This window comes from Streptomyces sp. NPDC050161 (assembly GCF_044460025.1).
Lineage (GTDB): Bacteria > Actinomycetota > Actinomycetes > Streptomycetales > Streptomycetaceae > Streptomyces.
This window is the reverse complement of sequence record NZ_JBITJM010000005.1, coordinates 1-227912: the sequence shown is the minus strand read 5'-3', so window position 1 is coordinate 227912 and position 227912 is coordinate 1. Positions and strand designations below refer to the sequence as shown.

The window sequence follows — 227912 nt, the reverse complement described above, 5'->3', positions numbered from 1 at the left end:
GGGGCCGCGGACCGCAGGCCGCAGAGCGCGGCCGACGACGCAGGTCCAAGGAGCAGACCATGCCGCAACTCGACCACACGATCGTGCACAGCACCGACCGCTTCGCCTCCGCCCGCTTCCTCGCCGAACTGCTCGACGCCCCCGAACCGCAGGCGTACGGCCCGTTTGCGGCCCTCACCCTCGACAACGGTGTGGTGCTCGACTTCGCCGAGCACGTCGCCGCCGGGCGCGAATTCGTGCCCACGCACTACGCGTTCCTGGTGACGGAGGACGAATTCGACGGGATATTCGGCCGTATCCAGGAGCAGCAGCTGGCCTATTGGGCCGGGCCCCGGCACGCAGGACCGCAGGAGATCAACCACCTCGACGGTGGCCGTGGCGTGTACATCGACGACCCGGACGGCCATGCCATGGAGTTCATTACGCGTAAGTACTCGGAGGAGTTGCTGACAAGTTTGTAAGCGCGCTCGTCCGGCTGTCGGATGCCGCTCGTATGCTCGGGGGATGACTTCCAGCGCGCAGGCACCTGATCAGGGATCCGACCGAGAAGCCGACCCGTCGGCGGGCGACGGAACGAACCGTTCCGAGCGGCCCACCGCGAACGCGATGCGCCGCGCGCTGCGGCGCGCCCGCGACGGTGTGGCGCTGGACGTCGGCGAGGCCGCGGTGCTGCTCCAGGCCCGCGGCGACGACCTCAAGGACCTGTGCGCCTCCGCAGCCCGGGTGCGGGACGCCGGCCTTGAGGCCGCGGGCAGGCCCGGGGTCATCACGTACTCCCGCGGTGTCTTCATCCCCCTGACGCGGCTGTGCCGCGACAAGTGCCACTACTGCACCTTCGTCACCGTCCCCGGCAAGCTGCGCAGGGCCGGCCACGAGATGTTCATGTCACCGGACGAGGTGCTGGACATCGCCCGCCGCGGCGCCGAAATGGGCTGCAAGGAAGCCCTGTTCACCCTCGGGGACAAGCCCGAGGAGCGCTGGCCCGAGGCCCGCGAGTGGCTGGAGGCGCACGGCTACGACGACACGATCTCCTACGTCCGCGCCATGGCCATCCGCGTCCTGGAGGAGACGGGGCTGCTGCCGCACCTCAACCCCGGGGTGCTGTCCTGGACGGACTTCCAGCGGCTCAAGCCGGTCGCCCCGTCCCTGGGCATGATGCTGGAGACCACCGCCGAGCGGCTGTGGAGCGAGCCCGGTGGTCCCCATTACGGCTCGCCCGACAAGGAGCCGGCCGTCCGGCTGCGTGTCCTGGAGGACGCCGGCCGCTCCAACGTGCCCTTCACCAGCGGGCTGCTGATCGGCATCGGGGAGACGTACGAGGAGCGCGCCGAGTCCGTGTTCGCGCTGCGCCGCGTCCAGCGCGCGTACCACGGCATCCAGGAACTGATCATGCAGAACTTCCGCGCCAAGCCGGACACGGCGATGCGCGGCATGCCCGACGCCGAACTGGAGGAGCTGGCCGCGACGATCGCGGTGGCCCGGCACATCATGGGCCCCTCGACCCGCATCCAGGCGCCGCCCAATCTGGTCGACGGCGAGTACGAGCTGCTCATGGGCGCCGGAATCGACGACTGGGGCGGGGTCTCCCCGCTGACCCTCGACCACGTCAACCCCGAGCGCCCCTGGCCGCAGATCGAGGAGCTGACCGAGCGCTGCGCCACCGCCGGCTTCGAGCTGCGCGAACGGCTGCCCATCTACCCCGAGTTCCTCCAGCGCGGCGAGCCCTGGCTCGACCCCCGGCTGCTGCCGCACGTCCGGGCCCTCGCCGACCCGGAGACGGGCCTGGCCGTCGAGGACGCCCCCGTGGTGGGCCGCCCCTGGCAGGAGCCCGACGAGGGCTTCTCGATGGCCGGTACGGGCCGTACGGACCTGCACCGCACCATCGACACCGAGGGCCGCACCGGCGACCGCCGCAACGACTTCGACGAGGTCTACGGCGACTGGGAGGCGCTGCGCGAGGCCGCGGCCCCCGGGATGGTCCCGTCCCGCATCGACACCGACGTACGCCAGGCCCTGTCGCAGGCGGCCGACGACCCCACCAAGCTCACCGACGCCGAGGCGCTGGCGCTGCTGCACGCGGACGGCCCGGCCCTGGACGCGCTGTGCACCGTCGCCGACGACCTGCGCCGCGCCACCGTCGGCGACGACGTCACCTACATCGTCACCAGGAACATCAACTTCACCAACGTCTGCTACACCGGCTGCCGTTTCTGCGCCTTCGCGCAGCGCCGTACCGACGCCGACGCCTACACCCTGTCCCTCTCGCAGGTCGCCGACCGCGCCGAACAGGCGTGGGACGTCGGCGCGGTGGAGGTCTGCATGCAGGGCGGCATCCACCCTGACCTGCCCGGCACCGCCTACTTCGACATCGCGCGCGCCGTCAAGGAACGCGTCCCGGGGATGCACGTCCACGCCTTCTCGCCCATGGAGGTCGTCAACGGCGCGACGCGTACGGGGATGTCCATCCGCGAGTGGCTGACCGCGGCCAAGGAAGCCGGTCTCGACTCCATCCCCGGCACCGCCGCCGAGATCCTGGACGACGAGGTCCGCTGGGTCCTCACCAAGGGCAAGCTGCCGACCGCCACGTGGGTCGAGGTCATCAAGACCGCCCACGAGCTGGGCATCCGCTCGTCATCGACGATGATGTACGGCCACGTCGACCAGCCCCGCCACTGGCTCGGCCACCTCCGGCTGCTGGCGCAGATCCAGCAGTCCGCGCTGGAGAAGGGTGTCGAGGGATTCACGGAGTTCGTCACCCTCCCCTTCATCCACACCAACGCCCCCGTCTACCTCGCGGGCATCTCCCGTCCCGGTCCCACCACCCGCGACAACCGCGCCGTGACGGCCATGGCCAGGCTGCTCCTCCACCCGCACATCCCCAACATCCAGACCAGCTGGGTCAAGCTGGGCACCGAAGGCGCGGCCGAGATGCTCCGCTCCGGCGCCAACGACCTGGGCGGGACGCTGATGGAGGAGACCATCTCCCGGATGGCGGGCTCCAGTTACGGCTCCTACCGCTCCATCCAGGACCTGATCGCCATCGCCGACCTGGCGGGCCGCCCGGCCAGGCCCCGTACGACCGGCTACGGCCCGGTGCCCGAGGAACGGCAGTCGGCCGCCCTGTCGTCCGACGGCCATCTCCCGGAGCTGCTGCCGGTCCTGGAGTAGCCCTGGAAGCGGCCGGGCGCTTTCTAGGGAGCGCCCGGCCCTTCGCCGCCGTCGTGCTCCGCCTCGTGCCTGAGGATGGAGCGCTGCCACCGCGACAGGGCATCGGCGCGGTCGCCGCCGGTGTCCCGGGCCGCGCTGATCAGCGCGTCGGCGGCCATGGCGGCCAGCCGGACCGCTATGTGGCAGAGATCGCGCTGCGGCAGCGGACGGAGGAGTTCCACCGCGCCGTCGCTGTCACCGGCGAGCGCGGAGGCGACGACGGCCCTCGTGGTGCGGTCCCACTCGTACTCGGACATGGGGAGAGCATGCCCAGCCCCGCGGCCCCGGCATCGTCGGGTGGGGAAGAACGCGGCCGGGCGCGGTTCAGCCCAGTCGGCGCACGGGGCTGCCCGCCAGGAACGCCTGGATGTCCTCGACGGCCTGCTGGAAATAGCCCTCGTAGTTGCGCCGGGTGACGTAGCCGAGGTGCGGCAGGGCCAGCACGTTGGGGAGGGTGCGCAGTGGGTCGTCGGCGGGCAGCGGCTCCTGCTCGAAGACGTCGAGGCCCGCGCCGGCGATCCAGTTCTCGCGCAGCGCCCGCAGCAGCGCCGTCCGGTCGACGATCGCCGCCCGGGAGGTGTTGACCAGGTAGGCGGTGCGCCGCATCCGGTGGAGGTCGGCGGCGCCCAGCAGCCCGCGGGTGCGGTCGCTCAGGACCAGGTGGACGGAGACGAAGTCGCTGCTCTCCAGCAGCTCCTCCTTGGTGGCGGTGGCGCGCACGCCGTGTTCCGCGGCCCGTTCGGCGGTGAGGTTCCGGCTCCAGGCGATGACGTCCATGCCGAAGGCCAGGCCGACTCTGGCGACCTGGCTGCCGATCTTGCCGAGCCCCAGCAGGCCGAGCGTGCGGCCGTGCAGATCGGCGCCGATGGTGCTCTGCCAGGGGCCGCCGGTCTGGATCGCGGCGCTTTCCGTGACGACGTTCCTGGCGAGCCCCAGCAGCAGCGCCCAGGTCAGCTCGGCAGGCGGCTGGCTGTTGCTGGCCGTGCCGCAGACGGTGACGCCGTGCCGGGCCGCCGCGTCGAGGTCGATGGCGGCGTTGCGCATCCCGGAGGTGATCAGCAGCCGCAGCCGGGGGAGCCGGGCGAGCAGCGAGGCGGGGAACGGGGTGCGCTCGCGCATCGCCACCACGATCTCGCAGTCGCCGATGGCCGCGGCCACCGCGTCCTCGGAGTGGAAGGGCGTGTGCAGCGTACGGACGTCCACGGAGCCGTCCAGGACCGACCAGTCGGCCAGGGATCCGGCGATGTCCTGGTAGTCGTCGAGAACGGCGCACTGCATGGTCATCGGTGGTTCTCCCCTGGGTGGTCGGGCGGTGCCGGGCGTCTCGTACCGATCGTGATCTGCCCGGTCAAAAGCCATCTGATGTGCGACTCCTCGCATTATGTTCCTGCCCCGGAGACGATCATTCCCGGTCGATTACAGTGCTGCGCCAGAGGGCCCGTACGCCCAGGACGGGCGACGTGGGGCTTCGGGAGGGACACGCAGTGAACGCAGCGGCAGGCAATACCGCCATCTGGGGCCGCGCCGAGCAGCAGGACTTCCGCAGCCGGGTACGCGGCTGTCTGCTCGGCGGCGCGATCGGCGACGCACTCGGCGCGGGAATCGAATTCGACGCGCTGGACGCGATCCGGGAGGCACACGGCCAGGAGGGTGTCACGGACTTCGTCCCGGCCTTCGGGCGGCGCGGCGCGGTCACCGACGACACCCAGATGACGCTGTTCACCGTCGACGGCCTGATCCGGGCCCAGGTGCGCCGGGACACCGGCGCCTGGCATCCGCCCACCGACGTGCACCGCGCCTATCTGCGGTGGGCGGCCACCCAGCGCGACTGGGGCCCGGACGAGCGCAAGGAGGAGGACGGCTGGCTGGCCCGCGAGGAGTGGCTGTACGCGCGCCGGGCACCGGGCCGTGCCTGCCTCAGCGGCCTCGGCGACGACGTCATGGGCACCCTCGACAAGCCCAAGAACCCCGAATCCAAGGGCTGCGGCGCCGTGATGCGCTCCGCGCCGTTCGGCCTGCTGGTGGGCTGGGAGCCGCAGCTGGTCTTCCAGCTCGCCGTCGAGTGCGCGGCGCAGACCCACGGCCACCCCACCGGCTATCTGGCGGCCGGCGCCTTCGCGGTGATCAGCCACGCGCTGGCCCGCGGCGACGACCTCGACAGCGCCGTGCAGAAGGCCCTGGTGCATCTGGGCACCCGTCCCGGCCACGAGGAGACCACCGACGCGCTCAAGCGGGCGCTGGGCGCCGTACGGCAGGGCATGCCGACACCGGCCAGGGTGGAGTCGCTGGGCGAGGGCTGGACGGCCGATGAGGCGCTGTCGATCGGCGTCTACTGCGCGCTGGTGGCCGAGGACATCAGGCACGGCCTGCTGCTGGCCGTCAACCACGGCGGCGACAGCGACTCGACCGGCGCGATCTGCGGCAACATCCTCGGCACGCTGCACGGCGAGACGGCCCTGCCGCCGGTGTGGCTGGTCGAGCTGGAGGGCCGCGACACGATCCTCCAGCTCGCCGACGACTTCGCCCTGGAGATGACCCAGGGGCCCGCCCTGCACGGGCCCGCGGGCTCGGCGCCCGGCTGGCTCGCCCGCTACCCGCGCGCGTAGCCGTGGCCGGGCGCCGCGCCCGCCGCCATCAGACGGACCGTGGCACCCCGTCCTCGTCCCCCGCGGCCCCCTGCCCGGGGACCGGCAGCGCCGCCCCGCCCGCGCCTTCCCCGTCGTCGTCGGAGTTGATGCGGGCCAGCACCGCGTCCCGTTCCGGTGTGTCCTCGGGCTTGAGCAGGCCGATGAGGAGGTACAGGACCAGCGAGGTGGCGACCGGCGCGACGATCTGGATCTGGAGCTGGAGCCCGCTCATCCCGTAGTTCGTCAGCCAGAAGGCGAAGAGTCCTGCCGCCCAGGAGACCAGCGCGGCGGTCGGCCCCGACCTGCGGCAGGCCCGCAACATCCCGAGCAGGAACGGGATGGAGATCGGCCCGACGAGACCGGCGACCCACTTGATGACGACGGTGATGATGTCCTTGAACGTCGGCGAGTTGACCTGCGTCGCTATGGCCATGGACAGCGCCAGGAACGCGACCGTCGACAGCCGCGCGGCCAGCAGTCCGGCCCGGTGGGACCACCCGCGGGCCCGCTCGCCGATCTTGGGCAGGGCGGGCGCGATGTCGCGGGTGAAGACCGCGGAGATGGCGTTGGCGTCGGATGAGCACATGGCCATCGTGTGCGAGAAGAAGCCGACCACGACGAGCCCCAGCAGGCCGTGCGGCAGCAGCCGTTCGGTCAGCAGCGCGTACGCGTCGGACGCGTCCGGCTTCTCGGCCTTGACCAGCAGCGGGGCGACCCACATGGGGAAGAAGAGGACCGCGGGCCAGACGAACCACAGCGCCGCCGAGAGCCGGGCCGAGCGCCTGGCCTGCCGGGCGTCGCGGGTGGCCATGTAGCGCTGGGCCTGGTTCCACATGCCGCCGCTGTACTCGAAGGTCTTGATGAAGAGGTAGGCCAGCAGGAAGGTCAGCGTGTACGGGCCGACGGTGGGCTCGGTGTGGCCGGCCGGCAGTCTGTCCCACACGGTCCACAGCGAGCTGAAGCCGCCCAGTTCGCCCATGACGGTGACCAGCATCGCGACGCCGGCCAGCAACTGGATGACGAACTGGCCCAGTTCGGTGAGCGCGTCCGCCCACAGGCCGCCGACGGTGCAGTAGATGCCGGTGATCACGCCCGTGATGAGGATGCCCTGATTGAGGGACATGCCGGTGAACACGGACAACAGGGTGGCGATGGCCGCCCACTTGGCGCCGACGTCCACGATCTTCAGCAGCACGCCCGACCAGGCGAGCGCCTGCTGCGTGGGCAGGTTGTAGCGGCTCTTGAGGTATTCCAGCGGCGAGGCCACGTGCAGTCGTGACCGCAGCCGGTTGAGCCGCCCGGCGAACAACTGGGCACCGATGGCGATGCCGATGGCGATGGGGAAGGACCAGGTGACGTAGGAGGTGATGCCGTACTGGTAGGAGATGCCGGCGTAACCGGTGAACATCACCGCGCTGTAGCCGGACATGTGGTGGGAGATGCCGGACAGCCACCACGGCATCTTGCCGCCGGCGGTGAAGAAGTCGCTGACGTCGTCGACGCGCTTGTGCGACCACACGCCGATCGCGACCATGACGCCGAAGTAGCCGATGAGCACGGCCCAGTCGAGACTGTTCATGCCCCCTCCAGGGGTCCGCCTTGTGAACGTGGATCACTTCGCCGTGACGTCCTGCGGGGCGGTATCCCCGTGCGGGAGTGGGGACTTCGGGGATTGAACCGTCCGCCGCGCGGGCCGGTCAAGGGGACGCAGGGTCATGGATATGAACCAGGATCAGCAAAGCGAACGATTTTGCCGTCTCTTGACCCCACGGGCCGTTGTCCCGTCCCGGACGCCGCACCCACGATGTGCGGACACTTCGCCGGGCGCCACGAGCCCGAACACCCAGCAGCCACCCCCACCACGCGTACGCCGCACGGGAGCGGGATCCCTGCGCAGGGCGCGCGTGGGGGGCAGGAAAGGGGGAAGGGAGCGGCCGTCGCACGCCGGTGCGCGGCCGACCGCTACCGCATCAGCTCGCCCGCGTTGACCAGCAACGACTGGCCGGTGATGGCGCGCGCCCGGTCGGACGCCAGGAAGACCGCGGTGTCCGCCACGTCCGCGTCCGTCGCGAGTTCGGGCAGCGCCATCCGCTCGGTGAGCCGCCCCAGTACCTCGGACTCCGGCACCCCGTCGGCCGCCGCGGTGTGCCGGACGTACGCCTCGACCGGAGGGCCCCACATCCAGCCCGGCTGCACCGTGTTGACCCGGATGCGGTCCGGACCCAGCTCCCGCGCCAGCGCGTACATGGCCGAGACCAGACCGCCCTTGGACGCGGCGTAGGCGGTCTGCCGCACCTGGGAGGGGGCGGCGAGCGACGACTGGGTGCCGATCATCACGACCGACCCGCCGCCCCGCGCCATGAGGCCCGGCAGGCAGGCGCGGGTCATCCGCAGCGTGCCGAACAGATTGGTGTCCACGACCCGGCCCCACGCCTCGAAGTCCGCGTCCCGCAGGCCCCCGAAGTGCGTGTCCAGCGCCGCCACATGGATCACCGCGTCGATGCCGCCGAACCGCTCCACGGCGAGCGCCGCCAGCTCCGCGCACCGCGCCTCGTCCCCGATGTCCGTCACCCGCCACGCCGTCCGGGTGCCCGAAGGGTCGATCAGCGCCGCCGACCCGGCGAGCTTCGCCTCCGTGCGGGCGCCCATGACCACCCGCGCGCCGTCCCGCACACAGGCCGCCGCCACCTGGTGGCCGAGTCCCGTCCCGACACCCGAGACGACGACGGTCTTGTCCCGCAGCAGCATGTGCGCCTCCTGGCCGGCCCTTGACTGACGGGGCGTCAGAATAGGTGCGTGGAGCGGGAATGGCCAGAGAGGCGGACGCCGCGGGGTCACTCCCAGGTGGAGTGCTCCGTCGCCCAGTAGCAGTACCGCACCCACTTGCCGGTGCGGTTCGGACTCGTCGACGGCACCGCGCAGAGCCGGACGCGGAAGGTCTTGCCGACCGTCGCCATGTCCGTGAACTTGTCGTGGTTGTAGTCGATGGAGGCGCTGCGCGACGAGCCGCCGGTCACCTGGATGGTCACCATGTCGCCCGGCTCGCCGTTGATGATCCGGCCCCAGACCGCCCCGCAGGCCGGGCTGTACCGCAGGTGCAGCTTCACCGGATTGCCGTCCGTCGGCGTCCAGGTGGTGGCGTCGGCCGAGCACTGCCCCTTGGGGCTCTTGCCGTCGCAGCCGGCACCGGGGCAGGCGGGCGGCGGGTCGGTGAAGAGCGGGGGGAGCACGATGGGGGCGAGCGCGCCGACGACGGCGGTCACCACCCCCACCACCAGGGTGTGCCGCGCATGCGTGCGCAGCCAGTGGCCCACGGCCCGTATCCGGGTCCAGGTGCGGTGTCCGAGCGAGCCGCCGCCCTCGGGGGCGCCGGGTCCGTCGGCGTCAGGGGTGGTGTGATCCGTGGCGTTGATCGGTTCGTCGTCCGCCCGGCGCTGCGCCGGGTCGTCCGCGGACGTGCCCATCCGGCCTCCTGGGAGTGCGGCCTCCTGGAGAGGCCCCGGGTGCGCCCATTGTCCGGCACACCCGGGCCCCACCGGAAGGCGCATTCCCCGCCCGGAAGAGGCGCGTGGAGGACCAAGGGGCGCACAACGTACCGCAGTTGGCGCTCTCCCGGGTGCGGCGGAGCGGGCCGCGCCCCGCCCTCCTCAGCCCGCCGGGCGGGCCCCGCGCAGCGCCGTGCCCAGCCGGTCCAGGCCCTCGCGGATCTCGTCGGGGGAGTGCGTCACGAACGACAGCCGGACGGCCGAGCGGTCCGGCGGGCCCGCGTAGAACGGCGCACCCGGGACGTACGCGACGTCGTGGCGCACCACATCGGGCAGCAGCGCGCCCGCGTCGTACCCGCCCGGCAGCGTCGCCCACACGAACATCCCGCCCGCCGGGTGGTTCCAGCGCGAGCCCGCGGGCAGCGCCGCGCCGAGACCGCCGAGCAGCGCGTCCCGCCGCGCCCGGTACGCGCCGCGCACCCGCGCCAGGTGGCCGTCGAGGTCCGCGGTCGCCAAGTACCGTGCGGCAGCCGCCTGATCGACGGTCGAGGTGTGCAGATCGGCGGCCTGTTTGGCGATGACGCAGGCGGGCCGCAGGGCGGCGGGCGCGCGCAGCCAGCCGAGGCGCAGGCCGGGCGCCATCACCTTGGAGAACGAACCGAGCAGCGCGGTGCGGTCCTCGGCGCCGGGGAAGGACGCGACCCACGGCACCGCCTCGCCGTCGAACCGCAGCTCGCTGTACGGGTCGTCCTCCACGATCCACAGCCCCCGACGCGCCGCGACGGAGGCCACCGCGGCCCGGCGCCCGGCGGACAGGGTCCGGCCGGTCGGGTTCTGGAAGGTCGGCACGAGGTACAGCAGCTTGGGGTTCTCGCGCGCGGCGATCTCGTCCAGCGCCGCCGGATCGAGCCCCTCGTCGTCGGTGGGCACCGGCACCACCCGGGCGCCCGCGAGCGAGAAGATCTGGAGCGCGGCCAGGTAGCAGGGATCCTCGACGAGCACCACGTCGCCCGGCTCCAGGAGGGCCGTCGCCAGCAGCGAGAGCCCCTGCTGGGAACCGGTGGTCACCAGCAGGTCGCCGGCGTCCGTCGGCAGCCCCCGCGCGGTGGTGCGCGCCGCGATCGCGGCGCGCAGGCTGGGATCGCCGTCGGTCGGCGAGTACTGGAGGGCGCGCTGCGGCTGCTCGGCCAGTACGTGCTGGAAGGCGGCGGCTATCCCCGCGGCGTCGAACAGCTCGGGCGCGGGCAGCCCGCCGGCGAACGAGATGACCTCGGGGCGCGCGGTGAGCGCCAGGATGTCGCGCACGGGCGAACTGCCGGTCCGCGCCGCCCGCGCGGCGAGGCCGGGGGCGGGGGTAGAACCCTGGGTCGGGCGGTTGTCCGTCATGACGACTCCCATCGCTCCTGCGCGGCTGGCTTCAGATGACGCAGACCCTAAGCGCCGATCCCCGCGCACGCAGGGGCGCCCGCATGGTGAGCGTCCGCCCCACCCCTCCCCTTCTGACGCTACGTCAGCTACACCTGTCGTCATGACCGGAAACGGGAACCTCCGCGACGCCGCACCGGACCCGGACGGGGCCACCCGCAGCGAGACCTACGGCGAACTGGCCGCCGTCGGCCCCTACGGCGTGCGCCCCGGCCATGCGCTGATCACCATGGTCGAACCGCATCCGGGCCAGGAGCGCGCCTACAACCGCTGGTACGAGGACGACCACTACATCGCCGGCGCGATGGCGATGCCGTGGCTCTTCGCGGGCCGCCGCTGGGTCGCCACCCGCGACCTGCAACTGCTGCGCTACCCGCAGGACTCGGCCGTCGCCCGCCCCGTCACGGCCGGCTGCTACCTGACCACCTACTGGATCACCGAGGGGCGCTACGACGACCACATGCGCTGGACCGTCGGCATCAACACCCGCCTGAACCGCGATGACCGCGTCCACCAGGCCCGTACGCACATCTTCACGGCCTTCCAGGACCACGAGGCGACGGTCTACCGGGACGGCGCGGCGGGCCCGCGGGACTTCCACGCGCTGGACCACCCGTACGCCGGGCTTGTCCTGGAGGTGATCGACGCGGACGGGCCCGAGCGGCGGGCCGAGTTGCTGGCGTGGCTGCGGGAGAGCCATCTGCCGCGGCGGCTCGCGGGCTCGGCGGCGGCGATGGTCACCGTCTTCCGGCCGACGCCGCTGCCCGCCGACCGGATGGCGTACGTACGGCAGGTCGAGGGTGTCGACACCCGGCTGACCCTGCTGTGGTTCCTCCAGGAGGACCCGCGGCAGATCTGGGACGACGGCTTCGCCGGTCTGGGCGCGGAGGTCGCCGCGTCCGGGAGAGGGCGGGTCGAGTTGGTGGCGCCCTTCATCCCGACCGTCCCCGGGACCGACCGGTATGTGTCCGAACTGCGCTGAGCGGACAGGGGCGAGCCCCCTCGGCCGGGACGGCGATCCAGTCGAGAGGGCCCGTTTCTGCGGTACTGCGATGCTGCGGTGGTGTCCGGATCAGGCCAGGTCGAACGTGCCACCGGCAACGTCCGAAACGAAGGTGTTCCAGGCGGAGTTGTCGAAGGTGAGGCGCGGGCCTTCGGGGTCCTTCGAGTCGCGGACCGCCATGGCTTCGGCGGTCGGCACGGCGATTTCGACGCAGGCGCCGTTACCGCCCGAGTACGAGGACTTCGTCCAGGAGAATGCGGAATTGGGCTGCATATCCATGTTCACTCCGACTCACTCTGAGTTGCCGCGGATTCGGTAGTGCTGACGCTACGCGCCAACATCGCCTGCGGCAGGGGGAGTTCACCCGTCCGAACGGTATATACCGTGATCTCTTTTCGCGCCGGGCGGGCCAGGTGTACCGTGCGGAACTTTCTACCGGAAGTGCTGATTCCGGCCCTGGCCCGCCTGGCCCGCCTGGCCCGCCCGCCGCGAACGCGCAGCCCCGTCAGGTCAGTTCGAGGCGTCCGCGTGCCGCTTGGCGGCCACCGCGATGAACTCGCGGCTCTGCTCGGCGCTCAGCGCCTGCGCCCGCAAATGCTCGTACATGATCGTGTACTTGTTGACGTCGTTGGTCTTCTCCAGATACAGGTCGCTCGTGACGCCCTCGATGTAGACCACGCTCGAATCGGCGGCATCGTCGAATTCGAGAATCGAGAACGTGCCCGACATCCCGGCGTGCGCCCCGGTGTCGTACGGCAGCACCTGCACCGTCACATGCGGCATATGGCTCACCTCGACCAGATGCTCCAGCTGCTCGCGCATGATCAGGTGGCTGCCCACCACCCGCCGCAGCGCGCTCTCGTCCAGCACCACCCACAGCCGCAGCGGCTTCTCCCGGTCGTTGACCCGCTCCTGGCGTCGCAGCCGCACCTGGATGCGCTTCTCCAACTGGTCGGCCGCCAGCTCGGGAACCGCGCCGGGGATGACCGCCTCGGCGTAGTTCGGCGTCTGGAGCAGACCGGGAACCAGCAGCGACTCGTAGACCCGCAGCGAGGCCGCCTCGGTCTCCAGACCGATGTAGACGCTGTACGGGATGTCGCCGAACGCGTGCCACCAGCCTTGCTGGCGCGAGTCCTTGGCCATCTGCATCAGCGATTCGACTATGCGGTGATCGTCCACCTCATAGACGCCGCACAGGTCGCGGACGTCACGCTGGCTGATGCTGCGGCGGCCGTTCTCCAGCCGGCTGATCTTCGACTGGGAGACGAGCAGATGCTCGGCCACCTGCTCCGCCGTCATGCCCTTGAGCTCCCGGAGCCTGCGCAGCTCCTGGCCCAACCGGCGTCGTCTGACGGTGGGGTTGACATGGGACGCCACGGGAACGTGCACCTCCGGGTCCGTACTGCTGTGGTGTTCTGTTCAGCAGAGTGCCACCCGAAGCCGACGCCGCGCAGTGAAATGGACACAGAAGGCGAGCACGCATGCGCGCGGGGTGGCGTATCCGCCGCTCTGAACGACGGCCGATACGCCACCCCGCGCTTGCTGCGGCTCCCGAACGGGCCGGTGGGGGACGGTGCTGAGGTGTCGCGGTGGTGCGCCGTCACGGCCCGGCGCGCAGGCTCAGCGTGCGCCTGCGCGGTTCACCGTGCGCCGGTGTGGTTCACCTCGCGCCGACCCGGGCCATGCTCCCGTGTCCGTGCCCGTGCCGGGACTGGCCGGGCACACCGGACGGCTCCGCCGCGGCACGGGCCGGCTGTCGCGCCGGGCCGTGGCCCGCGCCCGCTGCCGAACCCGGGGCCGAAGGGCGCCGTGGTGGGGCCGCCACACCGTTCTGCACGTCCATCACGGCGTGCGCGACCAGGCCGCCCATCGGATCGTGACGGATCAGATCCCGGAGCCTGGAGCGCGATGAACGCCCTTCGTTCCCGGGGTAGAGATGCTTGCCGAGTCCGACCGCGTGGGCCAGTGCGGCAAGCGCCGCGGTCCGCGGGTCCGGCGGTACGCCGGTGCGGATCGCGTTGTCCAGCCGGGCCCTGATTTCCCGGCTGATGGCCGTCTCCGTCGCTTGGTAGCGCGTCGTCGGCAGTACCCCGCACATCTGGCCCTCCACGGCGTGGACCATGCCGCAGCGTTCGAGATGCGAGAGATACGTCTGGCGCAGCCCCAGGCGGGGCCCGCCGATCCAGTGGACCGCGCGCACCGGGCTGCCGCGTCGGCGCAGCAGTTCGAGCGCGGAGTCCAGAGTCGGATCTCCGGTCGGCCGTGGCATCACCACGGCGATACGATCCCCGTCTGGGGCTATCCGTCCTGCCAGAGCCAGCTCTACTAGCTGGGCCCCGGCCAGGCCGAGGTCGAGCGACTGCGGCTGCGCTGTGGTGCCCGTGGTCGGGTCCAAAGCGAGCAGCAGAAGCTCCTCCGGAATTGTTCTACGGCTCCTGCCCATCCATGCCTCCCCGCGTGGATGAATGACAGGGTGACCCCTCTCACATTCATCTGTCGAGAGTGCGTGGGGGGTTCGAGAGGGAACCGGTAGGTATGTCGTTCTCGTCTAGCACGTCGGCGGCACCTTCCGTGGGGTGCGGCGGCGGGTGGGACGCGTGGCGGCACGGTAGCGCCTCCGCGGACACAGGACACTTGGGAACACTGGGCCAGGCAGCAGTGCGACGTACGAAGGAGACATCGGTGGCGGGCGAGTCCCCCGACAAGTCGGACAAGAAGCAGTCGTCGGGGGAGACGGCGCGGAGCGGAAGCGATCCGCGCCTGACCGTCTTCCGTGGGGAGCCGGACGAACCGGCGAAGAAGCCGGGGAAGCCGGAGGAGCCGGAGGAGTCGGCGGGGGAGTCGGAGAAGTCGGTGGAGACGCCGGACGGGGCCGACGGGGCCGGTGGTGCCTCTGAGGGCGCTGAGGCGTCCGGTGCGGCGCCCGCCGAGACGTCCGGGACGCCGGGGACTTCGGAGGCCACCGAGGCGTCTGAGACGTCTGAGGCGCCTGAGGCTTCCGGGGACGCTGCGGATGAGGCGGCCGGTGAGGGCGGCGCCGACCGGCTGCGGGACGTCGTGGCCGCGTGGGTCGCCGGCAAGGACGAATCCGACGAATCCGATGACGCATCCTCCGATGCCGACCGTTCCGAAGCGGGCGACGAGCGCCCCGACCGCGATACGGAGGCTGCCGCCGCAAAGCCGGGAGCAAAGGCGGCGGACGGCGCTGCGGACGGTGAGGCGAGCGGTGACGTGAAGGGCGATGCCGCGACCGCTGCCGACGCGGGGGTCAAGGGTGAGGGTGCGGCCGGGGCGAAGGCCGGGCGGCCGAAGTCCGGGAGCCCGAAGTCGGAGCGTCCGGCGGCCGAGCGTGCCGGGTCCGCGGCGAAGGGCGACGCCGAGCCGGAGTCCGGAGCCGAGGCCGCAGCCGAGGTCGTGGACCGGCCGACGGCGGTGTTCAAGAACCTGGACGCGAAGCCCGGCGAGGGGGAAGCGCCGGTCGACGACGCCACGCGTGCATTTGCCGTCGCGAAGCCCAAGGGCAAGGCGCAGGACAAGGCGCAGGACAAGACGCAGGACAAGGGCGCGTCGCAGGGCAAGGGCGAGGAGAAGGACGCCGGTAAGGGGAAGAAGAAGGGGGAGGGGGAGAGCGGCGGCAGTGAGCCGGACGGCGGGAGCGGTCCGGATGAGGTTCCGGCCGAGCCGGTCGACCAGGCCACCGCCGTCTTCAAGATCACCCCGCCGGAGAAGCTCGCGGGCAAGCCTGCGGCCAAGGCGGATGCCGAGTCGGATGCCAAGTCGGGTGACGGCAAGGCAGCCGACGGTAAGGCGGACAAGGCTGAGGCGGACAAGGCTGAGGCGGACAAGGGCGAGGGCAAGGGTGCCGCCACGGCGTCCGTCGGCAGCAAGGCCGACGCCAAGGCCGACGCCAAGCCCGCCACGTCCGAGAAGGAGCCCGGCAACGCAGCCGAGAAGGACGCCGAGCGCACCAGCCAGTTCATCGCGCTGAAGTCGGACGACATCGGCGCCGAGAAGTCGATCGGCAAGACGGCCGACGGCAAGATCGCAGACAAGCCCGCAGACAAGGCAGCAGAAAAGACCGCAGGGGAGACTCCCGCCGCCCCGGAGAAGGCGAAGTCCGCCCCGGAGAAGGCCGGTGCGCAGCCGGCCGCCACCGGAGCCACCGCTGCCGCCACCGGCGCGACCGACGCCCGGCAGCCGCAGCCCGGCGCCGCCGGCGTCCCCGAAGCCGAGCGGACCCGCCAGGAGCCGCTGCCCCCGCTCGACCTGCTCGCGCAGCTCACCAACACCCCGCCGCCGCCCGAGACCACGTTCCGTACGGTCGTGCGCCGGTTCAAGATCTGGACGCCGCTGGTCATCCTGCTGGCGATCATCTTCGTGGTCGTCCAGTCCGTGCGGACGCTGCCGACCCCGACGCTCGCCGTCGGCTCGTCGACCTCATTCACGTTCAAGGGCGGCAAGTTCGCCATGCCGTGGCCCGACCAGGGGCAGTCGGCGGCCGAGGTCGTGGGCGTGGGCAGCCTGGGGACGTCGGGTCAGGAGAAGCCGGTGCCGACGGCGAGTGTCGCCAAGGTGATGACGGCGTACGTGATCCTGCGCGACCACCCGCTGAAGGACAAGACCGACAAGGGCGAGACGATCACCATCGACGCCCAGGCGGAAGCCGACTCGAAGAAGAAGGACGAGTCGCGGGTGCCGCTCAAGGAGGGGCAGAAGTTCAACGAGAACCAGATGCTCCAGATGCTGATGATCCCCTCGGGCAACAACGCCGCCCGCCAGCTGGCCCGTTGGGACTCCGGCAGCGAGGCCGCGTTCGTGAAGAAGATGAATGCGGCTGCCCAGAAGCTCGGCATGTCCAAGACGACGTACACCGACCCCAGCGGCCTGGACAAGTCGACCGTGAGCACCGCCGTCGACCAACTCAAGCTGGCGGGCGAGGTGATGAAGAACGCGGCCTTCCGCGCCGTCGTCGCCACCGAGAACGTCCAGATCGAGGGCCTGCCCGAGCGGCTCTTCAACAACAACAGCCTGCTCACGACGATGGCGCCCGCCGTGCGCGGCATCAAGACCGGTTCGAGCACGCCGGCCGGCGGCGCGTTCATGTGGGCGGCGTACCACACCGTCGGCGACAAGGACCAGCTGCTGCTCGGCGTGACGATGGACCAGCGCACCAGCAGCTCCGACCCCAACGCCCACCTCAAGCTCGCCCTGGACAACAGCGCGAAGGTGATCAAGGCGACCAAGGAAGCGCTGGTCTCGGACACCGTGGTGAAGAAGGGACAGGTCGTCGGCTACGTCGATGACGGCCTCGGCAGCGAGACCCCGGTCGTCGCGACCAAGGACCTCACCGCCGTCGGCTGGCCCGGCATGAAGGCGTCCTTCTCCATCGGCGACGGCGGCAAGACCATCCCGCACGCCGCGAAGGCCGGAACGAAGGTCGGCGTCCTGACCGTCGGCAGCGGCTCCAGCGAACAGAAGGTGCCGGTCGCGCTCCAGCAGGACCTGACCGAGCCGACGTTCGGCGCGAAGCTGACCCGGATCGGGTGAGCGCAGCGGGGCCCGGTCCACACCGACCGGGCCCCGCCCGCTCCGCCCGGCAGGCCCAACCAGCCCTCCGCGCCCCGCAGTTACGCGGCCCCGCCCGCTCCTCAGTTCCCCAGGCAATGCGTCCGTACGTGCCCGGAGTCCGTCATCGACGTCACGCAAGCCCAGCAGCCCCACGTATCCGACGGCTCGCCCGCACGAGCGGCACCGGCGGTACGGAGCGCCGTGGCGCTGGTCCCCGCCACCCTGATGCTCGTCCTGGGCATGTGGGGCATCCGCCGCGACGGCGCCATGTGGCGGGACGAGGTCGTCACCTTCGACATGGCGCACCGCAGCCCGGCCGACCTCTGGGCCACGTTGCAACACGTCGACGTCGTCCACGGCCTCTACTACGCCCTGATGCACGCCTGGTTCGCCGTCTTCGACGCGACCCTCGGGCCGGACGGACTCCTCGGCACGGCGTTCGGCGGCGCCGTCGGCGACACGCTCGGCCAGGACGTGATCGGGCTACGGCTGCCCTCCGTCGCCGCCATGACCGCCGCCGCGGCCGGCGTCGCCCTCCTGGGGCAGCGGCTGGTCGGCCGCCGGGCGGGACTGGCCGCCGGAGCCGTCTTCGCGCTGATCCCGGTCGTGCAGCAGTACGCGCAGGAGGGCCGCTCCTACGCGATGGTCTGCGCACTGGTCGTCTGGGCGACCTACCTGCTGGTGCGGGCGGCCGGCGAGGCGCGGCGCACACCCGGCAGGCCGCACCGGCTGCTGTGGACCGGCTACGCGGCCCTGATGCTGTGCGCCTGCCTGCTGCACGAGTTCGCCTCCCTGGTGCTGCCCGTGCACGGCGTCGCCCTCATCCTCGGCCGGCTGCCCCGCCGCACCCTGCGGACCTGGGCGTACGCCGCCTTCGCCGTGCTCGCCGGGCTGGCGCCGCTCGCCGTCTTCAGCACCCGGCAGACGGCACAGATCAGTTGGCTGATGTGGCCCGACCCCGTCCAGCTGCTCACCTTCGCCGTCCTCGCGGTCGCCGGCATCGGCTGCTCGCGTGTGGCGGTGCGCTCCCGCGGCCCCATCGGACTGCGCGCCATCGGCCTCCCCCTGCTCCTCCTCCCCACCCTCCTCCTGTTCCTCCTCTCCCACGCCGAACCCGCCTACGTCGACCGCTACGTCCTCTACTACGTCGCCGGCTTCGCCCTGCTGGCCGGCGCCGCCCTCGCCCGGCTGCTGCGCCCGCCCGGCGAACAGGGCCAGACCCGCGGCCGGCGGCTGGCCAGAACCCTGGTGGCGGCCCTGGTCCTCGCGGTGCTGCTGCCCGTCGATGTCCACCTGCGCAGCCCGGACAGCCGGGTCGACGACGCCACCGCCGTCGCCCGCGCCGTACAGGAACTGGCCGCGCCCGGCGACGGCTTGCTGTTCACACCGGCCCGGCGCCGCATCTGGGTGGCCGCCCACCCGGACGCCTACCAGGGGCTGCGCGACCTCGCCCTGGACCGCAGCCCGGTGGCCTCCCACACCCTCTACGGCACCGAACGCTCCGGCGACACCATCAGCGACCGGATGCTCGCCACCCGCCACCTCGTCGTCGTCGGCGACCCGCACGGCCAGCCGACCGACACCAACGACCAGGAAATCGCCAAACGCACCACGCTGCGCCACGCGTTCGTCCTCTGCCACAGCAGGGAGGTACACGGCGCCCGGGTGGCGGTGTATGCGCGGAAGGGGAGCGGTGGGTGTGCGGGGCGGATGCGGTGATGGGGGATGGATGCGGTGACGGGGGATGGGTGAGGTGATGGGGGGCGGGTGATGCGGGACGGATGAGGGGTTGAGGTGGGGGATGGGGCCGTTGGCCCTGGGGAACCGGTTTGTGTTCACGGCACGGGGGAGCGGGCCGTGAGCTGGAAAAGGCCGGGAGGGTTTCCCCGCCCGGCCGCACCGTCGAACCTGCCGTCGCCGACGGCTCACTCCGGCTGACGCACCGTCGTCGCCGACGGCTCACTCCGGCCGATGCGCCGCCGTCGCCGTCCGGCCCGTCGCGGGGCGTCGCCGCCGCACCGACAGGCCCACCGCCGTGGCACCCAGCGCGCCCACGCCGCCGAGCAGTCCGGCCGCGGGCAGGTGTCCGGCCTTCTCTGCCAGCCCGGCCAGTCCGTTGTCCGGGAGCATGATCGACGTACGGCTGCCGGTCGGCGCGGTCGAATCGGCCGCGAAGGCGGCACCCGTGGGCAGCAGCAGGAGTGCGAGCGCACCGGTGGCGACGGCGGCGGTACGGATCACGGAGCGGCGCTGGGCCGGCATGGGGGTACTCCTCGTCGTGGGCGGACCGGGTCCGCCGGAAGCTGTGTGCGGGGCCGCCGCACCGAATGACGGTGGCAGCCACGGCCGAACTAACAGGGGCAACGCTACGGAGAGATCTTCACGGCGATCCCTCCATCGTGTAACAGTCACCAAGATCTCTTGGTGCGGTCCCGTCACGGAATGGCCCTCCTGAACCTTCCTCCCGCCGCCATCTTGGGTAGCTTGGTCAAGCTATGTACCGGTATGGGGAAGGTCGTGCGGGCACTCGGGTACGCGGGGCGTACCGGCCGGTGGCCTGCGGTTTTCGAGCGTCCGGGGTGGCGGCCCCGGGGGCGCGTGGGCCGTGGGCGTGTGAATGGTGGGCGCGGGGCCTTGTGGTGCAGGGCTTGTTGGTGAGCGGCTGTGCGGCACGGGGGTTGTCGGTGCGCGGCCGGTGGGCGCGCGCCGCCGCTCGCGCCCTTCGCCACCCGCGTACGGCCCGCCGACGGTGCGCCGTACGCGCCCGGTGCGACGCCGCCCGGCTCCACACCCCGGGGAGGGCGGTGACCGCATGCGGCAACGGGCGGCGTTGACCCTCGCGGCGCTGGCCCCGCTCGCCCTCGTGGTGGGGTGCGCGGGGCTGGAGGGGCTGCAGAGCGACGGGCAGGCCAGGGATGTGAAGGCGCCGCTCGCCCTGTGGGCCGGTCACTCGCCCGCACCCCTCGGGCGGGACGAGAATCCGGCCGTCCTCAAGGCGGTGCCGGGCGTCCCGCACATCCGGAGCGGCAGCATGGCCGACGCCGACCCGCTCACCGTCCTCGACGCCGACCTGACCGACGACGGGCGTCCGCCGCCGAACCCGAAATCCGTCCGCAGGCCCGTGCTGCACGACCTCACCGACGACGGCAAACCCGACCTGATCATGGCCGTGGACGTCGACAGCCGGACCAGCGAACTGCGCGTCTACAGCGTCCGCCACCAGGTCGTGACCCGTGTGCTGGCCCTGCGCGGGGTCCTGGCAGGCGTCGAACTGGCAGCCGGACACCTCGCCGTGCGCGAACCGACCAAGGACCCGCGCTACGTCAGCGTCACCGACTACCTCTGGGACGACGGCCAGATGACCCTGTGGGACCTCACCCTCGACGAGGCCCGCAAACCCCAACCGGCCCATAGTGGAGGGGGTGGGTCGGGTACTTCTGCTCCGGCTACTCCGGCTCCGGCGACTCCTGCCCCGGGCCCTCCCTCCCCTCCCTCCCCGCCCCCACCCTCCCCACCGCCACCCCCACCCCAAGATCCGGAGTCGCCTCGCGGAGCCCCCCGGTGAGACTCCCCAAATGGCGAAAGCGGACGGACCACACCGGCCGCACGGACCGCACGGACCGCACGGACCGAATAGGCCGTGCGGACGACGACCGCACGGACCCGACAGGCCACCCCCGTCACACCGGGCCCCCGCAACACCCCGGCCCCGGACACACCCCCGGCCCTGGGCACACCCCCGACCCCGGACACACCCCCGACCCCCCACACCGCTTCCAGCTCCCGCGCCGCTTCCGGCCCCCGCGCCGCCTCGATGTCCGCCGTGCCGCGGTCTCCCTTCGCTGGAAGATCGCGTTGACCGTGACGGCGGTGTGCTGTGCGGTCGCCGCCGTGCTCGGGGTGCTGGTGCACAACGCCGTGGCCCATCAGACCGTCGGTCAGGTGCGCAAGGAGACCCGCGCGGACCTCGACACCGCGCTGGACCTCTTCGAGTACGGAACGTCCCGCGAAGGCATTAACTCCGTCCTGGACTCGCCCGAACTCCCCGCGCCACTACGCCAGTTGGCGCGCGACGGCAAACGCGGCAGCATGGTGGGTACGTATCGGGGGCAGCCCGTCATGTGGGCCGCGGCGCCGGCGGGCGACCAGATCATGGCCGTGTGGTCGCCGTACGGCAACACGCGGCGCTCCCTGGAGACGTTCGACACCGCCATCCTCGGCTCGGCGATCCTGGCCGCGACCGCCGTCGCGCTCGCCGGGCTGTTCCTCGCCCAGCGCATCAGCCGCCGCCTGACCAGCACGGCCGCCGTCGCCCGTCGGATCACCGCGGGTGATCTGGACGCACGGGTCGGGGACGCGCAGGCCCGTGGGCCGCGACGCCGCGGCACGGCCGGGCGCGACGAGGTGGCCGCGGTGGCGGCTGCCCTGGACTCCGTGGCGGGCTCGCTGCAGAGTCGCCTCCAGGCCGAGCAGCGGTTCACCGCGGACGTCGCCCACGAGCTGCGTACCCCGCTCACCGGAATCCTCGCCTCCGCGGAGCTGCTTCCCGAGGGCCGTCCCAAGGAGATGATCAACGACCGTCTGCGGGCGCTGCACCGGCTGACCGAGGACCTCCTGGAGATCTCCCGCCTCGACTCCGGCACCGAGCGCGCCGACCTCGACTCGTACGACCTCGGCACGCTGGTCGAGCGCAGTGTCCGGGCCACCGGCCTCGACACCGAGGTGCGCATCGAGGCCGCCGCGGTCGTCGAAACGGACCGGCGGCGCCTGGACCGCATCCTCACCAACCTCGTCGTCAACGCGCACCGCCACGGCCGGCCCCCGGTCGTGGTCACCGTCGGCACGGCACCCGACGGCGCTCCCACCGTCGAGGTACGCGACCACGGTCCTGGCTACTCCGACGACCTGCTGCACCACGGTCCGCAGCGGTTCCGCACCGACGCTCCCGGCCGCGGCAAGGGCCACGGCCTCGGCCTGACCATCGCCGTCGGCCAGGCCACGGTCCTCGGCATCACTCTCCGCTTCGACAACGCCCCCGACGGCGGCGCCCGCACGCTCCTGCACCTGCCTCACCCTTCCCCCGTACATCCCCGTACCCCCTGACCCGCCCACAGCCCGGACGGCCACCTGCCGCCCCCCGCCCACCGCACCGGCAAGCACCATCCGGCCACCGCACCGTCCGGCCACCGCTCACGCCCGAGGTCCCCCGAGGTCCCCGAAGTCACCCTGAGGCTCCCCGTCATCCCCGCCCCCCCCGTCATCCCCCCCATGTTCACCAATCGATGTCCTCCGGTTCCGGCGCGTCCCAGTCCTCCGGCGGGGCCTCGTCCGTCGTCGGCGCGGCTGCGGTTGCGGCCGGGCCGCGTGACGCCGTCGCCTTGGGGGCGGCGCCCGCGCCCGTACGTGCTGCGGGTGCGGCAGTGGCGGCGGTGCCGGCGCTCGGTGCGGCGGCTTCGGTGGTCTCGCCCGCCGACTCGTCCCGTCCGGCCAGTACGTCCAGGATCGCCTGGCCGTACTTCGCGAGCTTGTTCTCGCCGACGCCGTTGATGGTGCCCAGTTCGGCGGTGGTCGTCGGCCGGGCGAGGGCGATCTCCCGCAGCGTGGCGTCGTGGAAGATCACGTACGCCGGGACGCCCTGTTCCTTGGCCGTGCGGCCCCGCCAGGACCGCAGCGTCTCGAAGACCGGCAGCGCGGCCTCCGGCAGATCGACCGGCGCCCGGCGTCCCTTCGAGCCGGACTTCGCCTTCGCGGCCCGCGGCGCCTTCTCCGGCTCCCGCCGCATCGCCACCTCGCGCCCGCCGCGCAGCACCTCACCGCTCGCCTCGGTCAGCACCAGCGTGCCGTAGTCGCCCTCGACGGCGAGCAGCCCCTGCGCCAGCAACTGCCGTACCACGCCCCGCCATTCGGTGTCCTTGAGCTCTTCGCCGATCCCGAAGACGCTCAGACCGTCGTGGTCGAACTGGATGACCTTCGCGGTCTTGCGGCCGAGCAGAATGTCGATGATCTGGCCGGCCCCGAACTTCTGCCCCCGCTCACGCTTGAGCCGCACGATCGTCGACAGCAGCTTCTGCGCGGGGACCGTGCCGTCCCAGGTCTGCGGCGGCGCCAGGCAGGTGTCGCAGTTGCCGCACGGGGTGCTCTCCTGGCCGAAGTACGCCAGCAGCCGCACCCGCCGGCACTGCACCGTCTCGCAGAGCGCGAGCATCGCGTCGAGGTGCGCCGACAGCCGCCGCCGGTGCGCGTCGTCGCCCTCCGAACCGTCGATCATCTTCCGCTGCTGCACCACGTCCTGCAGCCCGTACGCCAGCCACGCCGTCGACGGCTGCCCGTCACGTCCGGCGCGGCCGGTCTCCTGGTAGTAGCCCTCCACGGACTTCGGGAGGTCCAGATGCGCGACGAACCGTACATCCGGCTTGTCGATGCCCATTCCGAACGCGATGGTGGCCACCACGACAAGCCCGTCCTCCCGCAGGAAGCGCGACTGGTGCTCGGCGCGCACCCGGGCGTCGAGACCGGCGTGGTAGGGCACGGCATCGATGCCGTTCTGCACCAGGAACTGGGCGGTCTTCTCCACCGAGGCGCGCGAGAGGCAGTAGACGATGCCGGCGTCCTGCGCGTGCTCGGTCCGCAGCAGTTCCAGCAGCTGCCGCTTCGGCTCGTTCTTCGGAGCGATCCGGTACTGGATGTTGGGCCGGTCGAAGCTCGCCACGAAATGGCGGGCGTTCTCCATCTTCAGCCGCGAGGTGATCTCGGCGTGCGTCGCTCCCGTGGCGGTGGCGGTCAGCGCGATGCGCGGCACATCGGGCCAGCGTTCGTGCAGCATCGACAGGGCCAGGTAGTCGGGCCTGAAGTCGTGGCCCCACTGGGCGACACAGTGCGCCTCGTCGATCGCGAAGAGCGAGATCTTGCCGCGGTCGAGCAGATTCAGCGTCTGCTCGACCCGCAGCCGCTCCGGGGCGAGATACAGCAGATCGAGTTCCCCGGAGAGGAACTCGGCCTCCACCAGCCGCCGCTCCTCGAAGTCCTGCGTCGAATTGAGGAACCCGGCCCGCACCCCGAGCGCCCGCAGCGCGTCGACCTGGTCCTGCATCAACGCGATCAGCGGCGAGATCACCACACCGACCCCGGGCCGCACCAGCGACGGAATCTGGTAGCACAGCGACTTGCCGCCACCGGTCGGCATCAGGACGACGGCGTCCCCGCCCCCGACGACATGCTCGATGATGTCCTGCTGGCTGCCGCGGAACGCGTCGTACCCGAAGACGCGGCGCAGCACCTGCACCGCCTCGCCGGTCTCCGTCGCGTCCCCTGCCTCCCCGTCCTCGGCCATTGCCACGTTCACATCCACGTCCACGTCCACGTCCACATCCACGTCCGCCTCACCCATGCCTGAAGCGTACGAGCAATCCGACCACCCGCGTCGAGCCTGTGGATAACTCAGCCTTCGCCACCGCCACCGTGCTACCCGCGCCCCGCCCGATCGCTTCCGCCCCTGCCCCCGCCCCGAGACTTTCGTCTCCGCCGGCAACGACCAAAGGCCGCTGCCCCGGCATGCGGGAGCCCTCTACCGTGGCTGGGTGAGACTCCTGAAACGTACCGACGACGACCCCGCCGAGCCGACTGCCGGTACGTCGGCGCGGATGCCGCTCCGGGCGGCGCAGCGGCTGGCCGGCGCCGTCGGGGGCCTCTTCGCCCCCGGGATGTGGTCCCCCGGGCGGATCGCCGGTGAGGCGCTGCTCAGCGCGGTGCTGGGGCTGCTGGGCGCGGGCGCCGAGGGTCTGGACGGCGCAAGCCCTGCGCGGATCGCCGCCGTCGCGGTGGCCGCCGCGCTGCTGTCGCTCCTGCGCCGCGCCCTGCCCGCCGGCACGCTGCTGGTGGCGAGCGCAGGTGCGGGCACCTGGGCCGGTTTCGTCCCGCTCGTCCTCGTCGCCTCCTGGTCGGCGGGCCGGCGGGTCGCGCCGCCAGGCCGGGCGGCCGGCACGTTCGCCCTCGCCTACCTCCTCGCGCTTCTCTCCCCGCCTCTCCTCTGGAACTTCTCCCTCTCCGACCTCGTCTTCGGCGCGCTGCTGCTGCTGGCCGTGATGGTCGTGCCCGGACTCGTCGGCCGCTACTGGACGCAGAGCCGCACCCTCGCGGACATGCTGCACGAGTACCACGCCCAACTGCTGCGCGAGCGCGAGATGGTCGTCTCCCAGGCCAGGCTGCGGGAGCGCCAGCGCATCGCGCAGGACATGCACGACAGCCTCGGCCACCACCTCGCCCTCATCTCGGTGCACACCGGCGCACTGGAGGTCGGCCCCGGGCTGACCGGCAGACAGCGGGAGACCGTGGGCGTGCTGCGCGAGGCGTCGGTGGCCGCGATGCGGGAGTTGCGCGAGGTCGTGGGGCTGCTGCGGGACGGCACGGAGATGCCCGAAGCGGCGGCTGACACCCGGGCCGCACCAGGGGGAGTCGACGCCATCGAGGGCCTGGCGGCGACATCGCGGAGCACCGGGACGGCCGTGGAACTGCGGCGCACCGGTGCACCGTGGCCGCTCACTCAGGCCGCAGGGCACGCGGCGTACCGCATCGCCCAGGAGGGCCTGACCAACGCCCACAAGCACGCGCCGGGCGCACCGATCACCCTCACCCTGCGCTACGACACGGACGCGCTGGCCGTGGAGGTCGTCAACGGCCCGGTGCCCGCGCCCGTGCACCCCGGCAGGGGCGTGGTGAGCGGCGGCCAGGGCCTGGCCGGACTCGCCGAGCGGGCCCGGCTGGCCGGCGGCATCGTGCACGCGGGCCCCACGGACGACGGGGGTTTCCGGCTGGCAGGCGTCCTGCCGCGCACCGCGACGGAAGGCGGCGCGCCCGTACCGGCACCGTCACCGTTCGTCGCACCGCAGGACGACTTCCGGGGGCAGACGCCGGCCGGCCTCCCCGGTGACAGTGGCTCCTTCATCCACCGGAACGGTCTGCCGAAGGAGCTGGTGAAGGCAGTGAGCAGGAACAGGCGACGCAAGGGCGTGGCCATCGGGTGCGGAGTGCTGGGGCTGATCGCCGTGGCCGTCGTCGTCGCCCTCGCGGTAGTGATCTTCCGCGGTCTGGACAGGGGCATGATCGAGCGGAAGGAGTACGACGCGGTGAAGGTGGGACAGTCCGAGGCGACGGTGCGCAAGCAGCTGCCCGACGGCAGGACGTTCCTGACCGCCGACCTGGGCAAGGGCGCGCCGCCCGAGCCCCACGGGGCCACCTGCCTGAGCCTGATGTCCTCGGAAAGCCTGGACAGGACGGACGGCGACGTCGTCTTCCGCTTCTGCTTCAAGGACGACAAGTTGGTCGAGAAGAAGACCTTCGAGGTCGCGTCGTAAGGCCGTGACGGCGGTGCCGCAAGCCCCGGCCCCCGGGCGGGCCGCCGGTCATGGATGATGGCGGGGCACCCGTCCGTGTGACCGCCCGAAGGCCCGCAGGAGAGTCATGATCAGGGTTCTCATCACGGATGACGAGCCGCTCATCCGCGCCGGTATCAGGCTGATCCTCAACTCCGCCGACGACATCGACGTCGTCGCCGAGGCGGCGGACGGACGCGAGGCCGTCGAACTGGCCCGCAGCCACCGGGCGGACGTCGTACTGCTCGACATCCAGATGCCGGTCATGGACGGCCTGACGGCGTTGGCCGAACTCCGCCGGGCCGCCCCCGGAGCGCACGTCCTGATCCTCACGACGTTCGGCGTGCAGGAGAACGTCCTGCGGGCCCTCTCGGAGGGCAGCGCGGGCTTCCTGCTGAAGGATTCGGCCCCGGCGGAACTCATCGGCGCGGTACGTGCCGCCGCGGCAGGCGACGCCTACCTGTCACCCGGAGCCACCCGGCACGTCGTGAACTCCCTGGCGGCCGGCGCCTCCGCCCACCGCGCCGAACAGGCCCGACGGCGCCTCGACGCCCTGACCGAGCGGGAGCTGGCCGTCCTGGAACTGCTCGGCGAGGGCCTCTCCAACGCGGACGCGGGCCGCCGGATCCACATGAGCGAGGCCACGGTCAAGACGTACGTGAGCCGCATCCTCGCCAAGCTCCACTGCGACAACCGCGTACAGGCGGCCCTCCTGGCACGGGACGCGGGCCTCGGCGCCTGACCTCGATCGACACGGCCTCCGGCAGGCTGACCCGGCCGGGCTCTTTCCGCATCGCACTGCCCCTCCCCACCCCGCTCCCTAGGCCACGTCGATCCCGTACTCCCGCACCAGTTCCTCCAGGCCGCCCCGGTACCCCTTGCCGCCGATGACGAAGTCCCAGTCGCCGCCGGCGCGACGGCGGAAGGACCCGAGCACCAGGGCGGTTTCGTCCGGGCGGCCGTCGGAGACCTCCAGCCGGTCCAGTGGCGTCCCCGCGGAGTCCAGCAGTCGGATACCGGCGTTGGTGAACCCCGACAGGTCGGCCCCGGGGTTGGCCACGGGATCCACGGCGGCAACGATGACGAGGCGGTCGGCCCGCTCGGGCAGCGCGTCGAAGGAGACCCGGACGGCCGCCCTGTCCGGCGCGGCAGCGGGGAGCGCGCGGACCGCGCCGTCGGGCGTGCGGGGGTTGTTGAAGAAGACGAAGTGGTCGTCGTCCAGGACCCTGTTGCCCTGGCAGACGAGCGCGCAGACGTCCAGGGCGACGCCGCCCGACCAGTACATGCCCAGCACGTTGTGGTCGTCAGCCGCCGGCTCGCTCTCCGGCGCCGTCCGCGGGGCCGGTACGGTGCCGTCGCCGCCGCCCAGCCGGCCGCGCAGCCCGTAACGGTGCAGCAGATCGACCAGTTCGGAACCCGGGACCAGCTCCAGCGGCTTGCCGTTGGCGAACGTGTGCGAGCCGGGGCCGAACCGGGACGTCGTGACCAGCACGCCCTTGTTGGCGCCGGTGTCCTGGACGGTGCCGTACAGGTCGCGGACGGCCGTCGGCGGCACCGTGTTGCGGTAGCGCTTGACCTGCACGACGATCTTGCCGCCACGGATCGGCGCCGGATCCAGCGCATCGACGTCCACACCACCGTCGTTGGAGCGCTGCGTCGTCACCGCCTGCATCCCCATGGCCCGGAACAGCTCCGCGACCAGGGACTCGAAGGCGAGAGGATCCATCTCGTACAGATCCGGCTCCTCGTCCCCTCCGTGCGTGACGACGCCGTTGCCGATGTCCTCGGGAACCCGCCCCGGCCGCACCGTCGTGCCCTGGTCGGGACGCGGGGACAGCTGCCCCCTGAGCCCGTCCACCAGGCAGTCGACCGCGTTGACCTGCTCCAGGTGCAGCCCGGCGAAGGTGGCACGCGACACCATGACGGTCGCCAGGAACAGGTGCGCCCGCCTGCCGGTCACCGGGTCGTGATCATCCACGAACCCGTTCAACGCCACCGACTCCAGCGCGCCGAACTCGTCCGCCGCGAAGAGATCGTGCAACACCAGCAGGACGCACTGCGCGAGAACATCCCGGTACAGCGCGCGGCGCTGCGCCACCGGACGCGCCGTCTCCTTCTCCTGATCCGTGGACGGCAGATACCGCACCGACTTCGCCTCCGGGACGACGTCGTACTTGGGCAGCTCCCAGTTCAGCACCAACTGGCGTGCGCCCGAGTCGTACGCGGCGGACACCTGACGCGGCAGACCGTCCGGCCACCCCGTCGAGGCGTAGAGCGCGGCGGAGAAGTACTCCACCGCGGCCCCGGCATCACCGTTGCGAAGGCCCGCCGTCATCTCGGCGACACCGGCGTTGTGCCGGCGGATCTCCCCCAACTGGGCATCCGCCCACTGCTGGTACTGAAACTGATACGCGGCCAACTGCTGCTGACGCTGCGCCTCCGCTGCCTGCGCGGCCTGCCAGTCGTGCTCGAACCTGGCCCGCGCCTCCGCCTGCGCCTGAGCCCGCCGGCCGGCCGACCAACCACCCTGCGGCTGATACCGGTTCGGGTCCGGCATCGGGACGGGATGGGCCAGCCGACCCGGCGAGAAAGGCTCGATCCGCTCGGTCCTGGCCAGCGTGCCCGCCCGGAAAGCCGGAGCCCGGCACCCTGCCGCCAACAGACCCTGCAACGACTCGACCCGCGCGTCGAGCCCCTCCGTCCGCCGCCTCGCATCGGCCTCCCGCTGCTGCCGGTACGCCGCCTTCTGCTCGCGATGGCTGCGCGCCATCTCCCGCTGATAGGCCCGCTGTTGCCGTTCCTGATCCCGCTGCTGCCTGGCCTGCGCCTCCAGCTGACGTTGCTGTTGACGCTGCGCCTCGGCCCAGATACCGACCAACCCATTGGAGCGACGACTCATGCCCTACAGGCCCTCCCCACCAGAGCCCCGGCGCGCAGGCACCCGTCCCTGGCCCCATAACCAGCAGTGATGAGACGACTCTAATCGGCAGCCGGCACCCGGCCCCGCCACTTCCCCCACCTGGCCGGAGCCCGGCCCTCGCCCCCGGTCGGCCCACCGCCGCACTCCCCATCCGTACCGCATGGCTCAGGGATGCATACGAGCCCCCTTGAGCACCTTGTCCACCGCGTTGCGCGGCCCGTACACGGCGAGACCCACCAGATCCAACTGGTCCTTCGGCACGGCCCGTACCGCCGCGCGATTGTCCCGGTCGTTGCCGGTCGCGAAGAGGTCGGAGGTGAACACCGACCGGGGAAGCGCACGGGACAGGACGCGGCCGTGCGCGGCGGTCAGCGTCTCCTTCGTCCCCGCGAAGACCAGGACGGGCTGGCGGAACATCGGCAGATACGGGGTGCCGTCGGCATCGGCGTACGGCTCGCCGATGACTTCGGGCAGCTCCGAGCCGAGCCCGCTCACAAGGAACGCGGTCACATTCAGCCGCTGCCAGGGCTCCAGATCCTCACGCAGCAGAACAGCGATCTTGGTATCGAAGCGTGCACCGGGGTTCTCATTCGTCATGCTCCGAGGCTGCCAACCGCCCTGCCACCTCTTCTTGTACGTTCTTTGCATGGAGGCACGGCAAGAGGTTTCCGCATGGCGCCCGCGGATCCCTGGCGTCGCGGAGGTCCTCCACGCCCACTTCACCGAGCACGCCTACCCGATGCACCTCCACGACGTGTGGACGCTGCTGATCGTCGACGACGGCGCGGTCCGCTACGACTTGAACCGCCGCGCACACGGCACCCCGCACGACACGGTGTCCCTGCTCCCTCCACAGGTGCCGCACAACGGCTCGTCCGCCACCTCGCAGGGCTTCCGCAAACGGGTCCTCTACCTGGACCTGACCCAGCTGGACGAGAGCTTCATCGGCCCGGCGGTGGACGGCCCCGACCTGGCCGACCCCCTGCTCCGCCGACGCATCGGACAACTGCACACGGCCCTGACGTCCCCGGGCGACGACCTGGAAGCCGAGAGCCGCCTCGCCCTGATCTCCGAACGCCTGCGCAACCACCTGCGCCCCCGCCTCCTCACCCACCCACCGCAGCCCGACCGCGGCGTGGCCCACCACCTCCGGGACCTCCTCGACGAGCGACTGCCCCACGGCATCCGCCTGGACGAGGCCGCCGAACTGGTGCACGCCCACCCCGCACACCTGGTCAGAGCGTTCACCGCCTCCTTCGGCATAGCCCCCCACCAGTACCTGCTCTCCCGCCGCATCACCCACGCCCGCCGCCTCCTCCTCGACGGCCGCCCCCCAGCAGAGGTAGCCCCCGAAACCGGCTTCCACGACCAGTCACACCTCACCCGCCACTTCAAACGCCTCACAGGCACCACTCCGGGCCGCTACGCCGGTGGGGCGGGGGTCGAGGGAGGACGGCCGGCGGCCGGGGGAGGACGACGGCCTGGGACGAAGCGGTTGCCTACGGGTGGGGGTGGGCGGTGACCAGGGGCCGGCCAGCGTTCCTTGCGGGAGGGTCCGGCGCCCCTGACCTGGGCGCGGCGGCTGAATCCACTCAGGAGCAACTGTCGGTGGGGACGCTGGGCTTGGGCTCGAGGCTGGCCTGCGTCCGCGTGTGCCGCACATACGCCGCAAGCCCGAAGGCCCCGCCGCCCACTCGGACGACAGGGCCTCTGACCTGCTACTTCACTGTGCCCCCGGCAGGATTCGAACCTGCGACACCCGCTTTAGGAGAGCGGTGCTCTATCCCCTGAGCTACGGAGGCCGGGGCTTGTGGGAAACCTGGTCAAAGGCTCAGTGGATGAGCCTTGGCCCGGTTGGGCAAACCCGTGGTCGGTGGTTGGTGCGGCGATCGCCTGGTGTGCTCGGCGAAGGCAGCGGTGGGGAAGCCGACCGACCCCTGACAGGGTAGCGGATGCGTCACGGGCAGATCGCCCCCGTTGCGTCCGGCCCTCTGTTGTCGTGTTCCGGTGCGGCCTGGCGGGGGGCTGGATCTGTCCCGGGGGAGAGGGGGAGACGGGGAGATGAGGGGGGCGGCCAAGGTGGCCGGTCGTTCCTCGTCGGTGGCCCAGGGGGGCGTGCGCCTCAGGCGGATGCCGGTTCCGGGTGGCCGGGGTGGGAGGTCGTGTCGGGTGTGAAGTCGGCTGTTTCCAGGGGCTGGTCGGTGAAGAAGTGGAGGAGGAGGTCGGTCATTTCCTGGGCGCGTTCCAGGGCCACCCAGTGGTCCGATTCCGTGAAGCAGACGAAGCGGCTGTCTTCGATGGCGTCGGCGAAGGCTCGCTGGCGGTCGGGGGTGGAGACGTTGTCGTGTTCGCCGCAGAAGACCAGGGTGGGGACGCCGCGCAGGGCACCGGTCGGGTTGATGGCTTCGGTGGAGCGGTCCAGGACCTCGAAGGCGTGCGGGGTGCGGGTGATCGCGCGGGCCAGGAGGCGCTTGACGTAGCGGTGCACCAGTTTGCGGTGCCGTACGGTGCGGGTTTCGTCGTGGCAGAGCATGAGCTGGAGCATGAGGTCGAGGAACCCGTCCAGTTCGCCGGCCGTCATTTTGGCTGCGGCCTGGCGCCACAGTTCCAGCTTGTCGTCCGTGGTGGAGGCGGGTACGGCGCCCAGTAGCAGCCGTGCGATGCGGTCCGGGTGGCGCTGGGCGAAGTTGAAGGCGAGTACCGAGCCGAACGAGTAGCCGAAGAGGTTGATCCGGGTGATGCCGAGGTCGTCGATGACCTGCTCCAGCGCGTCGTGCATGACCTCCCAGCCCTGATCGCTGCGCAGCGGGTCGGCGTCGCCGGAGCCGGGCAGGTCGATGCTGATCAGGCTCGCCACGGCCAGTACGGGGGCGTCGAGGTTCTGCCAGCCGTACTTGTCCTGAAGGGCGCCGCCGAGAACGAGCACGGGTTCCGTCCGGGCGTCCGGTTGCCGCAGGAACCGGTAGCTGTACGAGAGGCCGTGCACGCTCAGGTTGCGGATCACTTCTTCGGTCATGGCTCTCCTTGGTCGGTTTCGCGTGGCCCGGTGCGGCGGCTTTCACCCACGGGTGGGGTGCGGGTGCTCAGGCGGCGGCCGAGTGCACGGCCGCGAGCAGTTCACCGACGTTGTTCCGTGGGGTCAGCACGGCGTTCTCCAGGTCGACGTCCAGGTTTTCCTCGATCAGCAGCCGCAGTTCCTCCAGCGCCAAGGAGTCGACGCCGAGGTCCCGCAGGGCGGCTTCGGGGCTGACGGCCTGCCGCGGGACGCCCATTTTCGTCGTCAGGAGCGTGCTGACCTGCTGCGTGATGTCCACTCGTTTTTCCTGTCCTCGTCGCCGGAAGGGCTTCGCCACGCGGAACAACGGCACGGCCGTTCCATGAGTTACGCCGCCGCGGGAGGGGCTGTACGCGCGGCGGGAGGCTGCCGCGGGCGTACAGCGGGGGCAGGTTCAGGCGGCGGACGGTGTCCTCGTCGAGGGGCTCGCAGAAGGTGTGCAGGCTGTTCGCGAGGTGCTGGAGGGAGCGGATGGCGAAGTGGCCGGACGGGTAGCCGACGGCCTGGCAGGGGGTGCGCGTCGCGGCTGACCGGCGAGGAGTTCGGCCGACTGGTGCACGGCGATGAACAGCCGCTCGTCCGCCCACTGTTGTGGCTCGGCCGTCGGGGTGCGGGGGGGGGGGGGGAGGGCTGGAGCGCGAGCAACGCGTCGGAGTGGAGCGGAGCGGTTCCGGTCCGGGGTGCGGTGTCAGCCCGGGAGATGCCAGCTGACGGTGCCGTCGGTGGTGACGAGGACGGTGAGGATGACGAGGTCGGCTGCGCCGAGGGCGAGGCCGAGGAGGGCGCGTCCGCGGCGGGTGGTGCGGCGGGCCAGGGCGAGGGCGCCGAGTACCAGGGCGCAGGGGCCGAGGACGACGTTGAACACCAGGGTGCCGAGCAGGCCGAGGACGAAGGAGGCCACGGCCATGCTGTCGGCGTGCGCGCGGGAGGCGGGCCGGGTGGCGTCGGGGCAGGTCGCGTCAGGTCCGGTCGCGGAACTCTGGGGCGCGGAAGCGGAGTTGGGGGTTTCGGTCGTGGTCCTGTGGAGCGTGGTGGTGGTCATCGGGACGTCCCCTCGGCCGGGTTGCGGCGTTCGCGGAGGTAGAAGACGAGCAGCCAGCCGGTGATGACGGCGGCGGCGATGAGGGTGAGCGGGACCGGGAGATGTGCCGCGGTGCCCAGCAGGACCCCCATCAGGAGGAGGGCTGCGACGAGGAAGAGCATGAGCTGCCTTTCCCATTCGGAGGACAGTTGTTCACTCAGTTCCTTCAGTGTAGGGCTCCCGCGGGTGGAGAAGTTCGGAGAACGGTTGTTTACTGGATGATGTGAGTCACACCGTGGGGGTCCGCCGGGCCCAGAAGCAGAAGACCCGTCAGGCACTGCTCGACGCGGCGCTCGGCCTGCTGGCGGAGCAGAGCCTGAGCAGTCTGGGCCTGCGTGAGGTGACGCGGGTGGTCGGCATCGCCCCGACCGCCTTCTACCGGCACTTCTGCGGCATGGGGGAACTCGGCGTCGCGCTGGTCGAGGAGGCGCTGGGCAGCCTGCATTCCATGGTGCGGGCGATCCTCGCCGAACAGGCCGCGGCCGAGGAACGGATCGACCGCACGGTGGCGGTGGTCGAGCGGCACGTACGCGAACACCCCGCGCACGTACGGTTCGTGGCCCGCGAGCGGCACGGCGGCGTACGGGCCGTGCGGCAGGCCATCGCCGGGGAGCTGGAACGGTTCGGCACCGAGGTCGCCGACGCGCTCAAGACGCAGCCGGTTTCCCGGGGTTGGAGCGACGACGACGTACGGATGCTCGCCGAGCTGTACGTCGACCGGCTGGTGACCACGGCCGCGGCGATCCTGGACGCGGAGGACGCCGGGAGCGCGGAGGGCGAGCGGGAGCGCGCGGTGCGGATGGCGCGCCGGCAGCTGCGGCTGATCAGCATCGGGCGGCAGCACTGGAAGGACGAGGAGGAGGGCGGGGAGGAGGGCGAGGAGCCGGGCGGCGGGGGTGCGGCCTAGTGGGTCAGGCGGCGGGTGGGCGTACGCGTATGCGGTAGGTGCCGTTCCGGTTTTGGGTGAGGACGCTGACGGCGGCGTGGCTGCGGGGGTCGGTGTAGGTGGCGCCGGGGCGGAAGGCGGCGTCGGTCAACTCGGCGTGTACGTAACGGTTTCCGGTGAGGCAGCCGCCGCTGTGCGGGGTGGCGTCCATGACGTGCAGCGGGCCGCCGCCCGATGCGACGTCGGTGGCGACGCGGTAGACGAGGACGCCGGGGCGGCAGAGCGCGGGATCGAGCGGGCCGCGGGTGCGCGCCTCGGCGACCAGGGCGGTGCGGGCGGACGTCGGCATGACGACGATCTTGGTGCCGCCCGGTGACGGCAGCGGCGTGAGGGTGTGCTCGGCGGCCGGGCCGCCAGGTGGCGCGCACACCACCTGGTTGCCGCCCAGCCAGCCGAGCTTCCATTTGTGCCAGCCGGTGAAGTCGTTGGCGGGGCCCCAGTCCTCGTCCATCGGATCCCAGTGCCCTGCCGCGGGCGGGGCGCCGCGGCCGTCGGTGTAGTAGAGGTCGGGCAGGCCGAAGGAGTGCGCGTTCTCGTGGTTGATGACGCGGAAGGGGCTCGGCCCCGGCTGCCGGCTCCAGATGAACGACACGTTGCGGAACGGCACGCCGTCGCCGGTGCGCAGGCCCAGATCGCTGCCGCTGAAGGTGACGGACAGGACGGTACGGGTCGCGGCCGGGCCCGCGTTGGGCGCGGCGATGACGTTGACGACGTCGTAGTCACGGAAGTCGACGGAGGCGTCGACGGCCCGGACGACCTCCTGGGAGAGCGCGTGGTAGCCGTCGTCCGACGCCGGGTCGAAGGCGGCCCCGCGCCGTATGCCGTACGCGGCGAGTGGCCGCGCCATGTGGAGCCACTTCAGGAGCGGGGCGGGGCGGTAGACGAGCCGGCCGTACGAACTGGCGTGGAAGTACTCGGCCGCGGCGGGGAAGAACTCGGCGAAGCGGGCGCGCGGGGTGATCGTGGCGCGGGCGTCGGGGAAGTCGATGAAGAGGGTGAGCGCCCTGATGGTGCCCTGTGCGCGGGCGTAGCCGTCGGGGGTGGCGGCGGTCTCGGCCACGTTGTCGGTGATGCCGTCCAGGGCGCACGGGCCGCTCGGCCGCTCGGCCGCCGACGGGGACGTGGGGCCGTCCGGGGCCTGCGGGCCGGTCGTCGGCGGTGTCGCGGTGGTGGCGGGCGGGCCGCACAGCGCTATGGCGGCGGTCGCCGTGGCCGCGCCGACGGCCAGCGCCGCGGATATGCCCTGCTTCATATGGATCACCCTGCGGCGGGCGGTGGCCGGGCGCGCGGGGGGTTACGTCATCCGGCGTCATGGAGGGCCGGCGCGGGCCGCGGCGGCGGCGCGGGGTCGGGGCGCCCGCGCACCAGGGGGTAGCAGGCGAGGCCGATGAGTACGGAGGCGAGGTGGCCGATGTCGGTGACGTTGCGGCCGGTGAGCAGCGGGGCGCCGTGGAAGACCAGGACGCCCAGCACGTAGACGTAGCTCCAGGGGGCGGCGAGGCGGTAGGTGAGGACGGCGATGACGCCGGCCAGGGCGTAACTGACGCCCACGTCAAGGGTGTTGACGGCCGAGCGCGGTGCGGCGCCGGTGCGGATGGCGAGGGCCAGCGCGGCCTCGCTCAGGTAGGTCGCGCCGACGTGCGCGGTGGCCAGGACGGCGAGCCAGCGGCCGGTGCCGAGCCAGCGTTCGGCGGGCACGTGGACGAGGTTGTAGACGACGAAGTACAGCGGCCAGCCGCCCCCGTCGAGCCAGAGCGCGCTGGTGAGCAGGACCCGGACGGGGGAGTGCACCAGGTTGTGGATGTTGGTCGAGCGGTGCTGGAGGACGTGGGTGAGGGCGGCGGGGGTGAAGCGGTGCATGATCACCGACGTCACCAGCAGGACGGCGAGCCAGACGAAGGTGCCAGGAGCCCGGCGGAGATACGTCCGGAGGCGGGCGGCGGTGCGACGGAGTGCGCGGGGCCTGGGGTGCGGCAGCAAGCGGGCCCGGAAGACGGTGAATCGGGGCCATCGGCGCATAGCCGACAAATTACCAAGAGGGGGTGGGCAAGGCTGGACGAATGGGGTGAGTGAATGTGACCCGGGTCACATTCGGGCGGGAAATATCCGGGGACATCTTCCCCGTTTGGATGTACGTTGACGCAAAACGGGGAACGGATCCCCGCTTCGTGAGGGCGAGCTCCGTCGCGCGGGGAACCCCCGCCCGGTGGGCACGCCGCACGACGTCACGCGACACGAAGAGACCACGACGCGGCCGGCCGGCGGGACGAGGCCGGCGGGCGACGAGTAACGGGAGGAGGGCCGCTGTGACCGCGACCGGAACCAAGGCGAAGCTCCGGCGGAGCGTACGGGCCGCGCGGTCCGTGGCGGCCGGACAGCCCGAGAGGGTCGATGCGGCCGGGCAGCCCCGGCTGCGCGCCGACGCGCAGCGCAACCGCGAGCGGATCATCGCGGCGGCCCGCGAGGCGATGGTCGAGTTCGGGGCCGAGGTCCCGCTCGACGAAGTGGCCCGCCGGGCGGGTGTCGGCAACGCGACGCTCTACCGCCACTTCGCGGACCGCCTGGAGCTGATCCACCACGTCACGCTCTCCGTCATGTACCGCACCGCGCAGGCCGCCGAAGGCGCTCTCGCGGAGGAGTCCGACGACCCCTTCCAGGCGCTGCGGTGCTTCGTCCACGCGGCGGTCGATGAGCGTATAGGCGCCCTGTGTCCGCTGCTCTCGGACGGCGTGGACGTCTCCCATCCCGACCTGATAGCGGCGCGTGAGCGGCTGGAGGCTGCCATCGAGGCGCTCATGGCCGCCGCGCGCGACAGCGGCCGGCTGCGCACCGACATTGCCGTCGGTGACCTGATGGTCGCCCTCACCCAGCTGACGCGTCCGCTGCCCGGCAGCGTCTGCACCCACTTCGACCGCTTCGTGCACCGGCACCTCCAGCTGTTCCTCGACGGCCTGCTGGCGCCCGCACGCTCCGAACTCCCCGGCACCGCCGCCACGTTGGACGATCTCAGGCGCCGGCCGTAAACCCGGGCGGCGCACCGGCAACGGCGCCCGCGTCCGCCCTCGCAACACCCTTCGCATCACCAGCACCACCGGTGCCGCAGAGCAGTGGTCCCGCTGCCCTGCGCCGCCGCCATCCCTGATCAGCTTTCATTCGCTCACTGCACCACTAGGTGGATCCCGTCATGCCCGAAAACTCCTCTTACGTCGATCCGCGGCGCTGGAAAGCGCTGATATTCATCGCCCTCGCGCAGCTGATGGTCGTCCTCGACGCGACGATCGTGAACATCGCGCTGCCCTCGGCACAGTCCGACCTGGGCATATCCGACGCCAACCGCCAGTGGGTCATCACCGCCTACGCACTCGCCTTCGGCGGGCTGCTGCTCTTCGGTGGCCGTCTCGCCGACCTGTGGGGCCGCAAGCGGACCTTCACCATCGGGCTGATCGGCTTCGCCATCGCCTCCGCGCTCGGCGGGGCCGCGGCCAACCAGGGCATGCTGATGGGCGCACGGGCGCTCCAGGGCGTCTTCGGCGCGCTGCTGGCGCCGGCCGCGCTGTCCCTGCTCGCGGTGACCTTCACCGAGGCCAAGGAGCGCGCCAAGGCGTTCGGCATCTTCGGTGCGATCGCCGGTGGCGGCGGCGCCGTGGGCCTGATCCTCGGCGGCGTCCTCACCGAGTACATGAACTGGCGCTGGACCTTCTTCGTCAACATCCCGTTCGCGGTGATCGCGGCGGCCGGCGCCATCCTGGTGATCCGTGAGCCCGCGGGCAGCCGCAACCCGTCCCGGCTGGACGTGCCCGGCGTCCTCCTGGCCACCCTCGGCCTGGTCTCGCTGGTCTACGGCTTCACCCGCGCCGAGTCCGACGGCTGGCTGGCCGCCCCGACGCTCGGCCTGTTCGCCGCCGCCGCCGTGCTGCTGCTGGTCTTCGTGCTGGTCGAGTCCAAGGTGAAGGCCCCGCTGCTGCCGCTGCGGGTGGTCGCCGAGCGCAACCGCGCCGGTGTCTACGCCTCGCTCGGCCTGGCCGTGATCGGGATGTTCGGGCTCTTCCTGTTCCTGACGTACTACCTCCAGATCGTGAAGGGCTACACGCCGGTCATGACCGGCCTGGCGTTCCTCCCGATGATCGTCGGCATGATCACCGGCTCGACGCAGATCGGCGCCCGCCTGATGACCCGGGTGCGCCCGCGTCTCCTGATGGCGCCGGGCTTCACGCTCGCCGCCGCCGGCATGCTGCTGCTCACCCGGATCGACCTCGGCACGTCCTACGCGACGCTGATCCTGCCCGCTTTCCTGATGCTGGGCCTGGGGATGGGTACGGCGTTCATGCCGGCCATGTCGCTGGCCACCCACGGCGTGCAGCCGCGGGACGCCGGTGTGGCGTCCGCGATGGTCAACACCTCGCAGCAGGTGGGCGGCGCGATCGGTACGGCGCTGCTCAACACCATCGCGGCCAGCGCCACCACCACGTACGCCGCCTCACACGCGGCCGGGGCGCGGTCCCTTGAGGTGCTGAAGCTCCAGTCGATGGTGCACGGCTACGCCGCCGCCATCTGGTGGGCGGTCGGCATCCTCGTCCTGGCGGCGCTGATCGCCTTCACCTTCGTCACCACCGGCCACCAGGGCGGTGCTTCACCTGCCGCTTCCGGCGGCGGTGAGGGCGCGAAGGAGTCCGACGGCGAGGGCGACGACCTCCAGATCCCGGTCATGGTGCACTGACGCCTGACCGTACGGGCCGGGCGCCCGGTGGCCGTGACGCGGCGACCGGGCGCTGTGCCACCGGAAGGCGCCGGCCTCCCCTCGCTCCTCAGCGGAGCCAGGGGAGGTCGGCGCCTTCCGGCTGGAGTCCGTCCGCCATGACCCGGCAGATCTCGGCCAGTTGGCCGACCTGCTCGGGCGAGAGGCGGTCGAAGATCGCCCCGCGCACGGCGGCGACGTGGCCGGGGGCGGCCTTTTCCAGGACCCGCAGGCCCTCGTCCGTGAGGAGGGCGAGCTGGCCGCGCTTGTCCGACGGGCAGTTCTCGCGCCGTACCCAGCCGTTCTTCTCCAGGCGGGCGACCGCGTGGGAGAGGCGGGAGCGGGTGATCTTCGCGTTCTGGGCGAGTTCGGTCATCCGCATCCGGCGCCGCGGCGCACGGGACAGCTGAACGAGCAGGCCGTAGTAGACGTGCGGCATCCCGGCGTCGCGCTGGAGCTGGCGGTCGAGGTGATCCTCCAGCAGCGTGGTCGCGTGGAGGTACGACTGCCAGGCGTATTGCTCCTCGTCGTTGAGCCAGCGCGGCTCGGCTGCGGGTTCGGTGCTCATGCCATCCATTCTCGCATCGGCCCCACTGTTCTTGAAGTTTTAACAATGCGGGGATAGGCTGAAAACCATCACTTGAATCTTCAAGTAAATGTCTCTGTTGATCTTCCCACAGTGACACCAGTGAGACCTGAGATACGTCCGGGAGTGGCGATGTCCGTGATGCCGGCCCTTTACCTCAGCCACGGCGCGCCGCCGCTGGCCGACGACGCGCTCTGGCCCGGCCAACTGGCGGCCTGGTCCGCGCAACTGCCGCGCCCCACGGCCGTGCTGATCGTCTCCGCCCACTGGGAGGAGGCCCCGCTCGCCCTCGGCGCCACGGAAACGGTGCCGCTGGTCCACGACTTCTGGGGCTTCCCCGAGCACTACTACCGGGTGCGCTACGCCGCCCCGGGCGCACCGCAGCTCGCCGCACGGATCCGCGCCACGCTGCGGACCGCAGGCACCCCGGTGCAGGACGTCCCCGACCGTGGCCTTGACCACGGCGCGTACGTCCCGCTCGTCGAGATGTTCCCGCAGGCCGACGTCCCGGTCCTGCAGCTCTCGATGCCCACCCTCGACCCGCACCGCCTCTTCGAGATCGGCCGCAAGCTGGCCCCGCTGCGCGACGAGGGCGTACTCATCGTCGGCAGCGGCTTCTTCACGCACAATCTGGCCGCCCTGCGGCATCAGGGGCCCGGCATGCCGTCCTGGTCGGCGGAGTTCGACGACTGGGGGCGGCGGGCCCTGGAGGCACGTGACCTCGACGCGCTCTTCGACTTCCCGCACAAGGCGCCGGCCGGGCGGCTGGCGCACCCGCGCACCGAGCACTTCGCGCCGCTGTTCGTCACCCTCGGCGCCGCGGACGCCCGGGGACAGCTGGACGACGGCCGGAGCGTGATCGACGGGTTCTGGATGGGGCTCGCGAAGCGGTCGCTGCAATTCGGCTGAGGGGGCGGGACGCACATCGGGGGAGTCGGTGCGGACCGGTGGCGGGGCGGGATCAGCCTTCCGCCGGGGTCAGCTTTCCGCCGGGGTCAGCTTTCCGCCGGGGTCAGTCTTCCGGCGGGATCAGCGCCAAGGCGCGGAGGGCGGCTGCCAGGGCGCGGTCGTCCCCCTCCGGTGTCCAGGAGGCCACGTCCAGGGCGGTGTCGGTCAGCTTGATCGCGTGCTCGTCGCCGTGCGCCGTGGCCCGCGCGAAGACCTCGTCCGGGGTCAGCGACCCGGCCCGCAGCGGCGGCAGCGCATCGTCGGGGGAGTAGAGGGAGGTCAGGGCCGCGGACGCCGCCCAGGCGGCGCGCAGCGATGGCGCCCACAGGGGACGCGGCAGCGCCGGCAGGGTGCGCAGGACGGCGTTCGGCGCGGTCGCCGCGTGCACGAGCAGGATCGCGTCGCCGTGGGCGTAATCGACGTAGCGATGGGTCGACGCCCGGACCACGGCGGCGAGTTGATCCCGGGCCGCCTCCGGGTCCTGCGGTGCCGCGACGGCCTCGGCGGCTGCCGCCCAGCCCGGGGTGTCCGGTAGCTGGGCGAGGCCCTGGAGCGGGCTGACCTGCTGGTCGGCGATGTGCGGGAGGGCGTCGAGCGCGGCGGCGGGGGAGGCGGCGCCGGTCGGCTCGACCGCCACGGGCAAGGTGGTGTGCCGGGCCGCCCAGTAGCCGATCGCATGCGCGAGTTCGGCGATACGTGGCTCCTCCTCGCCCTCCTCCAGGAGGGTGCGCACGGCGTGGCCGACCCGGATGACGGGGTGGGTGGCCGCGCCCGCGATACCGGGCAGCAGCCGGGGCCACCAGGCGGCGAGCACCTCACGCCAGGGGTGCTCGGCGACGGCGTGGGTGAAGTACGTGGTCCAGTCGGTGACCCGCTGCGGATCACCCAGCGCCTCCTGCCAGTTGGCTTCGGTGATGCGTTCCCTGGCGCTCGGTACGTCCTCCAGCTTGGCGGAATAGTGGTCGAGCCAGCGGTGGACGGTGCGGGACTGCCCGTGCCTGACCAGCGCCTCGACCGCCATGGGGCCGTGGTTGGCCAGATAGCCGCGGAATTCGGGCCCGGTCGCGTGCAGTCGCTCCAGGGCCTCGTCGAGGGTGCCGTTCTGTGTGTCCATGCCGCGAGGCTAGGCCGGGCGCAAGCGGTGCGTAACGGGCTGCGGCCCTACTCCGCTGGTCGCAACGGCGGGGGCCGGAAGGCGGGGGTAGGTGGTGCGGAAGGCGGAGGCCGGGGGGCGTTGTCAGTGGTGCGTGGCACGCTGAAGTCATGAATGAAGACAGGGCAGTTGACGAGACGGCCGACGGCGCCGCCCGGCCCGCCGGGGCGACGGACCTGGGCCGGGCCTATGACTCCTTCACCGATACCTGGGCGCCGCGGATCGCGGCCGTGGTCAACGACTACGACGTCAAGATCGCCAAGGTCGAGGGCGCCTACGTCTGGCACGCACACGCGGACACCGACGAGTTCTTCCTGGTCCTCGCGGGCCGGCTGACGCTGGAGCTGGCGGACCGCGATCCGGTCGTGCTGGGCCCGCAGCAGCTGTTCACGGTGCCGCGCGGACTGTCGCACCGCCCGGTGGCCGAACCGGGCACCCGCATACTCCTCTTCGAGCCGCAGGGCACGGTCAACTCCGGCGACGCCACGCTGACCGGCGAGGACGCCTGGGTGTGCGCCACGGCGGGGGTGCCGCTGACGGAGGGGTAGGCGGCCGGCCAGGGCAGCCGGCCAGGGGGATCCGTGGAAGCTGTGGGAAGCCGTGGGAAGCCGTGGGGAAATCCGGACAGGGGGTGTCGGGTAAGGGCGCGACGGTGGGGCCATGGTGACGAGATGCGAGAGCGCGGCGAGCGTGGCAGCGGGCATGGCAGCGGGCGGGACGGAGAGGAACGGGGCGAAGAAGGACGGGGCGAAGAACGATGGCGCGGGGGAGCGGGGGACGGTCGGTGTCGGCTGGGTGCAAGTGGTGGCGGCGGAGCCGGAGTTCGCCGCTCGGGTGCAGGGGAGGTTCGGCGCGTACACCCACCACGTCCTCGGGACGCTGCGTGCGGACGGATCGCCGCGGCTGAGCGGACTGGAGGCCGACTTCCGTCACGGCGAGCTGTGGCTCGGCATGATGACCGGTTCGCGCAAGGCCCTCGACCTGCGCCGCGACCCACGCTTCGCGCTGCACACCAACCCCGGTCCCGGCACGGACCTGGCGGGCGGCGACGTACGGGTGTCGGGGCGGGCGGTGGAGGTGCGTGAGACGGAGGTGCTCAGACGCTATGCCGACGCGGTGCGGCCACCGAAGCCGTTTCTGCTCTTCAGGGCAGAGGTGACCGAGGTGGTGCGGACCTTCGTCGCGGATCCGTACCTGGTGCTGGAGAGCTGGCGGCCGGGATGCCCGCTGCGCACCGTGCGGCGGACGAGCACCGATGCGTCGCCGGAGACCGTCTGAGCGCCTGAGCGACCGGGCCGGGCGCGCTCCACCGGCCGCGCCGGGCGCGCAGCGCTGAGCGGGACGCGGTGCGCGCCCCGCTCAGCGCATGCCAGCGCATGCCAGCGCGTGCCAGTGCATGCCAGCGCGTGTCAGTGCGCGCCGTGGGGTCTGTGGTGCGTACGGGGCCGGTGCAGGCCGTGGGGCTCGCGTACGCGATGGGTGCGGAAGACGTAGAGGGAGACGACGCCCATGATGATGCCCATGACGAGGCCCCAGGCGCTCGATTTGAGAACCGAAGGGCCACTGAGGCTGTAGAGCCAGCCCATCGAGACACCAAACAGCGCGCCGTAGGCCAGCGCCCTGGTGTCGGTGATCATGGACGACTGGAAGTGCACGAGCAGCAGCCCCAGCGCCCCGGAGACCACGGCCGCGATCAGCCCGAGCAGGGCCGCCTGGCCGCCCTTCGCGCCGCTGGTGTGGTCGATCCAGATCGTGTAGCAGCCGAACCCGAGCGCGGCGATCACGGGAAGCGCCACGGCTGCCGGGATGCGCCGCGCCGTCCCGGAACGCGCCGGTGACGCCGACGAGGTGGCGCCGTGTTCCCCTTCGACCACGCCGTGTGAACGGGCGGCCCGCGCCCCGTGGCGCAGAGCGTGCTTGACCATGACGGGCTCCTCTCGCTTGCCCTCTGTCCAGGCGACACCCGCACACCGCCCGCGTCAACCGGAGCACCCGGAGGGCGAATCGACCGCCCCGCGGCACCGCCCACCGACGGCAGGACCCGTCACGTCACCCCCTCAATCCCGCACCCTCCCCAGGTCCTTCTGATACCAGGCGACATCCCAGTAGCGGCCGAATTTGCGGCCGACCTCGGTGTACGTACCGATGTGACGGAAGCCGAACCGGGTGTGCAGGCGGGTCGACGCCGCGTTGGGCTGCGCGATCCCGGCGTACGCGCGGTGGACGTCCTCATCGGCCAGCGCCGCGAACAGCGCCCGGTAGAGCAGGGTGCCGATGCCGCGGCCCGCCGCGTGCGGCGCGCAGTAGACCGTGACCTCGACGGAGGTGGCGTACGCGGCCTTCGGACGGAACGGGCTGCTGGTCGCATACCCGAGCAGGGCGCCCCGCGCCGCGCCCACCACCGCGCTGTCCCCGCCGTCCGCCCCGGCCGCAGCCCCGTCCCCCGCTCCGCCCCTCCCGGCCGTCCCACCCCCCGTTCCGTCCGCCCCGGTGTGCCGGAATTTCCACCGATCTGTCGTATCCGGCTTCTGCTGGGCAACCAGGAGCCGGTGCGGGCCGTCTTCGGGGTGGGAGAGCAGCCACGGGCGACGCTGCTCCGGGGTGAACGGCTCTGTGTCGAATGTGAGGGCCGTCTCACGTACGTAGTGGTTGTACAGCTCGGTGAGGGCGGTGATGTCCGCCTCGGTACCGGCCCTGACCTGCACTTCCCTGCTTGTCGGCAGCATCCGGCCTCCCTGGGTGGGGGCGCAGGGTACTGCATGATCAGAAAAAAGAGGCACGGCATGGGAATTCTGTCCGGATTCCAGCCGTTGTTTCCTTCGGATGGAGGTACTCGGCCGCGGCCGGGCTCGCTGCGTCCACGTCCCGCGAACGACTCATTACCGACTCATCGCAAAGGGAGCATACGCATGGCAACCCGTGCCGTCGCCCGCCGTCAGACCACCAAGAGTGGCGCTGACGGGGCCAGCAGTGTTCGCGCTGTAGGCGGGGAGATCGCCGACCGCGACCTGGTCGGCATGTACCTCGATGAAATCGCGCGTACGCCCCTGCTCGACGCCGCCAAGGAAGTCGAGCTGTCCCAGACCATCGAGGCCGGTGTGTACGCCCGGCAGATCCTCGACGGGGTCGTCGCCGACGGCAATGCCGCGGGTGCGGACCACGAGGAGCTGGCGGCGCTGGTCGCGGAGAGCGAGAAGGCCAAGGACGTCTTCATCCGGTCCAACCTGCGGCTCGTCGTCGCGGTGGCCCGCCGCTACCCGCGTGCCGGACTCCCGCTTCTGGATCTGATCCAGGAGGGCAACGCCGGTCTGGTGCGCGCCGTGGAGAAGTTCGACTACGCCAAGGGTTTCAAGTTCTCGACGTACGCGACGTGGTGGATCCGTCAGGCCATCACGCGCTCCATCGCCGACCAGTCGCGCACGATCCGGCTGCCCGTGCACCTCGTCGAGGAGCTGGGGCGCATCCGCAGGGTCCAGCGCGAGTTCAACCGCGAGAACGGCCGTGACCCGGAGCCGGCGGAGGTCGCCGCCGAGCTGGGCTCCACCCCCGCGCGCGTCACCGACGTGCTGGACTGGGCGCGCGACCCGGTCAGCTTGAACATGTCGGTGGACGACGACGGCGACACCCAGTTCGGTGACCTCTTGGAGGACACCTCCGCGGCCTCGCCCGAGCAGTCTGTGCTCTCGCTGTTGCGCAGTGAGGAGCTGGAGGACCTCATTGACCGCCTCGACCACCGCACCGCCTCGATCATCAAGGCCCGTTACGGCATCGAGGACGGCCGCGAGCGCACGCTGACCGAGGTCGGCAAGCAGCACGGCCTGACCCGCGAGCGGATCCGCCAGATCGAGAAGCACGCGCTGCTGGAGCTGAAGCGGATGGCGCGCGACACCGGATTCGACGCGGCGGCCTGATCCCTGGGGCGCGCAGTCCCCGGGGCCGCCCCGCCGCAGTCCCCGTAGAGGCCCGCGTTCCGGATCCGGACCCGAGCCGGACCCGAGGCGGACCCGAGCCGGACCGGACCGGACCGGACCCAAGTCGGCCTCGATTCGCGTCCCGAGTCGCCCTCGATCCGGCCCCCGTTTCCCCTGTTCCCCAAGCCCCGGTGCCGAGAGGTGTCGGGGCTTCTTCGTGCCCTTCTCCGCGCCCCTCTCCGTGTCCTTCTCCGTGCCTGCGCGGCGCCGTACCGGTTCGCGCCCGCGGCGCCGTACCGACTCGTGCCCCCGGCGCCTCGCCGACGCCCCACGCGATGCCCACTTGAGTCCGTCCGCTGCCCGTTCCTGTTTACTTTGCCGAAGTGCGGGCGTAATCTGCCGCTGAAACCACAGGGTCGGGCAGGGAACGGACACGGACGCAGATGTACGCAGCTGAGCGCCAGCAAGGGATCCTGCGCCTCGCCAGGGAGGCCGGGCGGGTCGACGTGCTGTCCCTCGCGGAGCATTTCCAGGTCACCGCCGAGACCGTACGGCGCGACCTGAAGGCCCTGGACCGGGCCGGTCTGGTCCGCAGGGTGCACGGCGGCGCCATTCCGGCCGGCCGGCTGGACTTCGAGCCCGACCTCGCCGAGCGGGACGCGGTGGCCGCCGACGAGAAGGTGCGCATCGCGCGGGCCGCGCTCGCCGAGCTGCCCGGTGGCGGCTCCGGAAGCGTCATCATCGACGCCGGCACGACCGCGGCACGGCTCGCCGCCGAGATCCCGCTGGACGCCGAACTGACCGTGGTCACGCACGGCCTGCCGGTCGCCGCCCGGCTCGCCGACCACCCGGGGCTGACCCTGCACCTCGTCGGCGGCCGGATCCGGCAGCGGACCCGCGCCGCGGTCGACGACTGGGCACTGCGCGCCTACCGCGAGATCAACGCCGACGTGCTGTTCCTCGCGACCAACGGCTTCTCGCTCGACGGCGGCCTGACCACCCCCGACCTCGCGGAAGCCGCCGTGAAACGGGCGCTGATCGCCGCCGCCCGCCGGGTCGTCCTGCTCGCCGACTCCGCCAAGTCCGGGCAGCGGCAGTTCGCCCGCTTCGGCGCGCTGTCGGACGTGGACCTGCTGATCACCGATACCGGGCTCAGCCCCGACGACGCCCACGCCATCGAACGCGCGGGCACGGAAGTGGTGCGCGCATGATCCTCACCGTCACCCCCAACCCCAGCCTGGACCGCACGTACGAGATCCCGGCGCTGGACCGCGGGGCCGTGCTCCGGGCCACCGCCGACCGGATCGACCCGGGCGGCAAGGGCGTGAACGTCTCGCGCGCGGTCGCAGCCGCCGGGCGGCGCACCCTCGCGCTGCTGCCGGTCGGCGGCGCCGCCGGTGCCGCGCTCGCCGCGCTCCTGGAGGCCGACGGCATCGAGGTGGCGGGTGTCCCGGTGGCCGGGCAGACCCGCTCCAACATCTCCGTCGCGGAGCCCGACGGCACCCTGACGAAGATCAACGCGGCGGGGCCCGAGCTGTCCGCCGCCGAGTCCGACGCGCTGCTCGCCGCGGTCGGCGAACGCTCCGCCGGCGCCGACTGGATCGCCTGCTGCGGCAGCCTGCCGCGCGGCCTGACACCCGAGTGGTACGCCGAACTGGTCGCCCGCGCCCACCGGGCCGGCACCCGGATCGCGCTGGACACCTCGGGCCCGTCGCTGACGGCGGCGCTGCGCGAGCGTCCTGACGTCGTCAAGCCGAACGCCGAGGAGCTGGCGCAGGCCGTGGGACGCCCGCTGGCCACGGTCGGCGACGCCGTCGATGCCGCGGCCGAACTCCGCTCCCGGGGCGCCCGCGCCGTGCTGGCCTCGCTCGGCGCGGACGGCCAGCTGCTGGTCGACGGCGGGGGCGCGTACTTCGGCAGCGCGCCGGTCGCCGCCGTCCGCAGCAACGTCGGGGCGGGCGACGCCTCGCTGGCCGGGTTCCTCGGGGCGGGCGGCACGGGCGTGGCGGCCCTGGCGGCGGCGGTGGCCCACGGCGCGGCTGCCGTGCAGCTGCCCGGCAGCCTGATGCCGGTGCCGTCGGACCTCGATCCGGCGGCGGTCACCACGACCGGCGACGTCCCGCTGGACCGCCGGCTCACGGAGCCCGTGCCGTGACCTGCCACCCGCGCCCCGGGCCCGGCCCCGTACGGACCCGCCGCAGCCTCTCCCCCTCCTCCGTCCTCACCGCCGCCCGGCGGTACCGCGCGCAAGGGAGCCCGCGATGAGTGAGCTGATCACTGCGGAACTGGTCGACCTCGACCTGTCCGCCGATACGAAGGACGCCGCCGCTCGTTCGCTGGCCGAACGGATGGCCGCGGCCGGACGCGTCACCGACCTGGAAGGCTTCCTCGCGGACGTGGCCGCGCGCGAGGCGCAGATGCCCACCGGCCTCGACGGCGGCATCGGCATTCCGCACTGCCGCAGCGCGCACGTCACAGCGCCGACGCTGGCGTTCGGACGCAGCGCGGCGGGCATCGACTTCGGTGCCGCGGACGGCCCCGCCGACCTGGTCTTCCTGATCGCCGCACCGGCCGGCGGCGACGCTGACCACCTGTCGATCCTCTCGTCCCTCGCCCGCCACCTGATGGACGCGTCCTTCACCGGCGCCCTGCGCGCGACGACGGAACCGGAGCGCGCCGCCGCCCTGATCCGCGGTGAGGAGCCGGGGGAGGGGACGGGAGAGGGGACGCAACTGCCCGCGCCCGCACCGGAGTCCACCCCTGAACCCGAGGCCGAGGCTGAGGCCGCTGCCGAGGATCCGGCCCCCGCCCCCGCCTCCCCCACCCCCTTCCGCATCGTCGCCGTCACCTCCTGCCCCACCGGCATCGCGCACACCTACATGGCCGCCGAATCGCTGGCGAAGGCAGGTGCGGCGGCAGGCGTCGAGCTGACCGTCGAGACCCAGGGCTCGGCGGGCTTCGAGAAGCTGGATCCGCAGGTCGTGGCGGACGCCGACGCGGTGATCTTCGCGCACGACGTCGAGGTCCGGGACCGGGAGCGGTTCGCCGGTAAGCCGACCGTCGACGTCGGCGTGAAGGCGGGCATCAACCGCCCCGCCGAACTCATCGCCGAGGCACGGGAGAAGGCGGCCCACGGCGTGCCCGGCGCCCCGGAGCGGCCCGCCGCACCGATGGACAAGGACGGCGACGGCACGGACGGCTACGCGACCCGGCTGCGCAAATGGCTGATGACCGGCGTCAGTTACATGGTCCCCTTCGTCGCGGCCGGCGGCCTCCTCATGGCCCTCGCCTTCGCGATCGGCGGCTACACCGTCAACAAGGCGCCGTCCGTCGCCGACCACTTCCTGTGGACCGAGTCCGCCAGCTGGGCCGCGCTGCTCTTCCAGATAGGCAGCACCGCGTTCGGCTTCCTCGTCCCGGTCCTGGCCGGATTCATCGCGTACGGCATGGCGGACCGGCCCGGCCTGGTGCCCGGCTTCGTCGGCGGCGCCCTCGCGCTCACCATCGACGCGGGCTTCCTCGGCGGCCTGATCGCGGGCCTGCTCGCGGGCGGTGTGGTGCGGGCGATCCAGCGGGTCCGCGTCCCGGCACCGCTGCGCGGCATCATGCCCGTCGTCGTCATCCCGCTGCTCTCGTCGGCGATCGTCGGGTTCCTGATGTTCCTGGTGATCGGCAAGCCGGTCGCGGCGCTCCAAAAGGGCCTGACCGACTGGCTGTCGGGCCTGTCGGGCGCCAACGCGGTCATCCTCGGCGTCCTGCTCGGCCTGATGATGTGCTTCGACCTCGGGGGCCCGCTCAACAAGGTCGCCTACGCCTTCGCCGTCGGCGGCCTGGCCAACCCCAACGAGGGCAGCCTGAAGGTGATGGCCGCGGTGATGGCGGCAGGCATGGTCCCGCCGCTGGCGATGGCGCTGGCCACCACCGTCCGCGGGCGGCTGTTCACCACGACCGAACGGGAGAACGGCAAGGCGGCGTGGGTGCTCGGCGCTTCCTTCATCACCGAGGGCGCCATCCCCTTCGCGGCGGCCGACCCGTTCCGCGTCATCCCGTCGGCGATGGCGGGCGGCGCGGTCACCGGCGCCCTCTCGATGGCCTTCGGCTGCACCCTCCGCGCCCCGCACGGCGGCATCTTCGTCGTCCCGCTGATCGGCCGGCCGCTCCTCTACCTGCTGGCCATCGCGGCGGGCACCGGCGTCAGCACCGCCCTGGTCATCCTCCTCAAACGCCTCCGCAAGCCGGACACCCCCGGCCCCGCCCCGTCCGAACGCCCCACCGACCGGACGAACGAGGCGCCTGCTGCGGTCTGATGGTGGTGTGCGGTGGTTGCGGGAAAACGAAAGCGGCCGGCCCCCTCCAGGGGACCGGCCGCTTTTGTGGTGTCGGGGGTCAGGTCGCGCTGCCCGACTGCCACTGGGACCAGGGCAGGTTCCAGCCGTTGAGGCCGTTGTCCGGCTGGACGGTCTTGTCGGGGGAGCCCTTGACGATCACGACGTCGCCGACCAGCGAGTTGTCGAAGAACCACTTGCCGGGGGTGTCACCGCCGCCGCCCTTGGAGTCCTGGAGGCCGACGCAGCCGTGGCTGGTGCCGGACTTGCCGAAGATGGAGGGGGAGCCCCAGTAGTTGCCGTGGATGAAGGTGCCGGACGACGACAGGCGCATGGCGTGCGGGACGTCCTTGATGTCGTACTCGCCGCCGAAGCCGACCGTCGAGCCGTCCATCCGGGTCTGCTTGAACTTCTCCGAGATCACCATCTGGCCGTTGTAGGTGGGGTGATCGGCGCTGCCGCCGGAGATCGGGATGGTCTTGAAGGTCTTGCCGTCCCGCTTGATCGTCATCGTCTGGGTGTCCATGTCGACGGTCGAGACCTGGGAGCGCCCGATGGTGAAGTTGACCGTCTTGGACTGGACGCCGGTGATGCCATCGCCGCCCTGCACGCCGTCCAGGTCGATCTTCATGGTGACCTTGGAGCCGGCCTTCCAGTACTCCTCGGGCCTGAAGTCGAGGCGCTGCGCGCCGAACCAGTGCCCGACGACCTTCTGGCCGCTGCTGGACGTCACCGTGATGTGGGACTGGACGTCCTTCTTGTTGGCGATGACCTTGTCGAAGTTGAACGAGACCGGCATGCCGACGCCGACGGTCTTGCCGTTGTCGGGGGTGTAGGTGCCGATGAAGCTGTTGGCGGACGAGACGGTGGTGAAGCTGGCGTTCTCGGTGGCGGAACGGCCCTTGGCGTCCTTCGCGTTCGCCACCAGCTTGTACTTGGTGCCGCGCTCCAGCTGAGCCCCGGGCTTCCAGGAGAGGCCGTCGCCCGATATGGCGCCCTCGACGGGGGCACCGGAGTCGGCGACCGTGAGCTTCACGTCGGTCAGCTTGCCGCCGCTGACCTTCACTCCGGTGTCGTTGATGCTGGCGTCCGTGGCGCCGTCCTTCGACGAGACCTTGATCTTGGCGTCCGATGCGTCCTTGGCCGCCGCGGCGTCCGCGCCCGCCTGGCCGTTCTTGCCGTCGCCCGAACCGGCTTCGGCGTCACCCCCGCAGGCGGACAGGGTGAGCGCGCCCGCGGCGAGCAGTGCGGTCACGGCGAAGGTGCGGCGCATCCTGCGGTTGCGGCGAGGGGCTGCTGCGCTCTCCTGCTCGGGCGGCTGGAGCAGCTGGTGCGAGGTACGGGACCGAGCGGTCGCGGTGGTGTCCGGCGATGTCACGAGCTGCTCCATACAAGGGTGTTGTGTTTCCGTGCTGGTAAACAGCACCAACGGGTGATTTTGGTTGCAGGTTGGACGTTCTTGTGGCCGAGGTCACACGCGCGGTGGCAATGGGCTGTCGGGTGGCCCCGACAGCCAGGTTCGCAGCGGGGCGCCGTGTTCGTCCAGACGCGGTGGCGCGTAAGGGGCTGTGACGGGTGTCTCGGAGAGCCGGAGCGGGCTGCTGACCTGTGGAATCCGCCCCTCACCCACCGGTGTTACCGGATCGAGCCCCAGGCGGTCGGCCAACTCCAGGGCCTCGGAGAGGGTATTGACAGGGCCGCAGGGCACCCCGGCCTCGGCCAGCCGCGGGGCCCAGCCCTGCGGGGTGTCGGACGCCAGGAGATCTTCGAGGGATGTGATGAGGTCCGTTCGGTGCTGCACCCGGTCCTGATTGCGGAGGAAGCGGGCATCTTCCGCGAGTTGGGGTGCGCCCAGTGCCCGGACCAGCGCCCGGAACTGCCCGTCGTTCCCGGCCGCGACGGCCAGCAGCCCGCCCCGGCAGGCCAGCGTCTCGTACGGCGCGATGCTGGGGTGGCGGTTGCCCATCGGGCCGGGGTCGCGGCCGGTCGCCAGGTGTCCCGACGTCTGGTTGACGAGCGAGCCGAGCAGCGACGACAGGAGGTTGACCTCCACCAGCTGGCCCCGGCCCGTGCGGTCGCGGTGGCGCAGCGCGGCGAGGATGCCGGTGGTGGCGTCCTTGGCGGTGAGCACGTCCACCAGCGCGACACCGGCCTTCAGCGGCGGCCCGCCGGTCTCCCCGGTGATGCTCATCAGGCCGCCGACCGCCTGCACCACGAAGTCGTACCCGGCGAGCCCCGCGCCGTCGCCCGAGCCGAAACCGGTGATCGAGCAGTGCACGAGGCCGGGGTTGGCGGCGCGGGTGGCCGCCTGGTCGAGGCCGTACTTGGTGAGCGCGCCCGGCCGGAAGTTCTCGATCAGCACGTCGGCGCGGCGGGCCAGTTCGCGGGCCGCCGCCGCGTCGTCCGCCTCGCCCAGGTCCAGGGCGAGGCCGCGCTTGGACCGGTTGGCGGCGTCGAAGTACGCGGCGGTGCCGTCCGGGGCGAACGGCGGCCCCCAGGCACGGGTGTCGTCGCCTGCCCCCGGCCGCTCCACCTTGATCACCTCGGCGCCCAGGTCGGCGAGGGTCGCCGCGGTCAGCGGGCCCGCCAGCACCCGGCTGAAGTCGGCGACGAGGATGCCGTCGAGGGCACCGGCGGTGGCGGAAGGACCGGCCGTACGGGGCGCGGGCCGCGGGAGCGGGGAGGGCGGCGGCGACTGCTGGGGCGGCTGCGGCACGTGCGTACTCCTCACGTCGCGGACGGTGTGCCGCCATGCTCGGGGACGCTCTTCCCCGCGGGGAAGTCACCGGGTTGTCCAACGGGCCGGGCCGCACCCTGCCGCGCCGGAGCGGTGCGCCGGAGCGGCCGGTGGGCCGATGCGCATCCGAACGGCGCCCGCGCCCCGGGCCGTTCAGTTCCCCGGGTCGTTCAGTTCACCGGGCCGAGCCTGAGCAGTGCCAGGGCCGCCAGCATCTGGACCGATATGGCCGCTGCCGCCTTGTGCGTCGGCAGGTGGTGCTGGCCGCGTATCAGCAGTACCGCGAGGACGTACCCGAAGCCCCAGGTCGTGTAGGTCGCGGCCTGGATGAAGGTGGAGTCGGGCGGCAGCCAGCTCGCGATGGCCAGACGCGGCAGATCGGTCACCCAGAACAGCACGATGAACAGGCTCGCGGTCGGCGCGAAGCGGCCGTTGCCGCCGAGCGTACGGGCGATGGCGTGGGTGACCGCGCCCAGCGCGAAGCTGGCCAGCAGCACACAGCCGACGGCCAGCCCGACGAGCTGGAGCGCCGCGCCGTGGTCGGCCGCCCACTGCCCGTGGAAGGCGTCCGCCGACAGCACCCCGATGCATCCGCTGATCAGGGACAGCAGGAGAGCCGCGCTCCACGCGCTGCGGTCCCTGGCCTCGTCCAGCACCTCCACCGGCCGGTACCAGAGGCCGAGTATCAGCCGGTGCCACCACAGCCGACGGCGCTCGGGCGGGCGGCTCTGCGGCTGGACGAGTGTGGGGGGAGGCGGCGGTACGAACATACGGCCGTTCTACCACCGGTGTTTCGGGGGCAACTGCGGGGGAGTCGACCGCGGAGGCGGCGGGACGGGTGAGACCGTGCCGGGATGAGCGATCACCTCCCCGGGCGCGAGGGCGACACCGGACGCGGCGCCGATGACGCCGGAAGGGCCGCGGCGGACGGCGCCGGGCACGAGGAGGCGCACGGCGCCGGACTCGGCGGGCGTCTCAACTGGCTGCGGGCCGCGGTGCTCGGGGCCAACGACGGCGTGGTGTCCACCGCGGGCCTCGTCGTCGGCGTCGCGGGCGCCACCGGCTCCCGCAGCACGCTGCTGACCGCGGGTCTCGCCGGGCTGCTGGCCGGATCGATGTCGATGGCGGCCGGCGAGTACGTATCGGTCTCCACACAGCGCGACTCCGAGAAGGCCGCGCTGGTGCAGGAGAAGCGCGAGCTGGCGGGCGAACCGCAGGCCGAACTCGTCGAGCTGACCGGCTTGCTGGAGGGCAAGGGGCTGACACCTGAGCTGGCCCGCGAGGTCGCCGAACAGCTCACCGAGCACGATGCGCTGCGCGCGCACGCCGAGGTGGAACTGGGCATCGACCCCGACGAGCTGACCAACCCCTGGCACGCGGCAGGTGCCAGCTTCCTCGCCTTCACGGCCGGGGCGCTGCTGCCGCTGCTCGCCATCGTGCTGCCGCCCGCCGCGCTGCGGCTGCCGGTGACGGTGGCCGCCGTGCTGGCCGCCCTCGCGGTGTGCGGCTGGGCCGGTGCCGGGCTCGGCGCGGCGCCGGTCGGCCGCGCGGTGCTGCGCAACGCCGGGGGCGGCGCGCTGGCGATGGCGGTGACCTACGTGGCGGGCACGCTGCTGGGCGCCGTCGGCGGCTGAGCCGGGCGGGCCTACGGGCGGGTGTCCGCGGCGCCGTACAGCTCGCGGTAGGACGGGAAGTGGCCGCCGGGGCCGTCGACGCCGTCGGTTGCCAGGACCGCGTCGACGACGGCCGCGGTCAGCGCGTCGGCCCCGGCGGCCAGGATGTCGTTGAGCGCCCCGGCCTCCGCGTGCACCCCGAACGCCGGGTCGGCTCCGGCCGCTTCGGGGGCGAGCGGGCGGGCCGCGGTGGACAGCGCGAAGACGGTGTCGCCGTCGGAGAGCAGATGCACCGGGCGGACCGCGCGGGCCAGGCCGTCGTGCGCGGTGCCTGCCAGCTTCTGGGCCTGGGCGCGGGTGAGCGAGGCGTCGGTGGCGACCACCGCGAGCGTGGTGTTCAGCGGCGGCCCCGCCGAGGCGGCCGAGCGGACCCGCGTCACTTCCTGGGCGTCGGCCAGCCGCCGGAGCGCCGCCGCGTGCACGGCGGGTGCGGGGACGACGGGCAGGCCGTCCGCCGGCTGGTCCTCGTACCACCGGCCGTACAGGGCGCCGGTGCGCGGATCGACCGGGGAGCCGGCGGCGTTGACGGCGGCCAGCGCCGCGACGGTGACACCGGACGGCAGGACGACGCTCGCGCTGCCGATGCCGCCCTTGAGCCCGCCGGCCACCGCGCCCGTACCGGCGCCGACGCTGCCGCGTGCGAACGGCGCGCCCGACGCACCGGCCGCCGCCTCGGCCGCCGCCCGGCCGAGCGCCGCGTCCGGCCTGGCCCGCCAGTCGCCGCCGCGCCCCAGGTCGAAGAGGGCGGCGGCCGGGACGACCGGCACCACCTGCGCCGGGTGGGGCCCGACGCGGAAGCCGCGGCCCTGGTCCTCAAGCCACCCGGCGACCCCTGACGCGGCGTCCAGACCGAAGGCGCTGCCGCCGGTCAGCACGACCGCTTCGACCCGCTGGACCAGATTGCGCGGATCCAGCGCGTCCGTCTCGCGGGTGCCTGGCCCGCCACCGCGTACGTCGACGGCGGCGACGGCGCCGCCCTCGGGGGCGAGGACCACGGTGGTGCCGGTGAGATGTCCGCCGCCGACCCGCTGGGCGTGGCCGACCCGGAGGCCGGGGACGTCGGTCAGGGCGTGCTGGCGGTGCGCTGCGTCGGCCATGCGTCATGGGTACCACGGGCGGCGCGGGCGCGGGCCCTGAGCGGCGAAGGAGGCGGCACCGGCCGGGCGGCGGCGCCCGGCCGGCGGACGGTCAGCTGCCGGACGGGCCCATCACGATCACCGGGTGATCGGCCGGGTCCAGGGTCCGCAGCAGTTCCTTCATCACCTCGGGCTTGAGGCTGACGCAGCCCTGGGTGGGCCCGTCGTGGTCGACGTGCAGCCAGACGCCGCCGCCCTTGTCCTCGCCATCGGGCCGCTGCGCGTCCAGCGGCGAAGTGCCGGTCACCCGGTTGTAGTTGATGGCGATGACGTAGTCGAAGGCGCCTTCCAGCGGCTCGCCCTCGACGCCGGTGCCGTTGGCGACGAAGTTCTCGTCGTGGCTATAGGGGAGCTTGGTGCCATCGGGCGGGGCCAGCCGACCACCGGCGTCGGTGAGCGTGAAGACGCCCTCGGGCGAGCGGAGGTCGCCGTAGTGGTGGTCGTCGGTCCAGCCGCGTGCGGCGTTGTGCGCGGCCCACTTGATGCCGGGACGCCAGTCGTCCGACCCCTTGGCGCGGGTGTAGAGGACCACGCGGGAGTTGTAGGAATCGGCTCCCTTGCCCGTCACGACCAGCACCTGACGGGAGTCGGACGGTATCCGCTTGCGGACGGCGTCGCTCAGGCCGGGGATCGGGTGGGCGGCGGCAGCGGCGTTCGGCACCGGCTTGTTGGGCGCCGGCTTCTCCGGTCCCGACACCGTCTTCGGGGTGCCGTTCTTGGCCTGCTGCGCGTCGTGGTCATCGCCCGATGCGGGCCAGGCCCACAGGGCGGTGCCCACCAGCGTGGTCAGTGCGAGAGAGCTCACGGCCTTGCCGCGGCCGGACAGGCTCTTGCGCTCGCGGGGCTGAGCGTGGCGCGGGGCCATGGCTGGCGTCTCCTCAGGTACGGACGGGTGGACGGCCCGTGGGCATAAAAAGGGCAATCTGCACCCTACCGCGAGGAGGCCCCCGTGCCGCGCCGACCCCCGCGGGGACGGCCGGAACAAGCGGTCGAATCCCCGGGGAAAACAGCCCTTTCGCAGGGGATTTTCGGGATTCGTTCTGGGTGCGGAAGGGAGGGAAGCGGGACGCTCGCAGCCGCTGAACATGGCTGAATATCGCGGCAAATTCCGGTACGGACGGCCGAAGTTGACGGTGGCGGACGGTCGGCCGCAGGCCGTGGCGGACGGATTCCGGGGGGTGGGTGCGGAGGCCGGTGCCGGGGTGTCGGATGCGGAGCAGGGTGGGGGGCCATCCGGGGCGGGTAAGGCGGTTTCGTCACGCTTCCGGGCGAAGCGGAACGAGTGCTGCGAAGGGCCCGAATCCGGCGCCGTGTTCACCACAACGGCGCAGCGCGGATCCGGCCGGATGGCGGCGGGCGGCCCGTGCCCGGCGCGGACGGCGCTATTCCGTCAGGGCCGTGCCCTGACGGGTCGTGAGGGTCACGCCGACGGCGACCGCGGCCGAACCGACCAGGCCCGCCGCGAGCACCGCGAGGTGCCCGGCGAAGGTGCAGGCCAGGATGAGGACCGCGGCGAGCGGCAGGACCAGTTGCTGGGCGATGCCGCGCTTCTGGTGGCGGGAGTGGATCAGCCAGACCGTGACCAGGAACAGGGCGGCGGGCACCGTGACGCACGCGGACGCCGCCAGGGTCGACAGATGGGCCTTGCCCACCGACTCCTCCACCGCCACCTCGATGCCCGCGCCGACCGCGGCGGCCGACCCGTACACCAGGTAGTGGCCGTAGCCCCACGCGAACGCCTGGCGGCCGGAGCGCAGATGCAGGTGGATGGGGACCGCGAAGTAGATCCAGTACGCCGCGAAGACCAGCAGCAGGCCGCCCGCCGCGATCGGCAGCAGGGAGCCCAGTTCGTCGTTCTCGTCCAGCGCCGACTGCACGGCGACGGTGGCGGCGGAGATCGTCTCGCCCAGCACGATGATGGTGAACAGGCCGTAGCGCTCGGCGATGTGGTGCGGGTGCCAGGCCGTCGGCCGGTCCCGCTCGGCGAAGGCCGGTACGGACATCTCCACGACCGCCATGACCAGGAACACCCACGGCCTTCCGGTCTCCGGCAGGAACAGCAGGGCCAGCCAGCCGACCTGGCACAGGCTCACGCCGCCCGCGTAGCGCAGCGCGGTGCGGCGTTCCGCGCCGCGGCAGCCGTGCGCGGCCCGCAGCCACTGGCTGACCATGGCGAGCCGCATGACCAGGTAGCCGAACCAGACCACCGTGAACTGGTTGTCGTTGAACGCCCGCGGCACACCGGCCGCGAGGATCAGCACCCCGGCGATCTGGACCAGCGTCACGACCCGGTAGAGCGTGTCATCGGTGTCGTAGGCCGAGGAGAACCAGCTGAAGTTGACCCACGCCCACCAGATGGCGAAAAAGATCACGAGGTAGCCGGTGATGCCGTGCCAGGGGTGGCCTTCGGCCAGCGCGTGCACCAGTTGACGGCCCGCCTGGGCGATGCCCACGACGAAGCACAGGTCGAAGAAGAGCTCCAGGGGCGTGGCGGCGCGGTGTGCCTCGTCGGGGCGGCGCGCCCGCATACGGACCGGCACGGTGGCCGCCGGTCAGCCGGTGATCCGCATCAGCGTGATGCGGTCGTCGTCGACGGTGAAGGCGAAGTCGGAAGGGCCGTTGAAGCCGTTGCCGCCCACCCGGGCGCTGACGGTCGTGGTCGGTCCTTCGGTGCGGGCGCCGGTGACCTCCAGGGTGACCTGCTTGCCGGTGAACTCGGCTTCGCTCCAGCCGCGGATCTCGGCACGGCCGCGGAACTCGCGGCCCCAGTCGTTGACCGTGCCGTCGTGGGCGAAGCAGTCGGCGAAGCCGTCCGCGTCACCGCCGTTGGCCCGGTACAGCGCGCGCTGCACGGGCGGGGGGAGTGGCGTGCCTGACGGGTCCGCCGGGCGGGGCGCGCGGGTCATGGAGGCTCCTTGCGGTACCGGCCCCGTGCGGGGCGCGCGGGGCCTTCTCCAGTACAGCGCGGGCCGGGCGGGGCCGCCATCGAGCGAGGGGGTGCGGCCGGGCGTGTCGCGTGCGCACGAGTGACGGGCGGGCGCGCGGGGCTACTCGGCGACGGCTTCCACGATCGAGGGGAAGGCGGCGGTCGGCAGGACCCGGGTGAGGCGGAAGCCGCCGGCCGCCAGGAGCGTGGCGAACTCCTCGGCGCTGCGCTCCCGCCCGTCGGTCACCGTCAGCATCGCGACGTCCATCGTCTTGCCGAAGTGCGGGGCATTTCCCGGGGGCAGCACGCAGTCGACGATCAGCAGCCGGGTGCCGGCCGCCATCGCCGCCCGGCAGGTGCGCAGCAGGCGCCGGCAGGTGTCGTCCGGCAGGCCGTGCAGCACGTGCTTGAGGACGTAGACGTCGCCGCCGGTGGGCACCGCCGTCAGGAAATCGCCCTCCTCGGTGCGCCAGCGGCCCTTCAGCTCGTCGCCGTCCAGGAGGTGCCGGGCGAGCGGCGGCGCCTGGTCGAAGAGGACGCCGGTCAGCTCGGGGCGGCGGCTCAGGACGGCGCGCAGCAGCCCGCCGCGTCCGCCGCCGATGTCGACGACGGTGCCGGTCGACGGGAACGGGTAGCTCTCCGCGACGGCCTCGTCGACCGGCAAGGCCAGCGCGGAGATGCCGTCGTCGTAGTGCGTGCGGGCGGCCTGATCGGATGCCAGGTGGGTGAAGAGCGGCTGCCCGACGAGCCGCTCGAAGGGGGTGCCGCCCTGCCGGACGGCCTCCTCCAGACCGGCCGTGGTCTGCGTGAACAGGCCGTCGGTCGCCATCAGGACGGCGGAGTGCAGCGACTCGGGGATGTCGGTGCGCAGCAGCCGGGCGGTCGGCGTCAACTGGTAGGCGCCCGACGCGTCTTCGCGGAAGATGCCGCGGGCGGCGAGGTAGCGCAGCAGCCGCCGCAGGTGCGGCGGGTGGGTGCCGGTGGCTTCGGCGAGCTGCTCGGGGGTGCGCGGGCCCCGGGCGAGGTGGTCGGCGACGCGGTGGAGGGCCGCGGTGCGCAGGGCTGCGGAGAAGAGGTGGCCCATCGCCTGGTCCATCAGGTGCGTGGCGATGTCGGCGGGTTCGCCGGTCGGTCGGGGGGATGAAGTGGCCAACGTCCGCCTCCGGTCATCGACGTGAACGTCGGTCCACGGTCGCAGCAGCCGGCTCCGGTGTCACGAAGACGCCGTGCGGTACCCGCGAAGTCCGGCCAGATGCAGGCCAGGTACCGGCCAGGGGCGGACCGCGGGCGTGCCGTGGTGATCCGGTGCGAAGGCCGGTGCGCGGGCCGCGTCCCGTGGTCGAATGCGCGTATGAGCGACCGTGACAGTGACCACACCCGCCCCGGCACCCCCGTAACGGACACCGTCCGGGGCCCCGGATCCCGCCCCGGCTCCGATGCCGCCTCCCCTTCCGCGCCCGCCCCGGACGCCGCGCGGGATGCCGTGCTGGCCCCGCTCGACACCCGCATCTCCGGTCTCGTGGCGCTCTACGAAGACCTGCACCGGCACCCCGAACTCGGCTTCGAGGAAACCCGTACGGCACAGGGCGCGGCCCGCCGGCTGACCGACTGGGGCTACGACGTCACCACCGGCATCGCCGGCACCGGCGTCACCGGGGTGCTCCGCAACGGGCCGGGCCCCGTGGTCCTGCTGCGCGCCGACATGGACGCGCTGCCGGTCACCGAGCGCACCGGACTCGACTACGCCTCCACCGTCCCCGGCCGGATGCACGCCTGCGGGCACGACGTGCACGTCACCTGCCTGCTGGGCGCCGCCGACCTGCTGGCCGCCGGGCGCGCCCACTGGTCGGGCACCCTGGTCGTGCTGTTCCAGCCCGCGGAGGAGGTCGGCAGCGGCGCCCGCGCGATGCTCGACGCGGGCCTCTACAGCGAGCGTCTGGTGCCGGTACCCGACGTCGTCCTGGCCCAGCACGTCGCCCCGTTCGGCGCCGGTCTCATCGCCTACTGTCCGGGCGCGGCCATGGCGGCGGCCGACAGCCTGGAGATCACCTTCCACGGCACCGGCGGCCACGGCTCACGTCCTGAGACCACCGTCGACCCGATCCTGATGGCGGCGTCCTTCGTGCAGCGGGTGCAGTCCGTGGTGGCCCGTGAGGTGGCGCCCAAGGACCAAGTGGTGGTCACCGTCGGCTCATTCCGTGCGGGTGACTCGGCCAACGTCATCCCCGACCACGCCGTCGTCAAGCTCAGCGTCCGCAGCTTCGACGAGTCCGTACGGGCCCGGGTGCTGGCCGCCATCGACCGCATCGCGCGGGCCGAGGCGGACGCGTCGGGCGCGGCCCTGGCACCGGAGACGAAGATCCTCGACTCCTTCCCTGTGACCTACAACGACCCGCTGACCCTGCGGGAGGTCAACGAGTCCCTCACCGGACTCTTCGGCGAGCAGCGGCTGTTCGCCTACGACCCGGCATCGGGCAGCGAGGACGCCGGGCTGCTGGCCACCGCGGCGGACGCGCCGCTCTACTACTGGTGGCTCGGCGGCTGGGATCCCGAGGAGTTCCGCACCGCGCTGGCCGCCGGGCGGCTGGCGCAGGACATCCCGTCCAACCACTCGCCGCGCTTCGCGCCGGTCGTCCGCCCGACGCTCACCATGGGCGTACAGGCACTGGCGACGGCCGCGCTGAGCAGGCTGGAAGGGCCGGACGCCCGCTGAGCAACCGGCTTACCGCCGCGCGTGGTTGACCTTGTCCCTGGGGGAAGCCGCAGCATCGGGCGGGCCGGGCGAGAGGCCCGGTACGAGGAGGACGGACGGGGGCGGGACGTGGACGGGACGGGCGGGCCGGGCGGCGGGCGCACGGAGCCGCGGGAGCTGCTGACGATCGGGGCGTTCGCCCGTGCGTCCCGGCTCTCGCCCAAGGCGCTGCGCCTGTACGACGAGCTGGGGCTGCTGCGGCCCGCCCGCGTCGACCCGGCCAACGGCTACCGCCGCTACGCACCGGCCCAGTTGGAGGCGGCCAGGCTGGTCGCCTGGCTGCGGCGGCTCGGCATGCCGCTGGCCCGGATCCGGGAGGTGTGCGCCCTGCCGCACCCCGCCGCAGCCGACGCGGTCGCCGCCTACTGGGCGCAGGTCGAGGCCGACACCGCGGCCCGCCGTGACCTGGCCGCCTTCCTCGTCGACCAGCTGTCCAGGAAGGACACCACCATGAACGCATCCCCCACCCCGCTGTCCCTGCGGGCCGCGGCCGGTACCGACGGCGGTCTGGTCAGGACCGTCAACCAGGACGCGGCGTACGCCGGGCCGCGGCTGCTGGCCGTGGCGGACGGCTACGGCCCCGGCGGCGGCCCGGCCGGTGTCGCGGCGATCGACGCCCTGAGGCCGCTGGAGGACCAGGACCTGGTGCCCGAGCAGGACCCGGAGGGCACCGCGCTGCTCAACTCCCTTGAGGCGGCGGCCCAGCGGGCCAACCTGGCCGTCCAGCGGCTCGGCGCTGACCGCGTACCGGGCGAGCCGGGCGGCGGTGAAGCGGGCTGCACCCTCACCGCGCTGCTCCGCTCCGGATCGCGGTTCGGGCTGCTGCACGTCGGGGACTCCCGCGCCTACGTCCTGCGGGACTCCGGGCTGGTGCGGATCACCCACGACCACAGCCTCGTGCAGTCGCTCGTCGACGAGGGGCGGCTCACCCCCGAGGAGGCGCCCGCCCATCCGCAGCGCGCGCTTCTGGTGCGCGCACTGGACGGCGGCGCGGCGTTCGTCCCCGACCTCCAGGTGGTCGACGCGCGACCGGGCGACCGGTACCTGCTGTGCACCGACGGGCTGTACGGCGCGCTGCCTGCCGGTGCGCTCCGGGACGCCCTGGCGGCTGCGGCGGGGCCGGAAGAGGCCGTACGGGAGCTGATCGCCCTGGCCAGGGAGGCGGGCGGGCCCGACAACATCGGCTGTGTGGTGGCCGATCCGACGGCTGCCTAGGAGGCTCCGTGCCGCGCCCGTCCGCCCGGTGGGTGCGGGCGGGCGCGGGCTACTCGGTGGCGAAGGCCGAGCGCAGCCGGGGGCCGTTCGCGATCAGGACGACCAGGAGCAACAGCACGCCGCACACGGCCTGTTCGCTTTTCAGCCACAGCGGGAAGTCGCCGGGCAGCGCGAGGATGGCCGCGATGGCCACCAGCATGATCCCGGAGGCCAGCCGCAGCCGGAGGTAGGAGCGGCGGTGGCCGCGGGCGGTGCGGACGGCGAAGGAGACCATCAGCAGGGACGTGGCGACGACGATGGCCGAGCGGACCCAGACGGCGTCGTTCACCAGGCCGGGATGGTCGCGCAGCGCGATGACGGCGCCGAGGGTGAGCGCGCTGAGGACGGCGTACCAGCCGACGAGGCGGGTGGTGCTGCGCAGCGCCCGCCGGGTGCGCGGATCGCTCAGGGCGTGCGCCGGAACCGTGGTGGCGGGTGTCTTGCGGGTGGTCATGAGGGGGCCTCCAATTCCTGAATAGCCCGCTCCTGGCGGGCAGTTATCAGGATCGGGCCCGCTCACCGCGCCTTCATCGTTCACCCGGACGAGACGCGGAACGGCCGGTCTCGGGGGCTCGTGGGGGCGGCCCCGTAGTGGATGCGGGCCGGTGGGCCAGGGTCCGGATCCGCTACGGGGCCACGGTTCAGGCCAGGCCCTTGAGCATGCCGCGGAAGTACATCTGCGGCAGTCCGTAGCGCTTGAGGAACCACATGTCGGTGCGTTCGCGGGTGGTGTCGATGAAGGGGAACGAGGGGGCGGGCGCCAGGTCGTAGTCGAACTCGGCGAGCAGCATTTTGTGGCGGGCGGTGACCAGGGGGCAGGAGGTGTAGCCGTCGTAACGGGTGGTGGCGGGGCGGCCGGTGAGGCTCGCCCGGAGGTGGTCGACGACGACCGGGGCCTGCTTGCGGATGGCCGCGCCGGTCTTCGACGTCGGCAGGTTCGCGGCGTCGCCGAGCGTGAACACCTCGGGGAAGTCCGGGTGCTGGAGGGTCGCGCGGTCGGCCTTGACGTAGCCGTAGGGGGAGTCGGGGTCGGCCAGCGGGCCGGTTGCCAGCCACTCGGGTGCGCGCTGCGGCGGCACGGCGTGCAGCAGGTCGTAGCGCAGGGTCTCGGTGGAGCCGGTGGCGTGGTCGGTGACCGCCACCTGCTGCGCGGGCCCGTCGACGGCCGTCACCTCCGAGCGCAGCCGGACCTCGATGCCGTAGCGCCGTGCGGTCGCCTCCAGTGCGCTGTTGAAGACCGGGACCTTGAACAGCGAGGGCTCGGGCAGCACCAGGACCACCCGGATCGCGTCCAGGACACCGCGTTTGCGCCAGTGGTCGGCGGCCAGATACGCGATCTTCTGCGGGGCGCCGCCGCACTTGACGGGCCCGGACGGCATGGTGAAGACGGCCGTACCGCGCCGCATCCCACGGATCAACTCCCAGGTGAGCGGCGCGAGATCGGGCCGGTAGTTGCTGGAAACGCCGCCGTGGCCGAGCGCAGGCGCCAGGCCGGGCACGCCGTCCCAGTCGAGGCGGAGACCGGGGGCGAGCACCAGCCTGCCGTAGGAGAGGGTGCGTCCGGCTGCGGTGGTGACGGTGCGCGCGGCCGGGTCGACGGCGGTGGCGCGCTCGCGCAGCCAGCGCACGCCGTCCGGTATCAGCTCGGCCTCGGTGCGCAGAGCGGCCCGCAGCGGGGCCTGTCCGCCGCCGACCAGCGTCCACAGCGGCTGGTACCAGTGCGTTTCGGACGGTTCGAGCACGGCCACGTCGCGGGCCCCGGCCCGGCGCAGGCGGGCGGCGACGGTGAGTCCTGCGGTGCCGCCCCCGACGACGAGGACCTGGTGGTGGGAGGGGCTGACGGCGGATGTCATGAGGGTCTCCTGGTGACGGGATGCGGGAAGGGGCGGTCGTCGTAGGGGCGTTGCCGGGGTGTGCTCCTTCAGAGGCGGGGGACGGTGGTGGCCGCCATGGTCAGGGCGATGGCGGTCAGGAGGGCGGCGAAGGCACCGGCCAGGGCGCGGGGCGGCAGGCGGGCGGTGATCCGGTTGCCGAGGCAGCTGCCGAGCGCGGTGCACAGCGCGAAGGCGGTCAGCAGCGGCCAGTCCAGCGGGCCGCCGTCCGCCCGGGTGGCCAGCGCGGTGGCCGAGTTGATGAGGATGACCAGGAGCGAGGTGCCGACGGCGGCCGGCAGATCGAGGCCGAGCACCAGGCTGAGGGCGGGGACGACGACGAACCCGCCGCCGACGCCGAAGAACCCGGTCAGCAGCCCGACACCGGTCGCGGTGACCGCCACCCGGACGGGGCGGATACGGCGCGATGGCGCGGGGGGATCCCCTAGGGGACGCTCCCCGTCCCCCTGAGGGTGCCGTCCGCGCAGGGCCCGTGTCACCAGCGCCGCGGCGACGAGCAGCAGCAGGCAGGCGAAGGCCGCCATGAGGACCGCCGGATCCGCCGCCGCGCTCCACCGGGAGCCGAGGTAACTGCCCGCCGTGCCCAGCGCGCCGAACGCGCCGCCCGCCGCCCAGCGGACCCGCCCGGCACGGCCGTGGCAGACGAGCCCGGTGACCGCGCCGACGCCGACCACGACCAGCGCGCCCGCCGTGGCCTCCTGCGGCGACTGCCCCGCCACGTAGACCAGCGCGGGCACCGCGAGGACCGAACCGCCGCCGCCCAGCGCGCCGAGCAGCAGGCCGATCAGCAGCCCGCACGGCAGCGCGGCTGCGGCTATGAGGACGGACACGCGGCCCGCGGCGCGAGGGCGACCGCCCGGCTGTCGTCGGACCACTCGGCGACGAACGCGAACCGGTCGCCGCGCACCACCGTCTCGCGCCACTCCACCGGGCGGGCGCCGGAGCGCCCGAGCCGTTCGATCGCGAACGCCGGTTCCCGGTCGGCGAGTCCCAGCAGCCACGCCTGCCGGATGTCCGGCAGGAACGGCTGGATCCGCTCCCGGCCGCCGGTGACCTTCACACCGCAGCGGCCGGACAGCTCCCCGTAGAGCGAGGTGTGCCCGAAGTCGGCCGCCAGCAGCGGCTCGGCGAACTCGGCGGGCAGGTACGCGGTGTCGTGGGCGAGCGGCTCGCCGTCCGCGAGCCGCAGCCGCTCCAGGACGACCAGCGGCGCGTCGGCCACCAGCTCCAGGTGCCCGGCGACGGTGGCGTCCGCCGTCCGCTCCAGCCGCAGCACCTCGCTGCGCTGCTCGACCCCCTGCCCCTCCAGCTCGCGGAAGAGGCTGTAGAGCGAGCCGAGCGGCTGCTGTATGCGCCGGGTGTCCAGGCGGCTGGCGCGACCGCGCTCGGCGATCACCAGGCCGTCCGCGCGCAGCGTGCGCAGCGCCTCGCGGACGGTGTGCCGGCTGACCTCGTACTCGGCGGTGAGCCGGTGCTCGGCCGGGAACTGCGCGGTGAACTCGCCGGCTTCCATGCGGCGGCGCAGGTCGGCGGAGAGCTGGGCCCACAGCGGCAGCGGCGAGCGCCGGTCCAGCGGGCGCGGCCCTGAGGCGCCCTGCCGGGGTGGCTCGGTCGTCATGATCGGTTCCTTCGCGGACGTACGGGTGGTGAACGCCGGCCGGCGGGACGGAAGGTGGCGAGCGCCCGCCTCTCAGGACGGACGCCCCGCCCCTGACTTGTCGTCAACCCGGCGGCTGCCTAATGTACGTACATCCGTGCATCCGCACAACGCGGCCTGCCCGGACGTCCGTTCAGCGCGGGAGGCCGGACCCCGCGGCGACGGCACGTCCCGGGGACCGCGGGGACCACACGCGTTCCGTAGGACGACCTCTGGAGGCCGACCGTGCATTTCGCGCAGTACTACCTCGACTGCCTTTCCCAGGCGTCGTACCTGATCGGCGACGAGACCACCGGGCGGGCCGTCCTGGTCGACCCGCGCCGCGACATCGACACGTATCTGGCCGACGCGGAGGCGTCCGGGCTGCGTATCGAACTCGTCATCGAGACGCACATTCACGCCGATTTCCTCTCCGGGCACCTGGAGCTGGCGCGGGCCACCGGCGCCGCCATCGCCTTCGGCGCAGCCGCCGAAACCGGCTTCCCCTCCCGGCGGCTGCACGACGGCGAACGCCTCCACCTCGGCCCCGACGACGCGACCGGCGTCACCCTCACCGTGCTCGCCACCCCCGGCCACACCCCCGAATCGATATGTCTGCTCGTCCACGAGGACCCGCGGGACGCCGAGCCGTTCGGCGTGCTGACCGGCGACACGCTCTTCGTCGGCGACGTCGGCAGGCCCGACCTGCTCTCCGCCGCCGGGCGCAGCCCGCAGGACATGGCGGGCCACCTGTACCGCTCGCTGCACACCCAGCTCCTGCCGCTCCCCGACGCCACCCGCGTCTTCCCCGCCCACGGCGCCGGATCGGCCTGTGGCCGCAACCTCTCCACCGAGACCAGCTCCACCATCGGCGCCCAGCGCCGCCTCAACTACGCGCTGCAACCCATGCCGCAGGACGCCTTCGTCCGCCTGGTCACCGCCGACCAGCCCGCCACCCCCGGCTACTTCGCGCACGACGCGGCACTCAACCGCGACGGCCACCCGCTCCTGGAGCAGACGCCGCCGCCCGCCCTCACCCTCGACGAGGCCGTCGCCGCCCGCGACACCCGCGCCGCGGCGCTCCTCGACTGCCGCCCGCTGAGCGCCTACACCCGCGCCCACGTCGCGGGATCCCTGCACGCAGGACTCGACACCCGGTTCGCCGAGTACGCGGGCAGCGTCATCGCGCCCGGCACCCCGCTCGTGCTGCTCGCGGAGCCGGGAAAGGAGGGCGAGGCCAGGACCCGCCTCGCACGCATCGGCTACGACCAGGTCATCGGCCACGTCCCCGACCCGTCCGCCGCACTCGCCGCCCACCCCGCCCTCACGGCCACGAGCCACCGCATCACCCCACACGAAATCCCCGCGGACCCCGACCAGTTGGTGGACGTCCGCAACCCCGCCGAGTACGCCGCAGGCGCCCTCCCCGGCGCCCGCAACATCCCGCTCGCCGCCCTCCCCTCCCACATCGACTCGCTGGACCCCGGCCGCCCCGTCACCCTGTACTGCCGCACCGGCAACCGCTCGGTGATCGCCGCGGCGCTGCTGGAGTCGCGGGGGTTCGGGGATGTGTGCGATGTGGTGGGGGGTTATGAGGCGGTGGCGGTGGGGTGAGGGGGCTTCCGGCGGGCGGCTGAGGCCGGCACTGTCCCGAGCGCGGTAGCGTCCCCTGCGACACCATCGCGGAAGGGACGGTCACCGGATGCCGCACAGCATGGACGCCTCCTACGGGCACGAACAGCTCGGCCTCATCCTCGACTTCGCCGGTGTGCTCACCGCCAGCCCACGTGCTGTCCACCACGCGTGGTGTGTATCCGAAGGGCTGGCCCCGGAGGCGTGGAGCAGCACTCTCAACGACCACCCGGAGGGGCGCCGTCTGTACGCCGCTCTGGAGGTCGGGGAGATCGGCCAGGCGGAGTGGAACGAGGGCACTGCCGCCTTGCTGGGTGCGCATGTGGACCCGGTGAACCTGATGGGCCGGGCCTGGTCCGGAGTGCCCGCGGCCCGTCGCATGGCGGCCCTCGCCCGAGCGGCGCGGGCCGCCGGCCACCGGGTCGCCCTGTTGTCCAACAGCTTCGGCCTGGATCCGTTCAACCCGTACGAACACGCCGGGATCTGGGACCTGTTCGACGTGCACGTCGTCTCCGAGCAGGTCGGCATGGCCAAACCCGATCCGGCGATCTACCGGCTGGCACTGGACCGGATCGGTCTGCCCGCCGAGCGGTGTGTGTTCGTGGACGACCACGCGGTGAACCTGCCGCCGGCCGCCGAGCTGGGCATCACCACTGTGCACGCCACGGAGGAAGACACGGCTGTGGCGGAGCTCGAAGCCCTTCTGGGGGTCAGCGCGGCCCTCGCTGCGTGAGCGCAATTTGCCGCAGAGTAAGGCTACGAAGCGGTGCCTGCGGGCTGAGACGGCTTCCGGATGGTTGAGGCCGCCAGGGCCACCGCCGCCACCAGGCAGGCCGCGGCCGGGAGGTGGAGGGAGGGGTGGCTGCCGCTCCCGGTCAGGCCGAGGCCGGCGGTGACGGTGAGGACGGCCTTGGTCATGCCGGATGCCTCGCCCGCGCGTTCGGGGCGTACGGCGGCCTGGGTGCCGGTGAGGGTCAGGGCGCCGGCCAGCCCCAGTGCGGCGGCGGCAGCGGTGGACGCCAGGAGGAGGGTGGTGGGGGAGGTGTCGTGGGTGCCGTCCCGGGGGGTCAGCCACAGTGCGGTGGCGGCGGTGGCCAGGCAGAGGGCCATCACCGGGACGCTCGCCGCGGGACGCACCCGGCCGGCTGCCGGGCCGCCGGCGGCCAGTGCGGCGGCCGGTGCGAGAAAGGCCAGTCCCGCGCTCATCGGCGACAGCCCGTACCGCTGCTGGAGGGCCGACGGGATCACGTACAGGAGGGCGACGGTCGCGGTGTTGGCGACGGCGCCGGCCGCCGTCAGCCGGACGTAGCGGCCGTTGCGGAACAGCGCGAGGTCCACCAGGGGTGCGCGGGAGCGGCGTTCGGCACGGATGAACAGCGCGGCCAGCAGCACCGCGCCGCCCGCCGATGCCCAGGGGGCGACACCCGCGACGGACAGGGCGAGGCAGGCGCACAGGCCGGTCACGGCGGCGGCGCCCGGCAGGTCGGGGGCGCCGGCCGCGGCCGGGTCGCGGGACTCGGTGGCGCGCCGGGCGCAGCAGGCGGCGGCCACGGTCGGCACCACCGTCAGCCAGAACACCGCACGCCAGGACAGGCTCTGCGCCAGCACGCCGCCGGCGAACGGGCCGCAGGCGGTGGCCAGTCCGGCGAGGCCGAGCGCCCGGCCGGTCATCCGCCGCCCGTGCCCGCCGGGGAAGGCGTTGGTCAGCAGCGCGAGACCGGCCGGCATGATCAGCGCGCCGCCCGCCCCCTGGACCACCCTGGCCGCCACCAGGAGCGGCAGCGACGGCGCGAGCGCGCAGCCGGCCGCGGCGGTGGCGAAGAGTGCCAGGCCGATGGCGAGCACCCGGCGTCTGCCGTACAGGTCGCCGAGCCGTCCGGCGGCCGGCATCAGGGCGCCGGCCGCCAGAAGGTAGCCGCCGATCACCCAGGGCACGAGGGCCGGTGGGCCCGGCAGGTCACGCCGGATGACGGGCAGCGCGAGGTTCAGCGCGAAGGCGTCGAGCTGGACGCAGAAGGCGCCGACGGCGACGGCCGTCCACGTCCAACGGGCCGCGGCGCGGGGCAGGTCGGCGGGCAGGTCGGCGGGCGGGAGTGTGGGCTCGGGCATGCGGAGGGCGCCTCTCGGGTGGGGTGCGCGGTGGGTGCGGGAGAGGGGTGGGGGAGAGGCGCCCCGAGGCGGGGCAGGAAGGGGCGCGGGCCCGCAGGGGCGGGCGGCGCGTACCGTACGAGGGGGCGGCGGCGCTCCGGTGGTGGCCGGGCGGCGGCCCCGGTGACCTGCGGCGGGGCGGCGGAAGATGCCGTGTACAGCGGACGTTCATCGAACGTTGATGCGTGATCATCAAGCTGGTCCGCATGTTGCGCCGTGTGACCTCAGAGCATGCAGATGATGCCAGCGAACCGCAAGCCACCCACCGGCCGCGCACCTCTCGGGTCGCGCTGACCTGGTCGGGGGAGCCGGGCCGCCTGGAGGAGCTGACGCACGGCATGCTGCTCGACCAGGCCGAGCGGGCCGCCGTCGCGCTCCGCAGGCTCGGCGTCCGCGCCGGTGACCGGGTCGCGGTGCATCTGCCGCTGGTCCCCGAATCGGTGATCGTCACCCTGGCCTGCGGGCAGCTGGACGCGATCCGCAGGACCCTGCCGGTGTCGCTGACCGCACCCGAACTCGCCGAGCAGGCCCGGGAGATGGACGCCCGGGTGCTGGTCACCGCGGACGCGGCGTTCTGGGACGGTGCCATCAGGCCGGTCAAGGCGGTACTCGACCGGGCGCTGGCGCGGGACGCGGCCGGACCCCGTGCGGCGCAGTGCCCCGTCCTGGTGGTCAACCGCTGTTCCCGCCCGGTGCGGTGGGTACCGGGCCGGGACCGGTGGTGGCACGAGGCGCTGGCGGAGGGCTGAGCGGCAGGCCCCTGGCGGGTCAGGGGCCTGCCCGATGGGGGCCGTGTGGGCCCCGGCTCACCCGCGCGTGGGGGCGCGCCGGTGGGCCGCCGCCACCAGTGAGGCGGTGAACGGATGCGCGGGCGCGGTCAGCAGCCGCCGTGCCGGGCCCGCCTCGACGAGCGCGCCGCCGTCCAGCACGGCGACCCGGTCGGCCAGCGCCGCCGCGGTGTCCAGGTCGTGGGTGATCAGGACCAGGCCCATCCCGTCCCGTTCCCGCAGCAGTTCGCCGAGCAGCGCGACGATCTCCCGGCGGCTGACCGCGTCCAGGCCCGAGGTGATCTCGTCGCACACCAGCATCCGGGGCCCGGCCGTCAACGCGCGGGCCAGGGCGGCGCGTTGCAGTTCGCCGCCGGAGAGCCTGCCGGGGGTGCGGGCGGCGAGCGCGGCGTCCAGGCCGACCCGGGCGAGGGTGGCCCGCGCCTCGGCCAGCGCCGCGTCGGCCGGTGTGCCGCGCAGCCGCACCGCGGTCCGCGCGGTCTGCGCCTCCACCGTGCGGTACGCGTCGAACGCGGCGCGGGCGTCCTGGAAGACGTACTGCACGGCGGCGAGCTGCCCCTGGGTGCGGGCGCGGACACTGCGCGGCAGGGCGGCGCCGTCCAGGGTGAGCGTGCCGTCCCAGTCGCGGTGCAGCCCGGCCAGGCACCGGCCCAGGGTGGTCTTGCCGCTGCCGGACCGCCCCACGACGGCCAGGCAGCCGCCGGGGATGACCTCCAGGGCGGTGTCGCGCAGGGCCGTGACGGTGCCGCCGGGATGCGAGCGGTCACGGTAGCGGGCGGCGGCCAGGCGGATGCGGAGGCCGTCGGAGCGCGGCGGCGTGGCGGGGGTCGCGTCCTCCTGGTTGCTTTCCTGAGTGGTGAACTCCCCGCCCCCCGCCAGAAGTTCCCGCGTGTACGGGTGTTGTGGCGCGGTGCGGATACGGTCCGCGGGGCCGGATTCGACGACCCGGCCCGCGCGCAGCACCACCACCTCGTCGGCGAGCGCGTGCACCACGTCCAGGTCGTGGCTGAGCAGGAGGACGGCGATGCCCTGGCCGGTGAGGCGGGCCAGTTCGGTGACGATGCGGCGCTTGGTCAGCGCGTCCTGCCCGGTGGTCGGCTCGTCGGCGACGACCACCCTGGCGCCCAGCAGCAGCGCCTGCGCCAGCACCACCCGCTGCTGCTGCCCGCCGGACAGCTGGTGCGGATGGCGGCGCAACAGGGCCTCGCCCGCCGGGCCTTCGGGAAGCTGGGCGAGCGCCAGGGCCGCCAGGACCCGGGTGCGGACCGCCGCGCGGCGCTCCCGGCGGGGCAGCGCGGGCAGCTGGGCGCGGGCGATGTCGTACAGCAGCGCCCCGACCCGCCGGGCCGGGTTGAGCACCGCCGCCGGATGCTGCGGCACGTAGCCGACCGGACCGCCGTCCGCCACCCGCACCCGGCCCTCGACCTCGGCCCCGTCCGGGTACGCGCCCAGCAGCGCGAGGCCCGTGGTCGTCTTGCCGCTGCCGGACGCGCCGACCAGCGCGGTGACCGCACCGGCGCGGACGGTCAGCGACACCCCGTCGACGAGCCGCCGCCCGCCCGGCACCTCGATCCGCAGCCCCTCGACGCACGCGGCCCACTCCGGCGCCGCGCCCTGCGGCTTCCCCGTGTCCTGCCCGCTCACCTGACATGTCCCTTTCTCGTACGGCCCGCCAGGCCCGCGTCGCCGAGCAGGTTGGTGCCCATGGACAGCGCCACGATCAGCAGCGCGGGCACCACCACGGCCCACGGCTGGACGAAGAGTCCGGTGCGGTTGCGGTCGACCATCACCGCCCAGTCCGCGGCGTCCGGATCGACGCCGACACCCAGGAACGCGGCGGTCGCCACCAGATACAGCACGCCGGTCATCCGCACCCCCGCGTCGGCCGCCAGGGTCCGCAGGCAGCTGCGGGCCACGTAGCCGACGGCGATCCGCCACCCGCTCTCGCCCTGCATCCGCAACGCCTCGACGGCCGGGCGGGCGGCGGCCTCGGCGGCCGAAGCCCGCACGATGCGGGCCGCGTCCGGCACGTTGACCAGCGCCACCAGCACCGCGAGCCCGGCCGCGCCCGGCTCGAACACCGTCGCCACCAGCAGCACCATCAGCAGCGAAGGCACCGCGAGCAGCACGTCCAGCGGTCGCATCAGCAGCTCCTCCAGCCACGTCCGGTGGGTGAGGGCCGCAGCGAAGGCCAACGGCAGGGCGACGGCGTAGGCGAGCACCGTCGCGGACAGCGCGATCAGCACCACCGACCGGCCGCCCAGCAGCACCTGCCGGGCCACGTCCTGCCCCGCGAAGTCGGTGCCGAGCAGGGTGCCGTCCGACGTGAACGACGCCCCGCGCGGCCCCGGTTCACCGGCGAACAACGGCCCCAGCAGCGCCAGCGCCAGCGGCAGGGACACCAGCAGCGCCCCGAGCGTGAAGCGCGCCCACGGCCGCGCGGCGGCGGTCCGCGCCGTCATGCCGCCACCCCCGCACGGGGCGCGAGGCGGTGGGTGACCAGGTCGGCGGCGAGGTTCAGGGCGACGGTGAGCGTGCCGAAGACGACGGCGAGGCCCTGGACGACCGGGATGTCGCGGGCCGACACCGCGGTCAGCAGCACCGTCCCCAGGCCGGGGACGACGAACAGCGCCTCGACCACGATCACCCCGCCCAGCAGCCAGTCGACGGTCCGCGCCAGCTGCTGCACGGCGGGCGCCACCGCGTTCGGCAGCGCGTGCGCGTAGCGGATCCGGGCGGCCCCGATGCCGTAGCGGCGGGCCTGTGCGACGTACGGGGAGGCCAGCGCGTCGAGCATGCCGGCCCGCACCAGGCGGCTGATCGAGCAGACCGGGCGGGCCAGCAGCACCGCGACGGGCAGCACCAGCGCCGCCGGATGGGCGAGCAGATCGCCGCCGTAGCCCACCGCGGTCGGCGGCAGCCAGCCGAGGCGCAGCGCGAAGACGAAGACCAGCAGGACGCCGAAGGCGAACTCCGGCACGGCGTAGATCCCCAGCGTCACCGAGCTGATCAGCCGGTCGGCGCGACCGCCCTCGCGGCGCGCGGCCAGCACCCCGAGGCCGACGCCGACCGGCACCAGCAGGGCGACGGTGAGCGCCGCCAGCAGCAGGGTCGGCGCCAGACCGTCGGCGAGGTAGCCGGTGACCGGGCGGCCGGTGACCAGCGATCTGCCGAGGTCACCGTGGAGCAGGCCGCCCGCCCAGTGCGCGAGCCGCTCGTACGCGGGCAGGTCCAGCTGCATCGACGCGCGGATCGCGGCGATGCGTTCCGGGTCGGGCCGGTCACCCGCCAGGGCGACGGCGGCGTCGCCGGGCAGCGCCTCGGTCAGCGCGAAGACCAGCAGCACCACCCCCGCGGTCTGGCCCGCGCCCAGGACCAGCCGCCGCACCACGAACGACCGCAGGCCGCTCACGCCAGCCAGACCTTGTCGAAGCGGGCCCAGTCGAGGGAGTTGGCGGGCGCCGCGCGGGCCACGCCCCGCACCCGCTGCGCGGTGCCGACGATCCAGTCGGCGAACCCCCAGACCAGGAAGCCGCCTTCGGAGTGCAGCCGGCGCTGCATCCTGCCGTAGAGCGCGGTCCGCTCGCCGCGGTCGGCGGTGGACTGGGCCTGCCGGTAGAGCGCGTCGAAGTCCTTGTGGTGCCAGTGGGTGGCGTTGGTGGTGGAGCCGGTCAGCAGCCGCTGGGAGAGGTGCATTTCGATGGGCATGGCGCCGGACCGGTAGGAGCACAGCGTCCCGGATTCGAGGATGTCGCTCCAGTAGCTGTCCTTGTCGCGGTTGCGCACGGTGATCCGTACGCCCGCCTCGGCCGCCTGGTCGCGGAAGATCCCGGCCGCCTCGGCGAACCCGGAGGCCACGTCCGACGTGTCGAGGGTGACCTTCAGGTTCTGCGCCCCGGCCTGCTTGAGCAACTGCCGGGCCCGGTCCAGGTCCTGGGTGCGCTGCGGCAGGCCGTCCGCGTAGTACGCGTAGCCCTTGCCGAACAGGTCGTTGCCGATCTCCCCGGCGCCGGACAGCGCGCCGCGCACCAGCTCGGCGCGGTCGGCCAGCAGGAAGAACGCCTGCCGCACCCGCTTGTCGTCGAAGGGCGGCCGGTCGGTCTTCATCGCGAACGCCTGCATGGCGCTGTTCTTCAGCCGCACGATCCGGATCTGCCCGCGCCCCTCGTGGGCGCGCGCGGTGGCCGGGCTCAGCTCGTGCGCGTACTCGACCTGCCCGCCGAGCAGCGCGTTGACCCGGGCGGACTCCTCGTCGGCGGCGACGAACTCCAGCTCGTCCAGGTGCGGGGCGCCGTCCCAGTAGCCGTCGAAGCGGCGCAGCACGGTCGACCTGCCCGGCGCGAACGAGACGAAGCGGAACGGGCCCGAGCCGACCGGCTCGTCGAAGGAGCGGGTGCCGGCGGGCACGATGTACGCGCCGAACGCGGCCAGCACGTCGGGGAATTCGGCGGTGGGCCGCTTCAGGTGGAACTCGACGGTGCGCGGGCCCTTGGCGCGGCTCGCCTTCAGGTCGATGGGGTCCAGGTCCGCCTTGGAGCGGAACGCCTTCGACGGGTCGGCTATGCGGCGGAAGCTGAACAGGACGTCGTCGGCGGTGACCTGACGGCCGTTGTGGAAGGCGGCCTTGCGCAGCGTCACCGTCCAGCGGTCCAGCGTCTTGTTCGGCTGCCAGGAGGACGCGAGGCGGGGGCGCGGTGCCAGGTCGGCGCCGAAGTCGGCGAGCTTGTCGAACAGCGCCTTGGCGCGGGCCACATCGGAGAACAAGTTGGCCAGATGTGGGTCGAGGGTCTCGTTCGCGCCGCCCCCGGCGAACGCGGCGCGCAGCCGGCCACCGCGGCGCGGCGGGCCCGCGTCGTCACCGGACGCCTCACCTCCGGAGCCGCCGGTGCCGCACCCGGCGAGGGCCAGCGCGCCCATCGCGGCGGCGCCGGACGCGGCGGCGAGGAAGCCGCGGCGGTGCAGCGCCGGGTAGAGGAAGGCGTCGGGGGCGGCGGGCGGCTCCGGCGCGGGGCCTGTCCGGCCGGGGGTGGGGCGATCGTCGGCTCGCATGGCGGACTCCTTGCGGGGAGGGAAGAAGAGCGAAGAAGAGGCGAACGGGCGGGACGGGGCGCCCGGAGGGCGGGCGCTGCGGCACCCCGGCTGCGGCAGCCGGTGCCGCAGCCAGAGTGCCGCAGTCACGGCCTCGCGGTCAGGGTGCTAAGGCTCATGGCCGGGGTTCATGGCCGGGGTTCATGGCCGGAGGGCGCGGTGCGGACGTCAGGCGGACGTCACGGTGCGGACGTCAGGCGCGCGACGAGGTGCAGCCGGTCGGCGTCGGTGCGCTCCCCGGGGACGTCGCCCTCCTGCCAGCGCGGCTCGGTCCGCGGCCCAGGGCCGTCGTACAGCGCCAGCACCGTGAAACCGTGCGCGGCCAGGAACCGCCGCAGCTCCAGGGGGAACAGCAGGCGCCAGGCGGAGCGTTGGGTGACCGGCGGCGCGCCGTCGTCCGTGGTCCACACCCGGTGGCGGCGCAGCAGCTGTGCGGTGCGGTCCACCGAGAGGGTGGTGTGTGAGCGGTAGGACGTGCCGCGCCAGGTGAAGCCGTCCGCCCGCGGGGTGTCCAGCAGGTCGGTGCGGCCCAGGAAGTAGGCACCGTTGCGGAGTTCGGCGATCAGCAGGCCGCCCGGCTCCAGGGCGTGCCGGCAGGAGTCCAGCAGGCCGTCCAACTCGTCGTTGGTGTGGCAGTACAGCAGCGCGCTGTCCAGGCAGACGACGGCGTCGAACGCGCGCGTCCCGAGGGCGAAGCGGCGCAGGTCGGCGCGGGTGTAGGCGGGCCCCGGGTGCCGGCTGCGGGCGTGGTCGAGCATCGCGTCGGACAGGTCGGCGCCCACCACCCGGCGCCCCGCGGCCTGAAGGCGGGCCGCGTCCCGGCCGGTGCCGCAGCCCAGGTCGAGGACGCGCGCCCCGGCGCGGTACCGCCGCAGGGTGTCTTCGGCCCAGCGGGCGGCGATCCCGTCGGGGTCGGGGAACCTGGCCTCGTACAGCTCCGGGTGGTCGGTCAGCAGATTCCCGTCAACTGCCTTACTGGAGGCGGACGGCAGGGGTTCGGTGGGCGGCATGCGGTCCGCTCCTCGTGAGGTCGTCATCAGGCCGCCACCGTCACGGGAGCCGGTGCGGGGGCCCGTTCGGGCAGGGTCCGCAGCCGGGCGACGACGGCCGCCGAGAGCAGGCCGAACGCGAGGCAGCAGGCCCAGGGCAGCCAGGGCGTGCGATGGGTGGCGCCGGCGTCCATCGCCCAGCCGACGAGCGCGTTGCCGGCCGCGGCGGCGACGCCGGACACGACGTAGAACACCCCGAAGTACGTGCCGGTCAGCTCGGGGCGGCCGAAGTCGGGTATCAGCTCCATCACGAACGGCTGGGCGATCATCACGCCGAGGTAGAGCAGCAGCGTGCCGGCCAGCACCGGCAGCAGCCCGAGCAGCGAGGCGGCCGTGCCGTCCGGGTGCCCGGCGCCCGCCACCGCCATCGGCGGCACGAAGGCGAGGCCCATCAGGGCCAGCCCCACGGCGATCCAGCGGCCCCGGGTGCCACGGGCCTTGAGCGCCCGGGTGACCCGCAGTTGGAGGGTGAGGTTGGCGAGCGTCCCGGTCAGGAAGACGAGCCCGGCCGCGCCCGCCCAGCCGGTGGCGTGCCGCGCCCCGTCGGGCAGCAGCAGGTACAGCTGGTTCTCCATGGTGAACATGCCGACCATGGCCAGCGCGAAGGCCAGGAAGGCGCGGTTGCCGACCACTTCGCGCCAGTCGCCGAGCACGCTGGACTTCGCGGGCTCCACCTCGCGGGCCGGCAGCACCAGGGCCTGGGCGACGGTCAGCAGCGCGAAGATCACGGCAGCGGTGACCGCGGAGGCCCGGAACCCGACGAGCAGCAGTGCGCTGCCCAGCAGCGGCCCCACCAGCGCCCCGGTCATCGCGAAGACGTTGAACAGCGCGAACGCCTCCGCCTTGCGGTCGCCCGCCTCCTGCGCCAGGTAGGCGCGTACGGCCGGATTGAAGAGGGCTCCGGCGAGCCCGCTGAGTATGGACGCGGCCAGCAGCACGGGCAGCCCGTCGCCCAGCGCGAACAGGGCGAAGCCGAGCGTCCGCAGGGCACACCCGGCGATGATCACCCGGCGGGCGCCGAGCCGGTCGGCGGCCGAACCGCCGATCAGGAACAGGCCCTGCTGGCTGAGGTTGCGCACCCCCAGGACGATGCCGACCACCGCCGCCGACATGCCCAGGTCGTCGCCCAGATGCGTGGCCAGGTAGGGGATGAGGAGATAGAAGCCGGTGTTCACGCCGAGCTGGTTGACCAGCAGGAGGCGGCTGGCGAGCGGGAATTTCCGCATCTCACGCCAGGTCTGCACGGCGCGGCCTTTCACTGGGGCGGGCCGCTGCGGCGCGGCCTGCGACGGATACGGACGGGGCGGCGGTGGGAGCGGACGGGGCAGTGGCGGAAGCGGACGAGGAAGTGGCGGACGTGGATGGGGAAGCGGCGGACGTGGCCCGGGAGAGCGCGGCGGCCCCTGCCCCCGGCGTACGGGGGCGGACGCCCAGGCCGAGCCGGTCGCTGACCCGGACCGTGCCGTCCGTGCCGCCGATGCCGGTCCACGGGTCGCGGGCCAGCAGCAGGTGCCCGTCCAGGTCGACCCAGCGGGCCCGGTGCACCAGATGGACGGCCGGTGCGATGCCCAGCGTGCTGGCCGTCAGGCAGCCCAGCATCAGGTCGGTGCCGCTGCCGGCGAGCAGTTCGGCGATCCGCAGGGCCGCGAACACCCCGCCGCACTTGGCGAGTTTGACGTTGATGCCCTGCACCCGCCCGGCCAGCCGCCGCGCGTCCTCGTAGGACACCGCGTCCTCGTCGGCGATCACCGGCAGCGGCGAACGGGCCGCGAGCGCGGCAAGCCCCTCCGGGTCGCCCGGCGCGAGGGGCTGTTCCACGGCGGCCACCCCCAGCTCCGCGCAGCGCGGCAGCAGCGCGTCGGCCTGCGGGACGCTCCACGCGCCGTTCGGGTCGACCAGCACGACGGCCTCCGGGGCGTGTTCCCGCACCGCGCGGATCCGCGCCAGGTCCTCATCGGGGTCGGTGGCGCCCGCCTTGACCTTGATGAGGGTGAAGCCGCTGTCGGCGAGCCGGGCGGCCAGCACCGCGGCCCGCGCGGGGGACGTGATGCCGATGGTGCGGGCGGTCGCCGCTGCGGGCGGGGCCGGCGCCCCCAGCAGCTGGTGCACGGCGGTGCCTGCCCGCTTGCCCGCCAGATCGAGCAGCGCCGACTCGACGGCCGAGAGCACCGCTGGCGGGGTGCCGGGCCCCGGCAGCTCACCGGCCCGTACGGCGCCGAGCGCGGTTTCCGGGTCGCCGCACCGTGCGATCGCGGTGGCCGCCTCGCGCAGCAGCCGCACCAGCGTCCGCGCGTCCAGGCCGTAATAGGCGCTGGCCACCGCCTCGCCGTGGCCGCGCAGGCCGCCCCGCTCCACGGTCAGCCAGACCGCGTCCCTGGCCGCCATCGTGGCGCGGGAGATCCGCAGCGGCTCGGCGAGTTCGAGGCGCGTGGTGCGCACGGTGGTCTTCACGCGGGGGCCTCCTGCGAGGGCGATGACGGCGGTACGGAAGCGCCGGAGCGGGGCGGGGCGGCCTGGCCTGCGGGCGCGCACGGGTCGATCACCGTCGTGCAGCGCATCCACCCGGTGGCCTCGGCGGCGCGCGGGTGCGGGATCTCGACGGGGCGGGTGCGGGCGCTCGCGCAGTCCACGCCGTGCGCGGTGGTGAAGTCGTCGTCGTAGACCGACGACAGGTAGCGGTGCGGCCCGTCGGGGAAGACCGTGGCGACCACCGCGCCCGGGTGCACCCGCGCCGCCCAGGCCGCCACCAGCGCTGCGGCCCCGGTGCTCCAGCCGCCGCTGACGAAGCTGGTACGGGCCAGCCGCCGGCAGGTGTCGGCGGATTCGGCCGGGCCCACCCAGTGCACCTCGTCGAACGCGCCGTAGGCCACGTTCCGCGGCTGGATGCTGCTGCCGAGCCCGCGCATCAGCCGGGGCCGCGCGGGCTGCCCGAAGATCGTCGAGCCGGTGGCGTCCACGCCGATCAGCCGCAGCCGCGGCCAGTGCCTGCGCAGCGGTTCCGCGATCCCGGCGCTGTGCCCGCCGGTGCCGACGCTGCACACCAGGATGTCCAGATGCGGCAGCTCGGCGGTGATCTCGGCGGCCAGCGACGCGTAACCCGCCCTGTTGTCGGGGTTGTTGTACTGATCGGGCCAGTACGCGCCGGGCAGCTCAGCCAGCACCGCGCGCAGCCGGGTCAGCCGCGCGGCCTGCCAGCCGCCCTGCGCGGCCGGCCGGTCCGCCAGATCGAGCCTGGCACCGTACGCGCGCAGCAGCCGGCGCATGGACGGCTCCAGTTCGGTGTCACCCACCAGGACGACGGGATGGCCGAGCGCCTGGCCCGCGAAGGCCAGGCCGACGCCGAGGGTGCCGGACGTGGACTCCACCACCGGCGCGCCCGGCCGCAGTTCGCCCCGCTCCCGCGCGCCCAGCAGCATCGACACCGCCGCGCGTGCCTTCATGCCGCCCACGCCGTGCCCCTCAAGCTTCGCCCAGAACCCGGGGTGCGGGGCGGGCAGTTCGCCGCCGATCCGCGCCAGCGGCGTACGGCCGACGAGACGCAGCAGGTGCGCACCGGCGCCGGGGCCGCCGCCGTGCACCGCCGGGCCGCCGTCGGCGGTGCCGGTACACGGCGGGGCTGAGGTGAGGGCGTTCATCGGATTCCTCCGTAGCGGTGGACGGTTCCCGGGCCGCCGTCGAGCCAGAAGAACGGGTACGGCTCGGCGCACACGGCGTGCACCCCCGCGCCCAGGAAGCGGGGCAGTACCGCGCTGCCGGTCTGCGCGAACAGCACCAGCGGCAGCCCGCGGCCGGCGGCGAGCGCGCGCAGCGGGCCGAAACTCCCGTTGCCGAGGGTCATCCCCGACGCGAGGACCGCATCGCAGTCCGCTGCGGCGGCCAGGGCGTCGGTCACCACCGGCTCGCCCCACTCCGTCACGCCGCCCTTCAGATCGCACGGCACATACCGCAGGCCGCACGAACGCAGCGCTTCGAGCAGCGAGTTGACGACGCCGACGACCAGCACCCGCGCCCCGGCGGGCACCGCGGGCACCAGCAGTTCCACGACGGCCCGTGCCCTGGCCCGTGACTTCTCCAGCGAGGAACCCGCGGGCAGCGGCACCGGCCGCGCCCCGTGCTCAGGGTCGTGCGGCGCGCAGTGCATCAGGTACGCGTCGAGCGCGGCGATCCGCACCACCGGCAGCCGGTGGCCGAGCAGCGTCGCCACGTCCGTGCCGACGGCGTCCGCCACGGCCGCGTCCGGCAGCGCGCCTGGCTCGGCCGCGCACGACCCGACGGCCGCGCCGAGACGCAGGCTGAGCACCTCGTTGCGGTAGCCGCCGGCCCGCCCGTCGTGCCGTACGGCCTGGGTGGTGGCGAAGGCCGTGGAGATCCGCAGCTTCCGCGGATCAGGACCGAACCCGCCGTCGAGCACGGCCTGTTGGAGCGCATCGGGATCGGACCATCCGGTGAGCGGGGCACGGCCCGTGGCGGTCGTGGGCGAGGCGGCCGTGGTGGTCGCGGGCGGGGTGCTCATCGGCCCGCCACCACGCGCGGCCTGACCGGGGCGAGCAGCGACGCGACGCGCGTACGGGCGTCGCCGGGGCCGGAACCGGGGGCGGCACCGGAGGCCATGAGGTGGCCCAGGTAGCCGTTGTTGTCGACCGTGGCCCGCACCCGTGTGCCCGGCTCGGCCAGCCGCACCTCCAGGACGCCGGGCGCCTTCTCCAACTCGGCCGTCACGTCCGGCACTTCGCTCTCACCTTCCGGGTGGGAGCCGTCCCCCGCCAGGTCGTACCCGGTGAGCACGCCGTCGGCCGCCGGCAGCAGGAAGCCGATCGCCGCGCTCGGTACGCCGGTCTCACGCGGCTCCAGTTCCGGCTCCCGGCCCAGTGCCAGGTCCACGCAGGCGGCGGCCAGGTCGATGCCGGTGACGTGCCGGACGAGTTCGGTGATGCGGTTACCCGCGGGCCGCGGATTGACCTCGACGACCCGGGGGCCGGACGCCGTGAGCTTGATCTCGGTGTGCGCCACGACTTGGTCGAGGCCGAGCGCCTCCAGCGCGTCGACCGCGGTGCGCGCCGCCGCCTCCGTCTCATCGGCGGCGAGCCCCGCGGGGAACATGTGGCCGGTCTCGATGAAGCCGGGCGCACCGCCCACGCTCTTGTCGGTGACCCCGATGACGTGGGCGCGCCCGCCGTACGACACGGTCTCGACGCTGACCTCGGGCCCTTCCAGCAACTCCTCCAACAGGACGGCGGGCGAACGCTGTTGACCGCGCGCGTTGACGGGGAAGGCGTCCAGCGCGCGGTGCGCGGCGGCCAGCTCCCGCTCGTCGTCGATCCGCCGCACGAACATCCCCGCGCACAGGTCCACCGGCTTGAACACCAGCGGATAGCCGATCTCGCGGGCCGCGACCGCCGCCGCGACGAACCCGTCGCAGACCGCGAAGCGGGGCCCCGGCACGCCGGCGGCCCGCAGGGTGCGCCGGGTCTCGTCCTTGCGGCAGGCGGCGGCGACGGCCTGCGGCGCGGGTCCTGGCAGCCCCAGGTGTCCGGCGATGGCCGCCACCGTCGGCAGGTAGTAGTCGCAGGAGCTGAGCACGCCGTCGAAGTGCAGCGCTCCGTGCAGCCGTTCGGCCTGCGGGAGCAGCGCGGAGAGGTCGTTGGTGTCGGCGGTGACGAGATTGCGGGCGCCGAGCAGCGGATGGGCGACCCCTTCGGGTGCCGACCGCAGGTAGTGGTGCAGATCGCGGGTGAGGAACGTGAACGTGTGCCCGGCCTCGGCGATCGCACGTGGCAGCAGCCTGCTCATCGCACCGACCCAGCTCTCGACCATCAACAGATGCCCCATGACTCCCCATCGCTGCCGTGCCGAGGGATCCGGGCAGGCCGAGGGAAGCCCCCGGGGCCGCGGACCCGTGTTGACCGAATCCCCACGGTATCGATAATCATTTTCATTGTCATGTTCGACCTTGCCCACCTGGAGCCTCCGGTGCCCATACCCAGCCACCCCCGCCCACTGCCGGCCCTGCACCTCATCCGCCGCCGAACCACCGCCGTGGGAGCCGGAGTTGGCTGCTTCCTGGCCGTTGCGGCGGCGGGTGTGGCGGCAGGCGAGCCGGGTGCACCGATGGGGCCGACGACTCGGGGGACCGGTGTGGCGGTGGGCTTGACGGCCGCCGGGGGCGGTGCACCCGGAGCCCGCGCCGCCAACACCCACCCCGCCGAGGCTCGTACCGCCAATGCCCACCCCGCCCCCCTCACCTTCGGTGCCTGCCCCGACTCCGTGCCCGCGCCGGAGCCGCCCGCCCGGGTCGACTGCGGCACACTCGTCGTTCCCCTCGACCGCACCCGCCCCGACGGCCCGCACCTCCGCATCGCCGTCTCCCGGGTCCGCGCCACCGGCACCCCCGCCGAACGTCGCGGCATCCTCCTCGTCAACCCCGGAGGACCCGGCGGCTCCGGCCTCCCCTACGCCGTCACCAAGCGCGCCAAGCTGCCCGAACAGGTGCGCCGCGCCTACGACATCATCGGTTTCGACCCCCGCGGCACCGGCGCGAGCGCCCCCGTCGACTGCGGCCCCATGGGCGGCCTCTTCGACACCCCGGGCGCCGACCCGGTGCCCCGCGACCGCCGTGCCGAACGCGCCCACCTGCAAACCCTCAAGGCGCTCGCCGACGACTGCGCCCACGGCGTCGGGGCCGCGCTGCCGCACCTCTCCACCGCGGAGACCGCCGACGACATGGACGACCTGCGCGCCGCCCTCGGCGAACCCGCCCTCAGCTACCTCGGCGTCAGCTACGGCAGCTACCTCGGCGCCGCCTATGCCGCCGCCCACCCCCACCGCATCGACCGTATGGTCCTCGACAGCGTCGTCGGCCCCTGGGACTGGCACGACTTCGACGTCCGCCAGGCCCGCGCCCTGCTCAGGCAGCGCGACACCCTCTTCGCCCGGCTCGCCCGCGATCCCGCCCGCTACCGGCTCGGCGCCACCCCGCGCGCCGTACGCGCCTCCTACACCCGCGTCCGCGAAGCCCTGGCCGCCCACCCCGACCACGGCTTCGGGCCTGCCGCCTTCGACCGCGCCGTCTACCGCGCGCTGGGCCGCACCGAACGCTGGGCCCCGCTCGGCGACGGCCTGCGCCGCTACCTCCAGGAGGGCACCGCCGCCGGGCTCCGGCCTGCCGACGACTTCACCGCGCCCGCGTCCCGCACCTACGAAGCCGCCAACCGCACCGTGAAATGCGCCGACGGACCCGGGCCCGACCCGCGCACCGTGCTCGCCGACATCCGCGCACTGCGCCGCACCGACCCGCTGCCGCTGCTCACCGGCCTCGAAGCCACCACCTGCGCCTACTGGCACCACAGGCCCGCCCGACGCACTCCACTCGGCAGCCCCCAGGCACCGCCCGTCCTCCTCGTCTCCTCCGCCCACGACCCGGTCACCCCGGCCGCCGGCGCCCGCGCGCTGCGCCGCACCCTCCCGGGCTCGCGCCTGATCACCCTCGACAACGACTACTCGCACGGCGTCTTCGCCAGCCGCGGCAACGCCTGCGTGGACGACACGGTCGCCGGCTACCTCGTCGAAGGAACCGTGCCCGCCACCGACCTCCGCTGCGCGGGGCCCGGACTCCCGTAACGGACACCCGCGACGGAAGGCCCGGCGGCCCGTTCCGCCCGGCCGGGCCGCCGCCGGACGACGGCCACCCCCGCGGCCGTACCCTGAAGAGGTGAGCAACACCCCCGCACCCGACCCGGCAGGCCCCGCTCCCGAGAGCCCAGGGGCCACACCCACCGGCGCCCCCGAAGCCGACGCGCCCGCTCCCGCCGCGCGCCGCAAGGCGGCTCTGATCTTCGACGACCCGCTGAACCAGCAGTCGTCGGACGACACCGACCGGGGCTGGGGCGACCGCCCCGCGGCCTCAGGCGGCGCCGCCGACCTCGCCCGCTTCCTCGACGAGAAGCCGCCCCACCACCTCTGAGACGCACAACCGCCCCGCCACCTCTGAGTGAGGCGGCGGGGCGGCGCAGGACGCTGCGGCGGTCCTGCTACTGCGACTGCTTCTGCGTGATGACCGTGCCGTTCGACGACGAGGAGCCGTTGCGCTGCGCGATCAGCGCGTCGCGGATCTCCGCCAGCAGCTCGACCTCGGTCGGGTCCGCCGGGGTGTCGTCCACCGGCTTCTTGGCTTCCTGGCGCTGCTTCCACTTGTTCATCGGAAGGATCATGAGGAAGTAGACCACCGCTGCGGTGATGAGGAAGGTCAGCGCGGCGCTGAGCACCGAGCCCCACAGGATGTAGATCCCGTCGGTGAACTCGCCCTTCTTGTCGACCGTGCACGTGGTGAGGCACGCCTTGTAGTTGTCGAGGTTCTGCGAACCAAAGGCGCCGATGATCGGGTTGATCACGCCCTTGACCACGGCGTTCACGATGTTCGTGAACGCCGCACCGACGACCACCGCGACCGCGAGTTCGATGACGTTTCCGCGCATCAGGAATTCCTTGAATCCCTGGAGGACGCCCTTGTTCTCGTCGCTCACCAGTCAGCCTCTTTCCACGTTCGGTACGGGCGGTGCACCAACAATCAGCACCGCAACTTACGTCAAGGCGGGGGAGAGGTGTCCAGTCGCGCAACACGAACCAGCGATCGACCAGAGCGTCAGTGCGGATCGATACGGCGATGCCGGCGACGGAGGGCGAGCACCCTCGGAACGACGCGGCAACAATCCCGCCGACCCCAAAAGTTACGCGTCCGGACGAAGCGGACACAACTCGATCTTGCGCCATGGGTTACCGCTCCCCGGGCGTCGTCGTGGCCCGGCAGCCGGCCGCCGGTGCGGCCCGTCCGGTGTCCTGGAACGCGCCACAGGCCCACGCTGCGGCGGCCATCGCCAGCCCGGCGGCCAGCAGACGCCGCCGCGAGGAGCGCCGCCACCGGTGCCGCGCGCCCCTGATCCGCAACGGGGCGAAGTGCGGGACGTCACATGGAGCGGGGGCGGGAAGGGCGGCGACGGGCACGCCCGCGGAGAGAGGCGGGGGTAAAGGGAGCGGATGCGACGTGCGGGGCGCGGGGAAGGACACGGTGATCACCGCCTGCGGTGGAGGAAACGGACCCGGCGATCACCACCGTGCCTGCATTTCCCCGCCGCCGTGCGGGCCTGTGGACGGCCCCGCGGGGTGTGGACAACTCCGCCACCCGTGAGGGGGAACCGCCCCCGGACGCCCCCGGACGCCCCCGGACGGCGCGCCCTACGGCAGCTCGATGCCCAGGTCCCAGCCGTCGAGGGCGCGGGTGCACAGGCAGTCGCGGTCGGCGGAGTCCGGCAGCGCGGCGACCGCGTCGAAGAGGACCTCCCGCAGCCGCCCGACGTTCTGGCCGAAGACCTCCAGGACGTCGTGGTGGGAGACGCCTTCGCCGGTCTCGGTGCCCGCGTCCAGGTCCGTGACCAGCGCCAACGACGTGTAGCAGAGCCCCAGTTCACGGGCGAGCACGGCCTCGGGGTGGCCCGTCATGCCGACCACGGACCAGCCCTGGGCTGCGTGCCACTGCGACTCCGCACGGGTCGAGAAGCGCGGGCCCTCGATGACGACGAGGGTGCCGCCGTCGACCGCGTCCCAGTCCCGGCCGCGGGCCGCCGCGAGCCCGGCGGCGCGCCCCGCGGGGCAGTAGGGGTCGGCGAAGGTCGGGTGGACGACGTTCGGGACGCTGCCGTCGGGCAGCGGTTCGCCGTCGAAGTAGGTCTGGACGCGGGCCTTGGTGCGGTCGACCAGCTGGTCGGGGACGAGCAGCGTGCCCGGCCCGTATGCGGGGCGCAGCCCGCCCACGGCGCACGGGCCGAACACCTGGCGCACGCCGACCGACCGCAGCGCCCACAGGTTGGCGCGGTAGTTGATGCGGTGCGGCGGCAGGTGGTGTCCGCGGCCGTGCCGCGGCAGGAACGCGACCTGGCGGCCCGCCACTTCCCCCAGGAACAGGGAATCGCTGGGGCGCCCGTAGGGAGTGTCCACCGTGATCTCGGTCACGTCGTCGAGGAACGAGTAGAAGCCCGATCCGCCGATAACGCCAATCTCCGCGTCAGCCATGCCGTGCACACTATCGGGGCGGTCGGCCGTGCGAACGCGCCGGACCCCGCCGTCGGTTGCGACGGCGGGGTCCGTGAGGTGTGGGGTCAGGCTGCCGAGCTGCTGCTCTTGGAACCCGAAGTGCTGCTGGACGACGTCGAGGAGGACGCCGGCTTGGCGTCGGACGTCGAGGACGACGACTTCGCGTCGGAGCCCGAAGAGGACGACGACGTGTCCGAAGCGGCCGTCGTGGAGCCGGACTTCGCGGGGCTGCTGCTGGACGACGAGCCGCGGCTGTCGTTGCGGTAGAACCCGGATCCCTTGAAGACGATGCCGACCGCGGAGAACACCTTCTTGAGGCGTCCGTTGCAGCTGGGGCACTCGGTGAGCGCGTCGTCGGTGAACTTCTGCACCGCCTCGTGGCCCTCGCCGCACTCGGTGCACTGGTACTGGTAGGTCGGCACTTGACTTCCTCCTGGCACTCTCACTCGATGAGTGCTAACGACGATCCATAGTGCAGTATTCCGGCCCGTCAGTCCACTGTGGCGGTCGTACGGTGACCGACCCCACGCTCCGCACCGCCCTCGGACGGCCCGTCGCAGGTCGCCGCCCGCAGGCCGTCGTCCGCGCTCGCGTCCCCCGTGGCGGGAGTCACGATCCGGCCGGTGGAACGCGGCAGCAGATGCGCGCGCAGCGCCAGCAGCACGGTCAGCGCCAGCACGGTACCGGCCAGCGGCACCAGGAAGCCGGTGCTCGGGGCGTAACGGTCGGCCAGCTGGCCGGCGGCGGTGGCCGCGGCGGCCTGGCCCAGCGCGACCGAGCCGGTCAGCCAGGTGAACGCCTCGGTGCGGGCGCCCGCGGGCACCAGCGACTCGACGAGCGTGTAGCCGGTGATCAGCGCCGGGGCGATGCACAGCCCGACGACCAGGCCGACGGCGCCCAGCAGCGGCACCGCGGTGACGGCCCACAGCGGCGTGGTGGCCAGCGCCAGCAGCCCGTAGGCGACCAGCAGCCGGCGGCGCGGGCCGACCTTCCAGGCGATGGCGCCGCAGGCCACGCCCGCGAGCATGTTGCCGGCCGCGAAGATCCCGTAGAGGACGCCGTTGATACCGGGGCGGCCGATGTCCTGGGTGAAGGCGGTCAGCGTGACCTGCATGCCGCCGAAGACGCAGCCGATGCCGAGGAACGCCACGATCAGGACGCGCACACCGGGGACCGACAGCGCGGAGACGGGCGGCGCGCCACCGGCGTGCGTCCGGTGCACCGGCGGCTGGCTGCGCCGCTGGGAGGCGAAGAGCAGCCCGCCGGCCAGCGTCAGGGCGGCCTCGGCGATCAGTCCGGCCGCCGGGTGCACTCCGGTGCACAGGGCGGTGGCCAGCACCGGGCCGACGACGAAGGTGAACTCGTCGGTGACCGACTCGAAGGCGGCGGCCGTCGGCATCAGCGGACTGCCGCCCAGCCGCGACGCCCAGCGCGCCCGCACCATCGGGCCGACCTGCGGGGTCGACGCGCCTGTGGGGACGGCCACGGCGAGCAGCGCCCACAGGGGCGCGTGTGCGAGGGCGAGGGCGATCAGGGCGCTGACGCCGGCCGCGTGCACCAGGACGCCGGGCAGCAGCACCGCGCGCTGGCCGAACCTGTCGGCGAGCTTGCCGCTCTGCGGGGCGAACAGGGCCATGGCGACACCGGTCGTGGCGGACACCGCGCCCGCGGTGCCGTAGGAGCCGGTGGTGTGCTCGACGAGCAGCACGATGCCGATGGTCAGCATCGCGAAGGGCTGCCTGGCCAGAAAGCCGGGCAGGAGGAAGGTCCACGCACCGGGGGTGCGCAGCAGTTGTCCGTAACCGGGACGGGAGTCCTGGACCGCGGATGCCACGGCCGGGCCTTTCCGCTGCCTGGTAGCGCGCAGCCGCGAGATCGTCACGGGTAACGCGCCGAGAGCTGTCCTCTCGCGCGGGACCGAGTGATACCGCGTGGTCCGCACCGGGAGGGTGGCTGCACAGGGCAGGGGGACCGCGGCCGCCGAGCGGTCGCGCCAGCTCTGCTTCAGGCAGAGTGGGTTCGTAAATGTGCCGGTTGAATCCTACAGGCCGGAACGCGGTGAAGCCCTGGGACGGCCCAGGGCTTCACGCGGTTCTCCTTGGGACCGGTGGAGATTTACCGCACATCCCGGGGCGGCGTGCGAGAGCGGCCACCCCGGGGCGCGGTCAGTGGTGCAGCCGCTTTCCGGCGCCGTGCTCGCGCGGGGCGGCGGGGCGGGCGGCACCCGCCCTGGACCTGCGGGCGGCCGGGCGCGGGCCGCCCGCGGGCTCCGCGCCGCCGGTGCCGAGCCAGCCGGCCAGCTTGCCGCCCTGCGACACCGCCTGGAGCCGCTTCTCCGCCGCGTCGCGCACCGGGTCCGTGGCCACCACCAGCAGCTCGTCGCCGCGCCGCAGCACCGTCGACGGCGCGGGCACGAAGCTCGTGCCGTCCCGTACGACCAGGGTGACGGCGGCACCGGCCGGCATCCGCAGCTCGCCGACCTCGACCCCGTGCATCCGGGACGAGGGGCCGATCGAGGTGGACAGCAGATGGCCGCGCAGCCGCTCCAGGGGCGCCGATTCGATCCCGAGGTCGGCGGCCTCTTCGTCGTCGCCGAGCCGCAGCCGCCTCGCCAGCCAGGGCAGCGTCGGGCCCTGGATGAGGGTGTAGACGACGACGAGGACGAAGACGATGTTGAAGACGCGTTCGCTGCCGGGGACCTTGCCCACCATCGGGATGGTGGCCAGGACGATGGGCACCGCGCCGCGCAGCCCGGCCCAGGACAGCAGCGTCTTCTCCCGCCAGGGCACCCGGAACGGCAGCAGGCTCAGGAACACCGATGTCGGCCGGGCCACGATCGTCAGGATCAGGCCGATCACCAGCGCCGGCACGATGTCGTCGAGGAGGTGGTGCGGCGTCACCAGCAGGCCGAGCAGCACGAACATGCCGATCTGGCCTATCCAGCCGACCCCTTCGGCGAAGCCCCGGGTCGCCGCCGAGTGCGGCAGCTTGGCGTTGCCCAGGATCATCGCGGCCAGATAGACGGCGAGGAAGCCGGAGCCGTGCGCCAGGGCGCCGGCCGCGTACGCCGCGACCGCGATGGCCATGACGGCGATCGGATACAGGCCGGACGCGGGCAGCGCCACGTGCTTCATGCCGTACGAGCCGAGCCAGCCGACCGCCAGGCCGACGGCGGCGCCGATCGCCAGCTCCAGGGCGATGTCGCCGAGCAGGACGTACCAGTGCTCCACCGGGCCCGCCGTGGAGAACGCCACGACGAGGATGACCACCGGGGCGTCGTTGAAGCCGGATTCGGCTTCCAGCACACCGGTCAGACGGGACGGCAGCGGCACCGAGCGCAGCACGGAGAACACCGCCGCGGCGTCCGTGGAGGACACCACGGCGCCGATCAGCAGCGCCTGGCGCCATTCAAGGCCGGCGAGGTAGTGCGCTCCGGCCGCGGTGACCCCCACGCTCACCGCGACGCCGAACGTCGAGAGCAGCGCCGCCCGGGGCAGCGCCGGTCTGATCTCTTTCCACTTCGTGCCGAGGCCGCCCTCGGCCAGGATCACGACCAGGGCGGCGTAGCCGAGCAGTTGGGTCAGTTCGGCGTTGTCGAAGACCACGCCGCCGAGGCCGTCCTGCCCTATGGCGACGCCTATCCCCAGATAGATGAGCAGGCTGGGGAGCCCACTGCGCGAGGAGAGCCGTACCGCGGCGACCGCGACGAGCAGTACCAGCGAGCAGATCAGCAGGAGTTGGTTGAGGTGGTCGACAGACAGGAGCTGGTCCTTCCGCGCGCGTGCCGGAGCCGGAGTGAGGCTTTTCCTTACCGTATCTAGTTACTGAGACTAACAATTTACCATTGCTTGAATGTCGGATGCGCCGGTGGTGACTCCGCGTAGGGGTCGCCGGAGCCGTGCGCCTATGGTTGCTCCAGCACTCCCACCCTGCCCCTCGAAGGACAGAGATGCCCGCCAACAAGTCCGGTCCGGCCCCCAAAAAGAAGAAGGGACGGCGCGGCCGTCTCGTAGCGATCACGGTCGTGCTGCTGCTCGTGGCGGGCATTGCCTTCGGCGCGTTCTGGGGCGTGAGCACCGTGCGCGCCTCGCTCCCGCAGACCACCGGTTCGCTCAAACTCGCGGGCCTGTCCGACCCGGTCGAGGTCAAGCGGGACGCCAACGGCATTCCGCAGATCTACGCCGACACCGACGAGGACCTCTTCCGCGCCCAGGGATACGTCCAGGCCCAGGACCGCTTCTGGGAGATGGACGTCCGGCGGCACATGACGTCCGGCCGGCTCTCGGAGATGTTCGGCAAGGACCAGGTCAAGACCGACTCGTTCCTGCGCACCCTCGGGTGGCACGAGGTCGCGCAGAAGGAATACGACACCAAGCTGTCGCCGAGCACGAAGAAGTACCTCCAGGCGTACTCGGCCGGTGTCAACTCCTACCTCAAGGACCACAAGGGCTCGGCGCTGTCCCTGGAGTACGCGGCACTGGACTTCCAGAACGACTACACGCCGGAGAAGTGGACCCCCGTCGACTCGGTGGCCTGGCTCAAGGCCATGGCCTGGGACCTGCGCGGCAACATGCAGGAAGAGATCGACCGCTCCCTGATGACCAGCCGCCTCAGCGAGAAGCAGATCGCCGAGCTGTACCCGGCGTACCCGTACAAGCGGAACAAGCCGATCGTCCAGGGCGGCGCGGTCAACCCGGTCACCAAGGAGTTCGACCCCAAGGGCACCGCCCCCGCCACCCAGAACGGCACCGGCGTCGGCGCCACCCAGGGCCTCCAGTCCCAGCTCTCCTCGCTCTCCAAGAGCCTCGACGAGATCCCGGCCCTGCTCGGCCCCAACGGCAACGGCATCGGCTCCAACTCCTGGGTCGTCTCCGGTGACCACACCACCACCGGCAAGCCGCTGCTCGCCAACGACCCGCACCTCGCCCCCCAGATGCCCTCGCTCTGGTACCAAATGGGCCTGCACTGCCGCACCGTAGGACCCAAGTGCGGCTACGACGTCTCCGGCTACACCTTCTCCGGCATGCCGGGCGTCGTCATCGGCCACAACCAGGACATCTCCTGGGGCATGACCAACCTCGGCGCCGACGTCTCCGACCTCTACCTGGAGAAGATCAACACCGACGGCTACCTCTTCGACGGCAAGCAGCGGCCGTTCCTCACCCGCAAGGAGACCATCAAGGTCGCCGACGGGCCGAGCCGCCAGATCACCGTCCGCTCCACCAACAACGGGCCGATAGTCTCCGACCGGGACGACGAGCTGGCCACCGTCGGCAAGTCGGCGCCCGTCGGCAACGCCGCACCTGACCGCGGCGACGGCTACGCCATCTCGCTGCGCTGGACCGCACTCGACCCCGGCAAGTCCATGGACGCCGTCTTCGAGCTGAACCGCGCCAAGGACTGGACGAGCTTCCGCAAGGCCGCGGCCCACTTCGAGGTCCCGTCCCAGAACCTCATCTACGCCGACACCAAGGGCAACATCGGCTACCAGGCGCCCGGCCGGATCCCGGTGCGCGGCGCGGGCGACGGCACCCTCCCGGCGCCCGGCTGGGACAAGAAGTACCGCTGGACCGGCGTCATCCCGCAGCAGGCCCTGCCCTGGGAGTACAACCCCGACCGCGGCTACATCGTCACCGCCAACCAGGCCGTCATCGACGAGGACAAGTACCCCTACCTCCTCACCAAGGACTGGGGCTACGGCGCCCGCAGCCAGCGGATCAACGACCTCATCCAGTCGAAGATCAAGGACGGCGGCAAGGTCTCCACGGATGACATGCAGAGCTTCCAGCAGGACAACAGCAGCGAGATCGCCCGGCTGCTGACGCCCTACCTGACGAAGATCGACATCAAGGACAAGTACGTCCGCGACGCCCAGCAGCTGCTGGACGGCTGGGACTTCACCCAGGAGCCCGACTCCGCCGCCGCCGCGTACTTCAACGGCGTCTGGCGCAACCTCCTCAAGCTCGCCTTCGGCAACAAGATGCCCAAGGAGCTGCGCGTCGAGGGCCAGTGCCTCAACGTCCGCCCGGCGAGCGAGACCGGCCCCGCCGACGACCTCGACAAGTTCGTGCGCGAATGCGGCGAGCGCGCCCCCGACATGGCCCAGCCCGACGGCGGCGACCGCTGGTACGAGGTGGTCCGCAAGATCATCGACGACCCCACCAACGACTGGTGGAAGACCGAGGACCGTCCGGGCCACCCCGGCGACAAGAACCGCGACCAGCTCCTCGCGCACGCCATGAAGGACGCCCGCTACGAGCTGACCGCCAAGCTCGGCAAGAACATCGACAACTGGAGCTGGGGCCGCCTCCACCAGATGTTCCTGAACAACCAGACCCTCGGCACCGACGGACCCGGCATCCTCCAGGGCCTGTTCAACCGCGGCCCCTGGAACGTCGGCGGCGGCGAGGCCGCGGTCAACGCCACCGGCTGGAACGCGTCCGGCGGCTACGGCGTCACCTGGGTGCCCTCCATGCGGATGGTCGTCAACCTCGCCGACCTCGACAAGTCCCGCTGGATCAACCTCACCGGCGCATCCGGCCACGCCTACGACGCCCACTACTACGACCAGACCGACAAGTGGGCCAAGGGCGAACTGCTCCCCTGGGCCTTCGGCGAGGACGCCGTCAAGAAGGGCACGAAGGACACCCTGACGCTGACGCCGTGACCTCATGGCGGCCCCGCCCGGCCTCCCTCCGCCCCCGTGGCGGCGGGAGGCCGGGTCGTTTTCCGGCCATCGGATTTCGGCCAATTTCGCCGCGGGTTCGCCGGCGGATCGTTACGCGGCGTATCGACGGCGGCCCCGGGACCGCCGTCGAACCGCCGCCGGACCGCCACCGCACCGCGCAGGATCGTGTACGGTCCCGCCCGCTACGCCACGAACCGGTGCACCCCCGACGGCGTCACCGCCGCATCCACCGGCCGGTCGTGCGGCTCCGCCGGAACCTCCTCCAGCACCTCACCGCCGTACAGCAGCACCACCCGCACCGGATGCACCGCGGCCCGCTCCAGCCGCTCCAGCACCCGGTCGTACGAGCCGCCCCCGCGCCCCAGACGCATCCCGCGCCGGTCCACCGCCAGACCCGGCAGCAGTACCACGTCCGCCTCGGTCACCGCCGCCGGTCCGAGCCGCGGACCGGCCGGCTCCAGCAGCCCCCGCCCGGCCTTCACCAGCCGGTCGGCCCCCTCGTACGCGGCCCAGTCCAGATCGTTGTCGGGCAGCAGGACCGGCAGCAGCACCCGCTTGCCCGCGTCCCGCAGCCGGTCGATCAGCGCGCGGGTGGACGGCTCGCGCCCCACCGACACATACGCGGCGACCGTGCCCGCGTCCGCCAGCTCAGGCAGCCCCAGCGCGCGGTCGGCGAGACCGGCGGCGGCCACCGCCGCGACATCGGCGGGCAACGCGCCCCTCACCTCCAGGAGACGCCGCCGCAACCTGTGTTTCCTATCGTGGTCCGTGTTCACCGTGTGGCCTTGCTCCCGCTCTCAGGCAGTATTCACCGGACGCTGATGGTCTTTACCAATGGGCCGGTTATCGTTCTGCGCATGACTCCATCGCATACTCGGATCAGCAAGGCTGTCATCCCGGCAGCCGGCCTCGGTACCCGCTTTCTCCCCGCCACCAAGGCCACACCCAAGGAGATGCTGCCGGTCGTCGACAAGCCCGCCATCCAGTACGTGGTGGAAGAGGCCGCCGCCGCCGGGCTCTCCGACGTCCTCATGGTCACCGGCCGCAACAAGCGCCCGCTGGAAGACCACTTCGACCGCAACTACGAGCTGGAAGAGGCCCTGCACCGCAAGGGCGACGAATCCCGCCTCGCCAAGGTCCAGGAATCCAGCGACCTCGCCACCATGCACTACGTCCGGCAGGGCGACCCCAAGGGCCTGGGCCACGCCGTCCTGTGCGCCGCCCCGCACGTCGGCGACCAGCCCTTCGCGGTGCTCCTCGGCGACGACCTCATCGACCCGCGCGACCCGCTGCTCCAGCGCATGGTCGAGGTGCAGGAACAGCACGGCGGCTCCGTCATCGCCCTCATGGAGGTCGACCCGGCGCAGATCCACCTCTACGGCTGCGCCGCCACCGCCCCCACCGCCGACGACGACGTGGTCGTGGTCTCCGACCTGGTCGAGAAGCCCGCCCCGTCCGAAGCACCCTCCAACCTCGCCATCATCGGCCGCTACGTCCTGGACCCGGCCGTCTTCGACGTGCTGCGCAAGACCGACCCCGGCCGCGGCGGCGAGATCCAGCTGACCGACGCGCTCCAGGCACTGGCCGCCGAGCCGTCCCTGGGCGGTCCCGTGCACGGCGTCGTCTTCAAGGGCCGCCGCTATGACACCGGCGACCGTGGCGATTACCTCCGTGCCATTGTCAGACTGGCATGCGAACGTGAGGACCTGGGCCCGGAGTTCCGGACCTGGCTGCGGAGTTACGTCACCGAGGAGTTGTAGGGCTTTGAGCGGCACCACCGACCGGACCAGCCACCAGCACCGCGTCTGGTCGGTGGCCGACCACCTCGACGACGTCCTCTCCAAGATCCACCCCTTGGAGCCGATCGAGCTGCAACTCCTCGACGCCCAGGGCTGCGTCCTGGTGGAGGACGTCACCGTCCCGGTGGCCCTGCCGCCCTTCGACAACAGCTCCATGGACGGCTACGCGGTCCGCGTCGCCGATGTGGCGGGCGCCACCGAGGAGTTCCCCGCCACGCTCACCGTCATCGGCGACGTCGCGGCGGGCAGCGGCGACCTCCCCGCGGTCGGCCCCGGGGAGGCGGCCCGCATCATGACCGGCGCGCCCCTCCCGCCCGGCGCCGAGGCCGTCGTCCCCGTCGAATGGACCGACGGCGGCAGCGGCCGGGGCCCCGCCGACGGCATGCGGGCGCACAGCGCGGCACCCGATGGCGCGACGGGCGAGGTCCGCGTGCACCGCCCGGCCGCCGCCGGCGCCCACATCCGCGCCCAGGGCAGCGACGTCAGCGCCGGCGAGGCCGCACTGCGCGCCGGCACCGTCATCGGCCCGTCCCAGATCGGCCTGCTCGCCGCCATCGGCCGCGGCACGGTACGGGTCCGCCCCCGCCCCCGCGTCGTCGTCATGTCGACCGGCAGCGAACTGGTCCAGCCGGGCGAGCCGTTGGGCCCCGGCCAGATCCACGACTCCAACAGCTTCCAGCTCACCGCGGCGGCCAGGGACGCCGGAGCCATCGCCTACCGCGTCGGCGCGGTCGCCGACGACGCCGACACCCTCCGCGCCGCCCTGGAGGACCAGCTCATCCGGGCCGACATCCTCGTCACCAGCGGCGGCGTCAGCGTCGGCGCGTACGACGTGGTCAAGGAGACGCTCACCGACCTCTCCGCCGAAGAGGGCACCGTCGAGTTCCGCAAGCTCGCCATGCAGCCGGGCAAACCCCAGGGCTTCGGCCTCATCGGCCCCGACCGCATCCCGCTGCTGGCCCTGCCGGGCAACCCCGTCAGCTCCTACGTCTCCTTCGAACTGTTCGTCCGCCCCGCCATCCGCGCCCTGATGGGCCTGCCCGACGTGCACCGCCCCACCACCCCGGCACAGTGCACCGACGCCATCACCTCGTCGCCCGAGGGACGCCGCCAGTTCCTGCGCGGCGCCTACGACCCCGACGCCGGCACGGTCACCCCCGTCGGCGGCCCCGGCTCCCACCTCATCAAGGCACTCGCCCACGCCAACGCGCTGATCGTCGTGCCCGAGGACACCACGGAGGTGGCCGCGGGCAGCACCGTCGACGTCGTCCTGCTCGGGTAGGGCCGCTCTCCGGCCCTGACCGCCGCCCGCCGGGGGTACCGTGTCGTCGCACAGGCGGCAGTCAGGACCGGGAGAACGATGAGCAGCGGCCAGCAACACCTCACCCATCTCGACGCGGCGGGCGCGGCCCGTATGGTCGACGTCTCCGCCAAGGACGTCACCGCCCGAACCGCCGCAGCCCGCGGTCGCGTCCTGGTATCGCCGCAGGTCGTCGAGTTGCTGCGCGGCGAGGGCGTACCCAAGGGCGATGCCCTGGCCACCGCCAGGATCGCCGGCATCATGGGCGCCAAGCGCACCCCCGACCTGATCCCGCTCTGCCACCCCCTCGCCGTCTCGGGCGTGACGGTCGACCTCTCGGTCACCGACGACGCCGTCGAGATCGCCGCCACGGTCAAGACCACCGACCGCACCGGCGTCGAGATGGAGGCCCTCACCGCCGTCTCCGTCGCCGCGCTCACCGTCGTCGACATGGTCAAGGCCGTCGACAAGGCCGCGGTCATCTCCGACATCCGCGTCGAGACGAAGACCGGCGGCAAGTCCGGCGACTGGAGCCGGGCATGAGCCCCGCCCCGCGCGCCCTGGTCGTCACCGCGTCCAACCGCGCCGCCGCCGGCGTCTACGCCGACAAGGGCGGCCCGCTGCTCGCCGACGGCCTGACCGCCATGGGCTTCACGGTCGACGGGCCGCAGGTCGTCCCGGACGGCGACCCCGTCGAGGCAGCCCTGCGCGCGGCCGTCGCCGCCGGCTACGACGTCGTCCTCACCACCGGCGGCACCGGCATCTCGCCCACCGACCGCACCCCCGACGCCACCCGCCGCGTCCTGGACCACGACATCCCCGGCATCCCCGAGGCGATCCGCGCCGCGGGCCGTACGAAGGTCCCCACCGCGGCACTCTCCCGCGGCCTGGCCGGCATCGCGGGCCGCACCCTGATCGTCAACCTCCCGGGTTCGACCGGCGGCGTACGCGACGGCCTCGCGGTACTCGCCGATCTCCTCCCGCACGCCGTCGACCAGCTCCGCGGCGGCGACCACCCCAGACCCCCGCGGAGCCCGCACTGAACGCGCCCTGGCCGGTCGTCCTGACCGACGGAGAGGTCACCCTCCGGCCGATAAAGCTGCGCGACCAGCGTGACTGGCGCGAGGTCAACCGCCGCAACCGCGACTGGCTGCGCCCCTGGGAAGCCACCGTCCCGCCGCCCCCGCCGGGAATTCCCGTCCCGCACCGCCCCACCTACCGTCAGATGGTCCGCCATCTGCGGTCCGAGGCGTACGCCGGCCGGATGCTGCCGTTCGTCGTCGAGTACCAGGGCCGGCTCGTCGGCCAGCTGACCGTCGCCGGCATCACCTGGGGCTCCATGTGTTCGGGCCACATCGGTTACTGGGTGGACCGGGAAGTCGCCGGCCGCGGTGTCATTCCGACCGCCGTCGCCCTCGCCGTCGACCACTGCTTCCGCTCCGTGGGACTGCACCGCATCGAGGTGTGCATTCGGCCGGAGAACACCCCGAGCCGCCGCGTCGTGGAAAAGCTCGGCTTTCGCGAGGAGGGTCTGCGCCCGCGCTATCTCCACATCGACGGAGGCTGGCGCGATCACGCGGTATTCGCCCTGACCGCGGAAGAGGTGCCCGAGGGGATGCTGCACCGCTGGCGTCAGCAGAAACCCAGCACACCCCACAAATGAAATAGGTGTTCGAATTTATCGCCGTTTCGGCCACATTCGAAGAGTGCTGATCTCAACAATCACAAAAAAAGTTCGAGATATCAGCCAGATCGTGCGACACACCGGCTCAATTGGCGGATGGCCCCGCGCAAACCCCTCTACCGTGTGAGTTGTGAGAAGCAGCGGCCTCATCTACGCAGTCATCGTCGGGGCCTGGGCTGCCTATTTGGTGCCGATGTGGCTCCGTAGGCAGGACGAACTGAACGAGGCGCGTCCCACCGAGCGCTTCAGCACTGCCATCCGGCTCCTGTCGGGACGCGCGGCCATGCAGCGCCGTTACGACAAGGGGCAGGAAGAGTGTCCCGCCGACGATGCCGCCGACGAGCAGGACCCGGATCACGCGCCCGAAGAGGCCGGCATCCGGGCCTTCGACGACCCCGCGACCGATACCCGCGTCCGGGCCGCCGCCCCGCCGCGTCCTTCCGTCGCCGAACGCACCAAGCGCGCCAAGGTCCTGGCCAGGCGCCGGCGCACCATCACGATCCTCTTCCTGGCCTTCACCGTCGGCGCCGTCGTGGCGGCCGTCGGCGGCATCGCCTTCCTCTGGGCGCCCGCCCTGCCCGCACTCCTCCTGAGCGCGTACATCATTTACCTGCGCACCCAGGAGCGCCGCCGCTTCACCTTCACCATGGACCAGCGCAAGGCGGAGGCGGCAGCCCAGCGACTGCGGGAGGGCAGGCCCCACCCTCAGCAGGCGGCCGACGAGCCGCCCGCCGACGACCGCCCGGCAGGGCCCCGCGCTGACGCTCCCGCCGAGCCCGCTCCGGAGCCGCGCCCCGAGCCCGACCAGGCCGCGGGCCGCCGTGCCCTCGTCGAGGAGACCGACCACGCCGAGTGGGTCGACCAGCAGCGCGAACGCGAACGCCCGCGTCCGGGCTCCGGCAGCTGGGAGCCGGTCCCGGTCCCGCTGCCCACCTACGTCACCGCCCCGGTCGCCCCGCGTGCCACCAGCCACGTCGACCTGGACGCCGACGACGCCTGGAGCTCCGCCCGCTCCAGCTCCGCCGGCGATCACCCCGACGCTCCGCAGCAGGACCGCCCCGCCGCCGCCCGCCGCCCGGCAGGACCCGGCCGCCGGAACCGCAGCCGTACCCCGCTCTTCGACCAGTACGCGAACCCGTCGCCGGCCGCGGACCACGACGCCGCGTACCCAGACGACCTCGACCGGCCGCGCGCCGCGAACGAGTAGCCGTCCGCTGACCAGCACCGGAAGCGATTTCCGAGCACCGCCGACGAGATGCTAGAGTTTCACTCGTCGCAAGGGCCTGTGGCGCAGCTGGTAGCGCACCTCGTTCGCAACGAGGGGGTCAGGGGTTCGAATCCCCTCAGGTCCACCGCACACAAAGCCCCCACCGGGTCCACCCGGTGGGGGCTTTGACGTGTCGTACGGCAGGGCCGCACGCACGGTGGTTCTAGCGCGGCTCCTGGCACAGTGCGGATTCGGTGTCGTGGCCGCCCCAGGATTCCTGGGTGCGCCACAGGACGTGGATGCCGAAGACGGCGTGGACGGTGTCGGCGGACCAGTCGTCGGCGGGGGGTTCGCACAGGACCAGGTGGAGGCGGTCGGCCGGGGTGGGCAGGGTGTGGTTGATCTCCAGGAGGCGGGTGGCTCCGGCGCGCAGGTCCGGGTAGGTGGAGCAGCCGGAGCCCAGGACCTCGTAGAGGAACAGGCCGTCGGCGGTGGCACAGCTGACGTCGATGACGGGGGAGTCGGTGGGCTGGAGGTCGGCCCACAGCAGGGCCGACTTCACGGCGTGGCGTACGGCCTCGTGCTTCTTGCTGGTGCGGTCGGCGGCTGCCGCGGTTTCCAGGGCGTGCCGGAAAGCCTCCTTCGTGGTCACGGCCGGTGCGGCGGGGGCTTCTTCGACGGTGGTCACGGGCGCGGTTTCCTTCTGGTCGGGCCGGGAGGCGGGGGCGGGGGCCGGTTCGGGTGGGGCGGCGAGGCGGGCCGTGAGGGTGGCCCGTGCCGTGGCGAGGGCCGGGGCCCAGCCGGATGCCGTCAGTTCGTCCCGTAGGCGGCCGACGTCCAGTGCGTCGTCCTTGAGTGCGCGGTGGGTGCTTGCCGCGAGGTCGCGCAGGGCGCCCAGGGCCTGCCGGTCGGGGGAGCCGAGTACCCGCCGCACCGCCACCCAGTCCGGCTGGTCGCGGCGGAGTACGCGGTGGGCCATGCCCTGGAGTTCGGAGAGGCGGGCGCGGGGGTTCGCCGCCGTGCCGTCGCCGGCCAGCAGTTCGTCGATGACGCCGAGTGCCGCCGCGTAGCGTTCCGTCATCTTGGGGGAGATGGGGCGGCGCCCGCGCTGGTCGGTGGTCAGGACGCTGTGGTTCGTTTCGTTGGCGAAGACCCAGCAGGTCAGTTCGTCGCCCGCGCGCGGGGGGACCGAGCCGTGCCGGACGGCCAGGACCAGGGGGCGGTCGATCTCCGGGGACAGGGCCTTGACCTTGTAGCGGCCTCCGGGGCGCGGGCCGATGACCTGGACGCGGAGGTCGGAGCCGATCTCGGGGAGGTCTTCCGGTGCGGTGCCGGGGCCGGGTGCGTCGGGCGGCGGTTCGGTGGTGTGGTCCGTGGTCGTGAGGATCTCCGGGAGCGGGGAGGTGTGCAGCACGGTCAGGCTCTGGGTGCTGCGGGTGAGGGCGACGTAGAGCCGGCGCAGGCCGGCCGGGCCGCGGTCGGCGATGGTGGCGGGTTCGACGACGAGGACGTGGTCGTACTCCATGCCCTTGGCCTGGGAGGCGGCCAGGACGGACACCGCCTCGCGGCCCTGACGGGTGAGGTCGGTGCTCTCGTCGAGGTGGCGGCCGATCTCGTCGAGCCGGCCCGAGTCGTCGGGGACGATGACGGCCACCGAGCGCAGGGTGCGGCCGTCGCTGGTGCCCACCAGGCGGATGGCCTGGGTGACGGTGTCGTCGAGGAGCTTCCACGGTTCGGTGGCCAGGGTGCGTACCGCGTCAGCGCCCGCGTGGCGCACGGCCTGGGGGTAGGGCAGTGCGGGGGCGACCGCGCGGGCCAGGGGTGCGACGAACTCCATGATCTCGGCCGGGACGCGGTAGCTGGTGTGGAGTTCGGCGATCCGCCAGTCGCCGTGGTCGGACAGCAGCGTGCCGATGCGGTCCCAACTGGTGGGGGTGTGCGGCCCGGTGGCCTGGGCGAGGTCGCCGAGCACCGTCAGCGAGCCGTTGGCCGCGCAGCGGCGGCGCAGCGCGCGGGCCTGCATGGGGGTGAGGTCCTGTGCCTCGTCCACGACGATGTGGCCGTAGCGCTGCGGGGCGTCGCCGCTGATGAGGTACCGGAGTTCTTCGAGGCAGACGTGGTCGTCGAGGGTCCAGGAGTCGTCGTCGGCTGAGGCTCCCCGGGGGCGGTGCAGCTCCGCCAGTTCGGTGTCGTCGAGGATGCCGGCGGCGCAGGTGCGGAGGAGGTCGGGCGAGTCGTAGAGGGTGCGCAGGGCTTCCCTGGCGCCTGGGGACGGCCAGACGCGGTCGATGAGTTGCCCGACGCGGCGGTTGCGTTCCAGGTCGCGGCGGATGGTGCCGTCGCGGCTGCGGCGCGGGGCGACGGCGACGAGTTCCTTCAGGAGCCGGTCGACGAGCAGGCTGCGGAAGCGGTCGCGGCGTTCACGGTAGGCGCCGCTGCCGCCGCGGGCCTCGTCGATGAGGGCGAGGACTTCGGTGCGCGGGACGCGCAGGGTGGTGCTTCCGGCGGTGACGGTGAACGCCGGCTCGTCGCCCTCGTAGGCGGGGGGCGCGGTGAGGGCGTCGACGGCCTCGGGGCGGCAGGCGTGTTCGACGCGCCGCCGGAGGACGGCCGCCATCCGCTCGTCCGACTTCACCCGGCGTGCCCGCGGGGTGTCGGAGCCCAGGACCTCGCCGTCCCACAGCCGGGTCAGCTGGACGGCGTTGACGTTGCGGGTGCCGAGGGTGGGCAGGACGTGGCCGACGTAGTCCAGAAAGCGCTGGTGCGGGCCGACGACGAGGATGTCCTGGGCGTGGAAGTGGCCGTTGTTGACGAGCCAGGTCACGCGGTGCAGGCCGACCGCCGACTTGCCGGTGCCGGGGCCGCCCTGGATGACGAGGACGTCGGTGGGCGACTCCGTGACCAGCGCCATCTGGTCGCGGCGGATGGTCTCGACGATGTCGCGCATCCGGCCGCTGCGGGAGCGCTGGAGTTCGCGCAGGAGGAAGTCGTCGGGCTGCTGGGGCTTGGGGCGCCGCCTGCGGGGGACGGCCGCCGGGGTGGGGGCGGGGGTGTGCGGTACCGGCGCGGCTTCGGGGGGTGTCGCGCGTTCGGCGTCGGCCGCCTCGGCCTCGGCGTTCCCGGCGTCCTCGGCGTTCTCGGCGGGTGGCCGTGGCGTCGGGACGGGGGCGGCGACGGCGATCTCGTCGAAGTAGTCCTGGACCACCTGCCCCTCGCACCGCAGTTGCCGCCGCAGCAGCACCTCGCCCGGGGCTTCGGGCAGTGCGTCGGACCACTGTTTCGCGAGCTTGCTCGTCCAGAGCACGACGACGGTGTCGCGGGTGCGGACGTCGGACACGGCGCGCCTGCCGACGTAGAAGGGTGCCGGCTCGGCCCGGACGTCGACGCGGCCGATGACCAGCGATTCCTTGCCGAGGCCGTCGTACGCCTTCGCGCGTTCCTCGGCGCCGAGCCGGTTGGCGATGCTGTCCTTGCCGCTCGCGGACGCCGTCGCGACCGGATTTCCCTTCAGCTCATCGAGTCGCGCGTGGTAGCAGTCGTAGGCGCGGTTCACCGCCTTCTGCTCGATGGCGATGATCTCGTCGCGCGTGGTGGTGCTCATTCCATCCCCTCCCTTGCGGCGCCCCGGAGGTCGCTGCGACGGGCGCGGGCCCGTCCCCCGGTGAAAAGGACTACCAGAGTCGGGCGGCCCAGGTGGTGGGAACCGGTCAGGGGATGGGGGAACGTGCCTGATGGCGGCGGTGGATGATGGTGCGTCAGGTGGCGATGGTGCGTACGGCGTGGACGACCGCCTGCGTGCCGTGCTCGGTGGCCATGCGGCGGGCGGCTGCGGCGGCGCGGGTGCGGAGGGCGGGGTTCGTGGTGGCTTCGGTGAGGGCTTCGGCCAGCCGGTCGGCGGCCCCTTCGCCGGACAGGTCGGCGAAGGGTACCGGCGCGGTCGCGGCGCCCACGGACGCCAACCGGGCGGCCCAGAACGGCTGGTCGGCGGTGACCGGGACCGGGACGGCGGGCACACCGGCGCGCAGTCCGGCCGCGGCGGTGCCGGCGCCCGCGTGGTGGACCACGGCGGCGGTGCGGGGGAAGAGGAGCGCGTGCGGGACCTCGCCGACGGTGAGGATGTCGGACCGGTCGGCGGGCGCGGTGACGGCTTCCGCGGAGAGGCCGGCCCAGCCGGACTGGAGGATGCCGCGTACCTTGGCGCGGCGCAGTGCCCGTACGGCGAGCGCGCCGAGCCGTTCGCCCTCGCCCGCCGCCATGCTGCCGAAGCCGATGAAGACCGGCGGCGGCCCGGCGGCAAGGAAGTCCTCGACGTGGGTGGGGAGTTGCGCGTCGGGGTCGTGCCAGGGCCACCAGTTTCCGACGACGTCCAGGCCGGGGCGCCAGTCGGCGGGGCGCGCCACCAGGGCCTCGCTGAAGCCGTGCAGGACCGGCCGGCCGGACGCATCGGCGCGGCGGCGTACGGCGCCCGGTGTGGCGGGCGGCAGGCCGATGCGGGCGCGCAGGTCGCGGGAGGCGTCGGTGTAGAGGCGGTCGACGACGCGGAGCGAGAGGCGGCCGGCGGCGCGGTTGCCCAGGCGGCCCAGGGAGCGGGCGCCGGTCATGACGGGGGCGAAGTCGCCGGTGGGTGCGGTGGGTTGGAGGGGGAGTTCGAGTGCGGGGATGCCGTGCGCCTCGCACAGGTGGCGGCCGAGCGGTGCGGTGGTGGCGGACAGCAGCAGGAGGTCCGTGCCGGGGGTGACGGCTTCGGCGATGCCGCCTCCCAGCTCCTGGAGGAAGGCGGCGGCGGTGCGCAGCAGGGCCCGTTTGCTGCCGGACGCGACGCCGGGAGGGGGCGCGGCCTGGCCGTGCGGTCCTGGCTCCGTGGCCTGCGGGCCGGGTTCCGTCCGGCCGGTGCGCGGGTCGGCGGGCAGCCGGCGGAATTCCAGGCCCGCGGCGCGTACCAGAGGGGCGAAGGAGTCGTGGGTGGCGAGTGCGACCTCGTGGCCCGCCGCGGTGAGGGCGGCGCCGACGCCGGTGTACGGGGCGATGTCGCCGTACGAGCCGGCGGCCGTGATCAGGATCTTCATCGTGCGTCCCGGGGTGCGGTGCGGTCTGCGGAGTCGTCGGCGGGCGGTTCCGGTGCGGCGGCGGGCGCGTCCGCCTGGCGTACCGCGTTGGCGTGCACGGCGGTGCAGAGGTATCCGGCGAGGCCGGGGCGCTGCTCGGACGGCGGGACGATCAGGGCGAAGGCGCGGGGGTCGGCGGCGAAGTCGTCGGCGATCCGGCCGTGCATGTCGGTGGGGCAGGGGGTGAACCAGCGGCTGAGGTGACTGCGGTGTTCTTCGGCGAGGTCCATCGCCGTCGGGCCTTCCGGTGGTTCACCGGCATCGAAGGCGGCCAGGAGGCGCTGCCGCCACCGGGTGGCCTCGGCCATGATGCGGGCCCAGTCCTCCTTGGTGTGGGTGCCGGCCCGTGCCATCGCCCGCCGGTACCCCTCGCTGTGCTGTCTCTTGCGGTGGGTTTCGGTGGCGTAGCTGAGATCGAAGGCGACCTCGCCGAACACGTCGAAGCGCTCCTCGGGTGTCAGGCGCACCCCCGTCCGCTGGACCTCCATGGCCTGTTCGGCGACCTCGACCAGCCGCCGCAGCTTGGCGATCTGCTCGTTGAGCAGGCGGTGCCGGGCGCGCAGGTGGTCGAGCACGTCGGCCTGCGGGTCGGCGAGGATGGTGGCGATCTCGTCGAGCGGGAAGCCCAACTCCCGGTAGAACAGGATCTGTTGCAGCCGGACGAGGTCGGACTCGCTGTAGCGGCGGTAACCGGCCGGGCTGCGGTCGGTGGGGGAGAGCAGGCCGGTCCTGTCGTAGTGGTGCAGCGTGCGCACCGTGACACCGGCGAATCCGGATACCTGGCCGACCGGGTAGCTCATCGCGGCAGCGCCTTTCGTCGGGGGCCCGTCCTGGCCCGTCACCTGCTCAGGCTGCGTCCTGACGTGGGGAGAGGGTCAACCCGGGGCCCCGGAAGTGCGGCGGGGCGGGGCGCACCCGGCACCCCGCCCCGCTCCCCGCGGTCCCGCCTGGCCCCGGCCTCACCCGGTCCCCGGGAACCTGTCCTCCAGTACCGAGTTCAGGAGCGCCTGGACGTCCTCGCGGGCGAGGCCCGCCTCGTGGGCGCGGTTCATCCAGGAGCGCAACTCCTCGCGCAGCAGCGCGTCCCCGGCCGAATCGGGCCTGGCCAGCGTGCGGCTGACGAAGGTGCCGAGGCCGGGCCGCGGCTCGACCAGGCCCTCACGCTCCAGCTCCCGGTACGCCTTCAGGGTGGTGTTCGGGTTGACCTTGGTGGTGGCGGCGACCTGTGCGGCCGTCGGCAGCCGGTCGCCCTCCACCAGGGTGCCGAGCCGCAGCGCCTGCTGGACCTGCTGGACGATCTGGAGGTAGGTGGCGACGCCGCTGCGGCGGTCGATACGGAACTCGACCACGCTCACCACCTCTCCGCCTCGTCCGCCCGCACCATGCGCGCCTTTCGCGCCGGATGGGCCGTGCTGTCCGACCGCTTGATGATCGGCGTGCCGGTACCGGGTGTCAAAGCGCCGACCCGGACGGGTCTCAGAGTGGCCGCCGGCGCGCCCGCCAGATGACGAACGCCAGGACCGCCACGGTCAGTGCCAGCAGGATTCCCGCACCCAGCCACTGCATCCCCGTCATCTGTCCGTAGTCGAAGTACTGCGTCACGCGGTTGACGATGCCCAGCTTCGCCCGGCAGGCACCGGTTTCGTCGTCGTTGCAGGTGCTGAAGCCGAAGAGCTTGCCGCCCGCGGTGGAGACCCAGTCGTCGATCCGTACGGATCCGCGCGGCAGGTCGGGGCCGTCGCCGTCGTACGGGTAGACCGCGTTGCGGAGCGTGCCGAGCTGGTGGACGATCCGTTCCGACCAGATGACGCTGAAGACCGTGGCGAAGACGGCGGTGAGGGCCATCGCCGTCACGACCCGCTTCACCAGCATGCCGAAGGCGATGCCGCAGACCGTGACGAACAGCGCCAGTGCGGGCAGGACCGCGCCGGTGCTCTCGAAGGTGCCGCTGTCCAGCCAGTCGCCGGCGAAGGCGATTTCGTGGACGGGTGCCCACATCCAGTGGAAGACGACCGACAGCAGGGTGGTGCACGCCACCACGAGGGCCAGCGGCAGCGCGAGGGTGGCGGTGAGCCACCGGCCGCGGCTCGCGGACTGCGTGGTGACCAGCTTGAGCGTGCCGTGCTCGTGCTCGCCGGCGATCAGCGGGGCGCCGAGGAAGACGCCGACGATGCCGGGCAGGAGGGTCAGGAACGCGAGGTCGGACCTGAGCGTCGAGCCGAACCGCTGCTGGAACTCCTCGGCCCGTGGGCCGTCCGCGCCGAGGCTCTTGTCGCCGAGGAAATCCATGATCCCCATGCGCTGGTACGCGAAGACCGCGCAGGCCACGACGGTGAGCAGCAGGCCGATGCGGAGCGCTGCCCGGTGCCGCCGCCAGACCAGCCAGGGGAGGCCGTGCAGCAGCCCGCGCCGCGCCGGACCGGCCTCCGGCGCGGCGCCGCGGTCATCGCTCTCCGTGGAGGACGGGCTCGCCGTCTGCGTCGTGCCGCTCACGCCGCGGCACCCTGGGGACCGTCGAGCCGCGCCTCGTCCGCGATCAGCGTGGGCGCTCCGGGCGACCGCAGGTAGGCCAGCAGCACCTCTTCCAGGCCGGGCGACTGCGCCTCCCAGCTGTCGGAGAGCGGGCCGCCCGGCCGGATGAGGGCGGTGAACTGCCGCCCGGTGACCCGGGATTCGACCACGGTGTGCGCCCGGGTCAGCTCATCCGGCACGCCGTTGCCCGCGGCCACGCCGGTCACCAGGGTGTGCGCGGGCACCAGCTCGTCGGTCGCGCCCGCCATGCGCAGCCGGCCGTCGGCGAGCACGAGGAGGTAGTCACACATGTCCTCCATCTCGGACAGCATGTGGGACGACATCAGCACGGTCGTGCCGTGCTCGGCGGCCTCGGCCATCAGCAGGCCGGACATCTCGTGCCGGGCCAGCGGGTCGAGGTCGGACATCGGCTCGTCGAGCAGCAGCAGCTTCGGGCGCTTGCCGAAGGCCAGCGCGAAGGCGACGCGGGTGCGCTGGCCGCCGGAGAGGGTGCCGATCCGGGCGGTGAGGGGGACGTTGCCCGCCCGCACGATCCGCTCGGCCAGGGCCTGGTCCCAGCGCGGGTTCAGCTCGCGGCCCAGACGCAGCGTCTCGGCCACGGTGAAGCGGGGGTAGAGCGGCTTGTCCTGCGCGAGGAAGGCGACCCGTTCCAGTACCGCGGGATCGGTCACCGGCACGCCGAAGAGCCGCAGGCTGCCGGCCGTCGGCTGCACGAGCCGGGTCGCGGCGCCGAGGAAGGTGCTCTTGCCCGCGCCGTTGGGGCCGACCAACGCGCAGATGCGGCCCGCGCCGAGACGGAACGAGCAGTCCCGCAGCGCCCAGCCGCGGCGGTACTTCTTCCCCAGACCTTCGGCCTCGATCGCCCATGGGCTCGGGTCGCTCACCCGGATCCCCCCTTTAGCTAGTTGATTAGTGGAATGAGTATGGAGAGCGGCCCGGAGCTCTGTCAAACAACGAACGGAAGGGGGTGCGGGCCAACTGCCCGTCAGGCGGCGGGCGCCAGATCCTTGGTCATGCACCGGCTCTCTTCGTACCCGCGGTACAGCCCGAACTTCTCCGCCTTCGCGACCATGCGGTAGCCGCAGGACGCGTACAGGGCGAGGGCCTCGGGCTGCTCGGTGCCGGTCTCCAGCACCATCCGCGTCCGCCCGGCCGCCCGCGCGTCCGCCTCCAGCGCCGCCAGGATGCGCCGGGCGAGGCCGCGCCCCCGGGCCTGCGCGACCACGAACATCCGCTTGATCTCGGCGTCCCCCGGGGCGTACCCCTCGGCCGCGTCCTCCTGGACCCGCCAGCCGCCGGTGGCCAGCGGACGCCCGCCCTCGTACGCCAGCAGATAGATGCCGCGCGGCGGCAGGAACATCGCCGGCTCCAGGGGCGTGATGTCGCCGTCGTCGCCGTAGCGCCGCGCGTACTCCTGCTGCACCAGCGCGTCGAGTGTGACCGCGTCGGGGTGGTCGTAGCGGACGGGAACTATCTCCATTCCGGAAAGCGTACGGGTGTACGAGCCGGAGCGGGAGCGGGAGCGGGAGGCGCTCGGCGCGATGCCCGGTCGGCGGCGCCGGCTCGGTATCGTGCCGGGATGCTCACCGTGACGACCGTGAATGTGAATGGGCTGCGCGCCGCCGCCAAGAAGGGCTTCGTGCCGTGGCTGGCGGAGACCGGCGCCGACGTGCTGTGCCTTCAGGAGGTACGGGCGGAGCCCGGCCAGCTGCCCGACGAGGTCCGCGAGCCCGCCGGCTGGCACGTCGTGCACGCCCCGGCCGCGGCCAAGGGGCGAGCCGGTGTGTCCCTTTACACACGGCGCGAGCCGGACCGGGTCCGGGTGGGGTTCGGCTCGGCGGAGTTCGACGGCAGCGGACGCTACGTCGAGGCGGATCTGCCCGGCGTGACCGTGGCCTCCCTCTACCTGCCGTCGGGCGAGGTCGGCACCGACCGCCAGGACGAGAAGGAGCGCTTCCTGGCCGAGTTCCTCCCCTACCTCGTCGACCTGCGCAAACGCTCCGCTGCCGACGGCCGCGAGGTCGTGGTCTGCGGCGACTGGAACATCGCCCACCAGGAAGCCGACCTGAAGAACTGGAAGGCCAACCGCAAGAAGGCCGGCTTCCTCCCCGAGGAGCGGGCCTGGCTGACCGACGTCCTGACGGAGTCGGCCGGCGGATACGTCGACGTGGTCCGCGCCCTGCACCCGGACACCGAGGGCCCGTACTCGTGGTGGTCGTACCGCGGCCGGGCCTTCGACAACGACGCGGGCTGGCGGATCGACTACCAGATGGCGACACCGGGCCTGGCGCAGCGCGCGGTGAAGGCGCTCGTGGAGCGGGCCGCTTCGCACGAGGAGCGGTGGAGCGATCATGCGCCGGTCACGGTGACGTTCGACGTGTGACCGGGCAGGACCGCCCCCGCCCCGGCCCGATCAGGGGTGGTAGTGCTCGGCGACCGTGGTGGCCACGCCGTCCTTGACCGTGACGCGGACCTCGACGCTGTTCATCTTCGCGGCCTTCATCAGCTGGGCCTCGGTGCACTTCGAGGTGCCGTAGCCGTGCTTGTCGACCGTGACGTTCCCGTTGGACGCGCAGATGGCGGCGGCGCCCAGCACCTTGGTGTGCGGGCCGACGTAGAAGCCCTGCTCGATGCCGGACTTCGGGGCGACGGTCAGCTTGCCGGGGGCGAGGTACTTCAGGGTGCCGTGCCAGGTGCCGCTGACGCCCTGGGCTGCGGCCGTCCGGTTCGCGGCGGGCGCTGCGGGTGCGGTGGCGGCGTTGCTGATGGAGGCGGTCAGTCCGACGGCGGCGACGGCGAGCAGCGAGGCGGTGGCGAGGCGGCCGGCCCGGCGGGCGGTGGAGCGGTGCATGGCGTTCCCCTTCGGAGAGTGCCACCCGGCCCGGAGCCGGGTGATCGGTGCGAACAGAAGTAAGCGTGCAGGTCACCGCTGTTGCACCGCTAACGCGCGGCTAATGGGCCGGTGTTGGGGCCGGGGACGGGGCGAGGGCTTTCCGGGCGGGGCGCCGTACGACCGGGCCTACTGCGCGGCCTCCGGCCCGCCCGATCCCCGTATCCACGCCTCCAGTTCCGCCCGGATGCGGCGGTCCATGGCCAGGGCGAGTTCGGCGCCGACGACGGCCTCGGAGACGGGGCGTAGCTCTTCGATGGTGTGGGTGATGCGGTCGATGTCCTGGGAGGTGAGGGGGGTTTGCGCGCTGCCGTGGTTCGGGGGGTCGGTGAGGAGGTGGGTGCGGATGAGGGTGGTGAAGATGCCGGCGATGGCGTCGGCGTGGGTGCGGACGGCGCGGCCGGCTTCCAGGACGTCGGCGAGCGGGACGCCCTTGGCGACGAGCGCGGTGGAGGCGTCCAGCAGGCGGCGGCTGATGTGGACGAACTCGTCGCCGTCGACGGCGATGTAGCCGATGTCGAGGGAGGCGGTGAGGTTTTCGGCGGTGACGTCGTCGCGGAAGTGGTCGGCCAGGGCCTCGGGGGTGAGGCGGACCGGGGTCTCGTCGGACCAGGGGGAGACGAAGGTCTGTTCCAGGCCGAGGAGTTCGCCGACGTCCCGGCCGTTCTCGAAGGCGGAGAGAAGTTCGGCGATGCCGCCGAGGGTGTGGCCGCGGTCGAGGAGGGCGGCGATGGTGCGCAGGCGGGCGAGGTGGTGCTCGTTGTACCAGGCGATGCGGCCCTCGCGGCGCGGGGCGGGGATGAGCTTGCGCTCGCGGTAGAAGCGCAGCGTACGGACGCTGATGCCGGCTTCGTCGGCCAGTTCGGCCATCCGGAATTCGCGGTCCTTGGGTACCTCGTGCGGGTTCTCGTTCGCAGCCACGCCTTCACCTTAAGCGGGTGACGTACGGCGGATCGGAGTACAACCGGCGGTAGGAGCCTGTATCTGAACCCCGGCCGGGCGCGCGTCGCCTGGCACGCACGCTCGCGGCGTTGCCGAAAGGCCCTGGTAGCTCCGCTACAAGGACCTTCCGGCGCCTTGCGATCGCGCGCACCAGACGACGCGCGCTGATCCGGCCGGGATTCAGACGCAGGCTCCAACTTCCCTTCTCCCAACCCCTACCGCTCGGTACGGCGCTGCCCTACGCTCCAATCGTGCCAGTGATTGCTGGCGCGGTTGGGACGGCTACGGAGCGACCTCGGGAGGCGGCGGCATGGCCGAGCGCGAGCGGGAGCATGTGCGGGTGGCGGTGATCGGATCGGGATTCGGTGGTCTGGGGGCGGCCGTCCGGCTGCGCCGGCAGGGAATCACCGACTTCGTGGTCCTGGAACGGGCCGGATCGGTGGGCGGAACCTGGCGGGACAACAGCTATCCGGGGTGCGCCTGCGACGTGCCCTCGCATCTGTACTCGTTCTCCTTCGCGCCCAATCCCCGGTGGCCGCGGAACTTCTCCGGGCAGCCGCACATCCGCGCGTACCTGGAGCACGTCACGGACACCTTCGGGCTCCGCCCGCACCTGCGCTTCAACTCCGAGGTGCAGAGCCTGCGGTGGAGCAACGACGACCTGTGGTGGGAGATCGAGACGGCGAGCGGGCCGCTGGTGGCCGACGTGGTCGTCTCGGCGACCGGGCCGCTGTCCGACCCCAAGATCCCCGACATCCCGGGCCTCGACACGTTCCCCGGCAAGGTCTTCCACTCCGCGCGCTGGGACCACGACCACGACCTGCGCGGCAAGCGCGTCGCGATGATCGGCACCGGTGCGTCGGCCATCCAGATCGTGCCGGCCATCCAGCCCGACGTGGCCCACCTCAGCCTCTTCCAGCGCACCCCCGCCTGGGTGCTGCCGCGCGCCGACCGCCGGATCACCGCGGCCGAGCAGTGGCTGCACACCAAGATCCCCGCCACCCGCGCGGCCCGCCGCGGCCTGCTCTGGGGCATCAGGGAACTCCAGGTCAGCGCCTTCACCAAGCGCCCCAACGAGCTGGGCCTGGTCGAGGTGATCGGCCGCGCCCACATGAAGAAGGCCGTCAAGGACCCCGCGCTGCGCGCCAAGCTCAGCCCTGACTACCGCATCGGCTGCAAGCGCATCCTGCTCTCCAACACGTACTACCCGGCGCTCACCGAGCCGAATGTGGACGTGATCGCGGCGGGCCTGAAGGAGGTGCGGGGCTCCACCCTGATCGGCTCGGACGGGAGCGAGACGGAAGCCGACGCGATCATCTTCGGCACCGGCTTCCACGTCACGGACATGCCGATCGGCCACCGCGTCACCGGCGCCCACGGCACCACGCTCGCCGAGGAGTGGAAGGACGGCATGGAGGCGCTGCGCGGCACCAGCGCGGCCGGCTTCCCCAACTTCCTCACCATCATCGGCCCCAACACCGGCCTCGGGAACAGCTCGATGATCCTCATGATCGAGGCCCAGCTGACCTACATGGCCGACTACCTGCGCCAACTCGACGTACTCGGCGGCCGGATCGCGCTCGACGCCCGCCCCGAAGCCGTCGCCGACTGGACCCGCCACATGCAGCAGCGGATGGAGCGCACGGTGTGGACCACCGGCGGCTGCGACAGCTGGTACCTCGACGCCAACGGACGCAACACCACCGCCTGGCCCGGCACCACGGCGGAGTTCAAGAGGGTGACCCGGCAGGTCGATCTGGCCGAGTACGCACTGCTGCGCCCCCCGGCCGGGCGGCGCACCCCCGCAACCACCGAGGAGGTCGCCGCATGAGCCGTCCAGGACACGCCACCGGCGGGCCCTACGCACCGCCCGCCCCGCGCCGGACACTGACCGTGCACTCATCCGGCGGCGCCCGGCTGCACACCGAGGTCCACGGTCCCGACGACGCCCCGGCCGTCGTCCTCGTACACGGCTGGACCTGCTCCACCGCCTTCTGGGCACCGGTCGTACGGGAACTCGCCGACGACCACAAGGTGATCCTCTACGACCTGCGCGGCCACGGACGCACCCCCGCCGTCGCCCCAGGCGGCTACAGCACCCGGGCACTCGCCGACGACCTCGCCGCCGTCCTGGACGCCACGCTCCGGCCCGGCGAACGCGCCGTCGTCGGTGGGCACTCCATGGGCGGCATGACGATCATGGCCGCCGCCGACCGGCCCGGGTTCCGCGAGCGGGCCGCCGCCGCCCTGCTGTGCAGCACCGGCAGCGCCGACCTGCCCGCCGAGTCCCGGGTGATCCCGCTGCGCACCCCCGCCGGCCGCCGCCGCGCCCACAAGCTGATGCTGGTCTCCCGCGCCCCCCTCGGTCCGGTCAGCGCGCTCACCAAGCGGACCCTGCGCTACGCCACGATGGGCGCGGGCGCGTCCGCCGCGCAGATCGAGGCGTGCGCCCGCATCGTGCACGCCTGCCCGCCCGCCGTGCGCTCCCGCTGGGGCCGCGTCCTGTACGGCCTCGAACTGACCGGCGGCGCCGCCAGGTTGGAGCTGCCCACCGAGGTCGTCATCGGCACCGCCGACCGGCTCACCCCGCTCGTCCACGCCCGCCGGCTCGCCTCCGTCCTGCCCGACTGCCGCGGCGTGACGGAACTCCCGGGCCTCGGCCACATGGTGCCCCTGGAGGACGCCGGGGCGGTGGCCGGTCGGCTGCGGGAACTCGTCGCGGGACACCTGACGGCACGGCCCGCAGCGGACCGGCCCCCGGCGCGGAACAAGCGCCAGAAGAAGGAGGAGGCGGCATGAGCGCACGCAGGAACCTGACAGGCCAGGTCGTCGTCGTCACCGGAGCCGCCCGCGGGGTGGGCGAACTGCTGGCCCGCAAGCTGTCGGCGCGCGGCGCCACCCTCGCGCTGGTCGGACTGGAGCCGGACGCGCTGCGCGAGGTCGCCGCCTCGCTGCACGGACCGGCCCACCACTGGTACGCCGACGTCACCGACCACGAGGCGATGGCCCGGGTCGCCGGCGAGGTCAAGGCGCGCTTCGGGAAGGTCGACGCGGTCGTCGCCAACGCCGGAGTGGCCACCGGCGGCCCGTTCGCCGACTCCGACCCGGTCGCCTGGCGGCGGGTCATCGAGGTCAACCTCATCGGCGGCGCGGTCACCGGACGGGCCTTCCTGCCCGTTCTGATGGAGTCCCGCGGCTACTTCCTCCAGATCGCCTCGCTCGCCGCGATCACCCCGGCGCCGATGATGACCGCGTACTGCGCGTCCAAATCGGGTGTCGAAGCCTTCGCGCACAGCCTGCGCGCCGAGGTCGGATACAAGGGCGTACGGGTCGGCGTCGGCTACCTGAGCTGGACCGACACCGACATGGTGCGCGGCGCCGACCAGGACGACATCATGCGCGAACTGCGCGCCAGGCTGCCCTGGCCGTCCAACAAGACCTACCCGCTCGGCCCCGCCGTCGACCGGATCGTGGACGGCATCGAACGGCGCTCCGCGCACGTCTACGGGCAGTGGTGGCTGCGCGGGATGCAGTCGGTCCGCGGATATCTGCCCACCGTCATCGGGACGGCCGGGCAGCGCGAGATGCGGCGCTTCGGCGACCGGGTCGACGGGATGCGGATCGGCCTGGTCGGCGCGGGCGGCGAGGCCGACGAGAAGGCGCGCGCGGACCGGTAGCCGGGCCGATGGGCGCGCCCTGACCACCACCGGGCGCGCCCCGCGGCACGGGCCCTACGCCATGCCGGGCCCGCGGGGCGGGAGTTGGGGCCGCCGCAGATCGGGCACGTCCGTGAGGTCGGGCGGTGACGCGGCGGGGTGCCGCTCCAGCAGGTCGAGCGCGGTGCGCACCGCGACGCCGAGCTGCGGGTGCCGGCCCTCGGCCCAGTGCAGCGGCGAGCGCAGTGCCTCGATGTCCACCTCGACACCGTGGTTCTCCACGCCCCAGCCGTACACCTTGAACCAGGCGGCGTTCATCGGCACCGTGATCGCGGTGCCGTCCCCGAGCCGGTGCCTGCCGGTCATCCCGACCACCCCGCCCCAGGTGCGCATGCCGACCACCGGGCCGATGCCCTGGAGCTTGAACGCCGCGGTGATCATGTCGCCGTCGGACGAGGTCATCTCGTCGGCCACCGCGACGACCGGGCCGCGCGGCGCGTTGCCGGTGTACGAGACCGGCTGGGCGTCGCGGGTCAGGTCCCAGCCCATGATGGTCCGGGTCAGCTTCTCGATGACCAGCTCGGAGATGTTGCCGCCCGCGTTGCCCCGCACGTCCACGATCAGCGCGGGCCGCGACACCTCCATCCGCAGGTCGCGGTTGAACTGCGCCCAGCCCGACCCACCCATATCGGGAATGTGTAGATAGCCGCACTTGCCGTCGCTCAACTCCCGCACCACGGCCCGGCGTTTGGCCACCCAGTCCTGATAGCGCAGCGGACGCTCGTCGACCAGCGGCACCACCGCGACCCGGCGCGGCGGGCCCGAGCCGTCGGCTGATGCGAAGGTCAGCTCGACGGTGGTGCCGCCGGTCGCCGCCAGCAGCGGATACGGGCCGCTCACCGGGTCGACCCGGCGGCCGTCCACATGCGTGAGCGCGGCGCCCTCGCGGATGCCGGTACCGGCCAGCGGCGAACGGGCCTTGGAGTCCGACGAGTCACCCGGCAGGATCCGCTTGACCACCCAACGCCCGTCCCGCGGCACGAGGTTGGCGCCGAGCAGGCCCATGGCGCGCTGGTAGTGCGGCGGCCCTTCGTTGCGCCGGGCGCCGACGACGTACGCGTGCGAGGTGCCCAGTTCGCCCAGGACCTCCCGCAGCAGGTCGGCGAACTCGTCGGGGGACGCGACCCGTTCGAGCAGCGGACGGTACTGCGCCAGCACCGCGTCCCAGTCGATCCCGCACATCTTCGGATCCCAGAAGTACGCCCGGACGATCCGGCCCGCCTCCTCGAACGCCTGCCGCCACTCCGCCTCGGGATGCACCTCGTGCAGGATCCGCCGCGGATCCAGATAGACCGTCGTATCGCTGTCCGGCGTCTCGGTCGCGGGCACCGCGCGCAGCTCGCCCTCGTCGTTGACGACCAGCCGGGAACCGTCGCCGCTGAGCGCGAACCAGTCCAGGGAGCTGGTGAGTTCGGTGCGCCGGGCCTTCGTCAGGTCGAAGTGCTCCAGGGTGGGCTGCCCCGAGGTGTTGTCGGGGTTGGCGAACGTCTCGCCCAGCGCACCGGAGATCGGCCAGCGCAGCCACACCAGCCCGCCGCCGCTGACCGGACAGAGCGAGGAGTACTTGGACGCGGCGACCGGGAACGGCGTGACCCGCTCGGGCAGCCCCTCCACCTCGACCAGCACCGGACCCTCGCCCGCCGGCGGGTTCTCCGCCGGATCCAGGCCGCCGGCGGCCGGCCGCCCCTCGGGCGACAGCGCGAACGGCGAAGGCGTCGCCGACGACAGCGGTACGAGATACGGTCGGCAGCCCAGCGGGAACGACAGATCACCGGTGTGCACGTCATAGACCGGGTCGAACCCCCGCCAGGACAGGAACGCCAGATAGCGGCCGTCGCGGGTGAAGACCGGCTGCTCGTCCTCGAAGCGCCCGTTGGTGACGTCCACGATCGCCCGGTCGGACAGCTTGGCCATCTTGATCTGCCGCAGCGACCGGCCGATCCCCGGATGCGACCAGGTCAGCCACCCCGAGTCGGGCGAGAACGCCAGATCACGCACCGGCCCGTTCGCCGACCTGATCAACTCCCCTACGACTTCACCGCCTCCCTCACTCCCCTCCTCCCGCTCCTCCGGCCGCCGCACGTCCACCAGCAGCAGCCTGCCGTCGTGCGCGGCCACCGCGACCCGCTCGCCGTCCGGGGACGCGACCATCTCCTGGACCCGGCCCAGCTCCCCGGCCGCCAGCCGGCGCGGCTCGCCCACCCCGCTGGCCCGGGGCAGCCCCGCGATCTCGATCGCGTCCTCGCCCTCCGCGTCGGTGACGTACGCGATCCGGCCGCTGGCCCCCAGCATCTCCGGCATCCTGACCCGGACACCGGGCACGTCGTGCAGCGCGCGGGCCGGGCCGTCGCGGTGCGTGAGCCAGTACAGGCTGCCGCGGACCCCGACCGCGCTGGCCCGTCCGGTGGTGTCCACCGCGAGCGAGGTGACGTGCGAGGCGGCCGGCACCTGGTACGTACGGCGCCCGGCGCGCGGGCCGCCGAGCCGAACCGCCAGCTTCCGCGGCAGCGCCCGCGGGCCCAGGTCGTCGATCAGCCAGAGGTCGCCCCCGCACTGGTAGACGATGCGGGTGCCGTCGGTCGATGCGTGCCGGGCGTAGAAGGCGCCGTGGTCGGTGTGCCGCCGCAGGTCCGTGCTGTCCGGCAGGCAGGAGTAGACGTTGCCGACACCCTCGTGGTCGGAGAGGAAGGCGATCCGGCCGCCGACGAACATCACCGCGTCGAGATGCCCCCGCAGCTTCGGCACCAGCCGGGTGCCGTGCAGCCACATCCGGCCCATCGCGCCGCCCCGGTAACGCTTCCAGGAGGCCGGCTCGTGCGGCGGCTTGCCGGTCAGCAGCAGCGTGCGGCGCTCTCCTTCGGCATCCGCGACGGCGATGTCGGACACCGGCCCCCACGGCAGCCGCCCGCCGGGGCTGCCGTCCGGCGGCAGGCTGTACGCCCACGAGTAGTACGAGAACGGCTGACCGTGCGAGGAGACCGCCAGGATCTGCGCGTTGCCGTCCGCGTCGGGCGGCGTCCATCCGCACACCCGGGCATCCGTGCTGCCCCAGTACGTCAACCGCCTGGCAGGACCACCGTCGACCGGCGCGAGATGCACCTCGGGGTCGAGGCTGCGCCAGGTGGTGAACGCGATGTGCCGCCCGTCGGGGGAGAAGCGCGGGTGGCCGACCCGGGTGCGGTCCACGGTCAGCCGCCAGGCCCGCTCCGGCTCCGCGCCGTCCGGCACGATCGGCGCCACCCACAGGTCGTCCTCGGCGGTGAAGCAGACCGTGTCGCCGTGCAGATGCGGAAACCGCAGGTACGAAGGGGGCGGCGGACCCGGCGGCGCGGGCATTCTGCGCAGCCGTCCGGGAGGTCGCGCGGGATTCGGCTCCGAGTGCGGCCCGACGGCCTCGCGTGCGTCGCTCACCCACCCATCGTTTCGGCGCGGCCGGAGCCCGGCAACTCGGCCCGCCCCGCCGAATCCACTGTGACGAAGCCCACGCCGTGCCGCCCTGGTCATCAGCACTGATCCGCGCGTTGCACCATTGATGGGTCACCAAAGCGACGGAACAGTGGGAAGCGGGAAACAGTGGTGGACGTCCAGGGCACGGTCGAGGACGGCTTCGAGCCGGTCCGGGACGCATTCACGGCCAACTTCACGCGCCGCGGCGAGCGCGGCGCCGCCGTAGCCGTCTACCGCCACGGCCGCAAGGTCGTCGACCTGTGGGCGGGCACCAAGCACGGCGACGGCGGCGACGACCTCGGCCCCCGCGACGCGGGCCACCCCGACACCCCCTGGCAGGCGGACACCGCCCAGGTCATCCGCTCCGCCACCAAGGGCATCGCCGCGATCGTCCCGCTCCTCCTCCACCAGCGCGGACTGCTCGACCTGGACGCGCCGGTCGGCACGTACTGGCCGGAGTTCAAGGCCGCGGGCAAGGACCGCGTCCTGGTCCGCCACCTCCTCTCACACCGCGCGGGCCTGCCCGTCCTGGACACCCCGCTCACCCCCGCCCAGGCCATCGACGGCACAAGCGGCCCCGCCGCACTCGCCGCCCAGGCCCCCGCCTGGACCCCCGGCACCGACCACGGCTACCACGCCCAGACCTACAGCTGGCTGCTGGCCGAACTCGTCGTGCGAGTCACCGGCCGCACCATCGGCGACTGGATCGCCGAGGAAATCGCCACCCCCCTGGACCTCGACCTGTGGCTCGGCCTCCCGCAGGCACAGCAGTCCGGCGTCGGCCGCCTGACCGCCGTGGAACCGCCGCCCCAGCCCGCATCGGGCGGCCTGCGGGTACGCCCCAAGCGCTCGGTCGCCGACGCGTACGGCGACCCGGACTCCCTCACCAGCCGCGCCTTCGGAGCCATCACCCCGTCCCCCGACGAGAACGCCCCCGCCTACCGCGCGGCCCAACTCCCGGCCTCGGCAGGCATCGCCACGGCCCGCTCCCTGGCCCGCTGCTACGCCGCCCTCACCGGTCCGGTCGACGGCCACCCCCGCCTCTTCGCCCCCGCCACCCTCACCCTCGCCCGCACCGAGGAATCCGCAGGCCCCGACCGCACCCTCGTCGTCAACACCCGCTTCGGCCTGGGCTTCATGCTGCACAGCCCCGCCTCCCCCCTCCTGGCCCCCGGCTCCTTCGGCCACCCCGGCCGCGGCGGCGCCCTGGCCTTCGCCGACCCCGAATCCGGCCTGGCCTTCGCCTACATCACCAACGGCATGCAACGCGGCGTAACCGCCGACCCAAGAGCCCAGTCCCTGGTAAAGGCCCTCCCGACAACCTGACCCGAGCCCAACGGGCCGCAGCCCCAAGGCAGTTGCCCCCAGCTCCCACCACCCCGCAGCCGCCAACGAGGCCCGAAGGGCGAGGCGCAGGGAGAGCCCCACCGGCGGTCGGCCGCGTACGAGGCCCGGGTGGGTCGGAGGGGCCGTACCGGGTCGCTCCCCGCAGCGACAGGTGCCAACGCCGGCAGCTTCTTGACTGGTAGCTGAGGGCACATGCGTCGAGGAGACGACCCGGTGCGGCCCCTCCGACCCACCCCACCCCCACAGACACCAAGCGCCCTACCGGCCCCGCCTCACCCCGCGTGCAGCATCAACCCGATCCCCACCACCATCAACCCCGCCGCAGCAATCCGCGGCGCCCCGAAGCGCTCCTTGAAGAACAGCGCCCCAATGGCGGCCCCCACAATGATCGACGACTCCCGCAGCGCCGCGATGGGCGCGAGCGGCGCCCGCGTCTGGGCCCACAGCACCAGACCGTAGGCGAACACCGACAGAACCCCGCCGACCAGCCCCCGCAGCGCGATCGGACGCAGCTGGACGAGGAGTTCCCGACGCCGGGTGGCCAGCGCATAGGCGGGTATGGCGATGCCTTCGAGGATCATCAGCCAGGCGATGTAGCCGAGCGAGGTACCGGACGCGCGGACACCGAGACCGTCGACGGTGGTGTACGAGGCGATGGCCAGACCGGTGGCGAGCGCCGCCAGGATCGCCGGCCAGTGCGGCCGGCTGCCGGAGCCGCGGATGCCCCAGAGGGCGACGCCGACCAGCCCGGCCGATGCCAGCGCGACACCGGACAGCGCCCAGCGGTCCGGGACCTCCCCGACGAAGACGGCGGCGAGGACGGTGACGACCAGCGGCGCGGTACCGCGCGCGATCGGATACATCTGCCCGAACTCGCCCAGCCGGAACGACTGCATCAACAGCGCCTGGTAGACGATGTGCAGCACGGCCGACCCGAGGAGGAACGGCCAGGCGGCAGCGGCGGGCACCGGCGTGAAGACGGCCATGACCAGACCGCAGAGCGCCCCGCCGCCCCCGACGAGGGTGAAGGCGATGAGCTGGTCGCGTATGCCGTGGGCGATGGCGTTCCAACTGGCGTGGGTGACCGCGGCGATCAGCACGGCCACGACGACGAGCGGCGTCATGCGGTGCGCTCGCGCACGTCCACGATGCGGCCCTGGGCGTACTCCACCAGGGACTTGGGATCCAGCGGGAAGACGGTGTGCGGAGTGCCCGCCGCGGCCCAGACCGTGCCGTGGGCGAGCAGCCCGCGATCGGCCAGCACGCGGGTGCGGGTGCGGTGCCCGAAGGGCGGTACGCCGCCGATGGCGTACCCGGTGGTCTCGCGCACCACGGCGGCGTCGGCGCGGCCGACCTTCGCCGCGCCCAGCTCGGCGCGCACCCGCTCCACGTCGACGCGGGAGGCACCGTCCATCAGGACGAGCACCGGCTCGCCGTCCGCCGAGAAGATCAGGGACTTGACGATCTGGCCGAGGTCGCAGCCCACCGCCGCGGCGGCCTCGACGGCGGTGCGAGTGGCATCGGGGAAGCGACGGACCTCCACACTCAGCCCCAACTCCCGCAACGCTTCGGCGAATCGGGGGTGGGCCTGGTCGGAGGCGGGTTCTGACACGGAATCGCTATCGCTCATGCCCCGCACGCTAGCGAAGGCTGTACAGGCCACGCGAGTGAGTTGTGACACGGTGTGCGCCGCCCGGCGGGGACGGCGCACACCGTGCGGGCACCGCTCAGCCCGAGGCGAGCAGCGCGCGCACCACGGGCCCCGCGTTGGAGCCGCCGTGACCGCTCGCCGGGACGAGCGCCGCCGCCGCGAGGTCGTTGCGGTAGGCGGTGAACCAGGCGTTCGGCTTCTTCTGGTTGTCGACCTCGGCCGACCCCGTCTTGGCGCCGATGTCACCGCTGAGCCCGGACATCGGCTCGACGGCGGTACCGGACGTCGCGGTCGTCCGCATCAGCGACTTGATCGCGGCGGCGGTGTCCGGCTTCATCTTCCGCGGCGCGGTGGCCAGCGTCCTGTGGTCCACGTCGGGCGAGACGATGTAGGGCTGCCGGAAGGTGCCGGACTGGGCGGTGGCGGCGAGCGAGGCGACGTTGAGCGGGTTCATCCGCACCCCGCCCTGGCCGATCAGCGAGGCCCCCATCTGGGCGTCGCTCTGCACCGGCACGGCGCCGTCGTAGGTGGGGATGCCGGTCTGCCAGTTCAGGCCGATGCCGAAGACGTCCCGCGCCTCCTTCGTCAGGTCGTCGTCGCTGAGGTCCTTCGCCTGCCCGATGAAGGCGTTGTTGCAGGACGCGGCGAAGCTCTGCCGGAACGTGCCGTGCGGGTAGGAACTCATGCCGTCGTTGTGGAACTTGAAGCCGCCGACCGTCACGTACTTGGGGCACGGGTGCGGCTTGTCCGGCGAGGTCATGCCCTTGTCGATGAGCATCGCGGCCGTGACGATCTTCATCGTCGAGCCGGGGGCCAGCGCCCCGCCGATGGCGACGTTGAAGCCCGTCGCGGGGGAGTGCGCGATGGCCAGGATCTCGCCGGTGCTGGGCTTGACGGCCACCGCCGCCGCGCCCTTCTTGGCGTCGACCGACTTCTGCGCCGTCGCCTGGAGCGAGGCGTCCAGCGTGGTCTTCAGGGTGCCGGGCGTGCCCTTGGTCAGCTCCTTGAGCGTCTTGCCCGGCTGCTTGGCCTTCGCGGACCCGTCGCCGTGGTGGACGGCCAGCTCAAGGCCCGGCTTGCCGCCCGCCTTGTCGCCGTACTTGTCCCGCAGACTCGCCAGGATGCCGGTCAGCTCCGGGTGCTCCTTGGCCGTCAGCTCCTTGCCGTGCCGGTCCACGGCCTTGACCGGCGGAGCCTCGGCCGCACCGGTACGCAGCGAATCGCCCTTGCCCAGGCCCGGGTAGAGCACGTCGGGCGCCCAGCCGACCTGCGGCTTGCCGGTCGTGGTGTCGCGCTTGATCCGCAGCGTCCCGGTGTACGAGAAGGGCGCCTGATGGCCCTTGTAGGCGATCTGGGCGGTGGCCGTGTACGGCACCTTCTCGCCGGCCGGGGCGCCCGGCGTGAGCGTGACCTTCGAGAAGTGCGCCTGCTGGGCGAACGAGCCCAGCGCGCTCTTCGCGGAGCCCGGGTCGTCGGTCAGCCCGGCGGCCTTCGCGGCGTCGGCCGACTGCCAGGCGGTGAGGAACTCCTGCGCCGTGGTGCGGATTTCCTTGGCGCTCAGCGGCCCGGCCTGCACCGCGGCCTTGGGGTCACCGGACGCGGCCCGCGCCCCCTGCGACGACCCGTCGGAGCTGTCGAACAGGACGAACCCGCCGACCACACCCGCGACCAGCGCCGCCGATCCGCCGATCAGCCCGTACTTCACCTCACGGCGCATGCGTCCGTTCCCCTCCCAGATCCTCGTTCCTGAATACGCACACAAGAACGTGCTTCGCACTCTATGGGACACGAGAGGCCGGTGTGTCTCGATCAGGGCACGGTCGGGTGACACACAGTCGACAGCCTGTGACACCACGGGTGTTGACGCCGCCTACACCCAACTGTCGAACCACATCCGCTGATGCCAAGCCGACTTGGGCAACGGCAGCCCCGTGTAGAGCGGATAGAAGTAGATGAAATTCCAGACGATGAGCAGCACCAGGACACCCGCGCCCACCGCCCCCACGGTGCGCCGCCGTTCCGTCGAGCCCGGCGGTCCGACGATCGCGCCGATCATCATCGCCACCGCCAGACACAGGAACGGCACGAACACCACGGCGTAGAACAGGAAGATGGTCCGCTCCTGGTAGAGGAACCACGGCAGATAGCCGGCCGCGACACCGCAGGCGATGGCGCCCGCCCGCCAGTCCCGCTTGAACAGCCAGCGGTAGAGGACGTACAGCAGCGCGAAGCAGGCCGCCCACCACAGCAGCGGGGTGCCCAGCGCCAGCACCTCGCGGGCGCAGCCCTCCGCCGCCGTGCAGCCGTCGTGCCCGGCCTTGGGATCCTCGTAGAAGTACGAGACGGGGCGGCCCAGGACCAGCCAGCTCCACGGGTTGGACTGGTAGGTGTGCGGGGTCGTCAGTCCGGTGTGGAAGGAGTAGACCTCGGTCTGGTAGTGCCACAGGCTGCGCAGCCAGTCGGGCAGCCAGGTCCAGGAACCGCCGCGGCCGTCCGGCGTGGTGGCCCAGTTGCGGTAGTAGCCGCCCTTGGTGGCGATCCAGCCCGACCAGGACGCGAGATAGGTGGCGAGCGCGAGGACGACGGTGGCGCCGAAGGCCGGCAGCACGTCGAGCCGCAGCACCGAGCGGAACGGCCGCCGCGCCCCCGCCGTACGGCGCGCGCCGACGTCCCACAGCACCGACATCAGGGCGAAGGCGGCGAGGAAGTACAGGCCGTTCCACTTCGTGGCCGACGCCAGGCCGAGGCAGAGGCCGGCCGTCAGCCGCCACGGCCGCCAGCCGAGCCGCAGCCGGTCGCCGACCTGCCCGTCGGGCCGGGTCAGCCCGTCCCCGTCGACCGGCAGCGCGGCGGCGAGTTTGGCCCGGGTGCGGTCCCGGTCCAGCAGCAGCGCCCCGAACGCGGCCACCGCCCAGAACATCACGATCAGGTCGAGCAGCGCGGTGCGGCTCATCACGAAGTGCAGCCCGTCCACGGCCAGCAGCCCGCCCGCCAGGCAGCCCAGCGCCGTCGACCGCAGCAGCCGCCGCCCGATCCGGCAGACCAGCAGCACCGACAGGGTGCCGAGCAGCGCCACCATGAACCGCCAGCCGAAGGGGTTCATCCCGAACGCCCACTCGCCGGCCGCGATCAGCCACTTCCCCATCGGCGGATGCACGACGTACGAAGGGTCGGAGTTCAGCAGGATCCGCGCCGGGTGGCCGACCAGCGCGTCGTTGGCGCTCTTGTCCCAGGTGCCCTCGTACCCGAACTGCAGCAGCGCCCAGGCGTCCTTGGGGTAGTACGTCTCGTCGAATATCACCTTGTCCGGGCTGCCGAGATTCCAGAAGCGCAGCACCCCGGCGAGCAGCGTCACCAGCAGCGGGCCGCCCCAGCCCGACCAGCGGGCCAGCCGGGCGGCCGGCGCGGGGCCCGCGCCGCACACCTCCCACAGCCGGGTACCTGGCTCGGGGAACGCGGGCACCAGCCGGGTGTGCACATCGGCCTGCGGCCACCCGGCGTACCCGAAGCGGCGCAGCCTGCGCTGCCACGCGGGCGGCCGGCGGGCCTGCTCGTCGGCGCTGCGGGCTACGGCGTCGGTCGCGGTGTCACTGGTCACCCGGCCATCGTAGGGAAGCGGCCTGTGGAGGGCGCCGTACGCCGCCCGGCAGGTACCGACGGGTCGGGCGGGCGGCCCACGGCTGGGAGGATGGGGGAGTGACTGGAACGCTGGTACTTGCAGGGACGCCCATCGGTGAGCTGGCGGACGCGCCGCCGCGGCTCGCCACCGAGCTGGCCGCCGCCGACGTGATCGCCGCCGAGGACACCCGGCGGCTGCGCCGGCTGACGCAGGGGCTCGGCGTCACCCCGACCGGGCGGATCGTGTCCTACTTCGAGGGCAACGAAGCGGCCAGGACACCCGAGCTGGCCGATGCGCTGGCCGGCGGCGCGCGGGTGCTGCTGGTCACCGACGCCGGGATGCCGTCCGTTTCCGACCCCGGCTACCGCCTCGTCGCCGCCGCCGTCGAGCGCGACATCAAGGTCACCGCCGTACCGGGCCCGAGCGCCGTACTGACCGCGCTCGCCGTGTCGGGACTGCCCGTCGACCGCTTCTGCTTCGAGGGCTTCCCGCCGCGTAAGCAGGGCGAGCGCCTGTCCCGGCTGCGCGAGGTCGCGGACGAGCGCCGCACCCTCGTCTACTTCGAGGCCCCGCACCGCCTCGACGACACCCTCGCCGCGATGGCCGAGGTCTTCGGCGCCGACCGCAGGGCCGCCGTCTGCCGTGAGCTGACCAAGACGTACGAGGAGGTCAAGCGCGGCACGCTCGGCGAGCTGGCGCCGTGGGCGGCGGAGGGCGTACGCGGCGAGATCACCGTCGTCGTCGAGGGCGCGCCGGACGCCGGGCCCGGGGACCTGGGGCCCGAGGAACTGGTGCGCCGGGTGCAGGTCCGCGAGGAGGCGGGGGAGCGGCGCAAGGAGGCCATCGCCGCGGTCGCCGCCGAGGTGAAACTGCCCAAGCGCGAGGTGTTCGACGCGGTCGTGGCGGCGAAGAACGCGGCCAGGGCCGACCCTTCCGCGGGGAAATGATCTCGATCTGCCCTCGGGCGGGTAAATGACTACCCTGGAAGGTAAAAGAAGGGCCGCGCAGTGAGACGCTTTCCCTGCGTACGGCCAAATCTGGGCCAATAGGTAAGAACCTCAGCTGCACCGCAGCCGGGATGGGCGTCCACTGGGAGGTGGGACGCACGGTCCCCGGAGACCTTGTCCTGCGGACAAGAGGAGCGGCACATGAGCGACATCGCGGATATCCCCACCACCACCGGCACCCACCCCGGCCCCCGTACCGAGCCCGCGGCGCACGAGGCGTACGCCTTCGCGTGCATGCGATGCGGATACGGCTGGGAGCAGGCGTACGAGATAGAGCACCACATAGACGTGACCGGTGCCACGCACGTCGTCTACTACGCGGACGGCGAACGGGTGCCGTCGCCCCTGACCAGCCCGAAGTGCGGCAACTGCACCAGCAACGTCGTGCGCATCATGCGTGCGGGCCGGGTCTCGACGGTGTCGCACGCGATGGAGAGCATGTACCAGCGTCACACCGGCGGCACGGCGAAGAAGCCGGCCGGTGAGACCGAGGCGTCCACCGGCGCTGAGCAGCCGGCGCAGGGCGCGGGCAGCACGGCGGCCGAGAGCGCGGAAGGCCACCACTGGCACCTCTCCGACCTGCTGCACCCCTTGCAGCACCTCCACCGCAAGTGACGCGGTGACCCGCCGGGCACCCGGCCAGGCCACGGTGGCGGGCGCCCGGACGTGAGGCCATGGCCGCGGTCCTCATAGGATCGCGGCCATGGACCGGAAAGACGCCCCGCCGCCGCTGCCCGAACCGCTTCGGGTGCCGGTCGCCGACTCGCACACCCACCTCGACATGCAGGCGGGCACCGTCGACGAGGCCCTCGCCAAGGCCGCGTCCGTCGGCGTGACCACCGTCGTCCAGGTGGGCTGCGACCTGGAAGGATCACGCTGGGCCGCGCGGACCGCCGCCGCCCACGACGCGGTGCACGCCACCGTCGCCCTGCACCCCAACGAAGCGCCCCGCATCGTCCTGGGCGACCCGGACGGCACCCCGCGGCAGGGCGCGCGCGAGCCCGGCGGCGACGCGGCACTCGACGAGGCGCTGGCCGGCATCGACGAGCTGGCCGCCCTGCCGCAGGTACGCGGCGTCGGCGAGACCGGCCTCGACCACTTCCGCACCGGGCCCGACGGCATGGCCGCACAGCAGCGCTCGTTCCGCGCCCACATCGAGATCGCCAAGCGGCACGGCAAGGCCCTGGTCATCCACGACCGGGAGGCGCACGACGACGTCCTGCGGATCCTGCGTGAGGAGGGCGCACCCGAGCGCGTCGTCTTCCACTGCTTCTCCGGCGACGCCGAGATGGCCAGGATCTGCGCCGCAGAGGGCTACTTCATGTCGTTCGCCGGCAACGTCACCTTCAAGAACGCCCAGCCGCTGCGCGACGCGCTCGCCGTCGCCCCCGCCGAGCTGGTCCTCGTCGAGACCGACGCGCCCTTCCTCACCCCGGCACCGTTCCGCGGCCGGCCGAACGCGCCCTACCTCATCCCCGTCACACTCCGGGCGATGGCCGAGGTCAAGGGCGTGACCGAGGACGCGCTGGCCACCGCGGTCGCGGCCAACACGGCACGCGCCTTCGGCTACTGACCGCGGCCGGGCCGCCGGGAGCCGGACGCCGCCGCGCGGCCGTAAGCTTCACCGGGTGAACGAGCGCAGCGAGCGAACAACGGAAAGGCGCGCACCGTGGGTGACCACGGCGGCGCGCGGCGAGGCTTCGGGATGAGTGAGAGCAGCACCAGCGACGAGTCCGGCCCCCTGCTGGGCCCCGCCGATGTCCGCGAGCTGGCCGCCGCGCTGGGCGTGCGTCCCACCAAGCAGCGCGGCCAGAACTTCGTCATCGACGCCAACACCGTCCGCCGGATCGTACGGACCGCCGAGGTGCGGTCCGACGACGTCGTCGTCGAGGTCGGCCCCGGCCTCGGGTCGCTGACCCTGGGGCTGCTGGAGGCCGCCGACCGGGTCACCGCCGTCGAGATCGACGAGGTGCTGGCCGCCGCGCTGCCCGCCACCGTCGCGGCCAGGATGCCCGGCCGCGCCGACCACTTCGCGCTGGTCCACCAGGACGCGATGCAGGTCACCGAGCTGCCGGGGGCCGCACCCACCGCGCTGGTCGCCAACCTGCCGTACAACGTGGCGGTGCCGGTGCTGCTGCACATGCTGGCGACGTTCCCGACCATCGACCGCACCCTGGTCATGGTCCAGGCCGAGGTCGCCGACCGGCTCGCGGCCCGCCCCGGCAACAAGGTCTACGGCGTGCCGTCCGTCAAGGCGAACTGGTACGCCGAGGTCAAGCGCGCCGGGTCGATCGGCCGCAACGTCTTCTGGCCCGCCCCGAACGTCGACTCGGGACTGGTCTCGCTGGTCCGCCGGGCGGCGCCGCCCGAGACCACCGCCACCCGCGACGAGGTCTTCGCCGTCGTCGACGCCGCGTTCGCGCAGCGCCGCAAGACGCTGCGGGCCGCGCTGTCGGGCTGGGCGGGTTCGGCGGCGGCTGCGGAGGCCGCGCTGGTCGCCGCGGGTGTCTCGCCGCAGGCCCGCGGCGAGTCGCTGACCGTCGAGGAGTTCGCGCGGATCGCCGAGCACAAGGGATCGGGCGGGGCGCCCGGCATTCGTCAGGCGAAGGGAGGCGCGGCGTGAGCGCATCGGTCACGGTCCGGGTACCGGCGAAGGTCAACGTCCAGCTGGCGGTCGGCGCCGCCCGCCCGGACGGCTTCCACGACCTGGCCAACGTCTTCCTCGCCGTCGGCCTCTACGACGAGGTCACCGCGACACCCGCCGACACCCTGCGGATCACCGCCGATGGCCGCGGCGCCGACCAGATCCCGCTGGACCGCACGAACCTCGCGGCCCGCGCCGCCGAACTGCTCGCGGCCCGGCACGGCATCGCGCCCGACGTCCACCTCCACCTCGCCAAGGACATCCCGGTCGCCGGCGGCATGGCGGGCGGCAGCGCGGACGCGGCCGGCGCCCTGCTGGCCTGCGACACCCTCTGGTCCACGGGCGCCTCGCGCGACGAACTCCTCGACATCTGCGCCGAGTTGGGCAGCGACGTGCCGTTCAGCCTGGTCGGCGGCGCGGCGCTGGGCCAAGGCCGCGGCGAACTCCTGACCCCGCTCACCGTCGGCGGCACCTTCCACTGGGTCTTCGCGGTAGCCGACGGCGGCCTGTCCACCCCCGCCGTCTACCGCGAGTTCGACCGCCTCACCCAGGGCACGGACGTCCCCGCGCCCGAGGCGTCCCCCGCGGTCCTGACCGCCCTGGAGTCCGGCGACGCCACCGCACTCGCCGACGCGCTCACCAACGACCTCCAGCCCGCCGCCCTGTCCCTGCGCCCCTCCCTCACCGCGACCCTCGACGCCGGCACCGAGGCGGGCGCCCTGGCCGCCCTGGTCTCGGGCTCGGGCCCGACGACGGCGTTCCTGGTCAAGGACGAGGAGGCGGCACAGCGGGTGGCGGCGGCCCTGACCGCGTCGGGCACCTGCCGCGCGGTACGCACGGCGGTGGCGCCGGCGGCGGGGGCGACGGTCATCTAAGGCGCTTCGGCCCGTAGGTCTCAGCCCCCCACGACCGCCAGCGACACCACCCACGCCAGGGCGGGCAGGACCGCCGCAGCCGCCAGGCAGATCCCGCCCGCCGTACGGCGACGGCGACTGCTCAGCCCCGCGACGGTGAGGACGGCGGCGGCGGAACCGGCCGCGAGCGGCAGCGCGCCGACCGTCCGCTGCCCGCCCGGTGAGCAGATGGCGCGGGCATCGCCCTCGAAGCAGTTGTCGCCCGCCATCACCAGCAACGGCCCGAACAGCGCCGTCACCCCGGCGAACCCCAGCAGGAGCAGGCCGATGACGACGCGGCCCGCGACGGACGGCACCACGGGTGCGGACCGGTCCCCGGACGGCGGCGGAAGGACGGCGGGCGTCTGCTCATTGCTCATGAGGGCACGCTATGTCCGCCGGGCCCTGCCGGGCATCGGGTCGGGTGCTCACGTCCGATGCTCACGTCCGGGCCGAGCCGTTTCCCGCGCCGACTAGGCTGGAACGGTCGATCGATGTGAAGCGCATCGTGGGGAAGCGCAGGAGAGCAATGGCCACCAACCTCGTCAATCTGGAAGCCGTCGGCAAGGTCTACGGGACGCGTGCCCTGCTCGACGGTGTCTCGCTCGGCGTCAACGAGGGGGACCGGATCGGCGTCGTCGGGCGCAACGGGGACGGCAAGACCACCCTGATCCGGATCCTCGCGAAGCTGGAGGGTGCGGACGACGGCCGGGTGACGCACTCCGGCGGGCTGCGGCTCGGGGTGCTGACGCAGCACGACTCGCTGGATCCGGCGGCGACGGTCAGGCACGAGGTGATCGGCGATCTCGCGGATCACGAGTGGGCGGGCAACGCCAAGATCCGTGACGTGCTGACCGGTCTCTTCGGCGGCCTCGACCTGCCGGGTTTCGGGCAGGGTCTGGACACCGTCATCGGGCCGCTGTCGGGTGGCGAGCGGCGCCGGATCGCGCTGGCCAAGCTGCTGATCGCCGAGCAGGATCTGATCGTGCTCGACGAGCCGACCAACCACCTCGACGTGGAGGGCATCTCCTGGCTGGCCAGGCACCTTCAGGCCCGCCGCTCCGCGCTGGTGGTCGTCACGCACGACCGGTGGTTCCTCGACCAGGTCTGTACCCGGATGTGGGACGTGCAGCGCGGTGATGTGCACGAGTACGAGGGCGGCTACAGCGACTACGTCTTCGCGCGGGCCGAGCGGGAGCGGATCGCGGCCACCGAAGAGGCCAAGCGGCAGAACCTGATGCGCAAGGAGCTGGCGTGGCTGCGGCGCGGCGCTCCGGCGCGTACCAGCAAGCCGCGGTTCCGGATCGAGGCGGCGAACGAGCTGATCGCGGACGTGCCGCCGCCGCGGGACACCGCCGAGCTGATGAAGTTCGCCAACTCCCGGCTGGGCAAGACGGTGTTCGAGTTGGAGGACGTCACGGTCCAGGCCGGTCCGAAGATCCTGCTGAAGCACCTCACCTGGCAGTTGGGTCCTGGTGACCGGATCGGTCTGGTCGGTGTGAACGGCGCGGGCAAGACGTCGCTGCTGCGGGCGCTGGCGGAGGCGGCCCGTTCGCAGGGCGAGCGGCAGCCGGCGGCGGGCCGGGTCGTGGTCGGCAAGACCGTGAAGCTGGCGTATCTCTCGCAGGAGGTCGCCGAGCTGGATCCGGCGCTGCGGGTGCTGGAGGCGGTGCAGCGGGTGCGGGAGCGGGTGGATCTCGGCAAGGGCCGGGAGATGACCGCGGGGCAGCTGTGCGAGCAGTTCGGCTTCAGCAAGGAGAAGCAGTGGACACCGGTCGGCGATCTGTCGGGTGGTGAGCGGCGGCGGTTGCAGATCCTGCGGCTGCTGATGGACGAGCCGAACGTGCTGTTCCTCGACGAGCCGACCAACGACCTCGACATCGAGACGCTGACGCAGCTGGAGGACCTGCTCGACGGCTGGCCCGGTTCGCTGATCGTCATCAGCCACGACCGGTACTTCGTGGAGCGGACCACCGACCGGGTGTTCGCGCTGCTGGGTGACGCGGCGCTGCGGATGCTGCCGCGTGGCCTGGACGAGTACATCGAGCGCAGGCAGCGGATGAGCGAGGCGGCGGCTCCGACGCCCGCGCAGACGGCGGCGCCGAAGAAGGCGGCGGCGGTCAACCGCGCGGCGCAGAAGGAACTCCAGAAGATCGAGCGGCAGTTGGACAAGATCGGTGACAAGGAGGCGAAGCTGCACGCGCAGATCGCCGAGCACGCCACCGACTTCGAGAAGGTCGCGGGTCTGGACGCGCAGCTGCGTGAACTGGCGGGGCAGCGCGAGGAGTTGGAGATGAGCTGGCTGGAGCTGGCCGAGGACGCCTGAGCGGCGCCCGGGGCCACCGGCCGCAATCGGCCCCGTGGCTGCCGCATCCCGGTATTCCGGCCGACTTCCGCCCGACGGGGGCGCGCATCGCCCGACGAGCGTGTAGCTTCCCGTGGACGGAGGGGCCCGGCGGGGGCCGGGGCCGGCCCCGCCGGGATGGAGAGGGTGCTGGATGGGCGTGCGGCTCATGGTGGTCGACGATCACCGTCTGCTGGCCGAGGCGCTCGCCTCGGCCCTGAAACTGCGGGGGCACCGGGTGCTCGCGGCGGCTGCGCCGTCCGCCGGGGCCGCGGATCTGGTGATCAGCAGGGCGCCGGAGGTGTGCCTGCTGGGAACGGCGGAGCCGGCTGCGCAGGGCGCGTTCGACCCGGTCGCGCGGATCAAGAGGGAGCGACCGCAGATCGCCGTGGTGGTGCTGGGCCCGGTGCCGAGCCCGCGGGGGATCGGCGCCGCCTTCGCCGCCGGGGCGTCCGGTTACGTCCGGCACGACGAGCGGATCGAGGGTGTGGAGCGCGCCATGCTGCGGGCGCGGGCCGGTGACGCGGCCGTCGCCCCGCAGTTGCTGCAGCAGGCGTTCCACGAACTGCTGCATCCGGTGGCGCAGCCGGACGACGAGGGGGCGCGACTCCTTGCGCTGCTGACCCCGCGCGAGATCGAGGTGCTGATGCGGGTCGCCGAGGGTGAGGACACCCGGCAGATCGCGGCGGGGATGGGGACGGCGCCGAGCACCGCGCGGACGCATGTGCAGCGGGTGCTGATGAAGCTTGAGGTGGGCTCGCGCCTGGAGGCGGCGGCGCTGGCGGCGCGTACGGGGCTGCTGGAGCGGATGACGGGCTGCGGGGGCTGAGCCGGGGCGCGGGATTCCCGAACGCCGGTGCAGTGCGGGGGAGTTGCGGGCCGGGCAGGATGAGGGCATGCCCGTTCCTGAGCCGCAGTTCCTGTCCCTGCCCGAGGCGTTCCTCCTGCTGGCGCATCCGGACTCCGGGCGGGTGTCCGACGCGAGGCGGACGGCTGCCGGATGTGCGGCGGCGGAGCTGGGCGAACTGGCGCTGCGCGGCAGGCTGGTGGTCCGTAGCCGTAAGTCCAAGAAGTTCGGTTTCGACGTCTATCACGGGCGCGGCAGGATCGAGCTGGTCGACGCCGGGGGTGCCGGGTCCGGTGACCCGGCCTGGGCCGGTGAGGTGCTGGCCGAGCTGGCGCGCCGGTCCGCGGCCGGGCCGAAGCCCCCGGCGGCTGACCGGTGGCTGCGGGCCCGCGGCGGTGCGGCGCTGGCCCTGCACCGGGGCGCGCTGACCGATCGCCGCATGCTGCGCCACGAGCCGGGCGTGTTGCTGAGGCGGGAGCGCCGCCATCCGGACTTCGTGGTGCGCAACACGCTGATCAACGAGCTGCGTGCCGCGTACGGCGGCCGTTCGCCGCTGACCACGCAGCTGCTGTTCCTCGGCGATCTCGTGGAGGGCGCCGGGCTGAGCGGGGAGCTGCGGCTTGCGCTGACGTGGCGGCAGCGGCTCGACCACGGGCGCGGCACCGCCGTGGCGCATCTTCCCGAGGAGCTGCGGGACACCAGCAGGGCGCTGGGTTTCGCGATTCCGGCGCGGAACGACGGCGGCTGACCGTGGCGCGGGCGACCGTGGCCGCCCGCGCCACGGTCAGGGGGCCGGGGGCCCGTCCGTCATCTCCTCGCGGAGTTCGTCGGCGGTCGGCGGGACGGCGGGCCGCAGTGTGAGCCAGATGAGGAAGAACAGTCCGAGGGCGAGCATGCCAAGGCCCGTCCAGAGGTTGATGTTGATGTCCTGGGCCTTCTTGAGGTCGGCGTCGGACGCGGTGATGCCCGCGATGGTGACGATCACTCCGTAGACGACGAAGAGGCCGCCGATGATGCGCCGTACATCGAAGAGTCGCGCGGCGGTCGCGGACTCGCGTTCCAGTTCCTCGACTTCGTGCTGGTAGTCGCTCATGGTGCAGTCCTCGGCAGACTCAGAAGGAGAAGGGGATGTAGCAGAGGGCGGCGAGCACGACCGCGCCCCAGCCCAGCAGGGCCGGCTTGCGGTACCAGGCGTCGTCGCCCTCAGCGGGCAGCTCCGCCATGTCGGGCGACCGGGTGCCGTAGACGAGTCCGGCGAGCTTCTCGGCGGGCTCGGGCCTGGTGATCAGGGTGACGATCAGCATCACCACGGCGCCGACGACGAAGGCGACGATCGAGGAGACGAAGTTGGCGCCCTGCTCGGACGGGATGGCGATGATGCCCTGCTTGTAGAGCCAGAAGTAGTTGATCATCGCGGCGACGGTGCCGGAGAGCAGGCCCCAGAATCCGGCGGCGGCGCTGGTCCGCTTCCAGAACATGCCGATGATGAACACCACGAACAGCGGGACGTTGAAGAAGGAGAACAGCGTCTGGAGGTAGTTCATGATGTTGCTGAAGCTGGACGCGATGAAGGCGGTGCCCATGCCGATCAGCACGCCGACGGCGGTGACCACGCGTCCGGTCTTGAGGTAATAGCCGTCCGGGCGGCCCTTCTTGAGGTACGCGGCCCAGATGTCGTTGGTGAAGACGGTGTTGAAGGACGACACGTTGGCGGCCATGCCGGCCATGAAGGCGGCGAGCAGGCCGGTCACGGCGATGCCGAGCACACCGTTGGGCAGCAGGTCGCGCATCAGGACGGGGATGGCGTCGTTGTACTGGAGGCCGTCCTTGGACTTGCCCAGCGAGGGCTCCATGACCAGCGCGATCAGGCCGGGCACGACCACGACCAGCGGGATGAAGATCTTGGGGAAGGCGGCGATCAGCGGGGTGCGCTTGGCGGCGGACAGGTTCTTCGCGGACAGGGCGCGCTGCACCTCGGCGAAGTTGGTCGTCCAGTAGCCGAAGCTCATCACGAAGCCGAGGCCGAGCACGATGGTCAGCCAGTTGGCGCCGAGCGGGTTGGCCTCGCCGATGCCGGTGCCCTTCCAGGCGGTGAGGAACGCGTCGCCGTGCGAGGAGGACAGCGAGTCGGTCAGCCCGTCCCAGCCGCCGACGCGCTTGAGTCCGACGATGGTCAGCGGTATCAGCGCGGCGAGGATGACGAAGAACTGGAGCACTTCGTTGTAGATCGCCGAGGAGAGGCCGCCGATGGTGATGTACGCGAGGACGAAGAAGCCGGCGACGACGATCGCGACCCACTGCGGCCAGCCGAGCAGCGCCTGGAGGACGATCGCCATGGCGTACAGGTTCACGCCGGCGATCAGCACGGACGAGACGGCGAAGATCACCGACGACAGCAGGTGCGAGGAAGGGCCGAAGCGGTGCAGCAGGAATTCCGGCACCGAGCGGACCTTGGAGCCGTAGTAGAACGGCATCATCACCAGGCCGAGGAAGACCATGGCGGGGATGGCGCCGATCCAGTACCAGTGGACGGTGTAGGCGCCGTACTGCGCGCCGTTGGCGGCCATCCCGAGGATTTCGGTGGCGCCGAGGTTGGCGGCGACGAACGCGAGACCGGTGACCCAGGCGGGCAGTGACCGGCCGGAGAGAAAGAAGTCCAGGCTCGTCCTGACGCTGCGCCGGGCGGCGAAGCCGATGCCGAGGACGACGGCGAAGTAGAGGGCCAGGATCGTGTAGTCGAGCGCGTTGGTGGGGAGCCGGAGCCCTTCGGCCAAGGTGATCATGGGGGCACTCTTTTCCGGGGGTCTGGGGGTGGCCCCCAGAGGACACATCGTTGTGCTCGCGTGGAACGCACAAAAACCTACGCGCGAGGTTCCGGAAACTGAACACTTCTGTTCGTTTCAGTTTGGCCAAGGGGGATCGCCTCGGGCCGTTTGGCCGGAAAGGGCGGATAACGCCTGCTGGGGAGTGCCGAATCCGCCTGCCCGGGTTCCGTGTTGACGGGGCTGTTGGGTTGTGCTTCATTGTGTTTGTTTGTGTTTGGTCGCTGGTGAGGAGCTCCCGTGAAGAAGACGACGACCCGGCTGGCGGACGGCCGGGAGCTCATCTACTACGACTCCCGCGACGACACCGCCCGCACCGCCACCGACCGCCGCCCCCTCGACCCGGTCTCCACCGCGTCCGAGATCCGGCACGACCCGCTGCTCGGCGACGCCGTCGCCATCGCCTCGCACCGCCAGGGCCGCACCTACCACCCGCCGGCCGACCAGTGCCCGCTCTGCCCGACGCGCGCGGGCCGGCTCACCGAGATCCCCGAGGCCGACTACGACGTCGCCGTCTTCGAGAACCGCTTCCCCTCGCTCGCCGGCGACAGTGGCCGCTGCGAGGTCGTCTGCTTCACCCCCGACCACGACGCGTCCTTCGCCGACCTCACCCCCGCGCAGGCCGCCCTGGTCCTGGACGCCTGGACCGACCGCACCGCGGCCCTGTCCCAACTCCCGCAGGTGGCACAGGTCTTCTGCTTTGAGAACCGCGGCGCGGAGATCGGCGTCACCCTCGGCCATCCGCACGGCCAGATCTACGCGTACCCCTTCACCACCCCCCGCACCGAGCGGATGCTCACCTCGCTCGCCGCCCACCGCGAGGCCACCGGAGGCCGCAACCTCTTCGACGACGTACTCGCCGACGAACGCGCCGCGGGCCACCGCATCGTCCTGGAGGGCGACCACTGGACCGCCTTTGTCCCGTACGCCGCCCACTGGCCCTACGAGGTGCACCTCTACCCCCGCCGCCGGGTGCCCGACCTGACCGCCCTGGACGACGCGGCACGCACAGAGTTCCCACAGATCTACCTGGAACTCTTGCGGAGGTTCGACCGGATCTTCGACGAGGGTGACGGACGGGGACCGCGCACGCCGGGCGCCGCCCGCACCCCGTACATCGCCGCCTGGCACCAGGCGCCCGTACGGGCCGCCGACCGCGCCGAGTTCGCGCTCCACCTTGAGCTTTTCACCATTCGCCGCACTCCCGGAAAGCTGAAGTTTCTCGCGGGTTCCGAATCCGGCATGAATGTGTTCATCAACGATGTGCCGCCGGAAGCCGCGGCCGAGCGACTGCGAGAGGTAGCCAGCAAGTGAGCAAGAAGTACCTGGTCACGGGCGGAGCGGGATATGTCGGCAGCGTCGTCGCCGCGCATCTGCTGGAGGCCGGCCACGACGTGACCGTGCTCGACGACCTCTCCACGGGCCACCGCGAGGGCGTCCCCGACGGCGCCCGTTTCGTCGAGGGCCGCATCCAGGACGCCGCCCGGCACCTCGACGCCTCCTACGACGCCGTCCTGCACTTCGCCGCGTTCTCCCAGGTCGGCGAGTCCGTCGCGGACCCGGACAAGTACTGGCGCAACAACGTCGGCGGCACCATGGACCTGCTCGCCGCGATGCGCGCCGCGAGTGTCGGCACGCTCGTCTTCTCCTCCACCGCCGCCACCTACGGCGAGCCGGCGGTCACCCCGATCACCGAATCCGCCGCCACCGCGCCCACCAGCCCCTACGGCGCGAGCAAGCTCGCCGTCGACCACATGATCAGCGGCCAGGCGGCGGCCCACGGCCTGGCCGCCGTATCGCTGCGCTACTTCAACGTCGCGGGCGCGTACGGGAGTTGCGGCGAGCGCCACGACCCCGAGTCGCACCTCATCCCGCTCGTCCTCCAGGTCGCCCAGGGCAGGCGCCCGGCGATCTCCGTCTACGGCGACGACTACCCGACCCCCGACGGCACCTGCGTACGCGACTACCTCCACGTCGCCGACCTCGCCGATGCGCATCTGCTGGCGCTGGACGCGGCCACCCCCGGCGAGCACCTCATCTGCAACCTCGGCAACGGCAACGGCTTCTCGGTCCGCGAGGTCATCGAGACCGTCCGCAAGGTCACCGGGCACCCCGTCCCCGAGGTGGCCGCCCCGCGCAGGCCGGGCGACCCGGCCGTCCTGGTCGCCTCCGCGCGGACCGCCATCGACCGCCTCGGCTGGCGGCCCACCCGCACCGACCTCGCCGGAATCGTCGCGGACGCCTGGGAGTTCGCCCGGCGCCCGGCCGAGCAGTCCTGAACCAAGGAGCCCCGCATGATCGCGCACGAAGCCGCCACTCCGGCCGCGGAGCACGGCGCCGCGCCCACCGAAGCGGCCTTCCGCGCGGTGTACGGCGCCGCCCCCGCAGGAATCTGGGCGGCGCCTGGACGGGTCAACCTCATCGGTGAACACACCGACTACAACGACGGCTTCGTGATGCCCCTGGCCCTGCCGCACACCACCATCGCCGCCGTCACCCCCCGCACCGACGGCGTCCTGCGGCTGCACTCGGGCAACGCCGAAGGCGGCATCGTCGAACTGCGCATCGACACTCTGCGGCCCGCACCGGACGGCGACCGGCCCGCACCGGACGGCCGCTGGGCCGCCTACCCGGCCGGTGTCGTCTGGGCGATGCGGGAAGCCGGGCTGCCGGTCGGCGGCGCCGACCTGCACGTCGACAGCACGGTGCCCACCGGCGCCGGACTCTCCTCGTCGGCAGCCCTGGAGGTCGTCACCGCACTCGCCCTCAACGACCTCTACGCGCTCGGCCTCACCCCGCAGCGCCTGGCCCGACTGACGCAGCGCGCCGAGAACGCGTTCGTCGGCGTGCCCTGCGGGATCATGGACCAGACCGCAGCCGCCTGCTGCACCGCAGGTCACGCCCTCTTCCTCGACACCCGCGACCTGCGCAGCCGCCAGGTCCCGTTCGACGTGGCGGCCCAGGGGCTGCGGCTGCTGGTTGTCGACACCCGCGTCAAGCACGAGCTGGGGGACGGCGCGTACGCCGAGCGGCGCGCCGGGTGCGAGCGCGGCGCGCGGGCGCTCGGCGTGCCCGCGCTGCGCGACGTTCCTCACGCTCAACTCGCCGACGCGCTCGCCACGTTGCCGGACACGCCGGACATGCCGGACACCCGCGCGCTGGTGCGGCACATCGTCACCGAGAACCACCGGGTCGAAGAGGTCGTCGCGCACCTGGACGCGGGCGACATCCGCGCCATCGGACCGCTGCTGACCGCGGGCCACGCCTCGCTCCGCGACGACTTCGCGATCTCCTGCGCCGAGTTGGACCTCGCCGTCGACACCGCGCTCGCGGCGGGCGCCGTCGGGGCGCGGATGACCGGCGGCGGCTTCGGCGGCTCGGCGATCGTGCTCGTCGACGAGGCGGCGGCGGACACCGTGAGCGCCGCCGTCACCGCGGCGTTCGCGGCGGCGGGACATGCCGCGCCGCGGATCTTCACGGCGGTGCCTGGGCCCGGGGCGCGCCGCCTCGCCTGACGCCGGCGGGCGCGCGGGCCGGTCCCGCGCGCGGGCGCGAAAAGGCGCCGCGCGCCGCGAGTTTCGGCAATCTTCCCCCGCCGTACGGACCTGTCCGTATGCTGAGATCAGTGCCGGTGGGGGCCGGTGCTGATCAGGGGAGAGCGGTACCCCTCGGCGCCGAACGCGGTCGCGGAGTGCGGGTACGGCGTCCGGGGCGGGGTAGCCATGTCGGCACGGCGGCGGCTGTGCGGTTGCGGCGAGCTGTCCCCCGGGCCCCGTGCCCGCTATGGTCCGTTCCCCTAAGACAGGGGGTCTTCGTGCAACGCATCCGGGTACTGGTGGTCGACAACCACCGCATCTTCGCCGAATCCCTGGCCGCCGCACTGGCGGCGGAGGCGGACGTCTGCGCTGCGGCGGCGGGCAGCGGCCACGCCGCGCTGCGCACCCTCGACAGGTCGGCCGCCGAGGGGCGCCCTTTCGACGTCCTGCTGGCCGACGCCGACCTCAGCGGCACCGCGCCCCAGCTGACCGCGGTGCCCCCGCAGCCGGCGGCCAGGGACGGCGCCGTACGCGCCGCGTCCTTCGACGGCATCACGCTGGTCTCCGCGGTGAGCGCGGGCCATCCCGCGCTGCGCACGGTCGTCCTCGCCGAACGCGACGACCCGCGCCGCGCGGCGGCTGCCCTCCTGGCGGGCGCCCGGGGCTGGGTCGCCAAGGACTGCTCGCTCTCCAGGCTGCTGGCCGTCATCCGCGGCGTGCTGCGCGAGGAAACGCATCTGCCGCCCGCCCTGCTGACCGGCGTGCTGCGCGAGCTGACCGCGGCCCGTAAGCACCGCACGGAGAGCGAGCGGCTGGTGGAGTCGCTGACCCCGCGCGAGCGTGAGGTGCTGCGCTGCATGGTGGCGGGCCTGGGCCGCAAGGCCGTCGCCGAACGCCTCTTCCTCTCCCCGCACACCGTCCGCACCCACATGCAGAACGTCCTCGGCAAGCTCGGCGTGCACTCCACCCTGGCCGCCGTGGCGCTGGCCCGCCGCGCCGGAGTGGGCCCCGCGGAGCCGACGGGCACCGCGGCGCCTGTGCCGCTGGCTTAGGGCGTGTCCGACGGCAGGTCGGTGAGCACCGCGACCCCCCGGGCGTCCAGCGTGACCCGCTCCAGGGCCGCCGCGTCCCCGGCCAGCGCGTCCCGCATCGGGCCTGGCAGCGTGACATCGGCCGGGGCGCCCCCGTGGTTGAGCAGGAACAGGAACCGCCCGCCCGCGCCCTCCCTGACCGTCGCCTGCATCCCGTCGGGCAGTCCCGGCAGGACGGGGGCCACACCCGCCGCCTCCCGCACGTCGTCCCACAGGGCCCGCCGCAGGCCGGGTTCGAGGCGGGTGCCGACGTACCAGGCGGTGCCACGCCCGTAGTTGTGCCGGGTCACCGCGGGCCGCCCGGCGAGGTCGCCGTCGGTGAAGTGCGCCACCGCGTCGGCCCCTTCGAGGTCGATCGCCTCCGACCACAGGTCCGCCCGTCCGGTGTAGGCGCCGCCCACCGCGACGGACGCCCCGGCGGCCAGCGGCCAGAACTCCTCCACCCGCAGGCCCAGCACCTCCCGCAGCGGCGCGGGGGCGCCACCGGGGTGCACCCGGTCGTGCGCGTCGACGATCCCGGAGAAGAACGACACCAGCAGCCGCCCGCCGTCGCGTACGTAGTCGGTCAGCCGCCGCGCGTCCTCGGCGGTCAGCAGATACAGGTGGGGGACGACGACCATGCGGTAGCCGGTCAGATCGCGTCCGGGCGGCACGATGTCGCAGGCCACGCCGGCTTCGAACAGCGGGCGGTAGTGCTCGATCGAGAGCTGCGCGAGGTCGAGCGCGGTGGACGGCTTGGAGTCCAGTTCCAGCGCCCACCAGCTGTTCCAGTCGGCGAGCAGCGCCACGTCGGCCCGCGATCTGGTGCCCTCGATCTCCGGGACGGCGGCCAACTCGGCGCCCAGGGCGGTGACTTCGCGGAAGATGCGGGTGTCGCTGCCGGCGTGCGGCAGCATCGCCGAGTGGAATTTCTCCGCCCCGCCCAGCGACTGCCGCCACTGGAAGAACAGCACCGCGTCCGCGCCCTGCGCCACCGCCTGCCAGCTCCACAGCCGCATCGCGCCCGGCGGCTTGGGGCCGTTGCGGGGCCGCCAGTTGACCGCGCCCGGCGCCTGTTCGAGCAGCAGCCAGGGCCGTCCGCCGCCCGCCGAGCGCATCAGGTCGAAGGCGTACCCGGCCCTGATGTGGTCGTCGGGCACGTGCGGGTCCTGATAGAAGTCCAGTGCCATCGCGTCCAGGTGCGGCGCCCAGGCGAACGCGTCGACGGGCTTGTGCTGCGGCATCAGGTTGGTGGTCACCGGGACGCCGGGCGCGAGGCGGTCCAGCACCTCCTTTTCGGCCAGATAACAGGCCCGCAGCGCCTCGTCACCGAACCGTAGGTAGTCCAGCTGCTGGGCGGGGTTGGGGAAGGTGGGCGCGGTGCGCGGCGGCAGCACCTCGTCGAAGTCGCCGTACGCCTGCGACCAGAAGGCCGTCGACCAGGCGTCGTTGAGCGCGTCGACGGTGGTGTAGCGGGCGCGCAGCCAGCGCCGGAAGTCGGCGGCCGACACCTCGCAGAAGCACTGCCGGGTGTGGCAGCCGTACTCGTTGCCGATGTGCCACAGGGCGAGCGCGGGGTGTCCGGCGTAGCGGGTGGCGAGCCGTTCGACGAGCCGGACGGCGTGGCTGCGGTAGACGGGGCTTGAGGGGCAGTAGTGCTGCCGGGCGCCCGGCCAGCGGCGCCGCCCGTCCGCGTCCTCGGGCAGCATCCCGGGGTGCGCGTGGCTCAGCCAGGGCGGCGGGGACGCGGTCATCGTCGCCAGGCAGACGTCGATGCCGGCCCCGGCGAGGCCGTCCATGACCCGGTCGAACCAGCCGAAGTCCCAGACATCGGGCCGGGGTTGGACCCTGGCCCAGGAGAAGATCCCGGCGGTGACCATCGAGACGCGGGCCTTCCGCATCAGCTCCAGGTCGTCGGCCCACACCTCCTCGGGCCACTGCTCGGGGTTGTAGTCGCCGCCGAATCGGATGCCCATCGGACCCCCTGGGTCGGGATCCGGCGGGTCGCGGCCCCGCCGGTCGCGGATGCGGGCTGACGGCCTGGGGAGCGGGCCGTCAGATCCGGCTCAGCATTCAGCCTCCGCGGCCCGGCTTCAAGGCGTGGCGCGGCCCGGTGGCCGAAGTTCAGGAAGAGTTCTTGTAGACGCTCCAGCCGCCGTCCACCACCAGGCTCGCGCCGGTCACGAACGACGCCTCGCCGGACAGCAGGAACGCGATGGCCGCGGCGACCTCTTCGGGCCGCCCGAGCCGCCGCGCCGCGGTCTCCCCGGCGCTGGCCCGCCGCTCCTCCTCGCCGATGCCGTCCCAGGCGGCGGTGAGCACCGGGCCGGGCAGCACGCTGTTGACCCGTACCTCGGGCCCGTACTCGACGGCCAGTTGGCGGGCGAGACCGGTCAGCCCGGCCTTGGACGCGGCGTACGCGGGCCGTCCCGGCAGTCCGATCAGGGCGTGCACGGACGAGGTGAGGACCACGGATCCGGCTCTCTCGCGCAGGTCGTCCAGGGCGGCGCGGACGCCGATGAAGGAGCCGGTGAGGTTGACCGCGAGCTGCCGTTCCCAGTCCGCGAGCGGGGTGTCGCCCGCAGCCGCCACGTAGGGCCAGAACGCGTTGCTGACCAGCCCGTCGACCGGCCCGTACCGCTGCCGCGCGGCGTCCACGGCGCAGCGCCAGTCGTCCTCGCTCGCCACGTCGCAGTGCTCGAACGAGGCCACTCCGCCGGCCGCCCGGATGCGCCGCGCGGTGTGCTCGCCGCGCGGGTCGTCGATGTCGAGCAGCAGTACCGCGGCGCCCTCGGCGGCCAGCCGGTCGGCGGTGGCCGCCCCGATACCGGCGGCGGCGCCGGTCACCACGACCGTACGGCCCTGGAACCGCCTGCCGTGGGGGCCACCGGATGCCGGGTGTGGTGCGCGCGGGCTCATGGCGCGATCCAAGCCCACCGGGCGGCGGCGGGCAAGGGGCCGTCGGAGGGGCGGGGGCCGGGCGCCGTACGGATACCGGCGGCGCCCCGCCGCTCACCCGGGGATGTTGTCGAAAGGTCCGGTCAACCGGCGTAGCAGACCGGCCAGTTCGGCGCGCTGCTGGCGGGAGAGTTCGGCGAGAATGGCACGTTCCTGGGTGAGGAGTCCGGCCAGCGACTCGTCGGCCTTGTCGCGTCCGGCGGGGGTCAGCCTGACCAGCACGCCGCGCCGGTCGCTGGGGTCGGGCAGCCGCTCGACGAGGTCCTTCTTGGCGAGCCTGTCGATGCGGTTGGTCATCGTGCCGGAGGTCACCAGGGTCTGCGTCAGCAGCGCGCCGGGTGAGAGCTGGTACGGTGCGCCGGCCCGCCGCAGGGCGGTGAGCACGTCGAACTCCCAGGGTTCCAGGCCGACCTCGGAGAAGGCGATGCGGCGGGCCCGGTCGAGGTGCCTGGCCAGCCTGGAGACTCGGCTGAGGACCTCAAGCGGTTCCACGTCGAGGTCCGGGCGCTCTCGGCGCCATGCTGCGACCAGTCGGTCGACCTCGTCCTCCATGACGATCAGTGTAAAGGGTCTGTCGACATGAAGTCTCTTGACGTCGAGATATATTTTCGTCGACTATTGGGCATGTCGGCGGGAACCCGTGATTCCGGCGGGTTGGCCAGAACCGAACCCGCGACGGCCCAGTACCGGCCCTGTACCAGCAGAGGGGTTTTGCCCATGCACGCTGCACCCACCTGGGATCCACAGCAGTACCTGCGGCACGCCGAGCACCGCACCCGACCGTTCCGTGACCTGCTCACCCGCATACCGGAACTGCCCGCGCCCGGCCGTCCCGCCCGCATCGCCGACCTCGGCTGCGGCCCCGGCAACGTCACCGTCCTCCTCGCCGACCGCTGGCCCGACGCCCACATCACCGGCCTGGACAGCTCGCCCCACATGCTCGAACAGGCCGCTTCCTACGCAGGGCCGACCCCGGGCGGCGGCCTCATCGACTTCGCACCCGCCGACGCCACCGACTGGGCCCCCACGGAGCGCTACGACCTGATCGTCTCCAACGCGGCACTCCAATGGGTCGTCAACCACCCCGAATCCTTCGAGCGCTGGATCGACGCCCTCACCCCCGGCGGCACCTTCGCCTTCCAGGTACCGGGCAACTTCACCTCGCCCAGCCACGCCCTCCTCGGCGAGCTGTGCGACGCCCCCGAATGGCGCGCCCGCCTCGGCGAACACGGCCGCCGCTACGTCCACATCCTCCAGCCCGCCGGCTACCTCGAACTCCTCACCGACCTCGGCTGCACGACCGACGTCTGGGAAACCACCTACGTCCAACTGCTCCAGGGCGAGGACCCGGTCCTCGACTGGGTCAAGGGCACCGCCCTGCGCCCCGTCCTGACCGCACTCGCCGACGACCCGTCCGCCCGCGACGAATTCCTCTCCCAATACCGCGACCTGCTGCGCAAGGCATACCCGCCCGGCCGCCACGGCACGGCCTTCCCCTTCCGCCGCATCTTCGCCGTGGCCCACAAGCCGTGAGCGGGCGGCCCACGCCCCGCCGCCCGTAATCCACATCCGCCCACCAGGAGGTGCGCCGTGATCACCGGCCTCGACCATGTCCAGCTCGCCGCACCCCCGGGCAGCGAACCCGCCCTGCGGGCCTTCTACGCCGGCACCCTCGGCATGACCGAAGTCCCCAAACCCCCGGCACTCGCCACCCGCGGAGGCTGCTGGTTCCAGTCCGGCACGGCCCACCTCCACCTGGGCATCGACCCCGACCACCACCCGTCCCCCAAGGCCCACCCCGGCATCCGCGTCCACGACATCACCGCCTTCGCCGCCCGCCTCACCACCACCGGCACCCCCCTCACCTGGGACGACAACCTCCCGGGCCACCGCCGCTTCCACACCACCGACCCGGTGGGGAACCGACTGGAGTTCCTGGAGGCGGTGGGGGCCGTTACGGAATAGGTTGCTGGTGGCTGAGCGTCTCCGGGAAATACTCCAGGAAATCGTCCATATCGGGCACGAGCAACGTCCCCCACGACCCGTCCGCAAATCCGAACTGGACGTCCCGGAACGTGTTGCTCCGCCGGGTCCAGACAAGCGCGTCACGCGGAAACGCTGCCCCCGGTTCCACGGCGTTGCCAAGCTTTCCCGACAGGCGGCGGGACTGTACGTAGACAAAGCGCATCGTCCCGTCGGTCAGTGCCACGGTCGTGGTCACACCCGACGCGCTGCGCGGCTGTCCGGCCGCCAGCCACCGCCCGGCCAGGCTGTCCCACGTGCCGAAGAACGCGCCGTTGCCCGCCTGCCGCTTCTTCCGTACCGCCAGGTCGTCGGTGGCCGTGGTGGTGGACAGGGCCGGTACGTCATTGGTCAGGATGCCGAAAAGCGCTTTTCCGAGCTTCGCAAAAGGCGTGCCGATCCCGCCGTGCCCCACCAGAACTTCAGGCCGCCTCGCCCGTGGCACGTCACCGGAGGCCGAACCGTTGTCGGAGTCGGCCCGGTCAACGGCGAAACCACCGGCGAAGGCCCCGTATCCGCCGCCCTCCAGGGCCTCCGTAACTTTTCGCTCCAGTTTGTCCCACATATAAGTCAGCCCCTTGAAATGTCGTTGTCGGAAATCGGAGGTGCGGCAGGCGGAATGAGGCATCAAGCCACGTTCCCGGCCATGACGTGGTTGTCGCCTGTTGGTGGCACCGTCAGCCGAACAGCGAATCAACGGCCGTGGCAACGCGGCTGCACGGGGACCTCACCACGGCCGTGAGCGCGCCGTCCGCTGCCTCCACGGACACCGTGAAGGTGAATCCCCGCGACCGCTGCGGCGCGGAATCTCCGGCCTGCGCACGTACGCCCTGGCCCGCTCCCGCAGATTCCGTCTGCCACCCCTGGGTGGTGAACGACGCCGCGATCCGGGAGAGCGCGTCCGGGAGAGCGCCGACGTTCACCCCGGAAACGCGCCAGCTGTGCTGAGCCGAACAAGAGGTGCGCAGTCCTTTGCCCCAACACGCCTCGCAGGTAATCGAGTTGACCTTCCGGTCCCCGTCCACCATTCCGCGCAGCGCGACCACGTCCAGCAGGCGACTGGAGTGCCAGTACAACTCCTGCTCCACCGCAGGATCCGGCTCCGCGGCAGCCGCCGGGCCGCCCTGCCGGATGGCCCGGTAGTCCTCGATCTCCTGATCCGTGCCCCAGTCGATCGTTTTGAGTATCTCGGCGAACAGTTCGGAGTGCAGGCCCCAGGCGTCCGGCGACGGGCAGTCGAGCGCGAAAATCAGCATTTCCCGGCTGCCGGGCAGCGGGATGTACACCTGGATCTGCGACTGCTGGACGGGGAGATCCTGGCCGGTGGGTGACACCCCTGCGGCAAGAATGACGTCGGATGAGCCGATCCGGGTGAACGCGGGCCCGCAAGGCAGTTCCACTCGCCGGTAGTCGTCCTGCGGGTGTTTGCGCTCAAGGAGTTCGTGTAATTGCCGCAGCAACTGCTCGTCGTCCTCGCTCTCGTGCGGGACCTGACTGACGACGATGGTGGAGGCGCTGGGCCGACCGTCCGATTCGAGGAAACAGAGACCGGCATAGATCACGTCGGCTTCCGTCATCGGCTCCAACTGCGCGCCGAGCATGAGCGCGAAGAGGTACTGATCGTCCACCGCGTGGTCGGGCAGAAGCTCCGTGGCCAGCGCGTGCAGGCGTTCGGCGGCGGTGTCCGCGTCCGGTGCGTCCACCGGGAGTTCGCGGATGAAGGGCGGCATGATCCAGCCGATGTGCAGCCGCGAGGGCTGCCGCTCGGGCGGCAGCACTGTCGCTGCCCCGCCGTCGTCGGCGACTGCGTACGACACCTGTTGTTCTCTTCTCTGCTCAGGCTGCCAGGGTCTTGTGGAACTGCTGCCCGGACGGTGCCGGCGCGACCGTCTGCTTGTCGCCGCCGAGGTGCTCCGCAACCTGATGGACGGTGCCGTTGATCGTGGAGCCGCCCTTGATGACCAGCTGCGTGGCGGCCTGCGCCTTGTCCGAAAGCTGAGCCGCTTCACCGAACGACTTCTGCAGGCCCCAGTTGACCGCCTTCATGCTGAACGGCTGCCCGAGCCCCTTGGCGATCTCCTCGGCCGTTCTCGCGCTGCCCAGCCCCCGGCCGGCCGCACCCAGCTTCCCCGCGAGCTTCGCGCCTGTGGCAGCCTCCTTGAAGCCCGCGATGGCCCCCTTGGCCAGGCCCCCCACCCCCGGGACCATCCCCAGCGCATCCAGCCCGATCTTCCAGCCGGGCGTGCCGTTGCCCCGTGCGTTCCCCATCCAGTGGCCGGCCATCGCTCCGGCCGCGCAGGCCGCGGAAGCACCGCCGAGGAGAGCGCCGACGACCTGACCGCCGACAGGCACGACCTGGCAGGCCAGGGCGGCTGCGGCCAGGCCCGCCGAAATGGTGGACAAGAGGTCGGCGTGGTCGACGAGCCAGTCCTTGAAATCCCGCCAGCCTTCCTTGAGGCCGTCGATCGCTCGGTTCCACCAGTGAATGTCCGGTGGATGGTTCTCCGACGCCTTGAGGATGGCGCGCTCGGCCTCTCCGGCGCGGTCCTTCCACTGGGATTGGATGCGCTCCGCTTCGCGGATGAGGTCGTCGAGTTTTTCCTTGGAATGCTTCGCCCTGTCGGACGCCGCATCCATCTCGTCGTTGATCCTCTTGGCTTTCTCGGGCTCCATGGGCCGGCCGAAGTACGGCAGGTACTTCTGATAGAGGTCGGTGTAGTGATCGTGGTCCGCGTCCGCCTGCTTACGGGCCGAAGCCGCCTCCGCCTCGATCTTTCCGGCCTTGTCCTGGAACCCCTGGAGATGTGTGTGCCAGCCGCGTAACGCCTTGGCGCAGTCGTGCATGGAGTCGGTGCCCTGCTTGAGGAATTTAGGCAGCTCGCCGAGTTTCTTCGCAAAATTCCGGGCCGCCTCTCCCTCCCAGGCGCCGTCGCTCTTACCGACAGTTTTGAGCAGGTGATCCAGTTCGTCCAGTTCGTCACCGACGGATTTCACGTCGGACGCCAGGGCCTGAATCGCGTGCAGGTCGCCCTTCGCGGGATTGAATCCGACGCCGGGCCAGGCCGAGTCGTCTTCGATGAACATGCTGCGCCAAGACATGGGTGCCCCTCTGGACTGATCTTCTCGCCGGTTCCGCGGCTATTTCTTGCCGAGCATTTTGGCGTTCTCTTCTTCGCCCGCCTTGTAGGCATCCAGCGTCAGTCCAAGTTTTTCGTGGATGTCCTTGGCTGCATCCGCGATGCGCTTGATGCCATCGCCCCATTGGTCCTGGAACTCATCGCAGGCATCGTCCAGGCCATCGGTACCCAGTGCCTTCGGCCCCACTTTGTTCAAGCGGCGCTGGGCGTCCCGCATGCGCTCGTCTGCGTTCGCGAGCTTATTCAGCATTTCCTGTACGCGTCCGACATCGATTTTGAAATCGGTGGACATGTCTGATTTCCTCGCGCTCGCCCGGTGTTTCCGACGACAGTCGAATGAAGGGCCGGTGCAAGGATGCCGCGCCCGGTGTCGACGTCGCCGTCACCGTATCGTGACGAGTGACGTGACCCGCATGGAGATCTGTTGATATTCGGCCAAGAGGAAGCAGTCGATGTGCCCGGAAAGAGAATTATGGCGACGGCGCGGGGAAACCGAAATATCTCCCATGCCCCGTCGTACGGGAAATCACATGCCTGGGCCTGGAGGCCGTCGGCACCCTCGTCGGCGAGCGTCCCGCAGCACGCCCGCCGTCAGTTCTTCCGATGCCCGATCAGCCGAGGCTTCGCCTCCAGGCCGTCCAGGCCGTGCCAGGCGAGGTTGACGAGGTGGGCGGCGACCTCGGCCTTCTTGGGCTTGCGGACGTCGAGCCACCACTGGCCGGTGAGGGCGACCATGCCGACGAGGGCCTGGGCGTAGAGAGGGGCCAGTTTCGGGTCGAAGCCGCGGGCCTTGAACTCCAGGCCCAGGATGTCCTCGACCTGGGTGGCGATGTCGCTGATGAGGGACGCGAAGGTGCCCGTCGACTGGGCGACGGGGGAGTCGCGCACCAGGATGCGGAAGCCGTCGGTGAAGGTCTCGATGTAGTCGAGGAGCGCGAACGCCGCCTGTTCGAGGAGTTCGCGGGGGTGGCCGGCGGTCAGCGCGCCGGTCACCATGTCCAGCAGCTGGCGCATCTCGCGGTCCACGACCACCGCGTAGAGGCCCTCCTTGCCGCCGAAGTGCTCGTAGACGACGGGCTTGGATACGCCTGCCTTGGCGGCGATCTCCTCGACCGACGTGCCCTCGAAGCCACGCTCGGCGAAGAGGGTGCGACCGATGTCGAGCAGCTGCTCACGGCGCTCCGCTCCGGTCATCCGGACGCGCCGGGTCCGCCTGGTACCCGCGCCGGAGGAGGTGCCCTTGCTGCCGTTGCTCACGTTGCTGCCGTCGATCGCCACCCGTCAATCATGCCGCCTGGGCCGTCTTCGCCTTGCGCCGGGCGTCGAGCCGGGACGCGTTCGGCCACCGCACGTCGTACGCCCAGCCCGCCTTCTCGAACCAGCGGATCAGCCGGGCACTGGAATCCAGCTGCCCCTTCAGTACGCCGTGACGCGCGCACGTCGGGTCCGCGTGGTGCAGGTTGTGCCACGACTCACCGCAGGAGAGGACCGCCAGCCACCACACGTTCCCGGAACGGTCACGGGACTTGAACGGCCGCTTGCCGACCGCGTGGCAGATGGAGTTGATCGACCACGTGACGTGGTGCAGCAGCGCCACCCGGACCAGCGAACCCCAGAAGAACGCGCTCAGCGCACCCGCCCAGGACATCGTCACCAGGCCGCCCACCAGCGGCGGCAGCGCCAGCGACACCGTCGTCCAGACGATGAACTGCCGGGAGACCGCCCGGATCGCCGGATCCTTGATCAGATCCGGCGCGTACTTGTGCTGCGGCGTCTGCTCCTCGTCGAACATCCAGCCGATGTGCGCCCACCACAGGCCCTTCATCAGCGCCGGCACCGTCTCGCCGAACCGCCACGGCGAATGCGGGTCGCCCTCCGCGTCCGAGAACTTGTGGTGCTTGCGGTGGTCCGCCACCCAGCGCACCAGAGGCCCCTCCACCGCCATCGACCCCATGACCGCCAGCGCGATGCGCAGCGGGCGCTTCGCCTTGAAGGCGCCGTGCGTGAAATACCGGTGGAAGCCGATCGTGATGCCGTGGCAGCCGATGTAGTACATCGCCACCATCAGGCCCAGATCCAGCCAGCTCACCCCCCACCCCCACGCCAGCGGCACCGCGGCCAGCAGGGCCAGGAACGGCACCGTGATGAAGAGCAGCAGGGTGATCTGCTCAAGGGATCGCTTGCTGTCACCGCCCAGCGTCGCGGACGGCAGCGGTGCGCCGGCCGGTGTGGGTGACTCTTCGACGGCTTCTGGACCAGCGGTCATGTTGGTGTCCCTCGTCGGGGGCTCGGGGTCACGGCTACGGCTACGGGACCGTAACCTACGGTCTCGTAAGTATGGCAGCGCCGAGACCGCGGACAAGGCCGTGACAGGCCAGTACCCACCACACGGGCACCCCTACCCCCACCCCGCACAGCCGTGACCTGCGAGCACTGCCCGACCCTTGGCCCCATCCGCACAGATGCCCACACAGCGGACGGTGTGACCACCCTCCGAACGGGAGACCTATCCTGGGGGCGTCGGACAGCGCGGTCCGCATCCCGCCCACAAAGCCCAGACGTGCCCACCCGTCACCCGCCACACGCAGGAGACGCAGGCGCCGCCCCCAGGGAGCGCCGCCCGCCACCCCTGGAAACCGTCGCGGTGTGACGCCCCCTCCTAAAGAGATGCAAGGAGCCGCACCTGTGAGCAGTGCCGACAACACCTCCGCCGCCGAGCCCACCTCCAGCGGAAACGGCCGGGCCAACGGGCTCGCCACCGAGGCCGAGCGCGGCGACAACATCGCTCTGCGCGCCGACATCCGCCGCCTCGGCGACCTCCTCGGCGAGACCCTCGTCCGCCAGGAAGGGCAAGAACTCCTGGACCTCGTCGAGCAGGTCCGCGCGCTGACCCGCTCCGACGGCGAGGCCGCCGCCCGGCTCCTGGGCGACACCGACCTCGCCACCGCAGCCAAGCTCGTCCGCGCCTTCTCGACGTACTTCCACCTCGCCAACGTCACCGAGCAGGTCCATCGTGGCCGCGAGCTGCGCGCCAGGCGCGCCGCGGAAGGCGGCATCCTCAGCCGCACCGCCGACATGCTCAAGGACGCCGACCCGGAGCACCTGCGGGAGACCGCCGCCCACCTCGGCGTACGCCCCGTCTTCACCGCGCACCCCACCGAAGCCGCCCGCCGCTCCGTTCTCACCAAGCTCCGCAAGGTCGCCGAACTCCTCGACCACACGGACACCACCGAGCGCCGCCGCACCGACCTCCGTCTCGCCGAGAGCATCGACCTCATCTGGCAGACCGACGAACTGCGCGTCGCCCGCCCCGAGCCCACCGACGAGGCCCGCAACGCCATCTACTACCTCGACGAACTGGGCCGCGGCGCCGTCGGCGACGTACTCGAAGACCTCGCCGCCGAACTGGAGCGGGCCGGCACCGAACTGCCCGCCGGCACCCGCCCGCTGACCTTCGGCACCTGGATCGGCGGCGACCGCGACGGCAACCCCAACGTCACCCCCCAGGTCACCTGGGACGTCCTGATCCTCCAGCACGATCACGGCATCACCGACGCCCTGGAACACATCGACGAGCTGCGCGGCGCCCTCTCCAACTCCATCCGCAACTGCGGCGCCACCGACGCACTCCTCGCCTCCCTCCAGCGCGACCTGGAACTCCTCCCGGAGATCAGCCCCCGCTACAAGCGGCTCAACTCCGAAGAGCCCTACCGCCTCAAGGCCACCTGCATCCGGCAGAAGCTCGTCAACACCCGCGACCGGCTCGCCGGCGACACCCCGCACGTCCCCGGCCGCGACTACCTCGGCACCGCCGAACTCCTCGACGACCTCGCCCTCATCCAGACCTCACTGCGCGCCCACCGCGGTGGCCTGGTCGCCGACGGCCGCCTGGAGCGCACCCTGCGCACCATCGCCGCCTTCGGCCTCCAGCTCGCCACCATGGACATCCGCGAGCACGCCGACGCCCACCACCACGCACTGGGCCAGCTCTTCGACCGCCTCGGCGAGGAATCCTGGCGCTATGTCGACATGCCCCGCGACTACCGCCGCAAGCTCCTCGCCAAGGAACTGCGCTCCCGCCGGCCCCTGGCCCCCACCCCCGCGCCCCTCGACGAAGCCGGAGCCAAGACCCTCGGCGTCTTCCGCACCATCCTCAAGGCCAAGAAGACCTTCGGCCCCGAGGTCATCGAGTCGTACATCATCTCCATGTGCGCCGGCTCCGACGACGTCTTCGCCGCCGCCGTGCTCGCCCGCGAAGCCGGTCTGATCGACCTGCACGCCGGCTGGGCCAAGGTCGGCATCGTGCCGCTCCTGGAGACCACCGACGAGCTGAAGATCGCCGACCAGCTCCTCGACGAGATGCTCTCCGACCCGTCCTACCGACGCCTGGTCGCCCTCCGCGGCGACGTCCAGGAAGTCATGCTCGGCTACTCCGACTCCTCCAAGTTCGGCGGCATCACCACCAGCCAGTGGGAGATCCACCGCGCCCAGCGGCTGCTGCGCGACGTCGCCCACCGGCACGGCGTACGCCTGCGCCTCTTCCACGGCCGCGGCGGCACCGTCGGCCGCGGCGGCGGCCCCTCCCACGACGCGATCCTCGCCCAGCCCTACGGCACCCTCGAAGGCGAGATCAAGGTCACCGAGCAGGGCGAGGTCATCTCCGACAAGTACCTCGTGCCGTCCCTGGCCCGCGAGAACCTCGAACTGACCGTCGCCGCAACGCTCCAGGCGTCCGCCCTGCACACCGAGCCCCGCCAGTCCGACGAGGCGCTCGCCCGCTGGGACGCCGCCATGGAGACCGTCTCCGACGCGGCCCACGGCTCCTACCGCCACCTCGTCGAAGACCCCGACCTGCCCGCCTACTTCTTCGCCTCCACCCCCGTCGACCAGCTCGCCGAACTCCACCTCGGCTCCCGCCCCTCCCGCCGCCCCGACTCCGGCGCGGGACTCGACGGACTCCGCGCCATCCCCTGGGTCTTCGGCTGGACCCAGTCCCGCCAGATCGTCCCCGGCTGGTACGGCGTCGGCACCGGCCTCAAGGCCGCCCGCGAAGCCGGTCTCGGCACCGTCCTCGACGAGATGCACGAGCACTGGCACTTCTTCCGCAACTTCCTGTCCAACGTCGCCATGACCCTGGCCAAGACCGACCTGCGGATCGCCCAGCACTACGTCGACACCCTCGTCCCCGACGAGCTGAAGCACGTCTTCGACGTCATCAAGGCCGAGCACGAACTCACCGTCCAGGAAGTCCTGCGCATCACCGGCGAGAGCGAACTCCTCGACTCCAACCCGGTCCTGCGCCAGACCTTCCGCATCCGCGACGCCTACCTCGACCCGATCAGCTACCTCCAGGTCTCCCTGCTGGCCCGCCAGCGCGAGGCCGCGGCCCGCGGCGAAGAAGCCGACCCGGTCCTCGCCCGCGCCCTGCTGCTCACCGTCAACGGCGTCGCCGCCGGCCTGCGCAACACCGGCTGACCCGCCCCGCACACACGACGGCCCGCCTCCCGGCACGAACCAGGAGGCGGGCCGTCGGTCTCAGCCGTCCCCGCTACAACGCCACGAACGCCGCCACCAGCAGCGCCGCGCCGCACCACCCCATCGCCCACGCCGTCCGCCGCCACCGCAGCCCCCCGGCCACCACCAGCGCCGCCAGCAACAACGAACCCCCGAACGGCACCCACGCGTACAGGATCCCGGCAGGCCCGGTCCGCACCGCATCGGCCGTACCCGCCCGCACCGTCACCTCGACGCGCTGCCCCTTGTCCGGCGCCGCCACCTTCGCGACCGACACCTTCGCCCGCCGCCGCCCGTCCCCCTCCGTCGGCACATACGGCCCCGTACACCGGTCATCCGCACACGCCGCCACCGTCATCGTGCCGCGCTCCCGCGCCTTCACCAGCATCGCGTACTGCGCCGTACCCCACGACGTCCACACCCCCGCCACCAGCAACAACAACGCCAGCAACGCCAACAACCCGGTCCGGACGAGCAGCACCACCCCATAAGCGCTCTCACCCGCCCGCCGGGTACGACTACGTTTGACCGCACTGGTGCGCGAATTCCGTCTGGACATGGCGGGATCCTTGGCCATCGACCCGCACCTGGTCAACCTCCCGCCGGCACCCACCCGCCGCCCGTACGCACCGGGGAGCCGCGGCCCCCCATACTGGGAACAGGAGGATCCATGAACTCGACACAGCAGATCGTCTACCGGCAACTACGCGAGCTGCGCGATCACTTCACGCCGCCGCCCGGCTTCACCTGGCCCGAGATCAGCGACGGCAAACTCCTCATGATGATGAGCCCGCGGCCCCGGCATCAGCTGACCGCCAAGCGCGTAACCCGGCAGCTCGACCCGCAGCTCCCTGACGACGTTTTCGCCTTCGAGGCGACCGACACCGACGACGCCGGTCTCGGAAAGCTGCGCATCCCGGACATCCTCGTCTGCCCCAGTGCCGCCATGGACACCGACGCCCCCCTCGACCCCCGCGAAATCGTCCTCGCCATCGAGATCGTCTCCCCCTCCAACCCCGACAACGACTACGAGGACAAGGCTCGCGACTACCCCGCCATGGGCATCCCGCACTACCTCATCCTCGACCCGCGCGACGGCACCGCCACCTACCAGTGGGCCATCGGCCGCACCGAGGGCCGCCCCGCGTACGAGAACCGGCTGCACCTCCCGTACGGCACACCGGTCACCCTCAGCACGGCCCTCGGCGACTGGACGGTCGACACCACCGACCTGCCCCGCTACAGCCCCAAGGACATGTTCCAACAGCCATGAACCCCTGAACCGCTACGTGTTGTACGTGCTCTGCGCCCGCTCCAGACCCTCCAGGACCAGCGCCTCCACCGCGTCCGCCGCGCGGTCCACGAAGTAGTCCAGCTCCTTGCGTTCCACCGACGCGAAGTCCTTCAGCACGAAATCCGCCACCGGCATACGGCCCGGAGGCCGCCCGATTCCGAACCGGACCCGGTGATAGTCCGCGCCCAGCGACTTCGTGATCGACTTCAGGCCGTTGTGGCCGTTGTCCCCGCCGCCCGACTTCAGCCGCAGGGCGCCGAAATCGATGTCCAACTCGTCGTGCACCGCGATGATCTGCGACACCGGCACCTTGTAGAAGTCCCGCAACGCCGTCGTCGGACCACCCGACAGATTCATGAACGACTGCGGCTTCGCCACCACCACCCGACGCCCCGCAGTGCCCGGAGGACCCACCCGCCCCTCCACCACCTGCGCCCGCGCCTTGTGCGCCTTGAACCGTCCGCGCATCCGCTCCGCCAGCAGGTCCGCCACCATGAAACCCACGTTGTGACGATTGCCCGCATACTCCGGACCCGGATTGCCCAGCCCCACCACAAGCCACGGATCGGCGTCCGTCATCTCCACGTCTCCCACATCCGCCCGGCAACACCACCGAGCCACGAATCCGGCCCGGCCACCGCCGGACCGGCCACCCACCCGCACCACACGGCACCAGGCCACCAAACAACCCAACCGCCACCCCGCACCCAAAGGCGCGCGGCAGCGGTTGGAAAACGTCCTACCGGACGACGGCTCAGCCCTCGGCGGAGGCGTCACCATCGGCGGCCGGCTCCGGCGCCTCGGCCTGCGCCGCGACGACCTGCAGCACGACCGCGTCCTCGTCGACGGCCAGCGTCGAACCCGCAGGCAGCGTGATGTCCTTGGCCTGCACCGAGTCGCCGGCGTTCAGACCCGCGATCGACACGGTGACCGACTCCGGGATGTGCGTCGCCTCGGCCTCGATGGGCAGCGTGTTCAGCAGGTGCTCCAGCAGGTTCGCACCCGGCGCCAGGTCACCCTCGGTCAGGATCGGGACCTCGACCGTGACCTTCTCGCCCTTCTTGACGGCCAGGAAGTCCACGTGCACCAGGAAGCCACGGATGGCCTCGCGCTGCACGGCCTTCGGGATGACCAGCTCGTCCTTGCCGTCCACGTCCAGGCGGATCAGCACGTTCGGGGTCTTCAGGGCCATCATCAGCGCGTGGTTGTGAATCGCCACGTGCTTCGGCTCGGCGCCGTGACCGTAGATGACCGCGGGAACCAGGTCCGCACGACGCGCACGACGCGCCGCACCCTTACCGAATTCGGCACGCACCTGGGCGGCAAGCTTGACCTCAGCCATGACTGCACTCCTCGTATCTCAGGAAACTGCTGACCGTTACCCGGCCCACGACAGACCTGCTACGAAGAGCGCGTCGATTACGGACCAGCCACACACAAAAAGTGCGGCCTCCCTCGCCGAGCAACTCCGTGAGTCTACCCGGCCGGGAGGCCGCCCCAAAGTCGATCAATGCCGACCTACATCACAGCGGTGACACGACCCGCGTCACTGCTCCTCGAAGAGGCTCGTCACCGAACCGTCCTCGAACACCTCACGGATCGCCCGCGCCACCGTCGGCGCCATCGACAGCACCGTGATCTTGTCGAGCTCCAGCTCCGAAGGCGTCGGCAGCGTATTCGTGAAGACGAACTCACTGACCTTCGAATTCTTCAGACGGTCCGCGGCAGGACCCGACAGCACACCGTGCGTCGCCGTCACGATCACGTCCGACGCACCGTTCGCGAACAGTGCGTCCGCCGCCGCGCAGATCGTGCCACCGGTGTCGATCATGTCGTCGACCAGCACACACACCCGGTCCTTCACGTCGCCGACGACCTCGTGCACGGTGACCTGGTTCGCCACGTCCTTGTCGCGCCGCTTGTGCACGATCGCCAGCGGCGCGCCCAGACGGTCGCACCAGCGGTCCGCGACCCGCACCCGGCCCGCGTCCGGCGAGACCACCGTCAGCTTGTCCCGGTCCACCTTCGCGCCGACGTAGTCCGCCAGCACCGGCAGCGCGAACAGATGATCCACCGGACCGTCGAAGAAGCCCATGATCTGGTCCGTGTGCAGATCGACCGTGACGATACGGTCCGCACCCGCCGTCTTCATCAGGTCCGCGATCAGCCGCGCCGAAATCGGCTCACGGCCACGGTGCTTCTTGTCCTGGCGGGCATAGCCGTAGAACGGCACGACCACGGTGATGCTCCGGGCCGAAGCCCGCTTCAGCGCATCAATCATGATCAGCTGTTCCATGATCCACTTATTGATCGGAGCCGTGTGGCTCTGGATCAAAAAGCAGTCCGCACCACGCGCCGACTCCTGATAACGGACGTAGATCTCACCGTTGGCGAAGTCGAACGCCTTCGTCGGGACCAGGCCGACACCCAGCTGGTGCGCGACCTCCTCGGCCAGCTCGGGGTGGGCGCGGCCGGAGAAGAGCATCAGCTTCTTCTCGCCGGTCGTCTTGATCCCGGTCACAGCAAATCTCCTCGAATCCCTGTTTGCGTGCGCTAATCACGGTACGCCCCGCACGGCGCACCCCCTGCACGGTCACCGCTCGCCTTCGGACTCCGGACGAGCGGTCGAAGCGGCCTGCGCGGCGGCGCTCCCGGGCCGCTTGCGCGCGACCCAACCCTCGATATTCCGCTGCTGGCCACGCGCGACCGCCAGCGAACCCGGGGGCACATCCTTGGTGATGACCGAGCCGGCCGCGGTGTACGCGCCGTCCCCGATCGTGACAGGAGCCACAAACATGTTGTCCGACCCCGTCTTGCAGTGCGACCCGACGGTGGTGTGGTGCTTGGCCTCGCCGTCGTAGTTCACGAACACGCTCGCCGCACCGATATTCGTGTGCTCACCGATCGTCGCATCCCCCACGTACGACAGGTGCGGCACCTTCGTGCCCTCGCCGATCGACGCGTTCTTCATCTCGACGTACGTACCGGCCTTCGAGCGCGCGCCCAGCACCGTTCCCGGACGCAGATACGCATACGGGCCCACGCTCGCGCCCGCGCCGATCCGCGCGCCGTCCGCGACCGTGAACGACGCCACCGCGCCCTCACCGACCACCGTGTCCGTCAACCGCGAATGCGGACCGACCTCGGCCCCCGCGGCCACCTGCGTCGCGCCCAGCAGCTGCGTCCCCGGGTGCACCACCGCGTCCGCGCCGAAACCGACCGACACATCCACCCACGTCGTCGCCGGATCCACGACCGTCACGCCGGACAGCATCGCCCGCTCCAGCAGCCGCTCGTTGAGCAGCCGCCGGGCCTCGGCCAGCTGCACCCGGTTGTTGATCCCCAGGATCTCCCGGTGATCGCCGGCGACCGCCGCGCCCACCCGGTGCCCGGCCGACCGCAGAATCCCCAGCACGTCCGTGAGGTACTCCTCACCCTGGCTGTTGTCCGTCCGCACCTTGCCCAGCGCCTCGGCCAACAGCCGCGCGTCGAACGCGAACACCCCGGAATTGATCTCCCGGACCGCCCGCTGCGACTCGCTCGCGTCCTTGTGCTCGACGATCGCGGTGACCGCGCCGCTCGCACCGTCGCGGATGATCCGCCCGTACCCCGTCGCGTCCGGCACCTCGGCCGACAGCACCGTGACGGCGTTCCCGTCCGCCGCGTGCGTCTCGCTCAGCCGCCGCAGCGTCTCGCCCGTCAGCAGCGGAGTGTCACCGCAGACGACCACCACCGTGCCGTCCAGCGCCGTGTCGCCCGCGCCCAGTTCCTCCAGGGCCATCCGCACGGCGTGCCCGGTGCCGTTCTGTTCGTGCTGCACCGCGGTGCGCACCCCGGGGTCGATCTCGGTCAGGTGCGCCTGCACCTGCTCGCGTGCGTGGCCGACGACCACGACGAGGTGTTCCGGGTCCAGCTCACGGGAGGCGGCGACCACATGCCCCACAAGAGAGCGACCGCAGATCGCGTGCAGAACCTTGGGGGTCACCGACTTCATGCGGGTTCCCTCACCCGCTGCGAGAACGACGATGGCTGCCGGGCTGTTGGCGCTCACGGGGATGCCCTTCGGCTTCTTGGCTACTTCGGGTGGTGGTCATCCGAAGGATACCGGTGCGTTTTGTTGCCGAAACGACCCCGGGCCCTGACGCGCGCGTCAGGGCCCGGGGTCCGTACTTCGAGATATTGCTCCCCCGCCAGGACTCGAACCCGGACAGATGGCACCAAAAGCCACAGTGCTGCCAATTACACCACGGGGGAATGAGGCGGACGGAACGGACATGTCGTCAGTTCGATCGCCTGGCCCCCAACACTATGCCGTACCACCAGCCTTCGATGCGACGGTATGGGTCAGCGCTCTGCAGGATCCGGCGGGCGGGCGGGCGTAAGGATTCGGGGGCGGGCTCGCCGTGGGTGTGCGGCGCGGGAGCGGGGTGCCGGGTGCGGGTGTGCGAGAAGGGCGGAAATGTGGGCGATTCAATAGTTCGATGGATAACCGTGGGTAAGTGCCCGTAACGGCTCGGGAACGGGCTCGGGCGCTGTCCGGGGGAACCGGGTCGGGCGCCCGTACGCTGGTCCGTATGACCGCGACGGGGGCAAGTGCAGGAGAGGGCGTGCGGGGTGCGCCCGCGGGCGGGCCGTGGTGGTGGGGGCGTCGGCGCAGTGCCGTGTTCGACGCGTTGCTGGCGGTGGCCTCGGCGCTCGAATGTGTGGTGGAGGGGGCGCGTTTCTCGGACGAGGCGCGGCTGCCGGTGTGGGTGGGGATGCTGCTGGGTCTTGTGGTCGGCCCGGTGCTGTTGGTGCGGCGGCGGTGGCCGGTTGCCGTGGTGCTGGTGTCGATCGCGGTGATGCCGGCGGAGATGGGCGCGCTGCTGGGCATGGTGGGGCTGTACACGCTCGCCGCGTCGGATGTGCCGCGTCGGATCACGGGGCTGCTCGCGGGGATGACGGTCGTCGGGACGTTGGTCGCGACGTTTTTGAACCTGCGGCAGGACGTGCTGGCCACCGAGAACTTCAACCCGCCGCTGTGGTTCGTGCCGGTGATGTCGGTTGCGGTGGGGCTGGTGGTGACGGCGCCGCCGGTGTTGTGGGGGCTGTACGTCGGCGCCCGGCGGCGGCTGGTGGAGAGCCTGCGGGAGCGGGCGGACGGCCTGGAGCGTGAGCTGTCGCTGCTGGCTGACCGTGCCGAGGAGCGGGCGGAGTGGGCCCGTAACGAGGAGCGGACGCGGATCGCGCGGGAGATGCACGACGTGGTGGCGCACCGCGTGAGCCTGATGGTGGTGCACGCGGCGGCGTTGCAGGCGGTGGCGTTGAAGGACCCGGAGAAGGCGTCGAGGAACGCGGGTCTGGTGGGGGACATGGGGCGTCAGGCGTTGACCGAGCTGCGGGAGATGCTGGGCGTGCTGCGTACGGCGGAGGGTTCGGGCGGCCGGGTGGCGCCGCCGTCGGACGAGCCGGAGCGGTTGGTCGCGGTGGCGTCGAAGGCGACCACTTCGCAGGCCGGGGCGGCGTCGGGGGTGACGGCGGTGGCGGACGTGGCAGGGGTGCCGGATGCCGGTGCGGTGGCGGTTGCCGGGAGCGGGGACGCCGAGGGGCCGTCGCTGGCGCTGCTGGCGGATCTCGTGGGGCAGTCGCGTGCGGCGGGGATGACGGTGGAGCTGTCGGTCGAGGGCGCCGCGGGGCGCTATGCGTCGGGTGTGGAGCAGGCCGTGTACCGGGTGGTGCAGGAGGCGCTGACGAACGTGCACAAGCACGCCCCGGGGGCGCGGGCCCGGGTGCGGCTGGCGCACCGTGCGGGTGAGGTGGCGGTGCAGGTGGAGAACGGCCTGTCGGACGGCGGGACGGTGGACGCCGGGCTGCCGAGCGGGGGGAACGGGCTGGTCGGGATGCGGGAGCGGGTGAAGGCGCTGGGGGGCGTGTTCGTCGCGGGGCCGACGGACGCGGGCGGTTTCCGGGTGTCGGCGGTGGTGCCGGCGGGGGTGGAGCCGTCGGATGAGCCGGCCGATGGTGACGGTGCCGGCGCCGGTGAGGCAGCCGGTGCGGAGGGCGGTGCGGACGGCGGTCCGGTGGGGGCTGTGGGCCGGGGCGTGTCCGAGGCGTCGTAGGTGTTCCGTCCGGGGGGTTGCGGACGGGGGATCGCGCGAGCGACGCGGGACGGCTGGGTTTCTTGAGGGTCCGTGGGCGCGATCCGGGCCGAGTGGCGGAAGGCGGAACCCTGCGGAGCCGACGGCCCGCCCTTTCGCTCAGGCCCACGCCCGATGGTTGCCCTGCCGGAAAGCCGTCGACTGAAAAGCCCTCCTTTATGGCCGAAAGGGTGCCACCCCGATAAGGCATCCTTTCGCATTGAGAAAAGGTCGCTAAGCCTTAGCAACGTTTGCGCATGCTCGATTTGATCTTCGAATCAAAGGGGTGTGATGCTGCTTCGATCATGCCGCCCGGGATAACCAGCCATGTCTGTATCTGTTCTGACATGTCAGCAGGTGATGCCGGGCTTCTTCCGTTCCATGGGAAAGCGTTGACTGCCATGCACGACCGCGGCGCCGATACGGCGATGTTGCACAGTGAAATCGAAGAACTCTGGAAGCGGCGGGACGAGGTTCCCCTGCATTCCCCCGAGGCCGTCGCCGCCGTCGACGCGGCGATCGGCCTTCTGGACTCGGGCCGGGTACGCGTCGCCGAGATCACGGCCGGCGAGGTCGTGGTCCACGAGTGGCTGAAGTCCGCGATCCTTCTGCTGCTCCGGCAGGCCGTGCCGGCGGAACTGCGGTTCGGCCCGTTCGAGAGCTGCGACAAGTTCCCGCTGAAGTCCGGGACCGGCGGCAACGGCGTCCAGGTGTCGCCGGGTGCGGTGATCCGGCGCGGCAGCTACCAGGCCCCGGGATCGGTGGTCATGCCGAGCCACATCGGCATCGGCTCGTACGTCGGCGAAGGCACCCTGGTCGACTCGTGGGTCGGCATCGGCTCGTGCGCTCAGGTCGGCAGGAATGTCCACCTGTCGGGTGGGGTCGGGCTGGGCGGCATGATCGAGCCGCCGGTGGCGAAGCCGGTGGTGATCGAGGATGACGCCTTCATCGGTGCCCGCTCGATGATCTACAGCGGCGCCCGGGTCGGCGAAGGCGCGGTGCTGGGCGCCGGTGCCCTGCTGACCGACACCATTCCGGTCATCGACGCCGCTACCGGGGAGGAACTCAGCCGTGGCGTCGTCCCGCCGTGGACGGTCGCGGTGCCCGCGAACCGTCCGCGCGAGTTCGACGGCGGCACCTTCGGGCTGCCGTGCCTTTTGGTGATCAAGCGTCTGAAGAAGGGCGATCGCCATGACAAGGCCCGGCTCAACGACGCGCTGCGCACCCAGCCCCCCGCCGTCTGACATCCGGGCCACCGCACACCCCGCCGACTCGGCAGAAAGGGAATCCTCCACCATGTCAGCCCACGGCATCATCCCGGTCCTGAACCGGCACCCCGCACTTGAGGCGCTGCACTCCCGGCTCACCGGCTTCCTGGACACCCACCTCCCCGCACCGGTCTGCGAGGAGGACACCCGGCCCGACTGGCTCGCCCTGCGCCGACGCGCCGCGGACGCCGGGCTCACCGGTATCGACCTCGCCTCCCCGGACGGGCGCGGCGGGACCGGCCGGGTGGCCCAGGGCATGGCCATGTTCCTCGCGGGGCAACGGGATTGCGACGCACGCGAGATCTTCAGCTCGGGGCACGGCGCCATGGCCGTGCACCACGGCACATCCGCGCTCGCCGACCACGTCCGCGAACAGGTCGTACGGCAAGGCGAGTTGGCTGGTGTGGCGTCCAGCGAACCCCATTCCGGATCGGACCTGCGCGGCTTTGTGACCGTCCTGGCCGACCGCGGCGACCACTACGCGCTGTCCGGCTCGAAGGGGCTGATCAGCCGCATCGAGGAAGCCTGCGGATTCGTCGTCTTCGCCAAGATCGTCGACCGCGATGAGGCCGGCACGGCGGACCTGCGCCGCGTGCCGCTGTCCGCGGTCTGGGTGCCGGCCGACACCAAGGGCGTCCTGACCGAGACCACCGACCCGCTGGGCATGCGCGGCTGGAGCTTCGGGCACCTGCACTTCGTCGACACCCCGGTGGACAAGGGCTTCCTCCTCGGCGCGCCGGGCGACGGCCGCCGGATCTTCGACACCCACTTCTCCGCTTGGCGGCTGATGATGGCCCTGGTCTGCCTCGGCGCCGCGTCGGCCGCGATCCAGGAGGCCACCGCCCGTACCCGCGGCCGGCACGTGGGCCGCGTCCCGCTCGCCGCCATCCCCTCCGTCGCCGCCCGGACGGGGACGGCAGCCGCCGAGGTCGAAGCGGCCACCGCCTGGTGTTTCGCGCTGCTGGAGCGCATCGACGGGGGCGACGTCGACACCGCCGCCTGCTCGGCCGCCAAGGCACTGGCCACCGACACGGCCTACCGCGCCGTCGACCTCGCCCTGCAACTGCACGGCAGCCAGGGCTACACCCGGCACACCCCGATGGAGAAGCGGCTGCGGGACATCCGCGGGCTGCGGATCGCCGACGGCCCCAACGACACGCTCTACAGCGTGCTGGCCCACTCCCTGCTGACCGAGGAACCGCAGGCCGAGACGGCCCACCTCCTCGCGCGCAGCTGAGGGGAACGCCCTGGACGGCGAGGGCCGCGCGCTCCGTCGGACGCGTCTCAGGCGCCGGCCGGTACCGCGGTGCCGTGTGCCTCGGGCGCCGGGGGCGTGGGCACGGTGAGGCGGGTGGGGCGGGTGCCGAGGACGAGGGTGCCGAGGGCGTGGTCCAGGTCGGGGCCGAGGTACCAGTCGCCGGTGTGGTCGAGGCTGTAGACGCGGCCCTCGGTGTCGATGGCGAGGAGCGCCTGGGGGGAGCCCGCGGCCTGGCTGCTGCTGAGGAGTTCCTGGCCGAGGGGGGCGACGTGGGTGTCGAGGGCGCGGCCGAGGTCGCCGAGGGTGCGGGCGAGGTGGAGGCCGTGCAGCGGGTCGACGGCGAAGGGGGTGGGGGCGATGTGCCGGCCGGGGCCGCTGGCGGTGATGTGCAGGCCGCCGAACTCGGCCCAGGCTTCGACGGCCGCGGGGAAGACGCTGTGGCGGTGGCCCGCGGGTGAGGCGTGGTCGCGGAGCGCGTCGGCCCACTGCTCGGCCTGTTTGATGTTCCAGCGTCCTGGGGTCCAGCCGGCGTTGTGGAGGGCGATGTCGACGGGCGGCGGGAAGCGGGTCGAGCCCTGGTCGCGGGGGTCGGCGGGCGGCATGGTGTGGGTCAGCTCCCTGTGGGCGTGCTGCCGATGGGCATGACGCCGAAGTGGGCGAGGAGCGCGTCGCAGGAGCGGCAGGGCGGTGCGTAGCTGCCGTGCAGGGGGTCGCCGTCCTCGCGGATGTGACGGGCGGTGATCTTGGAGTGTTTCAGGGAGCGCCGGGCTTCGCCATTGGTGAGGGGTTTGCGGGAGGCACGTTTGCCGCGGTTGCCTTCGACGGCGGTGAGGTGACGGGAGAGCAGGACGGCTTCGGGGCAGCGTCCGGTGAACCGTTCGCGTTGTGCGGTGGCGAGGGTGTCGAGGAAGTCCTGGACGAGGGGGTGCAGGGACGGGGGGTGTTCGCCCTTGCTCGCGGTGCAGGTGAGGGTGTGGCCGCGTACGGAGAGGGCGGCGCCGACGGTGGGGAGGATGCCGTCGCGCCGGTGGCGGAGCGCGGGGGTGCGCTCGGTGTCGGCGGTGCCGCTCCAGCCGATGCGGGGGTCGCCTGAGGTGGCGGTGTGGTGTGCCGTGGTGCTCATGGTGCTTTCCCTCCCTGCAAACCCCCCGGTTGCGGGGGTCAGCCTGCCAAATATGCCGGGCGTTGCGGTAGTCGAGGGGGCCTTCGGCGCGTTCACCGACGAGTGACGGTTCGTTGTGCGGGGGACAACTGGGCAGGTCGGGAGGGGTGGTGCGGGTGGGGTGCGGAGGGGTGTTCGGGGTGTGCGCGGGCGTGTCCGCGCGGGTGGGCGGGCGCGGCGTCCGCTCTTGCGGCACGGCATAGGCTGTGCGCAGTAGCCAGAATCAGCCAGGGGGCACCGCGATGACGAATGGTCGGCTCGGGCAGCATGCCGCGCCACCGAACACCGCTTATGCCGGGCAGGTTGTGCATTTTCCGGACCCGGTCCGTGCTGCGCGGCATCCTGCTGGTGTGCGGATGGACGGGAACGGTTTCCCGGCGTTCTCGCCGTACGCGCGGGCGGCGGTGGAGATCGCCGAGCCGCCGGAGGGTTTCGGCGTCGACGAACTGCGGCTGACGGACTATGTGTCGGCGAACGCGGCGATGCACGCGCAGGGGCACGAGTTGTGGGCGGACGGCTGCGCGGTGGCGACGCCGCACGGCTGGACGTGGCATCACGTCGCGGGTACCCGGCGCCTTGAGCTGGTTCCGGTCGAGGTGAAGGCGCTTTTGCGGCACCACGGCGGGCTGGCGACGGCGGCGGTGGCGCACGACAAGCGGGGTACGCGGCCGTTGCAGGAGACCCGGCCGGTGCATTTCGGGCTGCCGCACCGGGGGCTTTCGGTGGGCGAGGAGCAGGTGGCGCAGGCCGAGGAGTCGCTCGGGTACCGGTTGCCCGGCGCGTACCGGTCGTTCCTGAAGGCGGCGGGCGGGTGCGCTCCGGTGGGGGCGGCGCTCGACGCGGAGCTGGGGCTGCTGGTGGACCAGCCGTTCTTCACGGTCCGCGATGACGCGGCGGTGAACGACCTGGTCTATGTGAACAAGTGCCTGCGGGACCACTTCACCAAGGACTTCCTGGGTGTGGCGTTCGTGCAGGGCGGCGTGGTCGCGGTGAAGGTGCGGGGCTCGGCGCCGGGTTCGGTGTGGTTCTGCCCGTATGACGATGCGCGGGACCAGGACGGCTGGTCGGTGCAGGAGCGGGTCGAGCGGCTGCTGCTGCCGTGCGGTGCGGATTTCGACGAGTTCCTGGTGCGGCTCGCGGGGAATCCGCCGGAGCTGGAGACGGTGGCGAACCTGATGGTGGACGGTGGCTTCGCGCAGGCCGTTCCGGTGGAGGGGTGAGCGCGGTGGTGACGTTCGCGCAGGCGCAGGAGCGTGCCGAGCTGTGGGTGAACGGCGAGGTGCCGGGGCCGCAGCAACGTGAGGTGCGGGTGCGGGAGTTCGATCTGGGCTTCGTGGCCTGGGCGGAGGACCGGGAAGGCGGTCCGCGCGGCGAGGGCGGGCGGAGCCGGCTGGTGATCGCGCGGGACAGCGGCGAGACGACGCTGTGGCCCGGTCTGCCGGTGGGTGAGGTGATCCGGCGGTACGAGGAGGAGTACGGCGCGGTCGCGGACGGCGGGCGCGGGGTCGCGGAGCCGCCGCAGCGGATCGATCTGGAGGCGACGTCGTTCCTGTTGACGCCGCCGGAGTGGTTGCAGGAGGTGGCGGACGCGGCCGGTGGTGCGGACCGTGGTGGTGCGGCGCAGGCGGGGTCGCCGTCGTCGGCCGCTGTGCCGGTGCCGTCGGCGGTTCCGGATGCCGGTGGGTCGGCCGATGCCTGGGCCGAGGTCAATGTGACGTCGGGGGCCGGTGGGGTGCCGGGCGCGGGCGAGGGTGACGAGGACCGTTCGGTGGGGTTGCCCGAGACGGTGTTCGCGCCGCCGCTCGCCGGTATCGACGAGGTCGATGAGGCAGGCGAGGGGGACGGGGCGGCGCCGCAGGCGCGTCCCGAGGCGAAGACGGAGTTGTTGCGGGGCGGGAGTCAGCTGCCGCGTACGCAGGTCGCCCCGGCGGTGGACGGGCCGGCTGCCGGTGGGCCGTCGGGTGCGGGCGCGGGGACGGGCGCGGGTGTGCCGGGGGCCGTGCCGCCGATGCCTCCGGCGCCGCCCGGTGTGCCGGGGCTTTCGGAGCTGCCGCCGCCGTCCGGTGCGCCGGTCACCGATGTGCCGCCGCCGGATGGCGCGGTGCCGTCCGGCGGGGCCGTGCCGCAGGGCGCGGGGGCGCCGGGTGGTTCGGGGCCCGGTGGTCCGCCGCCGCCTCCGCCGGTGCCGTCGGCCGGTGCCGGTGGCGGGGTGCACGCCGCGGCGACGATGCTCGCGGACGGTGCGGCGCTGCCCGGCGGTGCCGCGGGGGCCGGTGCGGGCGCGGCTGTTCCGCCGCCGCCCGGGGCTCCGGGTACGCCCGGTGCGGGGTCCGCGGCGCCGGGCGGGGAGCCGTCGCCGGGCGCGAGCGCGCCGGCCGGCGGGTATGTGCCGACGCAGCTGGTGTCCCAACTGGACGCGGACGGGCTGGACTTGAGCGCGGTGGACGGATCCGGTGAGGCGGGTGCGTCCGGCGCGGGCAGTGGGGCCGGTGGTGCGGGTGCGCCGTCCGGCGGTGCGGGCGCGGGCCCCGGTGGCGGGGTGCACGCCGCGGCGACGATGCTCGCCGGCGGCGCCGTGCTGCCGGACGCGGCGGCCGGGGCTCCGGGCTCCGCCGGTGCGGCGGGCGGGCCCGGTGTGCCGCCGCCGCCCGCGCCTCCTGGTGCGCCGAAGCCGCCGGGTGCGCCCGGTGCGCAGGCGGGGGGCCGTGGCGCCTCGGGGCAGGGCGGTCCGCCGCCTCCGCCGCCGCCCGTGCCGTCGGCCGGTGCCGGTGGCGGGGTGCACGCGGCGGCGACGATGCTCGCCGGTGGCGCGGCCGTACCGGGGCCCGCTGGTCAGGGGCCTGCTCAGGGGCCTGCCGGTCAGGCCGGGCCGCAGGGGGCCGGGCCTGCGGGTCCGCCTCCGGGGCCGCCCGTTCCGCCCGCCGCCGGGAAGGGCGGCGCCCCGGGCGGGTACGGATATCCGCCGCCGCCCGGTGGACTGCCGACCGTCGGGCCCGGCTACATGGCGGTGCTGAGCTACCGGGCGCCGGACGGCTCGGAGCAGAAGATCGTGCGCAGGTCGGCGCCCGGTCTGCCGCATCCGGAGTGGCAGCTGCTGCACGAGCTGCGCGGCATGAACATTCCGCCGCAGCAGGTGCTTGAGCTGCACACCGAGCTGGAGTGCTGCGATCTGCCGGGTGGCTACTGCGCCCGGATGATCCGTGACACCTGGCCGCAGGTGCGGATCAGCCACACCGCCGCGTACGGCAGGGATCACGCCTCGCGCCAGCAGGGTGTACGTCATCTCGTCGAGCATCAGGGCGAGTTGCACCAGGTGGCGGACGGTCCCGCGCGGCCGGCGCCGGTGCGGGTGCCGTTGCCGCACCCCTCGCAGGTGCAGCCGGTGCCCCCGGCGCCGCCGCAGGTCATCGGGCAGGAGCTGGAGCAGTCGTTCGGCCCGCAGGGGATCTTCCGCTTCGATCAGCGGGCGGTGTCCCGGCAGGGTGTGCCCGACGTGGTCGCGCAGATGCTGGTGTGGGCCGGTCTGCCGGTCGACTTCGGGCCGTTCTTCTGGGCGCAGGCGCAGCCGGGGCGTCCGGTGCCGACGCTGGCGGAGCTGGCGGCGGAGCGCGGGGTGCAGCCGGCGCCGGACGCGGGCTCGTATCTGGTGATGGGCAACGACTTCGGCCGTCAGCTGTGTGTGCAGTACGGCACGGCGAACATCGTCGCGGTGCCGGTGGAGGCGGGGCCCGGCGGGCAGCCGGCGGCGCCGCAGTTCGTGAACAGCGGGCTGCCGGAGTTCACGCGCTGCCTGGCGATGCTGGGGCGGATGTGGCGGCTGAGGTACGGGCTGACGCCGGAGCAGGCCGGCCACTGGACGGTCGATTTCCAGGCGCAGCTGGTCGCGCTGGATCCGCCGGCGCTGGGTTCGCCGGAGACGTGGTGGTCGGTCCTGCTGGAACAGATGTGGGACGGGCTGCTGTAGGGCCTTTCGTGCGGAGCGTGCCGGGCTCGCGGGGGCCCGGCGTCCGTACGGTCGGGGGCGTGCGCCGCGGGTGACGGGTGCCGGGCACGGAGGGCGCTCGGGCTGCGGGACGGGCCCGGGGCCCTGACGATGCGTATATGGGCCAGCCGATACCGCCACCGTCGTCGACGCTGTACCGGGCGGGCCGGCGCGGCCGGCCGTGGTGGCGGTGGACCTTGGTGGCGTTGCTGGTCCTCGTGGTGCCGGTGGCGGCGGGCGGCGCGGCGCTGTACGTGTGGGCGGGCCGGCAGGTGCGCCAGGTGGCGGCGTTCGGCGCGTACGAGGGCAGGCCGGTCGCGGGCCAAGGCACGAACTGGCTGCTGGTCGGCTCGGACAGCCGGGCCGGGCTGACACCGGCGCAGCGCAAGGACCTGCACGTCGGCAACGACGGCGGGCGGAACACCGACACGGTGATGGTGCTGCACTCCGGCGGCCACGGCCCGTATCTCGTCAGCATTCCGCGGGACAGCTACGTACCGGTGCCGGGGCACGGCCGCGCCAAGATCAACGAGGCGTACGCGGACGGCGGTCCGAAGCTGCTGACACGGACCGTGGAGCAGGCGACGGGGCTGCGGATCGACCGGTACGCCGAGGTGGATTTCCTGGGCCTGGTGCGGGTCGTGGACGCGCTGGGCGGGGTGCGGATGTGTCCGGACAAGCCGATCGAGGACGCGAGGTCGGGGGCTGATTTCCGGGCCGGCTGCCAGGAGATGGACGGCCGGCAGGCGCTGGCGTACGCGCGGGCCAGGTACAGCGACCCGGAGGGCGACATCGGGCGGGTGAAGCGGCAGCGGCAGCTGATATCGGCGGTGGCGGACGGGATGCTCAGGCCCGGGGTGTACCTCAATCCGTTCCGGTGGCGGCCGGTGGTGGGGACTGCGTTGTCCGCGGTGCGGGTGGACGAGGGGGCGGGTGTCGCCGAACTGGTGGGTATGGGACGGTCGATGAGGAAGATCACCGACGGGGGCGGCCGGGCGGTCACGGTGCCGGTGGCACGGCCGGGAGTGGCGGTGGCGGGCGCGGGCGAGGTCCTGGTCTGGGACGAACAGGGCGCGCGGCGGCTGTTCCAGGCCCTGCGCGATGATGATCCAATTCCGACTTCTGACAACAATTGACGCATCCTGGTGGGATGAGAAGGGCGGAGTGTCTTTTTGCGGCCACTTCGGACCTATCCAGAGAGATGTGTGCGGGACTGACCGGGCCGAACGGACCGGGCGGGACGGCGCGGAGGCGGGCGAGGGGATCGCGCGCCGGAGAGGGGCTTGAACGATGAGTGCATCGGTTTCGCCGCACGGCTTCGAGACCGTACGCGGGCGCGGCTACCGGCAGGACGACGTGGACCGCCGGGTGGAGGGCCTCTCCATCGACCGCGACTCGTGCTGGGAGCGTGCCGCGCGGCTCACGGTGCTCGCCAACGAGATGGAGGCGGAGCTGGCGGAACTGCGCGCGCACCTCGCGAAGATGCCGCCGCAGACGTACGAGTCCCTGGGCGACCAGGCCCGGCTGATCCTGACCACGGCGGAGTCCGAGGCCGCGCGGCTGCGCGCCGACGCGGAAGAGGCCGCCGAAGAGCTGCGCGCGCGGACCGACGCGTATGTGCGCGAGACCACGGAGGCGGCGGACGAGGTCGCGCACGCCCGCCGCAAGGACGCGGAGGAGCGCGGGCGGCAGGCCCTGGAAGCGGCGCAGGCGGACGCGGTGGCGCGGGTGGCCGCGGCGCGGAAGGACGCCGAGGAGTGGCGCGCCGAAGCCGTGGCCGCGCGGGAGGAGATGGGCCGGCGCACCACGGAGATGCTCAAGGAACAGGAGCGTCGGCAGGCCGAGGAGTGGAACGACGTCGGCCGCGAACTGGCAGGTCATGACGCGGAGATGGCGCAGCGGGTCGCGGAGCTCGAGGAGCGGGGACGCGCGGTGGTGGCCGCGGCGGAACGCCGGCACGCCGAGACCCAGGAGGCGGCGCGGCACCGCCAGGAGGACGCGGAGGCCCGCGGCGCCGAACTGCTGGCCCAGGCGCAGGTCGAGGTGGAGCGCATCGAGCGGGCCACCGAACGGGTGGTGCGCGAGCACCAGGGGCAGCTCGACGAGGTCCGCTCCCACATGAAGCACGTCCGCAACACCCTCGCGGCGCTGACCGGGAAGGACCCGGTGGAGGAGCCGGACGGTCCGACGGACGGCCCGGTGGACGGCACGATGGACGTCCCGTCGGCGGGGGAGGACCCGAGGACGGCGGAGGCCGCGGAGGCCACAGAGGTCACAGAGGCCGCGGAGGCCGCGGAGGCCGCGGAGGCTGTGGCGACGGCTGAGGCCGAGGCATCTCCAGAGGCCGGTGAGGGCGCTGACCGCCGTGCCCCCGTCGACCCGGACAACGAGGAGACCATCGAGACCAAGCTGCCCCGCGTGCCCAGCTGACGGGGCCGGGCACGGCAGCGGCTCAGCAGGTGGCAGAGCCGCCGCCGGGCCCGCCCGCACCCCCGTCGCCCGCCGCGGTCTCGTCCCCCGTACGGGGCCCGGCCGCCGCTTCCGTACGGGAACCGGACTCCGTTCCCGTACGGGAGCCGGACTCCTGCCCCGTACGGGAATCCGGCTCCTGGCCCGTGCGGGCGTCCGCGTGGACCGGGAAGCGGCGCGGGGCCAGCAGGAGCAGGGCGATCAGGGCGAGGGCGGCTGCCGCCGCGGCGCCCAGGTAGACGTGGTCGACGGTGAGGGCGACGGAGCGGCGCAGGTAGTCGGCGGCGCGGACGGTGAGCCCTCCGGCGTGCTCCAGGGCGTGCGAGACCGCGTCGAGGTCGCCTGGCAGGCCGGGACGGATGTCCGAAGGGGCGTGGGCCAGCCGGTCGTTGAGGGTGGTGTTGGCGAGGGCGCCGAAGAGGGCCGCGCCGATGGACTGCCCCACCTGGCGGCAGAAGAGTATCGAGGCGGTGGCGGTGCCGCGTTCGGCGTAGCCGACGGACGACTGCACGCCGATGATCAGCGGCAGCTGGAAGAGGCCGAGGGCGGCGCCGAGCGCCAGCATGATCAGGGCGGGCTGCCAGGGCGCGCCCGGGTAGGGCAGCAGGGGGAAGGCGAGCAGGATCAGGGCGGCGGCCGAGATGCCGAGCACCGCGCAGTTGCGGATGCCGATGCGGCGGTAGACGTGGCTGCTCAGCGCGGCGGAGACCGGCCAGCTCAGGGTCATCACGGACAGCACGAACCCGGCCGCCGTCGGGCCGGTGCCGAGCACCGACTGGGCGTAGGTGGGCAGGAAGACGGTCGGCGCGACCATCAGCAGCCCCAGGGCGCCGAGGGAGAGGTTGACGGCGGCGATGGTGCGGCGCCGCCAGACCCAGCCGGGGATGATCGGTTCCGCCGCGCGCCGCTCGATGACGAAGGTGGCCGCCGCGCACAGCGCGCTGCCGCCGAAGAGCAGCAGGGAGGGCGTCGAGAGCCAGGGCCAGGCGGTGCCGCCCTGGACCAGGGCCGTCAGCAGCAGCCCGCCGCAGGCGAAGACGGCGAGCGCGCCCGGCCAGTCCACGCGCGGCTTCGCGGCGCCGGGGGAGCCGTCGGAACCGGAGCCGCCGCCCGCCGTCCGCCCCTTGTCCCCGGCCGCGGCCCTGCGGGGGTCCTCGGTGAAGTAGCGCACGATCAGCCACAGGGCGAGGGCGCCGACGGGCAGGTTGACCAGGAAGATCCAGCGCCAGTCGGCGTAGCCGGCGAGCAGCCCGCCCAGCGCGGGCCCGGCGACCGACGAGGCGGCCCAGACCGAGGACAGCTTCGCCTGGATCTTGGGGCGCTGCGCCATCGGGTAGAGGTCGGCCGCGATGGTCTGCACGGTGCCCTGGAGCGCGCCGCCGCCCAGGCCCTGCACGATGCGGAAGGCGATCAGGGAGGCCATGTCCCAGGCGCCGGCGCAGGCGAGGGAGCCGACGAGGAAGAGGGCGATGCCGGTGACGAGGACCGGCTTGCGGCCGAAGGTGTCGGAGAGCTTGCCGTAGACGGGCAGCGTGACGGTGACGGCCAGGAGGTAGCCGGAGAACAGCCAGGAGAAGACGGCGAAGCCGCCGAGGTCGCCGACGATCTGCGGGATGGCGGTGGCGATGATCGTGGAGTCCAGCGCGGCCAGCGCCATCCCGAGCATCAGGGCGGCGACGACCGGGCCGCGCCGCCCGGCGGGTGCGCCCGCCGCCGCGCCCTGCCCGTCGGCCGTGCGGCCCGTGCCCCCGCGGCGTGCCCTGCCGCCGACGGCGCTGTCCCCGGTACTGCGGTTCACCCGGCCCCCCTGTGCCCCGCCGGTGCGGTGCACCGGCGCCGTTGTGTGTAGCGGACACCCTTCCACGCCCGGCCGGTGTGCGAAACGGTGCTTTCCCGGGGCAGGGGCGCACCGCCCCGGGGCGCCGTCCGCTCGCGGGGCGGGATGTCGGGGGGCGGGCGTAAGGTGGGCAACCCCGGCCCGTACGACGTGTCGGGCCTTTCGCGTTGTTCGCCTCGCTGGGACGGAACCTTTCATGAGCCTTGCTGGACTGCTCGACGCCGTCGTCAAGGACCCGGCGCTCGCCGAAGCGGTGCAGGCCGCGGCCGACGGACACCGGCCGCACGTGGATCTGGTCGGCCCGCCCGCCGCCCGCCCGTTCGCGGTGGCCGCCCTCGCCAGGGACGCGGGACGCCCGGTGCTCGCGGTGACCGCCACCGGCCGGGAGGCCGAGGACCTCGCGGCGGCGCTGCGCAGCATGGTGCCGGCCGGCGAGGAGAACACCATCGTGGAGTTCCCCTCCTGGGAGACGCTGCCGCACGAAAGGCTCTCGCCGCGTTCGGACACCGTGGGCCGCCGCCTCGCGGTGCTGCGCCGCCTCGCCCACCCGCGCGCGGACGACCCGACGGCAGGACCCGTGTCGGTCGTCGTCGCGCCCATCCGCTCGGTGCTCCAGCCGCAGGTCAAGGGGCTGGGCGACCTGGAGCCCGTCAGTCTGCGCACGGGCGGCAGCGCCGACCTCGGCGAGGTCGTCGACGGGCTCGCGGCAGCCGCGTACGCGCGCGTCGAACTGGTCGAGAAGCGCGGCGAGTTCGCGGTGCGCGGCGGCATCCTGGACGTCTTCCCGCCGACCGAGGAGCACCCGCTCCGGGTCGAGTTCTGGGGCGACGACGTCGAGGAGATCCGTTACTTCAAGGTCGCCGACCAGCGGTCCCTGGAGGTCGCCGAGCACGGCCTGTGGGCGCCGCCGTGCCGGGAGCTGCTGCTGACCGACGAGGTGCGCGAGCGGGCCGCCACCCTCGCCGAGCAGCACCCGGAACTGGGCGAACTGCTCGGCAAGATCGCCGAGGGCATCGCCGTCGAAGGCATGGAGTCGCTGGCCCCGGTCCTCGTCGACGACATGGAGCTGCTGCTCGACGTGCTGCCCGCCGGGAGCATGGCGGTGGTGTGCGACCCGGAGCGGGTGCGCACCAGGGCCGCCGACCTGGTGGCGACCAGCCAGGAATTCCTCCAGGCGTCCTGGGCGGCGAGCGCCGGGGGAGGAGAGGCGCCGATCGATGTGGGCGCCGCCTCCCTGTGGGGCATCGCCGACGTCCGCGAGCACGCCCGTGAACTGGGCATGATGTGGTGGTCGGTGAGCCCGTTCGCCGCCGACGAGGAGACCGTGCCCGACGCGGGCGACACCCTCAAGCTGGGCATGCACGCGCCCGACACCTACCGCGGTGACACCGCGCGGGCCCTCGCCGACACCAAGGGATGGCTGGCCGACGGCTGGCGCACGGTGTTCGTCACCGAAGGGCACGGCACGGCGGCCCGCACCGTCGAGGTACTCGGCGGCGAGGGCATCGCCGCCCGCCTCGACGCCACCCTGACCGCGCTCGCCCCCTCCGTCGTGCACGTCGCCTGCGGCTCCCTCGACAACGGCTTCATCGACCCGGCGCTGCGCCTGGCGGTGCTCACCGAGACGGACCTGTCCGGGCAGAAGGCAGCCGCCAAGGAACTGGGCCGGATGCCGGCCCGCCGCCGCAAGACCATCGACCCGCTGACCCTCCAGGCGGGCGACTTCATCGTGCACGAGCAGCACGGCGTCGGCCGCTACATCGAGATGGTGCAGCGCACGGTCCAGGGCGCCACCCGCGAATACCTCCTCGTCGAGTACGCGCCCGCCAAGCGCGGCCAGCCGGGCGACCGCCTCTACATCCCCACCGACCAGCTGGAGCAGGTCACCAAGTACGTCGGCGGCGAGGCCCCCACGCTGCACCGGCTCGGCGGCGCCGACTGGACCAAGACGAAGGCGCGCGCGAAGAAGGCCGTCAAGGAGATCGCCGCCGACCTCATCAAGCTCTACTCCGCCCGTATGGCGGCGCCCGGCCACACCTTCGGCCCGGACACCCCCTGGCAGCGCGAGCTGGAGGACGCCTTCCCGTACGCGGAGACCCCCGACCAGCTCACCACCATCGCCGAGGTCAAGGAGGACATGGAGAAGTCGGTCCCGATGGACCGGCTGATCTGCGGCGACGTCGGCTACGGCAAGACCGAGATCGCGGTGCGCGCCGCCTTCAAGGCCATTCAGGACGGCAAGCAGGTCGCGGTCCTGGTGCCCACCACCCTCCTGGTGCAGCAGCACTACGGCACCTTCACCGAGCGGTACGGCCAGTTCCCCGTCAACGTCAGGGCGCTGTCCCGCTTCCAGACCGAAACCGAGTCCAAGGCCACGATGGAGGGCCTGCGGGACGGCTCCGTCGACCTCGTCATCGGCACCCATCGCCTGTTCTCGTCCGAGACCAAGTTCAAGGACCTGGGCCTGGTCATCGTCGACGAGGAGCAGCGGTTCGGCGTCGAGCACAAGGAGCAGCTGAAGAAGCTGCGCGCCAACGTCGACGTCCTGACCATGTCCGCGACGCCGATCCCGCGCACCCTGGAGATGGCGGTCACCGGCATCCGCGAGATGTCCACGATCACCACACCGCCCGAGGAGCGGCACCCGGTCCTGACCTTCGTCGGGCCGTACGAGCAGAAGCAGATCGGCGCGGCGATCCGGCGTGAACTGCTGCGCGAGGGCCAGGTCTTCTACATCCACAACCGCGTCGAGTCCATCGACCGTGCCGCCGCGCGGCTGCGGGAGATCGTGCCCGAGGCGCGCATCCAGACCGCCCACGGGCAGATGGGCGAGACGGCGCTGGAGCAGGTCGTCGTCGACTTCTGGGAGAAGAAGTTCGATGTGCTGGTCTCGACGACGATCGTCGAATCCGGCATCGACATCTCCAACGCCAACACCCTGATCGTCGAACGCGGCGACAACTTCGGCCTCTCCCAGCTCCACCAGCTGCGCGGCCGGGTGGGCCGCGGCCGTGACCGCGGCTACTCCTACTTCCTCTACCCGCCGGAGAAGCCGCTCACCGAGACCGCCCACGAGCGGCTGGCGACCATCGCCCAGCACACCGAGATGGGCGCGGGCATGTACGTCGCCATGAAGGACCTGGAGATCCGCGGCGCGGGCAACCTCCTGGGCGGCGAGCAGTCGGGCCACATCGCCGGTGTCGGCTTCGACCTCTACGTCCGGATGGTCGGCGAGGCCGTCGCGGACTACCGGGCCTCGCTCGAAGGCGGCGTGGAGGAGGAGCCGCCGCTGGAGGTCAAGATCGAGCTGCCGGTCGACGCGCACGTCCCGCACGACTACGCGCCCGGCGAGCGGCTGCGCCTCCAGGCGTACCGCGCGATCGCGTCCGCGTCCACGGAGGAGGACATCGCCGCCGTCCGCGAGGAACTCACCGACCGCTACGGCAAGTTGCCCGAGCCGGTCGAGAACCTCCTGCTGGTCGCCGGACTGCGGATGCTGGCCCGCTCCTGCGGCGTCGCCGACATCACCCTCCAGGGCTCCAACATCCGCTTCGGCCCGGTGGAGCTGCGCGAGTCCCAGGAACTCCGGCTCAAGCGCCTGCACCCGCGCACGGTCCTGAAGCCGGCCACCCAGCAGATCCTGGTCCCCCGCCCGACCACCGGAAAGATCGGCGGCAAACCGCTGGTCGGCCGCGAACTGCTCGCGTGGGTGGGGGAGTTCCTGACGACGATCCTGGGAGGGTGAGGGGCGGCCCCGGAGTGGTGTGGAATGTCTGATTCCGGGGCGTTGGTGGGTTGCTGGGGCGAGTTACGCCTTATCGTCTGGCGGGGCGTGTGATCAGCCGCCCTGATGCGTTCTCATCGAAATGGATGCCCTGCCGTGATACGTGCCCACCGCACCGCTCTGTCCGCCGCCGCCCTCCTGACGGCGGCACTGGTGTCCGTCGTCGGCTGCACCCCGGACACCGCCGGCCCGAGCGAGCGGACGGCGAGCCCGTCGGCTTCCGTCTCGGCCCCGGCCACCCCGTCCCCCTCGCCCTCGTCCTCGCCCTCGGAAACGGCATCGCAGACGCCATCGGCGGCCCCGTCCCCCACGATGCCCGCCGTCTCGGCCGAGGCACCCACGAAGGCGGCGGCGCCGAAACAGCACAGCGCGCCGCTGCGGACCACGGCACCGGAGCCGACCCGGCAGGCCCGCCCGGAACCGTCCGGCGACGTGATCCTCGCGCCGTCCGGAAACCACTACCGGCGCGGGCAGTTCTGCAAGAACATCCACCTCGGGCTGACCACCCGGGACGCACACGGTGACACCCTGCACTGCGCGATGCAGAGCGGCCGGCCGCACTGGCAGTAGCCGGCCCTCACCCCACCCGCCCCGCGACCTCCCGTGCGCAGTCGGCCGCCGAGCGGTGGCCGGTGTCGACCTCCATGTCGTAGTGGACGCCGTGGTGGACGAGGTCGGCCTGGGAGGCGGCCATGCCCGCGATCCGGTCGCCGCGGGCGGCTTCCCTGGCGGTGGCGACCGCGGGTGCGCAGCGCACGCCGACCCACAGCACGGCCAGGCCGTCCAAGGCGGCGAGCCAGCGCTGTTGGGAGTCCCGGCCGCCGACGAAGACCTCGTCGAGGATGATGCCGGTGCCGGCGCGGGCCATCGCGGCGATGCCACGCATCCAGTCGTCCTGGAGGGCGCGGAAGGCCGGCCCCGGCGAGACCGTGCCGTCCGGTGCGAGCACCAGGCCCGCCGGGGTGTTCATCAAGGTGGGCGGCAGCGCCTCGACGAGGGTGTCCACGCCGAAGGTCAGCCAGGGCCTGGGCAGGAGTGCGTCCTGGAGGGCGCGGGCGAGGGACGAAGTGCCGGAGCTGGAGCCGCCGTTGAGAACGATCACGTCGAAGGTCATCGCGCCACCGTAGGCCGGTCAGCGGGCCGATGTCCGGTGGAATACCGCGAGGCCCGCCGCCTCGCCGGCCGGGACGTAGGTGGAGCCGGGGTGGCGGTGCGCGGCGTCGGCGAGTGCCTGTTGCGGGGTGCGGCCGTCGCGGAGCTGGACGGCGACGTAGTCGGGCGAGATGCCGCGGGTGTCGCCGATCCAGAAGACGCGGGTGCGGCCGGTGAGACGGCTCAGCGGCCGGATGTCGGCCTCGACCGTCGCCCCGTCCGGGATCCGCTCCAGCAGGCGCTCGGCCGCGGTGACGTCCGGCGGCACCCGGTAGGTGGCCGCCTCGGTGAGCCGGGACAGCGGGAGGGTGCAGGTCAGCGCGAGCGCCGCGGACAGCACGGCGGCCGGCAGGTGCAGCGCGTAGGAACGCAGCCACGGGCGGGCGGCGGTGCGGGCCCGCGGCAGGGCGTCGACGAGGGCGAGGAAGACCACCGGCATCAGGACGGCGCTGTAGTGCCAGTCGATGCCCCAGTAGTGCGGCTCGTGGGAGAGGAACCGCCAGCCGACGGTGGGCAGCGCGACCAGCAGGAGCGGGGAGCGCAGCGCGAGCAGCCCGGTGGTGGGCAGCACGATCCACAGGAGGGTGCGGACGGCGGTGTCGAAGGGAATGACCGGGCCGCCCGCGCCGTCGCCGCTGAGTTTGGTCCAGTAGTCGTACGAGCCCGAGCCGTTGAAGCCGGGGATGATCACGCCGAGGGTGACGGCGGTCGCGGTGACGCCGAAGGCGACCAGGGCGACGGCGAGCGGCACCGCACGGCGGGAGCGGATCAGCACCAGCACCCCGATGACGGCAGCGGTGACCCCCAGGTCCTCCTTGACCAGCACCAGCGGCGCGGCCCAGCACACCGCGGCCCTCCACCGGCCGCGCAGCACCGCTTCGAGGGCGAACGCGATCAGCGGCAGCGCGAAGGCGATCTCGTGGAAGTCGAAGTCGACGGCCTTCTGCACGCCCCAGGACAGCCCGTAGGCGAGGCCGACGGCCAGGCCCCTGCCGCGGCCGAGGTGACGGGCGGCGGCCCGGGTGACCGGCAGCGCCGACAGCGCGAACAGCGCGGCCTGCGCGGTCAGCAGCGTCATCGCCGACGGGACGAGGCGGTAGAAGGGCGCGAGCACGATCAGGACCGGGCTGAAGTGGTCGCCGAGGATGTTGCTGCCGGGGCCCTTCAGATCGACTATCGGCGCCCGGAGGTGGGCGTAGCCGCGGACGGCCTGCTCGAAGATCCCCAGATCCCAGGAGGCCGTGCCCATCGTGCGGTAGCGGCTCAGGGAGATCACGGCGTACGCGACGAAGAGGAACGCGGCCGTCCAGTACGGGTCGAGCCGGGGCGCGCGCAGGGCCGCCGTGCGCGCCCCGATCCGGCGTGCGCTGCGCCGTAGCGGACCGGTGTCCTGCGGCGCGGTGCGCGGCTTCGGGGGGAGGGCGGTCGCGGGGCCGCCGGGGGCTGCGGTTCCGGCGGCGGGCCCCGCGTCGCCCCTCGCCGTTGCTGCGGCCGTTTCCATGAGGGTCCTCACTCTCAACTTCCGGAAAGATACTCGAAGCCGTCGAACAGGACGGTCCGGCGCACGCGCACCCGGCCGTGCGTACGTGCCCGCGCCGGGACCGGTCACCGGCCCGGCGGACCCCGTCCGTCCGGTGCCGCGGCCGTGCCCGCGACCTCAGCCACCGGATGGGACAACCGACTTGATACCTACCGCGCTCCGCGCCCGCCCCGCCACCCTCACCGCGACCGCGGCCACCGCCCTGGCCGCGCTGCTCGCCCTCACCGGCTGCTCGCCCGACGGCGGCACGGACGCCAAGGGGGACGGGTCCGCCACCGCGCAGCCCGGCAGCGCCCTGGCCGCCGTGACCTCGCTCCGCGTCAAGCGCCCCGCGACGATGACCGGTTACGCCAGGAACAGGTTCGGCAGCGCCTGGGCCGACACCGACGGCAACGGCTGCGGCACCCGCGACGACATACTCAAGCGTGACCTGCGCGCGCCCTCGTTCCGCGGTGGGGACTGCGTCGTCGTCGCCGGGACGCTGAAGAAGGACCCGTACACCGGGCACAGCGTGCGCTACCGGCGCGGCAGCAGCAAGGTCGACATCGATCACGTGGTGGCGCTGTCCGACGCCTGGAAGAAGGGCGCCGCGAAGTGGCCGGCGCGCAAGCGCATCGCGCTGGCCAACGACCCGCTGAACCTCATAGCGGTGGACGCGTCGGCGAACCGGCAGAAGAGCGACGGCGACGCGGCGGCCTGGCTGCCCGCGTACAAGGGGTACCGCTGCACGTACGTGGCGCGCCAGGTGGCGGTGAAGAAGAAGTACGGGCTGTGGGTCACGCGCAGCGAGAAGGACGCGATGCGGCAGGTGCTGGCCGGCTGCCCCCAGGAGAAGCTGCCGGGCGGCGGCAATCCGACGGAGGCGCCGGCGCGGTTCTCTGCCAAGTAGCGGCGGCGGGGACGGGGCGGACGGCGGAACTTCGCGGTCCGGCACGGCCGTTGCGCCCGCGGTCCGCATCCGAATTCGCGGGCAATCGTTGGCCAAACAGTGGCCTGGACCACGGGGACTCCTTACCATCGATCAGAGCCTGTGTCTGAACCCCGGTTGGATCAGCGCCCGTCGTCTGGTGCGTGCGATCGCAAGGCGCCGGAAGGTCCTTGTAGCGGAGCTACCAGGGCCTTTCGGCAACGCCGCGAGCGTGCGTGCCAGACGACGGGCGCCCGACCGGGGTTCAGACGCAGGCTCTCACGCCAGATCGATGAGCCACCGCCCCGGTGACCGCTGGGGCCGCCCCTTTCGACCACCACCGCACGGGCGCACCCCCAGCGCCGCCTCGTTCACGATCTTTGCCGGGAGGCCAAGTGTTCCGCCGTAGGACAGCGCTCTCCGTATCCCTCACCGCGGGTCTGCTCGCCGCGGTCCCGCTGCTGGCCGCCTGCGGCAGCGACGCGCACCCCGGTGCCGCCGCCATCGTGGACGGCAAGCGGATCACCGTCGCCCAGCTCCAGGCGAAGGTGAAGGACGTACGGGAGGCCCAGGGCAGGTCCGTGCAGGGCGCCCAGCTCGTCGCGAGCACCGGCCGGCTCAGCCTGGCCACCCTCAACGGCATGATCTTCGACCGGGTCCTGGAGCGCGGCGCCCGGCAGGCGGGGGTCACCGTCCACCGCGACGGCGTGCAGAAGTGGCGGGCGGCGGCCGAGGAACGCGCGGGCGGCGGCGCACGGCTGAAGGCGATGTGGCTCCAACAGGGCATCGCCCCGGACGAGATCGACGCGACCGTCCGCAACCAGCTCCTCCTGGACGGCCTCGCCAAGAAGATCGGCGCGGACCGCGGCAGCCCCCAGGGCCAGCAGAAGCTCGCCGACGCGCTCGCCACGACCTCCCGCGCGATGGGCATCGACGTCAACCCGCGCTTCGGCAAGTGGAACGACAAGCAGGTCATCCTCGGCCAGGCCAAGGACCCCTGGATCACCAAGGCCCCGGCCGCCAGGCAGCAGGCGTAGGGCCCACGCCCCGCCCGCGCCCGGGGCCTTTCCCCCCGGGCGCGGGCGGGGCGTTGTCAGTGGCGTGCGTTACGTTCAAGGGGTGAACGCTGACGCCTCCTCCGCCGACGCCGGCGCCGAAGCCCGCCCCGAGGGCAGCGGCACCGGACGCCTCGTCCTGCTCACCACCAGCCACCGCGTCGCCCCCGGCCTGCTGTCCTGGAACGCCTGGCAGACGCTGCGCGCCGCCGACGCGGTGCTGTGCGCCGACGCGGAACACCCGCAGCTGCCCTACCTCCGCGAGGCCGGCATCACCGTCGACGCCGCCATACCGACCGCCCGCGAGCTGGTCGACCACTGCGTCGCAGCGGACCGTACGGTCGTCGTCCTCACCTCGGCCGACGGCGAGAGCGCGCTGACCGACGGACTGGCCAGACTGGCGGGGTCGGGCCGCGAGACCATGCCCGACCTGGAGCTGCTGCCCGGCTCCTACGACCTTCCCGGCGCCCGGCTGCTGGATCTCGTCCAGGTCATGGACCGGATCCGCGTCGCCTGCCCCTGGAGCGGCATCCGCACCCACGAAGACCTCGCCAAGTACGGCTTGGAGGAGGCGTACGAACTCGTCGAGGCCATCGAGGAGGGCGACCGCGAGGCACTGCGCGAGGAGCTGGGCGACGTCCTGCTCCAGGTCGTCTTCCACGCCAGGATCGCCCAGGACGACCCCGACGCACCGTTCTCCGTCGACGACGTCGCGGGCACGATCGTCGACAAGCTCATCCACCGCCACCCGCACGTCTTCGGTGCCGAGAGCGCCGAGACCCCCGAGGAGGTCAAGGCCCACTGGCTGCGGGCGAAGGCCGAGGAGAAGCAGCGGGATTCGGTGACCGAAGGCGTCCCGGTGGCCCAGCCGGGGCTGGCGCTCGCGGCGAAGCTCGCCTCCCGGGTGCGGACGGCGGGGCTCGACGTCACACCGCCCGACGGCCAGGGCGTCGGCTACGCCCTGCTGGCGCTGGCCATCAGGGCCGAGGCGGACGGGGTGGACCCGGAGGCGGCGCTGCGGGCCGCGGCCCGCGCCTACCGCGACGCCGTACTGGCGGCCGAGGGCGGCGCGGGAGCGGGGCGGGACACCGTCACGGAGTGACCGAGGAGGTGGCTGTGGGGGAGGCCGTGGAGGAGGCCGTGGGCGTGCCCGCCACGGCCCCGGTCCGCGTCCCGTCGCCGCCGCGGCGCCTGCCGCTCAGCCGCTCCGCGCACCACACCACGACCAGCGCCGCCGACAGCGCGGCGCCCACCGCGCACACCCCGGGCCAGCCGGCCGCGCTCCAGACCGCGGAGGTGAGCGCGGAGCCGGCCGCGCCGCCGACGAAGTAGGCGGTCATATAGGCCGAGTTGAGGCGGTTGCGGGCCTCGGGGCTGACCGCGTAGACGAGGTTCTGGTTGCTGATGTGCACCGCCTGCACCGCCAGGTCCAGCACGATCACCCCGGCCAGCAGGGCCACCAGCGCCCAGGCACCGCCCGCACCGCCGGCCGCCAGCAGTCCCCAGGACCCCAGCAGCAGCACCGCACCCGCGCCGGTCACCCGGTGCACCAGGCCGCGGTCCGCGAGCCGTCCGGCCGCCGAAGCGGACAGCGAACCGGCCGCGCCCACCAGCCCCAGCAGCCCGATCGCCGACTCCGACCAGCCGTAGGAAGGCCCGGACATCAAGAAGGCCAGCGCCGTCCACAGCACGCTGAACGTCCCGAACGCCAGCGCGCCGAGCGCCGCCCGCCACCGCAGCACCGGCTGCTGCCCGAACAGCGCCAGCGTCGAGCGCAGCAGCGCCGGATAGCGCAGCCCCGCCGTGGTGTGCAGGACCGGCAGCCGCAGCCGCAGCAGCACCGCCATCAGCAGCATCAGTACGGCGTTCACCCAGTACACGGTGCGCCAGCCGCCGAGTTCGGCCAGCAGCCCCGCAGCCGTGCGGGCCAGCAGGATGCCGAGCAGCAGCCCGGTCATGACCGTGCCGACCGTCCGGCCGCGCTCCTCGGGAGCCGAGAGGGTCGCCGCGTACGGCACCACCACCTGCGCGGCGACCGACGCCAGGCCGGTCAGCGCGGTGCCGGTGAGCAGCAGCGCGGCGTTCGGCGCGCTCGCCGTGACAGTCAGGAACAGCGCCGTCGCCACGCACAGCGTCACCGCGAGACGGCGCCGCTCCAGCAGATCACCGAGCGGCACGAGCAGCAGCAGCCCGAGGCCGTAGCCGATCTGGGCGACGGTCACCACCAGCGCGGCGGCGGACGCGGACAGCCCCAGATCCTGCCCGATGACGTCGAGCAGCGGCTGGGCGAAGTAGTTCCCGGCGACGGACAGGCCGGTGGCCACCGACATCAGCAGCAGCGTGCCGCGGCCCAGCCGCTGCGGCCCGGCCGCCGTTGGCACCGCCTGCGCGGCACTCGCCGCCTCGGGCGCCGTACGCGGCGCCTCCCCCTCGGACTCCATGTCCCCTCCTGCCAGTTGGTTCTCTTCCGCGCCCGCCTCCCCCCGGCGGCGGACGGTCCCAGCCTGCGGGCTGCGCATCGATGAGTCCAACACATTGTCGTCATCGCATCCATCGCTGATCACGATGGATCGTTATCCTCCGCGGATGGAGTTGCAGCAGATGCGGTACGTCGTCGCGGTCGCCGAGACCGGCGGGTTCACCCGGGCCGCCGAGCGCTGCCACGTGGTGCAGTCGGCGCTCAGCCACCAGATCGCCAGGCTGGAGAAGGAACTGGGCGCCCAGCTCTTCCAGCGCACCAGCCGCAGCGTGCGGCTGACCGCGGCGGGCGAGGCGTTCGTACCGGTCGCCCGGCAGGCCCTGGCGTCGGCCGAGCGGGCCCGCGCCGAGGTGGAGGCGGTCGCGGGCGAGGTGCGCGGGCAGCTCGCGGTCGGGGCGATCTCGACCGTGTCGGCCGTCGATCTCGCCCAGGAGCTGGGCGCGTTCCGCACCCGCTATCCCCAGGTGCGGGTCGGCCTCCGGATGGAGATGAGCGACGAGCTGATCGAGAAGGTGCGGCAGGGCGCGCTGGACGTCGCCTTCGTCGGCCTGGTGCCGGGCGCTCGGGTCACCGGGGTAAGGGAGAAGGAACTGGCGCGCGGTGAGCTGGTCGCGGTGGTGCCGCCGGGCCATCCGCTGGCCGGGCAGGAGCGGACCGGTCTGGCCCGGCTGGCCCGGGAGACCTTCGTCGACTTCACGGCGGGCTCGGCCGCCCGCAGGCAGCGCGACGACGCCTTCCGTGCCGCGGGGCTGAACGCCGACGTGGCCTTCGAGGTGACCACCGTCGAACTCCTGGCGAAGCTGGTGCGCGCAGGGCTCGGGGTCGGCATGGTGCCCGAGGGCATCGCGGGGGAGCTGACCGGGCTGCACGTCGTCCGCGTCCGCCCGGCGCCGCGGCGCATCGAGCGGGTGGTGTGGCAGGCGCTCGGCCCGTCGCCCGCAGCCGCCGCGTTCCTGGCGGGCCTCGGGGTGGACCCGGGCTGAGCACGGCAGGGGCGGCCGGGGCGCGGGTGCCCGGCGAGGCGCGGTCGCCGCAGCGGTTACCGTCGAAAGGTGCACGACAAGCCCGACACCACCCCTGACATCACCCCCGGCGCCGCCCCCGCGGGCCAGCCCGCGCGCTGCCCCGCAGCCTCCGCGCCGCCGCCCGCCCCCGAGCTGTTCACCTGGGAGTTCGCCGCCGACCCTTACCCGGCGTACGCCTGGCTGCGGGAGCACGCGCCGGTGCGCAGGACCGCGCTGCCCAGCGGCGTCGAGGCATGGCTGGTGACGCGGTACGCCGACGCCAGGCAGGCGCTCGCCGACGGCCGGCTCTCCAAGAACCCGGTGCACCACAGCGAGGCCGCGCACGGCAAGGGCAAGGTCGGCATCCCCGGCGAGCGCAGCGCCAACCTGATGACCCACCTCCTCAACATCGACCCGCCCGACCACACCCGGCTGCGCCGCCTGGTCTCCAAGGCGTTCACCCCGCGCCGGGTCGCAGCCTTCGCCCCCCGCGTCCAGGAGCTGACCGACGCGCTCATCGACTCCTTCGCGGCCCGCGGCGAGGCCGACCTCATCCACGAGTTCGCCTTCCCGCTGCCCATCTACGCGATCTGCGACCTGCTGGGCGTACCGCGCGAGGACCAGGACGACTTCCGCGACTGGGCCGGGATGATGCTGCGGCACACCAAGGCGGGCCAGGCGGGCGGGCCGCGCGGCGGCGTGGCCAAGGCGGTGAAGAAGATACGCGGCTATCTCGCCGAGCTGATCCACCGCAAGCGCGCCGAACTGCCCCGCGAGGCGGCCCCCGGCGAGGACCTCATCTCCGGCCTGATCCGCGCGTCCGACCACGGCGAGCACCTCACCGAGAACGAGGTGGCCGCGATGGCGTTCATCCTCCTCTTCGCCGGCTTCGAGACCACCGTCAACCTCATCGGCAACGGCACCTACGCCCTGCTGCGCCACCCGGAACAGCGCGCCCTGCTCCAGAAGGCCCTGGCGTCGGGCGACGACGCCCTGCTCGCCACCGGCATCGAGGAACTGCTGCGCTACGACGGCCCGGTGGAGCTGGCGACCTGGCGGTTCGCCACCGAGGAACTGACCATCGGCGGGGCACGGATAGCCGAGGGCGACCCCGTACTCGTCGTGCTGGCCGCGGCCGACCGCGACCCCGAGCGGTTCGACGCGCCCGACACCCTCGACCTGGCCAGGCGCGACAACCCGCACCTGGGGTACGGGCACGGCATCCACTACTGCCTGGGCGCCCCGCTCGCCAGGCTCGAAGGCCAGGCCGCCCTCGCGACGCTGCTGACCCGGCTGCCCGACATCCGGCTCGCGGCCGAACCCGACGAGCTGCGCTGGCGCGGCGGGCTCATCATGCGCGGACTGCGGTCCCTCCCGGTGGAGTTCACCCCGGCACCGTGACGAGGGGCACGGAACCGGCCCGGCGGCAGGCCGGTTGACGCCCACGCGGGCCGGTCTGCTACCGGCTCGGCGACGTGCCTGATGAGGGCCGTGACAACCGATTTCTTGACGGTGCGTCAGCTACGTGACCTCTGCGTGATCTCCGCTACACCGGCTTGTGACGACCCGTGAGCCCGGCTACCTTTCGACCGAACCTGTGCTCGACCGCCCCGGCGGGACGGCCGCGCCGAAGCCTCGGCCGGCCGGCATCCGCCGGTGCGACAACTCAACGCCGCTCGAAAGGCAACCGCATGCGCTCCGGGAACGGCCGCCATCGTCGACCCCGTCAGGCACCGGCCCTCTTTGTCACGGCGGGAGTGGCCGGCGCCGGCATCGCCATGCCACTGCTCGGCGCGGGCTCCGCACACGCCGCCGACACCGCCACCTGGGACCGCGTCGCCCAGTGCGAGAGCGGCGGGGTGTGGAGCGGCGCGTCAGGCGACGGCTACGGCGGTCTCCGGCTCACCGCGGACCTGTGGCAGGAGTACGGCGGCCTGGCGTACGCGCCGCGCCCCGACATGGCCAGCCGCGCCCAGCAGATAGCCGTGGCCGAGAAGATCCTGGACGACCGCGGCCCCGGCGCCTGGCCGAGCTGCGCCGCCGACGCCGGCCTCTCCCGGGGAGGCCGCGCACCGGACGTCGATCCGGGCAGCACCGACGCGCCGGCCCCCGCCCCCACGGACCACGACGACCAGGGCACCGGCGGCACGGACGACGCGACCGATCCGGCCGACACCCCCGGTTCGCACGCTTCGCCCTCCCCGTCCGACCCGTCACACCCGTCGGACACCGCGGACCCATCGGATGCTCCGGACCCGTCCGGCACTTCGGGCTCGCACGACCCCGCCCCCGACCCGTCCGACGCCACACCGGAGCCCGGCGCGCCGGACCCCGGCCACGCCGAGGGCGACGGCAGCGGCCACGACGGCGAGGGCAAGGGCAAGGACGGGAGCGGCGAGCACGGGACGCCCGGCACGGGCGGATCCGATGCGTCCGACGGCTCCGGTGACTCCGCGACGCCTGGCAGCGGCAGCCCCGACCCGACGCCGCCCGGCAAGCACCGCGGCGGCGAGGGTGCGGACGACGGCGGCAGGTCCTCGGGGCGGCACGCCTCGCGGGGCGGCGGGGAGCGTCCGCAGCCGGCTCGTGGCGACTACACCGTGCGCCCCGGTGACAGCCTGTCAGCCATCGCCGAGGCCCGGGAGCTGCCCGGCGGCTGGCCCGCGCTGTACGAGCGCAACCGTGAGGTCGTGGGCTCCGACGCGGACCTCATCCACCCCGGACAGCGTCTCGATCTGGGGCGCTGAGCGGGTAGTTAGTCGGCTTTCGTCCCTTTTGGCGAAAGTGAGACATGGCTCTCGTTGACGCCCGCGGTGTCCGACCCGTCCGCTGAATCCATACCGCGCCCTACCTGCGGAAATATGAGCGCTCTGCGGGCATTGGCGGCCAACTGGGTGCAGAAAACGGGGTTTGAACCGCACAGGGGTTCATGTCTACGGTCAGGACCGCTCGCCAAAGCGGGCCCTTCGCTCACACGCCGAATCCTGCCGGTGGGTGAAGGCAGTCGACGCGCAAGCGCCGAAGGCAGGAGCGGGGGAACCAAGGTAAGCGCCGGCCCCGCCCGTGAAAGCGGGTCAGCCGGCTTGGGGTGAAGACGTGTGTGAAGCGCACACGGCCGGGCAGCTCACAGCCCGAACCCGACAGCTCACCTCGTAGGCGTCGGTGAGGAAAACGAACCATGCTGATCAACAAGGGCAAGCACCGTCGTCCGTCCAAGGCCGTCCGCGTCGCCACCCTCGCCGGTGTCGCCGGTGCCGCTGTGGCCGTCCCGCTGATGGGCGCCTCCTCCGCCTCCGCCGCCTCGGTCGCCACCTGGGACGCCGTCGCCCAGTGCGAGTCCGGCGGCAACTGGTCGATCAACACCGGCAACAACTACTACGGCGGCCTGCAGTTCTCGCAGTCCAGCTGGGCCGCCGCCGGCGGTACCCAGTACGCGCCCCGCGCCGACCTGGCCACCAAGAGCCAGCAGATCGCCGCCGCCGAGAAGCTGCTCGCCATCCAGGGCCCGGGTGCCTGGTCCTGCGCCGGCGCCGGCAACCTGACCTCCGGTGGCCCCGCCGCCAACGTCGACACCTCCTCGGGCTCCGGCACGACCAAGGCCGCCCCGCAGCGGAAGGCCGAGACCCCGGCCCCGCAGCACAAGAGCACCCCGGCCCCGGCCCCGCAGCAGCAGAAGTCCCAGCCGGCGCCGAAGTCCAACCCGCACGGCAACTACACCGTCAAGTCCGGCGACACCCTCGCCAAGATCGCCAAGGCGCACGGCACCAACTGGAAGTCCGTCTACGCGAACAACAAGTCCGTCATCGGCGGCAACCCCAACCTGATCTTCCCGGGCCAGAAGCTCAGCATCTGAGCCCACCCTGGCAGGGTCTTGAGGGCTCCGTGCCCGGTGCCTCCTCCCGGATGACCGCAGCAGTTCGCGCGTACGGCGGTCCGCGCGAACCGCTCACCCGGGAGGCGGCGGGGGCCGAAGAGCCGGAGGGCGCCCGGGAGTTCGCTCATATCTCCCGAGCTGAACTAAATGCACGTAATGCGCATTGAGATCCCTTCGCTCTCATTCACCCCGCTCTGCCCGTTTTCTTCCCGCGAGATGCCCCGTCCGGCGCGTTCGTCCCCGCATCGCGCCGCGGCGGGGTCTCTCCGTTCCGTACCCTGGTGCCGGACACAGCGACGTGACCGCCCCTTACAGCTGCTCTCCCGCCCGGCGGACGAAGCTGCCCGAACTCCCGCGAACTGGGCCTTTGGGTCATTCTTCCTCCCGTCGAGGGGGCTGAGGGCGAGCGGAACGGCAACAGGCCGTTAGGCTCGTGCTGCAGAACTCCAGACACCCATGAAGGAGACAACGTGCCGTCCATCGACGTCGTCGTAGCCCGCGAAATTCTCGACTCGCGAGGTAATCCCACGGTCGAGGTCGAGGTCGGCCTCGACGACGGCAGCACCGGCCGTGCCGCGGTTCCGTCCGGCGCCTCGACCGGCGCCTTCGAGGCCATCGAGCTCCGCGACGGCGACCCCAGCCGTTACCAGGGCAAGGGCGTCGAGAAGGCCGTCCTCGCCGTCATCGAGCAGATCGGCCCGGAGCTGGTCGGCTACGACGCGACCGAGCAGCGGCTGATCGACCAGGCCATGTTCGACCTGGACGCCACCGACAACAAGGGCTCCCTCGGCGCCAACGCCATCCTGGGCGTCTCCCTCGCCGTCGCGCACGCCGCGTCCGAGGCCAGCGACCTGCCGCTGTTCCGCTACCTCGGTGGCCCGAACGCGCACGTCCTGCCCGTCCCGATGATGAACATCCTCAACGGTGGGTCGCACGCCGACTCCAACGTCGACATCCAGGAGTTCATGATCGCCCCGATCGGCGCGGAGTCCTTCTCCGAGGCGCTGCGCTGGGGCGCCGAGGTCTACCACACCCTCAAGAAGGTCCTGAAGGAGCGCAACCTCTCCACCGGTCTCGGTGACGAGGGCGGCTTCGCCCCGAACCTCGGCTCCAACCGCGAGGCGCTCGACCTGATCCTGGAGGCCATCCAGCAGGCCGGTTACGTCCCCGGCCAGGACATCGCGCTGGCGCTCGACGTCGCCGCCTCCGAGTTCTACAAGGACGGCAAGTACGCCTTCGAGGGCTCGGACCGCTCGGCCGCCGAGATGACCGAGTACTACGAGGGCCTCGTCGCCGACTACCCGCTCGTGTCCATCGAGGACCCGCTGTTCGAGGACGACTGGGCCGGCTGGCACGTCATCACCGAGAAGCTCGGCGCCAAGGTCCAGCTCGTCGGTGACGACCTGTTCGTCACCAACCCCGAGCGCCTGGCCCGCGGCATCGAGGAGAACTCCGCCAACGCGCTGCTGGTGAAGGTCAACCAGATCGGCTCGCTGACCGAGACCCTGGACGCCGTCGAGCTGGCCCAGCGCAACGGCTTCAAGTGCATGATGTCGCACCGCTCCGGCGAGACCGAGGACGTCACCATCGCCGACCTCGCCGTCGCCACCAACTGCGGCCAGATCAAGACCGGCGCCCCGGCCCGCTCCGAGCGCGTCGCCAAGTACAACCAGCTGCTGCGCATCGAGGAGATCCTCGACGACGCCGCCGTCTACGCCGGCCGCTCCGCCTTCCCCCGGTTCCGCCCCGCGAACTGACACAGGCACAGCGCCCTGCGAACCGATCACCGCGGCGCCCCGCGAACTGACCGGAACGGCAGGGCCGATCGGCCCGAGCGTGGCGTCCCGCCTCGCAGCGTCCCCGGCAGCGGTCCCGTACCGTTGCCGGGGACGGCTTTGTCTCCGAACGGCCAGGACCGGCGCGGAGCGTGGCCGTGGAGCGTACGTTCGTACCTCCGCGAAGACGGCAATCCAGGGGAGGCGACGTGCCCGCTGACCGGTTCTCGACCGCGACCCGGCTCAAGGCGCTCGGTGAACAGGCGGCGGCCCGCGTCTACCGCGCCCGGCGGCCCCGCCGCAACCGGCTGACCGGCCGCGCCGCCCTGCTGGCCCTGGTGATGTGCTCCCTCGTCGTGGCGCTCGCGTACCCGATAAGGCAGTACGTGTCGCAGCGTTCGGACATCGCCGACCAGCGTCGCAAGGCCCAGGAAGCGGGCCGGACGCTGGACCGGCTGCGCGACGAGAAGGCGCGCTGGCAGGACCCCGCGTACGTCGAGCAGCAGGCCAGGCTGCATCTGCACTTCGTCAGGCCGGGGGAGACCGGCTACCTCGTCCAGGACGGCACCGGCGCCGGTACGGGCGCCGCGCGCAAGGGCGCGGGGGCGGCCGAGCGGCCCTGGTACAAGAATCTCTGGGACGGCGTCGACTCGGCCGACAAGAGGTGACCGACCGGACCGTCCCGCCCGCCCCGACCCGACCTGTCCCCGCCGCAGGCGGCGTACGTGCCGCACCGGCCGCCGCCCGCCCGCGGACCCCGATCCCACCGAAAGCGCACATGGACACCGCCCCGCCCCAGACCGAGCCCACCGAACCCACCGCCGCGGACATCGCCGCCTTCAAGGAGCAGCTGGGCCGCCCGCCGCGCGGCCTGCGGGCCATCGCGCACCGCTGCCCCTGCGGACAGCCGGACGTCGTCGAGACCGCCCCGCGCCTGGAGGACGGCACGCCCTTCCCCACGCTCTACTACCTCACCTGCCCGCGCGCGGCCTCCGCGATCGGCACGCTGGAGGCCAACGGCGTGATGAAGGAGATGACCGAGCGGCTGGCGACCGACCCCGAACTGGCCGCCGCCTACCGCGCCGCGCACGAGGACTACATCCGGCGCAGGGACGCCATCGAGGTGCTCCAGGGCTTCCCCAGCGCCGGTGGGATGCCGGACCGGGTCAAGTGCCTGCACGTCCTGGTCGGCCACTCGCTGGCGGCCGGTCCCGGCGTCAACCCGCTCGGCGACGAGGCCATCGCGATGCTGCCGGAGTGGTGGCGCAAGGGCCCGTGCGTCTCGCCGTGCCAGGACACCCCGGATGCGGCGCGGGACGCCGGAGCCCCCGAAGGAGACGCGGAATGAAGCGGGTAGCCGCCATCGACTGCGGTACGAACTCCATCCGCCTGCTGGTCGCCGACGCCGATCCGGCGACGGGCGAGCTCAAGGAGCTGGACCGCCGGATGCAGATCGTCCGGCTGGGCCAGGGCGTGGACCGCACCGGGCGGCTGGCGCCCGAGGCGCTGGAGCGGACCTTCGCCGCCTGCCGGGACTACGCGGCGGTGATCAAGGAGCTGGGTGCCGAGCAGGTCAGGTTCGTGGCGACCTCGGCCTCCCGGGACGCCGAGAACCGCGAGGACTTCGTCCGCGGCGTGCTGGACATCCTGGGCGTCGAGCCCGAGGTGATCACCGGCGACCAGGAGGCGGAGTTCTCCTTCACCGGCGCCACCAAGGAGCTGACCGGCCGCACCGATCTCGCGCAGCCGTACCTGGTCGTGGACATCGGCGGCGGCTCCACCGAGTTCGTGCTCGGCTCGGACTCCGTGCGGGCCGCGCGGTCGGTCGACATCGGCTGCGTCCGGATGACGGAGCGGCACCTGCTGCGGGACGGCGAGGTCAGCGACCCGCCGAGCGCCGAGCAGATCGCCGCGATACGCGCGGACGTCGACGCGGCGCTCGACCACGCCGAGGAGGCCGTACCGCTGGCCGAAGCGGCGACCCTGGTGGGCCTGGCGGGCTCGGTGACCACCGTCGCCGCCCTCGCCCTGGACCTGGACCACTACGACTCGCAGGCCATCCACCACGCGCGCATCCCGCTGGCCGGGGTCCAGGAGATCACCGCCCGACTGCTCGCCTCCACCCACGCGGAGCGCGCGGCGAGCCCGGTCATGCACCCCGGCCGCGTCGACGTGATCGCCGCCGGCGCCCTCGTCCTGCTCGCCATCATGGAACGGACCGGCGCCACGGAGGTCGTCGTCAGCGAACACGACATCCTGGACGGGATCGCCTGGAGCCTCGCCTGACGAGGTCGGGGAGTCGCCCCCCGGCCCGTCCGTTTCCGAGCGCGCTGGGCCCCGTCCGAGCGCCGGGAAGCGGGGTTTGAGGGTTCCTGGGGGGCTCGTGGTGCGGGGGCGGCGGGAAAGTTCGTGAAACTCTTCACATGAAAAAAGTGCCCGATGGCTGAACAAAGCGGTCCGAGGGCCCTCATTCGAAGGTCCTAGGTCCTCTGGAACCGGTGAAAGTCCGGGTTCCGGAGGGCCTTCTCCGTGCTTACGGGGTGTGTGGTTCAGCCGCCCGTGCGTTCACAATCCCTGATCAACAGGGGTATCCAACGCCTTGACCGGCCCAGTGGTTCCCGTGATGCGCTATGGCGTCCGTCACGGGGGTGGCGGAGTGTAGCAGATACCCCCCGAGTGCTTGTGAAGGGGCTCACGAGCGACCCCCCGAGCAGGGGTGGATACTCGATTGCATGAGCACCACGGAGCGTCCCAGGATCCTCGTTGTAGGCGGTGGGTACGTAGGCCTGTACGCGGCACGCCGCATCCTCAAGAAGATGCGGTACGGCGAGGCGACCGTCACGGTCGTCGACCCGCGCTCGTACATGACGTACCAGCCCTTCCTCCCTGAAGCTGCGGCCGGCAGCATCTCTCCCCGCCACGTCGTGGTTCCGCTACGACGCGTGCTGCCCAAGGCAGAGGTGCTCACCGGTCGGGTGACCACCATCGATCAGGACCGCAAGGTCGCCACGATCGCCCCGCTGGTGGGCGAGGCGTACGAGCTGCCTTTCGACTACCTGGTCATCGCGATGGGCGCGGTCTCCCGTACCTTCCCGATCCCCGGCCTGGCCGAGAACGGCATCGGCATGAAGGGCGTGGAAGAGGCCATCGGCCTGCGCAACCACGTTCTGGAGCAGCTGGACAAGGCTGACTCCACGACCGACGAAGACGTCCGCCGCAAGGCGCTGACCTTCGTGTTCGTCGGCGGCGGCTTCGCGGGTGCGGAGACCGTCGGCGAGGTCGAGGACATGGCGCGCGACGCCGCCAAGTACTACAACAACGTCAAGCGCGAAGACATGCGCTTCCTGCTGGTCGACGTCGCCGACAAGATCCTCCCCGAGGTGGGCCCGAAGCTCGGCGCCTACGGCAAGGAGCACCTTGAGGGCCGCGGCGTCGAGGTCTACCTCAAGACCGGCATGGACTCCTGCGTGGACGGCCATGTCGTCCTGAACAACGGGCTCGAGGTCGACTCCAACACCATCGTGTGGACCGCGGGTGTCAAGCCGAACCCGGCGCTGTCCCGCTTCGGTCTGCCGCTGGGCCCGCGCGGCCACGTGGACACCGGCACCACCCTCCAGGTGCAGGGCACCGACTACATCTGGGCTGCCGGCGACAACGCCCAGGTCCCGGACATGGTCGGCCGCAAGGCGGGCAACGAGAACGCCTGGTGCCCGCCGAACGCCCAGCACGCGCTGCGCCAGGCCAAGGTGCTCGGCGACAACGTCGTGTCCGGCATGCGCGGCTTCCCGCAGAAGGACTACAGCCACGCCAACAAGGGCGCGGTCGCCGGTCTCGGTCTGCACAAGGGCGTCGCGATGATCGTCCTGGGCAAGACCAAGATCAAGCTCAAGGGCCGGCTCGCCTGGTACATGCACCGCGCGTACCACGGCATGGCCATGCCGACGTTCAACCGCAAGATCCGGGTCTTCGCCGACTGGACCCTCGCGATGTTCCTCAAGCGTGAGGTCGTGTCGCTCAGCGCCATGCAGAACCCCCGCGAGGAGTTCTACGAGGCGGCGAAGCCCGCGCCGAAGCCCGCGGCCGACAAGCCGAAGGCCAACGCTTCCTGACACCTCGGTCGGGGTCATCCGACCAGCCCGAAGGGCGTCCGCCATCCGTGGGGCGGGCGCCCTTCGGCGTGTGCGCCGTAGCGTGCGCCGTGCCTTTTGCTGTTCCCTTACGCGGGAACGGGACTATTTCGGCGCCCAATTGGCGTTTACGTGGTGGGTGAAACTTGTTTGCCCCACGTCAACACGGAGGTGTGCGACATGGCCGACGCCGCTGGACGGCTCACCAAGCTCGCCGAGGAGGTGCTGGGAGCACCCCTCCCGGTCCGTATCCGCGCCTGGGACCGCAGCGAGTCCGGCCCTCCGGGCGCACCCGTACTCGTCTTCCGTAACCGAAGAGCGCTGCGCCGCCTGCTGTTCAAGCCGGGCGAGCTGGGTCTGGCCCGTGCCTGGGTGGCCGGTGACATCGAGGTGGAAGGCGACCTCTACGAAGCCCTCGACCTGCTGGCCGGGCTGATCTGGGAGCGCGGCACCGCGGCTCCCGCCCCGCAGCGCGCGCCGCTGCTGCGCGCCCTGGCCCGCCCCGAGATCCGGGCCGCCGCCAAGGAGTTGGTCACCCTGGCGGGCGCCCCGATCCCGCCGGCGCCGCCCGCCGAGGAGGCCAGGAACCGCCGCGGCCCGCTGCACACCCTGCTGCGCGACAAGGAAGCCATCAGCCACCACTACGACGTCGGCAACGACTTCTACGAGCTGGTGCTCGGCCCGTCGATGGTCTACTCCTGCGCGTACTGGGACGGCCCCGACGGTTCCCTGGAGGACGCCCAGCGCGACAAGCTCGACCTGATCTGCCGCAAGCTCGGCCTCAAGGAAGGCCAGCGGCTGCTGGACGTGGGCTGCGGCTGGGGCTCGATGGTGCTGCACGCCGCCCGCGAGTACGGCGTGCGGGCGGTCGGCATCACCCTCTCCGAGGAGCAGGCCGCCTACGGGCGCAAGCGCATCGCGGAGGCCGGGCTCGCGGACCGTGTCGAGATCCGGGTGCAGGACTACCGCGAGATCCACGACGAGCCGTTCGACGCGATCTCCTCGATCGGGATGGCCGAGCACGTCGGCCGGGCGCTCTACGCCGAGTACGCGAGCGCCCTGTACGCCCTGCTGAAGCCGGGCGGCCGGCTGCTCAACCACCAGATCGCCCGGCGGCCCCTGGAGGACGAAGACGCGTACCACGTCGACGAGTTCATCGACCGGTACGTCTTCCCCGACGGTGAGCTGGCCCCCGTCGGCCGGACCACCGGCGCCCTGGAGGACGCCGGATTCGAGGTGCGGGACGTCGAGGTGCTGCGCGAGCACTACGCGCTGACGCTGCGCCGCTGGGTCGCCAACCTGGAGAAGCACTGGAGCGCGGCGGTGAAGCTGACGTCTCCGGGGCGGGCCCGGGTGTGGCGGCTCTACATGGCCGCGTCCGCGCTGTCCTTCGAGCGCAACCGGATAGGGATCAACCAGGTGCTCGCGGTGCGTACGCCGGAATCGGGCGCATCGGGACTGCCGCTGCGGGTGCGGGAGTGGCGGGGCTGAGGCCGCCGCCCCACCGCCGTACGGATGAGGGCCCCCGCACCACAGCTCGTGGTGCGGGGGCCCTCATCCGTAACGGGCGGCGGCTACTCCGCCTTGATCGCCGCCAGCATGTTCAGCCGGGCCGCGCGGCGGGCGGGCCAGAGCGCGGCCAGCACGCCGACCAGTGCGGCCAGGGCCAGGAAGAGGCCCATCCGGCCCCAGGGCAGCACCAGTTCGTAGGTGCCGAGCGACCCGGAGATCAGCTCGCCTGCCGCCCAGCCGAAGAACACGCCGAGGCCGATGCCGAGCACCCCGCCGAACAGCGAGATGACCAGCGACTCCAGGCGCACCATCCGCTTGATGCCGGAGCGGTCCAGGCCGATGGCGCGCAGCATGCCGATCTCCTGGGAGCGCTCGAAGACCGACATCGCCAGGGTGTTGACGACGCCGAGCACCGCGACGATCACCGCCATGGCCAGCAGGCCGTAGAGCATGTTCAGCATCAGGTTGATGGTCTGCGCGATGCCGTCGGACACGTCCTTCTTGTCCTGGACGGAGATGGCGGGGTTGTCGCCCAGCGCCTTGACCAGCGAGTCCTTGGTGGAGTCGGAGACGCCGGCCTGGGTCTTGACCATCACCTGCATGTCGGACGCGTGCTTCTGGTGCGGGGCCAGGACGCCGTTGTCCAGGATGATGCCCTTGATCATCTCGTTGCCTTCGTAGACACCCGAGACGGTCAGCGCGCCCTTCTTGCCGTCCTCGAACGTCACCGGGACGTGCGAGCCGACCCGCCAGCCCTTCTCCTTCGCCGTGTCCGCGTCCACCACGGCCGCGTCGCCGCGCAGCCCGGACAGGCCGCCGCTGGTGAAGTCGAGGCGGGTGAGCTTGCCGAAGTCCTTGCCGTTGACGCCGGTCAGGTACTCGGTGGCGGAGCCGATGCGGGCGGGGGAGTTGCGCAGCGGGCTGGAGGCGGTGACCTCGTCGAGGGTGCCGATCTTCTTCGCGACGTCCGGCGAGAGCGGCGTCTTCCCGGCCATCGAGACGATGTAGTCGGCCTTCAGCGCGTCGGTGGCCATCTTGTCGATGCCCTTCTGCACGCTGCCGGCGATCACCGTCAGGCCGGTGATCAGGGTCAGCCCGACCATCAGCGCGGAGGCGGTGGCGGCCGTACGGCGCGGGTTGCGCACCGCGTTCTGCCGCGCGAGCTTGCCGGAGATGCCGAACATCCGCAGGACCGGCGAGGCCAGCGCGATCAGCGGCCGGGACAGCAGCGGCGTCAGGATGAAGACGCCGATCAGCAGGAGCACCGCGCCCAGGCCCATCAGGGCCTTGCCGTCGTCCATGCCCGTGGCGACCAGGACGGCCGCGGTGCCCGCGCCGGCGAAGAGCGCGCCGATGGTGTTGCGGACCACCAGCGACTTGGTGGTGGCGGCGGCGTGCACGCTGTTCATCGCGGCGACCGGCGGGATCTTCGCGGCCCTGCGGCCCGGCAGCCAGGCCGCGAGCACGGTCACCACGATGCCGACGGCCAGCGCGGTCAGGACGGTCGAGGGGGAGACCACCAGCGGGCCGTCGGGCACCGTGGCGCCGGTGCCGTTCATCAGCGCGCGCAGCGCGGCGCCGATGCCGATGCCGGCGGCGAGTCCGACGACGGCGGCGACGGCGCCGACCACGCACGCCTCGATCAGCACCGAGCGGGTCACCTGGCGGCGGCTGGCGCCGACCGCACGCAGCAGCGCCAGTTCCTTGGTGCGCTGGGCGACCAGCATGGTGAAGGTGTTGGCGATGATGAAGACGCCGACGAAGAGGGCGATGCCGGCGAAGGCCAGCAGGCCGGTCTTCATGCCTTCCATGCCCTTTGCGATCTGCTCGGCCTGGTCGTCGGCGAGCTGCTTGCCGGTGGTGGCCTCGGCGGCGTTGTGCGGCAGGATCGCGTCGACCGCGGTCTTCAGCGCGTGCTGCGAGGTGCCGGGGGCGGCCTTGACGTCGATCTCGTCGAACGTGCCCGGGGTGCCGAGCAGTCGCTGCGCGGTGGCGGTGTCGAACAGCGCGAGGCTGCCGCCCGCGGACACCGCGCCGTCGTCGGTGGTGAAGACGCCGGTCAGCTTCTCCTCGCGGACGGGTCCGTCGACGGAGATCCGTACGGTGTCGCCGACGCGGTAGCCGGCCAGGTCCGCGGTCCTGGCGTCCAGCGCGATCTCGCCGGCCCGCTGGGGGGCGGCGCCGTCGCGCAGCGGATAGCGGGCGTCCTTGCCGTCCGTGCCGGGGTAGTAGTTGCCGCCGAGGGTCGAGAAGCCGTTGCCGATCAGCTTGCCGTGCTTGTCGGCGACGGCGGTGAAGCCGGAGACGCTGCCGGTGGCCGATGCGGCGCCCGGCACCTTCCCGGCCTTGTCGAGCAGCTTGTTGCTGAGCCCGGGTGCGGCGCCGGGGTTGCCGGCCGCGCTGTCCGAGCGGTGCGGCTGGATGGCGACGTCGACGGAGTCGTAGCCCTTCTGGGCGCTGGACTGGAGGGCGTCGGAGATGGTCGAGGTGAAGACCAGGGTGCCGGAGACGAAGGCCACGCCGAGCATCACGGCGAGGGTGGTCATCAGCAGCCTGGCCTTGTGCGCGAGCACGTTGCGCAAGGCGGTACGGAACATGGGTGTGTCAGTCCTGAAGAAGAGGTCCGAAGTACGGGCGGCGGCTGCTGCGGGTCAGCTGGTACGCCCCTTGGCGTCGAAACCCTTCATGCGCTCCAGCACCATGTCGGCGGTCGGGTCGGGCATGTCGTCGACGATCCGGCCGTCGGCGAGGAAGACCACGCGGTCCGCGTAGGAGGCGGCGACCGGGTCGTGGGTGACCATGACGACGGTCTGGCCCAGCTCGCGGACGGAGTTGCGCAGGAAGCCGAGCACCTCGGCGCCGGAGCGCGAGTCGAGGTTGCCGGTGGGCTCGTCGGCGAAGATGATCTCCGGCTGCGAGGCGAGGGCGCGGGCGACCGCGACGCGCTGCTGCTGGCCGCCGGAGAGCTGGCTGGGGCGGTGCTTGAGGCGGCCCGCCAGGCCGACGGTCTCGACGACGCGGTCCAGCCAGGCGCGGTCCGGCTTGCGGCCCGCGATGTCCATCGGCAGCGTGATGTTCTCCAGCGCCGTCAGGGTCGGCAGCAGGTTGAACGCCTGGAAGATGAAGCCGATCTTGTCGCGGCGCAGCTGGGTGAGCTTCTTGTCCTTCAGGCCGGTCAGCTCGACGTCGCCGATCCGGGCCGAGCCGCCCGATATCGCGTCCAGGCCCGCCATGCAGTGCATCAGCGTCGACTTGCCGGAGCCGGAGGGGCCCATGATCGCGGTGAACTGGGCCTGGCGGAAGTCAACGGAGACCGCGTCCAGGGCGACCACCTGGGTCTCACCCTGCCCGTAGACCTTGGTGAGATCTGTGGCGCGGGCGGCCACCGCGGTGGCGCGGGTGGCGGTGGAGACGCCGGAGTGGGTGGTGGTCACGGGGAAGTGCTCCTGTCGGGCGGCGGCGGTACGGACGGTCCGCCGGGCGTACCGGCGGGCCCTTCCATCGTCGGCCCGCGGAACCGGCGAGAACGTCAACCCGTGTGACCGTCCTGGGGCAGCCCTGGGGCGTAGCCGTCCCGTCGGCCGTCATCCCTGGGGAGGAGAAGGACCCCGAGGACGGCCGCCGTACAACGCGCCCTGTACGCGCCTGGAGGCGGCGCCCCCGGAGGCTGTCGGACCGGCATCGACTTTCCGTCAATTCGGGCATGGAATGCGTTTCGGATGGTTGCGCCGAAGGGGGCCACCAGGCATGTGACAACGGCCTGTACCCGTCGCTGATGCTCCCTCAGTTGCCAATAAAATAAGACAACCTCGGGGTCGCTGGCCGAAGTGCGTGGTGCCCTGCGGGCTACGCTCGTGCTGCCCTCTTTGAGGTGTCGTGGGGGAGCCCAGGCCCGGATGGTGGAATGCAGACACGGCGAGCTTAAACCTCGCTGGCCTTCGGGCCGTGCCGGTTCAAGTCCGGCTCCGGGCACTGCCCAGTACATACCGCCTGACCTGCACAAACAGCTGGATGCCTGCCCTGCTCCCGTAACCCGTGGGAGCACCGTGGGAGCACCGGGCCCCTTTTCTTCCGCCGGGCGGGCGCGTATCCAAGAGGAATCCGGGCCGGAAATGTCACCGGGTACCGGGGCAAGTGGCGGGATGACGGTATCCGGGAAGCCCATCGGCAGTGCGGAACCTTTGAATCCGGGCATCCCGCCGGGATCTACCGGGAAGCCGTCAACGCCGTTCGGCCGGTACCGGGCACCAGGATGGGTGAAGGGCCCCGGGTGTTCGGGAACGACTTCTTCACCGGCCCGTTCCCGGCTCAAGGTTTGCTGACCACTTCCTGACAGCTTTCTGACCCCTGGTCCATACTCTCCGCGCATGACCACACCCCTCGACCGCGCAGGCGGTCCGCAGCGCCCGGCAGGTAAGCATCTACGACGTACGGCCGCCCTGGCCGTGGCGGTCTTCGCCCTGGGGACGGCACTGCCGGCACCCGCGTCGGCCGCACCTTCGGGCCCGCGGTCCGCGACCGCACCCGCCGAAGTGGCCGTCCACGACCAGGCGGTCGGCGAAGCCGACCAGAAGGCCGTACTCGACTACTGGACGCCGCAGCGGATCGCGGCGCTGAACGGGAAGCCGTCGGACAACCCGCCCAGGAGCGGGCCCGACGGCGCGCCGTGGACCGGCGGGAGTGCCCTGACCCGGACGGTCGGCCGGCTCTTCTTCACCGATCACGGCGAGGACAGCAGCTGCACCGCCACCGTCGTCGACAGCGCCAACGGCAGCACCGTGGTGACGGCGGGGCACTGCGTGAACAACGGCAACCTCCTCGGCGAGGACAACCAGTGGTCGACGCACATGATGTTCGTCCCCGGGTACCACGACGGTGCGGCGCCCTACGGGAAGTTCGTCGGCCGCCTCGGGGTCGCGGCTGCCACCTGGCTGCAGAACGACGCGCAGCACTCCGAGAAGTTCGACGGGTACGACCAGGCTTTCGTGGTGCTGAACCGGGACGCGCGGGGCGGGCGGCTCCAGGACGTGGTCGGTGCCGCACAGAAGATCGGGTTCGACGAGCCGGGTGACGGTCCTGTGCACCAGTTCGGATATCCGCGCGCGGCCTCGGACCCGGCGCGCGAAGGGCTCCCGGAGTACACCGGAGCGCGGCTCGCGTACTGCACCGGCCAGGCCAGGGAGTACCCGGGCACCCCGGACTGGCCGGAGCCGAAGGGCCAGTGGGGCACCGCGTGTGTGATGGGCGGCGGTTCCAGCGGAGGCCCGCGGATAGCCGGCCTCGACCCGAAGTCGGGTCTTGGCACGGTGGTCGGCGACAACACCACGAGCGGCTTCTTCGACAGCGCGGGCCACGTCTGCGCCGACGACACCCCGGGCTGCGTCCGGCACCTCGTCGGCCCGCAGTTCACCTCGGACGTCACCGGGCCGCTCTACGCACGCGCCCAGCGGACGAGCTGATCGGGGCACCGGCCGGGCGGCTTCGTCAGCTCGGGCGGGTTCTCCTCCGGGGGCGCCGCGGCAAGGGCCTGCCGTGGCGCCCCCGGAGCATGCTGAACGTTCCGTAGTGGTGCGGGAGTTGGGACGGGCCCGCCACCCGCACCACCGTCGGACGGACCCTAGGCGGCGGGCAGGCCCGTCGACTGGGCGGTGTGGCAGGTGGCGCAGAGGAGCTGCCGGGCCGGGGCGGGGCCGTGGGCGACGCCCATGCCGTTCAGGCGGTGGACCACCGGGCGGGTCATGTGGAGGTGGTCGGGGCAGAGGCCGGAGCCGCAGCAGTGGCACATGGCGACCGCGGAGGTCTCGGCTTTTTCGGAGGCATGACAGTCGTAGCAGTTCACAGAAGTTCTCCTTCCGGTGCGGGCGGGGTGGCTTACGGGCGGGCGCGGGGCCGCGGTACGGGAGCGTGGCCGGTGTCCTGATGGGCCGGCCGGTCCCGGTGGCCCGCCGCCGCTCGCGTGGCGTCCGCGGAGGTGGTCCGTAGCGGTGGCGGGGCCTGTGCTCCGCGGACGACGGCGCCGGTCGCCCTCCGCACCAGGGAGCCGAGTTCCGTGCCGGGGGTGTTCCCGACCCGGCGGCACGCGGCGATGAACCGTGCCGCCAGCTCCTGGTCATGGCGCCAGACCACGGCGATGTCCGTCCGGAGCCCCGGCGGCGCCAGCGGACGGATGCGCAGATCCGCGCTGAGGCTCAGCCACTCGGCGATGCCGCGGTCCATGTACGACATGCCGGCGCCGGATCCCACGGCGGCGGCGAGGTTGATGTAGTCGGGCTCCTCCCATGCGACCTGGGGGGAGCGTTCCCGCCGGATGGCGTCCAGGACCATGTCGTAGAGCCCGGGGGCCTGCGGCCTGGGCCACATGAGGAGGGGGAGGTCCTGGCCAGGTTTCCCCTCCGCCGCGCGGCTAGCTGCCTCCGGCCCCGGGAGCACCTTGACGATCTCCGAGTCGCCCACCACGGAAAGCCGCAGGTCGTCCGCCTCGACGGGCGGCCTGACGAAGGCGAAGTCGACCTGGCCCGCGCGCACCAGGCCGATGTTCCGTTCCGACCAGCCGGATTCGACGGAGACCGGAGCGGTGTTGCGTGCGCGGAACTCCGCGACCATCTCCCGCTGGAGCAGGGCGTGTCCCGAGAGGCTGAAGGCGACCCGTATCGGGCGCCGGTGCCCCGCGGCTGCGTCCTTGATCCGGGCCCGGATCGCGTAGGTGCGTTGCAGGAGCAGCGGCGCTTCCTCCTGGAGCGCCTCGCCCGGAGGGGTCAGGGACATCCGGCGGCTGCCGCGGCTCAGCAGCTTGGCGCCCAACTCCTCCTCCAGCACCTTCATTTGATGGGACAGGGTGGGCTGGCTCACCTGGCAGCGCTGGGCCGCCCTCCCCAAGTGAAGTTCATCGGCCACGACGACGAAGTACTCCAACCGGCGCAGTAAACCGGAGAAGTTCGGTGCGGATCCCCCGTCATCTTGCATGTGTATGGCCTCCCGCCTCGACAGCTCGGAGCGGTCGTCCCCATGCCCTGTCGTGCATGACGCCCCCGGGGGCGTGGACCGCTAACAAGGTATCCACATTACGAAAAAACCTTTCCGCAGATGGTCAGGAGTCTAGCTGTATTAGACAGAGTCCAGTCAAGGACTCAGTCCAGTCAACTCCTTAACCATCAGGGGGAGTTGGAGGGGATGGCTCCACTTTCCTGACGGTTCCCACCCCGGCTCCGATACCGGACCCGGGTCCGGTGCCGATACCCATACCTTGAGCGCCCCGTGTCGCACTCGCCGCCGCATGTCGGCCAACTTGATGCCCCCGGCATACCGCCGCGTGATGTGACACACGTCATATTTTGCGCGGCGAAAAGGGCGTCCGACCTGCCCTCTTGGCGATCGTCTATGGAGCTATAGAGCGGATTTATTGGACTGTTCGAGACACCCCGTGGAACTGTCGCTGTCGCAAGCATGGGCCGAGTGCCGCCGGGCATTCCGCCGCAAAGTCATCGGACGGGGGACTTCAATGACGGGCGTATCGAGCGGATAGCTCGCCGCCGCGTGCACGGTGTACCGGCTTCCGCATGGGTAATTTCTGCGGCCAGGTGAACCACCACAGCAGGCAGTGCTTCCTTTCATTCCAGAGTCTGATCCGTCCTTCCAGACTGTCGTCCCAAGGGTAATTCCCCGAGCGCAGGAGGTAAGATGATCGGAGAGTTGATCAGTAAGGACGATCGATTCCAGGGGATCCTGGAGCGTCTGAATCGCAAGTCGGTCGAGGACTACTACAACCCTTACCGGATGTTCGACTGGCCGGACTCCCTGCCGGAGAACCGGTGGTGGATGAGTCCTCAGCTCACCACCACGTACGGGACCGACGTTGCCGCCGAATTGGACCAGGAACAGCTCCACCGCCTGTCCAAGTGCGAGAGCATCAATTTCTACAGCCTCAATGTGGACGGAATCCGTGAGCTCATTGTCGAGGTGACCCGGCGCATCCACACCCGGGGCTTCGAAATTCCGTCGGAGTTCTTCCACCACTTCATCGGTGAAGAGAACGAGCACATGTGGTTCTTCGCCGAGTTCTGCCTGCGCTACGGTAAGAAGATCTACCGGCAGATGGAGCCGGCAGGGGACGGGGACGCCTGGCCGGAAGCCGCCAGCTTCCTGGTGTTCGTGCGCATTCTCCTCTTCGAGGAGCTGGTCGACCACTTCAACAGCACGATGGCGACCGACGAGAAATTGCACGACACGATCCGCGCGGTCAACCGGATTCACCACCAGGACGAGTCCCGGCACATCGCCTTCGGCCGTGAACTGGTCTCCCTGCTCTTCGACGACCTGAAGTCGAAGGCGTCGGAAGAACAGCTTCGCGAGATCCAGGAATACATCAAGCGCTACCTGAACTACAGCTTCCAGTCGCTGTTCAACCCGCAGGTCTACAAGGACGCCGGAATTCCCGAGCCGTTCGCCGTACGACGGCGTCTGCTGGCCTCGCCGCGCAGTGCGAAGTTCCAGCAGGAGGTGTTCCGCAAGCCCTTGAACTTCCTCACCAAGACCGGGATTCTGCAGGACCGGGACCTGACGGTCGCGGATCGGGGTGCCGCGTGACCGCGCCGATCTCGACGGCTCAGGGCGACGCGCTCACCATCCTCGACCCGGACCAGAGCGACCTGCTGCGCGAGCTGGACCGCACCATCACCCGCTGGGCCGCCGAGGCCGGCGCGCGGGAAATCATTCCGCCGCCCGTCTACCCGCTCCGCGACCTGGAGAAGTTCGACGTCTACGAGAACTTCCCGCACCTGCAATTCGTCGGCGGTCCGCTGGACGTGACAGGTACCCCGCCGAAGCCGGTGGACGGCACCTTCGCACCCGGCGATGCCGACCCCCCGTTCCTCGGGCTGCCGCACTCCACCTGTTACGGCGCCTATCTCTACGCTGAGAACCGGGCGGTGGCGCCCGACACCACCCTCACTCTCATCAACCGCTGCTTCCGCAACGAGGAAAAGTACGAAGGGCTGCGGCGGCTGCTCAGCTTTCAGATGAGAGAAATCGTGGCGATCGGATCGCTGGAGCACACCCAGGAGATCAACGCCCGCTTCACCGACCGGATCGAAAGGTTCGCGAAGGACCTCGGCATCGGCCTGGTCAAGGAGGTGGCCACCGACCCGTTCTTCGAACGCGACAGTGGCCGCGCGCTCCTCCAGCGGCTCAGTCCGGTCAAACACGAATTCCAGGCCGACGGGCTGGCCATCGCCTCCGTCAACACCCACCGCAATTTCTTCGGCGAACGGTGCCACATCACCGTGGAAGGGACCGGCGAGCACGCCTACACGGGCTGCGTCGCCTTCGGTCTCGAACGGTGGCTCGCGGTCCTGAGCGACCTGTTCGACGGAGATCTCAAGCGCGCCCGCGCCGCGGTCGACGCCGCCTCGTGATCCGGGTCGGTGTGGACCTCGTCCCTGTCGCCCGGGTGCAGGCCATGGCCGACGCGGGCGAGCGCAGCCCCCTGTTCCTGATGCTCACCTCGGAGGAAGTGGCGCTGAGCCGCTTCACCACCGGGTGGGACCTGCACGGCGTCGCCGGCCGCATCGCGGCCAAGGAAGCGGTGTTCAAGCTCTTCCACGTCGCCGACCACACACTTCCCTGGCAGTCCATCGAAGTTCTGCGGACCACAGGGAAATGGCCCACCGTCCGGCTCGGCAAGCCGGCGAGCACCTGGGCCGCAGCAGCCGGCATCGAAGCCATCGACGTCAGCATTTCCCACGAAGACCAGTTCGCCGTCGCCGTCGCCGCAGGCGCGACGGGATATCCCACGGATAAGGAGACGTTCCATGCCGAGCACCACCTCGTCCAACGTTGATGCAGTGCGGAACTGGCTTCTGGCCAAGCACCCCGAGCGCGACTCCATCGCCCCGGACGAAGACCTCATCGCGGCCCGTTTCGTCGACTCGCTCTCCTTCGTCGAGTTCGTGCTGACGATCGAGGAGGCCAGTGGCGTGGAAATCGACCGCGAGGAAATCGACCTGGCCGATTTCCGGACGCTTGAGGCCATCCAGAGGAAGTTCTTCTGATGGGTCGTCTGCTCTATGCAGAGGACTACGAGAAAGGCTCCCGGCACGATCTCGGGTCGCACAAGGTCACGGCCGAGGAAATCACCGCCTTCGGCCGGACCTACGACCCGCAGCCGTACCACCTGGACGAGGAAGCCGGGCGCGCCTCGTCCTTCGGTGGCCTGATTGCCAGTGGCTGGAACACAGCGGCGATCTGGATGCGCCTGTACGTGACGACCCTGCTGCCCGACGCGGCGGCCGAGGGCACGGTCGAGGGCTCGCCGGGAGTGGACGAACTCCGCTTCCTGCACCCCGTCCGGCCGGGCGACGTACTGACCGGCACCTGCGAGATCGTCGCGTCCCTGCCGTCGCTCTCCGCGCCCGACTTCCGCATCATCCGCAACCGCGGACGCCTTCTGAACGCGGACGGAGCCGAGGTTCTCACGCTGATCCTCAACGCCCGGTTCCGTTGCCGGCCCAAGAACTCCTGACCAGAGACCACCTCGAGAAACGGAGCCAGTCATGGAGACTGTGTCCTATACGTCGCAGTGGACCGCAGCCGCCCGCGCGCTGGAAAGCGAACGGAGTGACGCGCTTTTCCAGGACCCGCTGGCCAAGCCGCTCGCCGAGCCGCGCGGGTTCGAGCTGCTCGACAAGTACGGCGGCGGCGGTCTGGTCGAGTTCGTGGCCGTCCGTACCCGCTATTTCGACGACACCATCAACGACCTCGTCGGGAAGGGCATCCGGCAGGTGGTGCTGATCGCGGCGGGCATGGACACCCGTGCCTACCGTCTGAAGCTCCCGGATGACGTCCGCGTCTACGAGGTCGACCACCAGGCCCTGATAGACGAGAAGGAGAAGCGTCTCGCCCAGCTCGGATCGCCGACGCCGACGGTCAATCTGCGGCGCGTCGGTGCGGACCTGGCGGGGGACTGGTCGACCACGCTGCGGGCGGCGGGATTCGACCCGTCGCTGCCGACGCTGTGGGTGCCCGAGGCCCTGCTGTTCTTCCTGACCGAGGAGCAGTCCGCGACGCTGATGCGTACCTTCGCGGCCAACTCCGCCCCCGGAAGCTGGGTCGCGGTGGACATCCTGAGCAAGTCGCTGCTGCGCGGCCCGGCCACCCAGATCTTCCTTTCCGCACTCAAGGAAGACGGGATTCCGTGGCTCTTCGGCACCGACGAGCCCGAGGAGTTCATGGCGGGCACCGGCTGGACCGTCCGGGAACTCAAGGAGCCGGGCGAGCAGGGCGCCGGTGAAACCCGCTGGCCGTACGCCGTCCAGCCGCGCGATGTGAAGGGCGTGGCACGCAACTGGCTGCTCCGCGCCGAACTCGCGTAAGCACCGCCTGTGCAGCGGCACGGCCCCCCGGGGCCGTGCCGCTCTCGGCGCGTGGTCCGACCGTCCGTCCACGGCAAGCAATCATCACGAACAGCGTCGCGAGGAGCAGACCATGAGTGCAGCCGAGACCGTCACACTCCGGCGGCTCGCCTGGGCCGGCGTCGAAGTGGCCGCCGGAGACCGGCGGGTGGTCATCGACCCCCTCAAGAACACCGCGGACCTCGCGGGCTTCCAGGGACTGCCGAAGCGGCCCCTGCCCGACATCGAGGCTCCCCCCGGGGTGCGCACCCACGCCGTCATCACCCACATCCACCCCGACCACTGCGACCGGGAACTGCTCGCCGGCATCGCCGCCGACGACGGCGGCACCGTGGGCTGCCACACCCCGATCGTCGGCACCCTGGACCGGATGGGGGTGACCGCCACCCCGCAGGACATGGGCGAGCGGCGGCAGATCGGGCGGTTCACCACCATCCCGGTGGCCTCCCACGACTGGCGCGGCGACGACCAGGTCGCCTGGATCGTCGAGACCGACGGCCTGCGCGTCATCCACTTCGGCGACACCATCTGGCACGGCCGGTGGTGGCAGATCGCGAAGGACCACGGCCCCTTCGACGTCGCGTTCCTGCCGATCGCCGGGGTGCTGACCCAGCGCGAGGGCTTCACCCCCACCAACCAGCCCGCCACGCTCACCCCGGAACAGGCCGTCGAAGCCGCGGTCGTGCTCGGGGCGAAGACCGCCTGCGCGATCCACTACGAGCTGTTCGACAACCCGCCGTACTACGCCGAGCAGGACGACGTACGGGGGCGTTTCCTGCGGGCCGCCAAGGCCAGAGGCGTGCACGCGGTCGCCCCCGGCGACGGGGAACCCGTGCCGTTCACCGCCGCCGCCTGACGACAGCACCCCCGCTCGCCCGCCGGGCCGTCCATCCGATCACCCCGCCTCCCCGGCGTCGATCGGACGGACGGCCCGTCGGTGCGCACCCCCGCACCCCGGAAGGACCGCTCGTGACCCCACCCCCTGAACCGGAAGCCCCCGCCACGCCGCCCCGGGCAGCGGCCGACCCGACCGCCGGGCCCGCACCCGGCACGCCCCGCAGCCGGCGCCACCTGATCTGGTACGCGCTGGCGGTGCTGCTGGTCGGGATCAACATGCGGCCCGCCATCGTGGCGGTCTCCCCGCTGCTGGACGAGATCCGGCACGTCACCGGCCTGTCCAACGGCGGCGCCGGCGTGCTGTCGACGCTGCCGCTGATCTGCTTCGGCATCTTCGCGCCGCTCGCGCCCCGGCTGTCCCGCCGCTGGGGCATGGAACGCACCCTGGTCGCGGTGCTCGCGGTGCTGCTGGCCGGCACCGCGGTGCGCCTGGTCCCGGAACTGTTCCCCCTGTTCGCCGGATCGTTCCTGGTCGGCACCGCGGTGGCCGTCGCGAACGTCGTCATCACCGCGCTGATCAAGCGGGACTTCCCCGACCGGGTCGGGCTGATGTCGGGGCTGCACACCACCATGCTGGTCGGCGGCGGCGCGGTCGCGGCGGCCACCACCGTCCCGCTGCGGGACGCGCTGCCGCTGTCCTGGGCCGGCGGCCTCGCCGTCTGGGGCGTCCTGGCGCTGGCGGCGCTGGTGGTGTGGGTGCCACGGCTGCGGCGCGGCCGGGAGCAGCCGCCGGTTCAGGTGCACGAGGGCGGTTCGATCTGGCGCTCCAAGCTGGCCTGGGCGGTCGCCCTGTTCTACGCGTTCCAGTCGCTGCTGTACTACACCGCGACCACCTGGCTGCCGTCGTTCTACATCGACCACGGCTACACCGAAGGCGGCGCCGGGGTGCTGCTGGCGGTCTGCATGGGCTCCGCCGTGGTCACGTCGGTCCTGGTGCCGGTGTGGGCGCAGCGCTCCCGGCAGCAGAGCTACCTGGCGATATGGGGCACCGTGCTGTGCGTCGCCGCCTTCGTCGGCCTGATCGCGGCGCCGACCGGGGCGGCGGTGCTGTGGGCCGCGGTGCTGGGCCTCGGCCTGGGAGCCGTGCTGTCCCTGGGCATCGCCTACATGTCGATGTGCGCCCGCACCACGCACGAGGCGGGGCTGCTGTCGGCGATGTCCCAGTGCGTGGGCTACCTGCTGGCCGCCGTCGGCCCCACCGCGTTCGGCGCCGCCCGCGACCTGACCGGCGCCTGGACCGCGGGACTGATCGCTCTGGTGGTCCTGTCGGTGCCGATGGGTCTGACGGGAGCGCTCGCCGGGCGCGGCGGCCACCTCGCACGCTGAGGCGCGTCCACCCCGCTGTGCGCCGCCTCCGCCCGGGGGCGGCGCACAGCGACCCCGGCCCCGGGCACCTTTGCGGGCTCCCGTACGTACTCCTCGTGGCGTAGATACGCCCACGGAAATCAGGGGAAGATCCTGCCCAAGAAGTAGCCGAGCGTCTTTGCCAGGCCATTACCCTGAGGGGAAGGCCGCGCAGGGCGGCCATGGAGGAGTGAGATGAGGAGCAGCAACCCGGTCTTCTCGCGACGGGGGTTCAGCCGCGACACCGGCTACGCGGGCTTCAACGCGCCGCCGCAGGCCGGGGGCCCCGCAGCCGACCCGTACGCAGGAACCAACCCGTACGCCCAGGGCACGAACAACCCGTACGCCCAGGGCGCGCCGCAGGCCGCCACCCAGGCGCCGCCGCAGTACACGCCGCAGACCCGCCCGATGACGATGGACGACGTCGTCGCGCGCACCGCCATGACGCTCGGCACGGTCATCGCGGGCGCCACCGTCGGCTGGCTCTTCCTGACCGAGCAGCTCGGCTTCGCCATCGGCGCCGGTCTGGTCGCGATGGTGCTGGGCTTCGTCCAGTCGTTCAAGCGCAAGCCGTCGCCCGCGCTGATCCTGTCGTACGCGGCGCTGGAGGGCCTGTTCCTCGGTGCCCTCAGCGGGTTCATCAACGACCTGCCGAAGATGAACGGCGCGCCGATGCAGGCGGTGCTGGGCACCATGGCGGTGTTCGTCACCATGCTGGTCGCCTACAAGACGCGGATCGTCCGGGTCACCGCCCGCTTCACCCGCTTCGTGATGATCGCCGCCATGGGCTTCGTGCTCCTGTCGCTGGTCAACTGCCTGTTCATGGTGTTCGGCGGCGGGGACGGCCTCGGCTTCCGCAGCGGCGGCATGGGCATCCTGTTCGGCCTGGTGGGTGTGGTGCTCGGCGCGCTGTTCCTGGCGCTGGACTTCAAGCAGGTCGAGGACGGCGTCGCCTACGGCGCCCCGCGTGAGGAGTCCTGGCTGGCGGCGTTCGGCCTGACCCTCACCCTGGTGTGGATCTACATGGAGATGCTGCGCCTGATCTCGATCCTCCGGGACTGATCCGGCGGACCGCGCCCCCGGTGACGGGGAGCCGCAGCGCACGGAAGGCCCCGCGGGCAACTGCCCGCGGGGCCTTCGGCGTTCTGCTCCCGGCGTGGGCTCAGCGCTTGCGGGCGGCGCGCCTGAGGTCGTGCTCGTGGACGATCGCCTTGGCGTGCCCGTACGCGAGCTGGTGCTCGCCGCGCAGCCAGCTGACTCTTTCGTCGAAGCGGAAGAGTGCGGGGCCTTCATCGACGGTGCGCAGCCATTCGGAGATTTCCCGGCCGGTGCAGTGCGGGATGCGGGAGAGCAGATTCCGGTGGGTTTCTTCGGAGAACATCTGAGACATCGGCGCCTCCGGACGCGTTCGATGCTGGTCTTCAGCACACCGTGCCTGAGGGTTCGGGTGTTGGCAACCACCTGTGGGTGGCGCATAGGCTCAAGCCGTGCTTGACGTAACGCCTTTGCAGAATGCCGTGGACGCCTTCGCCGACCGCCTCAGATCGCTGCCGCAGAGCACGCTCGGCCGCGGTGCCGCGGCCGAAGCGCTCGCCCTCGCGCGGGAGTTGGCCGACCGCGCGCAGCGCATCGAGACCCCGCAGCGGGAGCCGTACGCGCTGCCGGACGCCGGGATGTTCGCCGTCGGCGACCAGCTCGCGGTGGCCGGGCACGACCTGGCCGAGGCGCTGCGGAACACGAGCGCGGCCCCCGCCGGTGAACTGGCGGAGGCCGTACGGAAGGTGCGGGAGACGGCGGGGCGCTGGTAGCGCCGGGCCGCGTCAGAGCGAGGCGATGACGCGGTCGGCCAGGATGTAGACGCGTCGCTGCCTGCCCTCGCCCCAGGCGAAGGTCAGCGCGTAGGCGCCCGAGATGCCGGAGCCGCCCAGCAGGACCGGGGTGTGGCCGTCGCGCAGGGCGTCCGCCACGCTCTCCGACGTCTCGCGGTGCCCCGGCGTCAGACACAGCGTGGTGCCGTCGGTGAAGACGTAGACGTCCAGGGTGCCCAGCGGCCCCGGCCGTACGTCGGCGAGCGGGACGCTGTGATCGGCCAGCTCCTCCAGGCGTGCGACGGTGCGCTCGTGATCGCCGACCGCAGGGACGGGGGAGAAGTCCGGATGCGAGGGGTGCCGGCGGCGGGCGGCGGCCAGCTCGGCGGACTCGCCCTCGTCGGCAGGCTCCCACTCCGTGGCGTCCAGGGACTCCAGGGCGTCGATGGGCTCCAGCGAGGTGAACGGCTCCAGCGAGGCGAACGGCTCCAGGCCCGCGAGGTCCGCCTGGCGGGGCAGGAACGGCTGGTTGTCGAAGTGGTCCAGGTCGAGCCGGTCGGCGAACTCACGCTGCTCGGTCCGCGCGTCCAGCGGGCCCTCGTCGCCGATACCGGTCAGGCCGCCCAGCAGCGACGGGGTGTCGGCGGCGTCCCTGGCCTCCTGCGCGGCCCAGAACGCGCGGGCCTCGGCCAGTTCACGCTCCCGCTCGTCGGCGAGCGCTTCGGCGACCGCCGCCCGTATGTCGGCCAGCGGCGTCGGTGCCGGCCGGGCGGCCGGGATCAGTCCTTCGGTGGCGGCGCTCCGGGTGGCGGTCAGCTCGGCGCGCAGCTCGGTGAGCTGCCGGCGCAGCGCGCGGACGGTGTGCAGCGCCGCGGCTCCCAGCGCCACGGCGAGACCCGCGGCCAGGAGCAGGGCGACGGTGGTGACGCTCATGCGTCCTCCCCGCTTCGCTCGGCGGCCCCGTATGCGCGGGTCGCGTGCCTGTCGATGGTCAGCCCCCGGCCGACGGCCGCGGGGACCTCCTTGCTGCGCTCGCTCACTGGCGTACTCCTGATAGCAGAATGTCCCTCGACTTCTACATCAGCCTGCCGGTCGTCGGCGACCGTTCCCAGTGCGCTATGTCCCGAAATGGAGGGGGCTTAGGGCCTCATGCGGATGGGTGACCCCTCGCTGACCTGCAAGAACCCGATTTACCCGGGGCGTTGGTCACAATCCTGGCGGCGATTGGGTCGCGATCTTGTCACCGGGTGACCCATGTCACCAAGGATCGCTGTACGTACCCGCGCGACGCCGAAGGGTGCGCGGGGAACGGGAGTTGACCCGCCCCGGCGCACCCTCGGTCAGCTGCTGCGCTCGCGCTGAGCTTCGCTGCGGCTCAGCTCAGCCGCTCGTGCCCATGGTCGCGCTGAGCTTCGCCTCCGCTGCGGGCAGGTGCCGCCTTCGTCCCTCAGGCGACCCCTACCCTCCGCTGCGGCTCAGCTCATCCTCTCGATGACCATCGCCATCCCCTGGCCGCCGCCCACGCACATCGTCTCCAGGCCGAACTGCTTGTCGTGCCACTGAAGGGAGTTGATGAGGGTGGTGGTGATGCGGGCGCCCGTCATGCCGAAGGGGTGGCCGACGGCGATGGCGCCGCCGTTGACGTTCAGCCGGTCCAGGTCGATGCCCAGGTCGCGGTAGGAGGGGATCACCTGGGCGGCGAACGCCTCGTTGATCTCGACCAGGTCGATGTCGGAGACACCGAGGCCGGCCCGCCGGAGTGCCTGCTTGCTGGCCTCGACCGGGCCGTAGCCCATGATCTCGGGGGACAGTCCGGAGACGCCGGTGGAGACGATCCGGGCCAGCGGGGTCAGGCCCAGCTCGCGCGCCTTGGTGTCGGACATGACGACCAGGGCCGCGGCGCCGTCGTTCAGCGGGCAGCAGTTGCCCGCGGTCACCAGGCCGTCGGGGCGGAACACCGGCTTGAGGCCGGCGACGCCCTCGACGGTGACGCCGGCGCGCGGGCCGTCGTCCTTGGCGACGACCGTGCCGTCGGGGAGCGTGACGGGCGTGATCTCCCGCTCCCAGAAGCCGTCCTTGATGGCCTGCTCGGCGAGGTTCTGGGAGCGGACGCCGAACTCGTCCATGTCCTGGCGGGTGACGCCCTTGAGGCGGGCGAGGTTCTCCGCGGTCTGGCCCATGGCGATGTACGCGTCGGGGACCAGGCCGTCCTCGCGCGGGTCGTGCCAGTCGGCGCCCTCCTGCTCCGCGCGGGACGCGGTGCGGGACTCGGCGTCGGCGAAGAGCGGGTTGTGGGTGCCGGGCATGCCGTCGGAGCTGCCGTTGACGGAGCGGGAGACGGTCTCGACACCCGCCGAGATGAAGACGTCGCCCTCGCCCGCCTTGATGGCGTGCAGCGCCATGCGGGTCGTCTGGAGGGAGGAGGAGCAGTAGCGGGTGACGGTGCAGCCCGGCAGGTGGTCCATCCCCATCTGGACGGCCACGATCCGGCCGAGGTTGTGGCCCTGCTCGCCGCCGGGCAGGCCGCAGCCGAGCATCAGGTCGTCGATGTCGGCCGGGTCCAGCTCGGGCACCTTGGCCAGCGCGGCCTGGACGATGTGCGCGGTCAGGTCGTCGGGCCGCAGCTCCTTGAGCGACCCCTTGAAGGCGCGGCCGATCGGAGAGCGGGCGGCTGAGACGATCACGGCTTCGGGCATCACGGCTCCATGGGGTCGAGAGGGTGCGGTCGAGCGGGTGCAGGCGTACCGGAGGCGCGGCGGCCCCGTCGCGGCGTCCGGCAGAGACTGTGAGGGAAGTTACCGGTACGTACCGCAGAGGTCACGGGGTGCGTGCTGTGATGCGGGACTCTTTTCTAAGCGAGCGCTTATGCGGGGGTGGTGGTCCGCACGGCTCACGGGGCGACCGGCGGCTGGTCCGTCTCCTCGGTCGACGGCAGCCGGCGCCGCCTGCGGTGCTTGAGCAGTGCCCACGGCGCACGGGTGGCGGCGACCTCCGTACCGCCCTCGGACGCGGCCTGGACGGCGGCCTGCTCGACGGGCAGGATGCCCTCGCGCCTGGCCTCCTCCGGGCGCTCGCTCTCCGGCCACAGGCCGAGCGAGGCGCACAGCGTGGGCAGCACGGCCATCGCGGCGGTGGCGTAGCCCTCGGCCGACGGGTGGTAGTTGTCGGGCCCGAACAGCTCCCGCGGACGCGCCTCGAACTCCGGGCCCAGCAGGTCGCCCAGCGAGACCGTACGGCCGCCGCTCTCGACCACCCCGATCGTCTGCGCCGCCGCGAGCTGCCGGGACAGCCGCCTGGCCACCCAGCGCAGCGGCTGGTAGACCGGCTCGATGGTCCCCATGTCGGGGCAGGTGCCGACGACCACCTCGCAGCCCGCCGCGCGCAGCCTGCGCACCGCGTCCGACAGATGGCGGACCGAGCGGGCCATCGGCATCCGGTGGGTGACGTCGTTGGCGCCGATCATGATGACGCAGACGTCGGGTGCCTGGGCGCCGTCCCCGAGCAGCAGGTCCACCTGGCGTTCGAGGTCGTCGGACTGGGCGCCGGGCAGCGCGACGTTGCGGAAGTCCACCGGCCGCTCGGACAGCGCGGCGAGGCCGGAGGCCAGCAGCGCGCCCGGTGTCTCGCGGGCGCGGCGCACGCCCTGTCCTGCGGCGGTGGAGTCGCCGAGGAAGCCGAGCCGCAGCGGTGCCCGGTCGGTGCGGTGGCCGAAGGCGGCGCCGTAGCGGCCGTCGGCGCCCGGCGGGGTCTCCTTGGAGCCGCCGACGGTACGGCGGGCCAGCCTGACCTCGGTCAGCAGCAGCCCGGCGGCGGCCACCCCGAGCAGCCCGATCCCACTGCCGCCGAGCGCGGCTGCGGTGGCGATCCGCCGGGCCACTCTCGCCCTGGACAACGTCATCGGCATAGGCCGGGCACCTCCCCGTGCAGTGCGTGGCGCGTCCTGTCGGGGGACGGCCGGCGCGCTTCGTGAATCGGCGAGAACTCGTACAACAAGTTGTTGCCCCGTAGCGCGCCGAACGCAACGCGGGGGAGGGGCAATAGGCTGGCAGGACGGGCGCAGGACAGCGTGCCCCCGACCGCGGAGACCACCGTGCAGTTTTACGAATCGATGATTGAGCTAGTCGGCAACACCCCGCTCGTGCGGCTCAACAACGTCACCCGAGGGATCCAGGCCACCGTCCTGGTGAAGGTCGAGTACTTCAACCCGGGCGGATCGGTCAAGGACCGGATCGCGGTGCGGATGATCGAGGCCGCCGAGGAATCGGGCGAGTTGCAGCCGGGCGGCACCATCGTCGAGCCGACGTCGGGCAACACCGGCGTGGGGCTGGCGATCGTGGCCCAGCAGAAGGGTTACAAGTGCATTTTCGTCTGCCCTGACAAGGTCTCGACGGACAAGATCAACGTGCTGCGGGCGTACGGCGCCGAGGTGGTGGTCTGCCCGACCGCGGTGGACCCCGAGCACCCGGACTCGTACTACAACGTCTCGGACCGGCTGGTGCGCGAGACGCCTGGCGCCTGGAAGCCGGACCAGTACAGCAACCCGAACAACCCGCGCTCGCACTACGAGACGACCGGGCCCGAGCTGTGGGAGCAGACCGGGGGCCGGGTCACGCACTTCGTCGCGGGTGTCGGCACCGGCGGCACCATCAGCGGCACCGGCCGCTATCTGAAGGACGCCAGCGAGGGCCGGGTGCAGGTCATCGGCGCCGACCCGGAGGGCTCCGTCTACAGCGGCGGCTCCGGGCGCCCGTACCTGATCGAGGGCGTCGGCGAGGACTTCTGGCCGACCGCCTACGACCGCACCGTCGCCGACGAGATCGTCGCGGTGTCGGACAAGGACGCCTTCCAGATGACCCGGCGCCTCGCCAAGGAGGAGGGCCTGCTGGTCGGCGGCTCCTGCGGGATGGCGGTCGTGGCCGGCCTGGAGGTCGCCTCCCGGCTCGGCCCCGACGACGTCGTCGTGGTGCTGCTGCCGGACAGCGGTCGCGGTTACCTCTCCAAGATCTTCAACGACGAGTGGATGGCGGACTACGGCTTCCTGGAGGAGAGCGGTGCCGCGGCCCGGGTCGGTGAGGTGCTGGCGCACAAGGAGGGCGCACTGCCCTCGCTCGTGCACATGCACCCCGAGGAGACCGTCGGCGAGGCGATCGAGGTGCTGCGCGAGTACGGCGTCTCGCAGATGCCGATCGTCAAGCCGGGCGCCGGGCACCCGGACGTGATGGCGGCCGAGGTCGTCGGCTCGGTCGTCGAACGCGAACTCCTGGACGCCCTGTTCGCCCAGCGGGCCTCCCTGGCCGACCCGCTGGAGAAGCACATGTGCGCGCCGCTCCCGCAGGTCGGCTCGGGTGAGCCGGTCGCCGACCTGATGGCGGTCCTGGAAGGCGCCGACGCGGCCATCGTCCTCGTCGAGGGCAAGCCGAAGGGCGTGGTGAGCCGGCAGGACCTGCTGGCGTACCTGGCGCGGGAGGCCGGCAAGTAGCGTCCGTGCGGGCGCGGACGCGGGCGAGATGAACGCCGGTCCGTGCGAGCGGTACGCATGCGTCATGTGCCCGCAGCACGGGCTTAACACGGGTCGGGCAGATTACTGACCACGGCGATACGGAACTCCGGAGCGGCTCCCGGGCCTCCGCCATCGTCAGGACGTCCCGTCCGGCCCTGGCCCGGACACGTCCCCCGCGGGGACCGCTGTCGTCCCGCCCCCGGCCCCGGCCGGGGTGAGGCGGTCCCCGCGCCTTCTTCTTCCCCGGCGCGGGGACCGGCCGCGCTACGCGCCGTCGTGGCGGGCGCGCCGCAGCAGGGCGGCGAAGCCCTTGGCGTGCACGGCGTTGACGCCGACGATGCCCGCCCAGCACGTCAGCAGTCCGAGCAGACCGGTGTTGACCGCGGCGATCGCGGACAGCGGGACGGCCAGCACCAGGGAGACCGTGGCGAAGCCGAAGCGCGCGGCGAACGTGCCGTCGCCGAAGGGCGCACCGCCGCCGGAGCCGCCGTACGGGCGTCCGGAGCGGGCCACCTGGAGCTGCGCCTGCGCGAGACCCCGGCGTACGCGCTGGTCGACGGTCCGCTCCAGCTTCTCCAGGAACGCGTCGGTCAGTTCCGTCTCGTACTCGGGGCCGAGGTCTTTGCGGGCCTTGAGCGTCGCGTCGAGTTCGTCGGCCAGTTCGGGGTCGTGGGTCGCCATGGAGCCGAGATTACGGACGGCGGCGGGCCCGCGCGGTAGGGCCAGCCCCCCTCTTTCCGGTACCGGCGCAGGTCAGCCGGCCGGGGTGGCCCGTGCGTCCGGTCCGGTCGCGTCCGGGGTGCCGTCGGCGGGCCGGTCCGGCAGCCGTGCGGTGTCGCGGTGGGTGACGGCCCAGTAGAGGACGCCGGGCACGACCAGGCCGACGAGCCAGGAGACGTCGGCGCCGCCGAGCGGGGCGACCAGCGGTCCGGTGTAGAACGCGGTGGCCAGGAACGGCAGTTGGGCCAGGACGCCGATGAGGTAGGCGGCGAGTGCCTTGACGTTCCAGGAGCCGTAGCGGCCGGCCGGGTCGCTGAGCGCCGGGATGTCGTAGCGCTCCTTGGAGATCAGGTAGTAGTCGGCCAGGTTGATCGCCGACCACGGGGTGAAGAAGGTCAGCAGGAAGAGCAGGAAGTCCTTGAAGGAGGTGAGGAAGGAGTCCTTGCCCAGCAGGGCCACGGCGGTGCCGGCCACCATGATCCCGAAGATGTAGGCGGACCGGGCGCGCGGCGACAGGGTGCGCTGCCCGCGGAAGCCGCTGACGCTGGTCACCAGCGACATGAAGCCGCCGTAGGTGTTGAGGATGTTGATGGTGAGCTTGCCGAAGGCGATGGCGAAGTAGAGCACCGAGGCGATCAGGCCCGTGCCGCCGAGGCCGACGAGGTAGCTCACCTCGTGGCCGACGAACGCCCCGGGCGCCGCCGCGGCGGCCAGCGCGCCGAAGGTCATCGACCACTGGGCGCCGAGCACCGAGCCGGAGAGCGTCCACCAGAACGTGGCACGCGCGGAGGTGCGCCGCGGCAGGTAGCGCGAGTAGTCCGCGACGTACGGGCCGAACGCCAGCTGCCAGGACGCCGCCAGGGAGACGGCGAGCAGGAAGACGGGCAGGCCGAAGCCGCGGTCGTGGAGGAGCGCGCCGATGTCGGCGCGGCCGATGAGCCGGATGCCGAGGTAGACGAAGGCCACCGCGCAGACCAGACCGGCGATCCGGCCGAGCGCGTGGATGAGGCGGTAGCCGACCGCCGCGGCGAAGGCGGTGACGGCGGCGAAGATGACGATGCCGGGTGTCGCGCCGAGGTGGGTCAGCTCGCCGACCGCCTGCCCGGCCAGCACGCTGCCGCTGGCGAAGAAGCCGATGTACATCACGATGACCAGCGCGAGCGGGACGACGGCGCCGCGGACGCCGAACTGCGCCCGCGAGGTGATCATCTGCGGCAGGCCGAGCCGGGGGCCCTGCGCGGAGTGCAGCGCCATCACCGCCCCGCCGGCGAGGTTGCCCAGCAGCAGTCCGGCCAGCGCCCAGAAGGCCGTCGCCCCGAAGACGACGGCCAGCGCTCCGGTGACGACGGCGGTGATCTGGAGGTTGGCGCCGAGCCAGAGGGTGAACTGGCTGAAGGCGTTGCCGTGCCGTTCGCCGTCCGGGACGACATCGATCGAGCGTCGTTCCACCACGCCTGCCATGTTGCGCCGCCTCACTGTATGGATCCATGCAGGATCAATGCAGTGTGAATGGAAGGTCAATAGGCGGAGCGTGATTTCTGTCGGCCGGGACGCGGACGGCGCCCCCGTGCCCCGCGTCCGCGCAGGTCAGACGGTTGACGGCGGGGTGTCGACCGGCCGCAGCTCATCCGCGTACGACACCGAGCGCCGGCGCATCAGCCCGTCATCGGTGATGTCGTACTGGCCCAGGCGCCACAGCGGCGGCGAGTAGGCGTGCACCGAGACGGCGTCGTCGGTGGCGCCGGAGAGCCGGTGGATGTGGTCGGGCCCGAAGCAGAACGAGGCGCCGGCGCCGACCGTCGTCGTCAGGTGCTCCCCGCCGATCCGCGGATTGGTCTCGGTCAGCGCGCCCTGGACGACGCGGACCGCGCCGGACGAGAGGTCGTGGTCGTGCCATCCGGTGTCGTTGCGCCGGGTCCAGCACAGCAGCCAGACGTCGACGTACTCGTCGCGGTACAGCGAGGCGTAGTGCCGCTCGGTGTCGGAGAACGCGACCTGGGCGCGCCAGAGGCCGGGGCGGGCGGCGAGAGTGTCGACCAGATCCCGCAACTCGCGTGTGCCGAGGGCGCGTTCGGGCAGCGCGGCGAACGGCTCGGGGACGCGGACGGCCCGGTCGGGGGCGGGACGGTTCATGGGCGGGCTCCTTTCGCCGGCCCCAGCAGGCGGGCCGGGTTGACGGTGCGCAGGGCGTGCCGGGCGGCCTCGGCGCCGAGATCGGGGTCGGTGGGTGTGGCGTACGGGCGGTCGCTGCCGCTGACGACGACGTCGATGCCGACGGCCCGCACCAGCGCGTCCACCGCGCGCGTCCCGTACGACGAGGTCTCGTAGAACGCGTCGGTGTCGACCCGGCCGCGGTCCAGGCCGCCGCCGCGTGCGGCCAGCCGCTCGCCGTGCAGCGGGGCGAGCCCGGCCAGCGCGGCGAAGCAGACCCGCAGCCGCGGATGGCGCGGCCTGCCGAAGGCGCGGAACGCGAACCAGGAGGCGTGCAGCTGCTGGACGTACGGGACCAGGGCGGGCCACCAGGCAGGCGCCGCGCCCGCGGTGGGCGCCGCGCCGGGGTGGATGAACAGCGGCAGGTCCAGCTCCGCGACGGCGTCGATGAGCGGGGCGCAGCGCTGCCATCCGGCGGCGTCGAGCAGGGCGGTGGCCGGGAGTTGCAGCCCGGCGCAGCCGCGGGCCAGCAGGCGCCGCACAGGTCCGGGATCCGGCCGGGGGACGGACAGGCAGGGCGAGGCCCAGACGCCGAACGGCGCGGGCAGGGCGAGCGCGCCGTCGTGGAACGCGGCCAGCAGCGGGTCGGCCTCGCCGGGCGGCAGGTACTCGATGCCCAGCGGGCTGGAGAGCGAGACCAGCGCCAGGTCGAGCCCGTCGGCGCGGGCGAGGCGTTGCCTGGCGCCGGTGTCGTGGTCGGCCGGGTCGACGGCGTACGGGGCCTCGCCCGGCAGGTGCAGCGTCCAGCCGTCCAGCCGCGGCGGTGCGCTGCGGGCGCGCAGCAGGGCGGTGAATTCGGCCGGCCAGATGTGCTGGTGGACGTCGGCGGGCACGCGTCTCCCTCGGCGGTGGGGCGGTGTCCCGGTGCCGGCCGCGGGCGGGGCGAAGGGGTCGGACGCCCGTTGGGCCACGGAACTTAACCGCTTCACTGATGCGATTAAGTGAATCGCTTAACGTGAGGTGGTGTCAAGGGTCGGCCGGGCCGGAGCGGGGGCGGCGGACGGCCGCCCGTTCACCCGCGGTCCGGTGGCCGGCGGGCCGCCCGCCCGCCTTGGGTAGGCTCTCGGCATGGCCAGGCCCAACAAGCGCACCACCCTCCGCGAGGTGGCCGAGGCCACCGGACTCTCCACCGCGGCCGTCTCCTACGCGCTGCGCGGCAAGCACGTCTCCAAGGAGACCGAGCAGCGGGTGCGCAAGGCCGCCGCCGACCTCGGATACGAGGCCGACCCGATCGCCCGCGCCCTCGCGGGCGGCCGGACGAGCATGGTCGGCGTGCTCTCCGGTGACCTCCAGGACCTCTGGCAGCAGCAGCTGATGGCGGCGATAGGCCGCGAGCTGCTGGCCGGTGACCGCTATGCGCTGATCCTCGACGCGGGCGGCGACCCGGAACGCGAACTCGCGCTGGCCAAGCAGCTGCGCGACCAGCGCGTGGACGGCCTCCTGGTGTCGCCGGTCGACCCCTCGGCCGAGGGCTGGGCGGCGATCGCCGACGCGGTGCCCGTCGTCTCCATCGGCGACTCGCTGCGCCGCGCCCGTACGGCGGGCGAGGTGCTCTTCGACAACCGCGCCGGCATCGACACGGTCCTCGACCACCTCAGGGCCCTCGGCCACCGCCGCATCACGGTCCTGACCCCCACCGGGCCCTCCACCCCCGACCGGCCCGCCGACGTCTACGTCCGCGAGGCCGCCGACCGGCTGCACCTCACGGTCGAAGTGCTGCCCTGCGCGCAGGAGTTGGGGGAGGCGACCGAGGTCGCCCGGCGGGTGCTGGACGGCACCGGCGGCGGGGGCGCCCGGCGCGCCGCGCCCACCGCCGTCTTCTGCTTCTCCGACTCCATCGCCTACGGCGTCTACGCGGCGGCTGCCGAGGCGTCCCTCGCGGTCGGCCGCGACCTCTCCGTCGTCGGCTTCGACGACCACCCCGTCTCGCGGATCCTGACCCCGCCCCTCACCACCCTCGACTGGGGCCTGGCCGGGATCGCCAAGGAGGCCGCGCGGCTCGCCGTCGCGGCCATCGAAGGCCGCCGGGTCCGCCGCAAGCGCATCCTGTGCGCGCCGCGGCTGTCGGAGCGGGGCTCGGCGCTGGGGCGTGGCCCTGCCTGAGCCGGCGCGGCGACGGCACGGCCGCGATGGCGGGGATTGATCGCTGCTCCTTGCCGGTCTGCATATCGTCATGCAGAGTCATAGGTGAGTGAATGGGAGCCGGTGGACCGGTGCGGAACGCCCGGTGCTCCGGCCCGCCGTACGCAACGCGGTGCCGGGATCCCGGCCACCGAGGGCGCGGCAGAAGGGAGTTGAGCGCGATGCCTTCCCCCGCGGCGGACCCCGGCCGGGGTGCGGATCCCGGCCGAACCCACGGCCCTGCGCCACAGGACCGCAGGCCGGGCACGCCCCGCGTCACCCTCGACGGCCACGGCCTGCGCCCCGCCGACGTCGCCGCGCTCGCCACCCGCACCGCACGCCCAGGACCCCCCGACCCCGACGCCCTGCGCCGCGCCGATGAGTCCTGGCACACCGCGCGCCGCCTCGCCGCCACCGGCCGGGTCTACGGGCGCAGCACCGGCGTCGGCGCCAACCGCACCGAGGACGTCCAGCACATCGACGCCGCACACGGACTCCGGCTGCTGCGCAGCCACGCCGGAGCCATCGGCGACCCGCTGCCCGCCCGCGAGGTCCGCGCCATGCTCGCGGTCCGCGCCAACCAGCTCCTCGCGGGCGGCGCAGGACTCAACCCCGCCGTCGTCACCGCACTCGTCGCCGCCCTGGACACCGGCGCCCACCCGGTCGTCAACGAACTCGGCGCGGTCGGCACCGGCGACCTCGCCGCCCTCGCCCAGACCGGCCTGGCGCTGGCGGGCGAGCACCCCTGGCGCTGCCCGTCCGGCGGCCACGCCCCCGCGCCCGTCGCCCTCGACAGCAACGACGCCCTCGCCCTGATCAGCAGCAACGCCCTCACCCTCGGGCAGTCCGCGCTCGCACTCGACGAGCTGCGCGGCCTGCTGGCGGCGTCACTCGCGGTCGCCGCGCTCTCCCTCCTCGCGGTCGGCGGCTCGTACGAACCCTTCGCCGAACCCGTCATGCTCGCCAGGCCGCACACCGGCTCATCGGCCGCCGCCGCCCGCATCCGCACCCTCTCCGGAGTACCCGCCCGCCCCGCGCCACCGCTGGGCCGCATCCAGGACCCGTACGGATTCCGCTGCATCCCGCAGGTCCACGGCCCCGCGCTGGACGCCGCCGACACCCTGGAACAGGTGCTGACCGTCGACCTCAACGCCGCCGCGGAAAACCCCCTGATCAGCGTCGACGACCAGGCCGCCTACCACCACGGCAACTTCTACGCCGCCCACACCGCGCTCGCCCTGGACGGCTTCCGGCTGGCCGTACTCCAGACCGCGCAGCTCTCCGCCGCCCGGCTCGCCGCGCTCTCCGAACCCGACCTCACCCGGCTGCGGCCGTTCCTCGGTGACGCGGCGCCCGCCAGCTCCGGCGTGATGATCCTGGAGTACGCGGCCGGCGCGGCACTCGGCGAGCTGCGTGCCGTCTCCCAGCCCGCCACCCTCGGGCACGCCGTGCTCTCCCGCGGCGTCGAGGAACAGGCCAGCTTCGCCTCCCTCGGCGCCCGCCAGACACTGCGCGCCTGCGTCTCCTTCCGGCACGTCCTGGCCTGCGAACTCGTCGCCTGCGTACGGGCGTTGCGGATGCGCTCACTGGAACCGGAACCGGACACCCCGGTCGCCGCCGGCTACGCCCTGGCGGCCGAGGCGCTGGACGCCAGGACGGCGGACCGTCCCCTGACGGACGACGTCGCGGTGGCCGAGCGGCTGCTGGACCGCCTGGCGGAGGTGTAGCGGGGGCGGCGCGGCCTCGCGGGGCCCCGCGGCGGGCGGAGAGGGCGGCTGCGGGCCAGGAGTTCCGTACAGTCGGTCGGTACACGAGACGGCCTTGACCGGGCCGGGAGGAAGAGGCGATGAGCGGGGACAACGGCGGCGCGGCGGCCGGGGCGACGGGCGCGGCACGGGCGGCCGGCCAGCCGGACGTGACAGGAGCGGTTCCGGGGACGCCGACGGCGCAGGCCGGGACCGGTGGCACACCCGCCGAGCGGGCACGCAGGCGCGCGGACGCGGCGAAGGCCGAGGCGGCCAGGGCCGAGGCGGACGCGGACGCGGCGGAGCGGGCCGCCGGGACGGACCACGGGCCCGGCGCGAAGGCACCGGCCTTCCCGGACGCCGCCGCCGGAACCGCCGCCCGCCTGCAAAAACTCTTCGAAGGGCACCGGCTCACCCCCACCCAGCGGCGCATCGCGCACTGCATGGTGCGCAGGGCCGCCGACGCGCCGTTCCTCTCCAGCGTCGAACTCGCCGAACTCGCCGGCGTCAGCCAGCCGTCCGTCACCCGCTTCGCCGTCGCCCTGGGCTTCGACGGCTACCCCGCGCTCCGCCGCCACCTGCGCGAGGTCGCCCCCGCCGAACCGCCGGGCGGCAACGGCGCAGCCAACGAATACCAGCAGGCCGTCCAGGCGGAGATCGACAACCTCCGCCACCTCGCCGCCGCACTCGCCGACCCGTCCCCGGTCGTCCGCGCGGGCCGGCTCTTCGCCGCGTCCAGGCCGCTCCCGGTACTCGGCCTGCGCGCGGCCACCGCACAGGCCGCCGGATTCGTGTACTTCGCCCGCAAGGTGCACCCCGACGTCCGTCTCCTGGACGAGGGCGGCACCCTGCTCGCCGACCGCATCGACGCCGCCGTACGGGCCGGCGCGAGCACCCTGCTCTGCTTCGCGCTGCCCCGCCACCCGCGCGAGGTCGTCGAAGCCCTGGAGTACGCGCGCGCCGCGGGCCTGACCGTCGTCACCGTCGCCGACAGCGCCTTCGCGCCCGTCGCCCGGCACACCGACCTCCTGCTGCCCGCCCCGGTGGGCACCGGCCTGGCCTTCGACACGGTCTGCGCCCCCATGCTCCTGGGCCGCGTCCTGCTGGAGGCGATGTGCGACGCGCTGCCCGACGCCCAGTCCCGCCTGGAGGAGTTCGACGCGAAGGCGGCGGCCAGAGGGCTCTTCGTGGAGTGAGGCCCGCCCGTCGGGCCGCCCTCCGGCCGTCTCAGAAAATCCTCATCCGGGCTGGCTACGATCCGCCGCCGTACAGGTGTGACGCAGCGCCGCGACGCCCGGTGTGACGTCGCGGGCTCGACGTGAGGAGGACCGACGTGGGGCGCGCGTATGCGCTGGCGAGGGTGGCCGTGATCGTACGGGCACCGGCCGGCCTGCTGTGGTGGCCAGGACTGCTGGCGGCGGGCATCGGGGCGCTGCTGCCGGGGCTGACCGGACGGCGGATCGGGCTGCTCGCGGGGGTGGCGCTCGCCCTGATCGCGGCCTGCGCCGTGTTCCTGACGCGGCGCCGCCGCCTGACGGCCCTGGCGGGCGGCGCCTCCCGGGCGGGCAAGTCCGTCATCCTCCAGGACCGCGGGGTCACCGTACGGATCTGGCGCCGGGCACACCGCTGGTGGCTGCTGCTCGCCTTCCTGGCCGCGGTCGGCTCGTCGTGGGCGCTGCCCGCCGCGGGCGGACTGCTGATGGCGGGCAGCGCCGCCGGACTCTGGGCCAAGTCCCGGTGGCTGGGCCGCTGGGAGCGGGAACACGAGGCGCTGTTGTGGGTCCGCACGGAGGCCGCGGCGCGCGGCGGCGCGGCGGGCAAGAAGGTCCGCGGCTATCTGACGACGGGGGTGGCCGCCGGGGACGCGGGGCCGGGGGGTGTACGTATCCGGCGTGGTGCGGGAGGCAGGGGCGGGCGCGGGTAGCCGACGGCGCCGTCTCCCCTCATCTCCCGCCGACCCGCCTCACGCCACGTCACCTCACCTCACCGCAACGCGCGCATGCCGTCGGCGTGCGCCGCGCCGCTCTCCGCCGCCAGTTCCTGGAGGGTCTGCGGGGTGCGCACGGTCGTGAAGCGGACGGCGCCCGACGGGTCCGCCACATAGCCGTAAACCCCGGGGCGCGGCAGGGAGTTGTAGGCGAAGTGGGTGGAGAAGTAGTAGGCGCCGGTGTCCAGCAGGGCGGCGTGGTCGCCGGACTCCAGCGGCGGGAGCGTGCGGTTCTCGGCGACCAGGTCGCCCGCGAAACAGCACGGCCCCGCGACGTCCTGGGCGACCGGCTCGCCCGTCTTCGGGAGCCCCCGCGCGTCGTACGCCGCGACCCGGATCGGCCAGGCATCCGGGACGAAGACCGTACGGGTCGCCACCTGGGCGCCGGCATGGGTGACCGCGATGGGCCGGCCGCCCGCCGACTTCGCGTACTCGACGCGGCCCACGATCGTGCCGTGCTTGGCGAGCAGCGACCTGCCGAACTCGGTGACCAGCCCGTACCGCCCGGAGAACAGGCCGGGCACGACCGTGCTGAGCAGCTCCGCGTACGCCCGGTACGTCGGGGCGGCCACGTCCGACGCGAAGTTCACCGGCAGCCCGCCGCCGATGTCGAGGGTGTCGATCTGCGGTCGCCCGGCCTTCGCATTGATCTCCTCGGCGAGGTCGAACAGGGACCGCACCCCCTCGGCCATCAGCGGCAACGGCATGCCCTGCGAGCCGACATGGGCGTGCAGCCGGGTCAGCCACGGGCGGTCCAGACAGGCCCGCACGACCCAGTCGCGGGCCCCCGCGTCCCGTAGCCCCACACCGAACTTGGAAGTCTCGGTCGCGGTGCTCATCGCGCCGATGCTGCCGCCGCCGACCTGCGGATTGACGCGCAGGCCGAGGGGAGCGCCGGTCGGCGCGGAGGCCACCAGACCGTCGATACGGGCCAGCTCCTCGGGGTTGTCGGCGTTCACCGCGATGCCGAGGGCGAGCGCTTCGCGCAGCTCCGCGGGGGTCTTGGCGGGGGAGTCCAGCACCGTGCGGGCGGCCGGCACCCCGGCCGCGCGGGCCAGCGCCAGCTCGCCGGGGCTGGCCACCTCACAGCCCAGGCCCTCGTCGGCGAGCAGCCGGAGCACCGGCACGAGCGAGGCGGCCTTCACCGCGAACGCGTGCAGCACGGGTGTGCCGGGTGCGGTGAACGCCTCGAAGGCGGACCGCAGTTCGGCCGCCGAGCGGCGGATCCCCGCCACATCCAGGAGCCCGGCGACGGGCTGGGCGGGGCCGACGAGCCCCTGCGCCACGGCTGCCTGTACGGCACGGTCCCGGTCCGTCGCAACAGGGCCGGTCATGGAACCAGTCTGGAGGCCAGTCATACCGCTACTCCATCACTGCCACCGGCCGCAGCGCCATGGGGGCCGGGTGAATGTGCGGGCGGATGTGTGGCCGGCGGGGCAGGCGCGGTATGTGGTGGCGGGTGGCCGGTGTCCGGGTGGCCGGTAGGTGTGCCTCGGGGGCGCCGGGCGCGGGGCCCTGTTGACTGGGCATATTCAGCGAAGCCACTATGTGAATAGCTCGATCCATTCGACGTCAGGGAGGCACCACCCATGTCGGGACCGCGACCTGTGCAGGCACCGCGCGGAACGCAGCTGAACACCTTGGGGTGGCAGCAGGAGGCTGCGTTGCGGATGTTGCAGAACAACTTGGATCCGGAGGTGGCTGAGCATCCGGAGAAGTTG

198 protein-coding genes, 4 tRNA genes and 1 riboswitch are annotated in these 227912 nt (G+C 72.4%); of the genes, 98 read left to right on the top strand and 104 right to left on the bottom strand.

Annotated features, from left to right (window positions below):
- Window positions 1-59: 59 nt before the first annotated feature.
- On the top strand, window positions 60-461 hold the full coding sequence (locus tag ACIBK8_RS11000) for a VOC family protein (RefSeq protein WP_399041432.1): 402 nt from the start codon (window positions 60-62) through the stop codon (window positions 459-461).
- 43 nt (window positions 462-504) lie between these two features.
- Window positions 505-3168 (top strand): bifunctional FO biosynthesis protein CofGH, encoded by a 2664-nt coding sequence (locus tag ACIBK8_RS10995; protein WP_399041431.1) that lies wholly within the window; start codon window positions 505-507, stop codon window positions 3166-3168.
- 23 nt (window positions 3169-3191) lie between these two features.
- Here the strand turns inward: ACIBK8_RS10995 and ACIBK8_RS10990 are convergent, their stop codons facing one another.
- Both ACIBK8_RS10990 and ACIBK8_RS10985 read right to left on the bottom strand, forming a co-directional pair.
- Window positions 3192-3464, bottom strand: coding sequence for a hypothetical protein (locus ACIBK8_RS10990; protein ID WP_399041430.1), 273 nt, complete (start codon window positions 3462-3464; stop codon window positions 3192-3194).
- Between the two features lie 67 nt (window positions 3465-3531).
- Window positions 3532-4491: a D-2-hydroxyacid dehydrogenase family protein gene (locus ACIBK8_RS10985; protein ID WP_399041429.1), complete on the bottom strand. Its 960-nt coding sequence runs from the start codon at window positions 4489-4491 to the stop codon at window positions 3532-3534.
- Between the two features lie 200 nt (window positions 4492-4691).
- Here ACIBK8_RS10985 and ACIBK8_RS10980 point away from each other — a divergent pair, with 200 nt between their 5' ends.
- Entirely contained in the window at window positions 4692-5813 is a 1122-nt protein-coding gene (locus ACIBK8_RS10980; protein WP_399041428.1) for an ADP-ribosylglycohydrolase family protein, read from the top strand.
- A gap of 28 nt (window positions 5814-5841) precedes the next feature.
- Here ACIBK8_RS10980 and ACIBK8_RS10975 read toward each other — a convergent pair whose 3' ends face one another.
- The 4 genes from ACIBK8_RS10975 to ACIBK8_RS10960 all read right to left on the bottom strand — a co-directional run bounded on the left by ACIBK8_RS10975 (window position 5842) and on the right by ACIBK8_RS10960 (window position 10705).
- On the bottom strand, window positions 5842-7413 hold the full coding sequence (locus ACIBK8_RS10975; protein WP_399041427.1) for a sodium:solute symporter family protein: 1572 nt from the start codon (window positions 7411-7413) through the stop codon (window positions 5842-5844).
- A 383-nt stretch (window positions 7414-7796) separates the two neighbouring features.
- Window positions 7797-8582: an SDR family oxidoreductase gene (locus tag ACIBK8_RS10970; RefSeq protein WP_399041426.1), complete on the bottom strand. Its 786-nt coding sequence runs from the start codon at window positions 8580-8582 to the stop codon at window positions 7797-7799.
- Window positions 8583-8668: 86 nt separating this feature from the next.
- On the bottom strand, window positions 8669-9298 hold the full coding sequence (locus tag ACIBK8_RS10965; RefSeq protein ID WP_399041424.1) for a DUF2690 domain-containing protein: 630 nt from the start codon (window positions 9296-9298) through the stop codon (window positions 8669-8671).
- A 183-nt stretch (window positions 9299-9481) separates the two neighbouring features.
- Window positions 9482-10705, bottom strand: a complete 1224-nt coding sequence (locus ACIBK8_RS10960) for a PLP-dependent aminotransferase family protein (protein WP_399041423.1) — start codon at window positions 10703-10705, stop codon at window positions 9482-9484.
- A gap of 142 nt (window positions 10706-10847) precedes the next feature.
- Here ACIBK8_RS10960 and ACIBK8_RS10955 point away from each other — a divergent pair, with 142 nt between their 5' ends.
- Window positions 10848-11726 (top strand): hypothetical protein, encoded by an 879-nt coding sequence (locus ACIBK8_RS10955; protein WP_399041422.1) that lies wholly within the window; start codon window positions 10848-10850, stop codon window positions 11724-11726.
- Window positions 11727-11816: 90 nt separating this feature from the next.
- On the opposite strand, the gene ACIBK8_RS10950 is transcribed toward ACIBK8_RS10955, so the two are convergent.
- The 3 genes from ACIBK8_RS10950 to ACIBK8_RS10940 form a co-directional block, all read right to left on the bottom strand.
- The gene (locus ACIBK8_RS10950) at window positions 11817-12026 is read right to left on the bottom strand and encodes a DUF397 domain-containing protein (RefSeq protein ID WP_393683427.1); all 210 of its coding nucleotides are present in this window, start codon (window positions 12024-12026) and stop codon (window positions 11817-11819) included.
- Window positions 12027-12257: 231 nt separating this feature from the next.
- Window positions 12258-13124, bottom strand: a complete 867-nt coding sequence (locus ACIBK8_RS10945; protein ID WP_393683425.1) for a helix-turn-helix domain-containing protein — start codon at window positions 13122-13124, stop codon at window positions 12258-12260.
- 283 nt (window positions 13125-13407) lie between these two features.
- Window positions 13408-14190 (bottom strand): GPP34 family phosphoprotein, encoded by a 783-nt coding sequence (locus tag ACIBK8_RS10940; protein WP_399041421.1) that lies wholly within the window; start codon window positions 14188-14190, stop codon window positions 13408-13410.
- Between the two features lie 239 nt (window positions 14191-14429).
- On the opposite strand from ACIBK8_RS10940, the gene ACIBK8_RS10935 reads away from it, so the two are divergent.
- Window positions 14430-17294, top strand: a complete 2865-nt coding sequence (locus ACIBK8_RS10935; protein WP_399041420.1) for a D-alanyl-D-alanine carboxypeptidase — start codon at window positions 14430-14432, stop codon at window positions 17292-17294.
- 222 nt (window positions 17295-17516) lie between these two features.
- Complete coding sequence (locus ACIBK8_RS10930) at window positions 17517-19034, top strand: glycosyltransferase family 39 protein (RefSeq protein WP_399041419.1); 1518 nt, start codon at window positions 17517-17519, stop codon at window positions 19032-19034.
- Between the two features lie 240 nt (window positions 19035-19274).
- Here ACIBK8_RS10930 and ACIBK8_RS10925 read toward each other — a convergent pair whose 3' ends face one another.
- On the bottom strand, window positions 19275-19577 hold the full coding sequence (locus ACIBK8_RS10925) for a hypothetical protein (RefSeq protein WP_399041418.1): 303 nt from the start codon (window positions 19575-19577) through the stop codon (window positions 19275-19277).
- A gap of 550 nt (window positions 19578-20127) precedes the next feature.
- Here ACIBK8_RS10925 and ACIBK8_RS10920 point away from each other — a divergent pair.
- Together ACIBK8_RS10920 and ACIBK8_RS10915 are read left to right on the top strand one after the other, a co-directional pair.
- On the top strand, window positions 20128-20880 hold the full coding sequence (locus ACIBK8_RS10920) for a hypothetical protein (RefSeq protein ID WP_399041416.1): 753 nt from the start codon (window positions 20128-20130) through the stop codon (window positions 20878-20880).
- Between the two features lie 290 nt (window positions 20881-21170).
- Window positions 21171-22418: a sensor histidine kinase gene (locus tag ACIBK8_RS10915; RefSeq protein WP_399041658.1), complete on the top strand. Its 1248-nt coding sequence runs from the start codon at window positions 21171-21173 to the stop codon at window positions 22416-22418.
- Between the two features lie 169 nt (window positions 22419-22587).
- Here ACIBK8_RS10915 and recQ read toward each other — a convergent pair whose 3' ends face one another.
- Entirely contained in the window at window positions 22588-24645 is a 2058-nt protein-coding gene (gene recQ / locus ACIBK8_RS10910) for a DNA helicase RecQ (protein ID WP_399041657.1), read from the bottom strand.
- 370 nt (window positions 24646-25015) lie between these two features.
- Between recQ and ACIBK8_RS10905 the strand changes: the two genes are divergently transcribed.
- Window positions 25016-26665 (top strand): sensor histidine kinase, encoded by a 1650-nt coding sequence (locus ACIBK8_RS10905; protein WP_399041656.1) that lies wholly within the window; start codon window positions 25016-25018, stop codon window positions 26663-26665.
- Window positions 26666-26771: 106 nt separating this feature from the next.
- The gene (locus ACIBK8_RS10900) at window positions 26772-27425 is read left to right on the top strand and encodes a response regulator (RefSeq protein WP_399041415.1); all 654 of its coding nucleotides are present in this window, start codon (window positions 26772-26774) and stop codon (window positions 27423-27425) included.
- A 78-nt stretch (window positions 27426-27503) separates the two neighbouring features.
- Here ACIBK8_RS10900 and ACIBK8_RS10895 read toward each other — a convergent pair whose 3' ends face one another.
- Both ACIBK8_RS10895 and ACIBK8_RS10890 read right to left on the bottom strand, forming a co-directional pair.
- The gene (locus tag ACIBK8_RS10895) at window positions 27504-29582 is read right to left on the bottom strand and encodes a restriction endonuclease (RefSeq protein WP_399041414.1); all 2079 of its coding nucleotides are present in this window, start codon (window positions 29580-29582) and stop codon (window positions 27504-27506) included.
- 186 nt (window positions 29583-29768) lie between these two features.
- Window positions 29769-30200, bottom strand: a complete 432-nt coding sequence (locus tag ACIBK8_RS10890; protein WP_393683405.1) for a DUF2000 family protein — start codon at window positions 30198-30200, stop codon at window positions 29769-29771.
- A 49-nt stretch (window positions 30201-30249) separates the two neighbouring features.
- Between ACIBK8_RS10890 and ACIBK8_RS10885 the strand changes: the two genes are divergently transcribed.
- Window positions 30250-31125, top strand: coding sequence for an AraC family transcriptional regulator (locus ACIBK8_RS10885; RefSeq protein WP_399041413.1), 876 nt, complete (start codon window positions 30250-30252; stop codon window positions 31123-31125).
- A gap of 207 nt (window positions 31126-31332) precedes the next feature.
- Here the strand turns inward: ACIBK8_RS10885 and ACIBK8_RS10880 are convergent.
- The 5 genes from ACIBK8_RS10880 to ACIBK8_RS10860 all read right to left on the bottom strand — a co-directional run bounded on the left by ACIBK8_RS10880 (window position 31333) and on the right by ACIBK8_RS10860 (window position 33861).
- Window positions 31333-31405 (bottom strand) — tRNA-Arg (locus ACIBK8_RS10880).
- 320 nt (window positions 31406-31725) lie between these two features.
- Window positions 31726-32619, bottom strand: coding sequence for an alpha/beta fold hydrolase (locus ACIBK8_RS10875; RefSeq protein WP_399041411.1), 894 nt, complete (start codon window positions 32617-32619; stop codon window positions 31726-31728).
- Window positions 32620-32686: 67 nt separating this feature from the next.
- Window positions 32687-32917: a phosphopantetheine-binding protein gene (locus ACIBK8_RS10870; RefSeq protein ID WP_399041410.1), complete on the bottom strand. Its 231-nt coding sequence runs from the start codon at window positions 32915-32917 to the stop codon at window positions 32687-32689.
- 429 nt (window positions 32918-33346) lie between these two features.
- Window positions 33347-33700, bottom strand: coding sequence for a hypothetical protein (locus ACIBK8_RS10865; protein ID WP_399041409.1), 354 nt, complete (start codon window positions 33698-33700; stop codon window positions 33347-33349).
- The gene (locus tag ACIBK8_RS10860; RefSeq protein ID WP_399041408.1) at window positions 33697-33861 is read right to left on the bottom strand and encodes a hypothetical protein; all 165 of its coding nucleotides are present in this window, start codon (window positions 33859-33861) and stop codon (window positions 33697-33699) included. The genes ACIBK8_RS10865 and ACIBK8_RS10860 overlap by 4 nt, the downstream gene beginning before the upstream one ends.
- A gap of 101 nt (window positions 33862-33962) precedes the next feature.
- Between ACIBK8_RS10860 and ACIBK8_RS10855 the strand changes: the two genes are divergently transcribed.
- Window positions 33963-34646, top strand: coding sequence for a TetR family transcriptional regulator (locus ACIBK8_RS10855; protein WP_399041405.1), 684 nt, complete (start codon window positions 33963-33965; stop codon window positions 34644-34646).
- Between the two features lie 4 nt (window positions 34647-34650).
- Here the strand turns inward: ACIBK8_RS10855 and ACIBK8_RS10850 are convergent, their stop codons facing one another.
- Entirely contained in the window at window positions 34651-35937 is a 1287-nt protein-coding gene (locus tag ACIBK8_RS10850) for a M6 family metalloprotease domain-containing protein (RefSeq protein ID WP_399041403.1), read from the bottom strand.
- 47 nt (window positions 35938-35984) lie between these two features.
- Window positions 35985-36704 (bottom strand): rhomboid-like protein, encoded by a 720-nt coding sequence (locus ACIBK8_RS10845; protein ID WP_399041401.1) that lies wholly within the window; start codon window positions 36702-36704, stop codon window positions 35985-35987.
- Window positions 36705-37048: 344 nt separating this feature from the next.
- Between ACIBK8_RS10845 and ACIBK8_RS10840 the strand changes: the two genes are divergently transcribed.
- On the top strand, window positions 37049-37708 hold the full coding sequence (locus tag ACIBK8_RS10840; protein WP_399041655.1) for a TetR/AcrR family transcriptional regulator: 660 nt from the start codon (window positions 37049-37051) through the stop codon (window positions 37706-37708).
- Window positions 37709-37869: 161 nt separating this feature from the next.
- Entirely contained in the window at window positions 37870-39402 is a 1533-nt protein-coding gene (locus ACIBK8_RS10835; protein WP_399041399.1) for an MFS transporter, read from the top strand.
- An 88-nt stretch (window positions 39403-39490) separates the two neighbouring features.
- Here the strand turns inward: ACIBK8_RS10835 and ACIBK8_RS10830 are convergent, their stop codons facing one another.
- Entirely contained in the window at window positions 39491-39997 is a 507-nt protein-coding gene (locus tag ACIBK8_RS10830) for a MarR family winged helix-turn-helix transcriptional regulator (RefSeq protein WP_399041398.1), read from the bottom strand.
- 141 nt (window positions 39998-40138) lie between these two features.
- Here ACIBK8_RS10830 and ACIBK8_RS10825 point away from each other — a divergent pair, with 141 nt between their 5' ends.
- The gene (locus ACIBK8_RS10825; protein WP_399041397.1) at window positions 40139-40915 is read left to right on the top strand and encodes a dioxygenase; all 777 of its coding nucleotides are present in this window, start codon (window positions 40139-40141) and stop codon (window positions 40913-40915) included.
- A gap of 103 nt (window positions 40916-41018) precedes the next feature.
- Here the strand turns inward: ACIBK8_RS10825 and ACIBK8_RS10820 are convergent, their stop codons facing one another.
- Window positions 41019-42068 (bottom strand): questin oxidase family protein, encoded by a 1050-nt coding sequence (locus ACIBK8_RS10820; protein ID WP_399041396.1) that lies wholly within the window; start codon window positions 42066-42068, stop codon window positions 41019-41021.
- A 149-nt stretch (window positions 42069-42217) separates the two neighbouring features.
- Between ACIBK8_RS10820 and ACIBK8_RS10815 the strand changes: the two genes are divergently transcribed.
- Together ACIBK8_RS10815 and ACIBK8_RS10810 are read left to right on the top strand one after the other, a co-directional pair.
- Window positions 42218-42655 (top strand): cupin domain-containing protein, encoded by a 438-nt coding sequence (locus ACIBK8_RS10815; protein ID WP_399041395.1) that lies wholly within the window; start codon window positions 42218-42220, stop codon window positions 42653-42655.
- A gap of 253 nt (window positions 42656-42908) precedes the next feature.
- The gene (locus tag ACIBK8_RS10810) at window positions 42909-43385 is read left to right on the top strand and encodes a pyridoxamine 5'-phosphate oxidase family protein (protein WP_399041654.1); all 477 of its coding nucleotides are present in this window, start codon (window positions 42909-42911) and stop codon (window positions 43383-43385) included.
- 131 nt (window positions 43386-43516) lie between these two features.
- Here ACIBK8_RS10810 and ACIBK8_RS10805 read toward each other — a convergent pair whose 3' ends face one another.
- Both ACIBK8_RS10805 and ACIBK8_RS10800 read right to left on the bottom strand, forming a co-directional pair.
- Window positions 43517-44032 carry a hypothetical protein gene (locus ACIBK8_RS10805; RefSeq protein ID WP_399041394.1) on the bottom strand — a complete coding sequence of 172 codons (516 nt, stop codon included), beginning with the start codon at window positions 44030-44032 and terminating at the stop codon, window positions 43517-43519.
- Between the two features lie 132 nt (window positions 44033-44164).
- Entirely contained in the window at window positions 44165-44833 is a 669-nt protein-coding gene (locus ACIBK8_RS10800) for a GNAT family N-acetyltransferase (protein ID WP_399041393.1), read from the bottom strand.
- A gap of 183 nt (window positions 44834-45016) precedes the next feature.
- Between ACIBK8_RS10800 and ACIBK8_RS10795 the strand changes: the two genes are divergently transcribed.
- The 4 genes from ACIBK8_RS10795 to ACIBK8_RS10780 all read left to right on the top strand — a co-directional run bounded on the left by ACIBK8_RS10795 (window position 45017) and on the right by ACIBK8_RS10780 (window position 50325).
- Entirely contained in the window at window positions 45017-46018 is a 1002-nt protein-coding gene (locus tag ACIBK8_RS10795; RefSeq protein ID WP_399041391.1) for an RNA polymerase sigma factor RpoD/SigA, read from the top strand.
- Window positions 46019-46461: 443 nt separating this feature from the next.
- Window positions 46462-47229 carry a DeoR/GlpR family DNA-binding transcription regulator gene (locus ACIBK8_RS10790; RefSeq protein WP_399041390.1) on the top strand — a complete coding sequence of 256 codons (768 nt, stop codon included), beginning with the start codon at window positions 46462-46464 and terminating at the stop codon, window positions 47227-47229.
- A complete protein-coding gene (gene pfkB, locus ACIBK8_RS10785) occupies window positions 47226-48173 on the top strand; it encodes a 1-phosphofructokinase (RefSeq protein WP_399041389.1) in 948 nt (315 codons plus the stop codon). The genes ACIBK8_RS10790 and pfkB overlap by 4 nt, the downstream gene beginning before the upstream one ends.
- A 106-nt stretch (window positions 48174-48279) precedes the next feature.
- On the top strand, window positions 48280-50325 hold the full coding sequence (locus ACIBK8_RS10780; protein WP_399041388.1) for a fructose-specific PTS transporter subunit EIIC: 2046 nt from the start codon (window positions 48280-48282) through the stop codon (window positions 50323-50325).
- A gap of 79 nt (window positions 50326-50404) precedes the next feature.
- On the opposite strand, the gene ACIBK8_RS10775 is transcribed toward ACIBK8_RS10780, so the two are convergent.
- From ACIBK8_RS10775 to ACIBK8_RS10765, 3 genes are all read right to left on the bottom strand, one after another.
- Complete coding sequence (locus tag ACIBK8_RS10775) at window positions 50405-51733, bottom strand: Ig-like domain-containing protein (RefSeq protein ID WP_399041387.1); 1329 nt, start codon at window positions 51731-51733, stop codon at window positions 50405-50407.
- A gap of 81 nt (window positions 51734-51814) precedes the next feature.
- A complete protein-coding gene (locus ACIBK8_RS10770) occupies window positions 51815-53059 on the bottom strand; it encodes a CaiB/BaiF CoA transferase family protein (protein ID WP_399041386.1) in 1245 nt (414 codons plus the stop codon).
- Window positions 53060-53250: 191 nt separating this feature from the next.
- The gene (locus ACIBK8_RS10765; protein ID WP_399041385.1) at window positions 53251-53850 is read right to left on the bottom strand and encodes a YIP1 family protein; all 600 of its coding nucleotides are present in this window, start codon (window positions 53848-53850) and stop codon (window positions 53251-53253) included.
- 84 nt (window positions 53851-53934) lie between these two features.
- Between ACIBK8_RS10765 and ACIBK8_RS10760 the strand changes: the two genes are divergently transcribed.
- On the top strand, window positions 53935-54714 hold the full coding sequence (locus ACIBK8_RS10760; RefSeq protein ID WP_399041384.1) for a VIT family protein: 780 nt from the start codon (window positions 53935-53937) through the stop codon (window positions 54712-54714).
- Window positions 54715-54725: 11 nt separating this feature from the next.
- On the opposite strand, the gene ACIBK8_RS10755 is transcribed toward ACIBK8_RS10760, so the two are convergent.
- The 5 genes from ACIBK8_RS10755 to ACIBK8_RS10735 all read right to left on the bottom strand — a co-directional run bounded on the left by ACIBK8_RS10755 (window position 54726) and on the right by ACIBK8_RS10735 (window position 59968).
- Window positions 54726-55850: a P1 family peptidase gene (locus ACIBK8_RS10755; RefSeq protein WP_399041383.1), complete on the bottom strand. Its 1125-nt coding sequence runs from the start codon at window positions 55848-55850 to the stop codon at window positions 54726-54728.
- Between the two features lie 91 nt (window positions 55851-55941).
- Window positions 55942-56754, bottom strand: coding sequence for a L,D-transpeptidase family protein (locus ACIBK8_RS10750; RefSeq protein ID WP_399041381.1), 813 nt, complete (start codon window positions 56752-56754; stop codon window positions 55942-55944).
- Between the two features lie 517 nt (window positions 56755-57271).
- Complete coding sequence (locus ACIBK8_RS10745; protein WP_399041380.1) at window positions 57272-58429, bottom strand: low temperature requirement protein A; 1158 nt, start codon at window positions 58427-58429, stop codon at window positions 57272-57274.
- 12 nt (window positions 58430-58441) lie between these two features.
- Complete coding sequence (locus tag ACIBK8_RS10740; RefSeq protein WP_399041379.1) at window positions 58442-58795, bottom strand: nuclear transport factor 2 family protein; 354 nt, start codon at window positions 58793-58795, stop codon at window positions 58442-58444.
- A gap of 141 nt (window positions 58796-58936) precedes the next feature.
- Window positions 58937-59968, bottom strand: coding sequence for a methyltransferase (locus tag ACIBK8_RS10735; RefSeq protein WP_399041378.1), 1032 nt, complete (start codon window positions 59966-59968; stop codon window positions 58937-58939).
- A 198-nt stretch (window positions 59969-60166) separates the two neighbouring features.
- Between ACIBK8_RS10735 and ACIBK8_RS10730 the strand changes: the two genes are divergently transcribed.
- Together ACIBK8_RS10730 and ACIBK8_RS10725 are read left to right on the top strand one after the other, a co-directional pair.
- Complete coding sequence (locus ACIBK8_RS10730; RefSeq protein ID WP_399041377.1) at window positions 60167-61528, top strand: amidohydrolase; 1362 nt, start codon at window positions 60167-60169, stop codon at window positions 61526-61528.
- Window positions 61529-61636: 108 nt separating this feature from the next.
- On the top strand, window positions 61637-62782 hold the full coding sequence (locus ACIBK8_RS10725) for a MerR family transcriptional regulator (RefSeq protein WP_399041376.1): 1146 nt from the start codon (window positions 61637-61639) through the stop codon (window positions 62780-62782).
- A 49-nt stretch (window positions 62783-62831) separates the two neighbouring features.
- Here ACIBK8_RS10725 and ACIBK8_RS10720 read toward each other — a convergent pair whose 3' ends face one another.
- From ACIBK8_RS10720 to ACIBK8_RS10705, 4 genes are all read right to left on the bottom strand, one after another.
- On the bottom strand, window positions 62832-63275 hold the full coding sequence (locus tag ACIBK8_RS10720) for a hypothetical protein (protein ID WP_399041375.1): 444 nt from the start codon (window positions 63273-63275) through the stop codon (window positions 62832-62834).
- A gap of 187 nt (window positions 63276-63462) precedes the next feature.
- The gene (locus ACIBK8_RS10715) at window positions 63463-64674 is read right to left on the bottom strand and encodes an FAD/NAD(P)-binding oxidoreductase (RefSeq protein WP_393683300.1); all 1212 of its coding nucleotides are present in this window, start codon (window positions 64672-64674) and stop codon (window positions 63463-63465) included.
- 68 nt (window positions 64675-64742) lie between these two features.
- Entirely contained in the window at window positions 64743-65543 is an 801-nt protein-coding gene (locus ACIBK8_RS10710; RefSeq protein WP_399041374.1) for a sulfite exporter TauE/SafE family protein, read from the bottom strand.
- A complete protein-coding gene (locus ACIBK8_RS10705; protein WP_399041373.1) occupies window positions 65528-66331 on the bottom strand; it encodes a GntR family transcriptional regulator in 804 nt (267 codons plus the stop codon). Before ACIBK8_RS10705 ends, ACIBK8_RS10710 begins: the two co-directional genes overlap by 16 nt.
- A gap of 264 nt (window positions 66332-66595) precedes the next feature.
- Here ACIBK8_RS10705 and ACIBK8_RS10700 point away from each other — a divergent pair, with 264 nt between their 5' ends.
- Window positions 66596-67963 carry a rhodanese-like domain-containing protein gene (locus ACIBK8_RS10700; RefSeq protein ID WP_399041371.1) on the top strand — a complete coding sequence of 456 codons (1368 nt, stop codon included), beginning with the start codon at window positions 66596-66598 and terminating at the stop codon, window positions 67961-67963.
- 88 nt (window positions 67964-68051) lie between these two features.
- Window positions 68052-68714 (top strand): HAD-IA family hydrolase, encoded by a 663-nt coding sequence (locus tag ACIBK8_RS10695; RefSeq protein ID WP_399041369.1) that lies wholly within the window; start codon window positions 68052-68054, stop codon window positions 68712-68714.
- Between the two features lie 23 nt (window positions 68715-68737).
- Here ACIBK8_RS10695 and ACIBK8_RS10690 read toward each other — a convergent pair whose 3' ends face one another.
- Entirely contained in the window at window positions 68738-70090 is a 1353-nt protein-coding gene (locus tag ACIBK8_RS10690; protein WP_399041368.1) for an MFS transporter, read from the bottom strand.
- Window positions 70091-70347: 257 nt separating this feature from the next.
- Here ACIBK8_RS10690 and ACIBK8_RS10685 point away from each other — a divergent pair, with 257 nt between their 5' ends.
- Entirely contained in the window at window positions 70348-70878 is a 531-nt protein-coding gene (locus ACIBK8_RS10685; protein ID WP_399041367.1) for an AMP-binding protein, read from the top strand.
- 57 nt (window positions 70879-70935) lie between these two features.
- Here ACIBK8_RS10685 and ACIBK8_RS10680 read toward each other — a convergent pair whose 3' ends face one another.
- The 10 genes from ACIBK8_RS10680 to ACIBK8_RS10635 form a co-directional block, all read right to left on the bottom strand.
- Window positions 70936-72561, bottom strand: coding sequence for an ABC transporter ATP-binding protein (locus tag ACIBK8_RS10680; RefSeq protein ID WP_399041365.1), 1626 nt, complete (start codon window positions 72559-72561; stop codon window positions 70936-70938).
- Window positions 72558-73379: an ABC transporter permease gene (locus ACIBK8_RS10675; protein ID WP_399041364.1), complete on the bottom strand. Its 822-nt coding sequence runs from the start codon at window positions 73377-73379 to the stop codon at window positions 72558-72560. The genes ACIBK8_RS10680 and ACIBK8_RS10675 overlap by 4 nt, the downstream gene beginning before the upstream one ends.
- Complete coding sequence (locus ACIBK8_RS10670) at window positions 73376-74329, bottom strand: ABC transporter permease (RefSeq protein ID WP_399041363.1); 954 nt, start codon at window positions 74327-74329, stop codon at window positions 73376-73378. The genes ACIBK8_RS10675 and ACIBK8_RS10670 overlap by 4 nt, the downstream gene beginning before the upstream one ends.
- Window positions 74326-75834: an ABC transporter substrate-binding protein gene (locus ACIBK8_RS10665; protein ID WP_399041653.1), complete on the bottom strand. Its 1509-nt coding sequence runs from the start codon at window positions 75832-75834 to the stop codon at window positions 74326-74328. The genes ACIBK8_RS10670 and ACIBK8_RS10665 overlap by 4 nt, the downstream gene beginning before the upstream one ends.
- Window positions 75835-76184: 350 nt before the next feature.
- Window positions 76185-77015, bottom strand: coding sequence for a class I SAM-dependent DNA methyltransferase (locus ACIBK8_RS10660; protein WP_399041362.1), 831 nt, complete (start codon window positions 77013-77015; stop codon window positions 76185-76187).
- A gap of 26 nt (window positions 77016-77041) precedes the next feature.
- Entirely contained in the window at window positions 77042-78298 is a 1257-nt protein-coding gene (locus ACIBK8_RS10655) for an MFS transporter (protein WP_399041361.1), read from the bottom strand.
- Window positions 78282-79505, bottom strand: a complete 1224-nt coding sequence (locus tag ACIBK8_RS10650; RefSeq protein WP_399041359.1) for a mandelate racemase/muconate lactonizing enzyme family protein — start codon at window positions 79503-79505, stop codon at window positions 78282-78284. Before ACIBK8_RS10650 ends, ACIBK8_RS10655 begins: the two co-directional genes overlap by 17 nt.
- Window positions 79502-80689 (bottom strand): PLP-dependent cysteine synthase family protein, encoded by a 1188-nt coding sequence (locus tag ACIBK8_RS10645; RefSeq protein ID WP_399041358.1) that lies wholly within the window; start codon window positions 80687-80689, stop codon window positions 79502-79504. Before ACIBK8_RS10645 ends, ACIBK8_RS10650 begins: the two co-directional genes overlap by 4 nt.
- Window positions 80686-81567 (bottom strand): hypothetical protein, encoded by an 882-nt coding sequence (locus ACIBK8_RS10640; protein WP_399041357.1) that lies wholly within the window; start codon window positions 81565-81567, stop codon window positions 80686-80688. Before ACIBK8_RS10640 ends, ACIBK8_RS10645 begins: the two co-directional genes overlap by 4 nt.
- Window positions 81564-82883, bottom strand: a complete 1320-nt coding sequence (locus ACIBK8_RS10635; protein WP_399041356.1) for an ATP-grasp domain-containing protein — start codon at window positions 82881-82883, stop codon at window positions 81564-81566. The genes ACIBK8_RS10640 and ACIBK8_RS10635 overlap by 4 nt, the downstream gene beginning before the upstream one ends.
- A 111-nt stretch (window positions 82884-82994) precedes the next feature.
- Here ACIBK8_RS10635 and ACIBK8_RS10630 point away from each other — a divergent pair, with 111 nt between their 5' ends.
- Together ACIBK8_RS10630 and ACIBK8_RS10625 are read left to right on the top strand one after the other, a co-directional pair.
- Window positions 82995-84671, top strand: coding sequence for an alpha/beta fold hydrolase (locus ACIBK8_RS10630; protein WP_399041355.1), 1677 nt, complete (start codon window positions 82995-82997; stop codon window positions 84669-84671).
- 91 nt (window positions 84672-84762) lie between these two features.
- Window positions 84763-85014, top strand: coding sequence for a hypothetical protein (locus ACIBK8_RS10625; RefSeq protein ID WP_399041354.1), 252 nt, complete (start codon window positions 84763-84765; stop codon window positions 85012-85014).
- Between the two features lie 67 nt (window positions 85015-85081).
- On the opposite strand, the gene mscL is transcribed toward ACIBK8_RS10625, so the two are convergent.
- From mscL to ACIBK8_RS10600, 5 genes are all read right to left on the bottom strand, one after another.
- On the bottom strand, window positions 85082-85573 hold the full coding sequence (gene mscL / locus ACIBK8_RS10620; protein ID WP_399041352.1) for a large conductance mechanosensitive channel protein MscL: 492 nt from the start codon (window positions 85571-85573) through the stop codon (window positions 85082-85084).
- A gap of 709 nt (window positions 85574-86282) precedes the next feature.
- Window positions 86283-87116 (bottom strand): S-methyl-5'-thioadenosine phosphorylase, encoded by an 834-nt coding sequence (locus ACIBK8_RS10615; protein ID WP_399041350.1) that lies wholly within the window; start codon window positions 87114-87116, stop codon window positions 86283-86285.
- A gap of 86 nt (window positions 87117-87202) precedes the next feature.
- The gene (locus ACIBK8_RS10610) at window positions 87203-87559 is read right to left on the bottom strand and encodes an FmdB family zinc ribbon protein (protein ID WP_393683267.1); all 357 of its coding nucleotides are present in this window, start codon (window positions 87557-87559) and stop codon (window positions 87203-87205) included.
- A 68-nt stretch (window positions 87560-87627) separates the two neighbouring features.
- Entirely contained in the window at window positions 87628-88971 is a 1344-nt protein-coding gene (locus tag ACIBK8_RS10605; RefSeq protein WP_399041349.1) for an MFS transporter, read from the bottom strand.
- 331 nt (window positions 88972-89302) lie between these two features.
- Window positions 89303-90898: a potassium/proton antiporter gene (locus tag ACIBK8_RS10600; protein ID WP_399041652.1), complete on the bottom strand. Its 1596-nt coding sequence runs from the start codon at window positions 90896-90898 to the stop codon at window positions 89303-89305.
- A 188-nt stretch (window positions 90899-91086) separates the two neighbouring features.
- On the opposite strand from ACIBK8_RS10600, the gene ACIBK8_RS10595 reads away from it, so the two are divergent.
- On the top strand, window positions 91087-93804 hold the full coding sequence (locus ACIBK8_RS10595; protein ID WP_399041348.1) for a penicillin acylase family protein: 2718 nt from the start codon (window positions 91087-91089) through the stop codon (window positions 93802-93804).
- 203 nt (window positions 93805-94007) lie between these two features.
- On the opposite strand, the gene ACIBK8_RS10590 is transcribed toward ACIBK8_RS10595, so the two are convergent.
- Window positions 94008-94601, bottom strand: a complete 594-nt coding sequence (locus ACIBK8_RS10590) for a 5-formyltetrahydrofolate cyclo-ligase (RefSeq protein ID WP_399041347.1) — start codon at window positions 94599-94601, stop codon at window positions 94008-94010.
- Window positions 94602-94682: 81 nt separating this feature from the next.
- Between ACIBK8_RS10590 and galU the strand changes: the two genes are divergently transcribed.
- The 7 genes from galU to ACIBK8_RS10555 all read left to right on the top strand — a co-directional run bounded on the left by galU (window position 94683) and on the right by ACIBK8_RS10555 (window position 99960).
- Entirely contained in the window at window positions 94683-95585 is a 903-nt protein-coding gene (galU, locus tag ACIBK8_RS10585; protein WP_393683260.1) for a UTP--glucose-1-phosphate uridylyltransferase GalU, read from the top strand.
- A gap of 4 nt (window positions 95586-95589) precedes the next feature.
- Window positions 95590-96906 (top strand): gephyrin-like molybdotransferase Glp, encoded by a 1317-nt coding sequence (gene glp, locus ACIBK8_RS10580; protein WP_399041346.1) that lies wholly within the window; start codon window positions 95590-95592, stop codon window positions 96904-96906.
- Between the two features lie 78 nt (window positions 96907-96984).
- The gene (gene moaC, locus ACIBK8_RS10575; RefSeq protein ID WP_393683256.1) at window positions 96985-97467 is read left to right on the top strand and encodes a cyclic pyranopterin monophosphate synthase MoaC; all 483 of its coding nucleotides are present in this window, start codon (window positions 96985-96987) and stop codon (window positions 97465-97467) included.
- Window positions 97464-97967: a molybdenum cofactor biosynthesis protein B gene (locus ACIBK8_RS10570; protein WP_399041345.1), complete on the top strand. Its 504-nt coding sequence runs from the start codon at window positions 97464-97466 to the stop codon at window positions 97965-97967. Before moaC ends, ACIBK8_RS10570 begins: the two co-directional genes overlap by 4 nt.
- Complete coding sequence (locus tag ACIBK8_RS10565; RefSeq protein WP_399041650.1) at window positions 97964-98587, top strand: GNAT family N-acetyltransferase; 624 nt, start codon at window positions 97964-97966, stop codon at window positions 98585-98587. Before ACIBK8_RS10570 ends, ACIBK8_RS10565 begins: the two co-directional genes overlap by 4 nt.
- 151 nt (window positions 98588-98738) lie before the next feature.
- Complete coding sequence (locus ACIBK8_RS10560) at window positions 98739-99815, top strand: hypothetical protein (RefSeq protein ID WP_399041344.1); 1077 nt, start codon at window positions 98739-98741, stop codon at window positions 99813-99815.
- Between the two features lie 72 nt (window positions 99816-99887).
- A tRNA-Ala gene (locus tag ACIBK8_RS10555) sits at window positions 99888-99960 on the top strand.
- Between the two features lie 78 nt (window positions 99961-100038).
- On the opposite strand, the gene ACIBK8_RS10550 is transcribed toward ACIBK8_RS10555, so the two are convergent.
- The 7 genes from ACIBK8_RS10550 to ACIBK8_RS10520 form a co-directional block, all read right to left on the bottom strand.
- Complete coding sequence (locus tag ACIBK8_RS10550) at window positions 100039-103416, bottom strand: ATP-binding domain-containing protein (RefSeq protein ID WP_399041343.1); 3378 nt, start codon at window positions 103414-103416, stop codon at window positions 100039-100041.
- A 154-nt stretch (window positions 103417-103570) separates the two neighbouring features.
- Window positions 103571-104881: a glycosyltransferase gene (locus ACIBK8_RS10545; RefSeq protein ID WP_399041342.1), complete on the bottom strand. Its 1311-nt coding sequence runs from the start codon at window positions 104879-104881 to the stop codon at window positions 103571-103573.
- Window positions 104878-105720, bottom strand: coding sequence for a MerR family transcriptional regulator (locus tag ACIBK8_RS10540; RefSeq protein WP_399041341.1), 843 nt, complete (start codon window positions 105718-105720; stop codon window positions 104878-104880). Before ACIBK8_RS10540 ends, ACIBK8_RS10545 begins: the two co-directional genes overlap by 4 nt.
- Before the next feature lie 159 nt (window positions 105721-105879).
- Window positions 105880-106278, bottom strand: a complete 399-nt coding sequence (locus ACIBK8_RS10535) for a GntR family transcriptional regulator (RefSeq protein WP_399041340.1) — start codon at window positions 106276-106278, stop codon at window positions 105880-105882.
- A gap of 118 nt (window positions 106279-106396) precedes the next feature.
- Entirely contained in the window at window positions 106397-107413 is a 1017-nt protein-coding gene (locus ACIBK8_RS10530) for an ABC transporter permease subunit (RefSeq protein WP_399041338.1), read from the bottom strand.
- A complete protein-coding gene (locus ACIBK8_RS10525) occupies window positions 107410-108336 on the bottom strand; it encodes an ABC transporter ATP-binding protein (protein WP_399041337.1) in 927 nt (308 codons plus the stop codon). Before ACIBK8_RS10525 ends, ACIBK8_RS10530 begins: the two co-directional genes overlap by 4 nt.
- A gap of 101 nt (window positions 108337-108437) precedes the next feature.
- A complete protein-coding gene (locus ACIBK8_RS10520) occupies window positions 108438-108932 on the bottom strand; it encodes a GNAT family N-acetyltransferase (protein WP_399041336.1) in 495 nt (164 codons plus the stop codon).
- A 99-nt stretch (window positions 108933-109031) separates the two neighbouring features.
- Between ACIBK8_RS10520 and ACIBK8_RS10515 the strand changes: the two genes are divergently transcribed.
- Window positions 109032-109835, top strand: coding sequence for an exodeoxyribonuclease III (locus ACIBK8_RS10515; protein WP_399041335.1), 804 nt, complete (start codon window positions 109032-109034; stop codon window positions 109833-109835).
- A 30-nt stretch (window positions 109836-109865) separates the two neighbouring features.
- Here the strand turns inward: ACIBK8_RS10515 and ACIBK8_RS10510 are convergent, their stop codons facing one another.
- Together ACIBK8_RS10510 and ACIBK8_RS10505 are read right to left on the bottom strand one after the other, a co-directional pair.
- Window positions 109866-110303, bottom strand: a complete 438-nt coding sequence (locus tag ACIBK8_RS10510) for a hypothetical protein (protein ID WP_399041334.1) — start codon at window positions 110301-110303, stop codon at window positions 109866-109868.
- 168 nt (window positions 110304-110471) lie between these two features.
- Entirely contained in the window at window positions 110472-111212 is a 741-nt protein-coding gene (locus ACIBK8_RS10505; RefSeq protein ID WP_399041649.1) for a MerR family transcriptional regulator, read from the bottom strand.
- 382 nt (window positions 111213-111594) lie between these two features.
- On the opposite strand from ACIBK8_RS10505, the gene ACIBK8_RS10500 reads away from it, so the two are divergent.
- From ACIBK8_RS10500 to ACIBK8_RS10490, 3 genes are read left to right on the top strand one after another with little or no spacing between them, the layout of a single operon-like run.
- Entirely contained in the window at window positions 111595-113115 is a 1521-nt protein-coding gene (locus ACIBK8_RS10500; protein WP_399041332.1) for a flavin-containing monooxygenase, read from the top strand.
- Window positions 113112-114083, top strand: a complete 972-nt coding sequence (locus ACIBK8_RS10495; RefSeq protein WP_399041330.1) for an alpha/beta fold hydrolase — start codon at window positions 113112-113114, stop codon at window positions 114081-114083. The genes ACIBK8_RS10500 and ACIBK8_RS10495 overlap by 4 nt, the downstream gene beginning before the upstream one ends.
- Window positions 114080-114961: an SDR family oxidoreductase gene (locus tag ACIBK8_RS10490; protein WP_399041329.1), complete on the top strand. Its 882-nt coding sequence runs from the start codon at window positions 114080-114082 to the stop codon at window positions 114959-114961. The genes ACIBK8_RS10495 and ACIBK8_RS10490 overlap by 4 nt, the downstream gene beginning before the upstream one ends.
- Before the next feature lie 54 nt (window positions 114962-115015).
- Here the strand turns inward: ACIBK8_RS10490 and ACIBK8_RS10485 are convergent, their stop codons facing one another.
- Window positions 115016-118336, bottom strand: a complete 3321-nt coding sequence (locus ACIBK8_RS10485) for a S41 family peptidase (RefSeq protein ID WP_399041647.1) — start codon at window positions 118334-118336, stop codon at window positions 115016-115018.
- Between the two features lie 237 nt (window positions 118337-118573).
- Between ACIBK8_RS10485 and ACIBK8_RS10480 the strand changes: the two genes are divergently transcribed.
- Window positions 118574-119773 carry a serine hydrolase domain-containing protein gene (locus ACIBK8_RS10480; RefSeq protein WP_399041328.1) on the top strand — a complete coding sequence of 400 codons (1200 nt, stop codon included), beginning with the start codon at window positions 118574-118576 and terminating at the stop codon, window positions 119771-119773.
- Window positions 119774-120066: 293 nt separating this feature from the next.
- Here the strand turns inward: ACIBK8_RS10480 and ACIBK8_RS10475 are convergent, their stop codons facing one another.
- From ACIBK8_RS10475 to ACIBK8_RS10460, 4 genes are all read right to left on the bottom strand, one after another.
- A complete protein-coding gene (locus tag ACIBK8_RS10475) occupies window positions 120067-120918 on the bottom strand; it encodes an EamA family transporter (protein ID WP_399041327.1) in 852 nt (283 codons plus the stop codon).
- Window positions 120915-121424, bottom strand: coding sequence for a YbaK/EbsC family protein (locus ACIBK8_RS10470; RefSeq protein ID WP_399041326.1), 510 nt, complete (start codon window positions 121422-121424; stop codon window positions 120915-120917). Before ACIBK8_RS10470 ends, ACIBK8_RS10475 begins: the two co-directional genes overlap by 4 nt.
- Before the next feature lie 97 nt (window positions 121425-121521).
- Complete coding sequence (locus ACIBK8_RS10465) at window positions 121522-123162, bottom strand: penicillin-binding transpeptidase domain-containing protein (RefSeq protein WP_399041325.1); 1641 nt, start codon at window positions 123160-123162, stop codon at window positions 121522-121524.
- 153 nt (window positions 123163-123315) lie between these two features.
- Window positions 123316-125043 carry a dolichyl-phosphate-mannose--protein mannosyltransferase gene (locus tag ACIBK8_RS10460; protein ID WP_399041324.1) on the bottom strand — a complete coding sequence of 576 codons (1728 nt, stop codon included), beginning with the start codon at window positions 125041-125043 and terminating at the stop codon, window positions 123316-123318.
- 98 nt (window positions 125044-125141) lie between these two features.
- On the opposite strand from ACIBK8_RS10460, the gene rsmI reads away from it, so the two are divergent.
- The 5 genes from rsmI to ACIBK8_RS10435 all read left to right on the top strand — a co-directional run bounded on the left by rsmI (window position 125142) and on the right by ACIBK8_RS10435 (window position 129590).
- The gene (gene rsmI / locus ACIBK8_RS10455) at window positions 125142-126011 is read left to right on the top strand and encodes a 16S rRNA (cytidine(1402)-2'-O)-methyltransferase (RefSeq protein ID WP_399041323.1); all 870 of its coding nucleotides are present in this window, start codon (window positions 125142-125144) and stop codon (window positions 126009-126011) included.
- Between the two features lie 201 nt (window positions 126012-126212).
- Complete coding sequence (locus tag ACIBK8_RS10450; protein WP_399041321.1) at window positions 126213-126686, top strand: hypothetical protein; 474 nt, start codon at window positions 126213-126215, stop codon at window positions 126684-126686.
- 88 nt (window positions 126687-126774) lie between these two features.
- On the top strand, window positions 126775-127644 hold the full coding sequence (locus tag ACIBK8_RS10445; protein ID WP_399041320.1) for a TatD family hydrolase: 870 nt from the start codon (window positions 126775-126777) through the stop codon (window positions 127642-127644).
- A 132-nt stretch (window positions 127645-127776) separates the two neighbouring features.
- On the top strand, window positions 127777-128694 hold the full coding sequence (rsmA, locus tag ACIBK8_RS10440; RefSeq protein ID WP_399041318.1) for a 16S rRNA (adenine(1518)-N(6)/adenine(1519)-N(6))-dimethyltransferase RsmA: 918 nt from the start codon (window positions 127777-127779) through the stop codon (window positions 128692-128694).
- Window positions 128691-129590 carry a 4-(cytidine 5'-diphospho)-2-C-methyl-D-erythritol kinase gene (locus tag ACIBK8_RS10435; RefSeq protein ID WP_399041317.1) on the top strand — a complete coding sequence of 300 codons (900 nt, stop codon included), beginning with the start codon at window positions 128691-128693 and terminating at the stop codon, window positions 129588-129590. Before rsmA ends, ACIBK8_RS10435 begins: the two co-directional genes overlap by 4 nt.
- Before the next feature lie 20 nt (window positions 129591-129610).
- On the opposite strand, the gene ACIBK8_RS10430 is transcribed toward ACIBK8_RS10435, so the two are convergent.
- Window positions 129611-129988: a hypothetical protein gene (locus tag ACIBK8_RS10430; RefSeq protein ID WP_399041315.1), complete on the bottom strand. Its 378-nt coding sequence runs from the start codon at window positions 129986-129988 to the stop codon at window positions 129611-129613.
- A 149-nt stretch (window positions 129989-130137) separates the two neighbouring features.
- Between ACIBK8_RS10430 and ACIBK8_RS10425 the strand changes: the two genes are divergently transcribed.
- The 3 genes from ACIBK8_RS10425 (at window position 130138) to ACIBK8_RS10415 (ending at window position 133547) form a co-directional block, all read left to right on the top strand.
- The gene (locus ACIBK8_RS10425) at window positions 130138-131934 is read left to right on the top strand and encodes an ABC-F family ATP-binding cassette domain-containing protein (RefSeq protein ID WP_399041314.1); all 1797 of its coding nucleotides are present in this window, start codon (window positions 130138-130140) and stop codon (window positions 131932-131934) included.
- A gap of 172 nt (window positions 131935-132106) precedes the next feature.
- Window positions 132107-132781 carry a response regulator transcription factor gene (locus ACIBK8_RS10420; protein ID WP_393683195.1) on the top strand — a complete coding sequence of 225 codons (675 nt, stop codon included), beginning with the start codon at window positions 132107-132109 and terminating at the stop codon, window positions 132779-132781.
- A 67-nt stretch (window positions 132782-132848) separates the two neighbouring features.
- Entirely contained in the window at window positions 132849-133547 is a 699-nt protein-coding gene (locus ACIBK8_RS10415) for a GPP34 family phosphoprotein (protein WP_399041313.1), read from the top strand.
- Between the two features lie 36 nt (window positions 133548-133583).
- Here the strand turns inward: ACIBK8_RS10415 and ACIBK8_RS10410 are convergent, their stop codons facing one another.
- Both ACIBK8_RS10410 and ACIBK8_RS10405 read right to left on the bottom strand, forming a co-directional pair.
- Entirely contained in the window at window positions 133584-133892 is a 309-nt protein-coding gene (locus tag ACIBK8_RS10410; protein WP_399041312.1) for a hypothetical protein, read from the bottom strand.
- A 19-nt stretch (window positions 133893-133911) separates the two neighbouring features.
- Window positions 133912-135582, bottom strand: a complete 1671-nt coding sequence (locus ACIBK8_RS10405; protein ID WP_399041311.1) for a sodium:solute symporter family protein — start codon at window positions 135580-135582, stop codon at window positions 133912-133914.
- A gap of 279 nt (window positions 135583-135861) precedes the next feature.
- Here ACIBK8_RS10405 and galT point away from each other — a divergent pair, with 279 nt between their 5' ends.
- From galT to ACIBK8_RS10385, 4 genes are all read left to right on the top strand, one after another.
- Window positions 135862-136935, top strand: a complete 1074-nt coding sequence (gene galT, locus ACIBK8_RS10400) for a galactose-1-phosphate uridylyltransferase (RefSeq protein ID WP_399041309.1) — start codon at window positions 135862-135864, stop codon at window positions 136933-136935.
- The gene (gene galE, locus ACIBK8_RS10395) at window positions 136932-137900 is read left to right on the top strand and encodes a UDP-glucose 4-epimerase GalE (protein WP_399041308.1); all 969 of its coding nucleotides are present in this window, start codon (window positions 136932-136934) and stop codon (window positions 137898-137900) included. The genes galT and galE overlap by 4 nt, the downstream gene beginning before the upstream one ends.
- Window positions 137901-137915: 15 nt before the next feature.
- Window positions 137916-139136, top strand: coding sequence for a galactokinase (gene galK / locus ACIBK8_RS10390; protein ID WP_399041307.1), 1221 nt, complete (start codon window positions 137916-137918; stop codon window positions 139134-139136).
- Window positions 139137-139435: 299 nt separating this feature from the next.
- Window positions 139436-140209 (top strand): response regulator transcription factor, encoded by a 774-nt coding sequence (locus ACIBK8_RS10385; protein ID WP_399041306.1) that lies wholly within the window; start codon window positions 139436-139438, stop codon window positions 140207-140209.
- On the opposite strand, the gene ACIBK8_RS10380 is transcribed toward ACIBK8_RS10385, so the two are convergent.
- From ACIBK8_RS10380 to ACIBK8_RS10370, 3 genes are all read right to left on the bottom strand, one after another.
- Window positions 140206-142203 (bottom strand): beta-galactosidase, encoded by a 1998-nt coding sequence (locus ACIBK8_RS10380; RefSeq protein WP_399041305.1) that lies wholly within the window; start codon window positions 142201-142203, stop codon window positions 140206-140208. The genes ACIBK8_RS10385 and ACIBK8_RS10380 overlap by 4 nt on opposite strands.
- 148 nt (window positions 142204-142351) lie before the next feature.
- Window positions 142352-143146, bottom strand: a complete 795-nt coding sequence (locus ACIBK8_RS10375) for an SDR family NAD(P)-dependent oxidoreductase (protein ID WP_399041304.1) — start codon at window positions 143144-143146, stop codon at window positions 142352-142354.
- A gap of 93 nt (window positions 143147-143239) precedes the next feature.
- Complete coding sequence (locus ACIBK8_RS10370; RefSeq protein WP_227046123.1) at window positions 143240-143737, bottom strand: MarR family winged helix-turn-helix transcriptional regulator; 498 nt, start codon at window positions 143735-143737, stop codon at window positions 143240-143242.
- Between the two features lie 165 nt (window positions 143738-143902).
- On the opposite strand from ACIBK8_RS10370, the gene ACIBK8_RS10365 reads away from it, so the two are divergent.
- Together ACIBK8_RS10365 and ACIBK8_RS10360 are read left to right on the top strand one after the other, a co-directional pair.
- Window positions 143903-144718, top strand: coding sequence for a trans-aconitate 2-methyltransferase (locus tag ACIBK8_RS10365; protein WP_399041303.1), 816 nt, complete (start codon window positions 143903-143905; stop codon window positions 144716-144718).
- 57 nt (window positions 144719-144775) lie between these two features.
- Window positions 144776-145150, top strand: a complete 375-nt coding sequence (locus ACIBK8_RS10360) for a VOC family protein (RefSeq protein ID WP_399041302.1) — start codon at window positions 144776-144778, stop codon at window positions 145148-145150.
- On the opposite strand, the gene ACIBK8_RS10355 is transcribed toward ACIBK8_RS10360, so the two are convergent.
- The 6 genes from ACIBK8_RS10355 to ACIBK8_RS10330 all read right to left on the bottom strand — a co-directional run bounded on the left by ACIBK8_RS10355 (window position 145140) and on the right by ACIBK8_RS10330 (window position 150610).
- On the bottom strand, window positions 145140-145772 hold the full coding sequence (locus ACIBK8_RS10355; RefSeq protein ID WP_399041301.1) for a hypothetical protein: 633 nt from the start codon (window positions 145770-145772) through the stop codon (window positions 145140-145142). The two genes, ACIBK8_RS10360 and ACIBK8_RS10355, sit on opposite strands and share 11 nt — an antisense overlap.
- 112 nt (window positions 145773-145884) lie before the next feature.
- Entirely contained in the window at window positions 145885-147024 is a 1140-nt protein-coding gene (locus tag ACIBK8_RS10350) for a hypothetical protein (RefSeq protein ID WP_399041300.1), read from the bottom strand.
- 19 nt (window positions 147025-147043) lie between these two features.
- Entirely contained in the window at window positions 147044-148291 is a 1248-nt protein-coding gene (locus tag ACIBK8_RS10345) for a putative T7SS-secreted protein (protein WP_399041299.1), read from the bottom strand.
- Window positions 148292-148345: 54 nt separating this feature from the next.
- A complete protein-coding gene (locus tag ACIBK8_RS10340) occupies window positions 148346-148636 on the bottom strand; it encodes a WXG100 family type VII secretion target (RefSeq protein WP_399041298.1) in 291 nt (96 codons plus the stop codon).
- A 299-nt stretch (window positions 148637-148935) separates the two neighbouring features.
- Entirely contained in the window at window positions 148936-149622 is a 687-nt protein-coding gene (locus ACIBK8_RS10335) for a TetR family transcriptional regulator (protein WP_393683172.1), read from the bottom strand.
- 7 nt (window positions 149623-149629) lie between these two features.
- Window positions 149630-150610 carry an acyl-CoA desaturase gene (locus ACIBK8_RS10330; RefSeq protein ID WP_399041297.1) on the bottom strand — a complete coding sequence of 327 codons (981 nt, stop codon included), beginning with the start codon at window positions 150608-150610 and terminating at the stop codon, window positions 149630-149632.
- Between the two features lie 419 nt (window positions 150611-151029).
- Here ACIBK8_RS10330 and ppc point away from each other — a divergent pair, with 419 nt between their 5' ends.
- A complete protein-coding gene (gene ppc, locus ACIBK8_RS10325) occupies window positions 151030-153819 on the top strand; it encodes a phosphoenolpyruvate carboxylase (protein WP_399041295.1) in 2790 nt (929 codons plus the stop codon).
- A 73-nt stretch (window positions 153820-153892) separates the two neighbouring features.
- Here ppc and ACIBK8_RS10320 read toward each other — a convergent pair whose 3' ends face one another.
- Window positions 153893-154417 (bottom strand): hypothetical protein, encoded by a 525-nt coding sequence (locus tag ACIBK8_RS10320; protein WP_399041294.1) that lies wholly within the window; start codon window positions 154415-154417, stop codon window positions 153893-153895.
- Between the two features lie 111 nt (window positions 154418-154528).
- Between ACIBK8_RS10320 and ACIBK8_RS10315 the strand changes: the two genes are divergently transcribed.
- Window positions 154529-155131, top strand: coding sequence for a Uma2 family endonuclease (locus ACIBK8_RS10315; protein ID WP_399041293.1), 603 nt, complete (start codon window positions 154529-154531; stop codon window positions 155129-155131).
- A 12-nt stretch (window positions 155132-155143) separates the two neighbouring features.
- Here the strand turns inward: ACIBK8_RS10315 and pth are convergent, their stop codons facing one another.
- The 5 genes from pth to ACIBK8_RS10290 all read right to left on the bottom strand — a co-directional run bounded on the left by pth (window position 155144) and on the right by ACIBK8_RS10290 (window position 159406).
- Window positions 155144-155731, bottom strand: a complete 588-nt coding sequence (gene pth / locus ACIBK8_RS10310; RefSeq protein ID WP_393683164.1) for an aminoacyl-tRNA hydrolase — start codon at window positions 155729-155731, stop codon at window positions 155144-155146.
- Between the two features lie 175 nt (window positions 155732-155906).
- Complete coding sequence (locus tag ACIBK8_RS10305) at window positions 155907-156494, bottom strand: 50S ribosomal protein L25/general stress protein Ctc (RefSeq protein WP_399041292.1); 588 nt, start codon at window positions 156492-156494, stop codon at window positions 155907-155909.
- Between the two features lie 204 nt (window positions 156495-156698).
- Window positions 156699-157673: a ribose-phosphate diphosphokinase gene (locus tag ACIBK8_RS10300; RefSeq protein ID WP_393683161.1), complete on the bottom strand. Its 975-nt coding sequence runs from the start codon at window positions 157671-157673 to the stop codon at window positions 156699-156701.
- Between the two features lie 72 nt (window positions 157674-157745).
- Window positions 157746-159203 (bottom strand): bifunctional UDP-N-acetylglucosamine diphosphorylase/glucosamine-1-phosphate N-acetyltransferase GlmU, encoded by a 1458-nt coding sequence (gene glmU / locus ACIBK8_RS10295; protein WP_399041291.1) that lies wholly within the window; start codon window positions 159201-159203, stop codon window positions 157746-157748.
- Between the two features lie 131 nt (window positions 159204-159334).
- Window positions 159335-159406 (bottom strand) — tRNA-Gln (locus tag ACIBK8_RS10290).
- 320 nt (window positions 159407-159726) lie between these two features.
- Between ACIBK8_RS10290 and ACIBK8_RS10285 the strand changes: the two genes are divergently transcribed.
- From ACIBK8_RS10285 to ACIBK8_RS10275, 3 genes are all read left to right on the top strand, one after another.
- Window positions 159727-161250, top strand: a complete 1524-nt coding sequence (locus ACIBK8_RS10285) for a sensor histidine kinase (RefSeq protein WP_399041289.1) — start codon at window positions 159727-159729, stop codon at window positions 161248-161250.
- A 275-nt stretch (window positions 161251-161525) separates the two neighbouring features.
- Entirely contained in the window at window positions 161526-162512 is a 987-nt protein-coding gene (locus tag ACIBK8_RS10280; RefSeq protein WP_399041288.1) for a 2,3,4,5-tetrahydropyridine-2,6-dicarboxylate N-succinyltransferase, read from the top strand.
- Window positions 162513-162564: 52 nt separating this feature from the next.
- Window positions 162565-163773 carry an acyl-CoA dehydrogenase family protein gene (locus ACIBK8_RS10275; protein ID WP_399041287.1) on the top strand — a complete coding sequence of 403 codons (1209 nt, stop codon included), beginning with the start codon at window positions 162565-162567 and terminating at the stop codon, window positions 163771-163773.
- 47 nt (window positions 163774-163820) lie between these two features.
- On the opposite strand, the gene ACIBK8_RS10270 is transcribed toward ACIBK8_RS10275, so the two are convergent.
- Both ACIBK8_RS10270 and ACIBK8_RS10265 read right to left on the bottom strand, forming a co-directional pair.
- Window positions 163821-164396, bottom strand: a complete 576-nt coding sequence (locus tag ACIBK8_RS10270) for an SUKH-3 domain-containing protein (protein ID WP_399041286.1) — start codon at window positions 164394-164396, stop codon at window positions 163821-163823.
- A gap of 8 nt (window positions 164397-164404) precedes the next feature.
- The gene (locus tag ACIBK8_RS10265) at window positions 164405-164917 is read right to left on the bottom strand and encodes a YwqJ-related putative deaminase (RefSeq protein ID WP_399041285.1); all 513 of its coding nucleotides are present in this window, start codon (window positions 164915-164917) and stop codon (window positions 164405-164407) included.
- A gap of 281 nt (window positions 164918-165198) precedes the next feature.
- Here ACIBK8_RS10265 and ACIBK8_RS10260 point away from each other — a divergent pair, with 281 nt between their 5' ends.
- From ACIBK8_RS10260 to ACIBK8_RS10245, 4 genes are all read left to right on the top strand, one after another.
- Complete coding sequence (locus ACIBK8_RS10260) at window positions 165199-166176, top strand: HNH endonuclease (RefSeq protein WP_399041284.1); 978 nt, start codon at window positions 165199-165201, stop codon at window positions 166174-166176.
- A gap of 5 nt (window positions 166177-166181) precedes the next feature.
- Window positions 166182-168920 (top strand): SUKH-4 family immunity protein, encoded by a 2739-nt coding sequence (locus ACIBK8_RS10255; protein WP_399041646.1) that lies wholly within the window; start codon window positions 166182-166184, stop codon window positions 168918-168920.
- A gap of 137 nt (window positions 168921-169057) precedes the next feature.
- Window positions 169058-170074: an LCP family protein gene (locus ACIBK8_RS10250; protein WP_399041283.1), complete on the top strand. Its 1017-nt coding sequence runs from the start codon at window positions 169058-169060 to the stop codon at window positions 170072-170074.
- Window positions 170075-170228: 154 nt separating this feature from the next.
- Window positions 170229-171368 carry a cellulose-binding protein gene (locus ACIBK8_RS10245; protein WP_399041282.1) on the top strand — a complete coding sequence of 380 codons (1140 nt, stop codon included), beginning with the start codon at window positions 170229-170231 and terminating at the stop codon, window positions 171366-171368.
- Between the two features lie 22 nt (window positions 171369-171390).
- Here the strand turns inward: ACIBK8_RS10245 and ACIBK8_RS10240 are convergent, their stop codons facing one another.
- The gene (locus ACIBK8_RS10240) at window positions 171391-173073 is read right to left on the bottom strand and encodes an MFS transporter (RefSeq protein ID WP_399041645.1); all 1683 of its coding nucleotides are present in this window, start codon (window positions 173071-173073) and stop codon (window positions 171391-171393) included.
- A gap of 367 nt (window positions 173074-173440) precedes the next feature.
- Between ACIBK8_RS10240 and mfd the strand changes: the two genes are divergently transcribed.
- Together mfd and ACIBK8_RS10230 are read left to right on the top strand one after the other, a co-directional pair.
- On the top strand, window positions 173441-176989 hold the full coding sequence (gene mfd, locus ACIBK8_RS10235; protein ID WP_399041281.1) for a transcription-repair coupling factor: 3549 nt from the start codon (window positions 173441-173443) through the stop codon (window positions 176987-176989).
- Window positions 176990-177124: 135 nt separating this feature from the next.
- On the top strand, window positions 177125-177598 hold the full coding sequence (locus tag ACIBK8_RS10230; protein ID WP_399041280.1) for a hypothetical protein: 474 nt from the start codon (window positions 177125-177127) through the stop codon (window positions 177596-177598).
- 7 nt (window positions 177599-177605) lie between these two features.
- On the opposite strand, the gene cpt is transcribed toward ACIBK8_RS10230, so the two are convergent.
- On the bottom strand, window positions 177606-178142 hold the full coding sequence (cpt, locus tag ACIBK8_RS10225) for a chloramphenicol phosphotransferase CPT (protein ID WP_399041279.1): 537 nt from the start codon (window positions 178140-178142) through the stop codon (window positions 177606-177608).
- A gap of 18 nt (window positions 178143-178160) precedes the next feature.
- Window positions 178161-179681, bottom strand: coding sequence for a DUF2079 domain-containing protein (locus tag ACIBK8_RS10220; RefSeq protein WP_399041278.1), 1521 nt, complete (start codon window positions 179679-179681; stop codon window positions 178161-178163).
- 181 nt (window positions 179682-179862) lie between these two features.
- On the opposite strand from ACIBK8_RS10220, the gene ACIBK8_RS10215 reads away from it, so the two are divergent.
- The 3 genes from ACIBK8_RS10215 (at window position 179863) to ACIBK8_RS10205 (ending at window position 182784) form a co-directional block, all read left to right on the top strand.
- Window positions 179863-180609 carry an HNH endonuclease family protein gene (locus tag ACIBK8_RS10215; RefSeq protein ID WP_399041277.1) on the top strand — a complete coding sequence of 249 codons (747 nt, stop codon included), beginning with the start codon at window positions 179863-179865 and terminating at the stop codon, window positions 180607-180609.
- A 413-nt stretch (window positions 180610-181022) separates the two neighbouring features.
- Window positions 181023-181664 carry a SurA N-terminal domain-containing protein gene (locus ACIBK8_RS10210; protein WP_399041276.1) on the top strand — a complete coding sequence of 214 codons (642 nt, stop codon included), beginning with the start codon at window positions 181023-181025 and terminating at the stop codon, window positions 181662-181664.
- An 82-nt stretch (window positions 181665-181746) separates the two neighbouring features.
- Entirely contained in the window at window positions 181747-182784 is a 1038-nt protein-coding gene (locus ACIBK8_RS10205; RefSeq protein WP_399041275.1) for a nucleoside triphosphate pyrophosphohydrolase, read from the top strand.
- Here the strand turns inward: ACIBK8_RS10205 and ACIBK8_RS10200 are convergent.
- Window positions 182774-184012: an MFS transporter gene (locus ACIBK8_RS10200; RefSeq protein WP_399041644.1), complete on the bottom strand. Its 1239-nt coding sequence runs from the start codon at window positions 184010-184012 to the stop codon at window positions 182774-182776. The two genes, ACIBK8_RS10205 and ACIBK8_RS10200, sit on opposite strands and share 11 nt — an antisense overlap.
- Window positions 184013-184268: 256 nt before the next feature.
- On the opposite strand from ACIBK8_RS10200, the gene ACIBK8_RS10195 reads away from it, so the two are divergent.
- The 10 genes from ACIBK8_RS10195 (at window position 184269) to ACIBK8_RS10150 (ending at window position 196432) form a co-directional block, all read left to right on the top strand.
- A complete protein-coding gene (locus ACIBK8_RS10195; RefSeq protein ID WP_399041274.1) occupies window positions 184269-185144 on the top strand; it encodes a LysR family transcriptional regulator in 876 nt (291 codons plus the stop codon).
- Between the two features lie 99 nt (window positions 185145-185243).
- Window positions 185244-186566 carry a cytochrome P450 gene (locus ACIBK8_RS10190; RefSeq protein ID WP_399041642.1) on the top strand — a complete coding sequence of 441 codons (1323 nt, stop codon included), beginning with the start codon at window positions 185244-185246 and terminating at the stop codon, window positions 186564-186566.
- Window positions 186567-186856: 290 nt separating this feature from the next.
- Entirely contained in the window at window positions 186857-187912 is a 1056-nt protein-coding gene (locus ACIBK8_RS10185) for a transglycosylase family protein (protein WP_399041273.1), read from the top strand.
- Between the two features lie 218 nt (window positions 187913-188130).
- Window positions 188131-188339: riboswitch (cyclic di-AMP (ydaO/yuaA leader) on the top strand.
- Between the two features lie 4 nt (window positions 188340-188343).
- Window positions 188344-189018: a transglycosylase family protein gene (locus ACIBK8_RS10180; protein ID WP_399041272.1), complete on the top strand. Its 675-nt coding sequence runs from the start codon at window positions 188344-188346 to the stop codon at window positions 189016-189018.
- Window positions 189019-189509: 491 nt separating this feature from the next.
- Window positions 189510-190796 (top strand): phosphopyruvate hydratase, encoded by a 1287-nt coding sequence (gene eno, locus ACIBK8_RS10175; protein ID WP_399041271.1) that lies wholly within the window; start codon window positions 189510-189512, stop codon window positions 190794-190796.
- Between the two features lie 227 nt (window positions 190797-191023).
- Window positions 191024-191482, top strand: a complete 459-nt coding sequence (locus ACIBK8_RS10170; RefSeq protein ID WP_399041270.1) for a septum formation initiator family protein — start codon at window positions 191024-191026, stop codon at window positions 191480-191482.
- Between the two features lie 110 nt (window positions 191483-191592).
- A complete protein-coding gene (locus tag ACIBK8_RS10165) occupies window positions 191593-192162 on the top strand; it encodes a DUF501 domain-containing protein (protein ID WP_393683127.1) in 570 nt (189 codons plus the stop codon).
- Entirely contained in the window at window positions 192159-193100 is a 942-nt protein-coding gene (locus ACIBK8_RS10160) for an exopolyphosphatase (protein ID WP_399041269.1), read from the top strand. The genes ACIBK8_RS10165 and ACIBK8_RS10160 overlap by 4 nt, the downstream gene beginning before the upstream one ends.
- Before the next feature lie 446 nt (window positions 193101-193546).
- On the top strand, window positions 193547-194923 hold the full coding sequence (locus ACIBK8_RS10155) for an NAD(P)/FAD-dependent oxidoreductase (RefSeq protein ID WP_399041268.1): 1377 nt from the start codon (window positions 193547-193549) through the stop codon (window positions 194921-194923).
- Between the two features lie 198 nt (window positions 194924-195121).
- Entirely contained in the window at window positions 195122-196432 is a 1311-nt protein-coding gene (locus ACIBK8_RS10150) for a class I SAM-dependent methyltransferase (protein ID WP_399041267.1), read from the top strand.
- Window positions 196433-196515: 83 nt separating this feature from the next.
- On the opposite strand, the gene ACIBK8_RS10145 is transcribed toward ACIBK8_RS10150, so the two are convergent.
- Together ACIBK8_RS10145 and ACIBK8_RS10140 are read right to left on the bottom strand one after the other, a co-directional pair.
- A complete protein-coding gene (locus ACIBK8_RS10145; RefSeq protein ID WP_399041265.1) occupies window positions 196516-199050 on the bottom strand; it encodes an ABC transporter permease in 2535 nt (844 codons plus the stop codon).
- Between the two features lie 54 nt (window positions 199051-199104).
- Window positions 199105-199887 (bottom strand): ABC transporter ATP-binding protein, encoded by a 783-nt coding sequence (locus tag ACIBK8_RS10140; protein ID WP_393683116.1) that lies wholly within the window; start codon window positions 199885-199887, stop codon window positions 199105-199107.
- A gap of 456 nt (window positions 199888-200343) precedes the next feature.
- On the opposite strand from ACIBK8_RS10140, the gene ACIBK8_RS10135 reads away from it, so the two are divergent.
- Both ACIBK8_RS10135 and ACIBK8_RS10130 read left to right on the top strand, forming a co-directional pair.
- Window positions 200344-200425 (top strand) — tRNA-Leu (locus ACIBK8_RS10135).
- Between the two features lie 395 nt (window positions 200426-200820).
- Window positions 200821-201912 (top strand): trypsin-like serine peptidase, encoded by a 1092-nt coding sequence (locus tag ACIBK8_RS10130; protein ID WP_399041264.1) that lies wholly within the window; start codon window positions 200821-200823, stop codon window positions 201910-201912.
- A gap of 158 nt (window positions 201913-202070) precedes the next feature.
- On the opposite strand, the gene ACIBK8_RS10125 is transcribed toward ACIBK8_RS10130, so the two are convergent.
- The gene (locus tag ACIBK8_RS10125) at window positions 202071-202292 is read right to left on the bottom strand and encodes a DUF2180 family protein (RefSeq protein WP_393683113.1); all 222 of its coding nucleotides are present in this window, start codon (window positions 202290-202292) and stop codon (window positions 202071-202073) included.
- Between the two features lie 32 nt (window positions 202293-202324).
- Entirely contained in the window at window positions 202325-203416 is a 1092-nt protein-coding gene (locus ACIBK8_RS10120; protein ID WP_399041263.1) for a LysR family transcriptional regulator, read from the bottom strand.
- Window positions 203417-204130: 714 nt separating this feature from the next.
- On the opposite strand from ACIBK8_RS10120, the gene ACIBK8_RS10115 reads away from it, so the two are divergent.
- The 9 genes from ACIBK8_RS10115 to ACIBK8_RS10075 all read left to right on the top strand — a co-directional run bounded on the left by ACIBK8_RS10115 (window position 204131) and on the right by ACIBK8_RS10075 (window position 211161).
- Entirely contained in the window at window positions 204131-205036 is a 906-nt protein-coding gene (locus ACIBK8_RS10115; protein WP_393683109.1) for a diiron oxygenase, read from the top strand.
- Window positions 205033-205863 carry a hypothetical protein gene (locus ACIBK8_RS10110; RefSeq protein WP_399041262.1) on the top strand — a complete coding sequence of 277 codons (831 nt, stop codon included), beginning with the start codon at window positions 205033-205035 and terminating at the stop codon, window positions 205861-205863. Before ACIBK8_RS10115 ends, ACIBK8_RS10110 begins: the two co-directional genes overlap by 4 nt.
- A gap of 11 nt (window positions 205864-205874) precedes the next feature.
- Window positions 205875-206288, top strand: a complete 414-nt coding sequence (locus ACIBK8_RS10105; RefSeq protein ID WP_399041261.1) for a holo-ACP synthase — start codon at window positions 205875-205877, stop codon at window positions 206286-206288.
- A gap of 4 nt (window positions 206289-206292) precedes the next feature.
- Window positions 206293-206499 (top strand): phosphopantetheine-binding protein, encoded by a 207-nt coding sequence (locus ACIBK8_RS10100; protein WP_399041260.1) that lies wholly within the window; start codon window positions 206293-206295, stop codon window positions 206497-206499.
- Complete coding sequence (locus tag ACIBK8_RS10095; protein ID WP_399041259.1) at window positions 206499-206969, top strand: MaoC family dehydratase; 471 nt, start codon at window positions 206499-206501, stop codon at window positions 206967-206969. Before ACIBK8_RS10100 ends, ACIBK8_RS10095 begins: the two co-directional genes overlap by 1 nt.
- A 31-nt stretch (window positions 206970-207000) precedes the next feature.
- Window positions 207001-207819 (top strand): SAM-dependent methyltransferase, encoded by an 819-nt coding sequence (locus tag ACIBK8_RS10090; RefSeq protein WP_399041258.1) that lies wholly within the window; start codon window positions 207001-207003, stop codon window positions 207817-207819.
- 112 nt (window positions 207820-207931) lie between these two features.
- A complete protein-coding gene (locus ACIBK8_RS10085) occupies window positions 207932-208714 on the top strand; it encodes an MBL fold metallo-hydrolase (RefSeq protein WP_399041257.1) in 783 nt (260 codons plus the stop codon).
- A 113-nt stretch (window positions 208715-208827) separates the two neighbouring features.
- Entirely contained in the window at window positions 208828-210081 is a 1254-nt protein-coding gene (locus ACIBK8_RS10080; RefSeq protein ID WP_399041255.1) for a CynX/NimT family MFS transporter, read from the top strand.
- Between the two features lie 213 nt (window positions 210082-210294).
- Entirely contained in the window at window positions 210295-211161 is an 867-nt protein-coding gene (locus ACIBK8_RS10075; RefSeq protein ID WP_399041254.1) for a Bax inhibitor-1/YccA family protein, read from the top strand.
- A gap of 100 nt (window positions 211162-211261) precedes the next feature.
- On the opposite strand, the gene ACIBK8_RS10070 is transcribed toward ACIBK8_RS10075, so the two are convergent.
- Window positions 211262-211489 carry a DUF4287 domain-containing protein gene (locus ACIBK8_RS10070; protein WP_393683094.1) on the bottom strand — a complete coding sequence of 76 codons (228 nt, stop codon included), beginning with the start codon at window positions 211487-211489 and terminating at the stop codon, window positions 211262-211264.
- A 97-nt stretch (window positions 211490-211586) separates the two neighbouring features.
- On the opposite strand from ACIBK8_RS10070, the gene ACIBK8_RS10065 reads away from it, so the two are divergent.
- On the top strand, window positions 211587-211907 hold the full coding sequence (locus ACIBK8_RS10065) for a hypothetical protein (RefSeq protein ID WP_393683092.1): 321 nt from the start codon (window positions 211587-211589) through the stop codon (window positions 211905-211907).
- A gap of 12 nt (window positions 211908-211919) precedes the next feature.
- Here the strand turns inward: ACIBK8_RS10065 and ACIBK8_RS10060 are convergent, their stop codons facing one another.
- The 3 genes from ACIBK8_RS10060 to ACIBK8_RS10050 form a co-directional block, all read right to left on the bottom strand.
- Window positions 211920-212840, bottom strand: a complete 921-nt coding sequence (locus ACIBK8_RS10060) for a hypothetical protein (RefSeq protein ID WP_399041253.1) — start codon at window positions 212838-212840, stop codon at window positions 211920-211922.
- Between the two features lie 542 nt (window positions 212841-213382).
- The gene (locus tag ACIBK8_RS10055) at window positions 213383-214603 is read right to left on the bottom strand and encodes an acetyl-CoA C-acetyltransferase (protein ID WP_399041252.1); all 1221 of its coding nucleotides are present in this window, start codon (window positions 214601-214603) and stop codon (window positions 213383-213385) included.
- Window positions 214604-214797: 194 nt separating this feature from the next.
- The gene (locus tag ACIBK8_RS10050) at window positions 214798-215811 is read right to left on the bottom strand and encodes an SGNH/GDSL hydrolase family protein (protein WP_399041251.1); all 1014 of its coding nucleotides are present in this window, start codon (window positions 215809-215811) and stop codon (window positions 214798-214800) included.
- A 186-nt stretch (window positions 215812-215997) separates the two neighbouring features.
- On the opposite strand from ACIBK8_RS10050, the gene ACIBK8_RS10045 reads away from it, so the two are divergent.
- The gene (locus ACIBK8_RS10045; RefSeq protein ID WP_399041249.1) at window positions 215998-217386 is read left to right on the top strand and encodes a cystathionine beta-synthase; all 1389 of its coding nucleotides are present in this window, start codon (window positions 215998-216000) and stop codon (window positions 217384-217386) included.
- A 285-nt stretch (window positions 217387-217671) separates the two neighbouring features.
- On the opposite strand, the gene ACIBK8_RS10040 is transcribed toward ACIBK8_RS10045, so the two are convergent.
- The 4 genes from ACIBK8_RS10040 to ACIBK8_RS10025 all read right to left on the bottom strand — a co-directional run bounded on the left by ACIBK8_RS10040 (window position 217672) and on the right by ACIBK8_RS10025 (window position 221171).
- The gene (locus tag ACIBK8_RS10040) at window positions 217672-218088 is read right to left on the bottom strand and encodes a hypothetical protein (protein ID WP_399041248.1); all 417 of its coding nucleotides are present in this window, start codon (window positions 218086-218088) and stop codon (window positions 217672-217674) included.
- Between the two features lie 72 nt (window positions 218089-218160).
- Complete coding sequence (locus tag ACIBK8_RS10035; RefSeq protein ID WP_399041246.1) at window positions 218161-219588, bottom strand: purine-cytosine permease family protein; 1428 nt, start codon at window positions 219586-219588, stop codon at window positions 218161-218163.
- A 126-nt stretch (window positions 219589-219714) separates the two neighbouring features.
- Window positions 219715-220260, bottom strand: coding sequence for a cysteine dioxygenase (locus ACIBK8_RS10030; protein ID WP_399041243.1), 546 nt, complete (start codon window positions 220258-220260; stop codon window positions 219715-219717).
- Entirely contained in the window at window positions 220257-221171 is a 915-nt protein-coding gene (locus tag ACIBK8_RS10025) for an amidohydrolase (protein WP_399041241.1), read from the bottom strand. Before ACIBK8_RS10025 ends, ACIBK8_RS10030 begins: the two co-directional genes overlap by 4 nt.
- Before the next feature lie 235 nt (window positions 221172-221406).
- Here ACIBK8_RS10025 and ACIBK8_RS10020 point away from each other — a divergent pair, with 235 nt between their 5' ends.
- The 4 genes from ACIBK8_RS10020 (at window position 221407) to ACIBK8_RS10005 (ending at window position 226128) form a co-directional block, all read left to right on the top strand.
- Window positions 221407-222441: a LacI family DNA-binding transcriptional regulator gene (locus ACIBK8_RS10020; RefSeq protein WP_399041240.1), complete on the top strand. Its 1035-nt coding sequence runs from the start codon at window positions 221407-221409 to the stop codon at window positions 222439-222441.
- Between the two features lie 200 nt (window positions 222442-222641).
- Complete coding sequence (locus tag ACIBK8_RS10015; RefSeq protein ID WP_399041239.1) at window positions 222642-224186, top strand: aromatic amino acid ammonia-lyase; 1545 nt, start codon at window positions 222642-222644, stop codon at window positions 224184-224186.
- A 401-nt stretch (window positions 224187-224587) separates the two neighbouring features.
- The gene (locus tag ACIBK8_RS10010; RefSeq protein ID WP_399041640.1) at window positions 224588-225400 is read left to right on the top strand and encodes a MurR/RpiR family transcriptional regulator; all 813 of its coding nucleotides are present in this window, start codon (window positions 224588-224590) and stop codon (window positions 225398-225400) included.
- A 137-nt stretch (window positions 225401-225537) separates the two neighbouring features.
- On the top strand, window positions 225538-226128 hold the full coding sequence (locus ACIBK8_RS10005; RefSeq protein ID WP_399041237.1) for a hypothetical protein: 591 nt from the start codon (window positions 225538-225540) through the stop codon (window positions 226126-226128).
- A gap of 59 nt (window positions 226129-226187) precedes the next feature.
- Here ACIBK8_RS10005 and ACIBK8_RS10000 read toward each other — a convergent pair whose 3' ends face one another.
- Window positions 226188-227525 (bottom strand): diaminopimelate decarboxylase, encoded by a 1338-nt coding sequence (locus tag ACIBK8_RS10000; protein ID WP_399041236.1) that lies wholly within the window; start codon window positions 227523-227525, stop codon window positions 226188-226190.
- A 255-nt stretch (window positions 227526-227780) separates the two neighbouring features.
- On the opposite strand from ACIBK8_RS10000, the gene ACIBK8_RS09995 reads away from it, so the two are divergent.
- On the top strand, window positions 227781-227912 hold a 132-nt coding region (locus ACIBK8_RS09995; RefSeq protein WP_399041639.1), incomplete at its 3' end, for a hypothetical protein.

Excerpts from the sequence above, each read along its gene's own strand:
- ACIBK8_RS10835 (WP_399041399.1), top strand. The coding sequence starts at position 37,870 with ATGCCCGAAAACTCCTCTTACGTCGATCCGCGGCGCTGGAAAGCGCTG.
- ACIBK8_RS10695 (WP_399041369.1), top strand. The coding sequence starts at position 68,052 with ATGCCGCACAGCATGGACGCCTCCTACGGGCACGAACAGCTCGGCCTC.
- ACIBK8_RS10445 (WP_399041320.1), top strand. The coding sequence starts at position 126,775 with ATGGACCGGAAAGACGCCCCGCCGCCGCTGCCCGAACCGCTTCGGGTG.
- ACIBK8_RS10420 (WP_393683195.1), top strand. The coding sequence starts at position 132,107 with ATGGGCGTGCGGCTCATGGTGGTCGACGATCACCGTCTGCTGGCCGAG.
- ACIBK8_RS10515 (WP_399041335.1), top strand. The coding sequence starts at position 109,032 with ATGCTCACCGTGACGACCGTGAATGTGAATGGGCTGCGCGCCGCCGCC.
- ACIBK8_RS11000 (WP_399041432.1), top strand. The coding sequence starts at position 60 with ATGCCGCAACTCGACCACACGATCGTGCACAGCACCGACCGCTTCGCC.
- ACIBK8_RS10545 (WP_399041342.1), bottom strand. The coding sequence starts at position 104,881 with ATGAAGATCCTGATCACGGCCGCCGGCTCGTACGGCGACATCGCCCCG.
- ACIBK8_RS10085 (WP_399041257.1), top strand. The coding sequence starts at position 207,932 with ATGAGTGCAGCCGAGACCGTCACACTCCGGCGGCTCGCCTGGGCCGGC.
- ACIBK8_RS10705 (WP_399041373.1), bottom strand. The coding sequence starts at position 66,331 with ATGACGACCGAGCCACCCCGGCAGGGCGCCTCAGGGCCGCGCCCGCTG.
- recQ (WP_399041657.1), bottom strand. The coding sequence starts at position 24,645 with ATGGCCGAGGACGGGGAGGCAGGGGACGCGACGGAGACCGGCGAGGCG.
- ACIBK8_RS10245 (WP_399041282.1), top strand. The coding sequence starts at position 170,229 with ATGAGTGCATCGGTTTCGCCGCACGGCTTCGAGACCGTACGCGGGCGC.
- ACIBK8_RS10415 (WP_399041313.1), top strand. The coding sequence starts at position 132,849 with ATGCCCGTTCCTGAGCCGCAGTTCCTGTCCCTGCCCGAGGCGTTCCTC.
- ACIBK8_RS10490 (WP_399041329.1), top strand. The coding sequence starts at position 114,080 with ATGAGCGCACGCAGGAACCTGACAGGCCAGGTCGTCGTCGTCACCGGA.
- ACIBK8_RS10070 (WP_393683094.1), bottom strand. The coding sequence starts at position 211,489 with ATGTCTCAGATGTTCTCCGAAGAAACCCACCGGAATCTGCTCTCCCGC.
- ACIBK8_RS10030 (WP_399041243.1), bottom strand. The coding sequence starts at position 220,260 with ATGAACCGTCCCGCCCCCGACCGGGCCGTCCGCGTCCCCGAGCCGTTC.
- ACIBK8_RS10595 (WP_399041348.1), top strand. The coding sequence starts at position 91,087 with ATGCCCGCCAACAAGTCCGGTCCGGCCCCCAAAAAGAAGAAGGGACGG.
- ACIBK8_RS10850 (WP_399041403.1), bottom strand. The coding sequence starts at position 35,937 with ATGAAGCAGGGCATATCCGCGGCGCTGGCCGTCGGCGCGGCCACGGCG.
- ACIBK8_RS10985 (WP_399041429.1), bottom strand. The coding sequence starts at position 4,491 with ATGACCATGCAGTGCGCCGTTCTCGACGACTACCAGGACATCGCCGGA.
- cpt (WP_399041279.1), bottom strand. The coding sequence starts at position 178,142 with ATGACCTTCGACGTGATCGTTCTCAACGGCGGCTCCAGCTCCGGCACT.
- ACIBK8_RS10425 (WP_399041314.1), top strand. The coding sequence starts at position 130,138 with ATGGCCACCAACCTCGTCAATCTGGAAGCCGTCGGCAAGGTCTACGGG.
- ACIBK8_RS10715 (WP_393683300.1), bottom strand. The coding sequence starts at position 64,674 with ATGACATCCGCCGTCAGCCCCTCCCACCACCAGGTCCTCGTCGTCGGG.
- ACIBK8_RS10485 (WP_399041647.1), bottom strand. The coding sequence starts at position 118,336 with ATGCCCGCGCCGCCGGGTCCGCCGCCCCCTTCGTACCTGCGGTTTCCG.
- moaC (WP_393683256.1), top strand. The coding sequence starts at position 96,985 with ATGAGCAGCGGCCAGCAACACCTCACCCATCTCGACGCGGCGGGCGCG.
- ACIBK8_RS10820 (WP_399041396.1), bottom strand. The coding sequence starts at position 42,068 with ATGGACACACAGAACGGCACCCTCGACGAGGCCCTGGAGCGACTGCAC.
- ACIBK8_RS10505 (WP_399041649.1), bottom strand. The coding sequence starts at position 111,212 with ATGGCCGAACTGGCCGACGAAGCCGGCATCAGCGTCCGTACGCTGCGC.
- ACIBK8_RS10240 (WP_399041645.1), bottom strand. The coding sequence starts at position 173,073 with ATGCTCGGGATGGCGCTGGCCGCGCTGGACTCCACGATCATCGCCACC.
- ACIBK8_RS10540 (WP_399041341.1), bottom strand. The coding sequence starts at position 105,720 with ATGAGCTACCCGGTCGGCCAGGTATCCGGATTCGCCGGTGTCACGGTG.
- ACIBK8_RS10475 (WP_399041327.1), bottom strand. The coding sequence starts at position 120,918 with ATGACGCCGCTCGTCGTCGTGGCCGTGCTGATCGCCGCGGTCACCCAC.
- ACIBK8_RS10315 (WP_399041293.1), top strand. The coding sequence starts at position 154,529 with ATGAACTCGACACAGCAGATCGTCTACCGGCAACTACGCGAGCTGCGC.
- ACIBK8_RS10130 (WP_399041264.1), top strand. The coding sequence starts at position 200,821 with ATGACCACACCCCTCGACCGCGCAGGCGGTCCGCAGCGCCCGGCAGGT.
- ACIBK8_RS10775 (WP_399041387.1), bottom strand. The coding sequence starts at position 51,733 with ATGGAGCAGCTCGTGACATCGCCGGACACCACCGCGACCGCTCGGTCC.
- ACIBK8_RS10075 (WP_399041254.1), top strand. The coding sequence starts at position 210,295 with ATGAGGAGCAGCAACCCGGTCTTCTCGCGACGGGGGTTCAGCCGCGAC.
- ACIBK8_RS10995 (WP_399041431.1), top strand. The coding sequence starts at position 505 with ATGACTTCCAGCGCGCAGGCACCTGATCAGGGATCCGACCGAGAAGCC.
- ACIBK8_RS10370 (WP_227046123.1), bottom strand. The coding sequence starts at position 143,737 with ATGGAGGACGAGGTCGACCGACTGGTCGCAGCATGGCGCCGAGAGCGC.
- ACIBK8_RS10020 (WP_399041240.1), top strand. The coding sequence starts at position 221,407 with ATGGCCAGGCCCAACAAGCGCACCACCCTCCGCGAGGTGGCCGAGGCC.
- ACIBK8_RS10660 (WP_399041362.1), bottom strand. The coding sequence starts at position 77,015 with ATGCCGCCCACCGAACCCCTGCCGTCCGCCTCCAGTAAGGCAGTTGAC.
- ACIBK8_RS10200 (WP_399041644.1), bottom strand. The coding sequence starts at position 184,012 with ATGTCGGTGGCCACCGGCCTGTCCGTCGCCGGGAACTACTTCGCCCAG.
- ACIBK8_RS10900 (WP_399041415.1), top strand. The coding sequence starts at position 26,772 with ATGATCAGGGTTCTCATCACGGATGACGAGCCGCTCATCCGCGCCGGT.
- ACIBK8_RS10165 (WP_393683127.1), top strand. The coding sequence starts at position 191,593 with ATGGACACCGCCCCGCCCCAGACCGAGCCCACCGAACCCACCGCCGCG.
- ACIBK8_RS10145 (WP_399041265.1), bottom strand. The coding sequence starts at position 199,050 with ATGTTCCGTACCGCCTTGCGCAACGTGCTCGCGCACAAGGCCAGGCTG.
- ACIBK8_RS10570 (WP_399041345.1), top strand. The coding sequence starts at position 97,464 with ATGAGCCCCGCCCCGCGCGCCCTGGTCGTCACCGCGTCCAACCGCGCC.
- ACIBK8_RS10150 (WP_399041267.1), top strand. The coding sequence starts at position 195,122 with ATGGCCGACGCCGCTGGACGGCTCACCAAGCTCGCCGAGGAGGTGCTG.
- ACIBK8_RS10355 (WP_399041301.1), bottom strand. The coding sequence starts at position 145,772 with ATGTGGGACAAACTGGAGCGAAAAGTTACGGAGGCCCTGGAGGGCGGC.
- ACIBK8_RS10865 (WP_399041409.1), bottom strand. The coding sequence starts at position 33,700 with ATGACCACCACCACGCTCCACAGGACCACGACCGAAACCCCCAACTCC.
- ACIBK8_RS10220 (WP_399041278.1), bottom strand. The coding sequence starts at position 179,681 with ATGGAAACGGCCGCAGCAACGGCGAGGGGCGACGCGGGGCCCGCCGCC.
- ACIBK8_RS10970 (WP_399041426.1), bottom strand. The coding sequence starts at position 8,582 with ATGCTGCTGCGGGACAAGACCGTCGTCGTCTCGGGTGTCGGGACGGGA.
- ACIBK8_RS10405 (WP_399041311.1), bottom strand. The coding sequence starts at position 135,582 with ATGATCACCTTGGCCGAAGGGCTCCGGCTCCCCACCAACGCGCTCGAC.
- rsmA (WP_399041318.1), top strand. The coding sequence starts at position 127,777 with ATGAGTGAGAGCAGCACCAGCGACGAGTCCGGCCCCCTGCTGGGCCCC.
- ACIBK8_RS10990 (WP_399041430.1), bottom strand. The coding sequence starts at position 3,464 with ATGTCCGAGTACGAGTGGGACCGCACCACGAGGGCCGTCGTCGCCTCC.
- ACIBK8_RS10055 (WP_399041252.1), bottom strand. The coding sequence starts at position 214,603 with ATGCCCGAAGCCGTGATCGTCTCAGCCGCCCGCTCTCCGATCGGCCGC.
- ACIBK8_RS10885 (WP_399041413.1), top strand. The coding sequence starts at position 30,250 with ATGGAGGCACGGCAAGAGGTTTCCGCATGGCGCCCGCGGATCCCTGGC.
- ACIBK8_RS10380 (WP_399041305.1), bottom strand. The coding sequence starts at position 142,203 with ATGGGCATCCGATTCGGCGGCGACTACAACCCCGAGCAGTGGCCCGAG.
- ACIBK8_RS10410 (WP_399041312.1), bottom strand. The coding sequence starts at position 133,892 with ATGAGCGACTACCAGCACGAAGTCGAGGAACTGGAACGCGAGTCCGCG.
- ACIBK8_RS10635 (WP_399041356.1), bottom strand. The coding sequence starts at position 82,883 with ATGGGGCATCTGTTGATGGTCGAGAGCTGGGTCGGTGCGATGAGCAGG.
- ACIBK8_RS10115 (WP_393683109.1), top strand. The coding sequence starts at position 204,131 with ATGATCGGAGAGTTGATCAGTAAGGACGATCGATTCCAGGGGATCCTG.
- ACIBK8_RS10795 (WP_399041391.1), top strand. The coding sequence starts at position 45,017 with ATGGCAACCCGTGCCGTCGCCCGCCGTCAGACCACCAAGAGTGGCGCT.
- ACIBK8_RS10250 (WP_399041283.1), top strand. The coding sequence starts at position 169,058 with ATGGGCCAGCCGATACCGCCACCGTCGTCGACGCTGTACCGGGCGGGC.
- ACIBK8_RS10430 (WP_399041315.1), bottom strand. The coding sequence starts at position 129,988 with ATGAGCAATGAGCAGACGCCCGCCGTCCTTCCGCCGCCGTCCGGGGAC.
- ACIBK8_RS10265 (WP_399041285.1), bottom strand. The coding sequence starts at position 164,917 with ATGAGCACCACGGCACACCACACCGCCACCTCAGGCGACCCCCGCATC.
- ACIBK8_RS10755 (WP_399041383.1), bottom strand. The coding sequence starts at position 55,850 with ATGGCCGACGCAGCGCACCGCCAGCACGCCCTGACCGACGTCCCCGGC.
- ACIBK8_RS10040 (WP_399041248.1), bottom strand. The coding sequence starts at position 218,088 with ATGGCGACCCACGACCCCGAACTGGCCGACGAACTCGACGCGACGCTC.
- ACIBK8_RS10285 (WP_399041289.1), top strand. The coding sequence starts at position 159,727 with ATGACCGCGACGGGGGCAAGTGCAGGAGAGGGCGTGCGGGGTGCGCCC.
- ACIBK8_RS10275 (WP_399041287.1), top strand. The coding sequence starts at position 162,565 with ATGTCAGCCCACGGCATCATCCCGGTCCTGAACCGGCACCCCGCACTT.
- ACIBK8_RS10180 (WP_399041272.1), top strand. The coding sequence starts at position 188,344 with ATGCTGATCAACAAGGGCAAGCACCGTCGTCCGTCCAAGGCCGTCCGC.
- ACIBK8_RS10895 (WP_399041414.1), bottom strand. The coding sequence starts at position 29,582 with ATGAGTCGTCGCTCCAATGGGTTGGTCGGTATCTGGGCCGAGGCGCAG.
- ACIBK8_RS10925 (WP_399041418.1), bottom strand. The coding sequence starts at position 19,577 with ATGCCGGCCCAGCGCCGCTCCGTGATCCGTACCGCCGCCGTCGCCACC.
- ACIBK8_RS10195 (WP_399041274.1), top strand. The coding sequence starts at position 184,269 with ATGGAGTTGCAGCAGATGCGGTACGTCGTCGCGGTCGCCGAGACCGGC.
- ACIBK8_RS10665 (WP_399041653.1), bottom strand. The coding sequence starts at position 75,834 with ATGGGCGCGCTGGCCCTCGCCGGGTGCGGCACCGGCGGCTCCGGAGGT.
- ACIBK8_RS10845 (WP_399041401.1), bottom strand. The coding sequence starts at position 36,704 with ATGCGCCGATGGCCCCGATTCACCGTCTTCCGGGCCCGCTTGCTGCCG.
- ACIBK8_RS10450 (WP_399041321.1), top strand. The coding sequence starts at position 126,213 with ATGAGCGACATCGCGGATATCCCCACCACCACCGGCACCCACCCCGGC.
- ACIBK8_RS10050 (WP_399041251.1), bottom strand. The coding sequence starts at position 215,811 with ATGCCGATGACGTTGTCCAGGGCGAGAGTGGCCCGGCGGATCGCCACC.
- ACIBK8_RS10765 (WP_399041385.1), bottom strand. The coding sequence starts at position 53,850 with ATGTTCGTACCGCCGCCTCCCCCCACACTCGTCCAGCCGCAGAGCCGC.
- ACIBK8_RS10645 (WP_399041358.1), bottom strand. The coding sequence starts at position 80,689 with ATGAACGCCCTCACCTCAGCCCCGCCGTGTACCGGCACCGCCGACGGC.
- ACIBK8_RS10955 (WP_399041422.1), top strand. The coding sequence starts at position 10,848 with ATGACCGGAAACGGGAACCTCCGCGACGCCGCACCGGACCCGGACGGG.
- ACIBK8_RS10160 (WP_399041269.1), top strand. The coding sequence starts at position 192,159 with ATGAAGCGGGTAGCCGCCATCGACTGCGGTACGAACTCCATCCGCCTG.
- ACIBK8_RS10815 (WP_399041395.1), top strand. The coding sequence starts at position 42,218 with ATGAATGAAGACAGGGCAGTTGACGAGACGGCCGACGGCGCCGCCCGG.
- ACIBK8_RS10920 (WP_399041416.1), top strand. The coding sequence starts at position 20,128 with ATGCGGCAACGGGCGGCGTTGACCCTCGCGGCGCTGGCCCCGCTCGCC.
- ACIBK8_RS10375 (WP_399041304.1), bottom strand. The coding sequence starts at position 143,146 with ATGAGCCCGCGCGCACCACACCCGGCATCCGGTGGCCCCCACGGCAGG.
- ACIBK8_RS10015 (WP_399041239.1), top strand. The coding sequence starts at position 222,642 with ATGCCTTCCCCCGCGGCGGACCCCGGCCGGGGTGCGGATCCCGGCCGA.
- ACIBK8_RS10805 (WP_399041394.1), bottom strand. The coding sequence starts at position 44,032 with ATGGTCAAGCACGCTCTGCGCCACGGGGCGCGGGCCGCCCGTTCACAC.
- ACIBK8_RS10280 (WP_399041288.1), top strand. The coding sequence starts at position 161,526 with ATGCTCGATTTGATCTTCGAATCAAAGGGGTGTGATGCTGCTTCGATC.
- ACIBK8_RS10800 (WP_399041393.1), bottom strand. The coding sequence starts at position 44,833 with ATGCTGCCGACAAGCAGGGAAGTGCAGGTCAGGGCCGGTACCGAGGCG.
- ACIBK8_RS10035 (WP_399041246.1), bottom strand. The coding sequence starts at position 219,588 with ATGGCAGGCGTGGTGGAACGACGCTCGATCGATGTCGTCCCGGACGGC.
- ACIBK8_RS10975 (WP_399041427.1), bottom strand. The coding sequence starts at position 7,413 with ATGAACAGTCTCGACTGGGCCGTGCTCATCGGCTACTTCGGCGTCATG.
- ACIBK8_RS10950 (WP_393683427.1), bottom strand. The coding sequence starts at position 12,026 with ATGGATATGCAGCCCAATTCCGCATTCTCCTGGACGAAGTCCTCGTAC.
- ACIBK8_RS10345 (WP_399041299.1), bottom strand. The coding sequence starts at position 148,291 with ATGTTCATCGAAGACGACTCGGCCTGGCCCGGCGTCGGATTCAATCCC.
- ACIBK8_RS10550 (WP_399041343.1), bottom strand. The coding sequence starts at position 103,416 with ATGAGCACCACCACGCGCGACGAGATCATCGCCATCGAGCAGAAGGCG.
- ACIBK8_RS10090 (WP_399041258.1), top strand. The coding sequence starts at position 207,001 with ATGGAGACTGTGTCCTATACGTCGCAGTGGACCGCAGCCGCCCGCGCG.
- ACIBK8_RS10305 (WP_399041292.1), bottom strand. The coding sequence starts at position 156,494 with ATGGCTGAGGTCAAGCTTGCCGCCCAGGTGCGTGCCGAATTCGGTAAG.
- ACIBK8_RS10890 (WP_393683405.1), bottom strand. The coding sequence starts at position 30,200 with ATGACGAATGAGAACCCCGGTGCACGCTTCGATACCAAGATCGCTGTT.
- ACIBK8_RS10470 (WP_399041326.1), bottom strand. The coding sequence starts at position 121,424 with ATGAGCGATAGCGATTCCGTGTCAGAACCCGCCTCCGACCAGGCCCAC.
- ACIBK8_RS10615 (WP_399041350.1), bottom strand. The coding sequence starts at position 87,116 with ATGGCTGACGCGGAGATTGGCGTTATCGGCGGATCGGGCTTCTACTCG.
- ACIBK8_RS10520 (WP_399041336.1), bottom strand. The coding sequence starts at position 108,932 with ATGGAGATAGTTCCCGTCCGCTACGACCACCCCGACGCGGTCACACTC.
- ACIBK8_RS10340 (WP_399041298.1), bottom strand. The coding sequence starts at position 148,636 with ATGTCCACCGATTTCAAAATCGATGTCGGACGCGTACAGGAAATGCTG.
- ACIBK8_RS10510 (WP_399041334.1), bottom strand. The coding sequence starts at position 110,303 with ATGCACCGCTCCACCGCCCGCCGGGCCGGCCGCCTCGCCACCGCCTCG.
- ACIBK8_RS10500 (WP_399041332.1), top strand. The coding sequence starts at position 111,595 with ATGGCCGAGCGCGAGCGGGAGCATGTGCGGGTGGCGGTGATCGGATCG.
- ACIBK8_RS10825 (WP_399041397.1), top strand. The coding sequence starts at position 40,139 with ATGTCCGTGATGCCGGCCCTTTACCTCAGCCACGGCGCGCCGCCGCTG.
- ACIBK8_RS10720 (WP_399041375.1), bottom strand. The coding sequence starts at position 63,275 with ATGACCACCCGCAAGACACCCGCCACCACGGTTCCGGCGCACGCCCTG.
- mfd (WP_399041281.1), top strand. The coding sequence starts at position 173,441 with ATGAGCCTTGCTGGACTGCTCGACGCCGTCGTCAAGGACCCGGCGCTC.
- ACIBK8_RS10270 (WP_399041286.1), bottom strand. The coding sequence starts at position 164,396 with ATGCCGCCCGCCGACCCCCGCGACCAGGGCTCGACCCGCTTCCCGCCG.
- ACIBK8_RS10730 (WP_399041377.1), top strand. The coding sequence starts at position 60,167 with ATGAGCGACCGTGACAGTGACCACACCCGCCCCGGCACCCCCGTAACG.
- ACIBK8_RS10000 (WP_399041236.1), bottom strand. The coding sequence starts at position 227,525 with ATGACCGGCCCTGTTGCGACGGACCGGGACCGTGCCGTACAGGCAGCC.
- ACIBK8_RS10320 (WP_399041294.1), bottom strand. The coding sequence starts at position 154,417 with ATGTCCAGACGGAATTCGCGCACCAGTGCGGTCAAACGTAGTCGTACC.
- ACIBK8_RS10830 (WP_399041398.1), bottom strand. The coding sequence starts at position 39,997 with ATGGATGGCATGAGCACCGAACCCGCAGCCGAGCCGCGCTGGCTCAAC.
- ACIBK8_RS10760 (WP_399041384.1), top strand. The coding sequence starts at position 53,935 with ATGAGCGATCACCTCCCCGGGCGCGAGGGCGACACCGGACGCGGCGCC.
- ACIBK8_RS10260 (WP_399041284.1), top strand. The coding sequence starts at position 165,199 with ATGACGAATGGTCGGCTCGGGCAGCATGCCGCGCCACCGAACACCGCT.
- ACIBK8_RS10330 (WP_399041297.1), bottom strand. The coding sequence starts at position 150,610 with ATGACCGCTGGTCCAGAAGCCGTCGAAGAGTCACCCACACCGGCCGGC.
- ACIBK8_RS10860 (WP_399041408.1), bottom strand. The coding sequence starts at position 33,861 with ATGCTCTTCCTCGTCGCAGCCCTCCTCCTGATGGGGGTCCTGCTGGGC.
- ACIBK8_RS10790 (WP_399041390.1), top strand. The coding sequence starts at position 46,462 with ATGTACGCAGCTGAGCGCCAGCAAGGGATCCTGCGCCTCGCCAGGGAG.
- ACIBK8_RS10780 (WP_399041388.1), top strand. The coding sequence starts at position 48,280 with ATGAGTGAGCTGATCACTGCGGAACTGGTCGACCTCGACCTGTCCGCC.
- ACIBK8_RS10960 (WP_399041423.1), bottom strand. The coding sequence starts at position 10,705 with ATGACGGACAACCGCCCGACCCAGGGTTCTACCCCCGCCCCCGGCCTC.
- ACIBK8_RS10740 (WP_399041379.1), bottom strand. The coding sequence starts at position 58,795 with ATGACCCGCGCGCCCCGCCCGGCGGACCCGTCAGGCACGCCACTCCCC.
- ACIBK8_RS10365 (WP_399041303.1), top strand. The coding sequence starts at position 143,903 with ATGCACGCTGCACCCACCTGGGATCCACAGCAGTACCTGCGGCACGCC.
- ACIBK8_RS10630 (WP_399041355.1), top strand. The coding sequence starts at position 82,995 with ATGTTCGACCTTGCCCACCTGGAGCCTCCGGTGCCCATACCCAGCCAC.
- ACIBK8_RS10940 (WP_399041421.1), bottom strand. The coding sequence starts at position 14,190 with ATGGGCAGGAGCCGTAGAACAATTCCGGAGGAGCTTCTGCTGCTCGCT.
- ACIBK8_RS10095 (WP_399041259.1), top strand. The coding sequence starts at position 206,499 with ATGGGTCGTCTGCTCTATGCAGAGGACTACGAGAAAGGCTCCCGGCAC.
- ACIBK8_RS10750 (WP_399041381.1), bottom strand. The coding sequence starts at position 56,754 with ATGGCCCCGCGCCACGCTCAGCCCCGCGAGCGCAAGAGCCTGTCCGGC.
- ACIBK8_RS10675 (WP_399041364.1), bottom strand. The coding sequence starts at position 73,379 with ATGACGGCGCGGACCGCCGCCGCGCGGCCGTGGGCGCGCTTCACGCTC.
- pth (WP_393683164.1), bottom strand. The coding sequence starts at position 155,731 with ATGACGGACGCCGATCCGTGGCTTGTGGTGGGGCTGGGCAATCCGGGT.
- ACIBK8_RS10185 (WP_399041273.1), top strand. The coding sequence starts at position 186,857 with ATGCGCTCCGGGAACGGCCGCCATCGTCGACCCCGTCAGGCACCGGCC.
- galK (WP_399041307.1), top strand. The coding sequence starts at position 137,916 with ATGATCGCGCACGAAGCCGCCACTCCGGCCGCGGAGCACGGCGCCGCG.
- ACIBK8_RS10965 (WP_399041424.1), bottom strand. The coding sequence starts at position 9,298 with ATGGGCACGTCCGCGGACGACCCGGCGCAGCGCCGGGCGGACGACGAA.
- pfkB (WP_399041389.1), top strand. The coding sequence starts at position 47,226 with ATGATCCTCACCGTCACCCCCAACCCCAGCCTGGACCGCACGTACGAG.
- ACIBK8_RS10060 (WP_399041253.1), bottom strand. The coding sequence starts at position 212,840 with ATGAGCGTCACCACCGTCGCCCTGCTCCTGGCCGCGGGTCTCGCCGTG.
- ACIBK8_RS10465 (WP_399041325.1), bottom strand. The coding sequence starts at position 123,162 with ATGCGCCGTGAGGTGAAGTACGGGCTGATCGGCGGATCGGCGGCGCTG.
- ACIBK8_RS10155 (WP_399041268.1), top strand. The coding sequence starts at position 193,547 with ATGAGCACCACGGAGCGTCCCAGGATCCTCGTTGTAGGCGGTGGGTAC.
- ACIBK8_RS10640 (WP_399041357.1), bottom strand. The coding sequence starts at position 81,567 with ATGAGCACCCCGCCCGCGACCACCACGGCCGCCTCGCCCACGACCGCC.
- ACIBK8_RS10875 (WP_399041411.1), bottom strand. The coding sequence starts at position 32,619 with ATGACCGAAGAAGTGATCCGCAACCTGAGCGTGCACGGCCTCTCGTAC.
- ACIBK8_RS10905 (WP_399041656.1), top strand. The coding sequence starts at position 25,016 with ATGTGGTCCCCCGGGCGGATCGCCGGTGAGGCGCTGCTCAGCGCGGTG.
- galU (WP_393683260.1), top strand. The coding sequence starts at position 94,683 with ATGACTCCATCGCATACTCGGATCAGCAAGGCTGTCATCCCGGCAGCC.
- ACIBK8_RS10690 (WP_399041368.1), bottom strand. The coding sequence starts at position 70,090 with ATGCCCGAGCCCACACTCCCGCCCGCCGACCTGCCCGCCGACCTGCCC.
- ACIBK8_RS10495 (WP_399041330.1), top strand. The coding sequence starts at position 113,112 with ATGAGCCGTCCAGGACACGCCACCGGCGGGCCCTACGCACCGCCCGCC.
- ACIBK8_RS10120 (WP_399041263.1), bottom strand. The coding sequence starts at position 203,416 with ATGCAAGATGACGGGGGATCCGCACCGAACTTCTCCGGTTTACTGCGC.